Source organism: Janthinobacterium sp. GW821-FHT03C10 (assembly GCF_059420865.1).
Window position 1 is genome coordinate 57672 of sequence record NZ_JBWKUN010000001.1, and the last position, 230686, is coordinate 288357.

Here is a 230686-nt window from a genome sequence, read left to right on the forward strand (position 1 = left end):
GCCGGCGGCAACCTAACCACCACGCTCGATACCTTGAGCAACACGGGCAGTCTGTATGCGGCAGGCAATCAAGCCCTGAACGCCAGCGGCGCCATCGTCAATACAGGCGTGATCGCGGCGCAGGGCAACACAAGCATCACGGCCCGCAGCCTCGATAGCAATGCTGCGAGCCTGCTTGGTGCTGGCATGCGGGCCGATGGTAGCCTGGCTCCGGCTGGCAGCCTGACCATCAGCGCGGCGCAGACACTAGCCGCGCATGGCCAGATCATGGCCGCAGGCGATGCCAATTTGACGGGTGGCAGCGTCGATATCAGCGGCAGCCAGACCAGCGCAGCCAACATCAGCCTGACGGCAACGCAAGGCGATGTCACTACCAGCACAGCCGTGGTAGCGACAGCGGGCATACTCAACATCACTACAAACGCCACGTTGCACAACACGGAAGGAAGCTTGCAGGCGGGGCAGCTCGATCTGCACGTGGGCAACCTGGATAATGCAAAAGGCACGGTGTTACAGACCGGCGCGGGTGATACCGTCATCCAAACGGGTAATCTGGACAATACCGGCGGCCGCATTGCCGTCAATAGCACCAATCTGACCCTTGCCGCAAGCGCGCTCACAAATGCCGCCGGCAAGATCGAGCACGCTGGAGTGGGGACATTGGCGATCACGACGCCGGCCTTCCACGGTGCCGGTGGGACGATTACGGGCAATGGCCTGGTCGACATCGTTGCCGGCACATTCAACCACAGCATGGCGACCACCTCGGCCCAGCAATTGCGTATTGCAGCCGATGCGATGAGCAATCAAGGCGGAAAATTGCAGTCGACAACGGTGCTCACGGCGCAGGTGGCGCAGGCGCTGGATAATCGCGGCGGCACCATAGCAGCAAACGGTGTGCTGCAAGTGACGGCGGGCAGTCTGGACAATACAAAGGGCAATATTGCCGCGCAAGGCGATGTCACGGTATCGTCGCAGGGCGCGCTGAACAATAAGGAAGGCACGATCGTAGGCAAGGAGAATGTGCAGGTACACGCCTTGGCCCTGGACAATACGCAAGGAGTAGTGCAAGCCGTAAGTGGCGCCCTGGGTGTGAATGCGGCGAGTTTCGTCAACGCTGCTGGCGAACTCAGTGCCGCCACCGATCTGACTGTGGCAGTCACTGGCGACATGCTGAACAGCGGTCTGCTGTATGCCGGCGCCAAGCAGTCTCTGGACGTAGGCGGCAGCCTGGCAAATACCGGATCCATCGCCGCGCTGGGCAATACCAGCGTGACGGTGGGCAGCTTGTCCGGCAGTGGCTTGCTGGCGGCTGGATTGACGGCGAGTGGCACGCTTGCACAGACGGGCGACTTGACTGTGCGCAGCAATGGTGTTCTGCAGGCAGGCGGCAAGAATCTCGCGGCCGGCGCTGTCGCGCTCAGTGGGGCATCGCTGGACCTGGAAGGTAGTCAGACCAGCGGCAGCAATATTACCTTGAGCGCTGGCAGCGGCAATATCACGACCGCCAAGGCGGTGCTTGCTACGGCTGGTCTGCTGAGCATTACGGCCAGCGCGCAGAATAGCCAGGCGCTGCTCAATCAAGGTGGCCAGTTAAGCGCCGGGCAGCTCGATGTCAACGTGGCTAACCTGAACAACGCGGGCGGCAGCATCATCCAGACGGGGAATGGCGATAGCGCCATCAAGCTGGCTGGCGCGGGCCAGCTGGACAATACGACCGGGCGTATCGCGGTCAATAGCCGCAATCTCCAGTTGACGGCCGGAACCTTGACCAACGTGGACGGCAAGATCGAGCACGCGGGCAGCGGTACCCTGGGCATCAGCGTGACGAACCTGTATGGGCAGCGCGGCCAGATCACGGGTAACGGCGCGCTCGACGTGCGCGCCACCTATATCGATCATCGCAACGCCAGCGCCATGGCGCAGCAACTGAGCGTTACCACCGCCACACTGGACAATCGCCAAGGTGAACTATTACAGCTTGGCAAGGGCAATACATTGCTTGCGGCCAGCGCCAGTCTCGACAACGCTGGCGGCCGGATTGAAAGCAATGGCAGCCTGGTGCTGCAAACGGCAGACTTGCGCAACCAGAGCGGTCGCGTGCTGTCTGGCGGCGTGCTGGACGTAAACGCCAGTGCGAAACTTGATAACAGCGGCGGCACATTGGCTGGCGCTACCGGACTGATCCTGACCGCAGGCGATGTCACCAACACACGCGGTACCCTGCAGGCCGTTACCGGCGACGCCAGGCTGCAAGTGAAAGATCTGGACAACAACGGCGGCAGCGTCCTTGCCGGCGGGCAATTGGTTACGCAGGCAGACAATGTCAGCAATAGCGGCAGCATGTACGGCGCCTCGCAGGTGCTGAATGCCACCGGAGTGGTGCGCAACAGCGGCACGATTGCCGCACTGGCCAATACCACCATCGCGGCCGCCAGCCTCGACAGCGGGGCGGGAGGCCTGCTGGCGGCAGGCATGCAGGCGGACGGCAAGCTGGCCGGCACCGGGAGCCTGCTGGTCACGACGACGCAGCAATTGCGCGCGGCCGGGCAGAACTTGGCCGCAGGCAATATGAGCCTGACGGGTAGCGGCGTCGATCTTGCCGGCGGCGTGAACAGCGCGGCGAATATCGCGCTGACGGCGACGCAGGGCAATGTCAGCACGGCCGGCGCGAGCATCGGCACGGCCGGTACGCTGAACGTGAGCGCGCAGGCCGGCAATGGCCAGACATGGGATAACAGCCGTGGCGATATCGTGGCTGGCCAACTGGTGGTGCAGACGGCGAACCTCAACAATAACAAGGGCAGCATCGTGCAGAGCGGCAGCGGCGATGCGGCCATCGTCATGCGCGCGCCAAATGGCGTACTCGACAATACCGATGGCCGGATTGCCGTCAATAGCGCCAATCTCGCCTTGGGGGCCGCCATGCTCAGCAATGCCGGTGGGCGGATCGAGCACGCCGGCCTTGGGCAGCTGGCCATCAATGCCGGCGCCTTGAACGGCCAGGGCGGCCAGATCACCGCCAATGGCAGCTTGAAGATTACCGCTAGCAGTATCGATCTTCGCAAGGCCAGTACGCAGGCAGGGCAGTTGACCATCGACAGCGGCAGCCTGGATAACCGCCAGGGCGAGCTGGTGCAGCTGGGGCAAGGCGCCAGCAATATCCGCATCGCGCAAGTTCTGGACAATCAAGGTGGCCTTATCGCCAGCAATGGCAACACCACCGTCAGCGCACAGGTGCTGAACAACCAGGGCGGCACGGTGCAGGCGGCCGGCAGTGCCACGCTGGACCTGACTGCCGCTACTTCTTTGAACAATGGCAATGGCGGCAAGATCGCGGCGGGAGGCAACGCGACCGTCCACGCTGGTAGTGTGCTGAACCACGGTGGCAGCCTGACGACGGGCGGCGACCTTGCGCTGACCTTGACCCAGGCGCTGGATAATACGGACGGCCTGGTGGCCGCGAATGGCAATCTCGGCATCCAGGCTGCCAGTATCGATAATACGGGCGGCAAACTGGCCAGTGTCACGGGCAATCTGCATGCGGCCACGGGCCAGCTGCGCAACGACAGCGGGCAAATCCAGGCCGGCGCGGACGTCGTGCTGCAGAGCACAAGCCTTGGCAATACGCTGGCTTCCGGCTACGCCACCGCAGGCAGCATCGTGGGCCGCAACGTCAGCATCGATACGGCAGGACAAGCCTTGAACAATGGCCTGGGAACCATCGCCGCCACGCAAGTACTGAATCTGCAAACGGGGGAGCTGAACAATCACGGTGGCTTGTTGCAAGCAGGCAATGCTGTCGTCATCAACACCCATGGCCAGGCACTCGATAACAGCAACGCCGCGGCGTATGCGGCAAGCCATGCCGGCAGTAACGGCGGCATCAGCAGCGGCGGCACGCTGACGCTGGCGACTGGCGCCTGGAACAATGCGGCCGGCTTTCTCGGCGCGGCGGGGCAGGCAGGCGGCAGCAGCGGCTATATCAATAATCTGGGCGGAAAAATTGTCTCCAGCGGCGGCCTGGAACTGGCCATCGGCGGGCTGGCCAATCAGGGCGGTCAGGTGCAAGTGGTCGGCAACCTGGGCTTGCAGGCGGGCGCCGGCACGATCGACAACACGTCCGGGCTGATACGTGGCGGCGCCGCCGTCACCTTGGGGGCTGGCGCCATCGTCAACCAGGCAACGCAGGGGGCCGGTAGCGGAATCGAAGGCCGTGACGTCAGCCTGTCGGCCGGCACGATCCATAACAGCCAGGGCGGTTTGCGTGCAGACAATAACCTGAGCATCAGCAGCAACGGCAGCGTGAACAATACGTCCGGATTGATCAGCGCGAACCACACCGTCAGCGTCAAGGACGAGGGAGCCAGCCGCAGTCTGGTCATCAGCAATGGCGGCGGCACCATCATCGGCGGTGAACTGGCGGCGATCAAGGCGGCGGGCTTGAACGGTAGTGGCAACGTGATGTCCAGGGGCGACCTAAGCCTGGATCTGGGCGGCGATTACATTATCGAGGCAGGGGCGCAGGTGATCGCCAACCGTAATGCCAGTCTCAGCGTAGATGGCAGCCTTGTCAACGCAGGCAAGGTGCAGGCAGGCCAGATACTGGCGCTCAATGCCTACAGTCTCGACAACACCAGCAGCGGTGACATCAATGCCGGCACCACCAAGGTGAATGTCGGAGCGATCCTGACTAACCGCGGCGTGATCGATGGCGTGAATACGCAGATCGATGCGGGCACGCTCACCAATATCGGCAGCGGGCGCATTTACGGTACTACGCTCAGTATCGGCGCGGGCACCCTGAACAACGATGTCGAGGGCGGCGTGGCGGCGACGATAGCGTCGCGCGGCAGCCTCGATATCGGCGCCACCACCATCAACAACCGGGAACATGCGCTGATCTTCAGCTCAGGGGACATGGCAATCGGCGGCAACCTCGATGGCAACCGCTACGCTGCAGGGGCCGTGGCCAGCCTGACCAATGCCAGCGCCACCATCCAGGCCATGGGTAACCTGGCGCTGAGGGCCGGTGAAATTACCTTGTTGAACAATCACTTTGCCGTGGAGTTTTCTGGCCCGGGCCAGACAGAATATATCACTGAGTATGAAACACAAGATGGCACGCGTTATTCTGCCAATGCACCGGGCATTAAGACTATCCTGGAGAGCAACGGCAATCGGCGACTGGTGAGCCCCTATCCCTTAGCACGCAATTATCAATTCCGCAAATACACCATCACGCGTACCACCAGTACCAGTACGGTGACGGAAACGGATCCTGCTGTCATCAGCGCGGGTGGCAATCTGACGGTGGATGCCTACAAAATCCGCAATGAAAACAGCCGCTTTGTGGCGGGCCAGGTGCTGAAAGTCAAGGGCACGATTGAAGAAAATATCTCTACAGGTAATCAGACCTTGATTACCGAAACAGGTTTGATGACTGAGTACGAGTATCTTGACATGGCAAGGCCAGCGAATGCTGTGAATTGGGAAGTAGCTCACTATACGCGCTCTTATGGCAATACGACGAAAACGATCAACGGACCGGACACGCCCTCCTCGGGCGGCGCGCCCTCCAACGGTGTCGGGGCACGCGCGAATGTCGCCTCTGCCGGCGCAAGCAGCGGCGCTGGCGCCGCCAATGTCAGTGTCTGGCTCAACACGGTAGGCAACACCGCGGGTTCCGTTGCCGGCGTGGCCGCCAGTAGTGGCCAGGGCGCGGCCAGTGTAGGCGCAGCCAGTGGACCAGGCGATAGCCAGCTGGGCAATATCGGCGGCACGGGCGCGGTCGACGTAGTGGCGGGTCAGACGGTGTCTGCGGCCAACGGTAGCAGCGCCGATATCCATATGTCTTCCATCCTGCGCTCCAACGTCGGTACGGGCACCGATGTTGCCAGTGCTGGCGCGGCCAGCGGTAGTGGCGGCTTGCAAGGCAGCGACCGGGCCGGCCAGGCTGGCCAGGCCGGCAGCATTTCCGCCGTGGCAGCGGCAGGGGTGGGCGCGGCGGCGGGCAAGGGGGCGGCCAGCGGCATAGGCGATCCGAGCCAATTGGCATTCCAGTCGCAGGGCGGTCCGAACAGTGTGAACGGTACAGCAGGCTTGCATGACAGCGACCGCACCGGCAGCGCGGGTCAGGCAGCTACGATCAGCGCCGTTGCCGGCCAGAATGCGATGCTCAATGCCGGCAACGGCACCACTGCCGGTACCGGAAGTCTGGTCGTGTATGCCCAAGGCGGACCGGCGGGTGTCCAGGGGATTTCCGGACCTGGCGCTAGCGACCGCACCGGCAATACGGGCCAGGCAGGCACGATCGGTGCCGTTGCAGACCAGAATGCGATACTCAATGCCGGTACCGGCGCCGTTGCCGGCACTGGAAGTCTGCGCGTGGATGCCCAGGGGGGACCGGCGGGCGTCCAGGGAGCCAAAGGCCCCGGCGGCAGCGACCGCACAGGCAGCGCGGGCCAGGCTGGCAGCGTGGGAACGGTAGCTGGCAGCGGTGTGACAGTGACAGGGGCGCCAGGCCTGGCCAGTGTCGATGCTGCTGGCCTGGCTGTGGGCGCCGTCGCTGGCCCGGCCGGCGTTGCTGGCGCTAAAGCGCTCAATGGCAGCGATCGGACCGGCAATGCGGGTCTGGCGGCGCAGCCTGGCGCTGTGGCGGGGAGTGCCTTGTCCAAGGTCGATGGCGCGGCAGGCGCCACGCAGGCGGCTGTGGGAAAGGGCACGCAAGCTGCCATCGGCACGGCGGCTGGCGCTGCTGGCAAGGTCGCGGCAGGGCCTGGCGCAGGCCAGGCGCGCTCGCCGCTGATCCGGCAAGTGGCGCTGGCCAATCCGGGTGGAAAGGCGGAAGTCGTCAGGACCGGGGCCAAACCCCTGCAACTGCCGAATGCCAGCCTGTTCAAGATCAGTCCTTCGGCGTCGGCCCAGTACCTGGTTGAGACCGATCCTCGCTTTGCCGAGTACCGCACCTGGACGGGTTCGGACTATATGAGCAGCAAAATGCAACTGGATCCCGCCGTCACGCAGAAGCGGCTGGGCGATGGCTTCTATGAGCAGCAACTGGTACGCGAACAGGTCGCCGACCTGACGGGGCACCGGTTTACCGGTGACTATAGCAACGACGAAGCGCAATTCCGCGGCTTGATGGACGCTGGCGTCAGCTATGCCCAGCAGTATGGTCTGCGCCCTGGCGTGGCACTGACGCCGGAACAGATGGCGGCATTGACCAGCGACATCGTCTGGCTGGTCGAGCGCGAAGTTACGCTGGCCGACGGCAGTACGCAAATGGCGCTGGTGCCGCAAGTGTACGTACGGTTGCGCGCCGATGACATCGACGGCACGGGTGCCTTGTTGGCCGGTAAAAATGTCGATATCAATATCACCGGTGATCTGACCAATAGCGGCACCATTGCCGGGCGTGACGTGGTGTTGCTCAATGCTGAGAACGTGAATAACCTGGGTGGTCGCATCGATGGCGATGCGGTTGCCGTCGCCGCCCGCAATGACCTCAACAACATCAGCGGGACTATTTCCGCCAACAGCACGCTGCAGGCCAGCGCAGGACGGGACATCAATATTGCCACTGGCACGCTCGATGGCGGACACGTGATCGATCGCGTGGCGGGCCTCTATGTGAGTGGCGGCGCAAGCGGTAGCGGCAACATGCTGGTTTCAGCAGGACGTGATGTCAGCATCACGGGCGCAATCGTCAGCAATACCGCGCCTGGTGGAGCGACGAGCCTTTCGGCAGGGCGCGACTTGAGTGTTGGTTCAGTCGTCGCGAAAGCCACGAACGCTGTGGGGTCGGATTTTGCCAAGGAGCTGGTCAGCGACGTGCAAAGCGACAAAGTGGCATTGATGGCAGGAAACGATATCAATATCCGCGCGAGTGGCGTCGTTGCCGAAACACAGCTGCTGGCCAGCGCGGGCCGCGACATCAACCTCGTGACGACGACCGCCAGTGATTCCAGCGTACGTCTGCGGGACGGAAAAACCATCAGTGACAGCAGCACGGTTGTTGACAAGGTGGCCGGACTGTACGTCACCGGCACGGGCGAAGGCAATACCTTGATTGCGCAGGCAGGGAGGGATATGACACTCACCGCTGGCGTCATCGCCAATGCCGGCGCAAATGGCCAGACCAGCCTGATTGCTGGCAATAACCTTACCCTCAACACCGTCGCCGTCGCGTCGACGCACGATAACGTGCGCAATGCAGACAATTACAGCAAGCAGAGCAAAACCAGCGAGGTAGGCAGCCAGATCACGGGCGCCGGCAATGTCAATCTGCAGGCGGGCCATGACCTGCTGGCGCGCGCGGCGGACGTGCAGGCAGGTGGCACCTTGGGCCTGGTGGCGGGCAATGACATCAGCCTGGTCAATGGTTTCCAGAACGAAGTGAGCGATATCGCCAGCAAATCGACGAAGAAGGGCTTCTGGAACAAGACCACGACGACCAAGCATGATGTGGTCGATACCACCACGGCAATCGGCACCTCGCTTGGCGGCAGCAGCGTGGTGGTGCAGGCGGGGCACGATCTGCAAGTGACCGGTTCGAGCATCTTGAGCGACGATGCGACGAAATTACTTGCGGGTAACAACATCACTATCGATGCGGCCACCAATACCGTGTACGAGCTGCACCATTCCAGTACCAAGAAAAGCGGTTTCATGAGTAGCGGTGGCATCGGCTTCAGCTATGGTACCAAGACCACGACCGTAGACCAGGAACGAGATGCCACCTTGCAAAGCGGCGAGGCGCGCAGTTCGATCGGCGCCACAGGCGGCGCGCTGACGATGGTCGCCGGCAATAACGTGACGATAGGCGGCAGCGATATTCTTGCCGCGACCGATCTCGATATCATCGGCAAGAGCGTCACCATCAAGCCTGGTCAGGACAACGAGAAGGGGAAATTTGAAGTCAAGACGACGCAGGATGGTTTGACCCTGGCCTTGGGCGGCAGCGTGATCAGCGCCATCCAGACCTTGCAAACCATGAGTTCGGCGGCCAGCACGGCCAAGGATGGTCGCGTCACCGCCATGGCGGCGGCGACCACTGCCATGGCGGCGAACGCTGCGGCCAAGGACATGATGAAGGAAGGCGGACCAAGCATCAGCATCAGCCTGACGGCGGGCCATTCGGAAAGCATCCAGACGCAAAATACGGCCAGCACCACGCATAGCGGCAGTGTGTTGACAGGCAACAATGTCAACATCACGGCCCTGGGTGGCGGCAAGGATAGCAACATCAATATCCTCGGTAGCGACTTGAATGCGAAGAACGATATCCGCCTGCATGCCGATAACAACGTCAATCTGCTGGCCGCGCAGGATACGGAAAGCCAGCACAGCAAAAGCTCGAGCATGAGCGCCTCGGCTGGCGTGGCGGCCAGCGTGAGCAGCAAGGGCATGTCCTTCGGCTTCACTGCCAGCGTCAGCGGCAGCAAAGGCCATGAGGACGGCGACGGCACGACGCAGCTCAACACGCATGTGAATGCGGGCGACAAGCTCATCATCAGCAGCGGTGGCGACACCAACATCAAGGGAGCTGTGGCCAGCGCCAACCAGGTGATTGCCGACATCAAGGGTAATTTGAACCTGGAAAGTCTGCAGGATACGGCCAAGTTCGATAGCAAGAGCCAGAGCATGTCCGCCAGTGGCACCGTGGGTTTTGGCGCAAGCTTTAGCGGCAGCTATAGCCAGAGCAAGATGCACAACGACTACGCCAGCGTACAGGAGCAAAGCGGCATCAAGGCGGGCGACGGCGGCTTCCAGATCAAGGTGGGCGGCAATACGGACTTGAAGGGCGCCGTCATCAGTGCCACGGAGGCGGGCAAGCTTGACAGCAGCCTGATTACGTCGACTTTGACGCATAGCGATATCGCCAATCATGCGATATCGAAGGGGAGCAGTGTGGGGGTGTCGGGTGGCATGTCCTTTGCTGGCACGGGAACACGAAATGAGAACCTGACGGATGTCGCTGGCAAAAAAGATGCTACGACAGTGGGCCTGCCTGCCATTGTCGCACTTAGCGAGAACGCCAGCAGTACGACGCGTAGCGGCATCAGCGGCGGCACTCTGGTCATCACCGATGAAGCGGCTCAGCGCGCAGCGACGGGCAAGGGCGCGGATGAAGCTATCGCGGGTGTGAACCGCGATGTGACGAGCGGAGTGGATAGCAGCGGTAAGATTGGCAATAACTTCGACAAGGCTGCGCTGCAGGCGACGATGGAGGTGGCCAAGGAGTTCGTCAAGGCGGCGGCACCTTTGCTGGCAAGTAAGGTAGGGGATATTGGTAACGATAAACAAGTAGCGGCAGAGAAAGAATGGACTTATAACCAAAAGCTGGCCAGTGAAGCGAAGGAAAACGGTAACGTTGAGGATGCTAACCGTTATACAACTCTGGCTGAACAGGCTAAAGTCGAATTTGAGTCTTGGGGGGACAATGGTATAAATCGGATTGCGCTGCATGCGGCAACACAAGGCCTGATTGGCGGTTTGGCAGGAGGAGGGGCTGGGGCGCTATCTAGTGTTGTCGGGGTGGGCGGCGGCAATTTAGGACAGAGTATAGGTAAGAGTTTAGGTGAGGCAGAAGCGAAAAAACAGGGGCTGGACGGCGAGGCTGCTAGAACATTAATCAACACTTATCAGCAAGCGTTTGCCGGTCTGGGTGGTGTGCTGGGTGGTTTGGTGGCCTCAAGTGGAATGGGGCAGAGCGGTGCCGACGCTTTGGCTAGTGTGGCGCAAGGAATAGGTAGCGCCACGGCCGTGGACATTTATAATAGGCAATTTCACTTTAATGAATATGATAGAGTAAAAGACAATTGCCGAGGTAGCAGTTCACCTGAGTGCGGTCGGATTAATAAAATGAGTGGCGTTCGCTCAGGAATGCCAATGGATGATCCATCCATTCCGGGTGGGAAGGTAGTAGCGAATTATGGTAAGAATGATGAAGTTGTTAGTTATGTGATCATTGATAGAAATAGCAACAAACCAACCTTCATTATGGAGCCTCTTGAGTTCGCTGCATACCGTAAGTCGACACCGGGAATTCAAGCAATGATGCCGCTGTCACCCCAGTACGCTCTCGATATGGCATCGGCGACTTTGTATGGTAATTCTGGGGATTGGAATAGTGCAAAAGAGCATGTTATTTCAGGGCTAACTTCAAGGGATAATGTTATTGATCTCTCTATTGGGATGCTTGGTGGTGCTTTTGTCGCTGGCGGAAAGACAAAGCCTGGAATAGCAATTTCCGAGGGAAGTAAGATAACTATCCCCGAAAATTCTATTCCACCTAAAGGCGGCTTAGGAGGGGGATCATCGATGGTCGATGATTCATTTTTCCTTCTTGATGAAAGACAGCTCCTGCCCTCTAATGGGAAGCTCAGTGGAGTTCCTGAAGGCTGGCCGAATACCGCCAAAGCAGACCAAATTAGAGCAATTCAGCGTCAAAATGAAACAGGACAAATTTTGGCTGATCATGGTTTAGTTGTGGAATATCTCCCTATGGGGAAACAAAAAGGGGTGGCGAACCCTGATTTGCGGATAAATGGTGAAATTGCAGACGTATATTCTCCAAGTGGGAATAATGTTTTAACTATGAGAGATAAGGTAATTGAAAAGGCACGAGATCAGGCGCCCAATGTGGTTGTTAATCTTGCTGATTCAAAATCATCGATTTCGGAAGTGGCACAATTTTTCCAGAGGAATCCAGTGGAAAAGTTGAAATCATTAATTATCATAAAAGATGGTAAAGTTATTGTATTGAAAGTGGGGAAATAATGGCACTGGAATTTATTTTGGAAGCTGACTTTGCTTTGCAGAGGAATTTCTTGATTGATATGTTGAGCCATTGTGGAGCTTCAGATTTTTCAGAGGTTGAATATGGTTTTAATGGCGAATTCTTAGAGTCTGGGATGAATTTTTATGTCTATGAACGATCCAAGCCATTTTGGAATAGGGTTGGATTTATGGATTGCGTTGTCGCAGAAAACCCACCTCATCCTATCGAATGGAACGTTGGAATTAAGGTTGTTTTTAGATTTTTCAATTTGAATTATGATCTGTGTAATCGCGATATGAAGTGCTTGGTTAATAATTTGGCTAATAATAGTAGCGCGAGATTTGTTGTTTCATTTCAATATGAAAATATTTATGTGATTAGAGATGAAAAAGGTTTGAATTTTTTAGTTGATTTTTAAGGAGGGCGGTAAGGAGCCGGGGTCAGGTCCACCATTTGTACACGATCTCAGCTTTAGCCATCTCTTTTTCGGGCAAGTTGAGCTTTATTAAATGCCGATACGGCTCGACTGACTGTCTTGGTCGAGACGTGAAAAGCGGCGGCGATATGGGACATAGTAAAAGCGGTTGACAGATAAGCGCGTGCCATTGCCTCGTCTCTGTCGCTATAGCGGGCCTGATATTGCGCGAGTGACAGTGTGACTGCGCGCCGCTGCTGCCTTGGCGCATCTTTGAATGCATTGGACCGCTGCGATTGCTGATGTGCCGAAACGAAGGTGTCATCGCCCAGTAGCACTTGGTGGCAGGTGTGGGCGAGCGGACTAGTCTCGTCCATCCCGACCACGACAAACCGAGAATAGTTGGCGATCACCTCGTCGTGGGTCCCGGGGTCAGGTCCGCCATTTGTACACGATCTCAGCTTTGGCCGTCTCTTTTTTTGGCAAGTTGCGCTTTATTAAATGCCGATACGGCTCGACTGACTGTCTTGCTCGAGACGTGAAAAGCGGCGGCAGTGTGGAGCATGGTATAGGCCGTAGAAAGTTGTTGGGCCATATGTTTGTGAGATTGATTGTTCTCGCTAGTGAAGTACTGATCCCGTGTGGGTATTTCTGAGGGTATCGGCAACTGAATAACGTGGAAAACACTGAAAAATCAAGCGTTTAGCCAGCTCGTTGACAATCGAGTGGGAATAATCTCCCGTCCGGCACCGTAAGGTAACGCCGGGTCAATGCAACAGCTAATCCCCCTGATTTTTCAGGGGATTTTTTATGCGGGGCCGGAAAACTGTAGCGGCCGGCCAGCGAGTGATCGTACGGTGCGATCGTTTCCGTAGCGACGGCAGTTGCTGGTCGACGCGTATGCTTTACCGCACCATCCGCGCCAGCATGGTCTTACTCATCTTTTTCAAAGATGCGGATCTTCGCGCCGCCCTGGTAGTCCTGCAGTTCGGTTTCGCCATCGATGCGTATGTCGCCCTTCAAGATCACCTCTACGCTGATATCGACTTTGTCGATACGAAACGTTTCAATGTCGGTGGGGTGCACATCGATTTCCATGGAAACCGAGGCGCCTGGCGCAATCGTGGTGAATTGCGTTTTCAGCGCCGGATTGGCCAGGCCGCGGCGGGCGTAGGTGACGGCGCCCGTATCGGTATCGATGAATTTGACGATCGGGCCCGACTTGCGCAGGTAGTCGAGCGGAAAGCCGATATCGCGGCTGCCATCGTTACGGATGGTGACCAGTATGTCGATCGGCTTGCGCTGATAGACGCAGCCAGCGTTGCCCAGGCATTGCAGGGAAATGGAGAGGGGCGCGTGAGTGCTCGTCATGTTATTGGCTTTCAATGGTAGTGCCATCAGCATGGCATAGATAAGCAGTGTCAGACAATATCGCATCGTATCTTCCTGCCGATTTTTTTGCTCAGTAATTCCTGCGCTTCAATCGCGATATTCCAGCCGTGGCGTTTCAGGATCCGCGCGCCTTCCGCATACGACATGATCGATTGCGTCAGGTCTTCCGGCGAGGTGCCGTTGACGTGGCAAACGATGGGCTCGTCGAGCGTGCCGTCGGGCTTGAAATAGCGTACAGTTTCTTCGAACTCCGTGTACGAGTATTCGTCGGGCATGCCGACGCAATGCCCGAATTCATGCGCATACGTGGTCAGTGCCGTCGCCAGCGACACGTTCATGACGTCGCCGGTCACGTTTTCGCGGTCATAGCGCTTGTGGATCTGCAGCGTGTAGTGCTGATTTTCATCGACCCAGACGACGCGGAAAACCACGGGCAACACTTTTTGTCCGCATTGCGGATCATTGATTTCAAGCCGGAACTTGTTGTTCCAGTTGCCTTCGATGCCGGCCGTCGCGTTTTTCTGCGCCAGCGCCACCACGTTGGCGCGCTGCTTGACGCGCAGCGCCGCCGATTCCGTGCCCTTGTCGCTCTCTTCCAGCGCCTGGCCTGCGGCATCCAGTACCGTGATGGCCTTGAAACGCACTTCCACCACCACCGGACCGTCCGATTTTGCCGGTATGTACAGCTTGAACCAGATCTTGTCCCTGTATTTGTGTGGCGTGCCGTCGTGCTGGTAAGGCTGCGCATAGCGGCCATACGAGGGACCGGCGATTTCCTTTTCGTAGTCCTCGATCCAGCAGGCCGGCAGCTTGACGAGTACTTCCTTGCGGCGCTTGTTGTCCACCGGCGTGGTGCTGGAGTCGCCTGCCGGCTTGTATTTCGGTTCCGGCGGGGTGTTTGCCTTGGCCGCCGGCTGTCCTGGCGAACCTGGTACCGGCGCCGGCGCTGAAGAGGGGGCGGGTGCCGGTGCCGATGCCGAACCCTGGCCGCCCATCGTTTTCAGCAGCTCGATCACCAGCGCCTCGGCGGCGGCCGCTGCAATCACATGCGTCAAGCCCTTTTCGTCGGTCATGCCGCTCTCATAGCTGCCATCTTCGCGCTTGATGCGGTAGGGCTGGCGCGGCATCGGTTCGCCCGTGTCGCGGTCGCGCAGCACAAAGCCTTCATCGAACAGCTTGATGCGCGTATCGGGCAGTGCCGGCAGCACGCCGGCCGCGCTGGCGCCGCCGTTGAAGACGTGCTGGCCCCCCTTGACCGTGAAGTTGCCGGGGCAGGTGAACGTGATATTGCCGCCCTCTAAGGTGATCGACGATTGGCCGGCCTGCAGCGTGATCTTCTGGTTGGCCTTGATATCGATGCTGTCGTTGACCGAGATCACGGTAATGGCCTTGTCGGCCAGGATTTCGAGTTGCCCCGTATGCGCCTGCAGCGATACCGGGCCGTTGGCGGCGATCGCCTGGATGCCGCCGGAGTGGGTGAACAGCCCATGCGCACTGGCCGCCACGGAGGAAAAAGTGTGGCCGGCCGTCATGTGCAGGTCCGACTGCGAGGTCCATTGCAGCTGCTGCGCGGCAAACAGGACGGTCGAGCCGGGCGTGGCCCAGTTGATGCTGGCGGGCGCTTCCATCAGGACCAGGGGCTGGCCGAATTTTTCCACCGGCTGGTCGGTGGCCAGCTTGCGCTCGCCTGCGCTGGCCTTCAGCGCTTCCTGCCCGCCCACGCTGGCCTGGTATTTGCCGTCCTGCTGCGGGTCGATCTGCTTGATCAGGTCCAGCTGGGCCTGTTTCGCATCCTGGCTGAACAGGGCGGTTTGCTGTTGCGCGGCCTCGGCCAACGTCTTGTTCAGTTCGGCGGCGCCTTTCAGCTGTGCCAACGCTTCCGTGGTGTCGAGCTGGGTAGAGGCAATGCCCGCGCCCGTCTGGGAGCGGGCGGTAGTAGAGATGAGCACGCCTTCGCCGCCGCGCAGCACGGCCCAGGCGTCGGTGCGCAGTTCGAAGCCGCTGCCGCGGTAGCTGCCGCGCTGGGCCGTGCCCACGCCTTGCTGTACCAGGTAACCGAGGTTCAGCTGCGTGGACGCGCTGCTCGTCGCCAGGCGGGTGCGCAACTGGCCCGGCGTGTCGTCGATCACCCACTGGTTATAGCCGCCGCCATCGAAATTATGGCTGTGGATGCCAGAAATGACGCCGGCGTGGTTGACGTCCGAATCGACGCCGGCCGCGTACGGCGGCATGTCGTTGCCCGTATAGAGCTGGGCCACCACCAGCGGGCGGTCCATGTCGCCTTCGATGAAATCGACCAGGACTTCGGTGCCGATGCGCGGCGTAAACTGCGAGCCCCAGTTCGGGCCGGCCAGCGCTTCGGCCACGCGCACCCAGGTGCCTGAGGCTTCGTTGCCGGGCGCGTTGCCCTGTTGATCCGTGTTGTGCGTCATGCCGCCCGGATTGGCGGCGCTGCCCCGTTGCCAGGCGAACTGGATGCGTACCTGATGGTCGCGTCCGGTGGTGGCCACGCTGTCGGGCAGGCCGACCACCAGTGCCGTCTGCGGTCCCAGCGCGCTGCTGGCCTGGCGCGCGGCGGTGGCGCGCGGCACGATGGCCACGCTGGTGCGCACGCAGCCGAAGGTGTTGCGGTAGGTGCCGGCCTCGAGCTGTCCATCGAGCAGGCTGGCGACGTCGCCCAGGCTGGCTATTGTCGGCAGTTTCGACAGCACCGTCGTCAGCGCGCCGCTGGCCGGTCCCAGGTTGTTGCGTGCCCGGTGCTCGACCCACAGCACGGTGAACTGGTTGGCGCCACCGGGATAATGCTCGTGCTGCAGCAGGTCGAAGGCATGGCCGGCCGCCATGCGCCGCACCGCGCCAGCGCCCGTGAATTGCTTGTTCTCCAGCTCCAGCGCCTGCAGCATGCGCAGGCCGTGCGGATCGGCCGCCGTGCTGTCGGCGTGGCGCCGCTCGCCGGCGCCGTCGTACAGCGGCAGGGGCGGCAATTCGCCGGCCGCCAGGCTTGAGCTGTGTTCGGCGGCCGGCGCCGCCAGTTGCTGCGGGTCCCAGCTGCTGATGCCGACCGCGTTGGGCCGCACCTGGCGCCGCGCGCTGAAGCTGTCGATGGCGTCATCGGTATCGCTGGCGCGCATGCCGTGAAAGCGCAGGCCGGCCGCGCCCGGCGTCGCCGGCGCCACGGCCTTGCTGTCGAAAATCACCAGCTTGTGCTTGGCCTGCTGCGCGTCCTGCTGCGCCGCGCCATCCTGCTCGTGCTCGAAGCGCCAGCTCAGGCCTTCGAAGGCGAGCACGCGCGCCAGGAAGGCCAGGTCGCTTTCGCGGTATTGCGTCCAGACCGGACGCGGCGCCAGTTCCTGGCTGACATCGAATTCGAAGCGGACCTGCGGATAGTCGCCGAGCAGTTCCGTGATGAGGTCGCGCGCGTTCTTGTCCTGGAAGATATAGCTGTCGCGGCGCAGGTCCAGCAAGGCCAGGGCAGGTTCCAGGCGCAGCCGGTAGCGCGCCACGCCGCCGTCGGCGCCGGCAAAGGCGCAGTCGGTGCACAGTCCGTGCCAGGCGCGCCAGCCGCCGTCTGGCTGCAGCAGCTTGAGCGTGATTTCTTCGCCGAGAAAGCTGGCCAGGTCCAGGCTCGCCGCCGTGCTCAAGGCATCGACTTCGAAACGGAACAGCTCATTGACCGCCTCGCGGCCCGTCACCTGCTCGGCCATCAGCGATTCGGGCAGGTTCGATGCCTGCGCCGTGGTCAGCGTGATCAGCCGCGCATGCTGGGACAAGCCTGTGCCGAACGCGTCCAGGGCAGCTTCTGTCGTTGCCGGGCCGCTCATTACGGCAACGTGATGGTCAGGTTGGCCGTGCGCGGCGCCAGCTTGACGATATCGCTGTAGGCATTCATCTGGCGCTCCGTGTTCTTGGCAAGCATGGTGCGCAGGCCCAGATAGCCCAGTGCGCAGATTAGCGCGAATACCGAGCACAGCACCCATAGCGGCACGTCGTTGCGCAACTTGTGCGCGATCTGGTCGGGGCGTTCCGCATGCGGCGCGAAGCCGGCTTTCTTGCCCTTCATCTGGGCGATCTCGTCGCCCAGGCGGGCCGTCAGGTAGGCGAGTTTTTCCGAGCCTTCGAGGATGTACCGACCCTGGAAGCCGAGCAGCAGGCACATGTGGAACACTTCCAGCGCCTGCAGGTGGGCGCTGCCGCGCGCGCGCAGCGCCTCGAGACGGATGAAGAAGTTTTCGCCGGCCAGCTGGTCGCCGAACAGCACCAGCTGCAGCGGCCGGCGCGCCCAGTCGTCGCGGATGGCATACGGCGAGCGCAGGATGATTTCGTCGACAGCCGCGCAAAATGCGTACTTGGCGGCATCGATATCATCGGCCGAGGCGCCATGTTTTTTCGCCGCGTTGCCGAACTCGTCGAGAAACTGCGTCATTTTTCTGATGAAGTCGGCATTGTCTTGCGGGCCGCTGCCGTTCTTCAGCATGAACAGCGCGTAGAAACCGTCGTACATCAGGTCGCTCAGCGTATGTTCGGTGCCGGGGCCGGCCGGTACGCTCGATGCGTACGCGGCGGAGCCGCCGGACATCAGGGAGGGGGCGTTTGCATTCATCGTTTATCTTCAGGAAGTGATGGCGACAAGTTCAAGTTTCAGGTCCCGCATGCCGGACGGAACGTAGATCGAAATCGACTGGGCCTGCAACATGCGGTCGTACATCTGGCCCTTCGCTTCGATGGTGAAGTAATACGTATCGGGCCGTACCGGCACGGCCGCCGGCACCTGCGGCGTGTGCTGCAGGCGCACGCCGGGCAGGGCCGACAGCACGAATTTTTCCACGTCGTCCGGCGCGCCGATCTTGAAGCGCAGCGGTACCACGTCCACCAGTTCCACGCCCGGCATGTCGGCCGAGACGCCCAGGTAAAACGCGGTCTTGTCGTCGATCTTGCCCGAATCGAGCTTGCCGTGATGGTACGACGGCTTGACTTCGGTCAGCGCGATGGCGAAATACTTTGAGGAGATCACCGTGTCGAGCAGTTCGCGGATGATCGCGTGCAGGCGCGCGAACGATGGTCCCGGATCGGCGTGCTGGTAGGCCGGCAGGTCCGCCAGCGCATGGGTTTTCGAGAACGTCATCAGCGCGCCGGCCAGCGCCAGCAGCGCTTCGTACAGGCGCTCCGGATGCAGCGCCGGATGATGGAAATAATGGCTGAGCGAGGCGAACGCGGAACTGGCCGTGTGCAGCAGCCAGAACGAGGACATGTCGCCGGAACGAAATTCGATCACATTCTTGCTTGGCTCGCGGTGGTGGCCGTACAGGGCGTTCACCTTGGCCTGCAGCGCATCGATCAGGCGGCGCAGCTGCAGGAACAGCAGCGGCGAGCTGCGGATCGACAGGCTGGGCGGCACGAACGACGGGTCGGGCTCGAAGCCGCCGGTCGACAGGCGCCGCAGGCGCAGCAGGGGGAAATTCACATACGAATCGCGCGGCTCCGATTCGGCCACCAGGCGCAACGATTTTTGCAGGTAGGCCAGTTCGGCCTGCGCTGCATGGGTGTACAGGTCGGGCGTTTCCAGGTTGGCCTGGCCGTAGCGCGCCGCGCTGTTGGGCTGGCCAAGCGCGGCAAAGTTGCCGCCGAAATGCTTGAAGGCGGGCAGGGCGGCATAAAACGTGACGGTTTGCTGCGATTGCTGCAGCGTGCTCAAGTCCAGCGCGTCGGGCAACTCATCGGCGCCGGGCGCGTTGTAGATTTCGCCGTCCTGGAACACCAGCGACAGTTCCAGCAGCCGCAGGGTGTTATTGCTCAGCGCATCGCGGTCGATCTGCACGTGGTTGACACCCCAGGCGTAGGGGTGCAGCGCCTTGATGCTTTCGTGCAGGCGGTGCTCATGGTACCGGTCTTGCTGCTGGAAGTGCTGGGGACGCAGAAACAGGCCTTCACCCCATAACAATTTGCTTGTAATGCTCATCGATTGCCCTTTTGCCTGAGGAATAAAAGCGCGGAGAACGCTGCCGCTCCGGACTCTCCTGACGCGCGATCGCCGGCTTGCCGGCGCGGCCGATCATCCAATATTTACAACAAGAAACTATGTGCTTTTTTCGCAACTGCAACAACATTAACATTATCTGAAAGAAAGGTGCGTACGGTACGTTTTCCGCATGGATACTGCCTTTGCGGATGATTGGAATGTGAGATTTTGCGTATTTTCTATTGAACGGAGTCAATATTAAATCCGTGTTAGTCTCGCAAAAATAAGAATTTAGCAACTATAAATTGCAACCTTTTTTCATGACCGCGTCATTTTTTTTGAGGGAAATCAGACCATGTCTCGCCAATTCACCTGCCATTTTCTTGCTGCGCTTGCCTGCGCACTGACGCTCAGTGCCTGCAGCACCACTCCTGCCGTCAAGACGCCGCCGCCGCCTTCGCTCGACGAACTGATGGCAAAGGCGACCCAGGCTGCAGGTTCCGGCAACAACGAAGCGGCCATGGGTTTGTGGAAACAAGCGGCTGACGCATTTCCAGCCGACAAAAATCCGTGGGCCCGCATGGCGCAGACCCGCTATGAGGCAGGCCAGTACGGCGACGCCATCATCAATGCCCAGGAAGTGCTGGTGCGCGACCCGGCCGACAAGCTGGCCAACAGCGTCATTGCGATCAGCGGACTGCGCTTGTCGACGCGCGCCCTGGCCGACTTGAGCCGCCAGAACAACCTGTCCGGCCCGCTGCGCACCGAATCGCAGGATCTGGCCAAGCTGCTGCGCGAAAGCCTGGGCGAAACCGTGCTGGTGCCGGCGCCGGCCGCGCCGCCGGCGCGCGACAAGCCGGTGCGTCCGCCGCGCAAAGGGCAGGCCAAGGCGGCCGAAAGCAGCGCCAATCCCTTCGATGGATTGAAGTAAAACCGGGGCAGCAAAGCAGTTACCAGGGCATCGCCGATGCCGTCGATTATTCGTAAAGGAATGATGTCATGTCAAAAAAAGAAAGTGTTCAAAAACGCCTGCAAAAGGTCCGGCCGCCACGCGTGCAGATGACGTATGACGTGGAAATCGGCGATGCGATTGAAAACAAGGAGCTGCCCTTTGTGATGGGCGTCGTGGGCGACTTCGGCGGCAATTCCGAAGTCGAGCAAAAACGCCTGAAGGACCGCAAGTTCATCGGCATCGACCGCGACAATTTCGACGAGGTGCTCAAGGGGGTCGAGCCGCGCGCCGCGTTTGGCGTGTCGAACGAGCTCAGCGATGAAGGCGGCCAGCTGCGGGTGGACCTGCGCTTCAAGTCGCTCAACGACTTCCGTCCCGAGGCGGTGGTGGAACAGGTGGCGCCGCTGCGACGGCTGCTCGAAGCGCGCACCAAGCTGGCCGACCTGCGCAACAAATTGGCCGGCAACGACAAACTGGAAGACATCCTCAACGACGTGCTCAACAGCACCGAAAAGCTGGCCCAGCTGGAACAGCAATCCACCGCCAAGAAAGACTGATCCCATGTCCGCTCAACTGACCCCCACCTCCGGCGCCGCCGCGACTACCGATATCGGCTTGCTCGACCAGATCGTCGAACAAAGCAAGGTTGCCAAATCCAGCGTCGAGCATGCACGCGCCAAGGATCTGATTTCAGAACTGGTCAGCCAGGTGATGGAAGGCACCGTCGTGGTGTCGGATAACCTGGCGGCCACCATCGATGCGCGCGTTGCCGAACTGGACAGGCTCATTTCGCGGCAGCTCAGCGCCATCATGCATGCGCCCGAATTCCAGAAGCTGGAAAGCAGCTGGACCGGCCTGCATCACATGGTGGACAACACGCCCACCGGCACCAACCTGAAGATCAAGATGCTCAACGCCACCAAGCGCGAGCTGGTGCGCGATTTCCAGAGCGCGCTGGAATTCGACCAGTCGACCATGTTCAAGAAAGTGTATGAAGAAGAGTTCGGCACTTTCGGCGGCGCTCCGTTCGGCGCGCTGCTGGGCGACTTCGAATTCACGCGCCAGCCGGAAGACATGTATTTCCTCGAACAGATGTCGCATGTGGCCGCTGCAGCCCACGCGCCCTTCATTTCGGCCGCATCGCCCGAGCTGTTCGGTCTCGAAAGCTATGCCGACCTCGGCAAGCCACGCGACCTGGCCAAGGTCTTCGACACGGTCGAATACGCGAAGTGGAAGTCGTTCCGCGAATCGGAAGATGCGCGCTACGTCGGCCTCACGCTGCCGCGCTTCCTGGGACGTCTGCCGTTCAATCCGGCCGATGGCGCCACCGTCGACGGCTTCAATTTCGTCGAGGATGTCGACGGCACCGACCACCAGAAATACCTGTGGTGCAATGCCGCCTATGCCTTCGGCACGAAGCTGACGGCGGCCTTCGACGACTACGGCTGGTGCGCGGCGATCCGCGGCGTGGAAGGCGGCGGCCTGGTCGAAGACTTGCCGACCCATACCTTCAAGACGGACGAAGGCGAGGTGGCGCTGAAATGCCCGACCGAGATCGCCATTACCGACCGGCGCGAAAAGGAATTGAGCGACCTGGGTTTCATTTCGCTGGTGCATTGCAAGAACACGGATTACGCGGCGTTCTTCGGCGCGCAGTCGGCGCAGAAGGCGAAGAAATACAACACCGATTCGGCCAATGCCAATGCGGTGCTGTCGTCGCAGCTGCAATACATCTTTGCCGTCTCGCGCATCGCCCACTACATGAAGGCGATGATGCGCGACAAGATCGGCAGCTTTGCCGCCGCGTCCAACGTCGAAGAGTTCCTCAACCGCTGGCTGATGCAGTACGTGCTGCTCGACGATAACGCCAGCCAGGAGCAGAAGGCCCAGTTCCCCTTGCGCGAAGCATCGGTGCAGGTGTCGGAGGTGCCGGGGCGTCCGGGCGTCTACCGCGCCGTTTCCTTCTTGCGTCCCCATTTCCAGCTCGATGAGCTGTCCGTTTCACTCCGTTTGGTCGCGGAGCTGCCGCAATCGACCAAATCCTGATTTTTTCATCAACAACCGAAAGGAATGACATGGCAATCGACGTTTACTTGCAAATTGATGGTATCAAAGGCGAATCCACCGACACCTCCCATAAAGATTGGATCGAATGCAAGTCGGTTCAGTGGGAAGTGCTGCAGCCGAAGTCCGCCACCGCTTCGACGGGCGGCGGGCATACCGCCGAACGTACCGAGCACAAGGATATCGTGGTGGCCAAGCTGGCCGACCTCGCCACTCCGCTGCTGCTGCAAAATTGCTCATCCGGTAAAACGATCCCGAAAGCCAAGTTCGAATTCCTGCGCGCTGACGGCCAGGGCGAGCGCATCAAATACTTCGAGATCGAACTGGAAAACGTGCTGATCAGCAGCGTGGCGCCATCCGTCGCGCCTGGCGACATCCTCGGCGAGAACCTGTCGATCAAGTATTCCAAGGTCAAGTGGAAATACACGCAGCAAAAAGTCGGCGGTGGCTCCGGCGGCAATACCTCCGGCGGTTGGGACCTGTCGGCCAACAAGACGATTTGACCGACAACGGCCCTTGCCGGATGAGTCCGTTCCGGCCAGCCGCCGGCGGCGACTCCGGCTTGTGCCTGCGTGACTGACTCTGCCGAATCAAAGGGCCGCCGCAGGCCGCCCTTTTGTTCCTTCCTACTGCCAACCACAGGATACCGATGAAGGGTTTTACGCCGGGATTGTTCGACCGCCTGATGGACACGCCTGTTCTGGGCGCTTCCAGTAGTACCGTCTCACGCCTGTCGCTGGAAGATTTGAAAGACACCGTGGCGCGCGACCTGGAGGCGCTGCTCAACACGCGCACCGTGATACCGGAAGCGCTGCTGAAAAAATTTCCCGAATGCGGCCGTTCGATCGTCACCTATGGCCTCAATGATTTCGCCGGCCTGAGCTTGTCGAGTTCCGACGACCGCGCGTACATCTGCCAGTGCCTGGAAAAAGCCATCGCGCGCCATGAGCCGCGCCTGCGCAGTGTGCGCGCTTCGTTGGAAATCCAGGAAGGCTCGATCAACCGCCTCAATTTTGCGATTACCGCGCTGTTGGTGGTGCACTCGGCCCAGGAGCCCGTCAACTTCGACGCCATCCTGCAGCCGTCAAGCCTGCATTACACGATCAGCAAGGCGCGCCGTGCGGCGCAAGGAGCCTGAACTTGGAAGATTTGTTACCGTATTACGAACGCGAGCTGGGTTTCCTGCGCCGCTATTCGCGCGAGTTTTCCGAGCGCTATCCGAAGATCGCGGGACGGCTGCTGATCGGCGGCGAAGTCTGCGAAGACCCGCATATCGAGCGCATGATCCAGTCCTTCGCGCTGCTCAATTCGCGCATCTCGAAACGCCTCGATGACGATTATCCGGAATTTACCGAGGCGCTGTTCGAGGTGCTGTATCCGCATTACCTGCGGCCGTTTCCTTCGTGTTCGATCGCGCGCCTCGACTACAGCGGCGCGGCGGCGCAGCTGACGGCCGCGACCGAGATTGCGCGCGGCACCGAACTGGCGACGCGCCCCGTCAAGGGCGTCGCGTGCACCTTCCGCACCGCCTATCCCGTCACCGTGGCGCCGCTGGCGCTGACGCACGCGGCATTTTCCGCCATCATCGATGCGCCCGAGCAGATGCCACTGCCGCCAAACGCCACCTCCAGCGTCAGCATCGTCATCGAAGCGACCGCCGAACAGATCTCGCTGGCGCAGCTGGGCGTGGCGAAGCTGCGCGTGTTCATCGACGGCGAGCCGTCGTTTTGCGCGGCGCTGCGCGACGCGCTGTTCATGCGCACGGTCAAGGCCTATGTGGAAGCCGATGACAGCGGCCGCTGGAGCGCGCTGGCGCAGATCCCGGTCAGCACGGCCGGCTATGCCGAGGACGATGCGCTGATCCCGTTTTCCGCCCGTTCGCATCCGGCTTACCGGCTGTTGACGGAATACTTCTGCTTTCCCGAAAAATTCAATTTCTTCGACATCGACCTGGCCGCGCTGTGCGCGCCGCTGCCGTCCGGCTGCCGGCGCATCACGCTGCACCTGGCCCTGGCCGGCCTGCGCACCGATTCGAATACGGCGCGCATGCTGGGCACCATGTCGACGAACAACCTGCTGCTGGGCTGCACGCCGGTGGTCAACCTGTTCCGCCAGCGCGGCGAGCCGATCCGGCTGACGCACACGGCCGCCAGCTATCCGGTGCTGGCCGATGCGCGCCGCGCCTACGCCTTCGAGGTGCAGGCAATCGAGTCGGTGAAGCTGGTGCGCCAGACGCCGCAAGGGGAGTCGATCACCGAATTTCGCCCTTTCTATTCGCTGCGCCACGGCCAGACGCCCGCCAGGGACGGCCATTACTGGGTGATGCGGCGCGATGACACGATCAGCGAAAAAAGTCCCGGTTACGAGACCGAGATTTCCATCGTCGACATCGATTTCGACCCGGCCGCGATTGAAACGGACACCCTGAGCCTGGAGCTGAGCTGTACCAACCGCGACCTGCCGGCGCAACTCACCTACGGCCTGCGCGGCGGCGACCTGTTCCTGGAAGGCGGTTCCAGCGTGCGCAGCATCAGTTTCCTGCGCAAACCGACCGAGTCGCACCGCTTCGAGCGGGGCCGCGGCGCGCACTGGCGCCTGATCTCGCACCTGTCGCTGAACCATCTGTCGCTGTCGGGCAGCGGCCTGGAAGCGTTCCAGGAGATGCTGACCCTGTATGACTTGCCCCGTTCGGCGACCTCGCAACGGCAGATCAGCGGTATCGCGGCGATCGACCACAAGGCGGCCAATGCCTGGCTGCCCGGCAATCCCTTCGCCTGCCTGGTGCGCGGCATCGAAGTGCGGCTGACGCTCGACGAAGAAGCTTTTGTCGGCAGCGGCATCCATGCGTTTGCCCATATCGTCGAGTGTTTTCTCGGCCTGTACGTGCATGCCAACAGTTTCACGCAACTGGTGGTGCTGTCGAAAAAATCGGGAGAGGAGTTGTTGCGATGCAAACCACGCAGCGGCGATTTGAGCCTAGTGTAATCGAGCGCCTGTTCGCCGAGCCTTACCGCTTCCAGTACTTCCAGGCGGTGCGCTTGCTCGAACTCTGGCTGGCCCGCAACGGCATGGCGCGCGAAGGGGCGGTGGCCAATTTCCTGCGCTTTCAAAATTCGGTGTCGCTCAATTTCGCGCCCAGCCAGCTCGAAGCGGTGCAGGCCGAACCGCGCGAGCTGGGCGCGCTGGCGGGCGACATGCGCGCGCTGGGCGAGGCCGTGCGGCGCGCCGAACTGAAATACGTCCGCATCACGCCGGCCTTCATGGGTTTTCTCGGCGTGGCCGGCGCGCTGCCGGCCCATTACACGGAACGCATCGCCGCGCACCAGCTGTACGAAAAAGACGAGGGACCGCGCGCCTTTCTCGACACGTTTTCCAACCGCGCGCTGGCGCTGTTCTACGAAGCGTGGCGCAAGTACCGCCTGGAGCTCAAGTACCAGCTCGATGGCAAGGACAAGTTCCTGCCGCTGCTGCTGTCGCTGGCGGGACTGGGCCATGAGTCGCTGCGCCGGCGGCTGTACGACGATGGCGACGGCGTGCTCGACGAGTCCGTGGGATTTTTTGTCGCCGCCATGCGGCACCGGCCGCCATCGGCGGTGGCGATGGGGCAGGTATTGTCCGCGTATTTCGGCCAGCCGATCAAGGTGATCCAGTTCGTCGGCTGCTGGTACGACGTGCCGCGCGATCAGCAAAGCAGCCTGGGCGGCATGAACGCCATGCTGGGTTCGACCGCGCTGGTCGGCGCGCGCGTCTGGCAGCGCGATTTGCGCATGCGGCTGGTGGTCGGCCCGCTGGCACGCGTGCATTTCGACGCCTTCCTGCCGGGCGGCGCGGCGGCGCGCGCGCTGGAAAAAATGCTCACCCTGTTTACCGGCCTGTGCCTCGAATACGAAGTGCAGCTGGTGCTGCGCGCCGACGATGTGCATGGCGTCACGCTGGAGCAGCCGCGCAGCGGCGGGCGGCTGGGCTGGGACAGTTTCCTGATCACCGCCGGCGCCGCGCAGGACCGCGGCGACGTGCGCTACGAACTGCATGCGCTGGCATGAAGCATCTTTCTTTTTTCATTCGTTTCCACACAAGGACCTTCGCCCCATGAGCATCAACCTCAAGACGCTGATCAGCAAGCTCAATGACACCAGCCGCATCGCCGCCACCCGCGCCGCCGGCATTTGCGTGGGCCTCGGACAATACGAGGTTGACCTGGAGCATCTGTTCCTGGCCCTGCTGGAACAGCCGGCCAGCGACTTCGCGCTGATCGCCCGCCACAGCGGCGTCAGCGTCAGCATGCTCGAAGCGGATCTGCAGGCCGAAGTGGCGCGCCTGCAGACCGGCAATGCGCGCACCCCCGTGTTTTCGCCCAGGCTGCCGAAGCTGTTTGAAAACGCCTGGCTGATCGCCTCGCTCGATGTGCAGGCCGGCCGCCAGGCCAGCATCCGCAGCGCCCATCTGCTGCAGGCGCTGCTGACCGATCCGGAACTGGCGCAACTGGCTTACCGCGGTTCGAAGCTGTTCGATAAATTCAAGCTCGACGACCTGAAGCACAATCTCGACAAGGTCACGCAGGGCTCGCAGGAGGCGACCGGAGTGTCGGCTGCCGGTGGCGAAGCGGACGAGGGAGGACGAGACCCCGTCGGCGAACTCGAAGGGCGCGCGGCCGCATCGAAGACCCCGGCGCTGGACCAGTTCACCACCAACCTGACGGCGCGCGCGCGCGACGGCAAGGTCGACCCGGTGATCGGGCGCGATGCCGAGATCCGCCAGGCGATCGATATCCTGATGCGCCGCCGCCAGAACAACCCGATCCTGACGGGCGAGGCGGGCGTGGGCAAGACGGCCGTGGTCGAAGGCCTGGCGCTGCGCATCGCGCAGGACGACGTGCCCGCCGTGCTGAAGGGCGTCGAAATCCATACGCTGGACATGGGCCTGCTGCAGGCCGGCGCCAGCGTCAAGGGCGAGTTCGAGAACCGCCTGAAAAACGTCATCGACGAAGTCAAGAGAAGCCCGCACGCCATCATCCTGTTCATCGACGAAGCGCACACCATGATCGGCGCCGGCGGCACGGCCGGCCAGAACGACGCGGCCAATCTGCTGAAGCCGGCCTTGGCGCGCGGCGAGCTGCGCACGATCGCCGCCACCACCTGGGGCGAATACAAGAAATATTTTGAAAAGGATGCCGCGCTGGCGCGCCGCTTCCAGGTCGTCAAGATCGAGGAGCCGAGCGAAGAACTGGCCTGCGCCATGTTGCGCGGCATGGCGCCGCTGATGGAAAAGCATTTCAATGTGCGCATCTACGACGAAGCCATCACCGAAGCGGTACGCCTGTCGCACCGGTACATCTCAGGCCGCCAGTTGCCCGACAAGGCCATCAGCGTGCTCGATACGGCCTGCGCCAAGGTGGCGCTGGGCCAGAACGCGACGCCGGCCCTGCTGGAAAACCTGGTCAAGAAGCTCGACCGCATCGACGCCGAAGTGGCGACGCTCGAGCGCGAGGAAAAGAGCGGCGGGAACCACCCGGTGCGTCTGGAAGACTTGCGCGCGCAGCGCAGTAGCGCCGCTGGCGAGCATGCGGTGCTGGCCGCGCGCTGGGAAAGCGAAAAGACATTGACCGGGAAGGTCAGCGCGGCCCGCCAGGACCTGGAAAGTGCTGGCGAAAAACCGGACGCCAGCCAGGGCGGTGACCTGCAGGCTTTGCTCAAGGACTTGCGTGCACTGCAGGGCGAGACGCCGATGGTGCCGGTGCAGGTCGACGGCCACGTGGTGGCGGAAATCATCGCCGGCTGGACCGGCATCCCGCTGGGAAAAATGGTCAAGGATGAAATCCGCACGGTGCTGAAACTGAAGGATATGCTGGAAGAGCGCGTGCTGGGCCAGTCGCATGCGATCGAGGCGGTGGCGCAGCGCGTGCGCACTTCGCGCGCCAACCTGGACGACCCGAACAAGCCGAAGGGCGTGTTCCTGTTCGTCGGCCCGTCCGGCACGGGCAAGACGGAAACGGCGCTGGCGCTGGCCGATGTGCTGTATGGCGGCGAACGCAAGCTTATTACCATCAACATGAGCGAATACCAGGAAGCGCACAGCGTGTCGGGCCTGAAAGGCTCGCCGCCCGGCTATGTCGGCTACGGCGAGGGGGGCGTGCTGACCGAGGCGGTGCGGCGCAACCCGTACAGCGTGGTGCTGCTCGACGAAGTGGAAAAAGCCCACCCGGACGTGCTCGAACTGTTCTTTCAGGTGTTCGACAAGGGCGTGATGGAGGATGCCGAAGGACGCGAGATCGACTTTAAAAACACCATCATCATCCTGACCTCGAACGTCGGTTCGAGCACCCTGATGCAGGCCTGCCTGAACGTGGCGGCGGCCGACCTGCCGACGCCGGAACAGTTGGAGGAAAAGATCCGCCCGCAACTGGTGAAGACCTTCAAGCCGGCTTTCCTGGGACGATTGAAAGTGATTCCCTTCTATCCGATCTCGGACGATGTGCTGGTCAATATCATCGGCTTGAAACTGGGCAAGATCGCCCAGCGCATCGCGGCCAATCACAAGGCCGAATTCAGCCACGACGAAGCGCTGGTCGACGCCGTTCTGGCGCGCTGCACCGAAGTCGACTCGGGCGCACGCAATGTCGACAATATCCTCAACGGCACCGTGCTGCCCGAGATCGCCGAGTCGGTGCTGGCCAAAATGGCCGAAGGCGCCGCCATCACGAAGATCAAGGTCAGCGCCAACAAGCAGGGGCAGTTCAAGTACACGATCAGGTAAGCACTGCAGCCATGGTGCGTGGAAAGGAGGGGTGGCGGACGCAATGTGCCCGCGACGGCACGGAGCACTCTGCACACCCGGTTTCAATCGCGCTCCTGCGATATACATTCCTAGCTACAATAATTATCAAATATATAAATGTGGTAACAGACTAACGGGAATCGCATGTCATCCACCTCGACCGATAAGATTGCAGACGCACTGGCTGTTTTCACGAGCGTCACGCGGTTGTACGAGTTGAGCATCGGTGAAGGCGAGAACAACAGCCTGCTGGTCGAAGCCTTTGCCGCCGACGAAGGGCTGCAGGAAGTCGGCGCGCGCGACATCATCGCCTTGTCCACCAGCGCCCATGTCGCGCTGGCGTCCCTGCTGGGCCAGCCTGCCAGCCTGCATGTCAGCCTGGCCGACGGCACGCGCACGCCGTTTTCCGGCTACATCAGCGCCGCCGCCATGCTGGGCAGCAATGGCGGCCTGGCGCGCTACCGGCTGCGCATCACGCCGTGGCTGTGGCTGCTGACGCAGGCGCGTAACAGCCGCGTCTGGCAAGATCGGAGCGTGACGGCCATCGTCGACGCGGTATTGTCGGCGTATGCGCCGCACGCGCTGTGGCGCTGGAGCGACGAGGTCGCGTCGTTCATGCAGGACGCGGGCGAACGCAGCTATTGTTGCCAGTACCGCGAATCGGATTTCGATTTTATTCGCCGGCTGCTGACGGAAGAGGGGCTGGCCTGGCGGTTTGACGGTCAGACCTTGCTCGTCTTTGCCGACAGCAGCCAGGCTTGCGCCACGCCCGAGGACGCCAGCAGCGCGCAAGGCGGCGGGCTGCGCTTTCATGGTGCGCGTGTCGGCGAGCCGGGCGACACGGTGCAGGCCTTGCGCGCGCGGCGCAGCCTGCAGGTGGGGTTGAGTAGCGTGCTCAGCTACGATTACAAGGCGAAAAAGGCGGTTGCCGCCAGCGTGCCGACGAATATGATTCTTGGCGGCAAGAACGCGCCGGTGCTGGAAAGCTACGATACGCCGGGCCAGTACTGGTATGCGAATGGCGCCCAGGCGCAGCGCTACGCACAGTTGCAGATGCAGGCCCACGAAGCGCGCGCCCAGCTGTGGCAAGCCCGCTCGACCGTGCGCACCTTGCGCGCCGGCACGCGTTTTACCCTGACGCAGGGACCGTTGCAGCCAGCCGACGGTGCCGCGCCCGAATATGTCGTGCTGCGCGTGGCCAGCATCGGCGTCAACAACCTGCCGCTGCCGGCGCTGGAAGGACTGGCGGAACTGTTCGGCCCGCTGCCGGAATTGCTGGAAGAAACCGTGGCGCAGTGGGGCGCAGGGTTTCCCGATGTCGCCGCCGCGATTGCCCAGGCGCAAGCCAGCGGCTACGCCAACTGCATCGAGATGCTCACCGCCAGCACGCCATGGCGTCCGCTGCACGATGGCCAAGATGCGCGCCAGCATGCCACGCCGACCGCCCTGGGCAGCCAGAGCGCCATCGTCGTCGGCGCCGACGGCCATGACGTGGCCAGCGGCGCCGATGAGATTTACTGCGACAAGCTGGGCCGGGTGCGCATCCGCTTTCACTGGCAGCGGGAGACGGGCGCGACCTGCTGGGTGCGCGTGGCGCAGCGCGCGGCCGGCGGTGGCATGGGTAGCCAGTTTTTGCCGCGCATCGGCCAGGAAGTGCTGGTGCAATTCCTGGAAAACGATATCGACCGGCCCATCATCATTGGCGCGCTGTACAACGGCCAGGGCGAGGGCGGCAGCGTACCGACGCCGGGCGGCATGGCGCGCGATCAAAACGACGCCGGCGTGTTCGCGCCGGCGCACGATCATGGCGTATCGGCGCAGGGCAATGTGGCCGGCGGCAACAGTCCGCTGTGGCATGGCGCCGCGGGCAGCAGCGCGGCGCATCGGAATGCCAGCGCGCAATGGGGCATCCGCAGCAAGGAATTCGGCAAGGCGGGCGGCATGGCCGGCTACAACCAGCTGCTGTTCGACGACACCGACCAGCAGGGACGCATCCAGCTGAAAAGCAGCCACGCGGCCAGCGAACTGAACCTGGGTCATCTGCTCCACGGCGCCGACAACTACCGGGGCAGCCTGCGCGGTGCCGGCGCCGAGCTGCGCACCGATGCGTATGGCGCGCTGCGCGCCAAGGCGGGCTTGCTGGTGAGCAGCTATGTGCTCCGGCACGAGGCCGCGCAACGCGATCCGGCCGGCGACAATGCCGGCGGCGTCGCGCTGATGAAACAGGCGGTGCTGCTGGGCGAAACGTTCAGCCAGGCTGCCGCCACGCACCAGACGGTGGCCTACGCCAGCCATGTCGGCGCCAGCGCGCCGAATGCCAGCGAACTCGACGACCAGGCGGCGCCTCTGAAAGCGCTGCTGGCCAGCGTTTCCGGCATGCATGAACAGTTGCCGCACACAAAGGACGCCATCATCGCGATTGCCGCCAGGGCAGGACTGGGCGTTGTCGCGGGGCAGGGCATGCAACTGGCCAGCGGCGAAACCGTCACCATGATGAGCGGTCAGGATACCCAATTCACCGGTGGCGGCCAGTGGCGCGTGCACGCGGGCCAGGCCATTGGCGTGCTGGGCGGCGTGGTCAAGGCCGGCGAGAACGATATCGGCCTGCAGATGATTGCCGCTAGTCAATCTATCGACGTGCAGGCGCAGGCCGAGGTGCTCAACGTGCAGGCGCGCGACGAGATCAACGTCATCAGCGCCAATGCGCATGTGGACTGGGCGGCGGCGAAAAGCCTCCGCCTGTCGACGGCGGGCGGCGCCAACATCACCATCGAGGGCGGCAATATCACCATCCAGTGTCCTGGCAAGATCACCATATTTGCGGGCAAGAAGAGTTTTATCGGGCCCACGCGCGCACCGTATGTGATGCCGCCGCTGCCGTCGAGCACGTGTAAAAGCTGTATTTTGAGCGCCATGCAACAGGGCGCAGCGGGAGTGCTGCGTTGAAGCCCGACAGCGTCTCGGCATTGCACGACTGGGTCCGGGCCAGTCTTGAGCGGCAACGCCAGCCTTATTTGCTGCTCGACAGCGCGCAAGCCGAAAACAGCCACCTGACGCTGCAGCGCTGGCAAGTGCCGTATGCATCCTTGTTCGAGGACACCCACGAAGCGAGCCTGCCGGAGATCGCGCCCCTGCTGATACGGCTGTCCGGCCTTGCGCCGGCCATGCTGGAAAAAGTCTGCGACTGGGCCGAAAAGCTCGGTTATGGCGCCCCTTGCCTGAGCTGGTTGGAAAGTCCATGGCCCTTGCCCGAACTGGCGCGGCATTTGCGCCAGTTTCATGCCGTCGGCCTGAGCGACGAGCAGCAGATGATGCTGCGCTGGTATGACACGCGCATCCTGCCGTTCTGGCTGGCCTGCCTGGAGCCGCTGCAGCGCGAGCAGTTCGTGGCTGGAATGTTGAGCTTGCAGTACATCAACCGTTTTGGCGACGTTGCCGTCCTGCTCGACGTCGACACTGCCGGCGCTGTGCCGGACACTGCGCTCACGGACTCGCCGCTCATCCACCTGGACGATGTGCAATACGGCATGCTGGTCGATGCCGGCGACGCCGATACGCTGATCAGCCATTTACGGCGGGTGATCACGGACGAAACCAACGATACCCCGCCACGGCTGCTATATGAATTCGTCGCCCGCTACCAGCAGCGCGCGCTGGCCGCCGGCATCGACGATCTGGACCGCCAGACGCAGTACCTGCTGCTGGCGCTGTATACGTCCGGCGCCGGCATTGAACACCCCGATTTCATTGCCCTCATGCAAAACCCACCCACCTCTATCGAAAGTTTCTATGAAGCCATGCAAGCCTTGTCCGACGACGTATGGGAAGCCGGCCCACCTTTATGGGGTGTACAGGTTGAAGCTTGACCGGCTGCCGGCGCTGGCGCTATGCCTGGCCTTGGCGTTTGCAGGCGGCAACGTCGCGGCGCAGACAACGGTAAAAGCCGCGCCGCAGGCGTCAAGCGCGGTCAAGCACGCCAAGCTGAAACCGGCCGACACCGCCAATCTGGTCAGCCATCTGCGGCGCGTGATCACCGATGAAACCAATGACACGCCCCCGCGCGTGCTGAACGCCTTTGTCGCGAAATACCAGCAGCGCGCGCTCGATGCCGGGATCGATGACCTCGACAGGCAAACGCAGTACGTCTTGCTGGCGCTATATACCTCCGGCAAGGCCATGGAACAGCCCTTGTTTATTGCATTCATGAAAAACCCACCCGCAGCGCTTGATGCTTTTTACGACGCGCTGCAAGCCTTGCCGAAAACCATTTGGGAAGCGGGGCCGCCGCTGTGGGAGGCGTATGAGCCAAAGGGATAATAATTTCGAAATTGATTTCATGTAATTTCAATCTCAAGATTTATTTGGCCGTGCATTGCAGAAGATCATATGATAAAAATACTATTGCCAAAGAAAATACTCAATGTATTTTTATGTATTTTTATGGTATTTTCAAATACTGCTTGTAGCAAAGAAAAGAAAATGTTGCCGGTTAATGTAAGTGGATACAATCATACCGAACACGGGATTGGCGGTTATTTAGTGACCTTGTCGACAGGGGGCGAGTGGAAGTAGGCTATCTCGATGCGGGTGCTGGTGGCGGTGGCTACACTTGTTGTCTTTCAATTCCGGCAGTATGGAAACCGGAGATGACAGCGACAATTCGCATGAGCACTATCAAAAATCGAAAAGAAATTAGTGTGGAAAAACAGTTCCAGTGCCAAAGTATGTCTCAAGCGATGCCGGAATGTTTATAGTGCATTTTATGCATAATGGAAATTACAAAGTATTTTTGACTAAATATATATTGGGGCATCGAAAGTATCCCCTCTCTGGCAAGGAGGCGGAGCGTAAGCCGGGTGTGCCAGTGGAAATAATATGGGAGTGAATTATTTTTTAGGATATTCGAGTGGAAAAAACGGTGCCAATACTGCAGTATTCTCGTGCCGATGCCAGCAGATTTTTTGTTCATTTTCTTCACGGCGGTAGTTACAAGGTTTTTGTAATAAAGTACCTGCTCAAACATCGAAAATATCCGCTTTCTGAAAAAGAAACTGAGTTGCAACTAGGCGAGCCCCATTGAAATAATATGAGGGTAATTTCCTGATATAAATGTTCTTTGTGACAGTTTATTTTCAATTATTGAAAGGCTATGATGAATTTATTTGGAAAGAAATTGGGTTGTGTTTTTTTATGTATTTTTCTATCATTTTCCAATATTGCTTGTAGCAAGGAACCAATGAAGATTGACGTGAATCTGACAGCGTATAACCATACCGAACATGGTATTGGAAGCTATATCGTGACACTTGAGGATGGCTCGTCAGCAGAGGCTGGTTACCTCGACCCTGGACAAGGGGGCGGCGGAAAAACTTGTTGTCTTTCAATACCGTCTGTATGGAGGCCAGGAATGAAAGCAACGATAGTCATGGATACGGTAAAAAATGGAAAGGATATTCGGGTAGAAAAAACGGTGCCGGTACCGCAGTATGCTCGGGCTGATGCCAGCAAATTCGTCGTGCATTTCCTTCACGATGGAAGCTATAAAGTGTTTGTGACCAACTATCTTCTGGGGCATCGAAAATATCCGCTCTCTGGAAAAGAAGCTGAATTGCACCCAGGCGTCCCGATTAGAATAATATGGGAGTAAAATTTTTACATGAATAGTTTTGTGGTGAATTAGTTAAATTAAATGTAATTTTTATATTTAATTCCCAGGTGTTCTTTATGAAGCAATCGAAAAAATATTGGCCTTCTGGTTTTTGTGTAATTTTCTATTGATTTTAAATATGGTTTGTGGTCGGACGCCAATGAAAATCAGCGTGAGTCTGACTGCCTATAATCATACCGAACACCGGGTCGAAAGCTATACTGTGACACTTCAAGATGGCTCGTCAGCAGAGGCTGGCTACCTCGACCCCGGAGAAGGACGGGGCGGTAAAACTTGTTATCTTTCAATACCATCAGTATGGAAGCCGGGCATGAAGGTAACGATAGTCATGAATACGATAAAAAATGGGAAGGCTATCCGGGTAGAAAAAACGGTGCCAGTACCGCAGTATTCTCGTGCCGATGTCAGCATGCTTGTCGTTCATTTTCTTCACGATGGAAGCTACAAGGTTTTTGTAACCAAATACTCCTTTGGGCATCGAAAATATCCGCTTTCTGATAAGGAAGCAGAACTGGAGCCGGGTGTTCCACTGGAAATAATATGGGAATAAAATTTTTTATGTAAGTGTTATTTGCGGTATTTATTTAAATTCCTCAAAAGGCCATGATGAATTTATTTGGAAAGAAGTTGGGTTGTGTTTTTCTATGTATTTTTCTATCATTTTCAAATATTGCTTGTGGCAATGAATCAATGAAGATTGTCGTGAATCTGACTGCGTATAACCATACCGAAAATGGTGTTGGAAGCTATATCGTGACACTCGATGATGGCTCTTCAGCTGAGGCCGGTTATTTGGCACCAGGGCAAGGTGGTGGCGGGAAAACTTGCTGTCTCTCGATACCAGCGACCTGGAAACCCGGCATGAATGCGACTGTTGCCATGCATATATTGAAAAATGGTAAGCCGATCAGAGTGGAGAAAACAGTCTCTATACCTCGCTACAATTCCTCCGAAGCCGACAGGTTTGTCGTTCATTTTCTTTACGATGGAAGTTTAAAAGTTTTTGTAACAAAATACTTGTTGGGGCATCGGAAGTATCCACTTTCTGGCAAGGAGGCGGAACTGGAGCCGGGAGTGCCGCTGGAAATAATATGGGAGTAAAAATTTTTATGTAATTGTTCTTTGCGGTATTTATTTAAATTCCTGAAAGGCAATGATGAATTTATTTGGAAAGAAATTGGGTTGTGTTTTTTTATGTATTTTTCTATCATTTTCAAATATTGCTTTTGGCAAGGAACCAATGAAGATTGTCGTGAATATGACTGCGTATAACCACACCGAACATGGTGTCGGAAGCTATATCGTGACACTTGATGACGGATCTTCAGCCGAGGCTGGCTACTTGGACCCAGGTGAAGGTGGGGGCGGGAAAACTTGCTGTCTTTCGATACCTGCGACATGGAGGCCCGGAATGAAAGCGACTATTGTCATGGATACTGTAAAAAATGGCAAGAGGATCCGAGTGGAGAAGACGGTATTTATACCTCGTTACGATTCTTCCGATGCCGGCAGGTTTGTCGTCCATTTTCTTTACGATGGAAGTTATAAGGTATTTGTGACAAAATATTTGCTTGGGCATCGAAAATATCCGCTTTCTGGCAAGGAGGCGGAACTGGAGCCGGGTGTTCCACTGGAAATAATATGGGAGTAAATTTTTTACATGACTGTTCTTTATGATAATTTATTTTCAATTCAGGGAGGGCTGTAATGAATTTATTGGGAAAGCGATTTGCTTGCCTATTTTCATGTGTTTTTCTATTGTTTTCAAATGTGGCCTGTAGCAAGGAATCAATGAAAATCAGCGTGAGTCTGACTGCTTATAACCACACCGAACACGGGGTTGGAAGCTATGTTGTGACACTTGAAGATGGCTCTTCAGCAGAGGCTGGCTACCTCGACCCTGGACAAGGTGGTGGGGGGCAAACTTGCTGTCTCTCAATACCGGCAGTATGGAAACCAAGCATGAAGGCAACGATAGTCATGGATACAGTAAAAAATGGGAAGGCTATCCGCGTAGAAAAAACAGTGTTGGTGCCGCAGTATTCTCGTGCCGATGCCAGCATGTTTGTCGCTCATTTTCTTCACGATGGTAGTTACAAAGTGTTTGTTACCAGATACCTGCTCGGACATCGAAAGTATCCGCTTTCTGGTAAGGAAGCAGAACTGGAGCCGGGAGTGCCGCTGGAAATAATATGGGAGTAAAATTTTTTATGTAAGTGTTATTTGCGGTTTTATTTAAATTCCTGAAAGGCAATGATGAATTTATTTGGAAAGAAATTGGGTTGTGTTTTTTTATGTATTTTTCTATCATTTTCAAATATTGCTTGTAGCAAGGAACCAGTGAAGATTGTCGTGAATATGACAGCGTATAACCACACCGAACATGGTGTCGGAAGCTATATCGTGACACTTGATGATGGATCTTCAGCCGAAGCTGGCTACTTGGGTCCAGGGGAAGGTGGGGGCGGGAAAACTTGCTGTCTCTCGATACCAGCGACATGGAAGCTCGGAATGAAAGCGACTATTGTCATGGATACGGTAAAAAATGGTAAGGGGATTAGAGTGGAGAAGACGGTTTCTATACCTCGTTACAATTCTTCCGATGCCGGCAGGTTTGTCGTCCATTTTCTTCATGATGGAAGTTATAAGGTATTTGTAACAAAATACTTGCTTGGGCATCGAAAATATCCACTTGCTGGCAAGGAGGCAGAACTGGAACCGGGAATTCCACTAGAAATAATATGGGAATAGAGTTTGTAGTAATTGTGAAATAATTCAGGGATTTTCATAAAATGTCTATTATCTATACAGGAAGAAAAGCTCCTCTCGATGGGCGGCGCAGGCTCACTGCCAAAGAATCGTCACAGCGCGCAAAGGCGATGGCCTGTGTCAGGTCGCCCAAGAAGACAGAATGCCAGGGGCAGATTTATATTGGACTGTTTTATGATGGCAGTGGCAATAATCATGATTGGAAGCAGAAAGATCCGTTAGTCAACCCCAAGAACCTGACACAGCGGCAACGAAATAAGCATAGCAACGTTGCCAGGCTATGGGATGCTCATCTTGATGAGCCAAAGAATGGGTTCTTTCGTGCATATATGCCAGGCGTCGGTACGCCGTTCAAGGAGATTGGCGATACGGTAGAGACGTTGACCGATAATGCAGGTGGTGGCTTCGGTTACATGGGCGCCGATCGCATCAATTGGGGCATTACATCATTGATCAATTCGGTTCATGAATATTTGACAACTCTGCCATTGGTCGAGCTGGCTGAGCAAAGGCTGCTGGTGAATTTGATGAGTTCGCAAATGCTGCTCGGGTTGGAAGGCGTGCAGCGGTGGACAATGCTGACGTCGCTTGAAGAAAAACTGGCGCGTGTTGTCAAAAATCATCAGCGCAAGGTAAAGCAAATCAACGTGTCCATCTTTGGATTTTCCCGTGGCGCGGCCGAGGCGCGCGCCAGTGCGCACTGGCTGCATCAGGTGTTCGAACGGGAAACCGGCGCATTTGAGCTGGCAGGCGTACCCATACGCATAGGTTTCCTGGGAATTTTCGATACCGTCGCCGCCGTTGGTGTGGGGGATGTAACGCCGGTCACCTTCGGGCACATGGCCTGGGGAAAAGGAACCCAGAGCATCCATCCTGTAGTAGAAGAGTGCACGCATTTCATCGCTTTGCATGAACAGCGTGCCAGCTTTCCGTTGGAATCGGCGACAGGGCGTGGCAATGTTGGCTACCCCGGCATGCATTCCGATGTAGGTGGGGGTTATTACCCAGGTGAGCAGGGCAGATCCATGCCGGGCTGGGGACCGTCGCCGCATCTGTCGCAGATTCCCTTGATCGACATGCATTTCGCCGCCCTGAAAGCCGGTGTGCCCTTGCGCACCCTGAATGAGATGAAAGAGACAAAGCACAGCGCACTTCAAAAATCCTTTGCCACCGACCCAAGACTGATCGCCTCCTACAACAACTGGCTGACGCATAACGGCATCAAGGGCGCCGACGTGAAGACCTTTACCGAGGCGCATACAAAACAATATCTGCGCTGGCGCGGCATGTTGCACGCGCAGGGAAAAACGCAATTGAAGAACAAGCGCTTTTTCAAGGAGTCGGACCAGCCGGGGAAGAAAGATCTGCTGGAGGCCGATACCGATCTGGGGATATATCTGCGCTCCTGGCGCGAACGAAAGAAGGCCAACGCAACCGTGGCGGGGTGGCTCAATGAACGTGCCAAGAGTGTCTTGAATCGCGTCAGCCCGGCTGGCATGCTGTTTGTCGAAGACGGGAAAGACCCGTTAAGCGACTGGGAAGAGCGATTTTTGAAAATCATGACGGAAGGCGCGCAACCGCCGGTTGCCTGCGTCACGCTGTTTGAAGATTATGTGCACGATTCGCGCGCCGGCTTTCGCATCCTCGGCAAGCACGAACCGGTATGGCTGACCGGCGGCTATGGCCGCTTTCGCAACGTTTTCGTGCAAAGCGATGATTATTCGAATATGTCGAATATCGCCAATGAATCTTTGAAGGCCGTCAAGGCAGCAGGCGACGCGGCCGTGACCTACTTCCAGAAGTTGTATGGCTATACCGTCAGCACTTACCGGGCAGCGCGCAGAAAGGTTGCCGCGACCGCGAAGGCGGTGGCCGAGGCCGAAAAACGGCTGGAGCGGCAGGCGGTGGCAACGTACAGGGAAACGAGCCGGATGATCGTCGATGGCGCCACCCGCGCCGGTCACGGCGTGCATGATGCCGGGGTCGAGGCGGAAAAAAAATTGGACCGCGCAGTCAAGACCGCAAAAAACGCCATGCAGCAAGCCAGCCAGGAAGCCCGGCTTTATTATCAGGCCGAAAAAAAGGTCATCTTGAAATATGCCAATGCAGAGGCCGTGTGGAAGGCGCAGCTGGAAAAGCGCTGGCGCGAGGAAGAGCGGGAAAAAGCGAAATAGGATTGAGCCAGGCAAAAACTTGAACACCCTGGCGGCGGCAGTCGCGCCGCCAGGGTGTGAGCAGCGGTTTCAGCCATTCTCGGGCGGCTGCACGCCCAGCAACTCTTCGATATGCGCCAGCGAAGCGGCGTCCTTGACCACCGAGCGCAGCCAGCTGTGCAAATCCTGGTCGGCCGCATTGGCGGCCTTGTCGGCAAAATAGGAGACGGGGCTGTGCGGCTCGCTGCGGCGGAAGAATTGCGCCACGGCGCGCAGTTGCTCGATCGCTTGCACGCGGGTGGTGACGGCGCCGGGCGGGCCGGCCGGGACCGCAGGCATGGGCGGCGCCATCGCGCTTTCTGCAATGGCCACACCGCTCGCCGCCATGGCAGGCACGGCTGGCGCCACACCGGCACTGGGGGGCATCACGCGCAGCATCGCTTCGACGGCTTCGCGCGCCGTGGAGAAGGCCGGGCTGTCGTTGCCCAGCCGGGCGTCGACGACTCGTTCGAGCTTGCGTAGCGCTTCCAGGCAATCTTGCGCGTCGACGGCGAAGCTGGCGCAGAAGGCGGCCGAGTTGTTGCGCCGCGCCGCTTCCATATCGGACAACTTGACGCCTTCATGCTGTCTGGCGGAATCACCCGGGGCGGCCTGGCGCCGCGCCGTTTCGAAATCGATGGTGGAAAAGGCGCCGCCCGGGCCGCCCGTGACGGGCACCTCGCGCAGCAGCGCAGGGATACGCGAGAGTATCCAGCTCAGGTTGCCGATGCGCTGCTCCTGGTCGCCGTCTTCCGCATCCGGGAACAGGCCCCGGTCCCAGAATTTTTCGCACAGCCCGGCCAGCACCAGCAAGCCTTCGGCCATGCCGCGCAGGTGGTGGCGCTTGGCGCCCGCTTCGGTCAGCCAGACGGCCAGGCGCAGGTCCTTGCTGCTGCCGGCAAGCAGGCCGGCGCAGCTGCGCACGACGAAGTCCCAGTCGGCTTCCTTGAGATCGGCGATCCATTCGCCCTGGTCGAGCGAGGGGTCGTCGAACTTGCGCGCCAGAGTGATGGCGTCGAGTTCGGGCGAAAACGCCAGGTCCACGCCTGACGGTTGTTCATTGCTGATCGGAAGTAATAACTGTTCGGCTGAAAACATGTGGTCCTCTGATGGATGGTTATTGCGCCATGCGAAATTCAATGCGCCGGTTGCGGGCGCGCCCGTCCGCCGTGTCATTGCTGGCGATCGGCCGGTCGGAGCCCTGGCCCGATGCCGTCAGCAGTTCGCCGTGGATGCCCTTCGACGACAGGTAGAATTTGACGGCCTCGGCGCGCGCCTGGCTCAGGCTCTGGTTGCTGGCGCGCAAACCCTGGTTGTCGGTATGGCCGATGATTTCCACTTTGCGGCCGGCCAGCTTTTGCATGGCGGCCGCCATTTCATCGAGGATGGCGCGGCCAGACGGCGTCAACATGGTTTTTCCGCTTTCAAATTCGATGGTGCGGTTGGCCAGGGTGGTGTCGAGTACGCCTTGCTCGCTGGCCGACACGCGCAGGCCATTGTTGACGGTGTAGGTGGGATTGAGGCTGGTGGCGATATCGCTGGCGATCTTTTGCCGCTGCGCCTCGTTGGCCACTTCGCCGCGCACGCTGACGACGCTGCCGTCGATCTTCAGCTGACCGCGGCTGATCTGCTTGAGGTTGGGCGAGAGCAACTTTTGCACATAGGCGTTCCAGTTGGCGGGCAGCACCACCTGGCCGACGGCGATCTGGTCGACCACCTTGTCGGCGCCGTACAGTTCGCGCAGGCGCGCCAGCACGGCGGCCTTGCTCGCTTCGTCGGGCACGGTGCCTGCGGCCAGCACCTGGCCTGGCTGCGGCGTGGCGGCCGTGGGTATCGATAGGGGGGCTGGCGCGGGTACAGGCGCTGGCGCGGCCGTTGCCGGCACTTGCGCTATAGCGGGCAGGGCGGCCAGCGCCATGCCGAGGAGGAGAACGATCCGGGATACGCGCATGGTCAGGTTCCGATAAAGGCGGCGCGCAAGGAATCGTGCGCCGATTTGAGCGAGAGGTTGGCTTGCGCCAGATAGGTCGACACTTTCTTGATCGCATAGTCGCTGCCGACCTGTTCCTCGACCCAGTCCAGGTCGTCGAACGCGATATGGTGGTCGAGCGCAGCTTGCGGATTCATCAGCACATGCAGGGTCTGCGCCGAGGCGCCGGAAAATCCCAGCACCAGCGTCTGGCGGCCGCGCAGCCGGGTGATGAACAGCGCCAGCTCGAAGTCGGCGCGCGCCAGGAACGGCGTGATCAGGTGCATCCAGAACGCCGCCACCATGTTGCGGTACAGCGGGTCGGCCGGCAGCGGCAGTTCCAGGCTTTTTTCCAGCCGGCTGGAACTGCTGGCCATCACCGGCTGCAGCAGCAGGCCCAGTGCCAGCAGCACCTGCCGCACCGTGCCCGTGAACCCGGTGGGCGCCAGCAGCGCGTCGAGCTCCCCCATCGTCTGCATGTCGAGAAAATCGTTGAACGCGGCTTCATAGGCGGCGGCGCGCAGGTCGACGTCGATGCTGGCATGCGTGGCCGCCTGCAGCGCGTTGCCCGCATCGGGGCCGCGCATGTCGTTGCTGAGCGCCTCGAAGCGGTTCCACAGGCGCGACAGCACCAGCGGACAGTTGGCGACAAACGCGGCCGGCTGGTCCACTTCCATGGTGCTCATCATCAGGAAGGGAAAGCGGCGCGACGAGGCATCGCTGCTGGCGGCGATATGGCCGGCGATGGCGCGCCCGCGGCGCGGGCCGATAAAGGCGAAGTGCATGGGCGGCAGCGCATCGTAGGTCAGCTTCCAGCGCGCGTCGGCGCTGAGCAGGTCCATCGCCTGCGCCAGCCAGTCGTCGAGGATCTTCAGCAGGGCCGGGTTGTCGCTGGCCTTGACGAAGTCGCCGCGGCTGGGCAGCTTGCCGAAGTAGCCGATGGCGGTGGCGGTGGCGCGGCTCATGGCGCGACGGCGGCATTGGCCGCGATGGCGCCGGCAGGGGCGGCCGGTGCGGGAGTATTGACGGCCGGCACGCTCTGGGCCACGCTTTCCGGCAGCTTCAGGCCGCGGAAGCCCGCCGCGCCCGAGGCGGTGCTCGGCGCGGCGGCCGGCGCCGGCGTGGCGACGATCTTCAGGTTGGCCGCTACGGTCACGCCGCTGTTTTCCCAGCTCAGTTCGAACACGCCGCCATCCTTGCGCTTGCGCTTGGCCGAATCGATCATTTTCTTCAGGCCGAAATGGCCAGGTTCGTTGAGCAACACGATCGTGCGGCCTTCCGGCGTGATGGCGCTGATGCGCGCGCCGGGCGTGCCTTGCGGATTCGGCCAGACCATATGGATCCACGGCTGCGGCTGGCCGCGCCAGCGCAGGGCTTGCCCATCGATCTCGATCGTGTACTCGGTGGCGCCGCTGGCGGCCAGCGCCTGCAGGTCGAAACGGGTTTGCGCTTCGCCGGCGCCGGCCGCCGTGGCCACGCCGTTGGCGCTGAGCGGCGCGATCCAGCCGGGGAAGCTGGCCACCACGGACGGCGCCAGGCCGATGCCCATGTTGGCCCAGGTCTTGGCGCTGAGCGCGTCGCCACGGCGCACCACCAGCGGGCCGATGGTGGTATTGAAGAACTTGGCGATGCTGCCTTCCGGTCCGAACACCTGGCCGATGTCGGCATTGCTGGCTTCGCTACCGGAGGCGGGCGAGAACGGATATTTGGGCGCCAGGGTTTTCTGGAACGGTTCGAGCACCTGCGCCAGCCAGACCTTGTTGATTTCCGTCTCGGTCGGCTTGATGATGACGGCAAACGTCTGCATCAGCGGGCGCACCAGCAGCGGCCGGATCGCCTGCTTTTGCCCGTCGGTCATGCCGGTCAGCATCTGTTCATCCACGTATTTGAGCGCATCGGCCAGTTCCGAACCGGTGCCGTCGAGCGTCTGCTGCATGAATTGCTTGGCGCCGGGGCCGGTATCGCCCTGGTTCTTGATCTGGTTGAAGCGGGCGCGCAGCTTGGACAGCGCTTCCATGTAGCCGCGCATCAGCGAAGCATCCTTGTCCTTGGTAACCACCAGGCGGGCCACGCCGGAAAACTCGCGGCCCACCGGTCCCATCGGCAAGGCGCCGGCGGCGGGCGCGCCCGTGCTGACGTTGACGTTGATGCCGGAGGGTTTCTGGCGCAGGATGGTTTCCTTGAACCAGCCCATCACGCCGCGCTGGGCGCGCTGCAAGCCCTGGCCCAGCAGCGACGGGTTGTCCCACGAGGTTTCCTTGTACACCGTTTCGATCAGCTTGTTGATCGGCGAGGTTTGCGGATCGCCGAGCCGGTTCATGGCCGCCGCCGCATTGTCGAAGCCGTTCAACTCGCGGATGCTGACGCCCTGGATGAATTTCTGCCATTCCCTGGCGTAGTCCGTCTTGTACAGTTCGACCAGCGCTTTCTGGATCTGCTCCGGGCTGCCTTCCAGCGTCAGGTCGTCCTTCGACGCCGTTTTCAGCACCCAGTCGGCGCTTTGCAGTTCGCGGTTGGCCGCCTCCTGGAACGCTTGCTGGATGAATTGCTCCCATGCGTCGCGCGTGAAGGTGCCGGGAATGGCGTAGCTGCCCAGCACCAGTTCCTTGTCCTGCTCGCCGACGATGCGCGCCACCGTCATCGAGGCGAAGCGCGTGGCGGCGCGTGCCTTGACGTCGGCGTACACGCGTTCGCGCGCCGGCATGCCCCGCACCACGCGGCGCAGGCTGTCGCGCGACTGGTCGACCAGCGCCAGCTTGCTGTCGATCTGCGGCCAGGACGGGTCGTTGATCTGGGTCAGGTAAAACGAAATCATGCGTTCGGCACTGCGTATCATCTGTTCGCGCGGCATGCTGCTGCGGTTGCTGTCGAGCCAGACACGCCAGAAGCGGGTCAGCTGGTCGTTCAGGTGGCTTGCTTCGGCGCGCGACTTGTCGCTCAGCATCAGGTAGGTCTTCAGCGCGTTATATGCATCTTCCACATTCGCCGGCGAGGCATCCTTGAACTGCTGCGCGCCCAAATTGACGGCGGCGGCCGTGGCGGGCGGCGCGGCGGCAGGGGCGCTGGCCAGGGCCGGCGTCGGCGTGGCGGCCACGGGCGTGGCCAGGGTGCCGGCCGGCGCGGGCAGGGTGGCTGCCGCGCCGGCCGATACCGCGCCCGACTGCGGCGTGCTGGCCATCGGCTGCAAGCGGCTGGCGCCGGCGTTGACTTCGGCCAGGAAGGCTTCCAGCGATTGCGCGACCGGGCTGAGCATCACTTCACGCACGCCCGAGAAATACTCCTCGCGCAGTTTGCGCTCCAGCAGATCCCCCTGATACAGCCCCAGGCCCAGCGAGACGGGCCGGCTGTTGCGGTAGGAATCGAGCTGCTCGATCCGGTCCTGCAGGATTTCCAGCGCTTCGAAGCGCGATTGCAGGTCGAGCCGCTTGTCCTGCACCTTGATCGCCTGGTCCAGGTCGGCCTGTACATTGGCCACCAGCTGGCGGTTGGCCATGTAGGACCAGCTCCAGCCGGCCAGCGCCAGGCCCACCAGCGCGGTGGCGGCAAAGAAGGTGGCGTAGCGCAGGCGGGTCTTGGCTGGACTGGCGTACTGGGCGACCAGTTCCTTGTCGGCGAAGATCACCTTGCGGAACAGATTGAGCAGGAAATAGCCATGCTGGTCCTGCACCGCGTTGTGTTGCTGCGGCTGCAGTTTCAAGTCGAAGCGCTGCGCCACGCGTTCCGACGAGGCAGATACGGACACGCCTTCCTGCAGCGCGCTGGTGAAATAGAAGCCGCGCATGACGGGCTTGAACTGGAACGGGTTTTCCTCGAACAGGGTGGCGATGAAGGCGCGCAGCGCACCCTTGATCGCGCTGAATTCGAGCGGGAAGGTGAATACGCCCGGCGGCATGCGTTCGTTCTGCTGCAGCGCCATGCTGGCCAGGCTCAGCTCTTTCAAACCGTCATACAGCTCGTCGAAACGCTGGTCGAACTGCTCCAGCACGTCCTGTCTGGAACTGGTCTGGTTGTAGGGCAGGGTGGCGCCCCATACCCGGTCGCGTTCGCCGCGTTCCGTGTCCTGGAAAAATTCGTTGAAACCGGTAATCAGGTCGGCCTTGGTGAACACCACGTAGACGGGCGCGTGCACTTCCAGTTTTTCCGTCAGTTCCTGCACCCGCTGGCGCAGGTTCTTGGCCAGGTTGATGGCGAATTCGGGCCGGCTGCCGGTCAGTTCGGCAATGCTGACGGCGATGATGATGCCGTTGATCGGCGCGCGCTTGCGGTGTTTTTTCAGCAGCGACAGAAAGCCGAACCATTCGGCGCGGTCTTCGTCGTTGACCGAATAGCGGCCCGCCGTGTCGAGCAGGATGCCGTCGGTGGTGAAGAACCAGTCGCAATTGCGGGTGCCGCCGATGCCTTGCACGATCTTGCTGTCGGCAAAAGGAAATTGCAGGCCGGAATTGGCGATCGCCGTGCTCTTGCCGGCCGCCGGATTGCCGATGATCATATACCAGGGCAACTCGTACAGGGCCGCGTCGCCCGACAGCTGGCCCAGTTTGGACGTCTTGATGGTGCCGATCGCCTCGAGCATGCGCTTGCGGATGGCTTCGGTTTCCTCGCGCTGGGTGGGGCCCGCCTTGGGCACCGCGCCGGCCGTCTGCTGTTCCAGCATGCCGCCGAACTGGGCGGCATCGCGCTGGCGGCGCTTGCGCTGCAGCCACCAGACCACGCTGGCGACCAGCAGAACCAGCGCCAGCGGCGGCACGATCCATACCAGCGGCCATTCAAAGATGACGGCGCAACTGGCCAGCAGCGCGGCCAGCGCCACGAAACCGATGGCGAACAGGCTGAAACGGGTAGTAATGGAATGCCAGAATCGTTGCATCATAGTATGAGGGGCGAGAGGTTGATAGGCATGGTGGAGGGAGGGCTCATGTGGCGGCGAGGGATTCAGGGGCAAGGGCTTCCGGGCCCACCACCACGGCGGCCCGGTGGAAGGCGTCGAGGTTGCTCAGGCAGAGCACCTGGCTGGCATTGCCGGCCGCTTCGTGCCGCGCCAGCACCAGCGCCGCCAAGGTGGCCACCTGGCCGCTCTGGCCGCAGGCGGCCGCCACGCTCAGTACGTCGCTGCTGAGATCGATATCGGGCAGCAGCGTGCCGGCATTGTTCATCAGTTCGATCATGCGGCTCGAGCGCTGGTCGGCATCGGCGTACAGCCGCATGATCGCGGCCGGAGCGACACCCGCCGCCGACATCGCCTTGCCGCCCAGCTCGGACAGCAAGCTGGCATCGCCAGGGCCGCGGCTGTCCGCCGACCTGCCGCGCACGGCCATGCTGGCCTGATGCAGCAGGATCGGCGTGTCCACCTGCAGCGCCGCCGCCTGGGCCGCGTCGGCCAGCAACAGGCCGGCCGCGCCTTCGCCGGGAATCTGGCCGCCCGGCTGGCCGGTGTTGAACAGCAGCTCGCGCGCGGTCCAGTCATGCACGGTCAGTTCGCCGATATGGGAAGCGCAAGCGAGCACGATGGCCAGGCAAGGCAGCTCCTGCAAGGCGGCTTGCGCGGCCAGCTGTTCGATCAGCGCCAGCGGTCCGCTGTCGCCGGCCAAGTGTGTGCTGAGCTTGTCGGACGGCCAGCCTTGCCGTTCCGCTTGCGCGTGCAGCCAGGCGGCACCCGTGTCGCGCTGCGGCTTGTCCCAATCGGACGGCAACAGCAGATGCAGTTGCAGGGTCGGCAGCGCGGCGCGCGCGCCCGTTTCCGCCGACTTGTCGCCGTCGAGCGCCGCGTGCATCGCCGCTTCCTGCATCAGTTCGTTCAATACGCCAGCGCCCAGCGCCAGTGCGCGCAAGTGTTCGGCATCGAAATGCGGCGCCGCACCCTGCGCCGTATCGGCCGGACGCGTCCGCAGCCAGTCGTCCAGCAGTTCCTTCTGGCCCTGTTCATCGAGGCCGGCCACGCGGGCGCTCATCACGGGGTAGCCCTGCGCGTCGGTCAGTTCGGGATCGAGTTCGGGGCGCTGCTGCTTGTCCAGCAGCGCGGCCGCCAGTTCCGGCGCCGACTCGCCACCGGGCATGCGCAGGGCGGCGGCGGCCAGGTGCAGCGGCGCACGCGGTGCAGCTTCATTCGCGCCCGCGTGGGCGTCGCCATCGGCGGCATCGGCCGGCGCCGCTGCCGGTGCGGCCAGCCTGGCCAGCAGTTTCTTGCCCAGCCACCAGCTGGTGAGCAGCACCAGCGGCAACGCCAGCATGGTGCCGGCCAGGTCGCCCGTCGACGGCATGCGCGTGCTGCTGCGCCAGTACCAGATTGCGCCGCCCCAGCACAAGGCGAACACGGCCAGTATCAGCAGGCTGCGCCGCAGCCACGGGCGCATCAGCGCACCCCCTTGCAGTGGCGGCGGGACGTCATAGCTGATCCGTGGTGGCTTGCTGGCTGGCGATCAGCATCGCGCCGCAGCTGGTCTTGTCGCCGTGGCGGGCCACCGGCTTGCCGTCGACGATCCAGCTGGCGTCGCCGCTGACGATGGGGCAGGTGCCATGGCCTGGCAGCGGGCACGAGACCTTGTCGCCCACGCGCGCGATGCCGATGCCGCCGCTGTCCGTCATCGCCGAGGCCTCCAGGACGCTGCCGCCATGCGATGTTTTATCGCCCAATCTGATTACGGGACCAGCCATATGTGCTCCTTCCAGTCATCGTTGTTTTTTCATGACACCGGGCATGCGCAGTTCGGTGTGGCCGAAATCCATCATTTTCCAGCGGCCGCCCCAGGTCATGCCGACCGATTCGGCCACTTCGCCATACAGCTGATAGCCGCGCATGGCCCAGGGATCCTTTTCCGAGATCACCAGCTTGCCGTCGCGCAAAAAGGCACAATCGGCGGCCAGGCCATACTGATGCCAGCTCTGGAACGCGGCCGCATTGGTGACATTGCTGCCCATGCCTGCCAGCATGTTTTGCCGCTCCGGACTGCGGTAGCCTTCCAGGATGGCCATGTCGTAGCCATGTTTTTCCTTCATGATCTTGAACACCAGCAGCAGCCTTTGCGCGTATTCGGCATTGAGCAGCGTCCAGTTGCGGCTGGCCGATACCAGCATCGGGCGAATTTGCTGCACTTCTTCGGTGGCGAACACCAGCGGCGGCAGGTCTACCGGCGGCACCAGCTGTTCGCCTTGCAGCAGGGCTGACACCTGCGTATTCATTTCGCGCGTCGAGACCTCATAGCCGCCCAGCATGTTCTTGCTGCCTGCCAGCAAGGCGATCGCCGGCGGCAGGCAGACCACCGCCGCGCCGCCCAGGAACAGCAGGTAATGGCGGCGCACGAATGCCGCGCTGCCGAGCAGCGTGCTGGCGCCGCCACGGCGCAGCGTGTCGAGGCCGGCGTTCCTGCGCCGGGCCAGCCGATCGAGCCGCGCCGTCAAACCTTGTTCGGCCGTCGCCAGCGCCCGCAGCACCAGTTCGCGGCCGGATGGAAACAGCGCCAGCCAGCTGATCAGGCATGCGAGTAAAAAATAGAGTGCCACCGCCAGTAAAAACACGCCCGCTCCGTTCGAAAAAAGGCGCCATGCATGGGCAGTTGAATGCCGCGGTGCCAGCGTTTGCGCTAATATTGCCTCGGAGTATATCTTACTAACTTGCTAATTACGGGGGCTTTGTTTCAATTGTGCGCCGGGTCGGCACTGTTGATTTCCTAACATGCGTCACGCTTTTTTTTATTGTCGTAAGGTATTGTAAATATTGACAGGAGTTAAAATTTTGCGAAGCAATGACGACAGCCCAAGGCCATCGACACGGCCCAGCTTATTGACGCCCGCGCAGCAGGCCGAGGCCGACCGTAGCCGTATCCTGAACCACCTCGAAGGCGGCCGTCGGCCCGCGCCCGTGCCGCATGACGGCCGTCGCGCCGGCCGCTGGGCCGTCTGGGGCGGCATGGTGGCCGGCGCCTTGCTGCTGCTGGCCACGGGCGCCTGGCTGGGACAGCGCGAAACGGCGGCGCAGGCCGAACCGGCGCCGGCCGGCACGGCGCCAGCGCCGGAAGCACCGGCCGTGGCCGCCGCTCCAGCCCCCGCCCCCGCCGCGGCCAGCATACGCGAGGAGGAGCAGCAGGCGCTGCCGCAGCAGAGCTTGAGCGAAATGCTGGGCGCCGGCATGCCAGTCCCTGCGCCCGTGCCGCGCCCCAGGGATGTGCTGAGCAAGGCACTGGAAAGTCCGCAGAAGAGCGCGCCCAGGCCGGCGCGCGCACCGCAGCAGAAACCGCCCGCCAAAGCGCTCAAGCCGGCCGATCCGGCCAAACCCGCCACCACGCCGGAACAGGAAAGCGACGTGGCCCTGCTGGCCGCGCTGGTGTCGCATTCCCAGGCGGGCACGGCGCCCGTCAAGGCGCCGTCCAGCCTGCAAGCCCAGTTGCAGCAATGCAGCAAATTGAAACCGGCGGCGGCCGATAGCTGCCGCCAGAGAACCTGCGCCGGCCGCACCGGCAAACCGCAATGCAAGGCGGCCAGGGCTGCGGCGAAAGGCGCGCGATGAGCGCAGCGCTGCTGGACCGGGTGGGCGCCGCGTTGAGCGCGTTCTCCAGCATCACGCGCTTGTATGAGCTCAAGTTTGAAGACGACAGTGCGCACGAGACTGCGCCCCTGCTGGTGGAAGCGTTCGCCGGCGACGAGCAATTGCAGACGCCGGGCGCGCGCGATGTCATCGTATTGTCGACCAGCGCGCAGCTGGCGCTGGCGCCCATGCTGGGCAAGCGGGCCACGCTGCAGGTCAGTCTGTTTGATGGCAGCCGCGCCAGCTTCAGCGGCCATGTCAGCGAAGCGGCCATGCTGGGCAGCCTGGGCGGCCTGGCGCGCTACCGGCTGCGTCTGACGCCATGGCTGTGGCGGCTGGGCCAGGTGCGTAACAGCCGCGTCTGGCAAGACAAGACCGTGATCGAGGTCGTGGAGTCCGTGTTCCAGCCGTATGCGCCGGCGGCGCTGTGGCGCTGGAGCGATGAAACGCGTCCGTTCATGGAGGGCGCCGCGCCGCGCAGCTATTGCTGCCAGTACCGCGAATCGGACCTCGATTTCGTCAGCCGCCTGCTGACCGAAGAAGGACTGGCATGGCGCTTCGAGGAACAGGACGGCGGCCATTGCCTGGTGCTGTTTGCCGACAGCAGCGCCGACAGCGCCGTGCCGGAAGACGCTTCCAGCGCGGCCGGCGGCGGCATCCGCTTTCATGGCGCGCGCGCCGGCGAGCAGGGCGACACCATGCAGGCGTTCAGCACGGCGCGCTCGCTGAACACGGCGCTGGCCACCGTGCTCAGTTACGACTACAAGGCCAAGCGTGCGGTCGCGGCCAGCGTGCCGACCCGGACGGCGATGGGCGGCCGGCGTGCGCCGCTGCTGGAAAGCTACGATACGCCGGGCCAGTATTACTATGCCGACGCCGCCCAGGCCAGCCGCTACGCGCTGTTGCGGATGCAGGCGCTCGAAGCGCGCCGCGAACGCTGCATTGCCCGCTCGACGGTGCGTACCTTGCGCGCCGGCACGCGGTTCAGCCTGACGCAGGGCCCTCTGCAGGCGGCAGGCGACGCGCCGTCTTACACGCTGCTGCGCGTGTGCAGCGTGGGCGTCAACAACCTGCCGGCGCCGGCCAGGCAGGGACTGGCCGAACTGTTCGGCCCGATTCCGGAACTGCTGCAGGAAAGCCTGGGCACGCTGAATCTGGGGCCGCGCCACATCGAGCATGTCGAACAGGTGATCGCCCAGGCCATGGCCAGCGGCTATGCCAATCATCTGGAAGCGATTCCATCGGCCACGCCGTGGCGCCCGGTGCTGGGCGAAAACGGGCTGCGCCAGCATCCGAAACCGACCGCCTTCGGCAGCCAGAGCGCCATCGTCGTCGGCGCCGACGGCCATGACGTGGCCAGCGGCGCCGAGGAAATCCATTGCGACAAGCTGGGCCGGGTGCGCATCCGCTTTCACTGGCAGCGGGAGACGGGCGCGACCTGCTGGGTGCGCGTGGCGCAGCGCGCGGCCGGCGGTGGCATGGGTAGCCAGTTTTTGCCGCGCATCGGCCAGGAAGTGCTGGTGCAATTCCTGGAAAACGATATCGACCGGCCCGTCATCATTGGCGCGCTGTACAACGGCCAGGGCGAGGGCGGTACCGCACCGACCCCGGGCGGCGCGGCGCGCGACCCGGGCGACGCCGGCGTGTTCGCGCCGGCGCACGATCATGGCGTGTCGGCACAGGGGAATGTGGCGGGCGGCAACAGTCCGCTGTGGCATGGCGCATCGGGCGCCAGCGCCGGCCACCGCAATACGGCCGCGCAATGGGGCATCCGCAGCAAGGAATTCGGCAAGGCGGGCAGTGCGGCCGGTTATAACCAGCTGCTGTTCGACGACACCGACCAGCAGGGCCGTATCCAGCTGAAAAGCAGCCACGCGGCCAGCGAACTGAACCTGGGTCATCTGATCCACGGCGCTGACAATTACCGCGGCAGCCTGCGCGGCGCCGGCGCCGAATTGCGCACCGATGCGTATGGCGCCGTGCGGGCGGGTGCCGGCCTGCTGGTGTCGAGTTATGTCATCAATCACAATGCTGGCGCGCGCGACCCGGCCGGCGACAATGCGCCCGGCATGGCGCTGCTCAAGCAGGCGGCCAAGCTGGGCGAGACCTTCAGCCAGGCGGCCGTCACGCACCAGGGCGTCGCCTATGCGGCGCACCTGGGGGCGACGGCGCCGGGCAGCAGCGCGCTCGACGCCAAGGCCGCGCCGTTGCCGGCTTTTCTCGCCAGCGCCTCGGGCATGCTGAGCCGCGAGAGCGTGGCCGCCGCCCGAAGCGACGCGGCCGGCAAGCCCACTGCGCCGGCCGACGACAAGCTGCCGCACAGCAGCGACGCCATCCTCGCCGTGGCGGCCAAGGCGGGGCTGGGCGTGGTGGCCGGCCAGGATATCCAGCTGGCCAACGGCGAAACGGTGTCCCTGATGAGCGGGCTCGACACGCAGTTCACCAGCGGCGGCACATGGCGATTGCACACGGGTCAGGCGATCGGCCTGCTGGGCGGCGTGGTCAAGCCGGGCGAGGGCGAGCTGGGCATGCAGCTGGTGGCGGCCAGCCAGCCGATCGAGGTACAGGCCCAGTCCGACGAGATCAAGGTGCAGGCGCGCGAAGAGGTCAACGTCGTCAGTGCCAACGCGCACATCGATTGGGCGGCGGCGAAAAGCATCCGCCTGTCGACGGCGGGCGGGGCCAACATCACCATCGAGGGCGGCAATATCACGATCCAGTGCCCGGGCAAGATGACCGTGTTTGCGGGCAAGAAAAGTTTTCTGGGGCCGCAAGGGCTCGGCTATCCCTTGCCGCGCTTGCCGCGTTCCGAGCTGGCGTTGCGGCCCTTGAAATTCATGCTGCGCCTGGCCGACACGCCAGGGCTGAAAGGCCATGCGCTGGCGCACACGCCGTGGAAGATCACCCATGGCACGCAGCCCGACGGCATGGATTTCATCGACGGCGACAAGCTCGTCGCGCAGGGCAAGACCGATGCATCCGGCAACATCAAGCTCAGCGATGAAGAGGAAAAAAAGCTCGCCGCCGTCTATGCGAGCAATCCGGACCATACGTGGATCGTGTATCCGGGCCACAGCGTGCGGCTGAACGTGGAAACCGAATCGCCCGACTGGACCGACAAGGAAAAGCTGTTCCATGCGATGCAGGCGGCGGACTTCAGCGCCGGGCGCTACGGCACCATCTTCGAGGCGGCCGCGGCGCCGCAGGCGCGCTATGCGAAAGAAGCGCTGGCCTCGCTTACCCTGAAAAACATCTTGCCGAAGGTGAAAGTCTGATGGTGACGATTTCATTCCCGGCACGCCACCTTGGCGATCGACAGCGACATGCGTCATGACACATAAAAATATCTCCCAACTGACGGCCAAGGACGGTACGCCGAGCGCGCCGGCGACCTCGGCGCCCGGCTGTTTCGTGCACGATGGCGAGGAGCTGCCCAATTTTCCCAAGCAAAAGTGGGGCAGTATCTTTTCCGAACAGCAAAAGGGCAACCGCGTTGAGTTCTATGTGACTGGCGAAGAGTATTTCACGGCCGTGGCGAAGGCCATCGAAGGCGCCAAGAAATCGATTTTCATTACAGGCTGGCAAGTAAATTTCGATGTGGAACTGACGGCGAGCAAGACCCTGTTCGAATGCCTGGATACGGCCATCAGCAGCCCCGCCGCGCCGACAGTGTATGTCATGCCGTGGCTTTCGCCCAAGGTCGGGGTTGACACGGGCGACTTCGAAACCGTGCTGGCCATCTTCCAGCTCAATGCCGGCGTCGGCGGCCCCGCCAAGGCATTCGCCTTGCCGGCGATCGCCCAGAGCGACATGGAAGGGATGCTGGGCATCGGCTTTTCGCATCACCAGAAACTGGTGGTGATCGACGATGAACGCGCGTTTGTCGGCGGCATCGACCTTGCCTATGGCCGGCGCGACAATGGCAAGTTCGCCCTCAGCCACGGCACGCGCAAGGGCAATGAGGTCTACAACACCTGCATCCCGGCCATCGAGCCCATGAGCAATGAAGCGCAAACGGCGTACCTGACGCGCGCGGAACTGCTGGCCGGCTGCATCGGCGGAAAAGTCGGTGGCGCGGCCGCGTTTGCCACCTCGGCCACGGCCGCGCCGATCGCCGTCGCGCTCGACGTGGTACAGGGCGCCAAGGATGGCATCGCCCGGGTAACGAAGAATCTTTCCGCGAAATGGAAGGCGATCGACCTGATGCCCGATTTTATCGGCAAGCTGCAGGACATACCGATCGACGTCGCGCAGGATATGTCGCGCTGGGCTTACGGCCAGCTCGACAAGGGCTTGCGCGACAAGGTCGATGGCGTGCGCACCACGGGCAGCGCGCATGTGATCGACGGCGGCACGGCGCTGATGTCGTGGCTGAACGCGGGCTCGCTGAACAAGCTGCCGCCCGAATTGCGCAGCGGCACGGCCAGGCTGATCGAAACGTTCGTGATCGGCGTCCTCACTTATCTGTCGACCCTGGCCGACGCGCGCCCCACGCGCTATGAAAACCTGAAAAAACTGCGCAAGATCATGCCGACCGGGGCCAAGACCTTCGCCGCCACGCAGCCGCGCATGCCGTGGCACGATGTGCATGCGGCGATCGTCGGGCCCTCGGTCAGCGACTTGAGCCGCAATTTCATCGAGCGCTGGAATGGCATTGCCCAGCGCTATGAAAAATCGTACCAGGCCAGCGTGCCGCCGGCGCTGGTCAAGATGTTCCAGGCGCTGGGCATGTCCGGCACGCCCAGGCTGGTCTTGCAGCGCATCGCCGCCGCGCCGCCGCCGAATACGCATGCGCAGCCGGGCGACGCCTGGGTGCAAGTGCTGCGCAGCGCGCCGATGACCTTGCTCAAGGACGAAATGGCGGCGCATGCGCGCAAGGGGCAGCAGGCGGCCAGGCCGGCATGGCCGCAGAACAATTGTCTGAAGGCGATGTTGACGGCGATTAACGGCGCGCAGAAATTCATGTATATCGAGGGCCAGTTTTTCCAGTCTGAATATGGCAGCGATGAAAGCAAGACCAGGCCGCTGTCCGGTCCGATGGCGGCCCTGCTCGACATCAGCAAGTCGCCGGCCTATGAAAAGTATGCGAAGCAGCTCGGCGTCTATGGCGTGCCGCCGGCACAGATGATCGACAAGCTGGTCTGGTCGCAGATCGACGATGTCAAGGCCGACATTGCCGGCGGCGGCAGCGATTTCATGGCCGATCTGTTCAATGTGATGAGCAACTACGCCGATATCACCTCGACCCGCATGATGGGCAAGGAGGAGCCGGGCATTCTGAATCCGATCGGACTGGCATTGTCCCAGCGCATCGAACGCGCCATCAACGATGGCTTGCCCTTCCATGTGTACATGGTGCTGCCGGTACACCCGGAAGGCACGCTCGACACCCTCAACATCATGACACAGCTGCATCTGACGATGCAGTCGCTGGTGTTCGGCAAGGATAGCCTGGTCAACCGGATCAGGCGCGCCATCCTGGTGCGGGACCTGCGCAAGAGCAAGAAACTGGATGCGGACGAGGCCAAGAAAACCGTCGCGGGCTATGCGACGGACCGGCTTGCCGAATTGGCCGGCGACAAGTGGACCAGCTATTTGACCTTGCTCAATCTGCGCTCGTGGGAAACGCTGGGCAAGCGCCATGTGACGGAGCAGATCTATGTGCACTCCAAGCTGCTGATCGCCGACGACCGGGTGGCGATCCTGGGCAGCGCCAATATCAACGACCGCAGCCAGCTGGGCGGACGCGATTCGGAACTGGCGGTCGTCGTCAGGGATGACCATCAGACCGACGTCGCGCTCGACGGTGTCGATAGCGACAAGGTCAGCGTCAACGTGCATGACTTGCGGGTGCGCCTGTGGAAGAAACTCTTTGGCCTGACCGATGGCGCCACCCCGGCCAAGGACTTGATCAAGCACCTGCTGCATCCGGCGGCCCCGGACACCTGGGAAGCGATCCAAAAGGTGGCGCTGGCCAATGCGGAAGCGTATGCCAAGGCCTTCGCCTTCCTGGCGCGTCCAAGCGGCAAGCCCAGTTCGATCTGGCCCACGTGGAACGCCAGGACGCGCAGCCTGCAGCACTACATGCCGTTCCATGAGCGTTTCTGGCGCGATGCCGATATCTTGCGCGATGAATCGCATTCCTGGGAGGCGCAATCGCGCGCGCCCGAATCGGCTCCCGTGGGCGTGCAGGGTTTCATCGTGGCCTTGCCGGTCACCTGGACGGCGGGCGAAAACAATATTTCAGGCATGAATCTGACCCTGCTGGCCCATCAGGAGAAGAAACCGCTGCACGATGCCGACCATTCCTTGCCGCAAGAAACCTATGCCCAGGTTGAATCAGGCAGGCGCCTGCCAGCCGGGCAGCGCGAAAGCTCGGCTTGACGAACGCTGTATTTTTTGAGTGATACCCATGACGATAGTTGGTCTTCCGCATTTTTCCGCACGCCATCTCGCCGCTCTCCTGCTGTGTGCCGGCGCGCATGGCGAAGGCATGGCCGCCAAGCAGGCCGATCCGGCGGCGCCGTCGCGCAAGCCCACCGCGCAGGAGCTGGCGCAAGCGACGGCGCCCGGGTACGTGACGCCGGCCGGCATGGCGTGCGAATGCCTGGGGCGGCTGGTGTTCGACGTGCATGCGCCGGTACAGTGGCCGACCCGCTACAAGGACGCGTCCGACACGGGCATCTTTTACCGCTCGTTCAGCGAACAGGTATTTCACCAGGGTGATGAGATACAGGTCGGCAATGTCCGCATCGGCGTGCTGGGTCCGTTGAGCAAGGAAGACCTGGCCGCCTTGCGGGAAGCCTTGCCGCAACCCAGGATCGACAGCCTGCGGGCGCTGCTCAGGGACGATGAGGCAGAACTGGCCGAATTGAAAGGCCAGCCCGCCGATGCGAGGACTCGCCAGGCGAGCTACCTGGCGCAGAAGTCCGTCACAGGCCGGCAGGCGCAGCTCAAGGAACTGCAAAGCAACTACCAGACATTTGATTCCGGCCTGCCCGACAGCGAAGGCTACCGCACCAGCGAAGGTTCGGGAACGACCAATCCGACGCGCTATTCCATCTATCGCAGCCACCTGAAACGCGGCGACTATGTCTATGTGTTTGAATCCATGGAGGAAATACGCGGCCAGGACAGCGTGGCGCTCCACGGCCAGCGCTTTACCCGCTTCCTGAAAAGCTTTCGCCCGCGCGCCGCCGGCGAGGTGCCGAAAGAGCTGGGCGTGTGCATCCCGCATGGCTTCATCGCCGACGACGGCAAGACCATCAGCAGCATCAAGCAGTCGCTGCGCTGGCCGGATGCGCCGGGCGTGCTGTATACGATCAGCACCGGCAACGTCGACCCGCGCGCCTTGAAAGTGCCGCTGGCCCAGGCGGCCGCCACCGGCGGCATCGGCCAGTTCGGCAGCCGCGGCGAACAGGAAGCCCAGCCTTTCATCGTCGAACGCATCGCGCCCCGTAGCGCCCGTATCGGCGCGCTGACGGCGCAGCAGGGCGGCGTGGCGCTGAAGGTGAGCCGGCCGGGCAGCGCGCCGTTTGAAACCTATGCGGTATTTACCGGTTACGCGGGATGGCTGGGCACGGCGGTGCTGCCCTACATTCTGATCGAACTTGGCAGCCGCAGCATGGAGCAGGCGCCGGAACTGAAGCAGAATCCGCCGCCGTTCAAAACCAGCTACGCGCGCCTGGAAACCTTGTTGAAGAGTACGCATTTGCGGCCGACCGAACCGGCCATGCCGGAATTACGTGGTCTGCAGGGCGCGCAGTGATGGATGCGGTCCCGATTTCAATCGAATCACTCTTGCTATAACGAAATTTCTAGGGTGTAATGCCTTGATAAAAGTGCTTATTTACTAATTTTTTGCGGGAAGCCGCGTGATGGAGTTTCCGGATGTCGATGTCCTTGCCCGCCAGTTTCACGCAAGCCAGCAGATTGTTGCAGCTGACCACGCCCCTCGGCGCCGACCGCCTGCTGGCCGAATGCGTGCGCGGCGAGGAGGGCTTGAGTACGGACTTCGTGTTCCAGATCGCGGCCCTGTCGACCGACGCGGGCATTTCGCTGCGCACCCTGATCGGCCAGCCGGCCTTGCTGCAATTGCTGACCTCCACCAGCGCCGACGCGCTGCGCCCGTTCCACGGCCACATCACGGGTGTCGAGCTGGCCGGGGCGAACGGCGGCATGGCGCGCTATCACCTGACCATCGAACCATGGAGCGCTTTTCTTGACCACGGCCGCGACAGCCGCGTGTTCCAGGATATGACGGTATTCGACATCCTCGACGCGCTGTTTTCCGCCTACCAAGGGCAGGGCAAGCTGGCGCCGGCCTGGCGTTTCGATATTCTCGACCGCGCGGCATATCCGAAGCGCAGCCTGAGCACCCAGTATCAGGAAAGCGACTGGGCCTACGCCCAGCGGCTGATGTATGAGGAAGGCTTGTTTTATTACTATGAACACAGCGGCGATCCCGGCAGCCCCGGCCTGGGTAGCCACTGCCTGGTGATCGCTGACCATAACGGCGCATTCAAGCCCAATGCCCAGAGCGGCATCAATTTTACGCAGCCAGGCGCCGTCATGAAGGTCGACAGTATCGACCGCTGGCGCACCGAATTGCGCCAGCAGACCAATGCCATCGAAATGGGCAGCTGGGATTACCGCTCGCTCGACCAGCGCGTTGCCAGCGCGGCGGGAGCAGGGGGGGCGGCGCAGGGCGTGGAGCTGCTCAGCCGCGACGCGCCCGGCGCCTATGCCTACGCCTCGCGCGAACAGGGCCAGCGCATCGCGTGCAACCAGCTGCAGGCGCTGGAAGCGGGCAAGGAGATCCACGTGGCGGCCGGTACCGTGCGTACCTTGTCGCCGGGCACCACGTTTGTCCTGCAGGGACAGCCGGTGTTCGACCAGGCCGGCAGCGACGCCGAGCGCACTTTCCTGGTCGTGCGCACGGTCCACTTGATGCACAACAACCTGAGCGCGGATCTGCAGTCGTCGATCCTGCAAACGCTCAAGACGGGCCTGCTCGATGCGGCCATCCGCAAGGAGCACGCCGGCAGCCTGCATCGCATGTCCGCGCTGCAGGGCGCCATTGCCGAGCGGCCCCTGTACCGCAACCGCATCGACGCCATCCGCAGCAATATTCCCTATCGCGCCAGCGGCAAGGACCAGCATGGCTGCTTGCTGCATCCGCGCCCGACCGTACATGGCCAGCAGACGGCCGTCGTGGTGGGGCCGGCCGGCGCCGTGATTCACACCGACCGCGACCACCGCATCAAGGTGCAATTTCACTGGCAGCGCGGCGTCATGAGCCACAGCCGCCTCGAGCATCCGCAAGGCGGCGGGCATACGGGCGCGCCGGGCGACGACAGCGCCGGTACCTGGGTGCGCGTGGCCTCGACCATGGCGCCGGTGGCGGGCGCCAACTGGGGCGGCCATGCGCTGCCGCGCATCGGCCAGGAAGTATTGATCGATTTTCTTGAGGGCAATATCGACCGGCCTGTCGTCATCGGCGCCGTCTACAACGGCCAGGGCACGGCCGATGCCCAGAATAACCGCGTGGCGCATGGCGCCGGACCGGCCACCGGCAACGCGCCAGCCTGGTTTCCCGGCGAAGCGGGCGCGCATGCCCACCCGGCCGCGTTGTCCGGCATCAAGAGCCAGGCCATGCAGGCCAGCCAGCAGGGTGGTGCTGCGTACAGCCAGCTGGTGTTCGACGATAGCCCGGGCCAGCCGCGCGTGGCCCTGCAGCGCCATGCCGGCGCGCACCAGGGTACTGCCGAGCTGAACCTGGGACACCTGCGCCATCAGACGGACAACCAGCGGCTGGCCGCCGCCGGCTTCGGCGCCGAGCTGAAAACCGAGCACAGCGCCGCGCTGCGCGCGGGGCAGGGGTTGCTGCTGTCGACCGACGGGCGCACGAACGCCAGCGGCACGCAGATGGATAGCAAGGAGGCGGCGGCCCAGATCGAGCAGAGCCTGGCCCTGCTGACATCGCTTGCCGAGACGGCGCAAAAGCACAAGGCCGTGCTGGACGGCGGGCAAGGGCAGGCCGACGCGGCGCCCGGCACCTTGCCGGCGCTGAAACAATTGGCGCACAGCATAGAAATGCTCAAGGGCGCGGAAGGCGCAGGCGATGGCCAGGCCACGGCCTATGGCGCGCCGCAGCTGCAATTGTCCAGTCCGGCCGGCATCGCCGCCACCACCCCGCTCAACGCGCTCCTTGCCGCCGGCAATACCAGCAGCATCGCGGCCGGGCAGGACATCAACTTCGGCGCGCAAGGCAACCATTTTCATGCGGTCAGTTCCGGCATCAGCCTGTTTACCTACGGCAAGGCCAGCAAGGCCGACAAACCGAATCAGGAAACGGGCATCCGCCTGCACGCCGCCAGCGGCAAGGTCAGCACCCAGAGCCAGTCCGATGAAACAAAATTAACCGCAGACAAGGCCGTGACCGTGGCCAGCGTCAGCAAGAGCGTCAACGTGAACGGCAAGCAGCATGTGCTGCTGACGGTGCAGGGCGCCTACATCAAGCTCGAAGGCGGCAATATCGAGATTCACGGCCCCGGCAAGATGGAATTCAAGGCTGGCATGAAGGAGTTGACGGGGCCGGCGAGCGCCAGTCCTGTACCGCTGGCCTTGCCGATAGGACAATTAAAAGGCTGCGCACTGAAGCTTCTCGATGCCACGCAGGCGGGAGCGGCCAGTGTCAAACGATAAAGCGCCATCGCCGGCACTGTCTCCGGCGGCGGTATCGACGGCGCGCGCCGATGAAGTGCTCTACAACGTGGCCCGCGACTATGACAGGACCGTCGTCCTGATCGACCAGTTCATCGACAATCCCCTGCGCGAGGCGATCGAGGCTCTGTCGCCGCCCGCGGCCAGCGTGCTGCTCGATGACCCGATCTTCGAGGATGACCTGCAGCGCGCGCCGATGCTGCTCGCCTTGTCCAACCAGCTGCCCGAGCACTATGCGCTGGTCGAACATAGCTTGAAGCTGGCGCAAGAGCAGCATGCCGAACCGGGCGCGGTGCCCCGCATCTGCGCCTGGCTATTTAGCCATGCGCCCCTGGCGCGCCTGCGCAGCGCCATGCTGGCGCGCCTGAATGTGCGCTATCCGTCCGGCGAAGCCGTCTACCTGCGCTATTTCGACCCCCGCGTCATGCCGCATCTGGCAAGACTGTTGCCGCCGTCTATCGCGGCAGGCACGCCGGGGTACAGCAGTTTTGCCGATCTGCTCGGTCCTGTGGAGACCTGGTGCCAGCTCGATCGCGATGGGCAGCTGATCCGGCATGGCCATGCGCAGCTGGTGTCGGCAGTACAAGACGTTCCCCTGCGCATCGATGAGCCAACCACGCAGGCGATGGACCGCATCGAGCAGATCAACCTGGTAGTACGCATCCTGCGCGCAAGGCAAACGCCAATCGGCGCCGGCATCGATGCGCAGATCGACCGCTATCTTGTCGACAGCGCAAATGCGGGCCTGGCGCAGGCGGACGATCAGATCGCCTATGCCTGGCGCGCCGTCGAACACGGCCAGGCCTTCACCTCGCACCCCGCCCTTGGGGAACTGATGCGAATGGCAAGCATGCAAGGCTTGCCACTGGATATCGTATTGAACGCCCGTCTGCATTCCCTGGGCTGATGCCCAGCAGGATGACCGCGTGCCGCCCACCCAACAGGAAGAGCGATGAAAGACTGTAAATTTTGCGATAAGAACGGCTTGTTCATTTTGCCACTGCGTTATGCGGCAGTGGTCGGCGAGGGCGCGGCCAGTCAGGTCCCCGCCTTGCCCGGCAAGCTGGGCGACAAGGTCAAGCACATCACGCTGGAGAACGCCAGCTATGCGCCGCGCCTGCTGCGCTCCGGTTTCCTGTACGTGCTGATCAAGCGGTCGGGATTGTTGTATTGGGAAGGCTATTTTGCCGACGACGACGCCTTCCTGTCCAAATTTCCCGTCGATACGCCGCCATCGGCGGCCGTGAATTTTTCTTGCGACCGCAGCACCTGCGGCATCAACGCCAGCATGATCGCGATCGACAAGATCGAGTTTGTCGAAAAAATTTATCTGTTGTTTACGCCAACTGCCATGACGCAAGACAGGCTCGATGCGTATGCGGCCAATGCCGACGCCAGGGCTGAAAAGGGACAGATGCAGGTTTTTCTGCCGAAGGAATGGGCTGCAGGCAGTACCGCGCAGCCCCACAGCCTGAAACCTGAAGAGCTTGGCAAGTATGTTCCCGAAGCCGTACTCGCCAGGCAATATCACAATGCCTGGAAGAGCCCCTTGGGGAAGAATCTCATGCAGCAGCTCTACATGGGAAGTTCCGATGCATATGTAGGCATGGCAAATCTTCCACTGGCGACGCCGGGCGGGCGGATGGGGAAGCTGGAAGAGAAAATGGTGGCGACGAAGGCGGCAGCATTTGTTCTGTTTGACCCGATCGGCATCACGCAGGAATTGAATGATTTTCGTAATGCCGCCCTGCAGCCGCTTGAAAATTTTCTCGATCGTGAGGACAAGGAAAAAGTCAGCAACCGGCGAAAACTGGAGGTGATGATCGCGATCGAGGATGTCAAGGAATCCGCCATCAAATATGGCGTCGAAATCAGGAAGAAGAGCCTTGCTGAAATGGATGCGAGCAGGATGCCGACGATCGACAAAGATAATGCGGCGATACTCAGGAAGTTAAATCGTGTCAAGGAGGCAGAGATCATCGAGGACAGGATGAGAAAAAACGAGGCTGCGCGCGAGAAGCGGCGCGAGCAAATATTGGCGACCAGTGAGCAGAATGAACGTGAAAAATTCAGCAGCAAATATGAGTCATTGATAGCGCTCGATGAAATCGATCTGTTCAAGAAAACCCTGGAAAATCTGTCAAAAAAGGCGGATGTAGAAACAAAGAAAAGAAATGCGGACCATATCAAATGGGTGACATCCGCCGAACTCGTCGATGCCTTCGATACCTATGATGAGCAGAACCTGAGTAGCGGCTTTTGCTTTACCTTGGAGCATTCACTGTGTACGTTTGGTATGTTTGCCTACAAGGGAAATTTACCGCTACTTAGAAAGTGGATGGACGTAACGACGATCGAGCGGAAAAATTTGTATATGCGCACAAATTTTTACAATCTTAAGTCGCTGTATGAGGAAGCGAAGAAAACTTTTCAAGATGCGAAAGACCAGGTCGAGGCGTCTGGCGATATTTCAAAGGTCCAGAGCGCACCATGGCTGAAGGCATGCAAAGGCTTGGTCGATTCCTTCAAGAAGATCGACTCCGCCTGGGATGAATGGTTACGAGATAAGGACGTTATCAAGATTCATACCGGCCAGGAAGAGGCAAAGATCGGTTCAAAAATACACAGTTTGTCTAAATATCATCGCAGCGCGGAAGGCATGGCCTTTGCGCGAATATCAGAGTGGACCCAAGCCTTATCCAGCACCAGCAGCAGGCTTGATAAAGCGATTTCCAGCGTCGTCGGTGCATTGCTGTACTCCAAGCTGACCGACCTGGCGGAAAAGATCGGCTTTGAGGAGTTGATGAATCCCTTGAAAACTAAGCTTGTTGGAGAGTTGCAGGAAAAGGCAAAAAAATATGCTGACACCCTTAAAACAGAAAACGAGAAAAACAAGCTGGAACAGGGTATCGATAAAAAGGCTGCGCGCATGGCGCGGGCCGAAGCGACCAGAATTGCCCAAGCAGATGCAGCAAAAGTAGAGGGCAGCATAGAAAAGCTAATTCAGGATGAACAGCTGAAAGTCAAAAACAAGATCAAGCTGACGCTGGATGAACTTGATAAGGGGAAACGACCTGCGACCAACAATTTTCGCCACGCCAGGCTAGGCGTTGTTCTGATGTCGATCGAAGGCATTTCGCTGTCAACGAAATTGACGCATTTTACGGAATCGCCAAGGATCAAGGCGGAAATTACAGCATCTATCCTGTCGCTGAGTAGCATGTCCTTCGATCTGGTATATGCCGTGGCAAAATCAATCAGGGAAATTGAACCCTACAAAAATATTGCCGGAATTAATAATGCGGCAGACGTCATACGTGGCGGCCTAAAAATGACGGCCGGAACGTTAGGCGCCAGTGCTGGCGCGATTGCATCGTGCTTGGATATGCTTTCCGCTTACGATGAGTACAACAAAGAACGGGTGAATTGGATTCTCTTTGGAATATATGTGGGACGCGCCATTATCGGTTTGTTTAATACGGGATTGGGGATGATTGCAGCTTTTTCTTATGCGGCACCCTTGTTGTGGCGGATTGCCAGTTCTACGCTGATGAGTAATTCTGTCCTCGCCCTCAGAATGACGCATTTTTTTGCCGAATCAGCAACATTGGCGGGCAGATTGGGGGCAGGCCGCACTCTGTGGTTGATCAGACTGGCCAGATTTAATTTGATTGGCGTAGCGGTGACGGTGGTGGAAGTCGGATATCGCGTGTGGATCATGGATGATGACTTGGAGAATTGGTTTCAAGCATGTAGTTACAGGAAAAATAGGGGATGGTTCAGCGAAAAACCTTATGACACGGCTGAAAAGGAATTAATGGAACTGCAAAAGGCCTTCAAGGCAATTCAATCCTAAAACGCAGGGGTAGGCTGATGAGCAAAGAAAAAAATACAAGCAGATTTTCCGATGAAATTTTATTTACTGTCGAAGGAATATTGACGGAACTGCATATTTCAGCGACGACCATCAATTTGCTCAAAGATATAGAGAAAAATGTGGCGGAAAAAAACCTTGCTGGCGGAGTTGCGGCTGCCGTCAACGGCATGTATGGTGCATTGGCCAATTCAGCCATGTTGAGTTTGTATGATGGTGAAGATGCATACAACTTTGCCGGACTAGTTAACGGCAAAGTGGTGTGTGGTGTCTTTGATAATGCTAATAAGCTCAAGGATGGCGATGTTGTCAAGCTGGTTGTGACTGAACGGCGGGAGATACTGCATGTACACAGTCTGCTGCGCATCGGCGATAGTTTGTTATTAATGCCATTGAATACCTATTGCGGAGAGCGGGCATTTTTCAGGGCCTGTATGAAGGTCGCTTGGCGTTTTACCTTATTCATCTGGATCGTGATGTTTGGCGGGTTTTTTTACAGCGTCGATATTTCCATGGATGACCTGGTAAAGCCCTTGATAGCCTGCAGTATTATATTGCTGCTTCCTTTGCTGATCATTTTTCCATTTGAATACTGGACCTACAAGTCCATGCGTTATTATTCAGAATATGCATCAGCGATTTTCACTGCATATGGTTTTCCAAAGCCGGATGATTTGGATATACGCGGAGGTATTACCATGTATAAAGATCAAAGCCGTGGATATGGTGGCGTGAATTGTGATTTGGCCTTGAGGAAGCACAGGTTGAAATACAACATTCAATCTGCCTGATAAATTTCAATTAACTTTTAAATTTTAAATTGTTGAACTAAAAGTGGATTGTTTCACGCCAAATAGAGGTGCGTCCTCACCTTGTCTACGTAGTGAAATCGCAGAAAACATCAAAATAGATTCAGTCGTAATTGTCAGGGTGCGTATGATGGCCGCAGAGAGTAATAAACATGCTTCTTCCAAGGAAGTTTTTTTACTGTGGAAGGAAAAATCACAGAATTTCATGTGGCTGCAACAAGTGTCAATTTACTCAGTAAAATTCAAAACTGCCTCGCGGAAAAAAATCTGGCAGGTGGCGTCGCTGCCGCCATCAATGGCATGCCAGGGGCGTTGGTGAATGCAGCCATGCTGAGTTTTTACGATGGCGAAGATATGCATAATTTTTCCGGCCGGGTCAACGGGAGAGTAGTCTGTGGTGTTATTAGAGACGCTGACAAGATCAAGGATGGCGATGTCGTGTGGCGACTTGGAAACTTCCCAAGCCGGCTACGTGGTTTGCCCCAGGCTGACCAGCCGGGTCAAAGTCTCCTGCGCGTTCATGCTCTTGGCCAGTGAAACGGCAGTCATGCCGCGGCTGTCCACGGCATCGATGCGGGCGCCGTGCCGCAGCAGCAGGTCGAGGATGGCCAGGCGGTTGAACATGGCGGCCATCATCAACGGTGTCTTGCCGTCCGGGCTGGCGCCTTCCACGCTGGCGCCGTGCTGGAGCAGCAGCGCGGCGATGTCCAGATAGCCTTTATAGGCCACGCCGGCCAGCGGGGTCTGGCCCTGGTCGTTGGGCACGTTGGCGTCGGCGCCCGCTTCGAGCAGCAGGCGCGATGTTTCCAGGTGGCCATGGTAGCTGGCCAGCATGATCAGGCTGTCGCCTTTTTCGTTGCGGAAGTTGACCGGCACGCCCTGGGCAAGCATGGGGCCCAGTTGCTGCGTATCGCCTTCGCGCACCAGGGCGAACAGGCCCTGGATGAATTCCAGCGTTTCGGCATCCATCGTTGCCGGGCGTTTTCGTGCTTCGGTGTTCATCGTGTGCTTTCCGCGAATGTGGTCCAGGCTTGCAGTCTACTATGCGGCTGGCGCCAGCGCTTTTTGCCGCGTAGCCAGCGCCGCGCCGATGAAGAGGGCGATGGCCGAGGCGATCAAGCCCCGCTCCAGTCCGGCCGGGCCGTCGGCGATCCAGCCGACGACGATGGGGCCGGCGATCTGGCCCAGCGCGAACACGGTCGTATAGGCGCTGATGCCGGCCGTCCACGATTGGTGCGGCAGGTTATGCCGCACCAGGGCCGTGGTCGAGGCCACCACCGACAGGAACACGGCGCCGAAGACCAGCCCGGAAAGGAACACGACGGGCACAGCGCTCGTCAGCGCGGGCAGGATGGTGACCACGCCCAGCACGCCATTTAATATCGCCAGCGATTCGCCGCCCCGGTAGCGGTCGAGCATGCCCGCCCAGATGCGCGACGAGGCCACCACCGCCAGCCCCAATGCCGTGTAGAACACGGTGATCGAGGTGGCGCTCATGCCTTGCTGCTTGAGCAGGGCGATGACGAAGGTCATGTAGCCGATGTAGCCGACGCCAAACATGAAATAGCCGGCCAGGCTGGGAGCGAAATCGCGCCAGGCGAAGCGCCGTGGCGTGTCGAGGGCGCGCGGCGCTTCGCCGATCGCTTTGGCCGGCAGGGACATGATGGCGGTGGCGGCCAGGCAGGCGATGCCCAAGGCCAGCCATGGCCATTGCCAGGCATGTGCGGCGCCGTGGTCCTGTGCGGCGGCCAATGCGGCCGGCACCAGCAGGGCCGACAGGGCGATGCCGAAGCCCGTGCCGCCGTAATACAGGCCGATGTAGAAGCCCGCGTGCTGGCTGTGCATGGAACCGAGGCGCGCCGCCAGGACGCCGCCGGCGATGAAAATGAAGGCGCTGGCCACGCCCGCGCACACGCGCTGCAGGAACAGGGCGGCCGTGTCGCTGACCAGGCCCGACAGCAGCATGAAGACGCTGGCCAGCACGCTGCCGGCGATCAGCAGGCGCCACACGCCCAGGCGGCGCATCAGGGCCGGCGTGGCCAGGGCGCCGAGAAAATAGCCGAGCGCATTGAAGGTGTTCATGGCCCCGGCCAGCAGGTAGGACCAGCCCAGGTCGTCACGCATGGGCGGCAGCAGCAAACCGTAGGAAAAGCGCGACAGGCCCAGGGCGACGGCGGCGCCCAGCGACAGCGCCAGCGCCGTGGCCAGCGGATGGGACGGGGAACGATCGTGTGTCGGCATGGCCTGGATACCCGTCTATGAGGGAGCGTGGAGTGGGCGCCGGGTGGGGCAGGCCGGCGGGCAAGGTCTGTGCGGGACAGTGGCGCTGGCGACACGCTTTTTTACTGCTAAGTTAGCGAATCGGACCCGGGAAGTCAAGCTGCGCCGCGCCTGTCATTGCTGGCAACAATGCAATCTTTATCATCGTTACTTTTGGAGAGAATTGTGAGACATGCAATCTCATATAATTGCAATTAGGAAATTAACTTGCCAAAATTCAATTTTGCGGGTTGCTCCTGATCCTCCATATCTTAAGGGCACTATGAACAAGAATAAACCCGGCGCGTTGTTGATTGCAGCGCTGATTGGCGTGGCGTTGGCTGGCTGTGCTTCCGAATCGTCGCAAGCCCTGGCTGTTCCCACAGTCGCCAGCGCGGCCCGACCCTACGTCGGTCCACGCACCCTGATCGCTGTCGGCAAGTTCGACAACCGCTCGAACTTCATGCGCGGCATCTTTTCCGATGGCGTCGACCGCCTGGGCAGCCAGTCGAAGACGATTCTGATTGCGCACCTGCAAACGTCCAACCGCTTCAATGTCCTCGACCGCGATAACATGGCGGAACTCAAGCAGGAAGCCGAATTCAAGAAGCAGGGCCAGAACATCAAGGGCGCGGACTTCGTCGTCACGGGCGACGTGACCGAATTCGGCCGCAAGGAAGTTGGCGACAAGCAATTGTTCGGCATCATGGGCCGCGGCAAGACGCAAGTGGCGTATGCCAAGGTCACCTTGAACGTCGTCAATATCGCCACCTCGGAAGTCGTGTACTCGGCCGGCGGCGCTGGCGAATACAGCCTGTCGAACCGTGAAGTGCTGGGCTTTGGCGGCACCGCCAGCTATGACGCCACCCTCAACGGTAAAGTCCTGGACCTGGCCATGCGCGAAGCGGTCGAGCGCCTGGTGGCTGGCGTCGAAGCGGGCGCATTGCGCAAACAATAAGGTATCCCATGAAAACAATGATGAACAAGGGCGCAGCCCTGCTGGCCATGCTCGCCTGTGCCGCCCTGACCGGTTGCGCCACGCAATCGAAGTCCCTGTACCAATGGGAAGGCTACCAGCCGCAAGTGTACGAATACCTGAAGGGCGAAAGCCCGGAGCAGCAGGTCGCCGCCATGGAAAAAGACCTGCAAGTGATCGCTGCCAAGGGCAATCACGCGCCGCCGGGCTTCCATGCCCACCTGGGCATGCTGTACTCGATCGCCGGCAAGCCGGAGCAGGTCGCCGCGCAGTTCGAGGACGAGAAGAAGCTGTTCCCGGAATCGGCGCCGTACATGGACTTCCTGTTGGGTAAAATGAAAAAAGGCGAAAAATTATGATGTCGCGCATGTTGAAAATGGCCCTGTGCCTGGGTCCCGCCATCTTCATGGTCGGTTGCGCCACCAAGCAGGCGGCCTACGACTACACGGCTTTCAAGGCCGCCAAGCCCCGCTCCATCGTGGTCTTGCCGCCGTTGAACAACTCGCCGGAAGTCAATGCCGGCAACAGCGTCTACGCGCAAGTGACCTATCCGCTGGCCGAAGCGGGCTACTACGTGCTGCCGGTGGCCGTGGTGGGCGAGACCTTCAAGCAGAACGGCTTGACGAACGCGGCCGATATCCACGGTGTCGATGCGAAAAAGCTCAACGAGATCTTTGGCGCCGATGCTGGCCTGTACGTGACGATCTCCAAGTACGGCACCACCTACGCCGTGATCGACAGCGTGACGGTGGTGGCGGTCGATGCCAAACTGGTCGACCTGAAGACGGGCGCCTTGCTGTGGCAGGGCGCGGCCAGCGCGTCTAGCAATGAAGGCAATAACAGCGGTGGCGGCGGCCTGGTCGGCATGCTGGTGACGGCGGCGGTCAAGCAGATCATCAACACCAGCACCGACGCCAGCCATCCGCTGGCTGGCACGGCGAATGCGCGCATGCTGTCGGCCGGCGTGCCGAACGGCTTGCTGTACGGCCCCCGTTCGGAGCGCTACCTGGCGCAGTAAGCGTCCTGCCGCATCGGCAAGGCAAGTGCCGCTGTACTGAATGACCGGCGCCGGGGGGAGATCACGGACTCGTCCCCCTGGCGCTGTCTTTCCTGAGTCCGGGCAGATCCAGAGCAAAGGGCAGGCGATGACTACTCAATTCAAGGTCAACTACAACGTGTCGGCGGATGAGCTGCAGGGCAAGAGCGTGCTGGTCTTCCTGAAACCGCAGAATCCGCAGCGTAATTACCAGATCCACGCCTGGCAAGTGCTGGCCGGCGCCCCCGGCACTACCGAATCGTTCGACTACACGGCGCAGATCTCGACCGACGTGACCAGCCTGGGCGTCAACGACAGCAAAATCGTCTCCGCGCGCAAGCCGGTGCAGCCGGGGCAGCTGCTGCCGGCCGTCAGCCCGAACGGCATGACGCCGCCGTTGCTGCAGCCAGGCGCCGCATCCCTGGCGCAAACCGGACTGACGCCGCAGCAGTGCGGCGTGATCAACCAGACCAATCCCTACATCCAGTTCGACAGCAACTGGTACGTCAACGACAGGCCGGTCGTGACCATGCCGCAGGTCGATACGAACATGACGGTCAGCTTCGAGCACCTGCCCAACTTCTATTTCATGGTGGCTTCGCCGCCGATGGTGGGCCAAACCTATATCGCGCAGAATTTCTCGGACATGACGCAGTACGTGATGCCGGAGACGGTCAAGGAAGCGGACGTCACTCTGAACCGCAAGCAGGGCTTGTGGCGCTTCGACTTCAGCGGGAGCTGAGGCGCGCCGGGACGCGCCGGCGCCAGAACGGCGCCGACGGCCAGCGCGTTTCCTGGCCGTAGCAGTACGCCAGGTGGCGTTCGTACGCCGCGCCGATGGCCGCCAGCTCCCCATTGTAGTGTTGGCAGGCTTGCGGTTCTCCCCGCAGCGTGCGGTCGGCGGCCTCGGCCGCGGCCAGGCCCGTGTACAGGGCGTTGAAGATGCCTTGCGACGACAGCGGATCGAAGCTCAGGGCGGCGTCGCCGACGGCGAACCAGCCTGGGCCGGCACCGGCGTCCAGGCTGGCAGTATGGGCGGGCGTGGCCAGGGTGGGCGTATCGGCCGCATAGCCTTGCTGCTCCAGCAATTCCCGCGTCGCCGGCAGCCGGCGCGCCGCCGCTTCCAGCCAGCCGGCATCGCGCAATCCGGTTTTGGCCAGCAAGTCCGCATCCGTATGCAGGGCCAGCACGCGGCGCTGGCCGGGCAGGGGTGCGCTGTACCACCAGCCGTCTTCGCAAGCCTCGATGTGGGCAAAGCCCCGAGCGGACGGCGTGCCGTCATGCCCGTATTGCCATACTGAAACCAGCCGGTCGCCGCGCTGGCGCCGCGCCCCGATTCTGCGGGCCAGCCGGGCGCCCCGTCCCGTCGCGTCGATGACGATGCGCGCCGCCGCGTCGCAGGGGCCGTGCGGCGTCTGCAGCCGCACGCGCCAGCCGCCGTCCCCCGGCGCGATTCCTGTCACACTTGCCGAGGCCAGCAAGGCGGCGCCGCGCTGGCGCGCCTCGTCGCGCAGCCACAGGTCGAAGGTGCCGCGCGCCAGATGCCAGCCGTGGCCATCGGGATCGCTGAGGAAGTGGTGCTCCGTCCAGGCGCCGTTCCACCAGGCGCGGTTGCCGTGGTAGGGCGCGTGGCCCTGGCGCAGGAAGGCGTCAAGCAAGCCCATGTCCCGCAGCAGGCGCGCGGCGGCCGGCGGCAGCGATTCGCCGATGCGCGCCAGCGGCGCGGCCAGCCGGTCCACCAGCAAGACCCGGTGCCGCCCCGCCAGGTTCAGGGCGGCCGTGGCGCCGGCCGGACCGGCGCCGACGATCAGCACGTCGGCCTGCAGCAAGGTCACAAGCGGTGCCGCTGCAGATGGCGCGCTTTTTCCGTGCCTTCCAGGTCGACGTCGACGAACTCGTCCGGCATGGCCGCCGCCGCGCGCAGCAGGTGCTTGCCGGCCGTGGGCGGCGGCAGGTTCTCCACCTGCAGGAACGCGGGGAAGCCGTTCACGTCCGTGGGGCCGGGGCGCACCTCGACCACGCCCACTTGCGCCAGGTCGGCGATCATGTTGTTGATCTGCTCTTCATAGCTGATGTTGCCCAGCGGACGTATCCACGCGGCACGCCGGGCAAAAGCGGCCAGGCGGTCGTCGACGGGAACTTCGCGGTTCATCACCGTATCGTAGGCCAGCTTGCTCATCACCTGGTTCGGCACGCGCGCGGGCCAGAACGTGGGCACGTAGGGATCGTAGTCGGACTGGTAGCCGGAGCGGCAGCTGGCCGTGTCCGTTTGCCATGGCACGGCCATCCAGCGCGTCACGCCGCCCGCGATCTGTGCCGAGCAGGGGCTGCTGATATTGTCCGGCGTCAAGACGGCGCCATAGTCGGGCTCGACCCAGCCCGGCGGCCGGTGCGCCAGGCGGAACGGCGCGCTGTACATGCTGGCCTGGCGCATGGGCCAGGTCATTTCGCAGCCGGGGTGGAAGGCGTCTGCCAGGCAAAATTCCATGGCCGCGCGCAGCAGGGTGTCCGGTTGCAGGGCCACGTCCACCTCGGCCAGGCTTTGCGGCGGCGTCTTGCCGGGCGCGTAGTCGGCCGTGAACTCGCCGGCGGCCCATTGCTTGAGGAAACGCAATTGCAAGTTGCTCAGCGCGCAGTTCTGGCGCGGCGTGTCTGCCGGCGGGATGGCCATCGCATCGCCATACAGCCAAGGCCACGGCGATGGCGCCCAGGCGTCGCGCTCGAACTGGCGGAACTGGTTGTAGATGACGTTGCGCCACTCCCTGCGGCTTTCGGCCGGGCTGGCCAGGCGCGCCATCCATTCGTCGCGGCTGAACGGCGTACTGCCGTCCCAGCCGAAGGCGGCCGCGAAACCCGCATTCACCCATTGCAGGTTGGACAGGCGCTCGAAAATGGGGCGGATATCGTCCTGGAACGAGGGCACGGCTGGCGCTGCCAGTTTTCCTGTGGAAACAAACAGGTCGCGCATCAAGTCCCACATGGTGCGCACCGACTTTTGCTGCGGCGCGTAGTCGGGCGGCGCGACGACCACCCAGGCCATGTCGACGGGCAGGGCCTGCCCCTGGTAGCGCACCGTGGCGCAGACGGGGCCGTCGGCCGTGTCGTCATGCCAGCCTTCGTTGTTGGCGAAGGTGATGGCGCGCGCGCCATTCCACGACGCCGACTTGCCATGGCCGCCCAGCACGATCAGCCGCCCCATGGCGTCCGTGCGCAACTCGCCCAGGTAGACGGGCGTGCCCATGAAACGGCCGCCGTCGAAGGCCACGGCCGGCTGTTCGCTGCCGCTGATCTTGCGCTCGCCCGGCGTGATGGACAGTTGCGCGCGGTCGGTGACGGCCATGTTGCGCAGGAACGAGGGCTGGGTGACATTCGCCTCGGGAATATCGAGCGCGATCTGGAACTGGTACCACGCCGCCTTGGTGTTGGCCAGGGTGACGGCCCATTCGATGTCGGCATTGCCGGAGTTTAATTCGGCCACCGCCACGCCGGCGGCATTCAGGCCGTAGATGCGAAAACCGGCCGCCTGGCGCTTGATGGCGCCGGCCGCATCGCGGTAATACCCGGCCGGCCGCGCCGCCGGTTCCGGCACCTCCGGTCCCAGAAAGTATTCGCTGGGACTGTTGCCCACGCGGGCAATGCCGATGGGCGGATAAATCGCCGCCTTGACGATGACGGTATCTTGGGAGGAACTGGACATGGCATGCCTTTCCAGGTGGCGTGGAGGGAAGGAAAATATACCGCAGAAAAAATGCGCCAAATGCGCACATAGTCACCGCTTCGTGAATTCGTGCGATGGGCGCCCGACACAAGGCGTGCGGCGGCGCGCCAGGCGAGCTTCCCCCAGCCACGTTAAGATAGCGGTATTTTCAAGACTGCGAGAGGTCCAGGTGCGCGTGCTGCTGGTGGAAGACGATCCGATGATCGGGGAAAGCCTGGTCGAGGGCTTGCGCGGCGAGTGCTATGCCGTGGACTGGGTCCGCGATGGCCACGATGCGGAGCTGGCGCTGGCCGGCTTCGCCTACGATTTGATGCTGCTGGACCTGGGCTTGCCCGGCAAACAGGGCATGGACGTGCTGCGCGCCATGCGCGCGCGGGGCGCCGAGTTGCCCGTGCTGATCATCACGGCGCGCGACGGTACGCCGGCCCGCGTGGAAGGACTCGACAGCGGCGCCGACGATTACCTGGTCAAGCCGTTCGACCTCGACGAGCTGCTGGCGCGCATCCGCGCGCTGCTGCGGCGCCGGGTCAGCCGTTCGCGCTCGGTCATCGAGCATGGCGCGTTGATCCTCGACCTGGCCAGCCACGACGTCACGTTCGAGGGCGAACTGATCAAGCTGCCGCCGCGCGAGTTTTCCGTGCTGCGCGCCTTGCTCGACCATCCGGGCAAGGTGGTGTCGAAGCGCCAGCTGAGCGAAAAGCTGTACGGCTGGGATTGCGAAGTGGAAAGCAATACCGTCGACGTCTACGTCTACCAGCTGCGCAAGAAGCTGGGCGCGGACGCCATCCAGACCGTGCGCGGCGTGGGCTACAAGATGCGGGTGGCATCTTGCTGACCATCCGCCGCCAATTGCTGCTCGGTTTGCTGGCCGCCACCTTGCTGTGCGTGCTGGGCGCCGGCATTTCGCTGTTCCGCTCGCTGCTCGAGGAAACCAATGAGCTGGCCGACTTGCAGCTGCGCCAGCTGGCCGTGGCCTTGCCCGACGAGTTCGAGCCGCAGACGGGGCTGGCCGCCGCGCAGGAGCCGGAAGAAGCGTTCGTGCTGCAGGCGTGGGACGAGGACGGCCAGCCATTGCCCGTCCTGCAGGGCCAGCCGGCATTGCCGCGCTATGCGCTGGCCGGCTTTGCCGATGTCACGGTGCATGGCGAGGACTGGCGCCTGTACGGCGAGACGCGGCGCGGCCGCTACGTGCAGGTGGCGCAGGCGCAGGCCGTGCGCGACCAGCTGGCCTGGCAGATGACCATGCGCGCGGGCGCGCCCCTGCTGGTGTTCGCGCTGATCCTGGCGCTGCTGATCGTCGTCGTGGTGGGGCGCGCGCTGGCGCCGCTGCACCGGCTGGCCGAATCGGTGGCGGGCCGTTCGCCGGACGCCCTGACGCCGCTGGCGGCCGACGACATGCCGCCCGAACTGCGGCCCGTGGCGCTGGCGCTGAATAGCCTGATGGGGCAGTTCGAGGCGGCGCTGACGGCGCAGCGCACCTTTGTCGCTGATGCCGCGCATGAATTGCGTTCGCCGCTGACGGCGCTGAAACTGCAGCTGCAGGTGGCCGAACGGGCCGGCAGCGAGGAAGAGCGCTGCGTGGCGCTGGCGCGGCTGCATGAACGGCTGGACCGCAGCACGCACCTGGTGCGCCAGCTATTGAGCCTGGCGCGCCATGAAACGGCGCTGGCGGCCAGCCAGCTGCACACGGTGGACCTGGCACAGTTGCTGGAAGCGGCCGTGGCCGACCACAGCGCGCTGGCCGACAGCCGCGCGATCGACCTGGGCGTGCTGGAAACGCCGCCGGGCCCGGTGCTGGTGCAGGCCGATCCCGATGGCTTGCAAGTGTTGCTGAATAACCTGATTGACAACGCCTTGCGCTACACGCAGCAGGGCGGCAGGGTCGATCTGCAGGCGGCGCTGGAAGAGGGCAGGCCCCTGCTGCGCGTCTCCGACAACGGCCCCGGCGTGCCGCGCCAGCACCATGCAAGGCTGTTCGACCGCTTCTTCCGCCCCGACGGCAACGACGCCTGGGGCTGCGGCCTGGGCCTGTCCATCGTGCGCCACATCGCCGAGCATCACCAGGCGGACATTGCGCTGGCCGAAGGCGAGGCGGGGCGGGGCCTGCAGGTGACCGTGCGCTTTCCGCAAGCGGCCTGAACGAAAAAAAAGCGGATGCCGCTAAGGGCATCCGCTTTTCAGTCACGCTCGAGGCGTTTACGCCAGCTCGGTGATGAATTGCTCGCGTGCGGGGCGCACTTTTTTCAGGTCCACCAGCCAGTCGCCTGCGTCGGCGCGGTAGCCCAGCGGCAGCATGACGACGGAACGCAAGCCTTTTTCGCGCAGGTTCAAGATTTCGTCGACCTTGGCCGGGTCAAAACCTTCCATCGGCGTCGAATCGACCTTTTCCTGCGCCGCGGCGATCAAAGCCGTGCCCACGCCGATATACGCCTGGCGCGCCGCGTGCTGGTAGTTGGTTTCCGCGTCGCGCTGCGGATACGTGGCCAGGATCTGCTGGCGGTATGCTTCCCAGCCTTCATTCTTGAAGCCGCGCACGGTGTTGACCAGGTCAAAGCGGGCGTTGATGCGTTCTGCCGTGTAATTGTCCCAGGCGGCAAACACCAGCAGGTGCGAGGCGTCCGTTACTTGCGACTGGTTCCACGCATGCGGCTTGATCTGCTCGCGCAGGGCCGGATTCGTCACGACGAACACTTCGTAAGGATGCAGTCCGCTGGAGCTGGCCGTCAGGCGCACGGCTTCCAGGATGCGCTCGACCTTGTCTTGCGGCACCGTTTTCGACGGGTCCATCTTCTTGGTGGCGTAGCGCCATTGCAGTGTTTCGAGCAAATCGGACATGTAAATCCCTTTCATAATGAATAGTTCAGATTGAAAATGATAGCGGATTCAGGCATTTCAAGTGCAAAGGGGCAAAGAAACTGCTTATCGACCTCAAGCTAGCGCACTCAAGCACAGTTGTCTACAGGCCAACCATGGCAAGCTCAACCTCCGGGTAGCGCGCGCCTTGCACGCTGGCGGGCGCGATGGCGGCGCCGATGGCGGCCAGCTCGGCGCCGCTCAGAGTGAGTTGCGCGGCGGCGACGTTCTCTTCCAGGTGGGCCAGGCTGCGGGCGCCGGGAATCGGCACGATGTCGTCGCCTTGCGCCAGCAGCCAGGCCAGGGCCAGCTGCGCGGCCGTGGCGCCGCGCGCCGCCGCCAGGCGCTGCAGGTCGGCAACCATGTGCGCGTTGGCCGCCATCGCCGGCGGCTGGAAGCGGGGCAGGCTGTGGCGGTAGTCGTCGGGCGCCAGCGCGGCGGCGGACGCGAGCCGGCCCGTCAGGAAGCCCCGGCCCAGCGGGCTGTAGGGCACGAAACCGATGCCGAGCGCGCGGCAGGCGGGCAGCACGTCTGCTTCCACGTCGCGGCTCCACAGCGAGTATTCGGACTGCACGGCCGCAATCGGATGCACGGCGTGGGCGCGGCGCAGGGTGGCGGCCGACACTTCCGACAGCCCCAGGTGGCGCACCTTGCCCGCCCGTACCAGTTCGGCCATGGCGCCGACGACGTCTTCGATGGGCACGGCCGGGTCCACGCGGTGCTGGTACAGCAGGTCGATGCACTCGATGCCGAGCCTGGACAGCGACGCTTCCACGGCCTGGCGAATATGTTCGGGGCGGCTGTCCACGCCCGCCATGCGCTCGACGCCTTTTCCTTCAGGCAAAATTTTGAAGCCGAACTTGGTGGCCACGCTGACTTTGCCGCGTAATTGCTTCAGTGCGCGGCCCACCAGTTCCTCGTTGGCGTAGGGGCCGTACACTTCCGCCGTATCGATCAGGGTCACGCCCAGCTCCACGGCGCGGTGCAGCACACGCAGCGAGGCGGCCTCGTCGGCGCCGCCATAGGCAAAGCTCATGCCCATGCAGCCCAGGCCTATGGGGGCGACGCGCAAGCCGGAGTGGCCCAGTGTTCTGTGTTCCATTGTCATTTCCTTTCAAAAAAAGATGCAAGGAGTATGGATGAAGCAACAGCATGCGATAAGATGGCTAATCCTGCATGTATTGCTGAATTTTTTTCATGAATTTTTTCCTCAACAATGGCTGATCTCAACGAATTGACGGCCTTTGCCGCCGTCGCCCGCCTGCGCAGCTTCCGCAAGGCGGCATTGGAGCGGGGCGTGTCCGCCTCCGCCCTCAGCCATGCATTGCGCGCGCTGGAAGAGCGCCTGGGCGTGCGCCTGTTGAACCGCACCACGCGCAGCGTCACGCCGACCGAGGCGGGCCAGCAGCTGCTGGCGCGGCTGGCGCCGGCCATGCGCGAAATCGACGATGCCTTGCAAGACTTGAGCGCCATGCAGGATGTGCCCGCAGGCAAGCTGCGCCTGAACGTGCCCCGTCCGGCCGCCCGGCTGCTGCTGGGGCCCATGCTGGCCGGTTTTGTCGCCCGCTATCCGCGCGTGCAGGTCGAAGTGGTGACCGACGACGGCATGATCGATATCGTGCGCGACGGTTTTGATGCGGGCATCCGCTTCGGCGAACAGGTGGCGGCCGACATGATCGCCGTGCCCGTGGGCGCGCCGCAACCGTTCGTGGTGGTGGCGTCGCCCGGCTACCTGGCGGCGCATGGGGCACCGGGCACGCCGCGCGACTTGCTGGCGCATGCCTGCATAGGCCGGCGTTTTCCCAGCGGGCGCCAGTATGCGTGGGAGTTCGGGCGGGAGGGGGAAGCCGTCAGCATCGCCGTCGGCGGGCCGCTCGTTTTCGATGACGATGAACTGATGCTGCGCGCGGCCCGCGACGGGGCGGGGCTGGCGTATGTGTACGAAGCCGATGCGCGCGCCGATATCGCGGCGGGGCGCCTGGCGTGCGTGCTGGAGCGCTGCCTGCCGCCGCCGCCCCGCTACTTCCTGTACTACCCGGGACGGCGGCAGATGCCGCCCGTGCTGCGCGCCTTCGTCGACATGGTCCGCGCCGACGGTCTTGCTTAGGCGGCCGGCGGCGCGCCGTGCTCGACCGGCCACTTGACGGTAAACACGCTGCCGCCCGCCTTGCCGCGCGTGCAGACGGCGCTGCCGCCGTGCGCGCGCGCGATGGCTTCGACCACGGCCAGGCCCAGGCCGCTGCCCGCATGCGGGTCGCCGCCATCGCTGTCGCCGCGGCGAAACGCCTCGAACACGTGCGGCGCCAGTTCCTTTGCAATGCCGGGGCCCGCATCCTCGACGCTCAGGTAGTACTGGCCGGCCTGCACGCGGGTGCGCACGCGCAGCAGGCCCGGATGCGCATAGCGGCGCGCGTTGTCGAGCAGGGCCAGCACGATTTGCCGGATGCGCGCTGCGTCGCAGCAGACGGGATGGTCGGACAGGTGCAATTGCAGCGTAAACCCGGCCGCTTCCATTTCCTGCGCCAGCAGGCGGCCCACTTCCTCGATTTCCAGGGTCAGGTCCGTCCACGCCATGCGCAGCTGCATGTGGCCGCTGTCGGCCAGGCTCAGGGTGCGCAAGTCCTCGATCAGGCGGCCCAGGTCCTCGACTTGCGCCAGCAGGCTGGAAAACGGCACTTCCTCGGGCTTGAAGACGCCGTCGACGACGCCCTGCAAGGTGCCGCGCAGGATGGTCACGGGCGTGCGCAGTTCGTGCGCGATGGCCGCATTCCACGTTTCGCTTTCCTTGGCGCCCCGCTGCAGGCGCTCGGCCATGCTGTTGAAGTCATCGACCAGCATGGCCGTCTCGCCCAGGCTGCGGTCGCCCGCGAAGGCGCGCGCGGACAGGTCGCCGTGGGCCACGCGGCGCACGCTGTCCATCACGGAATTGATCGGTTTTAAGATGCGCGCGGCCAGCTTGATGGCGAAAAAGGCGGCCAGCCCCAGGCCGAAGACGGTGATGGCGAAGATCCACAGCCATTCGACGGTGCTGGGCGACCAGTCGTCGGGCTCGGACAGCATGCCGGGATCGATCTTGAAGGCGATGGCGAAGAAGGTCCAGGAACCGATCCAGATGATCAGGATGCTGCACACCATCAGCACGGACATCGACAGGATGATCTGCCGGTTCAGGCCAGTGAATCGCATCAGAGCTCGCTTTCCAGGCGGTAGCCCACGCCGCGCAGGCTGGCCGGCATGTTCATCACGCCCGCTTCCTCGAGCTTCTTGCGCAGCTTGCTGACGTGGCTGTCCACCGTGCGTTCCATCGAATTGCTTTCGGGCATGCACGACTCCAGCAGTTCCAGGCGGCTGCAGACGCGGCGCGGCGTGCGCGCCAGGTGCGCCAGCAGGCGAAATTCCGTCAACGTCAGGGTCAAAGGCACGGGCGCGCCGTCGCGCAGCACGCTGGCCACGTACGTTTCCTGGTCGATCTCGATGGGGCCGCAGCGCAGGCGCTGGCCGCCGACCGGGTGGTGGCGCACGCGCGAGCGGCGCAGCACGGCCGCCACGCGGGCCACCACTTCGGCCGGGTTGAAGGGCTTGATGATGTAGTCGTCGGCGCCCACGCGCAGGGCGGCCAGTTTGTCGGCATCCTGGTCGCGCGCCGTCAGCATGATGACGGGCGTTTCGCCGCGCCGTCGCACTTCGGCCAGCACGCCCCAGCCGTCGACACGGGGCATCTGCACGTCGAGCAGCAGCAGGTCCGGCGCCAGCGCCAGGTGCTGCTGCAGCGCTTCCTGGCCATCGAGGGCGAAGGCCGTGCGGTAGCCGTCGCGCTCCAGATAACCGGCGAGGATGCGGGCGATTTGCGGTTCATCTTCGGCGATCAGGACGAGGGCGGAAGGGGGCGTGGTGGCAAGAAAAGAGGGCTGGCTGGCGCTGTGATGATAGTTCATGCAAATAGTCTAGCATTCTTCTTTCTCTCCATCGAATCTCCACATTTCTTTGACGAAATGTCCACCTTGGCCTTTTATGCTGCGCTTATCTGTCGACCGGACCGCCGGTTGGGATCTGCCATAGAGAAAGACCATGCATCCGAGCCACTTCACCAAGAAAAACATGTTGATCGCCGCGGCACTGCTCAGCCTTGCCGCCTGTTCCAAACCCGCGCCGGACGAGGCGGCCGCGCCGCCCGCCGCCGTGACGGTCCTCAAGTTGCAAGCGGCATCCGTCGTCCTCAGCGACGAATTGCCGGGCCGGGTGGCCGCCTTCCGCACGGCCGACATCCGTCCGCAGGTGGGCGGCATCGTGCTGCGCCGCCAGTTCGAGCAGGGTGCCGACGTGCAGGCGGGGCAGAAGCTGTTCCAGCTCAACCCGGCGCCGTTCCAGGCGGACGTCGATTCGGCCGCCGCCGCCCTGCAGCACGCGGTGGCCACGGCCAACCGCGCCAGCAGCCAGGCCGAGCGCCTGAAACCACTGGTGGAAGCGGATGCCATCAGCCGCCAGGCGTATGACGATGCCGTGGCCCAGCGCGAGCAAGCCGTGGCCACCGTGGCGCAGGCGCGCGCGACCCTGGCGCGCCGCCGCCTGGACCTGGCCTTTGCCAGCATCGAGGCGCCGATTGCCGGGCGCATCGGCTCCGAACTGGTGACCGAAGGCGCGCTCGTAGGCGTGGCCGATGCTGCGCCGATGGCGCGCATCCAGCAGATCGACAAAGTGTATGTCGACGTGCGCCAGCCGGCCGCCGCGCTGGCCGCGCTGCAAGCCTCGGGTACGGGTGGCGCGGACAAGCTGCCCGTGACCATTCTGGGCGCCGATGGCCAGCCGCATCCCGTCACGGGCCGCATCCTGTTCTCGGGCATCAGCGTCGATGCGGGCACGGGCGACGCCGTCATCCGCGTGCTGGTCGACAATCCGCAGCGCCAGCTCTTGCCGGGCATGTTCGTGCGCGCCCGCATCGCCCGCGCCGTGCAGGCCAACGGCGTGCTGCTGCCGCAGCAAGCCGTGTTGCGCAGCAGCGGCGGCCAGGCGCAGGCCTGGGTGCTGGACGGCACGAACAAAGCCAGCTTGAAAACGATCGCCGTGGGCGACGTGGTCGAGCACCAGTACGTGGTCAGCGGCGGCTTGAAGGCGGGCGACACCGTCGTCATCGAAGGCCAGGAACGCCTGCAGCCGGGCGCCACCGCCACACCGCAACCGTGGAAGCCGGCCGTCGTGGCCACGGCGGCTGCCGCCAAGGCGCGTTGATGCACACTTTGAATACAATGAAAGCCTAACGACATGCCTCAATTTTTCATCAACCGCCCCGTCTTTGCGTGGGTGGTGGCGGTCTTCATCGTCCTCTTCGGACTGATCGCCATACCGCAATTGCCGATTGCGCGTTTTCCTTCCGTGGCGCCGCCCAGCGTCAGCATCAGCGCCAATTACCCCGGCGCCACGCCGCAAACCATGAATGATTCCGTGGTGGGCCTGATCGAACGCGAACTGTCGGGCGTCAAGCACCTGCTGTATTTCGAGTCGTCCACCGATACCTCGGGGTCGGCCTCGATCACCGTCACCTTCCAGCCGGGCACGGACCCGGAAATGGCCCAGGTGGACGTGCAAAACCGCCTGAAGGCCATCGAGCCGCGCCTGCCGCAAGCCGTGCGGCAGAACGGCTTGACGGTGGAATCGGCGTCGTCGGGCTTTTTGATGATCGTCAGCCTGATTTCCGAGAATGGCCAGCATGACGAAGTGGCGCTGGGCGACTACCTGGCGCGCAACGTGACGGAAGAACTGCGCCGCATTCCCGGCGTGGGCAAGGTGCAGCTGTTCGGCTCCGAGCGGGCCATGCGCATCTGGGTCGATCCCGCCAAGCTGGTGTCGTACAACATCGCCATGGGCGAACTGACGGCCGCCATCGCGCAGCAGAATGCGCAGATCGCGCCGGGCCGCCTCGGCGATTCGCCCGCCGTGCACGGCCAGCGCGTGACGATTCCGCTGACGGTCCAGGGGCAGTTGCAAACCCCGGCCGAATTTGCCGCCATCGTGCTGCGCGCGAACGCGGACGGCTCGAAAGTGACCATCGGCGACGTGGCGAAGGTGTCGCTGGGCGCGCAAAGCTTCAATTTCAGCATTCGCGAAAACGGCCAAGCCGCGTCGGGTGCCGCCATCATGCTGTCGCCCGGTGCCAACGCCGTGCAGACGGCAGCCGCCGTGCGCGCGCGCATGGCCGAACTGGCGCACACCATGCCGGCCGGGATCAAGTATTCGGTGCCGTTCGATACGGCGCCGTTCGTGAAGATCTCGATCGAGAAGGTCGTCGTCACCCTGCTGGAAGCGATGGTGCTGGTCTTCCTCGTCATGTATCTGTTCCTGCAAAAGATACGCTACACCCTGATTCCCGCCATCGTCGCGCCGATCGCCCTGATGGGAACGTTTACCGTGATGCTGCTGGCCGGCTATTCCGTCAACGTGCTGACCATGTTCGGCATGGTGCTGGCCATCGGCATCATCGTCGATGACGCCATCGTGGTGGTGGAAGCCGTCGAGCGCCTGATGGCGACCGAGGGCCTGTCGCCGAAGGAAGCGACTTCCAAGGCCATGCGCGAAATCACGGGGGCCGTGGTCGGCATCACTCTGGTGCTGACGGCCGTGTTCATTCCGATGGCGCTGGCCAGCGGTTCCGTGGGCGCCATCTACCGCCAGTTCACCTTGGCCATGGCCGTGTCGATTTTGTTCTCGGCGTTTCTGGCCTTGACCCTGACGCCGGCCCTGTGCGCCACGATGTTGAAACCGATCGGCCCGCACGACCACGATAAAAAGGGCTTTTTCCTGTGGTTCGACCGCTGTTTTGAGCGCATGACGGCGCGCTATGAAAAAGGCGTGGTGGCGATGCTCAAGCGCGCGGGCCGCTCGATGGTGCTGTACTGCGCCATCGTCGCGGCGCTGGGCGTGGCCTTCATGCAGTTGCCGTCTGCCTTCCTGCCCGAGGAAGACCAGGGCTATTTCATTACCTCGATCCAGCTGCCGTCGGACGCCACCATGGAGCGCACGCTCGATGTCGTCAAGTTGTACGAACAGCACGTGGCCACGCGGCCCGGCATCGAAGTGAACCAGTCGATCCTCGGCTTCAGCTTTTCCGGCGCGGGACCGAACGCGGGCCTGGCGTTCACCATGCTGAAGGACTGGAAACAGCGCAACGGCGCCACGGCGCAGGAAGAAGTGGCGCTGGCGCAGGAGGCCATGTCGCAGGCGAAGGAGGGCGTGATCATGAGCCTGATGCCGCCCGCCATCGATGAACTGGGCAACTCGTCCGGCTTTTCGATGCGCCTGCAAGACCGCGCCAGTCAAGGCGTCGCGGCCTTGCAGGCGGCGCAGAACCAGCTGCTGGGCCTGGCCGCGCAAAGCAGCAAGGTGGCGGGCGTGTATCCGGACGGCTTGCCGCCCGGCGCCAGCGTGCGCCTCGATATCGACCGCACCAAGGCCGAGGCGCTGGGCGTGCCGTTCACGGCGATTGCCGACATGCTGACGGCGGCCATGGGGTCGACCTATGTCAACGATTTTCCGAACGCCGGACGCATGCAGCAGGTGATCATCCAGGCCGATGCCCCATCGCGCATGCAACTGAACGACGTGCTGGCCTTGCGCATCCGCAATAACGCGGGCGGCATGGTGGCCCTGGGCGAGCTCGTGCGCCCCGTGTGGAGCGAGTCGCCGCTGCAGCTGGTGCGCTACCAGGGTTACCCGTCGGCGCGCATCTCGGGCAGCGCGGCGCCCGGCGTGTCCAGCGGCGACGCCATGCTGGAAATGGAGCGGCTCGTGAAGCAATTGCCGCCGGGCTTCGCGCTGGCGTGGACGGGCCAGTCGCTGCAGGAGAAGGAATCGGCGTCGCAGGCGCCCATGCTGATGGCGCTGTCGATGCTGGTGGTCTTCCTCGTGCTGGCGGCCCTGTATGAAAGCTGGTCGATTCCCGTCTCCGTGATGCTGGTGGTGCCTTTGGGCCTGCTGGGCGCCGTGCTGGCCGTGATGTTGCGCGGCATGCCGAACGACGTGTTCTTCAAGGTGGGCATGATCACGATTATTGGTCTTTCCGCCAAGAATGCCATTCTGATCGTCGAATATGCGCGCCAGCTGCAGGCGCAAGGGCGTGGGCTGGTCGAGGCGACGGTGGAAGCGGCGCGCCTGCGCCTGCGCCCGATTTTGATGACGTCATTGGCGTTCGCGCTGGGCGTGGTGCCGCTGATGCTGGCCACGGGCGCCAGCGCCGAGACGCAGCACGCGATCGGTACGGGCGTGTTCGGCGGCATGATTACCGCCACCGTGCTGGCCGTGTTTTTCGTGCCCGTGTTCTTTGTCGTGGTGCTGGGCGCCGTCGACAAGATGGGCACGTACTTCAACAAACGCAGTGATCGCATCGCCGTCAAGGCGGTGGAAGGAGAGTTGTAATGCGTTTATTTTTTCTCACGCCCCTGGCCGCGCTGGCCTTGTCGGCGTGTTCCCTGACGCCGCCGCTGGTCAAGCCGGCGGCACCGATACCGGCCCGCTATGCAGAATCTGCCGCGCCAGCCGCGGCCGGCACCGCAGCCGACCTGGGCTGGCGCCAGATGCTGCTCGATGCGCGCCTGCAGCGCCTGGTCGATATTGCGCTGGAAAACAACCGCGACTTGCGCGTGGCCTCGCTCAACGTGGAAGCCGTGCGGGCCCAGTACCAGATCCAGGATGCGGGCCGCTATCCGGCCGTCGGCGCGAATGCGGGCGGCGCGCGCCAGCGCGGCGCCGATGCCACGCTTCAAAACACGTTCACGGCCGGCATCGCCATGAGCGCGTTCGAGATCGACCTGTTCGGCCGCCTGCGCTCGCTGTCGGACGCGGCGTTTGCCCGCTACCTGGCCACGCAGCAGGGCCAGCGCGCCGCGCACATGGCCTTGATCGGCGCCGTGGCCGACGCCTACCTGGAGCAGCGCCTGGCCGAGGAACAGCTGGCGCTGGCCCGGCAAACCCTGCTTGACTGGCGCCAGGCGCTGGTGCTGACGCAGCGCCTGCACGGCGCGCAGCAGGGCAGCGGCCTGGACGTGGCGCAAGCCGAAGGGCAGGCCGCCACGGCGGAAGCGGACGTGCAGGCGCGGGAGCGAGCCAGTCTACTTTCGCGCAACAACCTGGAATTGCTGCTCGGTGCGCCATTGCCAACGGACTTGCCCGCCGGCCGGCCGCTCGACGGCCAGCCCGTGCTGACGCAGTTGCCGCCCGGCCTGCCGTCGGACTTGCTGGCGCGCCGTCCCGACATTTTGCAGGCTGAATACGCGCTGGCGGCGGCGAATGCGGAAATCGGGGCCGCCCGCGCCGCCTTCTTCCCCCGCCTGTCCTTGACGGCGTCGCTGGGCTTTGCCAGCCCGGAACTGGGCGACCTGTTCCGCGGCAGCGCGCGCAGCTGGTCGTTCGCGCCGCAAGTGACGCAGCCGCTGTTCCAGGGCGGCCAGCTGCGCGCGGAACTGCAGCTGTCGCGCCTGCGCAAGGACGTGGCCGTGCTGCAGTACGAACAGGCGATCCAGGCGGCGTTCCGCGAGGTGCGCGACGGCCTGGCCGGCAGCGCCACGTTTGCGCAGCAGATCGCCGCGCAGGAGCGCGTGGTGGCGGCGTCGCGGCAGCGCCAGCGCCTGTCGCAGCTGCGCTACGACGCGGGCCAGGACAGCCGCCTGGAATTGCTCGACGCGCAGCGCCAGTCGTATGCGGCCCAGCAAGCCCTGCTCGACGCGCGGCGCGACCAGTTCAAGTCGGCCGTGGCGCTGTACAAGGCGCTGGGGGGCGGCCTCGAGGAGTGAACCTCCGTCTACCAGGGCAGCGCCACGGGCACGCTGTCGCGGTGCTTCGCCTGGTAGTGGGAACGCAGGAATTGCGCCAGGAAGGTGAATTCGTTGTAGCAATGCATGAGCAGGGCGCGGGCGAATGCATCGGGGAAGAGGGCGGCGATCTCTTGCGGGCTGTGGCCGGCGTCCGGCAAGTCCTGGCCCATGTAGAAATGGCTGCGCAAGGTCATGCCCCAGGCCGTGTCGCGGCCCATGTGCAGCAGGCGCCCGCCGATGACGGCGCCGTCCGCCGTGCGGGGCGGCGCATAGCTCATGCCCACCCTGGCGCACACGGCGGCTGAAATGCGGCCCTCGGTCCGCGCCACCTCATATTGTCGTCCCTCGAAGAATTCACGGGGATCGCGGAACTGGATGGCCAGCTGTTCGGCCGGCATGCCGCTGAAAAATTCTTCCGCCAGATGGATGGAGCCGATGTGCGTCCCGGCGCTGCCTTCGGCCCAGCCGCTGGCCAGGTGGTCGACCGGGTGCCACATCAGGTAGCGCTCCGTGTCGGGCCGCGAGCGGAACCACCATTCAAACATCTCGCCAGTGCAATTTGCCAAGTCGGTGCGGCACGCCACGTGCAGCACGCCGCTGGGCAGCCGTTCGAAGCCCGTTTCCAGTGCCAGGGGAGCGGGGTGCAGCAGGGCGTGGACGTCGTTGAGATCCATGGTCTTACCTTTCAGTGCGGGTGGTGGAGACAGTCGCGGCGCGGCGGCGCAGCAGCAGGGCGGCCGCCACGGCCGCGCCCAGCAGGGCCAGTGCGGCCGTGGCGGCAAACATCGTGGCGTGGCTGCCGGGCAGATACGTCATGAAGGAAGAGAGAAATTGCCCGCCGAAGATGGCCATCGAGAGATAGGCGAGGTTGCGGTTGCGGCTGGGCAAGTGGCTGCGCTCGACCGTCATGTGCGTGCACAGGGGTACGGACAGGCCGAAGCCCATCCCCAGCGCCATGGCGCCGGCCAGCAGCGCGGGCAGCGCGGCGGCCCCCGCAAACAGCAGGTGCGCCAGCGCATAGCAGGCGAAGGCAGCGCCCAGGGTGCCGTGTTCATGCAGGCGCCGGACCGCCCGGGGCATCAGCCAGGCGGCCGCTACGGCCACCAGCGACACGAAGGAAAGCAGATACCCAGCCCGGTCCTCGCTCCAGCCCAGCTGCTGCAGGCGCAGCGGTAAAACGATGATGGCGGCAAAGAACACCGTCATGGAGAGCGCCGCCAGCGCATGGACGAGGAGCAGGGCGCGTGACGGGCCGGGCGCCGGCGGCGCGCCATCCATGCCGGCATCCCCGGCCGGCCCGGGTGCCGGCACGCAGCGCCAGGCGAAGGCCAGCAGCACCCACGAGGCCAGATACAGCAGGAAGGGATAGCGCCAGCCCGCCGTGGCCAGCAGGCCGCCCAGTGCGAGGAACAGCACGCCGCCCAGTTCGATCGTCATGCCTTGCCTGGCGATCATGCGCAGCCGCGCCTGGCCGCTGAACAGGGCCGAGATCAGTCCCGTGCCCGAGGCCATCACCAGCGCCGTCGGCACGCCCAGCAGGAAACGGTTGGCGAACACGGCCAGGTGGCCATGCAAGAACATGCCCGAGATGCCCAGCAAGCCGTACAGGAACAGTCCCGTCAGCAGGGTGCGGTGCAGTCCCAGGCGCTGCATGAGCATGGCGGCGAAGGGGCCGGACAGCACCACGCCCAGCGAGGGCAGCGTGACGAGCCAGCTGGCGGCGTCGGCCACCCCGAGGCGCGCGGCGATGGACGGCAATCCCGGAACCAGCACGCATCCCACCATGATGGTCAGGCTGGCAACGGAAAGGAGCGTGCACGTTGCTGTCTTCGATATACTGCGGCTGGACATGCGCCTCCCTGGTGTTTGGGTTGGGTAAACCGTTTAACGGAACAGTGTTCCGAATGATGGAACAATTATAGGGCCATGTACAATGCCGGTCAATGCCGGTCAATGCCGTCACGGCAGCTATCGTCATGCACAATTGGGTAAAGAGATGAGTGAAGAAAACGAAGGCAATAGCGGCAAGCAAGTCATCGCGCGCGCGGCGGCGGTGCTGCGCGCGCTGGAAAACCAAGCGGGCGGCCTGAGCCTGGCGCAGATCGCCAAGGGTGCGGACTTGCCGCGCACGACGGTGCACCGCATCGTCGCCGCGCTGGAAGCCCAGCAGCTGGTCAGTTCCGGCGCCGGCGGGGTGAAGCTGGGGCCGGCCATCGCGCGTCTGGCGGCGTCGGCGCATACGGACGTGGTGGCGGTCCTGCGGCCGCATGCGGAAGCGTTGGGCCGGCGCACGCGCGAAACGGTCGACGTGTGCGTGTACCGCGGCCTGCATGCGGTGTCGGTGGATCAGTATTGTTCCGACCATGAACTGCGCGTCGTCTCGGCCGTGGGAACGGCCTACCCGATCCACTGCACCGCGCATGGCAAGGCGCTGCTGGCGGGTCTGTCAGACGAGGCGCTGGGCCGGCTGTTCGGCGAACGCCTGGAAGCGCGCACGGGTCAGACCATCGCGGCGCTTGCGCAACTGTTGCCGCACCTGGCGCAGGTGCGCGCGCAGGGCTACGCCGTCGATATGGAAGAGCATGCGCCGGGCGTGTGCGGCATCGGCGTGGCCCTGGACACGGGCACGAGCGAGCGCTACGCGCTGTCGCTGGGCGTGCCGGCCCTGCGTTTCCACGCCCAGCGGGAGCTGCTGCTGTCGGCGCTATTGCAGTGCAAGGCGGAAGTCGAAGCCGTGCTCGGTGTCAAGCCGTAAACGCGCCGATCGGGCGGTTGCGCGCCAGGCTCCAGCCCGTCGTGTGCTGGGCTGCTGGCTGGCCGTGCGCCTGCTGCACGCTGTAGCTCCAGAGGATTTCCGTAAAGTTCAGCTTGAACTGTTCGGTCGGCATGTCGTTGGGATGGGATTGCAGCTGGATTTCGCTGATCAGGGCGTCGCGCAGGGCGATGGTGATGATGTTGACCGTCTTGTCGCCCGAGTTGCGGGCAATGTAGAGTTTGGTCGGCTGGGCCGCGCCGCTGCCCAGCGGCTGGGCGCTCAGGCACAGTTCGTACAGTTTCACCGAGATCGCATCGACATATTTGACACAGGTAAATTCCGTGATCACGGGCCGCCCCGACGTGCGCGCCGCATTGCTGACGTCGGTCGTCACCTGCTGCTTCATGCCCTGATGTAATGACACGAGTTCGATGCAGCGGCCCATGTCCTGCAGCGCGCCGCTATCGCGCCAGGCGCTGTCGATCAGGCTGCCGCCGCTGCTGTCGATGCAGCTGTCCGGCATCTTGCCGAACACGAGTTCCCCGTTGCCGGGTTCGAGCAAAATCAAATCCATGACGCATTCCTCCGCTTGAGTGTCAGCCGCCGCCGTGCGCGAGGCAGCCCTTGAGCCGATGTGGCCTGGTCCAGCCTGCTTCGCCGGCCTGGTCGACAAAACAGATGGTCAGCTGCGCAAAGCCTTGCGAGGTGAAGTACACGCTGGCCGTGGCATCCTGGCGCTCGCGCGTGATGAACCACTGCGCGTCGCCATGCGCGAGGCCCCAGCTGGCCGCGCGGTGCACGAGCAGGTCGGCATTGCCGCGCTGCACGATGGCTACCCGCACGTCGGCTTCGCCCATATTGTTGGTCTGATAGATGCGCGCCACTTTCCTGACCCCAGTTCTCATCGTGCCTGCGACTATACACCGGTTAAGTTGCCTAAAGATAAGTAAAAATGGCGGCGTGAACACTTTTTTTGCGCCGCTGCATCCAAATGCGCGCATGGCGGGTAGTACCGGGGTGCGCTCGCTGCCACAGCGGCTTGGGCAGCACGTCCCTTCACTCACTTACCGGAGTCACGCTCATGACCACGCTGCCATCCTTGCCATTTTCCAGGCTGTTGCTCGCTTCCGCCGTCGCCATCGCCTTGTCCGCCTGCGGGGGCGGCGGCCACCACGATGAGGCCGTCGTCACGCCAGCGCCGCCTCCCGTCGTCACGGGCGACGTGTTTGTGCTCACGGCGAGCAATCAACTGCTGTCGTTCGACCGCGCCGCGCCGGCCACCATCCGCAGCACGGTCGCCGTGACGGGCTTGCAGGCGGGGGAAAACCTGCTGGGCATCGATTTCCGGCCCGCCGATGGCCAGCTCTACGGCGTCGGCAGCACGGGCCGGCTCTACACCTTGAATGGCGTTACGGGCGTGGCCACCGTGAAAGCCAGCCTGGCGGCCGATGCGGCCGACACCACGGCACCCTATACGGCGCTGGCCGGGACGGCCTTTGGCGTCGATTTCAATCCCGTCGCCGACCGCCTGCGCATCGTCAGCAACACGGGGCAAAGCCTGCGCATCAATGCCGATACGGGCGCCACCACCACCGATGGCAACATCAATGGCGGCGCAGGCAATACGGCCGTCACGGCCGCCGCCTATACCAACAGTTTCGCGGGCACGGCCAGCACCACTTTGTTTGTGATCGATGGGGCCAATGCCACCCTGTACACGCAAAATCCGCCCAACAACGGCACCCTGGCCGGCGCCGTGCCGCTGGGCGTGGCGGCCACCAGTGTGGCCGGCTTCGACATCGATGCGCGCACGAATACGGGCTACGCCGTCATGACGGTGGCCGGCGTGCGCAATCTGTACACGCTGAACCTGGCGGCGGCCACGGCGCCGGCGACCCTGGTGGCGGCCATCGGCGTGACGGAAGAGCTGCGCGGCATCGCCTTGACGCCGCCGGCGGCGCCCGTCGCCTACGGCTTGACGGACGATGGCCGCATCGTCACCTTCAAGACGGCCACGCCGAACACGCTCGACGCCAACGTGGCCGTCACGGGCCTGGCGGCGGGCGAGCGCCTGCTGGGCTTTGACATCCGTCCCAAGGATGGCTTGTTGTACGGTATTTCCTCCGCGGCCCGCATCGTCACCATCGATCCGGCCACGGGCGCCGTCGCCGTCAAGGCGACGCTGGCGGCCGACGCGCTCGATACCAGCGCGCCGTACACGGCCATCGCCGGCACGGCCTTTGGCGTCGATTTCAACCCCGTGGCCGACCGCCTGCGCGTGATCGGCAACACGGGGCAAAGCCTGCGCATCAATGCCGACACGGGCGCCACCACCACCGATGGCGCCATCAACCGGGCGGGCGCGGCGCCGGCCGTGACGGCGGCCGCCTATACCAACAGCTTCGCGGGCGCGGCGGCGACCATGCTGTTCGATATCGACACGGCCAGCGCCAGTCTCGCCCTGCAGAATCCGCCGAATGACGGCACCCTGGCCACTGTGGGGGCGGGCGCGCTCGGCGTTGCCGTGGCGGGCGACGTGGGCTTCGATATCGCGGGCGGCGCCAACGGGCTGATTCTGGCGGCCCTGCGCACGGCGGCCGGCGGCCCCAGCGCACTGTACCGCATCGACCTGGCGACGGGCGCGGCGGTGCTGAGCGGCGGCGCGGCCACGCCGGCCGCCTCCGCCATCGGCAATGGGACGGTGGGCTTGACCGATATCGCCATCGCGCTGAAATAAGGCAGTCCCGCCGCGGCCTTTGCATTCATTCAATAATTCCAGTATTATGGAATTATTGTTGACGTTCACAGGCTGCGGCGCATGGTGCCCGCGACGCCGCACCGCACGGGACCCTCGCCGCATGCTGACCGCTTTCCTCATCTTTCTCGCCACACTCATCCTCGTCATCTGGCAGCCGCGCGGCCTGGGTATCGGCTGGAGCGCCGTCATCGGCGCTGGCGTCGCCTTGCTGGCCGGCGTGATCCACTGGGGCGACATCCCCGTCGTCTGGCATATCGTGTGGAACGCCACCGGCACCTTTGTTGCCGTCATCATCATCAGCCTGCTGCTCGACGCGGCCGGCTTCTTCGAGTGGGCCGCTTTGCACGTGGCGCGCTGGGGCGGCGGCAGCGGCAGAAAACTGTTCGTGCTGCTGGTCTTGCTGGGCGCGCTGGTGTCCGCCGTGTTTGCCAACGACGGCGCTGCGCTGATCCTCACGCCCATCGTCATCGCCATGCTGCGGGCATTGAAGTTTTCCGCAAAAGCCACCCTGGCCTACGTGATGGCGGCCGGTTTCATTGCCGACACGGCCAGCCTGCCGCTGGTGGTGTCGAACCTGGTGAATATCGTCTCGGCCGACTATTTCAAGATCGGCTTTGCCGAGTACGCGTCCGTGATGGTGCCCGTCAACGTCGTCGCCGTGGGCGCCACCCTGGCGGCCTTGCTGATCTTTTTCCGCCAGGATATTCCGCGCGACTATGACGTGGCGCAACTGAAACGCCCGGGCGCCGCCATCCGCGACTTGCCCACCTTCCGCGCCGGCTGGCTGGTGCTGGCGCTGCTGCTGGCGGGATTTTTCTCGCAAGAAGCCCTGGGCGTGCCCATCAGCCTGATCGCCGCCGTGGGCGCCGCGCTGCTGCTGGGCGTGGCGGGCAAGGGCCACGTGATTTCCACGCGCCACGTGCTGCGCCATGCGCCGTGGCAGATCGTCGTCTTTTCGCTGGGCATGTATCTGGTCGTGTACGGCTTGCGCAATGCGGGCCTGACGGCTTATCTGACGGGCATCCTCAATCACTGTGCCCAGTACGGCGTGTGGGGCGCGGCCATGGGCACGGGCGTGCTGACGGCTTTATTGGCGTCCGTGATGAACAACCTGCCGACGGTGCTGGTGGGCGCGCTGGCCATCGACCCGACGACGGCGCAGGGCGCCGTGCGCGAGGCGATGATCTACGCCAATGTGATCGGCAGCGACCTGGGGCCGAAGATCACACCCATCGGCAGCCTGGCCACCTTGCTGTGGCTGCACGTGCTCGACAGCAAGAATATCCACATCTCGTGGGGATACTATTTCCGCGTCGGCATCGTGCTGACCGTGCCCGTGCTGCTGGTGACCTTGGCGGCGCTGGCGCTGCGCCTGTCCTGAGTTCCGTGTATGGTGGTGGCTGACAGCAACTTGAACGGGAAAGCCATGAAACTACTGCTCGTCGGCGCCACCGGCCTCGTGGGCCGTGAAGTGCTGCGCCTGGCGCTGAGTGACGCGCGCGTCAGCCAGGTCGTCGCGCCCGTGCGCCAGCCCTTGCCGGCGCATCCCCAGCTCGAGGCGCCCGTCGTCGATTTCGACCGCTTGCCGCCCGATGCGCCGTGGTGGCAGGCAGACGCCGTCATCTGCACCCTGGGCACGACCATGAAGCTGGCGGGCACGCGGCAGGCGTTCCGGCGCGTGGACCACGACTATCCGCTGGCCGTGGCGCGCCTGGCGCTGGCGGCCGGCACGCCTGCGTATGCGCTCAATTCCGCCGCCGGCGCCAACGCCGCCTCGCGCATCTTCTATAACCGCGTCAAGGGCGAAGTGGAGCGCGAGCTGGAACAACTGGGTTTTATATCGCTCACCTATGTGCGCCCGGGCCTGATCGGCGGCGAGCGCGACGTGGCGCGCGCGGGCGAGGGTGCCGCCTTGCGCCTGCTGCGCGTGCTGGGGCCCGTGCTGCCGGCGCGCTGGCGCATCAATCCCGCGCCGCGCATCGCGCAAGCGCTGCTGGAAGCGGCGCTGGCCGCCGCGCCGGGCGTGCATGTCGTCAGCTCGGAGCAACTGGCCTGAACGCGCACCCCGTATAATCGGCGTTCATCTTCTTTTGAGTACGGAAAATGCAAACAGTACGTCCTTACCGGGCCGGCGACCGCGACGCCTGCCTGGCCCTCTTTGACGGCAACACGCCGCGCTTTTTCGACCCGTCCGAGCGCGCGGACTTTGCCGCCTGGCTCGATACCTCGACGCATCCGTATCTGGTCATTCTGCGCGACGGCCGCATCGTCGCCTGCGGCGGCCATGCCATCGAGGCGGGCGGCAGCGTCGCCAGCCTGTGCTGGGCATGGTGGCGCAGGATCTGCACGGCCAGGGACTGGGTCGCGCGCTGACGCAGGCGCGCCTGGACGCGATACGCGCCATGCCTGGCGTGGCCAAGGTGAGCATGAATACCAGCCAGCATACGCAGCAGTTTTATGCGCGCTTCGGCTTTGTGCCCGTGAAGGTGACGCCGGATGGCTTCGGGCCCGGCATCGACCAGTGGGACATGCTCCTGTCCCTGAAAAGCAGGGGGCCTGAACATCGCCATATCGCCCCCGTGCCGCTGGAAAAAGCCTACCGCCTGCTCAACCATGGCCCGTCCATCCTCGTCTCGGCCCGCCATGCTGGCGTGGACAACGTGATGGCCGCCGCCTGGGCCTGCGCCCTCGATTTCGCGCCGCCGAAACTCACCGTGGTGCTGGACAAGGCCACGCGCACGCGCGCGCTGGTCGAGGGCAGCGGCAGCTTCGTCATCCAGGTGCCGACGGCGGCGCAGCTGCGGCTGACGCATGCGGTGGGCACGCACAGTCTCGATGCGCAGCCCGACAAGCTGGCGCGCGCCGGCGTGCAGCTGTTCCAGATGGAAGGGCTTGACCTGTCGTTCGTGGCCGGATGCTCCGCCTGGCTGGCCTGTCGCCTGCTGCCCGAGCCGCACAACCAGGCTGCGTATGACCTGTTCATCGGCGAAGTGGTGGGGGCCTGGGCCGACACGCGCGTGTTCCGCGACGGGCACTGGCATTTCGAGGAGGCCGATGCATCGTGGCGCAGCCTGCACTACATCGCCGGCGGGCGTTTCTATGCGATCGGCGAGGCGCTCGACGCGCAGATGTAATCAGTCGAGCGCGATGACCCGGTCGTCCGGGCCGGGCACGCAGCCGTCGGCGACCGGTTCCCAGCCCCGGTGCACCACCACCTGTTTGCCGTCGTGGCAGATTTCTACGCGCTCGCTGGCGGGCAGGCGCTGGCGCGCGAACGCTTCCAGGCTGGCCGGCAGGCTGACTGCCAGCCGCATCGTGCCGATGGCTTCGGGCGGATGGTCGTCCATGTGCACCAGGGGCACGAAGATCGAGCCCAGCATCAGCCAGCGGGCGCCCACGTCCACAGGAGCGGGGTTGTAAGGCGCGGCGCGCAGCCAGTCCTGGGCGCGCGCGCGCAAGTCGCCGCCCGCGGCCAGTTCGCCCCAGGCGGCGGCCAGCATTTCCACCACCCACTGATTGCAGTTCTGGTATTTCAAATTGAAGGCGTAGGCGTTGGCGCTGTAGCGGCCCGCCAGCAGCTCCTGCACGCGCACGGGGTCGAGCAGGGCGCGGCGCAGGGGCGGCACGGTTTCCGCCGGCAGTTTCACGAGCGAGATGTAGCCGAGCGCAGGATTGGCCGTGCCCATGGCGAAACCGGCCGTGCCCTGGTCGAAGATGCGCGGGCGGCCTTCGTCGCAGGCGTAGTACAGCTGGCGCGCGGACCAGCCGCTGTCATTGTCGTGGCGCCAGGCCAGCGCTGCGTGCGAATAGCGGATGCCGAAGCGGGCCAGGTCCAGGCCGGAACGGCTGATCAGGGCTACGCTGCCTTCGCTGGCGGCCAGTTCCTCGCGCACGACGGCGGCAAAGCGCAGCAGGCGATCCTGTTCCGTTGCCGTGAGTTCCTGTGCGCGGTCGCAAAAGCGCGACGAGGCGAGCGAGGTGCCTGCCTGCGCGGCGCCAGCGCTGACGATGACGCAGACGCCCAGCAGCAGTGCCGGGCGGTGCAGGCGAAAACGGATCAAAGGCTGACGGGACGCGTGGCCATTTCGCCGTACCAGTCGTCGGCCAGCACGAGGAAGAAGGCGGCGCGCGTGTCGTTGCGCGAGAATTCGATGCCGTAGGCGCGGTTTTGCGCATGCACCACGTCGCCCTGCGCCAGCTGCTGCTTGTCGAGCGCCGCCTGCGGCAAGTCCAGCACCAGCGGCGTCGCCGTGGCGTCGGCCTGCATGGTCAAACGCGTCATGCCGTCGCGGCCCGGCACGGCGGCCACGTCGATGATGCGGTAGGGGCCATTGGCCACCTTGTTGTCGCGCGAGGAGCTGTTGCTCGAACCGTTGAGCGAATCGGAAATGCTGCCGCTCGACTGGGAGCCGGCGCTGGAGGCCGAGGAAACGAAGCTGTCGGCGTTGGCGTTGCACGCCATGGTCAGAGCTGCGGCCAGGCCGAGCATGCGTAAGGAGGTAGTCAAGGCAGTTTTCCAGTGGACATCAATGAAAGCGGACCGGGTCCATCCCGGCCTGCGCCATCATAGCAGATCGGCCATCAGCTGAGGAGCACCTCGATCAGGCCCTTCGCTTCGGCCGACGGCTGCGTGCGCAGCGCCTGCAGCATGGGATCGTGCTCCAGGTAAGCCTGCAGCGGTGCGCTGATGGTGACGTAGGCCTGCGGCAGCGGCGAAGGAACCGGCGCCAGCGCCTTGGCCAGCAGCAGGGTGTCGCGCAAGCCTTCGGGCGGCAGCATGATGGTCGAGCCGGGCAAGGCGTTGACGGCGTCGGCCACCTGCTGCGGCACGCCCAGCTGGCGCATCAGTCCCCGGCCGATCACTTCCAGCGTGGACGCCATCTGCGTTTCCAGCTGGGCGTACAGGCCCGGGGTCTTGTCGGCCTGGGCCAGCAAATAGAAGCCTGCCACTTCATGCACGATGCCGGCGAACAGCGCCGTGTCGGCATCCGTGTGCGTGACGGCGCCCGCCAGCGCATGCGCCAGCACCGCCACGTGCACGGTGTGCGCCCACAGCTGGATGGCATGGGCGCGCAAGGCTTCGTCGCGGATGCCCGCGTTCAGCTGGCGGATGACGGCCGCCGTCGCCAGCGCATACAGGTTGCGGTGGCCCAGCCTTTCGACGGCGGCGCGCACGCTGGTGATGGCGGGCGCCTGGCCGGGCGCGAACAGGGCCGAATTGGCCAGCGCCACGGCGCGCGCCGACAAGGTCGGTTCGCACAGCAGCAGTCGGCTGATGTCGGCCGAGTGGCAATCCGGATTGGCCAGTTCCTTTTGCAAGAGCAGGGCCGTATTGATGCTGGTGGGAAAGGCCAGGGTTTCCGTTTCGGCGCTGGCCAAAAGTTGCGCCAGGCTGCTGAGCGTGTTGACGTGCATGGATGGGGGCAGGGAAGTAGCGATGTCTCCATATTATCAGGCAATGCGGCTGGCATGGCGTTCGCATGCCTTTCTGCCATCGGCCGCGCATCGGTCCATTCATCAGCCCAGCTTATAGGCGCTAGTGGCTTTGCGCCGCTAATCAGCGCGGGCCAGTGCTGTTAAGCTGGACTTGCCAGGACAGGCGCAGCCGGCTGCCCGGCTGCCCGTGGGGTAAATCATACAGGTAAGAAAGGAAACCAGACATGCATCGATACGCCGCGGCACTCTTGCCGCTTTGCCTGCCCGCCGGGGCCATTTCTGCGCCAGCCGCCGTCACCGTCACGCGCGCCGCCGTCATGCCCACCATCACGGGCGACGCCCGCTACTTCACGGGCACGGTCGAGGTCGACGCCATGTTCCAGCGGCCGTCTCCGGCTCGCGTGGGCGGCGGCATCGTCACCTTCGCGCCCGGCGCCCGCACGGCCTGGCATACGCATCCCTTGGGCCAGACCTTGATCGTCACGCAAGGCCACGGCTGGGTACAGCACTGGCAGGGCCCGCTGCAGGCGCTGGCCGCGGGCGACGTGGCGTGGATACCGCCCGGCGTCAAGCACTGGCATGGTGCGACGGCCACGTCCGCCATGCAGCATGTCGCCATTGCCGAGGCGCAAGATGGGACGGCGGTGACGTGGCTGGAACAGGTGGCGGATGACAGCTACCCCAGATAGTCAGGGCTGCCCGCCGGGCAGCATTTCCCGATAGCCACTGCGTGCCGCCCAAGAGTAGCCGGGCGGCATTGCGCGTTTGGCGGTCAAGGGCTGGGTTGCCCGATGGCGAAGCTGCTAGCGCGGCTTTGGCGCGGGCTCGGCCGTGTCACTGCTTGTCGTGAGCGCCGTGCCGGCGAAGCGCGCCCCGCCGGAGACCAGCTTTTGGCCTATGTCGACGAAGCCGCGGATCTGCTCATCCGAATGGCCTTTCAGGTCGGAAAAGACAGCGCGCATCTGCTGCGGAGAGACGCCGGCTTTATCTGCCCGATTGAGCGTGCTGAAGCCTTCGAGCAAGCGTGCCGTTCCCAGGGGACTGCGCAGTGAATCGATCAGTGTATCTAACATATTTGCCTCCTTATGGCGTTGGCGTTGAGACGGTGGATTACCGAGCAAAGTGTAACGGCCCTGGCATCGGAAACTGGACCCGCATAATGCTAGAATTACGTACCTTGACATGGCGAGAAAAGACTGAAAGAAAATATGATTGCAAAAAAAGAATTATTTCCAGGGCGCATACAGGCGGATCAAATTCTTGTGCATCAGTGTGCGATACGCCGCTTTCAGTCGCGGCACGGGCAGCAATTCCAGGAGCTGAGGAACTTGCGGAACAGCGTCATGGCTGCGATCGACGTGCGACCAAGTATGTGGCGCCTATTGTCAAACCAACGTGACAGGCACTTTGCCTTGCTCGATATCATGCACGTGCTGAATACGAGGAGCGGACGAGCGGCCTTGCGGGCAGGGGCGTTGATGCCATTTGAGGATGCAATGCAGATGCCGCAGCTGGCGGCCTTCACGGCGCTGCATGAAGAATCAGCGAGAGAAGTATTGGACTTATTGCTGGCGAATCTGGATTTCATCGACGGTCTGGTTGAGACGTGTCGCATCTTCGAGATTTATAGTGTGCTTGCCGTGAGTGTGCGGGTGGATGCCCTGGAGCTCGTCAAGCGTTACTATCATACATACCACCGGGCAAGGAACTGTTCCTGCATCGAAAATTATTCTGATGTGGCGGAGGCGGACACCCGCTGGGCATTCATGCTGGAGACGGACGAGGCCACTGACGACCTGGCGCTGCTGCTGGGCACAGGCGTCATCACACCTTATTTCCGCGGTGCTGGCATCGATATTTTTGATGATGACGCCAATGACGTGGTGCTTAATAATACAAAACAGAATGATGGCATCTATTTGCGCATAAAAATCGGCGACGAGGCTCCGCATCAGATTGACGCGGCCCTTATTTATTTAAGGGAAGCGTTATTGGGTAAAGCGCGCGACAAGGGTTTTGCCAGAGCGAATTATGCAAGGCGCCGTTTCGACGAGTCCAATTTCGTGAACGGACTGCGCCATCCGCTATTCTTTGATGTCAAGCGGGGCAGCTATCTGGCGCCATTGATGGGGCTCGCATGTTGGGATGAAAAAGAGTCGGGCGCCACAGTGGATCAGGTCTGCATCAAGGTTGCTACAGATACCGAGGGGTATCGTCTCGACAATAAACTGCAGGGCACGGTGTATGAGGTTGATACCCTCAAAAAACATTATAAACACATCGCGGCTGCGATCAAGGCGCCGCTTGCAAAAAAAGCCGGGCGTCTTGATGTCTTTCTCGCGGGCGTTACGGATGGCCCCGCTTTTTAGACCCGGGGAAAGCAAAGGCTAACAGCCGGCTCGATGGTGCGCGTGGCAACAAACTAGGGCAGCAGCAGCGCATGCTGGCTGGCCGTGTGGAAATCGCGCCAGACGCGGTTGATGGCGCTGTCTTCGCGCGCCGCGTACAGGCCGCAGTACGGATACAGGCCGTCGACGGCCGCGCGGCACACGGCCACCAAATCCAGCGAACTGGCCTGCACGGCTTGCATGGCGTCTGTGTCGAGCGCCGCGCCGCCTGCCACCTGCGCCCAGCTGGCGTCGAGCACGGCATAGAAGCGGGCGCGGGCGGCGATCAAGGCGTCTTTCCTGCCTTGCAGCATAGAAATCACTTCCGGCACCTCCAGCAGCGGCACGCCGGCGCGCGCATGGCGGCGGTGGCGCATGCATTCTTCGGCCAATTCCATGAAATGCGCGGCCATGCCGGCCACGTTGGCGGCCAGGGTGACATACGCTAATGAATAGAAGGGGTAGCGGTACAGGGGACCGCCAGCCGTCGCGGTATCGGGACTGATGGTAAAACCGTGTTCCTTGCCGACCCATGCGCCGTCGATGCGGTAGCTGTGCGAGGCGCTGGCGCGCATGCCGATGCTGTTCCACGACGGCACCAGCTGCACCAGCGCGGCGGGCACGAGGAAGGCGCGGATGCGCGGCTGGCCTTGCTCGTTGAGCAGGGGCCGGCCAGCGCGCTGCAGCCGGGCGTTCAGGGTGAAGTGGGTCGCCATCGGCGCGCCGCTGGCGTAGTCCCAGCTGCCCGTGATGCGGTAGCCGTCGCCTTCTTCCTCCGCGTACCCGGTGGCCGCGCCGCTGCCGCCCAGGCAGACGCGCGGCGTGCCGATGATGGCGCGCGCCATGCTTGGTGCGAGGAAGCCCGCGAACCAGCCGGCGCCCGCGCACAGGGTCAGCACCCAGCCCATGCTGCCGTCGACGGCGGCCACGGCTTCTTCCAGGCGCACCACCTGCGGCAGGGGCAGCTCGGCGCCGCCCGCGCTGCGCGGCGCCAGCATCGTCAGCCAGCCGCGCCGGTGCAGCAAGGCTTGCTGGGCCGGGTGCAGGAAGCGGGCGGCGTCGGCTGCCTGGGCGTGGCGCCCGATGCGCCGGGCGTCGCGCCCGGAAAGGGTGGCAAGGGTAGCGTGCGGCATGAGTAAAATCCGGCAATGGCGAAGGCGGGCATTTTCGCACAGCGCGGGTCATTGCGGGCGCCTGGCGCGTTCGGCTAGGTACTGCGCCGCCGGTACTCGTCCGGCGTCTCGCCCGTCACCTTGCGGAACATGGTGATGAAGGCCGAGGAGCTGGCATATGCCAGGTCGAAGGCGATGCTTTCCACCGTCTGGCCCGTTTCCAGCATGGCCATGGCCTTGATCACGCGCAACCGCGCGCGCCATTGGGCAAAACTCATGCCGAGGTCGCGCTGGCAGCGGCGCATCAGCGTACGCTCCGTGGTGTTGACGGCCTGCGCCAGCGCGGCCAGCGGGCGGTCGTCGCCGGGGTTGCTGTCGAGCATGGCCAGTACCTTGCCCAGCATGGGGTCATCCGAGCTGGGCAGGTAACTGCCCACGGGCGTGGCGCGCGCCAGCTGGTCCAGCAAGACATGCAAGAGGCGCTCTTCATGAATCGTCTGCGGCAAGCCGGGCGGGTGGGCGCGCAAGTGCTCGTGCATGGCGCGCACGAAGGGCGTGACGACCAGCGCGCACGGCGCGGCGGGCAGCTCCCGGCACAGTGCTTCGCTCACATACAGCGAACTGTGGAAGGCGGGATGGCGGTTCTGCCCCGTATGCGCCACGCGGGGCGGCAGCCAGATGCCGTACTGGGGCGGCACCAGATAGTGTTTTCCGGCCACCAGCACTTCCACCACGCCGCTGAGCGCATACACGAACTCGCCCCAGGAGTGGCTGTGGCTGGGATAAATCCCTGCGGCCGGCATGGCGGCGCTGCGAAAGCAGATGGCGGCTGGCAGGGCGCCGCTGTAGGGCGCCAGCAGCAGATGTCTTGTGGTGGGCACGGGCATTGTGGTTGGCTGTATTGAAGGAGGGAGTGTCGGATTCTCACTATATCAAGAAAAGCCGCACCGTTGATAATGAGGACTCCGATATGCAACAAGGAATCCTGACGCCGCTGTCCGGCGTGCTGCTGGCCGGCATCGTGCTGGTCAGTGCAAGCGGCCCGCTGACGCTGTTGTTCGCAGGGCGTGAGAAGCAGGGTAGAGTGGTGCCATAAGTTCTTTTTTCTGTTCACTTGAGAAAGTATTTCACCATGACACGACTTCCCGACCCGCAATTCGCCGACCGAATCCGCGCCAGTTTCGATTTGCAGAACGCCATGACCCTGATCCGGGCCAGCATGCCCGTGGTGGCGCATGGCAGCACGGAAATCCACGTGCCGCACTGGAGCGGTATCGAGCAGCAGCATGGCTTCGTGCATGGCGGGGTGGTGGGCATGATCGCGGACTCGGCCGCCGGCTACGCGGCCATGACCATGGTGCCGGAAGGCGCGTCCGTGCTGACGGTGGAATACAAGATGAATTTGCTGGTGCCCGCCGATGGCGAGAAACTGATTGCGCGCGGCAAGGTGATGCGGCCCGGCCGCACCCTGATCGTTACGCAAGCCGAAGTGTATGCCGTCAAGGATGGCCAGGAAACCCTGTGTGCGCTGATGCAGCAAACCATCATGGTGATGCACGGCAAGTCCGAAAAAACTTAACTTAACGAAATGAAAACTATGCCAGCCCCAGACCAGAGTGAACACTTGCCGCATAGTAAGCCGTTGACGGTGCCAGCCTTGCAAGCCATGCGCGATGCGGGGAAAAAAATTGCCGCACTGACTAGTTATGACGCCAGTTTTGCCACCCTGATGAATGCTTGCGGCTTGGAGCTGCTGCTGGTCGGCGATTCGCTGGGGAATGTGGTGCAAGGGCAGGGCACGACCTTACCCGTCAGCGTGGCCGACATCGCCTATCACACGGCGAGCGTGGCGCGCGGCAACCGTACGGCCGTGCTGGCGGCCGACATGCCGTTCGGCAGCTATGCCACGCCGCAGGCGGCGTATGCCAACGCCGTCCAGTTGATGCAGGCGGGTGCACACATGGTCAAGCTGGAGGGCGGCGGCTGGCTGTGCGATACCGTGCGCTTTCTCACCGAGCGGGGCATCCCCGTGTTCGCCCACCTGGGCTTGACGCCGCAGTCCGTGCATCAGCTGGGCGGTTTCAAGGTGCAGGGCAAGACGACGGAAAGCGCGGCAGTCTTGAAAGCCGACGCGCTGGCCCTGCAGGCGGCTGGCGCCGCGCTATTGCTGCTTGAAGCCATACCGGCCGCGCTGGGCCGGGAAGTGTCAGCGCTGCTGGCCATTCCCACCATCGGCATCGGCGCCGGTCCCGATTGTTCAGGCCAGATACTCGTCATGCACGATATGCTCAACGTGTTTCCAGGCAAGAAGGCGCGCTTCGTGCGCGACTTCATGACGGGGCAGGCCAGCATTGGCGGCGCCTTCACGGCCTATGTCAGCGCCGTCAAGGAGCGGTCTTTCCCTGCTCAGCAACACTGCTTTTAAGCCGCCTTGGCTAATCCTTCCGCTTCCCAAGCAGCCTTGACGCTGTCGCGCTGGGCCACTCTTGCGAGGAAGGCTTGCAGATGCGCCAGCGCGGACAAATCCACGCCCACGTTCGGCGCCCAGCCCGTGACGACGAACAGATAGGCGTCGGCCACGGTGAAGGTGTCGCCCGTCAGATAGGGCCGGCCTTCCAGGCGGCTGTCCACCCACTTGAATTTTTTGCCAAGTTGCTCAATGAATAAGGTCTTGGTGGCGGCGTCGAAGCGGGGATCGAACAGGGGACTGAACGATTTGTGCAGTTCGGACGTGATGTAGTTCTGCCATTCCAGCACCTTGTAGCGGGCAAAGTTGCCCACGGGCGGCAATAAATCCTGCCTGCCGGCCCGCTCGGCCAGATACTGGGCGATGACGGGGCCTTCGCTCAAGGTCGTGCCATCGTCGAGCGCCAGCAGCGGGACCTGGCCTTTCGGGTTGAGGTCGTAGTAATTGCCGCCTTCCTGCGTGCGGTGCCGGCCCAGGTCGACCTTCACGAGGGTGAAGGCCGCCCCCGTTTCGCGCAGGATGATGTGCGGTGCCTGCGAGCAGGCGCCCGGCGAATAAAAGAGTTTCATGGCGATCCTTGAACAGGTGGGAAAGCAGCCACTATAGTCCTGCGCCGCCGCACGGTAAATGCGTGTTCGTTCACTTTGCCGTCCGCGTCCGCTCACGGCTTGCGCTGGCTCAAACGGTCGGAGATGGATAGCGCAAGGTGTCGAGCAGCAGGGTAAACGCGGGCGACGGGTGGCGCCGGCTCGGGTAATACAGCTTGTAGCCCGCATACGTGGGGCACCAGTCGTCCAGCACGCGGACCAGGCGGCCATCGGCCAGGCAGGGCAGGACGATATCTTCGGCCATGCAGGCCAGGCCCAGGCCATCGAGCGCCGAATGCAGCCGCATGGCCATGTTGTTGACAATCATCTGTCCTTCCACGCGTACTTTCAGCTCCTGCCCATCCTTGGCAAATTCCCAGGCAAACAGGCCGCCCAGGGTGGGCAGGCGCATGTTGATGCAGTTGTGCGCCATCAAGTCCTGCGGCGTGACGGGCGGCGCATGGCGGCTGAAATACGCGGGCGAGGCAACGATGGCCATGCGGAAATCCGGGCCGATCGGCATGGCGATCATGTCCCTGGCCACTTGCTCGCCCAGGCGCACGCCCGCGTCGCAGCGCGCGGCGACGATGTCGGTCATGCCATTGTCGACGACGACTTCGATATTGATGTCGGGATATTCGGGCAGCAAGCGGGCGATGGCCGGTTGCAGGATGGTCAGCGCCGCATGTTCTCCCGCGCTGATGCGGATGTTGCCGGCAGGCTTGTCGCGCCGTTCGCTGAGCAGGGCCAGCTCCGCCTCGATTTCGTCGAAGCGGGGCGCCACCGTGCGCAGCAGCTGTTCACCCGCATCCGTGGGCGAGACGCTGCGCGTGGTGCGCACCAGCAGGCGCAGACCGAGCCGTTCTTCCAGCGCGCGCACGGTCTGGCTCAGCGCCGACTGCGACACGCCCAGCTTGGCCGCCGCCCGGGTAAAGCTGCCGGCGCGGGCCACGGCCACGAAGGCGAGGATATCGTTGAAGTTGGTTTGTGCCATGTATGACTTTCCATTTATTAGTGAGACTAATAAGTTCATGCGGACTTTAGCATCTATTCATCGTAATGGGGAAGGCATACAGTGGCGGCATGAAAAATCTCCCCGCTATCCCCGCCGCGCCGCACAAGGCGGCCATCCTCGCCATCATCCTCGTCAGCTATGTGATGATCGTGCTCGACACGTCCATCGTGCTGACGGGCTTGCCGAAAATCCATCAGGAACTGGGCTTTACGGACACGGGCCTGGCCTGGGTGCAAAGCGCCTACACCCTGACGTTTGGCGGCTTGCTGCTGCTGGCCGCGCGCGCCGGCGACGTTTTCGGTCGGCGCAGGATGCTGCAGCTGGGCCTGGCGCTGTTCACCGTGGCGTCGCTGGCCATCGGCCTGGCGCGGTCGCCGGCCATGCTGATCGCCGCGCGCGCCATCCAGGGCGTGGGCGCGGCCATCCTGGCGCCGTCGACCCTGGCCTTGCTGCAAACCACGTTTGCGGAAGGGCGCGAACGCACGCGGGCCATCGCCCTGTACAGCGCCGTGGCCGGCATCGCCGCCAGCGTGGGCCTGGTGCTGGGCGGCGTGCTGGCCGAATGGCTGTCGTGGCGAGTCGGTTTCTTCCTCAACCTGCCCATCGGCGCGGCCATGCTGGCGGCTGCGCGCCGTTACATCGCGGAAAGCGCGCGCAGCCGGGGCTCGTTCGACGTGGCCGGCGCCGCCAGCTCGACCATCGGCATGACGGCGCTCGTGTATGGCCTGATCCGCTCGGCCGGCGCCGGCTGGGGCGACTTCCTGACGCAAGGTACGCTGGCGGCGGGCATGTTGCTGCTGGCCGCTTTCATATTCATCGAGCGGCGCGCCGCGCAACCGATCCTGCCGCTGCGTCTTTTTGCCGATAGGCAACGCAATGCCGCGTACGGCGCCAGGGTGCTGTTCCTGGGCGCCATGATCGGTTTCTTCTTTTTCACCACGCAATTCCTGCAAGTGGTGCTCGGCTATCCGCCATCGCTGACGGGCCTGGCCTTCCTGCCCATGACCCTGGTCAACTTCGGCGTGGCCCTGTGCGTGCCGCGCTTGACGCGGCGCTTCGGCAATGCGCGCCTGCTGGCCATGGGCCTGGGCTTGACCCTGCTGGGCATGGCATGGCTGAGCCGCGTCGACCTTGGCACGGCCTATTGGCTGGGCGTGGCCTTGCCGATGGTGCTGATCGGCGCGGGGCAGGGCATGGCCCTCAGTCCGCTGACGGCGGCCGGCGTGGCCGGCGTGCCGGCGCGGGATGCGGGCGCGGCATCCGGCATCGTCAACGTGGCGCACCAGCTGGGCAGTTCGCTGGGGCTGGCTGTCCTTGTGGCGATCTCGGCTGTTGGCGCGCACCAGCTGGCAGGCGTGCCGCTGCTGGCGCACCGCGTGACGCTTGCCCTGGGCAGCGCGAGTGCCATGCTGGCGCTGGCCTTGCTGCTGGTGCTGTCATGCCGCGGGCGCGGCTGACCACTCGCGCAGCAATTGGCCAAACGCTTCGGCCGCCGCCGTCTTGCTGGCTGCACGCCAGCCATGCTGGCCATCGATGACCACCATGCCCGCGTCCAGGTCGCCTTGCGGCAGGACCGTGATCGCCAAGTCCGCCAGCACGGCGGCGCGCAAGCCTTGCCGGCTGGTGTTTCGCGCCGGTCGCTCGGGTGCGCCAAGGGCGGGAAGGCTATAATCGGGGCACGTTGGCAAGTGTTGCTCAACGTTATTACGAGGCCGCCCATGCATAAACTGATTTCCGAACTCACCCGCCTGTACCTGTTCGAGGAACAGCAGCACTACGTCGATGCGCAGGGCGGCATGCAGCCTTTGATGCCGGCCGTGCTGGCGCGCCACCTGTCGGGCGAACAGACGGTGGCGGTGCGGCTGGTGAGCGGGCACGGTCTGGCGCGCGCGCTGGTGCTGGAGTTTGGCGGCAAGGGCGGCGGCGAGGCGCACTGGAGCGCGCTGTGCACGATCGCCAATGCCGTGCAGCACGAGCTGGACTTGCCGGCGCCTGCCGTCAGCATCTCGGGCACCGCGTTTCAGTTATGGCTGTCACTGGCCACGCCCGTGCCCGCCGCCCAGGCGCGCCAGTTCGCGCAGCTGCTGCGGTCCACCTTCTTGCCCGCCTCGACGGACATCCTCGCCGCCGCGCCGCCCGCCTACGTGGAACAGGCGGCGCTGCCGCCATGCCTGCAGCCGTCCGGCAAGTGGGCCGCCTTCATCCACCCCAGCATGGGCGCCGCCTTCGTCGACGAGCCTGGCCTGGACATGCCGCCGCCGCCCGCCGCCCAGTTGGGTTTCCTGGAAAGCTTGCGCAGCATCAATCCGGCCCAGTTCGCGCAGGCGCTGGCGAAGCTGCAGGGGCATGCGGGGCTGGCGGAGCCTGCTGCGCCCGCAACCGTTCCCGTGGCCGCATCGCCTGTTGCATTTTCCGCCACCGCGCCGGGCTTGCTGCTGCAGGACGCCACCCTGGAAGACATCGTGCGCTGGCTGCATGCGCGCAACATCGAGCCGACGTTCCGGCACAGGTTGCCGTAGCGGGGCGCACTGCTGGCGTACCTGCGTTGGCGACAGGCGTCATTGCAGGCTGCTTCCTTAACTCGCCGAACGCACGGCCATGAATATTGTAGATTTCGAGAGATATTGAACGCAACGCATTGGCGGCTTGAGGAGTTGAAACATCATTCGGCGGAGATCGTCTGGCTTGATGCCGATGGTGCGCGCCGTGCATATGACTTGGTCGGCCTTTATGACTCGAAGACGCATCCCGGCTTGAACGGCAGCACCGTGGGTTCGCTCGAACGCTTCGACTTCGGAGCGGATGCTGCCAGTGCGACCCGATGGTTACGCGCGCGCGTGCCGGGTGCGCAGCAGCTTGTCGTGGTGTTTGGAGAAGACGCGTGCTTCTCATGCAGCAGCGTGTTCTGTATAGAAAATTGGTCGGATATTTTTGTCCCTTCGCACGACACGCCCCTTATAATATTTTATTGCCATGACAATGCATTCGAGCTGGGCCAGCGACTTGTCTTTGATTCGGCCAATTCCAGCCACTGAAATACTTAATTGATGAAGACGCTGCATATTGTTCTTGCCACCATTGTCGCCCTTTTATTGCAGCCATTGCCTGGCTTGCTTGCGTTCTGTTTGATCTCTGCAGGCGAATTGCCGGCCTTTGAACTTTTTGTCTTTTACTCGGCAGCTGTTCTGCTTGTTTCTGGATTGGCAATACTCTTGTTCGGCATTCCCTGCTTTGATGCGCTACACAAGACGGAAAAACTCAATTTCTTCAGTTTAAGCGGCTGTGCTACCGTCCTCGCGATGCTTCCCTATCTGCTCATCGCGCGTCCCCGAACCGTGCACGGCGATACGACGAATACGCAATGGCACGAGCATCTTCCTATGTTGTCTGACCATAGTCATGTGATGGCGTCAGCGTGGATGGAGTACGCTGCAGCCGCCCTATGGTTCGGAGCGCATGGCTTTCTCTGTGGCCTGGTTTTCTATGTATTTTGGCGACGATATAAACTATGACACGCAGCTGGCGTGCGGCTTACGGTGTGGCTGTCATCTCCCGCGCCAGCATGGCCATCAGTTGCGCTGCCCCCATTTCCCGCGCCAGCGGCGCCCCTTGGCCAGCCCATTGCGCGGCGAAGTCGCTGTTGCCGTGCCGGCTGGCCAGCGCATTCAATTGCTTGGCGGCATCGTAGGCGACGGGATAATCAGCCGGCGGCGGGCTGCCCGGCGCTTCGCCATGGTCGATCAGCCGGTTCACCATGCCGCGCGCCAGGCGGCCCGAGAGGACGCTGGTCAGGCGCGTGTTTGCGGCCCGTGCGCCTTGCAGGTTGGCGCGGTAGCCCGCGTTGGCCGACGATTCCGGGCACAGCACGAACGCGGTGCCCAGCTGGGCTGCCGCGGCGCCCAGGTCCAGCGCGGCGCGAATGCCTGCTCCATCCATGATGCCGCCGGCGGCGATCAGGGGCAGGGCGGTGCGGCCCGCCAGCAGGCGCAGCAGCACGCTGGTGCTGTGGCGCTCGTCGGGCGCTTGCGGGTCGAAGACGCCCCGGTGGCCGCCCGCTTCCACGCCTTGCGCCACGATGGCGTCGATACCGGCCTGTTCGATCAGCGCCGCCTCGCGCAGATTGGTCGCTGTCGCCATCGTGTAGACGCCGGCCTGGCGCAGGGCGGCGATCTGCTGTTGCGCCGGCAAGCCGAAATGGAAGCTGACGACGGCGGGACGCTGTTCCAGCAACAGGGCGAACGCTGCCTCGTTGCCGAGAAATGTTTGGTAGATCTCGTCGAGTTCCGCTGGCACGGCCGCGCCCAGCTCCGCGAACAGGGGCGCCAGATGGGCCAGCCAGGCCGCTTCGCGCCGCGCATCGCGCACCGCCGGCGCATGGCAGAACACATTCACGTTGAAGGGGCGGTCCGTCAGCGCGCGGGTTTCCTCGATCATCTGGCGCGCCTGCGCCACGCTGCCGGCGCCGATGGCCAGCGAACCGAGGCCGCCCGCACCTGAGACGGCGGCCGCCATGCGCGGCGTGGAGACGCCCGCCATCGGCGCCTGGATGATGGGGTGCTGCAAGCCGAGACGGTCGAGGAAGCGCTGGATTGAAGTCATGATGTTTCCTTCATCAAGTTGAGGATGCCGCATTCAATTCTTATTTTGAGAATATAATAGCATGATAATTCTTAAAGTGAGAACATGATGGACATGGAATCCCTGACGATTTTCTGTGCCGTGGCCATTGAACTGAGCGTCACCCAGGCCGCGGCCCGGCTGGGCCGCGCGCCGTCCAGCGTCACCACGCGCATCCAGCAGCTGGAAGCCGATATCGGCGCGGAACTGTTCGTGCGTACCAATAAACGCATGGCCCTGACGGCGGCGGGCGAGCGCTTTCTCGAGTATGCGCAGCGTTTGCTGGCGCTGGCGGACGAAGCCCGCCACGTCGTCACGGGCGGGCGCGAGGGCGGCACCTTGCGCGTCGGCAGCATGGAAAGCACGGCGGCCAGCCGCTTGCCGGCCTTGCTGGCCGCGTATCACGCCCGCCATCCGGACACGCGCCTGGCGCTGAGCACGGGGCCGTCGCGCCCCCTGATCGAGCAGGTGCGCACGGGCTTGCTCGATTGCGCCTTTGTCGCCTTGCCGCCAGCGTTCGGCGGCGCCGCCGCCTTGGCGGAGCTGGGCCTGGCGTCGACGGCCGTGTGGCGCGAGGAACTGTGTCTGCTGTTGCCGGCCAGCGAAGGGCAGGCGCGGCGCCCCGCGGACGTGCGCACGCGCTCGCTGGCGGCGTTCCCGCAAGGCTGCACCTACCGCGGCATCGCCGAAGAAGTGCTGGGCGTGGCCGGCAGCACGCAGTGGCGGGTGCAGGAACTGAGTTCGTATCACACCATGATCGCCTGCGTGGCGGCCGGCGCCTGCGTGACCGTGCTGCCGGCCAGCGTGCTGGCGTTGGCGGATGCGCCGGCCACCCTGAAAACACTGTCAGTTGGGCAAGCCGACACGGTGCTCGTGTGGAGAGTCGGATTCGACGTGCCCGCCTTTCAGCACTTGCTGGCGCAGCTCGGCGAGGCGGCGCCGTGAGCGCGCCGGCCAGGCTGGGCGCGGCCATCGCCGCAGCGGCCATCCTCGCCATCGGCATGGGCTTCGGCCGCTTCGCCTTCACGGCCATCTACCCGCACATGGTCAAGGAAGGCGTCCTGAGCTTGCGCGACGGCAGCCTGGCCGCCTCGGCCAACTATGCCGGCTACTTGCTGGGCGCCATCCTGGCCATGCACGCGCGGGCGCCTGGCGCGCACCGGCTGTGCCTGTGGTCCGTGGCCGGCACGGCGCTGTGCCTGGGCGTGCTGGCCTTGCCGATGCCCGTCTGGCTCTTCGTGGCGGTGCGGGGCGCGGCGGGCGTCTTCAGCGCCCTGGCCATGGTGGCCGCCTCGCTGTGGCTGCTGGTGCAGCGCGGGCAGGCGCGCGGCGCGCCGCTGCTGTACGCGGGCGTGGGCGCCGGCATCGCCGTGTCGGCCGAATTGCTGGTGCTGGCCTCGCACCTGGGCTGGCACAGCGCCGGCATGTGGCTGCTGCTGGCCGGCGTCACCGTGCTGGCGGGGCTGGCGGCCGCGCCCGCGATTGCCGCCGGCGGCCAGGCGACCCCGGATGCGCCGCCAGCCGCCGCGCCGGCGCTGGCACCCGTGGCGCCGTGGCCGCTGGTGCTGATCTACGGATTGGCAGGGCTCGGCTACATCGTTACGGCCACGTATTTGCCCGTGCTGGTGGGCGCGGCCTTGCCCGGACTCAATTCCGCCCATGTGTGGGCCGTGTTCGGCCTCGGCGCGGCGCCTTCGTGCTTCCTGTGGCACCGGCTGCACGGGCGCCTGGGCACGCGCCAGGCGCTGCGGCTCAATTTGCTGTTTCAGGCGCTGGGCGTGGCCTTGCCCGTGCTGGCGCCCTCGGCCGCCGGCTACCTGCTCAGCGCCATCCTCGTCGGCGGCACGTTTGTCGGCACGGTGACCATCGCCATGCCGGCCGCGCAGCGGGCCGCCGTCAAGGCAGGGACCAACATGACGGCCATCATGACGCTGGTGTATGGCGTGGGCCAGATCATCGGCCCGGTGCTGGCGGGCAGCCTGTATGCGCAGTCGCACAGTTTCAACAGTTCGCTGCTGGCGGCCGCCGGCGCGCTGCTGCTGGCCATTGCCGCGAGCTTGCGCCTGTAAATCCTTTTCAATCCGCTCGCTGACGCATCTCAGCAGCGCCCCCCGGCCTGACATTCTCGAATCATTTTAGGACTGTTCTGATTTCGCTCAAGAAACTCCGTTGCTAGACTTCAATAAGTCACCGGACCCCGCCAGCCAATATGCGCGTGGCAAGCCCGGTCCCTGATCTCCCTTATTTGAAAGTAGCGGTAATGACAAAGCAAATACAACAGCATCCGCAGCAGCATTCGGCACGCATGACGGGCTTGCGCAATCGCCTCCCCCGGAGTGGGGCGAACAGCTTTCGCAGCGCCGACCTGCTCGACGTGCTCATCGATTTCCTGGGATTGAAGAATGATGCGGCCCTGGGGCGCGAGCTGCGGGTGTCGGCTCCCATCCTTTCCAAAATCCGGCATGGGGCATTGCCCGTCAGCGCCGCCATACTCATACGCATGCACGAAGTGAGCGGGCTGAGTATTCTTGAACTGCGGGCATGCATGGGCGATCATCGCGCCAATTTCGGCATGTTCGACGAGGGCGAAAGAAAATAGGAGGCTTGCCGCCCGCCATCCTACTGGCGCGCGGCGGCTCCTCTGGTAGCAGACCCAAGCCTTGTCTCTCCATATGATCTAACCCTAGGAAAAATGCCGTGAAAACCATCAGTTCCCTCATGCGTAGCGAATTTCATTCCCTGCGCGTGCTGACCTTGACGCCTGATTCGGAGGAGGGCGCACGCTGGCTGGGCTCGATGCTGAATGCCATCGATATTGCCAATGTAAAAAATGTCCGGGCCTTGAGCATGGTGCCCGCGCTCCTGCGCGAAGGGGATATCGACGTGATCGTCGCGGACGTCGCGCACGGTGGACTGATGCTCCCCAGTTTGCTGAAGACGCTCGATGCGGCGACTCCGATGCCGCGTTTCCCGCGTATTTTATGGGTGGGGCAGGCACCGCCCGTCAATCTGCTGCCTGCGCCATGGCCGGCCCTGGCGGAGCCCCCGGCAGTCCGCCGCGTCGGCGGCCTGCCGGTGACGGCCTTGCTGGCGCATGCACGCCTGGCGCACCGGGCCGGCATCAATGTCGGGATGGTGTATGGTGGCGGCAAGGCCGCATTCACCGAGGCCTTGCGAGATTTGCTGCTGGCGCCGTCGAACAACCGGCATGCATCGTGCTCCGCCCCCGCCGATGCTCCCACCGAGGTCGATGTGATCGAGGCGTTGACGACAGGAAAGAACCTGCGCATGATGCTGCAGCCGCAATTTGATTTGCGCACGCGGCGCATCATCGGTGCCGAGGCGCTGCTGCGCTGGCGCCTTCCCGGCGTAGGCGAAGTGCCGCCGTCCGTGCTGATTCCGATGGTCGACCGCCTTGGCCTGCATCTGCTGCTGTTCAGCTATATCGAAACGCGCGTTATCGATGTATTGCTTGTGCTCAAGAGCCGCCAGGTGGCGCTGCCCATCGCCTTGAATGCCTCGGCCGAAACCGTGTGCACGCCCGGTCTGGCGCAGCGGCTGGCCGAGAAAATGCAGCGGGCGGGCCTGTCGCCGCACTTGCTGAAAATTGAACTGACCGGCGATCTGCCGGTCGCCGATGAACTGCTCCTGTCTGCATCGCTCAATACACTGCGGGCAAAAGGCTTCCCCGTTTCGCTCGATGATTTTGGACAAGGCACATCGACCCTGAATCTCCTGGCAAAAATGTCTTTCGATGAGGTCAAGATCGATGGGGCGTTTGTGCGCGACATGAAAACCAGCGCTTCCGCCCAGGCCGTGATTGCCGCGACGGTGAGCCTGGCGCGGCTGATGAATCTGAAGGTTGTGGCGGAAGGGATCGAAGAGGCGTCATGTATCGAGGCACTGGCCTGCCTTGGCTGCCCTACGGGGCAAGGCTATGCATTGGCGCGACCCATGGAGCTGCGCGATTTTTTCGACAGCGTCAGCAACAAGTAACGAGAGGGTTGAAGGAGTAGCATAAAGATAATTTTCTCGGCCACGTATCTGTTGCATGGCGAATCGGAGCATTTTTGTTGCACAAGGGCACTTATGTTGATAAATAACATCTTGGATGGCGCTAATGACGCAAATAGGAGTAATCTCATCAAAGGAAATCCTTCCCATGCAGTGCCTGCTCCTAGCCCCTGCCTATGAAACACTTACGTATTGCCTTGCTCGATGATCACGCGGTGGTGCGGCATGGCCTCGTCGCCCGCCTTACGGCTGAACCCGATATTGACGTCGTGGGTGCTTACAGTACCAGCCGCCAACTGATGACCGGGCTGATCCGGGCCCCGGCAGACGTCCTGTTGCTCGACTATGCGCTGGGTCCGGACGAACTCGATGGCGTCTCGCTGATCCGCGCACTGCGCGCCAAATTCCCCGATTGCCCGATACTCGTATTGTCCACGCACCATGAGCCGGCCACGGTGGCGCTGGCCTTGCGCGTCGGCGCCCGCGGTTTCGTCGGCAAGGGCGAGGACATGGCGGAGCTGGTCAAGGCATTGCGCAAGGTGGTGTCCGGCGCCGTGTATCTGAGCGCCGAGATGTCCTACCGGGTGGCGGAAGCCAGCACCACCTTCGATGCGCGGGAAGGCGATGACGGCGCGGACGCGCTGCTGCTGGGCGCGGCATTGTCGGCGCGCGAGCGCGAGGTGATCCGCTGCTATCTGGCGGGCATGACGGTGACGGAAATCGCGGAAAAATTCAAGCGCAGCATCAAGACCATCAGCTCGCAAAAGACCACCGCCTTCCGCAAGCTGGGCGTGACGTCGAACAATGAACTGTTCAAGATCCGGCATAGCATAGGGGACGCATGAGGCGCTGGCGAGCTGGCGTCGCCGCGTTCCTGCTGGCCGCCTGCTGCATGGCGGCGCAGGGACAGGAGGGGACCTATCCGCTCAGCGCCGCGGAACAAGCCTGGGTGCGCGCGCATCCTGTGCTGAAGCTGGGCATGATGCAGAACCGTCCACCATTCGAAACCATCCAGCGCGGGGCGATCGGGGTTGGCATCGGCCCGGATTACATGAAAGTCATTGAGCGGCATAGCGGCCTGACCTTTGACATAGTGACCTTGGCCGACACGGACAGCGGCTTTGTCCTGTTGCGAGAAAGTAGGGTCGATTGTCTTCCCACGGTGCGCAGTATCGGCACACCGCCCAAGGTGCCCGGTGTCAGCTACAGCTTGCCTTACCTCTCGACCAAGGCTATCGCCGTCACGCGTGGACAGGTTGGCACCGTTGCCGATGGCATCGCATTCGATGGCAAGACAGTGGTGCTGCCGGCCGCAGAAGCTGGCCTGTTCGGTCCCTTTCTGCGCCAGCGCTACGACGGCACGCGCATCGTCGTCAGCCCCACCATGCGGCAGGCGCTGGCGCTGCTGTCGAAGGGCGGCGCCGATGTCGCCATCGGCAGCAAGGCGCAGCTGTTACCGGATTTGATGCGCGAGGAAGGCGCTGACCTGCATTTTACGGAACTGCCCGTGGCGATGACGTCCGACGTACGCATGGCGCTGCGCGACAGCGACCCCATGCTGGTGTCGATCGTAAACAAGTCGCTGGCCGCGATGACCCCGGCCCAAATCAGGCTGGTACGCCAGGATTGGCTGGGGGGGGAGGCCGGTAATCACTCGAACATGCTGTTCGCGGTGGACCACTTTGGCGAGCATGTGGGCCTGGCGGCCGCTTTGCTGCTGATCCTGGCGGGCCTGGCGTATCAGGCCTACAGCGCGCACCGGCGGGCCTTGCGCAACGAGCGCCGGGCGGCCATGTTCCTGGCCGTGATGAGCCATGAAATCCGCTCGCCCATGAATGCCGTGCTGGCGGCAGTGGAGTTGCTGCGCTCCACGCCCATGAATGCGGAGCAGCGTCACTTTGTCGACCTGGCCAGCAACGGCGGGAACATCCTGCTGCGTTTGCTTGACGACGTGCTCGACGTCTCCAAGCTGGAGGCGGGACAGCTCACGCTCAGCCTTGATCCGGTAGATGTCGCAGCTTTGGCCAGCGATGTGGCGGCCCTGCAGCAGCTGCGGGCGCGCGAGAAGGGCATTACGCTCGATGTGACGGCGCACCAGACCGTGCCGCGGCTGATGCTGGACGAGGCCAGGCTGCTGCAGGTGCTGCACAACCTTGTGTCGAACGCCATCAAATTTACGGCGACGGGCGGCGTCGAGATACAGATCGCCATGCTGGATGAGGGAACGGAGCAGGCGCGGCTGGAAATTGCCGTTGCCGATACGGGCATCGGCATCGGCACCGCCATGCAGGCAACACTGTTCCGGCCGTATGTGCAGGTGGAGGGCACCTACAAGCGCTCGGGCGGTACCGGCTTGGGCCTGGTCATTTGCCGCGAACTGGTGAATCTGATGCAGGGCACGATCACCATCGACAGCGAGATGGGCAGGGGCACGCGCATGGTGATTTCCTTGCCTGTGGCGTTGGCGACCGGGTCGCCTCCGGCGGTGGATGTAGCTGTTGCCCGGCCCGGTCCGGTGGGCGGCATGGCGGCGCAGCGCCTCTCCATTCTGGTGGTCGAGGATGTGCCGGCCAACCAGGCCGTGTTGCGGGCCCAGCTTGCCAGCCTCGGCTGCGATGCGGACATTGCCGAGGATGGCGCCAGCGCATTGGCTTGCTTCAGCCTGCACGAATATGACCTGGTACTGATGGATTGCGACTTGCCTGACATCGACGGCTACAGCCTGACGGTTGAGTGGCGCAGGCGTGAAGCGGACCTGGAACAGGCGCGCTGCCCGGTGATCGCAATTTCCGCCTCGACGGGAACGGATCATGCCGAACGCTGCTTCGAGGCTGGCATGGATGGCATATTGAGCAAGCCGATCCGATTGGCGAAACTGCAGGATATCGTCGAACTGTGGTGCGACGTGACGCTGGTGCTGCAAGCGCCGCCGATGGAGTCCCTGGCGGTATTTGATATGCCGCAAGTACGCGCCGCGTTCGCCAACGATATGGATGAGTTGCTGCAGGCCATGGCCATGCATGAACATGATACCGCCTTGCGCGCCGCGCACCGCCTGCATGGCGCGGCCCTGGCCATGCAATGGGCAGAGATGGCGCAGCCGGCGGGGAAGCTGGAAAGCCTGTTGCGCAGCGTGGCGGAGCCGACCGATGCGTGTTGCAGTCAGCCCCTGCAGGAAGTCGTGGCAGCCTGGCGTACCCGTGACCAGCATTGATTTCAATCGAAAGGAGCATCATGTTGCGTAGGATGAACAAGAATAAGAAAGAGGCAATGGGGATGCTGGCGTTGATGTTGCCGACCACCTTGCTGTTCCTGGTGCTGTCCGGCATGGATCCGACGACATTGCCGTCGGCATCCCGGCCCTTGCCATTCGGCTTGCCTGCGACGCTCGGCAATTTGCCGATAGCCGCCGCGATCCTTTACATCAGCATGGGGTTGACGGGGCTGGTGCTGGCACTTCTGCCGGCAACCCTGTCGCGCAAGAAAACCTTGCTGTCCGGATTCCTGCTGCTGGCGCTGGCGGCGTTCATGGGCCTGTTTTCCCGTTCGCCATTTGAGCTGTGCTGCTGGAGCTTGCTGGGCGGCATCGGATGTACGATGAATATCTGTGCCTGGATCAGTATCGGGGTCACATATTTTCCGCGCCATTGCGCGCTGGTGGTGGGGCTCATGAATTGCCTTGCCGTGGCCAGTAGCATCGTCGCCGCCAAACTCAGTGCCATTCAGCATGCCTTCAGTGAACAGGGGAAACTGCCCCTGTTACCGGCCATGGCCGGCATGCTCATCCTGATTCTTCTGTATATCCTGATCTGGCATTTTTTTCAGCAAATCAGCGCCGCCGGCGAGCGGCGGTTCATCCGTCCTGAAGCCAAAAGTCCGGTGGGGTCGGTCTGGTCACGCGGCCCGCTGCTGCTGTTTTTGACCGCCTTCTGCATGCCATTAAGTACTGCCAACTTTGACTACCTTTACAGCACCTACCTGCGCGAGATACTGGAATTGCCCATCAAGACGGCGCAGATGGCGATGGGCATTGCCGGGATTTCAACCTTGCTGTCGCCGCTGGCCGGGTGGCTGGGGGACCGTTATGGCGCCATGAAAACGCTGTTGCTGACGCTGCCCGTCACGGCGGCTGTCGGCGGCCTGATATTTTTGGGATGGCGTATGCCCTTGAGTGTCCTTATTTTCCAGGTGTTTCTGATGGGCCTGGGCCTGACTGCGGTGTTCTATGTCAATATGCTGGCGGCCCTGATTCAATCGGTGGCGCCCATGCAGAACATGCGGGCTGCGGGTTTATTCTACTGCGCGTTCAACCTGGGCATTCCTGTCACGGGTGTCCTTTTTGCCTACCTGAGAGAGATGCTTGGGTGGACGGCGTTGGTTTTGGTGCAACTTGTCTTCCCCCTGGTGCTGGCGACCGTTCTCGTCTGGCTGGCGCAGAGAATACTGACGCCGGCCGACAAGGCTGTGCTTCCGGGCTGATTGGCCAGCAACCATTCGTACCACCTGCAAGCGCCGCCCTGCAGGCGCTCTTGCACCCACCTGTACGCCCGGTAATGCCGGGCGTTCGCCTGTCTTGCAGCGCCATCCTCCTGGCTTTTATCCTCGCATTACCTCCCCATTCGGTCTAACCCTGCCGCAACTACAGCTTGCTTGCGTCTTGCGTGTGTGCTGTCGCAGATTCGTATAAAAGCACGTCACATCCGACGACGCGGATTTTTAAGACCATTCTCATATCGACAACTGTCGCGGCTCTGTAAAGTACGAATCTGCATCAACAGCCGCGTTCCTACATTAACTGGTGCGCATTTACCTTTATCTTTCAGGAGTAGTCTCAATGAAATCCCAAGCCCGTATCTTCGCCGTTCTGCTGGCCGCCGCTGCAACCCAATCCGCTTTCGCTTCCGATGGCACGATCAATTTCGAAGGTGAACTGCTCGATTCGACTTGTACCGTTACTGTCAACGGTGTGGTTGGCCCTGCGCCTGCGACCGTGACATTGCCAAAAGTATCGGCTGCCCAGCTGAAAAAGGCTACAGACGTTGCAGGCCAGACAGGTTTTAATATTACGCTGAGTGCGTGTACCGGTACCAGCACCAAGGCTGCCGCATTTTTCGAATCGGGTAGCGGTGTTAACCCACTGACCGCCAATGTGAAAAATAGCGACCTCAGCCCTAAGGGCGCCAAGTTTGTGGAACTGCAACTGGTCGATGCCACTAACGGTAATGTGATCAAGGCTGGTGATTTCTCGCAAACTGCGAATACCTCCAAGGTCACGAAGAACGCTGCCGGCAATACGATTTTGCCGTATGCCGTGCAATACATCTCCACCGGCGTTGCCAGCGCCGGTCTGGTTAAGGGTGCCGTTACCTATTCCATCACTTACGAGTAATTTGCTCGCCAGGGAAGCACGTTCTCGCCGCTTTGGCGAGGGCGCGCTTCCAGCAACCATCCTGAGGTCTTCCATGTCCCCCTATCATTCATTGCAAAGTTCGTTATTGCTCAGCCTGGCCTTGCTGTTTTGTTCTTCCTCAATGGCCAGCGTCGTGATCACGGGCACGCGGCAGATTTATCCGGCGAAGCAAAAAGAAATCACCATCAAGGTCAATAACGATGGCGCAGTGCCGGCGCTGGTCCAGACATGGATCGATGCTGGCGATGTCGCATCGACGCCCGCCACGTCCAAAGTACCTTTCGTGCTGACCCCGCCGCTGGCCCGCATCGATCCGGGAAAGGGGCAGAGTCTGCGCCTGATGTTTGTCGGTCCGGCTTTGCCTGCAACGAAAGAATCGGTGTTCTGGCTGAATATGCTGGAGATCCCACCCAAGTCGCAAGAGGCAGATGTGAACAGCCTGCAGATGGCGTTCCGCTCGCGCGTCAAGATTTTTTATCGCCCCGAAGGGCTCGCTGGCAATCCTGTCGACGCGATCGAACAAGTGCAATGGCGTGCCGTTCATGCCAGCAGTGGCAAGGGCTTTGCACTGGAAGCATATAACCCGTCCGCCTTTCACGTATCGATGGCGTCGCTGTCGCTGGTGGCCGGCGCCCAGCGCAGTGAGAGTGATGGCGGCATGGTGGCGCCAGGCGAGACCAAACAATTTGCACTGCCCTCCCTGCATGCCTTTCCGGCCGCCGGCGCGCAGGTGGAATTTAACGCCATCAATGATTACGGTGTACCAGTGCCGACACGGCGTAGCCTTTCTGCGCCGGCCGCCCGGCCCGCTCCTTAAGGTTTGAATCATGAGTACTCATCGCCATGTCCGCTATTATCCTCAAGCAAAGCCTAGTCTGGGCGTCAATGCGCTCGTTGGCAGCATGCTCAAGGCGGTGGCGTTCAGTTCATGTGCCATGGTCATGCCAGCTGCGCATGCGGACGAGGTCGATTTCAATAGCGCGTTCCTGCCGGAAGGCTCGCGCAGCCTGGATCTCGCCATTTATCAGAAAGGCAATCCTGTCTTGCCGGGCACGTACCGCGCCGATATCGCCCTCAACGGCCAGCTGAATACGCGTCAGGATATCCGCATCAATGCCAACGATGACGGCAGCAATCCCGTCGTGTGCGTATCGCGCAAGATGCTTGAATTGCTGGGCGTGAATATGTCAATGCTGTCGCCGGAATCCATGACCTTGCTGGAGGAGGGGCAGTGTGTAGAATTGGGTAAACTGATAGCGAATGCCACGGCCGTGTTTTTGCCGGAGATGCAGCAGGTCAATATCAGCATTCCTCAGGCGTCGCTGCGGCGCAATGCGCGCGGTTATGTCAGCCCGGAGCTATGGGATAGCGGTGTCACTTCGGGCATGTTGGGTTACAACTTTAACAGCTATCACAATAAGAGTGGCGGTTCTTCATTCGACTCCGCCTATCTGGGCCTCAATGGCGGCTTCAATATGGGAAGCTGGCGTTTTCGCCATAATGGCGCACTCAGCTGGCAGCAGCAGCAGGGAGGCAGTCGTTATCAGGTGCTCGATACCTATGCGCGGCGCGACATTACGGCGCTGAAAAGCCAGCTGACCCTGGGTGATGCGAATACCAGCGGGGAGATTTTCGATACCTTATCCTTCCGGGGTGTGCAATTGGCCAGCGATGACCGCATGTTACCCAATTCCTTGCGCGGCTATGCGCCCGTGGTGCGCGGCATTGCCCGCACCAACGCTCGCGTGAGCATACGTCAGGCGGGCAATCTCCTGCTTGAAACGACGGTGGCGCCAGGCGCCTTTGTCATCGATGACATGTATGCCACGGGTTACGGTGGCGACTTGAACGTGACGGTGTCCGAAGCGGACGGTAGCGAACAGCGCTTTGTCGTGCCGTATGCGGCCGTCAGCCAGTTGCTGCGTCCGGGTTCGCTGCGTTTCAGCACGGCGGCTGGCGTAACGCGCAATAATTTCTTGAGTAAGCAGGCGCGCGTCCTGCAGGGGACTTTGCAGTATGGTTTGAACAATAGCCTGACGGGTTACGGTGGCTTGCAGGCCAGTGAGGACTATTTGTCCTTGCTCGGCGGCGTGGCCTTTGCATTACCGATAGGTGCCGTATCCATCGATCTGAGTCACGCGCAGACGAAACTTGCCGCAGACACGGCCAAGGGCCAAAGTCTGCGTTTGTCATACAGCAAGAATGTCTTGAGCACTGGCAGTAATTTTTCGATGGCTGCTTACCGCTTTTCCACCAGCGGCTATCTGGATTTTGCCAATGCTACGCAAATAATCGACGCCGAACGCAGGGGTTACGATTCCAATATGCAGTATAGGCCCCGCAACCGCGTGTCCTTGACCGCCGACCAGCGCCTGGGTGCGTGGGGGCAGGTCAGCATCAGTGGTTATGCACAGAATTACTGGAACCGGCCTGGCCAGGACTTGCAATACCAGCTCAGTTACAACAAGCAGGTGGGGCGCGTGAGCTACGGCATCAATGCCAATCGCAGCAAATTATCTTATGGCGGCATGGAAAGCAGGATACAACTGACCTTGAGCATGCCGCTGGGTGGCAATGACAGCCTGTCTGCTCCGCAAATGTCGGCGCAGGTATCGCGCGACACGGATGGTCGCTACAGCCAGCTGGCAACGCTGAGCGGCAGCGCGGGAGAAGAACGGCAATTTGGCTATGGCGCATCAGTGAGCCGCAATGGCAGCAGCACCAGCAGCTCCCTCAACGGCCAGTATACCGGGGCGCAGGCGATGGTTGGCGCCGCCGTGGGGCGCGGCACCGGCTATAGCAGTGCCTCGGTCAGCATGAGCGGCAGCGTGGTGGCCCATCCTGGTGGTGTGACCCTGACGCCACTGCGTGGCGAAACCATGGCCGTCGTGCATGCACCTGGTGCCGCCGGCGCCAAGGTGGCCGGCTATCCTGGCCTCAGGCTCGACGCCAGTGGCAATGCGGTCCTGCCCTATTTGCGTCCGTATGAATTGAATGAAGTGGCGATTGATCCGCAGGGCACGTCGATGGATGTCGAGCTGAGCGAAACAAGCCAGCAGGTGGCACCGCGCGATGGCGCTGTCGTGTTTTTGAAGTATGGCAGCAGCACGGGCCGCGCGATCCTGTTTCAGGTGCGTCTGGCCGGCGGCGACGCTCTGCCGTTTGGCGCCACCGTCAAGGATGAGCAAGGGCAGGTCGTGGGCATGGTGGGGCAGGATGGCCAGTTGTATGCGCGCCTGCAGGAAAACAATCGGCAACTGTCGATTTCCTGGGGCGGCAAGGCGCATGAGCGTTGCAGCATGCCCATCGCTGCTTCGCTGCTGCATGGCGAGGGCGGCAAGCTGCAGCAGGCCGATGCCGTGTGCGTGCCTGAACTCATCAATGCCAAGGCGGCGCCCGCCGGTGAACGCAGCGCCGAAGTGCTAGGCGGCACGCATACGGTCGATATTTTCGTCAATGGCCAGCGCATGGAACAGCGCGATGTGGCCTTCATGCCGGTGGCTGGAGAAAGCCGTCCCTCGCCGTGCATGAGTACGGTGGATCTGCAGGCGTATGGCGTGCAGCTGTCCAAAGAGCAGTTGCTGCTGCCGTGCCAACAGGTGCTGGCGTCGATTCCCGGCGCCAGCTGGACTCATGAGGCTGCCGTCCAGCGCCTCGATCTTCAGGTGCCGGCGGCATCGCTGGTGGCGCGCGCGCCACGCCAGGGCTTGCAACTGGCCGCTGTCGGCATCCAGAAGGAAGACACTGGCGTGAAAATCACGCAAAGGAAAAAACCATGAAAATTCGTACGATGGCTGGCCTGATGGCCGGGCTGCTGCTGTGTGCAGCGCCGCAACTGGTCCAGGCTGCGCCCAACTGTTTCGCCATCAATGGAAACCTGGGTTTTACGGGCACGATGGCGCTGCAGCTGGGCAGCCTTACCGTGCCGCGTGACGTGCCGAATGGCACCATGCTGTACTTCCAGTATTTTAGCCAGGCAGCCAATGGCCTGCAACTGCAATGCGATGCGCCAAACGCTGCGGTTCAGCAATCATTCCGTATGCAGGGCGTTGGCGCGAATGCCAACTTTAGCGGAAACCAGGCGTACGCCGGCAAAGTCTATGCAACGAGGGTGCCTGGCATTGGCGTCGCCTGGTTCGCCAACGGGAAGTGGATGACTGACGGAAATGTAGATACTATCAATAGCAACCCATCGTCCTACATCTGTGGCGGCGATGGAGCCCCTCCGGGAACGTGCAACACTAAACTGCTCGACAGGGCACCCCCCTCTACCTCCTTCGCGCTCATCAAGACGGGGCCGGTGGGGGCGGGAATCATACGGGCACGTGACTTGGGCAGTGTGTCCTATTTTGCGACCGTGAATGGCGGCAGCACGGAGTTCATTATCACTTCAATTGGATTGACAGGCAGTATCAGCGTGGTCAGCAGCACTTGCCGTACGCCCGACGTCAAGGTGGCGCTGGGCAGCAGGAAAGTATCTGCCCTGACGGGGGCGGCAGGTACGCCCACGCCGACGGTCAGCTTTGTGCTCGGCCTGACCAACTGCCCGGGGTTTCCCGGCAATTTCCATCTCACCCAGGCGACGGCGCCGATGTCGTCTGAAAACGGGGTTGTCAGAGACCCCAGTTTTCTGCCTAACAGCGTCAGCGTGCGGATAGATCCTGCCGCACCGGCAATCGATGCGGCCAGGGGCGTGCTGAGCCTGACGACGGAAAGAGGGGTGGCCACTGGCGTGGGCGTGCAATTGCTCGACAGTGCAGGCGCGCCCTGGCCCCTGTCGAAGGATGTCAAGCTGAGTAACGTGCTCGCTGCCGGCACCCGGTCGCTCGATATTTCCCTGGGAGCGCGCTACCTGAAAACCACGCCGGGTAAAGTGACGGCTGGTCCGGCCAATGCGGTGGCGACTTATACATTGACTTATCAATAATTTTTGCAAGATCAAATGCAAAAAAACGGCGCGCCAGTGATGGCGCGCCGTTTTTGCGTGGGGAGCGGCCATGCCGCTCGTCAGCGATCAGTGCCGGGAGTTCGTGAGTGCCCTGAGCTCGCCGATGGGCAGGCCCGATGCCTCGTGCATGCGTATCAGCATGTCGGTATCGACTGCGGAGTTCCCTTTTCTCAGCTTGCTGATCGCGAAGGGCGGCACACCCAGCTCGCGCGCCAGGCAGGCGTCATTACGCAGCCCCATGTAGGCGAGCAGGCGTTCGACCAGCGCCGTGGCACCATGCCCCTGGGCCGGTGTTTCGGCTTCCATGGGGTTGGCGGCCTGGGAATGCGGTATCAGTTGCTGCATGATGGTCATGTCATTGCGCCTTTACCGCCATGCTTCCAGGCTTGGCCAGTTGACCCTGGAGGAATTGCTCGCGCTCCATCGGGCGTGCCAGCGCATAGCCCTGGCCGATGCGGCAGCCGATGCCCAGCAATGCGGCCAGCACGGATTCGTTTTCGATGCCTTCGGCCACCAGTTTCAGATTGAGCCTGTGTGCCAGGGCAACGAGGGTGGCGACGATGGCATGCGAATGGCTATTGGTTTCCATGTCGCGAATAAAGGCGCCGTCGATCTTGACTTCATCGAAAGGCATCTTGAACAGGACGTTGAAGGTGGCGGAACCGGCGCCGAAGTCGTCGAGCGACAGGGGAAATCCCTTCGCCCGCAGCGTGTTGAGGCAGCCCGACAGGCACAGTTCATCGAGGACAGGCAAGTCTTCGGTGACTTCGACTTTCAGCAGCCGCGTCGGCAGGCAGGCATCCCACATTCTTGTGGCAAGCATATCTGCCATGCCGGGCGCGCACACGGTATCGATCGAGGCGTTGACGGCAACCGGCACGTCGGCACCTTGACGGCGCAGGTGCCGCAGCACATCGATGACCTCCTTGACGACCCGGTCGAATAGCTGCATATGCAGACCGAGCCGGTTGACCATGGGAATCAGCACCGCCGGCGACACGTCGCCATACCGTGGGTGCCGCCAGCGCAGCAGTGCTTCCGCGCTGACGATGCGCCTGCTGTGCAGGTCATACTGTGGCTGGTAGAGCACGCGCAGGCCCTCGCCCGTGCATATCGCATGGACAACGTCGGCATCGCTGGGCCGTGCCGGGGCATATCGCTTGAGCGCTTGCGGATGCTGTTTGCGTTCCTGCGGCACGGCGCCGGGCACGGTGAGGCGCAAGGGCAGGCGCTGGCACACCGTGATGGAAGGAATGGCATACACGGTGGCGCTCATGGCATTTTTCCCGGCGGATTAAGATGGAATAAGTATAGGGACGGCGATTTCAGCGGAGAATCGGACTGTTCTGAAAAGCGCCGCCCCGCCCAGGCTGGACGTCATGACGGACCGGCCAGTTTGCCCGGCTAGCGTGCCGTTCCCGGGCCGATATAACGGTCGATGAAGCGGAATACGGTCTCGCCCCACAGAATCCGGTTGCTTTCCTTGGCCCAGCCATGGCCCTCGCCCGTCATCACCATCCACTCGACGGTATTACCTTGCTTGCGCAACTGGTCGCGCATTTTCTCGCCGTGAATCAGGGGCACGCGCATGTCCTCGCTGCCGTAGGCCATCAGCACGGGCGCTTTGATCCTGGCGGCATTGCCGATGGCCGAAACTTTTTGGAAATACGCGTCGTCGGTCTTCGGATCGCCGTGCATCTTGGCACCCATGTCATCCATGACCGGGCCGGACATATCGGACCAATTGACGGTAAACAGCATCTTGACGTCGGTGACGCCGATCCAGTTGATGCCGCATTGGTACAGGTCGGGGTTTTTCACCAGGCCGTACATGGTGGCGTAGCCGCCGTAACTGGCGCCGATGATGCACACGCGCTTGCGGTCGACGATGCCCTGCCTGACCAGCTCCTCGATGCCGTCCGTGATGTCGTCCTGCATGCTCAGGCCCCATTGCTTCCAGCCCGCCGTGTGGTGTTTCCAGCCAAAACCGGTCGACATGCGAAATTGCGGCTGCAGCACGGCATAGCCGCGCGAGGCCAGCATTTGGGTCAAGGGATCGTACTGAAAATGGTCGCGCGAGTGCGGTCCGCCATGGATGTAGGCGACCAGCGGCAGGGCCTTGGGCGCGCGGCCTTGCGGCAAGGTGAGATAGGCCGGTATATTCAGTCCGTCGCGTGCCTGGTAAGAGATTACTTTCTGTTCCGAAAGTTTCTTGCCATCCAGAATGGGCTTCACACTGTACAAAGGCTCCAAGGTTTTTTTGCGCGTGTTGAACAAATACAGCTTGCCCACATTATTCACACCTGTGGCACTGACAACCGCGTGGTCGCCACGCCATTGGAAATTGACCTCTTCGTTGGGCAAGCTGGCGTTCAGCGACGCCTGCAGGCGTGCATATTCCGGATCGAAGTAGTGCTTCGTCGGCTTCATGCCATCCACCTGCACGCCGATGATTTTCTTGCGCGCATAGTCGAACAGCAAGCCGTTATTGACATCGACTAGTGTATCCTCGGCAATTAAATCCCCGGCCTTATTGCCGGAGAAATCCCAGATGTGGACGCCCGCCTTGTCGCGGCCGTTGAAGCGGCCGGCGACAAACAAGGTCTTGTTGTCGAAATCGAAGCCCAGCGGATTCATGGTTTTGCCTTCAGTGGAATAGGCTTGGTAGATGGGTTTCCACGGCGCCTTGTCTTCTTCGCGGTAATACACGGTCTGCTTGATGCGCTTGCTGCCATCTTCCACGCTCATGGCCGAGGCCACCCGGATCACATTGTCATGATCGAGCAGCCAGTCGCTGACGGCGCCGGGATTATCAAATGTCAACAAGGTCTTGCGGCCAGTGGTCGTGTCCATGCGAAAAACGTCGCTGGCGCCCAGGTCGGCCCCGCTGCCGCGCTCGTTATTGGAGACAATCAAATCGTTGCTGCCGTCGCCAACCCGCTTCAATACCTGTACCGGTTTGTAGGGCTTGCCGGTGCTCATGGCGTCCTTGACGCTGGCTACCAGGATGCGGAAAGCGCTGCCGTCGCGGTTGACGGCAAACAAGCCGCCGCCCGTCTGTTTTTCCATCACTTCGCTGCTGCCCTTGCTGATGCTGAACACAAGGCGCTGGTTGTTCACCCACAGCGGACTGGTGACATCCCAGTCCGGATCGGAGGCCACGACGGTGGAAGCGCGCGTCTCGAGGTTGATAATGGCCAGCACGAAACGTCCGTTGCGGGGCGTGAGCACGGCAAGATTCAGCCCGTCGGGCGATAGCACGGGGCTGCCGCTAAATTCGCTTTTCTTGAAAAAATCCGCAATGGGAATCGTCTCGTCGGCGTGGGCCAGACCGGTATGCATGCCAGCGCCGGCAAGCAGCAAGGCGAGTAGGGTAAGAGTGGGGGTGTATTTCACTTATATCTCCATCATGAATGGGACAGCGCTCTGGCTAATCAGAGTACATATGGCAAGCAGGGCCGCGCCAGAGAAGCTGGCACGGCTTGATCCTTGGCTTACTTGAAGGCGTAATCGGCAGTCAATTGGAAGTAGCGTCCCATTGATCCATGCAGGCCAGAAATGAAGTTATTGCCATAATGCGGATAGAATGGCGGTTTCCGGTCAAAGGCATTGCGCACCGCAAAACTCAGCTTGGTGTTCTTGACGCCGGAGTAGCTGCCCCCCAGATTGAAGACGGTGAACGAGGCAATGCCCTTGCACAAGGCGGGATAGCCTTCTGTTGCCAGTTTGCATGGTTCGGTGCGGTCTTCAAAAGAAGACATCTTGCCGATAAATTCCACGTCGGCCGACAGGTTGTAGGCGGCTTTTCTCCAGCCCAGGCCCAGATTTCCCTGCACGGTAGGCGTTCCCGCGACACCGGCATACTGGATCAGTTCTTCATTTGCCGATGGCGCTGTCCTGAACGAGTAGGTATGGCTCAGGTTCAGTTGCGGATGCAGGGTGCCGTATTCGCCGAGGTTGAGCCTGCCCACCATCTTCAAGTCCAGGCCGCGTACTTGCGTCATTGCCACGTTGGTCAGAAGCATGGTGATGGATTTGACTTGGCCTGCGGTGGCCCCGGCCAGTTGGTCGTCAGCCGTAAGCGGTTCACGCACGATGGCCACGGCAGGATTGTTGGCGTAGCGTGCCGGGTCAGCGAGCACCTTCGACAGGGCCAGGGTGGAAATTTCATTATTGCGCTCAATCTGCCACACATCGAGCGTCGTCAGGAACGAGCTGCTGGGTTCCCAGGCGATGCCCAAGGTGAGGTTTTTCGCCGTCTCCGGTTTGAGATCCTTGTTGGCGCCGCTGCGATATGGAGAGTTGCTATCGCAGCCCAGGGTAAATCTGGCATTGCAGCGGGCCGTATCCTTGTACGACAAATAGGCATTGCGTACATCGGTCGAGTTTTCTACCAGCGTGGGCGCGCGGAAGCCTTTCGCATACGTGCCGCGTACCAGGAACGCTGGCGTGACCGACCATTTCAAGCCCACCTTTGGCGTCGTCGAGCTGCCATAGTCCGAGTAACGGTCATGCCTTGCCGCCAGGCCGGCTTCCAGATTTTTCAGCAGTGGAATGGTGGCCTCGCCATACACGGAAGAGACATGGCGGTTGTTCGAGATGCCAGGGGGCGATTGTGCCTGATGATAGAGCTCATTGGCAATGGCGCGGGCGTCGGGCGAGGTGGTCAGCGATTCGCGCCGGAATTCCGTCCCCAGTGCCACACCCACGGCGCCCGCGGGCAGCGTGAACAATTCGCCGGAGATCTTGGCATCGATTTGCGCCAGGGACGATTTGAATGTGCTGTCGGCGCTGGTCGTTATCGTACGGAACAGCGCTTCGTTGGCGCTGCCGCCGCCAAAGATAAAGCGTCCATCGTGGTAGGCACTGATGAAGGGCGTGGTGAGGATCGCGCTACTGTTGTGCGATTGGACTTTGCTGCCAGTGAAAAGGATGGCTGTTTCCCAATCCCAGCTCTTGTAGTCGCCTTTGGCGCCTGCCAGGTAACGGCTGAAATCGGTTGTATTCTTCATGCCCTGGGAAGGGAAGTCACGCAATGATGCACGCACGCGTACCGTGCCATTGCCACCGGCCAGGGTCTTGCCGTCAGGGCCGATCAGTTCTTTCGGGTATTGCGGATGGGTAATGGGCAGGTCGAGAGTGGGCTGGTTATTTTGCCCGGCAAGCCAGTGCGGTATGCCGGTCACGGTTGCCGTATTCCGGTTCAACATCAACTCGCCGAATACGGTGGTGCTGGCGTTTGCCTGCCAGGTAATCCTGCTGATCAGGCCGATGCGGTCCGTCTTGCCGCCAGCGTTGATGGTGCTATCCTTCAAATTGTCGAAGACGCAGGCCTGCCCCATTGCATTTTTTTCCAGAATCCCCGACGCCGGCACCAGACGGTCCGCCGGACATTGACTGTCCAAGGTGCGCATCACATACCGGCCAGTCGCCTTGTCGGTCCAGAAAAGGTTGCCAGGGTAGGTGTAGAGCGTGCGGTTATCCTTGTAGCCCCAGGCGCGCAAATCTTCCGTGCCCAGGTACGCGTCGCGCTTGTGCAGATACGCTTCCTTACGCGTGCGCACATCGAGTGTGGCATAGGCATTGAAGTGGTCCTTGACCAGGCTGCCTTTGCCGAAGGTGATGTTGGCGCGCTGCGTTTCGCCATCGCTGCGGCTGGACTGGCCCAGCGAAGCGCTCAGTTCCAGTCCTTCGTAACTGCTGCGCAGGATGATGTTGATCACACCGGCTATCGCTTCGGAACCGTAGATCGCCGAGGCGCCATCCTTCAGGATTTCAATGCGCTCGACGGCACCGACGGGGATGGAGTTGATGTCGACAAAGGTGGTCTGGAAGTCCGGTTGCGCGTACGCCGCCAGCCGGCGGCCGTTGATCAGCATCAAGGTCGCCTGGCTGCCGAGGCCGCGCAGGTTCATGCCGGCGGCACCGGCCGTGAAACCGTTGGTCTTGTTTTCATTGACGCCCCCCATATTTGCTGAAATCGTGCGCAGCACCTCGTTGAGGGACGTGGCGCCGCCGCGCGTCAGTTCTTCGCGCGTGATGATCTGCACGGGAGAGGCTGATTCCAGTTCGATGCGCCGCACGTTCGAGCCCGTGACATAGACCTTCTGCGTGGAGGCTTTGTCCGCCGCGTCCGTCGCGTCCGCCTGGATGGCGGGAACATCCGCACCTGCTTGCTGCGCCTGTACCTGCCCCGCGATGCTGAAACCGGCGGCTGTCGCCATTGCGAGCCGGACCAGTACGACGAGTTTTTTTTCGTTGAGTAACATTGCACCCTCTTTGGTTATAGGTAATTGTTGTGGTAGCCAATAACGCGACTTGCCGCCTAGCCATTCCGCTGCCTGGTATGGCACCGGTGTGGCTTGATGCATCAGCGGCTAGCGCTCATCGAAATATTGTATTTTTCCCAATGGGCGACTTCAAATATACCGAGCGGGAAAGGGAGGAAAAATAGGACTGGTCTTAAAGCACATCGCTAAATTCTTAATACAACAAGGACCTGCTGGAGCGCCGGATAGGGTAGTAAACCGCTGGATGGGGGGGTGTCAGGAAAGGGGGAGGGGCGTGCTGTCGCGCTGGCTCAGGCACGGCTGCGGATTTCGGCCGGCGATCCGGCCAGACGCCTGCGCGTGCGCCAGCCGCGGGTTCAGAGCCCGAAGGCGCAGCGCATGAAAGCGTGCCGCAGCGCGTTGATCCGGGCGGAATCGCGCGTGTAGTACAGCTTGTTCGTCAGCAGCACCGCATAGCGGCCGCGCCGGGGGCTGAGCCACATGGCGGTACCGGTGAACCCCTGATGGCACCAGACGTCATCGTGCGGCTCCGTGCCTGCCGCCGGGTGCCAGAACAGGCCGCGCGACGGGTTCAGGGAACCCGTTTGCACCGTCAGCGAATCACGCACCCAGCCGGCATCGAACACCTCGGCATGCCGCTCCTGCGCCAGCATTGCCTGCAGGAAGCGCTGCAGGTCGGGCACGTTGGAAAACAGCCCGGAAATGCCGCATACGCCGCCCAGCAGCCGCGTCGAAAAATCATGCGTCACGCCGGCAAGGTGGGCGCCCGCCTGTTCGCAATACTCGGTCGGCGCAACCAGCTGTCCGGAACGTGGCGCCAGCGGGCCGTAGCCCGTGGCGGCCATGCCCAGCGGCCGCAGCACATGCTGTTCCAGGGCCTGGTCCAGGGGCATGCCCAGCAGCCGTTCGATGACCAGGCCGAGGATCAGGGCCGCGCGGTCCGTGTAGTCGACCGCCTGGCCTGGTATGCCTTCCAGCGGCTCGCGCAGCACGCCGCGCACGATATCGTCGTACACCTCGCCATAGCTGGCGCGCAGGCGGGCGCGCAGCGGCAGGCCGGCCGTATGCGTGAGCAGCTGGAAAATCGTGACGGGCGCCAGCGCGTATCCTACCGTGCCGGGCAGCACCTCGGCCAGCCGGCTGTCCAGGGCCAGGCGTTCCTGCTTCAGCAGCCGGCCCGTCAGCGCCCAGACGCTGACGATCTTGGTCAGCGACGCGATGTCGAACAGGGTGTCGAGCTGCATCGCGGCGCTGGCTGGCTCGGGCGTGAGCCGCCCGGCCGCGCCCGCCACGCCGTGATCGACGGTGCCCACGGCCCAGGCCGCGCCCGGGAAAATCCGCTCCTGCACGCCGGCCTCTACCAGCGCTGCCAGCTGGTCAGTATGGTTGCTTATATGCATATTGATTGTGCTGTGTTTATCTTGTTATCGTCTGCCTCTGTCACCCCCAGCCAGCGCGCCACCGACCGCGCCACCCATTCGCCTTCGTCGAGCGGCAAGTCGTGCCCGGCCTCGCCGTGGATCAGGCAATCGGCTTGCCAGGCGCGCGCCAGGCGCTGCGAGCAGCGGTGGTCGACCAGCCGGTCTTGCGCGCCGGCCATCACCAGCACGGGCATGGGCGGGCGGATTGCCGGGGCGCGGTAGCGGGCGGCCGACAGCAACTGGCGCAGCGCATTGCGCCGGCTGACCGGGTATTCCTGCTGGTAACTGAGCCAGTCGGCCAGCAGCGCGGGGTTGCCGCCCGCATGCCGGCGGCTCGTCAGGCGCAAGATCAGACTTTCCTGGCTGCGCTGGTCGCCGGCCAGCAGCTGGCGCAGCAGGGTGCCGAAGTTTTGCCAGCGCAGGCGCCGGTAAAACGGACTGAACGGCCGCATGCTGGTGTTGATGAGCACGCAGCGGGCGATTTCCTGCGGATAGCGGTGACCCCATTCGACGGCCACCATGCCGCCCAGGGACAGGGCCAGCAAGTGGTATGGCGCGGGGATGCCGCGCGCCAGCAAGTGCTGGCGGAAGTCTTCCACCATGACGGCCACGCGGGTGGCGCTGTCTTCGTCGTGGCGCGTGCCGTTGCCGGGCAGGTCGGGCGTGACGATGCGGGCGCCGGGCAGGGCGCGCGCCAGGGTGGCGGGGAAGCTGCCCCAGTGGCGCTGTTCGCGCATCAGGCCGCGCAATAAAATCCAGGTGGGCGTCGTCATGATTCGTACCATTGCGCCAGGGCGCGCCGGCGCTGCGCCTTGCGCAGCAAGCCTTCCGGCATCCAGCGGCCGTGGCTGCTGGCGGCGCGCATGAGGAAATCGAACCACACCAGGTGCCGCCGCAGCACGCGCTGCAAGCGGTGCGCGGCCGTGGGGTTGAAGATGCTGACCCGGTTGAACAGCTGGCGCGGATTTTTCTTGACCCACAGCCACGAGCCCATTTCCAGGGTAAGGGGCAGGAACACGCGGCCCGTGTAGCTGGTGCCGTTCAGGTACAGATAGTCCCACAGGTCGCCATGCGTGCGGTATTGCCGGCTTTGCGGCTCGAACACATAGTTGTGGTTGGGGTAGCTCTGGCTGAACAGCTCTTCCAGCGCGCCGATCTCGGCCAGGTGTTCGATCGGCACCTTGGTGTGGGCGTGCGGAAACCAGATGCGGTCGCGCAAGCCGAAGCCGGAATGGCAATCGAGGGCGATGCTGAACTGGCGCGACAGCAATTCGCGCCCGACGAGATCGCACACGGCCTGGCTTTCCCGCTCCATCGGGCCGTCCGCCGCGCCCCGGTACCAGGGCAGGCGGGGGCTGTAGCGCTGACCGCCCAGCATGAAGGGCACTTTTTCGCGCGCGCTCAGCGGCGCGTTGCGCATCAGGTCCACTCCCTGCGGATTGCAGCGCGTGGCTTGCCACATGCCGCCCGGATTGACCAGCGGCATGAAGACGAGGCGCATGGTTTCCAGCTGCTGGTGCAGGGTGGCGTCCCAGCGCAGGCGCGCGACCAGGCTTTCCAGGAAAGAGAGCAGTACCTGCGTGCCGATGCGTTCGAGGCCGTGGATGCCGCCGAAAAAGCCCAGCACGGGTACGTCGGGGCTGGGATTGCCCATGGCGATCGAATACACGGGAAATTCGCGCCCATCCATGGCGATGCTGCAGGGCGCGGCCACTTCCAGGTGGCTGCCGCCTTCGTCGATGAGGCGCTTCAGCATGACCAGCTCGGGCAGATTCTTTTCGATCATCAGGCGTCTGAAAGGGAAAGTGACAGCCAGTGTAGCCGAAATCCAGCCTGTTCCCGGCGTCCCGCATGACGAAATTTATTGGTGACAAGCATGTCACGAAGCCGTCATGTTTGCTGTGTAGTCTGTTGCAGTTGACGCAAGGATGCTTCATTTGAAACACCGTCCTGCGTCCTGTTTCCCTCCTCACACGATAGCGACAAGAGAGCGATATGACAGGCAGCCCGGCATCCGTCCATGTGCTTGCGCTGGCCGGATGCCTGGTGCTGCTGGGCTTCCTGGCCACGGTGGGGCCCGCGCGGGCGCAGCCGGCCGACGGCGCCGTGCTGCAGTTCGATATCGCCGCGCAACACCTCGGCGATGCGCTCGACCTGTACAGCCGCCGCACGGGCATCGCCGTGCTGATGGACCAGCGCTACGCGCGGCGCCAGTCGGCCGCCGTGCGCGGCCCCTATGCGGCGGGCGCGGCCCTGCAAGTCTTGCTGGAAGGAACGGGGCTGCAATCGCGCCTGTCCGACGCGCAAGCCGTCATCGTGTATGCCCCGGCCGCGGCTTCAGCCGCCGCCGCGGACCTGCCGCCTGCCGCCGTCGTGGCCGCCGTCGACATCCCGGGCGCCACGCAGGACGGCGGCGACCATGCGGCCTATGTGGGCCGGCTGCAGCACGTGCTGCTGGGATTGCTGTGCCGCGCCGCGCAGACGCGCCCCGGCGGCTACCGCCTGGCGCTGCAGCTGTATCTGAACCGCGCCGGCGTGGTGGACCGCGTGCACCTGCTCGACAGCACGGGCTTGCGCGCGCGCGACACGGCGATCGCGCGCGTGGTGCTGGGCATGCGCGTGGGCGCGGCGCCGCTGCCGTCGATGCCGCAGCCCGTCTCCATCCTGCTGCTGCCGCAAGGGCCGGGCAGCGAAGCCGATTGCGCCGCCGGCGCGCAGGGAATCTCCGCGCCATGAGCATGCCCGACCTGCGCACCAAGCTCAAACGCCACCTCAGTTCGCGCTACGCCGTGCTGCGCTGGCGCCTCGAGCGCGTGGTCGGCTGCAAGCACCATGCGGCCGATGCGCTGCAGGAAACCTGGCTGCGCCTCGAAGCGATGGTGGCGCCCGGTCCCGCCGCCGCGCCCGTCCACAATCCCGACGCCTATTTGCTGCGCATGGCGGCCAATATCGCCACCGACGCCTACCGCCGCGACCGCATCATCGTCACCGAGCGCGAACGCGAAGAGCTGATGCACATGGCCGACGAGGCCGGCGACGACATCAGCGACCCGGCCCGCATCGTCTCGGCGCGGCTCGACGTGCAGGCGCTCGACGCGGCCCTGGCGGGCCTGTCGCCGCGCCGCCGCGCCATCCTGACGGCGGCGCGCATCGACGGCATGCTCAATGCGGAGATCGCCGAGCGCTTCGGCATTTCCGTGGCGATGGTGAAGAAAGAATTGCAGGCCGCCATGCAACACTGTAAAACGTGCATGGCCGACGCCGATGCGGCCCAGCGCAGCGATGTGTCGGGCCGCCGTAAATATTGATGAATCCCATGACCGCTCCCGACCGCGATCCACGCGACCTAGTTGAACATGACGACACTGCCATCGGCCGGGAAGCCGCCGCCTGGTGGGCACGCTTGCGTGCCGACGATTTCACGCAGGCCGACGCCGACGCCTTGCGCGCCTGGTGCGCGCGCAGCCCCGCGCATGCGCGCGCCTGGCGCGAACTCAGGCAGGTGTGGCAGGCGCTCGACCCCGCCTTGACCCGCGCCGCCGCCGCGCCGCCGCAGGCGAACGTGCTGGCGTTTCCCCTCCGTCCCGGGCGGCGCGCCTTCCTCGGCGGCGCGCTGGCGGCCGGCGTGGCCGTGCTGGCCCTGCGTCCGCCGCTGAGCGCCTGGCCATCCTTGCAGGAATTGAATGCCGACTACCGCACGGGCACGGGCGAACAGCGGCAACTGGCCCTGTCGCGGCAGATGACGGTGCAGATGAATACGCAGACGCGCATCGATGTGCGGGCGCCGGAAGCGATCGAACTGCTGGGCGGCGAAGCGGAAATCCTCGCCAGCGGCGCGCGCCAGCCCGTGTCGGTGCTGGCGGGCGCGGGGCGTTTATTGGCGCAGTCGGCCCGCTTCAATGTGCGCCACACGGACGACGCCGTCTGCGTCACCTGCCTGGCGGGCGCCGTGGAGGTGGTCTGGCAGCAGCGGCGCCTGACTCTCGATGCGGGGCAGCAGCTGGTCTACGACGAGCGGGACGTGCAGGCGGCCACGGCCGCGCCGGCCGAGGAGGCCAGCGCCTGGCGCACGGGCGCGCTGTCATTCGCCGGCAAGCCGCTGTCCCAGGTGGTCGATGAAATCAACCGCTACCGGCCCGGCCGCGTGCTGCTGCGCAATGCCGAACTGGGCCGCCGCCTCGTGCGCATGCGCTTTTCCATCCGCCAGATGGATGGCGCGCTGGCGATGATACGCGACTTGACGGGCGCGCAAATGACCAGCCTGCCAGGCGGCATCGTCTTGCTGAGCTGATTTCAGCGGTTGCCGGATGCCCCGGCGGCAGGCGAATCCAAATATTTTTTCAAAAACATTATCCCTTCCGCCGCCCAGCTACGTCATGGAGGCATGGACGCCTGCGCTACCGCCAGGCTCCGTTCCCTACTCTCTAGCCAGGAAACCATTGCCATGACCAAGCTTCACACTGCCCAGCGCCCAGTCCCGACCGTCGACACGGGCGCGCAGCGGTCCTCCACGCTGGGCAGCCGCTTGCGGCTCACGCCGCTCGCTTACGCACTGACCACCATGCTGATGGCGGGCGCATTTACCACGCCGGCGCGGGCGCAGCAGGCGTTCAGCGGCGGCTGGTTCGCGGCCAAGGGGGCGAACCAGAATACGGCGGCCAGCTCGGGCCGCCTGCCGAATGGCCAGCCGCTGCCGCTGGGCAGCCGCCCCGAGGGCCAGCAACAGCAGGCCAATCAGCAGTTGCAGCGTTCGCTCAACAACCTGAACCTGGCCGCGCGCGTCATCGCCGCGCAGCAAGCGGCCCAGGCGCAGGCGCGCCAGGCGGCCGCCGGCGTGTCTGGCGCACCCGATGGTCTCGTGAAAGGTGGCTTGCAGGTCGACACCAACAGCTTGACGGCCGGCTGGCTCAACGCCCAGGCGCCCGTGCAGACGGTGGCGGCGGGAAAGACGGCTGTGGTGGTGCAGCAGACGGCGGACAAGGCCATCCTGAACTGGGAAACGTTTAACGTCGGCAAGGATACGACATTGACGTTCCAGCAACAGAAGGATTGGGCCGTGCTGAACCGTGTCAACGATCCGCAAGCCCGTCCCAGCCAGATCCAGGGCCAGATCAAGGCCGACGGCACGCTGCTGCTGGTCAACCGTAACGGCATCGTGTTTAGCGGCACGAGCCAGGTCGACACGCGCAGCCTGGTGGCGGCCGCGGCCCGCATCAGCGACGCGCAATTCCAGAAAAACGGCATCTACAGCCCCGGCACGGCCGGCGCCACGACTTTTACGGACGCGGGCGGCAAGGTGCAGGTGCAGGCGGGCGCGCGCCTTGCCAGCAATGCGCCCAAGGGCAGCACGGAAGGCGGCGGTTACGTGATGCTGCTGGGCAAGGAGGTGCACCAGGCAGGCGAGATCGCCACGCCCAAGGGCCAGGCCCTGCTGGCCGCCGGCGACAGTTTTACCATTAAGAAAGGCGTGGGCACGGATGGCAATCCGCTGTCGACCACGCGCGGCAGCGAAGTCACGCCGCAGTTCGCGGCCGGCAGCACGGCGGGCAAGGTCGTCAACACGGGCCTGATCCAGGCGCGCGAAGGCGACGTCACGCTGGCCGGACGCGACGTGCGCCAGGAAGGCGTGGTGCTGGCCACGACGACGACAGCCACGCGTGGCACCATCCACCTGAACGCCCTGGGCAGCGACGCGGCCGTCACCGTGGGACGGGGCGCCACCACGGCCATCGTCATCGAGGACGACGGCAAGACGACGGCGCTCGACAGCCAGCGCGACGCCATGCGCGGCCCGGCCGTGACGGCGACGGAAAATATCGTTGCCGTCAACGACCGCCGCGACCAGTCGCGCATCGAGATCGGCAGCGCCGGCACGGTGGAATTCATGGGCGACTCACTGACCCTGGCCACGGGCGGCCAGATCGCCGTCAACGCCGCCAGCCGCAGCCTGCTGCGCGACGGCGCCCAGCTCGACGTCTCCGGCGCCGTGGGCGTCAAGGTGGCCATGGCGGCGAACAATGTCGAGATCAACGTGCAGGGCAACGAGCAGCGCGACGCGCCCGTCAACCGCGACGGCAAGGCTTTGCTCAACAGCAGTATCTGGGTCGACCGCCGCAAGCTGGTGTTCGTACCGAAGGGCACGAACGGCTACGACAGCGACCGCTGGTACACGGCCGGCGGCTTGCTGGAAGTGGCCGGCTACCTGGGCACGCAGGGCCATTCCGTCAGCGAGTGGATGGCGCAGGGCGGCACGGTGAGCTTCGGCGGCAAGGATGTCGTCACGCAGCTTGGCTCCAGCATCAACCTGTCGGGCGGCACCCTGGACGTGCAGACGGGCGCGCTGCGCCAGACGTGGCTCAAAGGCGTGGACGGCAAGCTGCATGAGGCGGGCAGCGCGCCGGCCGACTTGCCGTACGCGGGCGTGTACAAGGGCTACGAGGAAGAACATGCGCGCTGGGGCAAGGATGCCAGCGCGTTCTACGCCAATCCATTGATCGCCGCGCAACAGCGGCTGGAAAACGGCTACACGGTGGGCCGCGACGCGGGCAAGCTGGTGGTCGCCACCGGTTCGGCCGTGCTGGAAGGGGGCATCGCGGGCGACGTCTTCCAGGGCGAGCGCCAGAGCCAGGCGCCGCAGGCCCTGCTCGACGGCTACCAGCAGTCGCAGCTGGCCGCAGCGCAGCGGGGGCAGCTGATCGTCGGCCAGTACCAGCCCATGTTCGACAAGCGCACGGGCGTGCTGCAGCATGCGCTGTCGGCCGTCATGGACGAGGTGCGCCTGACGCGCGTGCAGGACGGCATCGCCGCCGGCCTCGACGTGACAGGCGTGCTGGCTTCAGAGCGCCAGGGCAAGCTGCTGCTCGACACGGGCTTGCTGAATCAGCAAGGGCTGGGCGCCATCCGCCTCGCCGCGAAAGGCGCGATCACCGTCGACAGCGCGCTGCAGGTGGGCGACGGCGGCAACATCACCCTGTTCGGCAAGGACGTGGCCATCAATGCCAGCCTGCGCAGCCATGGCGGCAGCATTGCGGCCGGTAATGTGCTGAACCAGGTCGGCGCGCTGGGCATGAACGATACGTTCGTCAACCCGGGCGGGGCCGTGGGCAAGCTGGTGCTGGCCGATGGCGTGAGCCTCGATACCAGCGGCTTGCTGGTCAATGTGCTGCGCGATCCGCTGGCCGCCGCCGGTCTGCCGTATATCAATGGCGGCAGTGTGTCGCTGCGGGCGAACGGCGACGTGCGCATCGGCAGCGGCAGCCTGATCGACGCCGGCTCGGGCGCGGCCATCCTGTCGCAGGCGAAACAGCAGGGCGGCAAGGGCGGCAACGTGACCCTGGCCAGTTATGGAACGACATCGGACCTGGTGCTGGGCGAGGGCGCGCAGCTGCGCGGCCATGGCGTGCAAGGCGGCGGCAAGCTGGAATTGCAGGCGAACAAGATCGTCATTGGCGACATTGAAAAACCCGGGGCCGGCGCCCTGCACTTGGGCGGCGACTTTTTTGAGCAGGGTTTTTCCAGCTACAGCCTGGTCGGCAAGCAAGGCTTGACGGTCGCAGACGGCACCCAGGTGGACGTGCGCATGCCCTTGCTGCGCGTAGTGGACAATGAAAGATTGGCCCTGTGGACGCCGGAACAGGTCACGGAAAACGCGCTCAAGGGTACCCTGACCCAGCGCAAGGGCGCCAGCCTGGCCCTGCAGGTGGGCGATATCCAGTCCGGCGCGGCTGACATGGCCAGCGCCGAGCTGCTGATAGGCAAGGGCGCCGTGGTGAGCGTCGATGCGGGCCAGTCCATCAAGCTGGCCGGCGTGGGCCAGCTGACGGTGGACGGGCGCCTGAACGCGTGGGGCGGCAAGATCAGCCTCGGCGGCGTGGGCGTCGACGTGAACGTCTCCGAAGCGGTGGAGGCGGCCGGCCATGGCCGTTCCATCTGGATAGGCGAAAACGCCGTGCTCGACGTCGCGTCGCGCGCCGTCACGGCCACGGACGCGCAGGGCCGGCGCTATGGCAAGGTGATCGATGGCGGCAGCATCGTCGTCGGCGGCGAGATCGACCATGCGCAGGGCAGCACGTCGGCCGCCAGCCTGTTCGTCGTCGTGCGCGATGGCGCCGTATTGGATGCTTCCGGTGCGCACGCCGTGCTGGACGTGAACGGCGCGGCCGTCGACGTGGCCAGCGCGGGCGGCAGCATCGCGCTGGCGTCGAACAACGGTTTGTACCTCGATGGCCAGCTGCTGGCCAAGGCGGGCGGCGCGGGCGCGGCGGGCGGCAGCCTGTCCGTGGCCACGGGCACGCCCGTCTACCTGAAAACGCTGGCGACGGACAAGGTGCTGCAGGGGCGCCAGTTGGCGTTGACGCAGCACAAAGTTGCCAGCGACCTGGCCGACGGCGTGCATGCGCGGGATGCGGCGCAGGACGGGCCGCAGGCGCTGCAGTACGGCCATGGCCGCTACTCGGTGGAGCAAGTGGAGGCGGGCGGCTTCGGCAACCTGGCCCTGCTGGGCGCCGCCTCCTTCGATGGCGACGTGTCGCTGACGCTGCAGCAAAGCTTCCAGCTGTATGGCGCGCCCGTGCTGGCGCCAGGCAGCAAGCCCGGCGCGAAGGTCGGCATCGCGGCGCCGTACGTGCGCCTGGCCAGCGTCAAGCCGACAGGACGCGACTACTATGTCACGCCGGGCACGGCGGGCCAGTCGCCGATGGCCGGCCAGGTCAGCATAGCTGGCGACCTGATCGACGTGCGCGGCCTGGTCGACATTCGGTCGGACGACGTGCGTTTGACGAGCCGCGGCGACCTGCGCTTCCTGCTGTCGCCGCTGGGCTGGGATGGCAATCAGGCGACGACGGTGCTGTCCACGCCGGGCGACATGACCCTCGCTGCGGCCCAGCTGTACCCGGAAACGGGCGCCGGCGCCGCCGTGCGCGCCGGCTATGGCATCGTCGACGGCAAGCTTGGCTATGACCCTACGCGCAGCCTGAACATTACTCGCAGCACGGCTGACGTGCCGGCCATGCCGTATTCCGCCTTCGGCTCGCTGGAACTGGCGGCCGCGCATATCGAGCAGGGCGGCGTCGTGCGCGCGCCGCTGGGGCGCTTGGCGGTTGGCGCGGCCGGCTATGACAACGACAGGAGCCTGACCGTTAACTTGTTGCCAAGTAGTATCACCTCCGTCAGCGGCGCCGGCCTCGTCATGCCGTATGGCGGTACCGTCGATGGCCAGACCTGGAACGTCAACGGCAAGCCGGCAGCCTTGATGGGCGTGGGCGGCATCAATGCGCAGGGCGGCCTGCGCAACGGCGTGGAATTGGCGGGCGCGGCCGTGGACGTGCGGCCGGGCGCGCTGCTCGACCTGTCCGGCGGCGGCGAACTGACGGGCGCCGGCTTCATCGCCGGGCGCGGCGGCTCGACCGACGCGCGCTACCATCCGCTGGCGCAGGTGGGAACGAACGGCGGCTTTGTCCTGCCGGGCCTGGCAACGAATCCCGTGTACGCCATCGTGCCGGGCGTGCAGGCGCGGCAGGCGCCCGCCGGCGGAGAAAAGGCGGCGTCCGATCCGGCCATCGGCCGGCAGGTGACGCTGGGCAGCGGCGTGCCTGGCCTGGCCGCCGGCACCTACACCCTGATGCCGTCGACCTATGCCTTGCTGCCGGGTGCTTTCCGCGTGGAGCTGAACGGCCTGGCGGGCCAGGGCGGTGCCGGCACGCTGGCGCAGCCGCTGCGCAACGGTTCCTGGACCGCGCCGGGCACCCTGTCGATCGCCGGCACGGACATCCGCGCGCCGCTGGCCAGCCAGCTGATACTCACGCCGGCCAAAGTCCTGCGCAGCTATTCCCAGTACAACGAGACCGGCTATGCCGCATTCGCGCTGGCCGATGCGCAAACGCGGGGCATCCCCCGCGCACTGCTGCCGTCCGATGCGAAAACGCTCAAGCTGACCCTGCTCCAGGACGGCGGCCTGGACACCTTCCAGTTCAAGGGCACCGGTAAATTTGGCGCCGCCGAGGGCGGCTATGGCGGCACCGTGATACTGATGTCGAGCAATACCGCCAACGGCGATATTGAAATTCTCGCCGACGGCGCGCCCGCCACCAGCGGCGCCGGGCTGGTCAGCGTGCGCGCCTCCAGCCTGAACAATATAGGCGCTGCCCGCATGATGCTGGGCAATGCACCATCGGTGGAATATGGCCAGGCTGGCAACTACGTGAACTTCGGCGCCAACTCGGCCCGCGCCATCTACCTGCGCGCGGGGGCCGTCCTGTCGGCGCCCGAGGTGTTCCTCGTCGCCCAGGACCCCAGTAGTTATCTGCTGGGCGATGGCTTGATCGATATCGCCGCCGGTGCCGGCATCAGCACCCTGGGCAAGGGCAAGGCCGCGTATGACGCCAACGACGGCTTCATCTACAAGAAGGGCCGCGCGGACGTGCACATGCTGGCGGCCTCGAACGGCTTGCTCAACGTGGCGCCGGCCAGCGGCACGGCGCGCGGCGGCATCCGCATCGGCGTGTGCGACGACGCCTGCACCGACCAAGGAACAGCGAGCCTGTACTCGGAAGGCACCTTGCTGCTGTCGACGAACGGCAGTTTCGCGCTGGACGACACGGCCCGCTACGGCACGCGCAACCTGAGCCTGGCCGTGGGCGCCATCAACATGGGCAGCGGCGAGGCGCTGGCGGCGGCCCAGGCCAACGGCACCCGTTCCAGCGGCCTGACCATGAACCAGGGCGTGCTGGAACGCCTGCTGCGCGGCGATACCGGCACGGGCGCGCCGGCCCTGCAGGCGCTGATGCTGAGCGCGGCCGACAGCGTCAATTTCTATGGCGACGTGGTGCTCGATACCTATGACAAGGGCACGGGGAAATCCACGCTGGAGCGCCTGGTGCTGACCACGCCGGCCATGTATGGCCAGGGCGGCGCCGATACCGTGGCGACCATCCGCACGGCCAACCTGATCTGGGGCGGCGCCCTGTCGCCGGCCGGCAATGTGATCGCGCATGGCGCCGGCACGGGCAGCGGCACCCTGAACCTGGAAGCGCAGCGCATCGATTTCGGCTTCGGCCCGTTCACGCAGCCGGCCGGCGTCGCCTCGTTCGACCGCCTGGCGCTGGGTTTTGGCAACGTCAACCTGAAGGCGTCGGGCCAGGTGACGGCCAACCACAAGGGCAGCCTGTCCGTCTACCAGGCGCAGGGCGCGTATGAAACGGGCAAGGGTTTCCAGTACAGCGGCGGCAACCTCAACATCAGCACGCCGCTGCTGACGGGCGACGCCGGTTCCGCCCACAGCTACACGGCGGGCGGCGCGCTGACGGTAGCGGCCCCGGCCGGTACGGCGCCAGCCGCGCCCGTCAAGAATACCGATGGACTGGGCGCCCAGCTGGCCTTGAACGGCGACAGCGTGAGCGTGGCGACGGCCGTGGTGTTGCCTAGCGGCAAGTTGACGATCAGCGCCCAGCGCGACATCACCGTGGCCGACGGCGCGCGCATCGACATGGCGGGCCGCAAGAGCACCTTTTTCGACGTGGACAAATACAGCTGGGGCGGCGACGTGACGCTGGACAGCCGCGCCGGCGATATCCGCGCAGCTAGCGGTGCCGTGATCGACGTGTCGGCCGTGAACAACCGCGCCGGCAGCTTGAAGGCCGTGGCCCTCGATGGCGCGGCCGGCATGGTCGATTTGCAAGGCAAGTTACTGGGCGGCGCCAGCGGCAGCTACGACGCGGGCGGCACCATGGTCCCGTACAAGAAGGGCAGCGTGGACGTGCGCGCGCAGACGCTGGGCGCGGGCGGCACGCCGGACAGCCAGTTTGCGTTGCTGAACGGGCGTTTGAATGAAGGCGGCGTGACGGGCGGACGCAGTTTCCAGCTGAAGCAGGGCGACTTGACCATCGGCAATGAACTCAAGGCGGGCGAGGTACAGGTGGCCCTCGACAACGGCAAGCTGTCCGTTGCCGGCACCGTCGATGCCAGCGGCGAGCGCGTGGGCAGCATCCGCCTGGCCGGCAAGCATGGATTGACTTTGGCCGGCAATGCCGTGCTCGATGCGCATGGCACGGTCTTGCGCGTCGACAGCTATGGCAAGATCATCGACAGCCCGAACCGGGCCACGGTGGAACTGAACGCGGGCGAAGGCGTACTCGACCTGGCTGGCGGTGCGCAGATCGACGTGCGCCACGGCACGACGGCCGTGGCCGGCAAGGGCAAGGGCGAACACGACGGCGCCGCGCGCGGCACCGTGGAATTGAGCGCGCCGCGCCTGGGCAGCGGCGGCGTTCGCACGGATATTGATGCGGCCACCTTCGGCGACATCGCCATTGCGGCCGGCGGCGGTTTGACGATACGCGGCGCGAAATCGATCGCCGTCAACGCCATGCAGCGCTATGACGATGCGGCCTACGCCACGGATCTGTCGGCCAGCGGCCGCCCCTACCAGGTGATCGACCAGGCATATCTCGACAGCAAGCATGCGGACAGCACGGCTTTCATCGACGCGGCGCTGGCCAACACGAACTTGCGCAACATCAAGCTGGCGGGCTTGAACACGGCCGCGTATGCCGATGCGCTGCACTTGCGTCCCGGCGTCGATATCGTCAGCAAGACGCCAGACGGCGACCTGGTGGTGCGGGGCGACCTGGATCTGTCGGGCATGCGCTACGCCAGCCTGAACCCGCGCTTTCACGCAACAAATGTGCGCGGTTCGGGCGAGGTGGGCAGCCTGCTGCTGCGCGCCGGCGGCGATTTGAGCATCTATGGCAGCATCAACGACGGCTTCGCGCCGCCGCCCGCCACCCAGGATGACAAGGGCTGGATCTTGCTGCCGGGGCGCGACATCAACGGCAGCGACGTCATCGTGCCGGGCAAGGGCGTGACCGTGGCCGATGGCACCTTGTTCCCGGGAGGCATCGCGCTTAACTACGACTTGCCCGTCAAGGGTTTCAATCTGCTCGCCGACACGCGCCTGCCCGTGGCCGCGACGCTGGACCAGGCCGTCACCGTGCCGGCCGGCACGGTGCTGGCGGCCGCCGTGCGCGACGGCGCCGGCAATATCGTCCACGCGGCCGGCACCGTGCTGGCCACGGCGCAGACCTTGACAGCCGGCATGCGCCTCGACGCGGGCAGCGTACTGAAGCAATCGGTGATGGTGCGCGCCATGACCTGGCCCAAGGGCGTGCCACTGCCTGGCGTGGCGGGCGAACGCTCGGTGTTTGCACTGAATGGCAACCTGGCGCTGGCCGTGGGGTCGCTGATCCCGTCCGGCACCGACGTCAAGCTGATGCCCAATGTGGATTCAATCCAGCTGCGTCCGGACGTGGCGGGCAGCCAGGGCAAGCTGTGGGCCGTCGCGCCCATGCTGGCCGAAGGCTCGCAAGCGTGGGGCATGCGCCTGGTGGCCGGCGCCGACCTGGACGGGGCCGACACGCGCGGCGTGCAGGCGCACCCAAGCCACGGCACCCTGCGCCTGGCCGACAGCCACTACGGCATGTACGGCATCCTGATCCCGCCGAAGGGCGTTCAGTACTGGACCAAGGAAGCGCAGGAGCTGGGCGAGCGGGAAGGCATCGTCGGCATCGTGGCGGGCGAACCCATCACCGAGGAATTCATCAGCCAGTTCGGTCAGACTGTGGCGGAATTTTGCGCCGGCGACCCGAGCATGTGCGTGTTGAAGGTGGCCTATGTGTGGACCAAGGCAGGCGCGGAAGAGTTCGCCGACCCGAGCGTCAAGGCGGGCGACCTGCTCGACCCTGTGGCGCTGCAGTGGCCGACCATTTGCGAGGAAAACCCCACCTGGTGCGGCACGTCGAACCCCACGTTTGACTACAAGGCGAGCAGCCTGCGCTACAGCGTGCTGCGCACGGGCACGGGCGACCTGGACCTGGTCAGCGGCGGCAGCCTGCGCATGGACAGCCTGTATGGCGTGTACACGGCCGGCATGTCGTCCGCGCCGACGGCGGCCGGCGACCCGTACAACCTGCCGCGTGCGCGCAATGCCGACGGCAAGGTGCTGGGCAACTCCGACGGCGCGCATGAACGCCTGGTCGACGGCGGCGCCGACAGCATCTACCGCGCCTGGTATCCGGAGCAGGGGGGCAATCTGCTGCTGAAGGTAGCGGGCGACCTGAGCGGCTCGCTGATCGACGCGGCCAGTTCCATCAACCTGCGTCCCGTTCCCGTGGATGGTATGGCCGATTCGGTGGCAGTGGGCAACTGGCTGTGGCGCCAGGGCAGCGGCGGCGTGGCCACGGGCGGCGCGCCCCAGCCGACAGCGTGGTGGATCAATTTCGGCAGCTATGTGGGCCGCGGTACGCTGGCCGATACCGTGCTGGGCTTTACAGGCTTCGGCACCTTGGGCGGCGGCAATGTGCGCGCCGAGGTGGCGGGCGACGCGGGCGCGCTGGCCCCGCTGACGGGCAGTTCGTATAACGGCAGCATCAACCCGCGTTCGCAGGGTTTGCTGCTGGCCGTGGGCGGCACGGGACGCGTGCTGGCCGATGGTAGCCTGCTGCAGACGGGCGGCGGCGACCTGGAGCTGCGCGTGGGCGGCGCCCTGAATCCCGCCGGCAAGGCCGGTGGCAACCACCTGAACGGCGCGCTGGTCGACTTGCGTGGCCATGCGGAAACGTCGGCCGCGCAGCTGGGCAGCGTGGAACTGGAATACGGCACGCGCTCCACCGATCACGTGCCGCTGGAAACGCGCGCCTACGATGCCTTCCGCGCCACGCGCGCCACGGCCCGGGGCGGCATGACCCTGGTGCCAGGTGACGCCACGTTCAGCGTGGCGACGCTGGGCGACCTGGTGCTGCAGGATGTGGCCGATCCCGGCCGCGTGACCGCGTTCAATGCCACGCCGTTCACCGGCGCGGCCGGTGAGCAGGGCTACGGCTACAGCTGGTTCAGCCTGTGGACGCCGCGCACGGCGCTCGACCTCTACTCCGCCGGCGGCAACATGACGCCGCTGTCGGCGTCCGTCGGCACGGATACCGATCTGGCCACCGTCTATCCGTCCATCGTGCGGGCCGCGGCCGCAAATGGCAGCTTGTACTACGGCAAGACCATCACGGATTGGGGTGCTGCATCCGCGTATGGCCCGCCGCTGCTGCTGGCGCCGTCTCCCAATGCCCAGCTGCAATGGCTGGCTGGCGATTCCATCTACGCGGGCGGTTTTGCCGTCAGCCAGTCCGGCGCCGCCGCCGACAGCATGGCGACGCCGTTCAAGCCAGGCTTCACGGGCTGGGATATCCGGCCGAATGAGACCAATCCCCTGGCCACGAATGTCTCGAGCACGGGGACGCCAGCGGCGAAATGGAACTTCCCGCTGTTTGCCTTCGGTCCCGATTCCTCGGCCGGCCCCGCCAACAGCGGCACGCAGACGGCCCGCATCTATGCCGTCACGGGCGACCTGGTGGGCGTAAACAGCGGGCGTATCCTCGCGTTTCATGACGCCAGGCATGCGGGCATCACTTGGTATGAGGGTGGCCAACCCGTGTGGATGAAGGCGGGCCGCGATATCGTCGGCAGCGGCACGGCGCAGCTGGAAGCCAGTAACGGCAGCGCCAGCAACAGCGACATGAGCTTCAGGAATATCAGCAACCTGTTCGTGCACAACAATGCGTTTGACGTCTCCGTGGTTTCGGCCGGGCGCGATATCCTGAACAGCTCCTTCAACGTGGCCGGCCCCGGCACGCTCGACATCAGCGCCGGACGCAACATATTGATGCAGGACAAGGGCAGCGTCGTCAGCCTCGGTCCCGTCGTCGCCGGAGACAAACGCCCGGGCGCCGGCATCGCCATGCAGGCGGGCGTGGGCGCGGCCGGTCTCGACTACCTGCGCTTCGTCAAGCCGTATCTGGACCCGGCCAACGTGGCCCAGACGGGCGTGCCGCTGGCTGGCCAGGCTGGCAAGGTGGTGAAATCGTACGAGGGCGAACTGGCCACCTGGCTGGCCGAGCGTTATGCTTTCAAGGGCACGGCCGCCGAGGCGCAGGCCTTTTATCTGGCCTTGCCCGAGCCGCAGCAGCGCGTCTTTGCCCGCGACGTGTATTTCGCGGAGCTGAAGGCGGGCGGGCGCGAGTTCAACGATGCGGACAGCGCCCGCTACGGCAGCTTCCTGCGCAGCCGCAATGCCATCGCGGCCCTGGCGCCGGCCAAGGACGCCAGCGGCAAGGCCATCGATTATGCGGGCGACATCGTCATGTATCGCGGCCTGTACGCGGTGCGCAATGATGGCGAGCAGCGCTGGGACTATTTCCCCCGCAGCGGTTACGTGCACACCAACTTCGGCGGCGGCATCCAGCTGCTGACGCCGGGCGGCAAGCAGGTGTTCGGCATCGAGGGCGAGGCGCCGCCGTCGACCTCGGGCGTCATCACCAAGGGCGGCGGCAATATCGAGCTGTTCTCGCACGGCAGCATCCTGCTGGGCCAGAGCCGCGTCATGACGACGTTCGGCGGCGATATCCTCGGCTGGTCGTCGCAGGGCGACATCAACGCGGGCCGCGGTTCGAAGTCGACCATCATCTACACGCCGCCCAAGCGCGTGTATGACAACTGGGGCAACGTGACCCTGTCGTCCGACGTGCCGAGCACGGGCGCCGGCATCGCCACGCTGGCGCCGATCGCGGAAGTGCCGGCCGGCGACGTCGACCTGCTGGCGCCGCTGGGCACCATCGACGCGGGCGAGGCGGGCATCCGCGTCTCGGGCAGCGTCAACCTGGCCGCGCTGACGGTGGTGAACGCGGCGAACATCCAGGTCAAGGGCGAAGCGAAGGGCATGCCGACGGTGGCGTCCGTCAACGTGGCCGCCATGACGAACGCCAGCGCGGCCGCCACGCAGGCCACGGCCGCCGCGCAGGACGTGGTGCGGCGCGAGCGCGCCGCCACGCGCGCCGCGCAGCCGTCCGTGTTTACGGTGCGCGTGCTGGGTTTTGGCAACGACGCCCCGCCGGACAGCGCGCAAGCGGCGCCGCAGGAGGGCGCGCGCACCGAGGCGGCCGACTACAACCCGCGCAGCGCCGTGCGCGTGCTGGGCCTGGGCCCGCTGCCGGAATCGGCCACGCGCCAGCTGACGGCGCAGGAACGCAGCAGGTTGTCGCCATGATGGCCGGCATGCTTGGCATGGCCAACGCCTTGCCCTTGCGCATGGCGGGGATGGCCCCTTACCGGCCCGCCATCCGGCCCCGCCTGCAGGCGGCCAACGACGTGGCGCCCGTGCCGACGCCGGTGCCGGGGCAGGGCGCCCGGCTGCAGGCGGTGCTGGAGGGCCATTACGCGGCCCTGCACCGGCGCCTGGCGCGCCACCTCGGTTGCGCCGAGCTGGCCAGCGACAGCCTGCACGACGCCTGGCTGCGCCTGGGCGCGCTGGCGGCCGGGGACGGCGCGGCGCTGGCGCACAGCCCCGTCGCCTATGTGTTTCGCGTGGCGTGCAATGCGGCCATGGACAACCTGCGGCGCAACCGTGCCTGGCTGTATGCGGACGAGGGCGGTGGCGACGGCGCCGCCGGCCTGGTCGATTTCCTCGCCGATACGGCGGCCGGGCCGGAGCGCCTGGCCGAGCTGCAGGACGACGTGCGCCGCCTGGCGCAAGCCGTCGAGCTGCTGCCGCGGCGCCACCGGCAAGTGCTCGAAGCGCTGCGCGTGGACGAGCTGACCCGCCAGGAAGTGGCCGAGCGGCACGACATGTCGTTGCGCAACGTCGATACGGCCTTGCGCCAGGCGCTCGACCACTGCGCCCGCCACACGGGCTACGCGGCGCAGGGCGGCGTCGGCACGACCCGGCGCAGCTTGAGGCTGAACGTTCGTTCGCGTACAGACGCTTAGGCATCCGGCCGCCAGACTGCTGCTTCGGGCCTGCATGCGCCCGCCCAGCCAGTCCACAGCCAGGAGGAAGCGCGAGATGACAGAGTGTAATCACATCAATGCCGGCAGGCGCGGCTTGCTGATCGCCGGCGCGCTGTCGGCCACGGCGGTGGCCGTGCCCGGCGTGACGGGGGCAGCCGAAGCGGCCCATGGCGCGGCCCAATCCGGACAGGCGCCGCCCGTCCTGATGAAAGTCAGCCTCGACGTCAACGGCCGGCGCCACAGTCTGGAACTCGACACGCGCACCACCTTGCTCGACGCCTTGCGCGAACATTTGCACCTGACGGGGACCAAGAAGGGCTGCGACCACGGCCAGTGCGGCGCCTGCACCGTCCTGCTCGACGGCCAGCGCATCAATGCCTGTTTGACGCTTGCCGTGATGCATGACGGCGCGAAAGTCACCACCATCGAGGGGCTGGGCACGCCCGAGAAACTGCATCCGATGCAGGCCGCCTTCATCGCGCATGACGGTTACCAATGCGGCTACTGCACGCCGGGGCAGATCTGTTCGGCCGTCGCCGCGCTGGCAGAAATCCGCCAGGGCATTCCCAGCCACGTCAGCGTCGACCTGGATGCGCGCCCCTCGGTGACGCCGGAAGAATTGCGCGAGCGCATGAGCGGCAACCTGTGCCGCTGCGGCGCCTATTCCAACATCATCGAAGCCATCGCCGAGGTGGCGGGGAGGCCGGCATGAGAGTCTTCAGCTACCAGAAAGCCGCCACGCCGGCCGAAGCGGCGGCTGCCGCCTTGACTACGCCCGGCGCCCGTTTCATCGCCGGCGGCACGAATCTGCTCGATCTGATGAAGCTGGAGATCGAAACGCCCGCGCATTTGATCGACGTCAATGGCCTCGCGCTGGACAAGGTGGAGACGACGAAGGACGGCGGCTTGCGCATCGGTGCCCTCGTGCGCAACACGGCGCTGGCCGCGCACGCGACGGTCCGGCGCGACTACGCCGTGCTGTCGCGCGCCTTGCTGGCCGGCGCCTCGGCGCAATTGCGCAACAAGGCGACGACGGCCGGCAACCTGCTGCAGCGCACGCGCTGCGCGTATTTCTATGACACGAACCAGGCCTGCAACAAGCGCGTGCCGGGCAGCGGCTGCTCGGCCATAGCTGGCTTCAGCCGGCCGCTGGCGATCCTGGGCGGCAGCGAGGCGTGCATCGCCACGCACCCGAGCGACATGGCCGTCGCCATGCGCGTGCTCGACGCCGGCATCGACACGGTGCGGGCCGACGGCGGCACGCGCAGCATCCCCATCGCCGACTTTTACCGCTTGCCGGGCAGTACGCCGCAGCTGGAAACGGTGCTGCAGCCGGGTGAATTGATCACCAGCGTGACCTTGCCCCGGCCTGTCGGCGGCACGCACGTCTACCGCAAGGTGCGCGACCGCGCCTCGTATGCGTTCGCGCTGGTGTCTGTCGCGGCGATCATCTTGCCCGATGGCACCGGCAGGCTGGCTCTGGGCGGCGTCGCGCCGCAGCCGTGGCGGCTTGCCGCCGCCGAGCAGGCCATGCCCGCTGGCGCGGCCGCCGTCAGCGAACGCCTGCTGGCCGGCGCCAGGCCGACGGCCGATAACGGCTTCAAGCTGATCCTGGCGCAGCGCACCGTGGCGTCCGTCCTGGCGCAAGCACCAGCGAAGAAAGGCTAGGGCCATGAAATTCACGACACCTGCGACCACCAATCCCATCGACCAGCTGAAAGTCGTGGGCCGCCCCACGGACCGCATCGACGGCCCCCTGAAAACCACGGGCACGGCGCCGTACGCGTATGAACAGAACAAGGCCGCGCCGCACGCCGCCTATGGCCATGTCGTCGGCGCGGCCATCGCCAGGGGGCGCATCGCTTCCATCGACGCCAGCGCCGCGCGCCGCGCGCCCGGCGTGCTGGCCGTGGTGACGGCGGAGTCGGCGGGCAAGCTGGGCAAAGGCAAGATGAACACGGCGAAGCTGCTGGGCGGGCCGGACATCGAGCATTACCACCAGGCCATCGCGCTGGTGGTGGCGGAAACCTTCGAGCAAGCCCGCTCGGCCGCGCAGTTGCTCGACGTCAAGTATGTCGGGCAGCCGGGCGCCTTCGACCTGGCCAAGGCCAAGGGCAGCGCCGCCAAGCCGAAGGATGGCAAGCCCGACAGCAAGACGGGCAACTTCGCCGGCGCCTATGCCCATGCTCCCGTGCGGCTGGACGCGACCTACACGACGCCTGACCAGTCGCATGCCATGATGGAGCCGCACGCCTCGATTGCCGCCTGGGAGGGAGATCAATTGACGCTGTGGACGGCAAACCAGATGGTGGACTGGAGCCGGGGCGACCTGGCCCGCACTTTAGACATACCGAAAGACAAGGTGCGCATCGTCTCGCCGTATATCGGCGGCGGCTTCGGCGGCAAGCTGTTCGTGCGCGCCGAAGCGCTGTTGGCGGCGCTGGGGGCCCGGGCGGCGCAGCGTCCCGTCAAGGTCGCCCTGACGCGGCCCCTGATGTTCAACAACACGACGCACCGGCCCGCCACCATCCAGCGCCTGCGCCTCGGCGCCACGCGCGACGGCAAGATCACGGCCATCGGCCATGAATCGTGGTCGGGCGACCTGAAGGGCGGTCAGCCGGAAACGGCCGTGATGCAGACGCGGCTGCTGTATGCGGGCGCCAACCGCATGACGGCCATGCGCCTGGCCGTGCTCGATTTGCCGGAAGGCAACGCCATGCGCGCGCCGGGCGAGGCGCCGGGGCTGATGGCGCTGGAAATCGCCATGGACGAGCTGGCGGAGAAGTTGAAAATGGACCCCATCGTCTTGCGCATCCTGAACGACACCAAGGTAGACCCGGAAAAGCCGGGGCGGCCGTTTTCCCAGCGCCGCCTGATCGATTGCCTGCGCACGGGCGCCGTGGAATTCGGCTGGAAGGAGAGAGCAGCGCAGCCGGGCATGCGGCGCGACGGCCGCTGGCTGGTGGGCATGGGCGTGGCGGCCGCCTTCCGCAACAACCTCGTCATGCAGTCCGCCGCCCGCGTGCGCCTGGACGGCAAGGGCATCGTGACCGTGGAAACGGACATGACGGATATCGGCACGGGCAGCTATACCATCATCGCCCAGACGGCGGCGGAAATGCTGGGCGTGACCTTGAACCGGGTCGTCGTGCGCCTGGGCGACTCGGATTTCCCCGTTTCAGCCGGTTCGGGCGGGCAGTGGGGCGGCAACAGTGCCACGGCCGGCGTGTACGCGGCCTGCGTGCGCCTGCGCCAGGCCATCGCCGGCAAGCTGGGCTTCGATGAAAAGGAGGCGCGCTTTTCCGACGGCCAGGTGAGCCAGGGCGAGCGCAGCGTGCCGCTCGCGGCCGCCGCCTTTCATGGCGACGTCGTCGCGGAAGACCGCATGGAATACGGCGACCTCGACAAGAAATTCCAGCAATCGACGTTCGGCGCGCATTTCGTGGAAGTGGGCGTGGACGGCGACACGGGCGAAGTGCGCGTGCGCCGCATGCTGGCCGTGTGCGCGGCCGGCCGCATCCTGAACCCGAAAGCGGCGCGCAGCCAGGTGATCGGCGCCATGACCATGGGCGTGGGCGCGGCCCTGATGGAAGAACTCGTCGTTGACCGGCGGCGCGGCTTCTTCGTCAACCACGACCTGGCCGGCTACGAAGTGCCCGTGCACGCCGACATCCCGCACCAGGACGTCATTTTTCTCGACGAAACGGACCCCATGTCCTCGCCCATGAAGGCCAAGGGCGTGGGCGAGCTGGGCATCTGCGGCGTGGCGGCCGCCATCGCCAACGCCGTCTACAACGCGACGGGGGTGCGGGTGCGCGAGTATCCGCTCACCCTGGACAAGCTGCTGCGGGGGCTGCCCGCCATGAGCTAGCTTCGGCCTGGCGCGGCCGCGCGCGTGACAAAGCGTGTATTTTTGGTAATTTTCAAGTGCTATGCTCGGAACGCATGTTGCGGAGAAAGTTTCCTCGCCGCAAGCCCATGCCGCCAGGAGAATGCATGAACAGCTCATCAATGCCGCCGCGGATACTGATCGTCGATGACGAGCAGGCGCACGTGCGTGCGCTGTGCGACACCTTGCGCGGCCAGACGTATGACACGACGGGACTTGCTTCGGGCGAAGCGGCGCTGGCCCTGCTGGCCGTCGAATCGTTCGACCTGCTGCTGGTCGACCTGATGATGCCGGGCATGAACGGCATCGCCGTGGTGGAAGCGGCGCGGCAGATCGATCCTGACCTGGCCTGCATCGTCATGACGGGCGAAGGCACGATCGCCTCGGCCGTGCAAGCCATGCAGGCGGGCGCGCTCGATTACGTCGTCAAGCCGTTCAAGGTCTCGGGCATCCTGCTGATACTGGCGCGGGCGCTGGAAACGCGCCAGCTGCGCATCGCCAATGCGCGCCTGGAACTGCTGCTGCGCCAGCACACGGCCGAACTCGACGCCATGAACCGGGATTTGCGGCTGGCCCGCGAGGTGGCGGAGCGGGCGAACCAGGAAAAGACCAATTTCCTGGCCAGCATGAGCCACGAACTGCGCACGCCGCTCAACGCCATCCTGGGTTTTTCGCAGATGCTGACGTCCGATTCCATCCCCTCGACGGCGCAGGAAAAGAAAACCTTTGCCTCGCACATCTTCGGCGCGGGCCGGCATTTGCTGACTTTGATCAACGATATCCTCGACATCGCCAAAATCGAGTCGGGCAATCTGTCGCTGTCGATGGAGTCCGTGGGCCTGGCCGGCATCTACCATGAATGCTGGCAAATGATGGAACCGCTGGCGCGCAAGCGCGGCATCACCTTGACGTTCGTCGAGGCGGGCAACATGCACGTACTGGCCGACCGCACGCGCCTCAAGCAGGTGCTGATCAATCTGCTGTCGAACGCCGTCAAGTACAACCGGGAACAGGGCGAGATCCACGTCGATTGCCAGCCCGTCGATGCACGGCAGCTGCGCCTGTCCGTGCGCGACACGGGCGGCGGGCTGAGCGCCGCGCAGCTGGAGGTGCTGTTCCAGCCCTTCAACCGCCTGGGACGCGATGCGCGCGACGAGGAGGGCACGGGCCTGGGGCTGGCGGTCAGCAAGCGCCTGGCCGAAGCCATGCAGGCGACCATAGGCGTGGCCAGCACGCCCGGGCGCGGCAGCACCTTCTGGCTCGACATCGCCAGTTGTCCGGCACGCCAGCCGCCGCAAGAGAGCCCGCGCCTGTCCGCCATTGCCCGGCCCGCTGAAACGATGCCCCTGCCGGAGCGCAAGACGCTGCTGTATGTGGAAGACAATCCCCTGAACGTGACGCTGGTGGCGGGCCTGATCCATTATCGCCCCGATCTCGACCTGCTGTCGGCCGGTGACGGGCAGACGGGCCTGGACATGGCGCGCCGCCACCTGCCGCAGCTGATACTGATGGATAGCGACCTGCCCGACATCAGCGGCACGCAAGTCATGCAGCTGCTGCGCGCCGATGCCCGCACCGCGCATATTCCCGTCATCGCCCTGACGGCCGTGGCGGGACCGGGCGACGTGCGCCAGGGACTGGCGGCGGGCTTCTACCGCTATCTGACCAAGCCGATCGACGTGGTGGCGTTTTCCGAGGCCATCAACAGCGCGCTGGAGCCGGCCACGGCGCCGTGCAGCGCATGAGCGGCGCGGCGCCGGCGCGGCGGGCGGTCTGGCTGGCGGCCGCGCTGCTGCTGGTGGCGCTGGCCGGCATCGCCGTGTGGCGGCTCGACGCCGGTCCCGCGCCGCCGCCCGGCCCGGTGGAAAAGCTGCGTCTGGCCGTGAATGGGGAATACGTGGGCAGCTGTCCCGTGCTGGCCGCGCACGCGCAGGGCCATTTTGCGCGCGAAGGCATCGATGCGCTGCTGCAGCCGTACTCGTCTGGCAAGGCGTCGCTGGAAGCCGTGCTGCAGGGCAAGGCCGACCTGGGCACGGTGTCCGACATCCCCGTGGTGCTGGCCAGCCTGCAGAAACAGTCCGTCGTCATCATCGCCAGCATCTTCGAGGCCGAGCGCGACCACGGCATCGTGGGGCGCCTGGACCGCGGCGTGTCCACGCCCGCCAGCCTGAAGGGCAAGCGCATCGGCGTGACCCTGGGCACGTCGGGCCAATTCGCGCTGGACGCCTTTTTGAACCGCCAGAAGCTGTTGCCCGGCGAAGTCACCGTGCGCAACTACGCGCCGCAGCAGCTGGCGGGTGCGCTGGCGCGGGGCGAGGTGGACGCGGCGGCCGGCTGGGAACCGTTCCTGACGGGCATGACGCATGGCCTCGAGGGCAAGGCGGCCATCTTCTACGGCGAGGATGTGTATGCGGGTCTGTTCAACGTGGCCGGCACGGGCGATTACGTGCGCAGCCACCCGGCGACGGTGCGCAAGGTGCTGCGCGCGCTGCTCGCCGGCGCGCGCTTTTGCCGGGACGAGCCCGATGCCGCGCGCGCCCTGTTTGCCAGGGCGTCGGCCAGCGAGGCGGCGCGCCTGCAGGCGGCCTGGCACGGTTACCGCTTCGGCGTCGTGCTCGACCAGGGCTTGCTGCTGGCGCTGGAAGACGAGGCGCGCTGGGCCATCAGGAACCGCCTGGCCGGGAACGGCGAGATGCCGAACTTCCTCGATGCCGTCTACCTGGAAGGCCTGGAAGCCGTGGCGCCATCGGCCGTAACGGTCATCCATTGAGACGGCCACCATGAAAATCGTCACGCGCTTCAAGCTGGCAGAGCTGTTTTGCGTGGCGCTCGTGGCCATCATCGTCGCCGTGCTGTTTTCCACCAGCATGGCGATGCAGCGCGAACTGGCGAAGAACAAGGCGGCGGCCGATATCCTGCAAGCCGTCACGTCGCTGCGCTACCTGTCGATCGAATATGCGCTGCACCATGGCGCGCGCACGCGGGCCCAGTGGCAGCTGCGCAGCGAGTCGCTGTCCACCGGCCTGCTGGCCACGCCCGCCTTCGGCACGGCCGAAGAGCGCGCGCTGCTGCGCGAATTGCGGGGCGACCTGGCCCGCGTGGGCGGCCTGTTCCAGCTGTTTGTCGCGAATCACCGCGAGTTGGGGCAGGACCCGCGGCGGCGCGAGGTGCTGAGTGAGCTGGAGTCGCGCCTGTCCGGCCAGATCATGGGCAAGGTGCAGGGCATGATCGCCGATGCGATGCGGCTGTCCGCATTGAGCCGGCAGGGCGTGCTGGATGCGCAGCGGCGGGCCAACGTGGCCGTGATGTTGTTTGGCGGCATGATCATCGCGCTGGTGGCCGGCTTGATCTATTTCACCATGACCAGCGTCACGGGACCGCTGGAAAAGCTGCGCCAGGGCACCCTCATCGTCGGCGCCGGCAAGCTCGATTTTGCGCTCGGCGTGCATACCAGGAATGAAATCGGCGACCTGGCGCGCGCCTTCGACGGCATGACGGACAAGCTGCGGCGCACCACCGTCTCGCGCGACGCGCTGGCGCACGCGAATGCCGCCCTGGAAACGCAGATCGCCGAGCGCCAGCTGGCCGAGCGCAAGGTGCAGGAACAGCTCGAACGTCTGAACCTGTTGCAGCAGATCACGCGCTCGATCGGCGAACGGCAGGATTTGCGCAGCATCTTCCAGGTGGTGGTGCGCAGCCTGGAAGAGCAGCTGCCCATCGATTTCAGCTGCATCTGCCTGTACCGGCCGTCCGAGCACGCGCTGCAGGTGACGTGCGTGGGCGTGCGCAGCGAGGCGCTGGCGCTGTCGTTCATGATGAGCGAACACGCGCACATCCCCATCGACGAGAATGGCCTGTCGAGCTGCGTGCGCGGCAAACTCGTATATGAAGCCGACATCGCCGGGGTGGCGTTTCCGTTTCCGCAGCGGCTGGCGCAAGGGGGGCTGCGGGCCCTCGTCATGGCGCCCCTGCTGGCCGAAAGCACGGTCTTCGGCATCCTCATCGTGGCGCGCCGCGCCGCGCACAGCTTTACCAGCGGCGAATGCGAATTCCTCAGCCAGCTGAGCGAACATGTGGCGCTGGCCGCCAACCAGGCGCAGCTCTACGGCGCGCTGCAGCGCGCGTACGACGATTTACGCCAGACGCAGCAGTCTGTGATGCAGCAGGAGCGCCTGCGCGCGCTGGGGCAGATGGCCAGCGGCATCGCGCACGATATCAATAACGCCATTTCTCCCGTGGCCCTGTACACGGAATCGCTGCTGGAGACGGAAACCAATCTCAGTGCGCAGGGCCGGCATTGCCTGGAAGTAATCGAGCGCGCCATCGACGACGTGGCCGCCACGGTGGCGCGCATGCGCGAATTCTACCGCCAGCGCGAACCGCAACTGGCCCTGGCACCCATCGACGCCAACCTGGTGGTGCGGCAGGTGCTGGACCTGACGCGCGCGCGCTGGAGCGACATGCCGCAGCAGCGCGGCATCGTTATCGCCCTGCGCACGGAGCTGGCGGACGGCTTGCCCATGCTGCCGGGCAGTGCGGGCGAAATCCGCGAAGCGCTGACGAACCTGGTCTTCAACGCCGTCGACGCCATGCCGGAAGGCGGCACCCTGAGCGTGCGCACCAGCGGCACCGGCGCGGCGGGCGAGGCGGCGCGGCAGGTGCGGATAGAAGTAGCCGACACGGGCATCGGCATGGACGAGAATACGCGCCGCCGCTGCCTGGAGCCGTTTTTCACCACCAAGGGCGAACGGGGCACGGGCCTGGGCCTGGCCATGGTGTACGGCATGATGGAGCGCCACGGGGCCAGCATCGACATCGTCACGGCGCCGGGGCAGGGCACGGCGGTACGCCTGGATTTTCCCGCCTGCGCGGCGCACGAGGAAAATGAAGCGCCCGACACGGCCTACCTTGTGCCGCCACGCCTGCGCATCCTCGTGGTGGACGACGACCCGATGGTGCTCAAGTCCCTGCGCGACATCCTGGAAATCGATGGCCACGAGGTGGTGTCGGCCGACGGCGGCCAGGCCGGCATCGACTGCTTCCAGGCCGCATACGAGCGGCGCGAACATTTCGCCGTGGTCATCACGGACCTGGGCATGCCCCACGTGGACGGGCGCAAGGTGGCCAGCGCGGTGCGCCAGCGTTCGCCGGCCACGCCCATCATCATGCTCACGGGCTGGGGCCAGCGCCTGGCGGCCGACAGCGATTATCCGGAAGACGTCAATTGCGTGCTGGGCAAGCCGCCCCGGTTGAAGGAATTGCGGCGCGCCCTGAACAAGGTCATTTCGACGGGGTAGCGCCGCCGAGTCGTTCAACCCCGATCATCCTTGTTTAATCCGTATCAAGCTTCACTGCGATGTCCGCACAGCCGCGTGACGACTCACTAGACTTGCATGGATGGACCCGTCATTCCAGCCTTTGCCAAAGGCGTGATGAGAATGTCTGTTGTCTGTCCAAGCGCGTCAAACGACTTGTCGTTAAATTAGGGCGATACTGTGATCATACCGAGACCCCCGCCAGGAGCAGCACCTGTCCCGACGTACAGCAGCGATTCGCTGAGCAAGAAAATAGCGATCCTCGATCTCGTGACGACCTTGACATATAAACTGGCCGTTGCGGCGGGCGCCATCGTCACGCTGACCTATCTGTTTGACATTCAGTTTTTCCCCAGTGGCCTGACGCCAGGCGAAGTGGTGTTCTTTATCTTTGTGGCACTGATGTTCGGTTTTCTGTACTGCATCTTTTTGTTGTTCGGGGCCATGTCTGCACTGTGGCTGCTCAAACTACTTTCTTTGCTGGAAGTGCGGGTTTCCAGGCGGCGCGCCGCCCATGCTCAGGCGACCCTGTTTGTCGTTCCTGCCGGGCTGCACGGCCTTGGCTATTTCCTGTTATCGCTTCTCTTTTTTTTGCTGTCCCTGTTTTATGCCTTTGCCCTTGTACAACCTTCACTGCTGTTATTGATCACGATCTTTTTTTGTGCCGGTTTTCTCGCCCTGATGCTAGTTACGGCTGGCACGCAAGGCGGCATCACGGTCACAGGCGCGCGGCCGAAGCCGCAGCGCAGATTGGCGCAGCTTGCCGCAGTGTTCGTGGCACCGCTGGTACTCGTGCTGTTCTTCGGGCCGTTCATGAATATGGTGCATATGGCTTTCCAGCTATTGGGTGTGCGTATTCCCGACGTGAGCATCGAAGTACCCGATAGCGAGCTCGGTGAAATCGAGCGCGTCACGGAAGTCGTCGGCCGCCCCATCCTTGACTGCCGCAGGGGCGCCGGGGGGCGATTGCTGGTACATCATGCCGATGTCTTGTGGACTGGCGTTGGCGGCGTGTCGCTTGTCACGTTCAGTGTACGCACGAAGCCGGAGGCCGGCATTTTCAGCCCCGAACCGACCATCCTCAGGGTTGCCACCCTGCGCCTGGACGCGGCCACGATGCGCATCATCAAGAGCCGGCCTGCGCTGAATCCCTGTTTCGACCTTTCCAACGACTTGCTGTTCAAGACTGGCAGCGATCAATTGTTGCCAACGGCACAGCCGCGTCTGCGGGCTCTTGCCTCAGCCATTCTGGCGTCGGGTACGCCGCGTGACATTCTGGTACGCGGTCACAGCGATGCCCGTCCTTTCGCCCGGAACCTGGCAGGAAAAGGCGTGGATAACCAGCGTCTTTCGGAGTTGCGCGCAGAGGCGATTGTCAATGTGCTCAGAACTACGCTGGAGGGAAAGAACCTGACATTTGCCTCGGAAGGGGCGGGTGCGCGGGAACCGCGCGTGAAATGCCCTGTCGAAGCAAGTACTACCTCCTATGAAACGGAACAGTGCAATGCCTTGAACCGCAGGGTGGAGGTGCGCGTGATGTACGAAAGAACGCAGTAAGGCGAGTTGCGGCAACGGCATTTTTCAGCCGTTGCCACCGCTCGCCTGGCGTTTTATATCGGTACAGCTTGTATCAGAACCGGTACGTCAAGGTTCCCCGCACGCTGCGCGGCGCGCCATACGTGCCTTGCGCATAGGTGTTGATGTTGATGTATTTCTTGTCGAGTACGTTTTCCACGTTCAGCTGTGCCGTCAGCTGGCGCGACAGCTGGTAGGTGGCCATCAGGCTCACCGTGCTGTAGGCTTGCTGCGTCACTCTTTCCTTGCCGTTCGGGCCCTCGTCGTCAAAGTAGAACTTGCTTTGCCAGTTGACGCCGCCGCCCACGGTGAGGTCGGGCCTTACCTTCCAGGTGGTGAACAATCGCGCCGTCGAGCGGGGCGACAGGGTGTTGATGTCTTGCCCGTCGCGGTCCTTGGCGCGGAAGTGGCTGGCGCTGGCCGTCACGTTCCAGCCCGGCGCCAGACGGCCCGACAATTCCCCCTCGATGCCGCGGCTGGTGGCGCCGCGCGCCGCGTAATACGCTTGCGTGGTGGTGCCGGGGACCCGGTGCGCGCCGTCGGGCTGGGCCAGCTTGTCCTGTTTGATCTCGAAGAGGCCGATGGAGCCGTTGGCCTGGCCGCCGGCCAGTTCCCCCTTCACGCCCACTTCCATGCTCTGGCCCGTCAGCGGGTCCAGCCAGGCGCCCGCGCGGTCCTGGTTTTCCTGCGGGCGGAAGATGTCCGTGTAGCTGGCATACGCCGAATACGTGTCGTTCAGGTTGACCACCAGGCCCGCGTAGGGCACGAATTTGCTCTTGGCAAAGGAAAAGCGGGCGCTGCCGTCAAAGCCGATGCGATCCTTGTCCCAGCGGCTCAGGCGCCCGCCGAGGATCAGTTTGGTGCTGTCGGCCAGGTTCAGGCGCGCCGCGCCGTAGGCACCATATTGTTTGGTCGTGTATTTTTCCGACAGCACGGGCTCGCCCCAGGCCGGTTGCGGGTAGTTGCCATCCCAGGCGAGGAAATTGCCGATCGGTTCGGGATCGAGCGCTTCCTTGACGCTGAACTCGGCGTGCTGCAGCGTGTAATTGGCGCCCACGATGACTTCATGTTCGCGTCCGCCCAGGGAGAACGGGCCCGACAGCTTCAGGTCGGCGCTGCTCTGCTCGCGCGCGCCGATGTAGCGGTTCGGGTAGCCGAGCATGCCCAGGCCCGTGATGCGGTCGGGCCGCTCGGCCAGGAACAGCAGCGGCGTGTCTTCCGTGTGCTTGCTGTACATGGCTTGCGCCTGCGCCTTCCAGCCCTGGCCCAGCGCGTGTTCCAAGGTGGCGTGCACGTTCGTCTGCTCCGTGGCCCAGGCGGCCCAGCGGGGCGCCGTGGTGACGGAACGGTCGAAATCGGTGCGCGTGCCGTCGCTGTACCACAGGGGAAAACCGCCCCAGTTGCTGCCTTTTGGGTCGTTCTTCTGGTAGCTGGCGCCCAGCGTGGCCACGGTGCCGGGCGCCAGGTCCGCCTCGGCGGTGGCGTAGACGAGCTGGCGCTGGTTGGAATAACCATTCGTAAACGACTTGCGGTCCTGCCAGGCGCCGGCGATCCTGCCGCGCACGGAGCCGTCCGCGTTCAGCGGCGCGGCCAGGTCGACGGTGCCACGGTAATCGCTCCAGGAACCTGCTGCCAGCGACCATTGCCCCTCGAACTGCCGGGCGCTGGCCCGCTTGCGCACCAGATTGATCGAGGCGGACGGGTAGCCGGCGCCCGTCAGCAAGCCCGTGGCGCCCCGGGTCACTTCCACGCGGTCGTAGATCAGCGAATCCATTTCCGATTCGCCGCCCGAATACTGCACCTTATACGTGGTGGGCACGCCGTCGTACTGGAAATTGTCGACGTCGAAACCGCGCGCGGAAAAGGTGCTGCGTTCCGTGTCGAACTGGTTGACGGCGATGCCGGGCGTGTTGCGCAGCACGTCGCGCACCGTCAGCAAGTCCTGGTCATCCATGCGCTGGCGCGTGATGACGCTGACCGATTGCGGCGTCTCGCGCAAGGACAGCACCAATCCGGTGGCGCTGGCCGTGGCCGGCGTCGTGTACGAATTCGTCCCTTCCGTGCTGGTGCTGCGCTCGGCCGTGGCGCGCACGGCGATGCCGGGCAGGGTGCTTGCATCGCTGGCGGACGGCAGCCTGCGCACGGCGTAGTTGCCGCCGCCCTGGTCGACGGCAATGAGGCCGCTGCCATCGAGCAGGCGGGCGAAGCCGTCGGCCACCTGGTAATTGCCGCTCAAGCCCCGGCTGTGCAAGCCCGCGTACAGGCTGGCGGCGCCGGAAATGCTGACGCCCGCCTCGGCCGCAAACGCGGACAGGGCGGTGCCCAGGGGACCGGGCGCCACCTGGTAGTGGCGCGCGGGCGCCTGCTGATGCTGCTGGGCGAATGCGGGCGGCGTCAAGGCCAGGCTGCCCAACAGGGCCAGGGTCATGCTGGTGTTGCGGTAATGCTTCATTGCTTGTTTCCCTTCGTTCATGTGTTGGTCCTGTGTGGATTGACGGGGCACATGCGCGAAAGGGACATTATTTTTTAAAATAGTTATGCGGGTTCGACGGAAATCCACCAGCGGCTGTGGCGCTGCACGCGAATGGGCAGTGATGCTTGCAATAGTGATAATAGTTGATCCGTATCATGTAATTGGTACACGCCCGACACGCGCAGCCGCGCCACGGCAGGGTCGCAGCGCACCACGCCGTGGCGGTAGCGGCTCAGCTGCTCCAGCACGTCGGCCAGCGGCGTATCGTCCGCGTACAGCAATCCTCTGGTCCACGCGGACGCATGCGGCGCCAGCGGCTGTGGCGCGCTGGCGGCCGCCTCGTCGAAGCTGGCTTGCCAGCCCGCCCGCACGATGAGGGGGCGGCCTTCGGCGGGCCGCACTTCGACGGCGCCCTGCGAGACGGCCACGTGGGTGCGCGCGCCGAACAGGCTGTCTTCCTGGCGCACCGTGAAGCGCGTGCCGAGGGCGCGGATGCTGCCGTTGCTGGTGCGTACGATGAACGCACGCCCGAGGGGATCGGGGCGGGTCGCCACGTGCAGTTCGCCGGCGCGCAGCTGGAGCAGGCGCAGCGCGTCGCTGAAAGCGATGTCGGCGGCACTGGCCGTGTTCAGGCTCAGCGCGCTGCCATCGGGCAAGGCGAGATGGCGGATTTCGCCCGTTGCCGTGCGCAGGTCGGCCGTCCATGCCTGCCACGGCGGCACTTTCAGCATGGACCAGCCCGCCGGCCCGGCGGCGATCAGCAGGGCCAGGGTTTTCAGGGCGGCGCGGCGCGGCGCGCCGGATGGACGGTCGAGCACCGGCATGGCCAGGGGCGGGGGCAGCATGCCGAAGGTGCGGCAGACTTGCTCGGCCCGCTGCCAGGCCGTTTCATGGTCGGGGTGGGCGGCGCGCCAGCGGGCCAGGCCCTGCTGCGCCGCAGCGTCGAGTTCACCGCCTTGCAGGCGCATCATCCAGTGCGCCGCCTCGCGCGCGGCGCGCGCATCGAGAGCCGTGCCCATGTCAGGCCAGCAACAAAATACATTGTTCGAACGCCTGCACCATGTAGCGCTTGACGGTGCGCTCGCTCACGTGCAGGCGCGCGGCGATGTCCGCATATGCCATGCCTTCGAGCTGCGACAGCAAAAAGGCCGTGCGCACCTTCGCGCCCAGGCCGTCGAGCATGGCATCGATCTGGTGCAGGGTTTCCAGGATCAGCAAGCGTTCTTCCGCCGATGGCGCGGCGGGCGCGGGCAGCTGCGCCAGGGTGGCCAGCCATGCCTGTTCCAGCGACTGGCGGCGGTAGTGGTCGATCAGCAGGCGGCGTGCCACGGTGGTCAGGTAGGCGCGCGGTTCGCGCAGGGTGGCGGCGCGTTCGCCGGGCGTGGCCAGCAGCTTGACGAAGGTATCCTGCGCCAGGTCGGCCGCATGATCGGTGCAGGACAATTTGCCGCGCAGCCAGCGCAGCAGCCAGGGATGGTGCTGGCCATATATCTGAGCTAAGGGATCGGCGGCAGGGGATACGGCATACGTCACGGCACACTCCAGTTGGCGCGGAAGTCCCGTGCCGCTGGCGCATGCAGGCTCTTCTTAAATGCGAATGGTTCTCATTTTACATTGACGTGCCTGAATGTCAATGCGCTGGCTCAGTTGGCATGGCTGTCAGGTCATTTCCGCTATACTGGCGGCCCGATATTGCCGCCATCAGCCGAAAATCACCATGGACCTCAGTACCCACGCCGCCGTCGTCAATTGCGAAGCATATCGCGACGGCAGGAAGATCGCCCATTTCGATATCGACAAGGTGGGCGACTTTCTCGGCGACGCCGATTGTTTCGTCTGGATCGGCCTGGCCAGCCCCGACGCCACGGCCATGCAGGCCCTGCAAGCGGCCTTCGGCCTGCACGAACTGGCCGTCGAGGATGCGCAGGGCGCGCACGAGCGGCCCAAGCTGGAAGAGTACGGCGACACCCTGTTCATGGTGGTGCACACGGCCACCCTGGACGGCGACGCCATCGCCTACGGCGAAACCCACGTCTTTCTCGGCCCCCGCTTCATCATCACGGTGCGTCACGGCCCCTCGGCCGGCTATGCGAAGTTGCGCGAGCGCAAGGAAAGCGTGCCCGAGAAACTGGCCAGCGGTCCCGGCTACGTGCTGTATTCCATCATCGACTTCATCGTCGACCAGTACCAGCCCTGCATCGACCATTTGCAGGCCCGCTTCCAGCACTATGAGCTGCAGCTGTTCAAGCCCAGCCTGAACGAAGACAAGCTGCAGGATTTCTACCAGCTCAAGACGGAGCTGCTGAAACTCGATGCGGCCGTCAACCCCCTGCACGACATCTGCACCCAGCTGATCCGTTTCCATGGCGACATCGTGCCGAAGGAAAACCGTATCTATTACCGCGACATTCTCGACCACGTCAAACGGGTCACGCACACGGCGGGGCAGATGCGCGAGCTGGTCAATTCGGCCATGCAGGTGGCGCTGGGGCAAATTTCGATCCGCCAGAACGAGGTCGTCAAGCGCCTGGCCGCCTGGGCCGCCATCCTGGCCGTGCCCACCATGGTCTTCAGCCTGTACGGCATGAACTTCGAATTCATGCCGGAGCTGAAGTGGCGCGGCAGCTATCCGGCCGTGATCGTCGTCATCATCGCCGGCTGCTGCTGGCTGCACCGGCGCCTGAAGCGCGAAGGCTGGCTGTAGCAGCGGCGGATGGCCGGCATGCAAATATTGGAGAGTTTTGCCGCGCCATCAGCTGCTACGATGAAACTGTCCCGGTGAATGCGCTTGACGGCAGGTGGCTGAACCTCCTTGGCGTGGACAGCGGTCCGGCCGGCGCTGCACCCCAGAGCCGCCGGTGCGGACCACCTTGCCTGTCCGACGCCACAAGGCTCCTGGTTTTCAGGAGCCTTTTTTTTGCCCGTGCCGCCTATGCCTGCGCCAGCGCGCTGGCCGCCTCCAGGATCAGCGCCGCCACCTCCACGGGACGCGAAGCCAGCGACGCATGGCTGGCGTTGAGCGTGATGACCTTCCGCGCTTGCAGGCGCGCCGCCATGCGCTCCTGATTGACGGGGGAAATCATGCGGTCGGCGCTGGAAATCTGGTACCAGCTGGGCTTATGCCTCCAGGCCGGGTCGCTGACGGTGTCGCCGAAGGTGCCGGCCAGCGGCGCCTTCTGCACCACGCCCAGCACGGCGCCTTCTTCCGCGTCGAGGTCCTGGCAAAAGCTGTCATGGTATTGCTCGGGCTTGACCCACAGATAGCCGTCGCTGTCGCCTTCCAGATTGGCCGCGCCCAGGGGCGGGTGTTCCTGCGTGATGCTGCCCGGGCTTTCGCCGGCGTCAGGAGCGAAGGCGGCGATGTACACGAGGCCCGCCACATTCGGCGCATTGCCGGCCACGCTGATGACGGCGCCGCCATAGGAGTGTCCCACCAGCAATACCGGGCCATTCACCTGCGCCACCATCTTGCGCGTGCGTTCGGCGTCGTCGGCCAGCGACGTCAACGGCAGTTCGACGGCGCGGATGGCCGTGTGGCCCTGGCGCCGCAATTCGAGGATGACGCGGCTCCAGTGGGCGGCGCCGCCCCAGAAACCGTGGACGAGGACGATGGTGGCTGGCTGGCTCATGCGGATACTCCTTGTGGCAAAGGGACATGGTGGGGGGATGCACATCCATTGTAGACCTTCTCCGCCCGCCTGCCTTGCCAGCGGTGCGTCATCTGTCCCAGCGCATGGCTTCGATGGCGCCTGCCACGGCCGTTTCGTATTCGATGAAGAAATCGCTGTGAAAGCCGTTGTGGATGAGCAGGTGGCTGCTGCCGGGTAGGGCGGCGGCCAGGTGGTCGCCGTCGGCCAGGCGCAGCGTGCGGAAATCGTCCAGCACCGCTTGCGCGCGGGCCTGGGTGGCGGGGTCGGCCTGCAACAGCCATGGGAACAGGTTGCGCAAGGTGCCGGGATCGACGGTGATGACGAGGGCCGGCGCGCCAGCGCCGGTGCTGTGCGGCCCGCCGCCGCCGCAGGCGGCCAGGGCGGCCAACGCGGCTGTGCCCAGCAGCAGCCGGCGGCGGGCGTGGCAATGCGTGCCGGCGTCGGGGGTGTTGCTCATGCTGTACTCCTGTGTGGTTGGGGGCATGAGCAGTATCGGCGCCGCGCATGAAGCGCGGATGAGGAGCCGCTGAAGGAAGGCTGAAGGCCCGCCCGGCGGCGCTAGTGCGACACCAGCACCGGCAAGGTCATGTCCTGCAGCACCGTGCGCGTGACGCCGCCCAGCAGCGCTTCGCGCAGGCGCATGTGGCCGTAGCAGCCCATCACGACCAGGTCGCACTGCCGCTGGGCCGCCATGGCCAGCAGGGCCGCGCCCACGTCCTGGCCCGGCGGCGTGTCGTGCTGCAGCACCTCGACGTTGACGCCATGGCGCGCCAGGTACAGGGCCAGGTCGGCGCCCGGCTGCTCGCCGTGCGCGGCCGGCTGGGCGTGCGAATTGACGACGGCCAGGGTCACCTGCCGCGCCCTTTGCAGCAGCGGCAGCGCATCGGTGATGGCGCGCAGCGCTTCGGCGCTGCCGTTCCAGGCCAGCAGCGGATGCTGCGCGATGGCCGCTGGCGCGGCGCAAGGCGCGTGCGGCACCATCAGCACGGGCCGGCCGCAATGGAGCATCAGGTATTCGGCCGTGCCGGCGATGATGCGCGACGGCGTGTCCTGCGCATCCGTCTGGCCCAGGATCAGCAAGTCGCAATAGCGCGCCTGCAGCAGCAGCGCGCCTTGCGCGTCGTCGTCGACGAAGCGCGTTTCGTAGGTGCCCAGGCCTTCTTCGCGGGCGATGCGCTCGAAGTCGTGCAAGGCTTCGCTGGCCTGGGTGCGCAGCGCCTGCATCTGCGCCGGCGCAAACTGCAGCGCGTTGACGCCGCCGCCATACGCATAGCGCGAAATGCCGCTCATGGCCGAACCGATCAGGTGCGCGCCCTCGGCGACGGCCAGCCGCACGGCCAGGCGGATGCGCTGGGCGCAGTGGCGGGAATTGTCGACGTGGACCAGCAGGGTAGTGTAGGGCATGGTGTTTTCCTCGGTTGTCGGTTGTCGGTTCTCAGGTCTGCAGCACGTAGCTGCCCGGCGCGTCGCCCAGGTCGGGTCCCATGGCCGGCGGCGCCGCTTGCGCACCGGGGTGTTCTGCCAGCCAGGCTTGCCAGGCGGGCCACCACGAACCGTCGTGGTGCGGCACGTCGCGCTGCCAGCTGTCCGCGTCGACGTAGGGCGCGTCGTGGCGGTGCGTGGCCAGCTGGTAGCTGCGGCGCGGCTGGCCCGGCGGCGAGACCACGCCCGCGTTGTGGCCGCCCGAGGTGAGCAGGAAGGTGACGTCCGTGTCGGTCAGCAGTTGCAGCTTGTACACGGAGCGCCACGGCGCCACGTGGTCCGTCAGGGTGCCGACGGCGAAGATGGGCGCCTTGATGTCAGGCAGGGCGATGTGGCGGCCAGCCGTGCGGTAGCGCCCTTCGGCCAGGTCGTTGTGCAGGAACAGACGGCGCAGGTATTCCGAGTGCATGCGGCAGGGCATGCGCGTGGCGTCCGCATTCCAGGCCATCAGGTCGCTGTCCTGCTCGTCGAGTCCCAGCAGGTAGTGGCGCAGGCGGCGCGACCAGATCAGGTCGTTCGAGCGCAGCAGCTGGAAAGCGCCCGCCATCTGCTTGGTATCGAGATAACCCTGCTTCCACATGGCCGCTTCCAGGAAACTCACCTGGCTCTCGTCGATGAACAGCGACAGTTCGCCCGGCTCCTTGAAGTCCACTTGCGACGCGAGCATGGTCAGGCTGGCCAGGCGCATATCGCCGTCGCGCGCCATGCTGGCGGCGGCGATTGCCAGCAGGGTGCCGCCCAGGCAGTAGCCGGCCGCGTGCACCTGCGGCGCGCCCGTGAGGCGGACAACGGCATCGAGCGCCTCCATCACGCCCAGCTGGCGGTAGTCTTCCAGCGACAGCTCGCGGTCCTCTTCCAGCGGGTTTTTCCAGGAAATCATGAACACCGTGTGGCCTTGCTCCACCAGGTAGCGCACCAGCGAATTGTGCTGCGACAGGTCGAGAATATAGAACTTCATGATCCAGGCGGGCACGAACAGCAGCGGCGTGGCATGCACCTTGGCGGTCGCGGGGGCGTACTGGATCAATTCGATCAAGTCGTTGCGGTAGACCACCTTGCCCGGCGTGACGGCCACGTTCACGCCCACCTGATAGGTGCGCTGGTCGGGCGCATGCGCGCCCATGGCGGCGCGCTGCCAGTCCTCGGCCGCGTGGGCCATGCCGCGCGCCAGGTTGGCGCCGCCGCTTTCCAGGGTGGCCTGCTGCACCACGGGATTGGTCAGCAGGAAGTTCGACGGCGCCAGCATGTCGAGCCACTGGCGCACGGTGAATGTGACGACATCCTCGTGGTGCGGCGCGACGCCGCGCACGCCCGTGGTGGCGCGGTGCCACCATTGCTGCTGCAACAGGAAGCCCTGATAGACCAGGTTGTAAGGCCAGCGCTGCCAGGCCGCGTCCTCGAAGCGCCGGTCCTGCGGCAGCGGCGCGATGCACGGCGGCCCGGAGGGCGCACCCGGCAGCGCAGCCTGCACGGCGTACTGCTGCCAGCGGCCGATCTTTTTCCACGCTTCCTGCAGCAAGGCTTGCTGCTTCGATGGCGCCAGCGCCAGATGGCTGAGCCAGTCGGCATAGGCGTTGCCCAGCGCAGCCGGTGAAATGCCGCCCGTGAACTTGCCTAGCCAGGCGTTCAGCAGCAGGTCCAGGGTGGCGCCTTCCGGCGCGCTTTCCGGATAGTCGTGCGCCGGCACGCCTTGCCAGGCGCTGCCCAGGCGCTCATGTTCCACTTTGTGCTGCGTCTCGCTCGGCTGCGTCTTGCTCATCCAGGGCTCCCGTTATTTTTTTACAGGATAGCAAGAGCTTGTTCAAAAAATTATGATCTATATCAAGTTTGCCCGGATGCGTGCAGCATGTGGCTTGCCGCCTGGATGGCCGCGCCCGTTTCCTGCACAAACAGCCGCAATTGCTCGTCCAGCGCATCGAGCCGCGCCAGCAACGCGTCCTGCGGCGCCTCGACCGCTTCGCGCTCGATGGCGGCGGCGATGGCGACGGCCGGTACGGCACGGAAGTTGGCCAGCAAGCCGGCCAGGGTATGCGCCTGGCGGCTCGCGGTGGGCCGGTCGCCCGACTGCATGGCCGCGCGCAGCGCCGTCAGCTGCGCCGGCAAGCCGGCCAGGAACGATGCGCCGATGATGCCGATCACGTCGGCGTCGGCCTGGGCCAGCGCTGCTGCGTAGTCGAAGCGGGAGCCGGGCAGGCTGTCCGCCGCCGGCGTCTGCTTGCCGATTCGTCGCACATGCCGCTCGATGAGGCTCTGGAAGGCGGCCGTGCGGAACGGCTTGGACAGGTAGTCGTCCATGCCGCCGGCGATGCAGCGTTCGCGGTCGCCCTCGAAGGCGCTGGCCGTCATGGCGATGATGACGCTTCTCGGCATGCCCTGCGCTTCGCGCGCGCGTATCTGCGCGGTGGCGTCGAAACCGCCCATTTCCGGCATCTGCAGGTCCATCAGGATCAGGTCGAAATGGCGGGCCGCCTGGCAATCGAGGGCGATGCGGCCGTTCGCCGCATGCGTGACCCGGTGGCCCGCATTCGACAGCAGCACGGTGGCCAGTTCGCGGTTCATGGCATTGTCCTCGACCAGCAGGATGTCCAGGCCGGGCATGCCTTCGCGCGCGGCGTGGCGCATGGCGGCGGGTGCCGCGCCGGGCATGCCGCGGCACGTGCCCAGAACGCTCGTGGTGGTGGCCAGCAGTTCCTCGGGACTGGCGGGCTTGAGCAGGTAGCCGCCGATGCCCAGTTCACGGCAGCGCGCCGCGTCGCCCAGGCTGCCGCAGGACGACAGCATGACGATGGGCACCTGGCTCCAGTGGGGCAGGGCGGCCAGCGCCGCTGCCGTGTCGAAGCCATTCATGCCGGGCATGGCGTAGTCCATGATGATGCAGTCGGCCGGCAAGGCGCCGCGGCAGTGCTCCAGCGCCGCCTCGCCGGACTCGCAGGCGGTGACCATGGCGCCGCTGTGCCCGAAGATCCGGCGCAGGATGGTCAGGCTGCTGGGGTTGTCGTCGACCAGCAGGATGGCGCGTCCCGCCAGCGTGGCGCCGGGCGGCGGCAAGGGCTGCTGCTCGCCGATGGGCAGGTCCAGGTCCACGCTGAAGCGGCTGCCCTTGCCCAGTGCGCTCGACAGGCCGATGCTGCCCTTCATCATCGTCACCAGGCGGCGCGTGATCGACAGGCCCAGTCCCGTGCCGCCGAAGCGCCGCGTGGTCGAACCGTCCTCCTGCTGGAAGGCGTCGAAGACGGCCTCCCGCATGTCGGCGGCGATGCCGATGCCGGTGTCGCGCACGCACAGGCGCAGGCTGGCCATGCCGGCGCCGCTGGCGCGCAGCCGGGCGCTGACGACCACCTCGCCTTGCGGCGTGAACTTGATGGCATTACCGGCCAGGTTGGTCAGCACCTGGCGCAGGCGGCCCGGGTCGCCGAGCAGCGTGTGCGGCAGCGCGGGATCGACGTCGAGCACCAGTTCCAGGCCGCTGGCCTGCGCCCGCATGGCGTGCGCGCGCAGGGTTTCCTGCAGCAGCTGGCGCAGGTCGAAGGGGACGCTTTCCAGGGTCAGCATGCCCGCCTCGATCTTCGAGAAATCGAGGATGTCGTTGATGATGCACAGCAGGGCATCGGCCGAGGCCTTGACGATTTCCAGGTACTTGCGCTGGTGGCCATCGAGGTCGGAATCGAGCACCAGGTCCGTCATGCCCAGGATGCCGTTCATCGGTGTGCGGATCTCGTGGCTCATGTTGGCCAGGAATTCGCTCTTCGAGCGGCTGGCCGATTCGGCCACTTCCTTGGCCAGCAGCAGGGCGCGCTCGGCCGCCTTTTGACTGGAAATGTCGACGATGGTGCCGACCAGGCCGTGCAGGCTGCCGTCGGACTTCAGCAGGGCCGCCTTGCTGAACAGGACATCGACCTGGCGCGTGCCGACGGTCAGCCGGTCTTCGTACGTCTGGTTGCCCCGGTCCTGCAGCAGCGCCAGGTCGTGCCGCAGCACTTGCTGCGCCTCCTGCCGCGGCAGGATGTCGGCCACCGTCAGGCCCGCGATGCGCGCCTGGTCGAGCTGGAAGAAGGCGCAAAAGGCGCGGTTGGCGCGCAGGTAGCGGCCCTGCACGTCCTTCAGGTACAGCGGGATGGGGATGGTCTCGATCAGCGCGTCGACGAAGTTGAGGTTGTGCCGCAGCTCGCGCGCCGCCTGGCGCCGCTCCGTGATGTCGGTCAGGCTGCCGGTGACGCCCGCCAGCCGCCCCTGGCCATCGCGTTCGGCGCGCGCGCACACGTCGATCCAGCGCACGTCGCCGTCGCTGGTGATATAGCGCGCTTCATGGCGCATGCTGTCCACCTGGCCGCCCAGCAGCTGGGACAGGCCGTCGGCGGCGCGCTCGCGGTCGCGCGCATCGACGAATTGCAGCACGCTCTTGCCCAGGCTGCCGGCGATGGAAAACCCCGTGATGGTGTGCCAGGCGGGATTGAGGAAGGTCCAGGCGCCCTGCAGATCCGTACGGAAGACCACCTCGTTGAGGCTGTTGACGACGTTGCGGTATTCGCGCTCGCTTTTCGCGATGGTCTCGGCCATGCGCTTGCTGTCGCTGATTTCCGTGCGGATGGCGATGTACTGATAGGGCTTGCCGGCCGCATCGAGGAAGGGCACGATGGTGGCGTCCACCCAGTATTGGCCGCCATCCTTGGCGTGGTTGCAGATTTCGCCGTGCCAGACCTGGCCGGCGGTAATGGTTTGCCACATCTGCGCAAAGAAGGCGTCCGCATGCGTGTGCGAAGTGATCAGGCGGTGCGTCTGGCCGATCAGCTCTTCGCGCGCGAAGCCGCTGATGGCGCAGAACTTGTCGTTGACGTAGATGATGACGCCGGCCGTGTCGGTGATGCTGACAATGGCGTGCTGGTCCATCGCGAAGCGCTGGTTCTGCAATTCGATGCGGCGCAGTTCCTGCTGCGACACCAGCTCGGCCAGCAGCACCGACAGGCCCTCGATATCGCTTTCCTGCGGCAGGCGCAGGCCGGAATCGTCGTTGTCGAGCAGGCGCACGGCCGCCACGCGCAGCGACTGGATCACGCGGTTGCGGCTGGCCAGTTCCGTGCGCAGCAAGTCATTCGTCAGGCTCAGCTCATTCGAACTCAGTTCCAGGCTGCGCGAGCGCAAGTCCAGGTCGCGTTCGGACTGTTCGTAGGCGCCGTCGATGCGCTGCAGCAGGGCCGGCAAGCCGGCCAGGAAACCGGCCAGTTCGGGCGGCGTGCCCGCTTGCCCGCTCAGTGCCTGGGCCTGTTCCAGCAAGGCGGCGCAGGCGCTTTCCGAGTCGATGCCGCAGACGCGGTTCAATTGGCGTGCCAGGGTGCGGTTCATGCTTCGCTCAGGACGGTGACGGTCATCGTCTGGTTGTGCAACTGGCACGCGCCGTGCGGCTGGCCGATGCCGATTTCGCCGTTCGAGTAAAAACCGGCGATGCAGGCCGCGCCGCCCAGCTGGTCGGCCACCGCTTCGACCTCTTCCTCGACCCGGTCGCCCATCACCAGCTTGCGTCCCACGCAGCTGACCAGCAGGGTCAGCTGGTCGCCCTGCGCATCGGCATGGGGCACGACGCCGCGCGCGGCCGTCTCGGCCCCGTCGATCAGCCGGTTGGTACTGGAATGCATCAGTTTCAGGTAGCCGTCGGCGAGGATGTCGCCGGCCAGGGTCAGCGAACCCTGTTCCTCGTCGACGGCGAGGATGGTGCGGAAGACATTGCTTTTTTCATGCGCGGCCGAGAGCATTTCAAACGGGAACAGCAGCCCCGAGCCGGGCAGGCCGCGCGCATGGTCGCCCAAGTACAGCTTGTAGATGTCCAGCGCCCGCGCGCCGTCCAGGCCATACAGCACGTTGTCGACGCAGCGCGTCACCTTGCGCGCGGGGCCGAACGCTTCCCAGCCCGCATGGCTGCCGTAGCCGAGGCGGATATGTTCGCCGTACAGGCCGACGGCGACGATGGTATTGTCGGCCGCGCCGCGCGGGCCCAGGGTCCAGGTCTGGCGGAAGGCGCCGCCGTCCGCCGCCAGCCCGCCCGACACCGTCACGCCGGGCGGCAGGTTCGCCTGCAGCCCGGCGATCAGGGCGCTGCCGTTGATGGCCACGCCCGTGCCCAGCATGAAGACGGCCGCCAGGCCGTCCTGCGGCAAGGCCTGCGCCAGGCGCTCGCCCGCATCGCGCGAGTCCGCCATGTCGCAGATGATGGCGTCGGCAATCGCCACCGTGGTGCGGGCAAAGCAAATGGCGGTGATGACGCAGCTGTCGTCGTAGACGCGCTTGCCGGCGATCTCGCCGGCCGTGGAGCAGCCGGCGACGACGGCGCCCGGCAACTGGCGCTGCAGCGCCGCCGTCAGGCCGGGCGTGGCAAAGTAGGGGCAGGCGCCGAAGACCAGCACCAGGTCGGGCGCCATGGCGGCCAGGGGCGCCAGGGCGGCATCGAAGTCCGCATGGCTGTTCAGGATCAGTTGTTGCACGCGCATGGCAGGCTCCTCGCTTATAGTGGGTGGGCGTCGTGATGGACAGGGTCGGGCAGGCTGTTGCGGATGGCGAGCACCTCGTCCCAGGCCCCCAGGAAGGCGTCGAGGCACAGCGGGCAGAAATGGCTGCCCCTGTTTTGCTCCAGGTACTGGCGCGCCTGGGCCAAAGGCCAGGCCGGCTTGTACGGGCGTTCGGAGCTGAGCGCGTCGAAGACGTCGGCCACGGCGACGATGCGCGCCGGCAGCGGTATCTGTTCGCCCGCCAGGCCATCCGGATAGCCGCTGCCGTCGTATTTTTCGTGGTGGCCGCAGGCGATCTCCTCGGCCAGGCGGATCAGCGGTGAGTCGCTGCCGGCAAGGATATAGCCGCCGATCTTCGCATGCTGGCGCATGATGGCCATTTCATCGGGGTCCAGCCGTCCCGGCTTGAGCAGGATATGGTCGGGCGTGGCCAGCTTGCCCACGTCGTGCATGGGCGCCGCCTTGAGCAGCAGGTCCTGCCATTGCGCGTCGAGGCCCAGCTCCCTGGCGATCAGCGCCGAGTAGCGCGCCATGCGCATGATGTGGGCGCCCGTTTCGGGGTCGCGGAATTCGGCCGCCCGCGCCAGGCGCGCGACCAGCTCCATCTCCCTGGCCGTGACGTTGGCGATGGCCTGGGCCACCTCGTGTTCCAGCAGCTTGGCGCGGTCGGCCAGCATGGTCTGCGCCGTGCGCAGGGCCAGCAGGTTGCGCACGCGCAGGCTGAACTCGATGGTGTCGACGGGCTTGGTGAGAAACTCCGTCACGCCCAGCGAAAAAGCCTGCTTGCGCACGGCGCGGTCGTTTTCGGTGGTGACCATGACGATGGGGATGTCGGCCATGCCCTCCATCTTGCGGAAAATGCTGAGGAATTCGTTGCCCGACAGGCTGGGCATCCGGTAATCGAGCAAGACCAGGTCCGGCACGTTCGATTCGCACCAGGTCAGCGCATCGATGGGATCGTTCATGCAGACGGACTCGATGGCGCTGGCCTTGCGCGCCAGGGTCGACAGCAGGCTCAGGTTGGTGTCGTTGTCATCGACGATCAGGATGCTCATGGTATCTCCGGCGGATGGCGGTCAGTGGCGGGCGGGGCGGCGATGGCCGGCTCAGGCGGCCAGCCTGCCCGTGGCGTGCATGCCCAGGCGGGCCAGCAGGCTGTCGATGTCCAGCACGATGAGCATGCGTTCGTCGAGGGCGCCGATGGCCGTCACATGGCCGGCCATGGCCGAGCCGTGCAGCTGCGGCGGCGGCTTGATCTGCGCCGGCGCCAGCGGCACCACGTCGGCCACGCGGTCGACCACGATGCCGGTGGCGCCATGCGCGAAGATCAGGATGATGACCACGGTCGAAGCGTCGTAGGCGGGTTCTGCCTGGCCCAGCGCGATGCGCAGGTCGACCAGCGGCACGATGCTGCCGCGCAGGTGGATGAAACCCTTCAGGAAGGCGGGCGCGTTGGCGATGCGGGTGACGGCGCCGTAGCCGCGGATTTCCTGCACCAGGCCGATGTCGATCGCATATTCCTCCTTGCCGAGTCCAAAGACCAGCAATTCCCGGGCGCCCGCTTGCGCCGGTTGCCCCGCTGCCGCGGCATGTGTGGTGATGGTTTCCATGTGCTTGCTCCTGTCAGGTGTTGCGTGATGCATGAAACTGCGGGGGATGCCGGGCGGCGCTCAAGCCTGCTCGACGCGGTTGCGGCCATTCTTCTTGGCCTGGTACAGGGCGGCGTCGGCTTGCATGAAGCCGGCTTTCCAGTCGCCGTCGTGGGGCAGCGGCGCCAGGCCGATGCTGATCGTCGCCGTGATGGGCGCGTGCTCGAAGTCGACGCATGTGTCGGCCACGGCGAGGCGGATGCGTTCGGCCACCTGGCGCGCCGTGGCCATGTCCGTATGGGGGAACAGCAAGCCGAATTCCTCGCCGCCCACGCGGGCGACGACGTCGGATGCCCGCGCCTGGGACTGGATCGTCGCTGCCACGGCTTGCAGCACGGCGTCGCCGGCCGCGTGGCCATGCTGGTCGTTGACCCGCTTGAAGAAATCGATGTCGGCGATGCCGATGGTCATCGGATGGCCCGAGCGCCTGGAGCGCGCGGCCGCGCGCACGGCGTCGGTCTCGAAGGCGCGGCGGTTCGGCAGCTGGGTCAGGGGATCGCTGAGGGCGATGCGCTGCAATTGCTGCCAGCGGGCCGCATTCTGCTGTTCCAGGGCGAGTTCGCGGCGCTGGTCGATGAAGAAGGCGCCCATGAAGTTTTCGTCGTCCAGGGTACCCAGGTCCATGGCCTTGAGCACGATGGGCAGCATCGTGCCATCGCGGTGGCGAATGGCGAAATGGCGCTTGTGGCCCAGCACCCTGGACTGCTTGTGGCCGGCCAGGTATGCGCCGATCCGTGCGCCATGCTGCTCGCGCACGGCGTCGGGCAGCAGCGCCTCGATCTGCTGGCCCGGCAGGCTGCCTGCGGCATAGCCGCTCAGCGCATACATGGCGTCGTTCGCATAGCGGATGCGCGAGCCCGTATCGATGATGACGGCGGCGTCGTCGGCGGCGTCGAGCAGGCGCAAGGCCAGGGTTTTGTTCATGTGCTTGTCCCCTACAAAGAAGGCGGAGATACCGGGCGGTCGCGGCAATCAGGCTTGCCGCATCGCCTTGCGTTCTCCTTTGAGCTCATCATACACCAAATAAAAATGATTTCAACGAATATTATGATTTTCATGATTTGTGTCGATTTTCTGCACGCGCAAGCACTACGCAGGAAAGGCGCTGAAGCCGAAGTTCGCCACGGTCTCCCTGCGGCGCGGCCGTTCTTCTTCTATCGCGCGGCTTGTCCTGGGACAGAAAAAATCATTTTTCCGTGCATTTATTTATTGTATTTGGTAAATTTATGTAGCAAAATGCAGTGAAGACGGACCAGTTAGGCTCGATACGGGAGATGGACATGCATACGACGATGTCGGCAAGGAGCAGCAAAGAGGCAGGCAAGGGCCACCCGCACGGGCCGGGCGCGGGTGTCCGCCGTTCATCCGTGCCGCGCCTGAAGGCGATCGGCTACCTGCTGCTGCTGTTTGCCGTGGTGCCGGCCGCGGCCTGCATCGGCGCGGGGCGCGCCGGCGTGCCGGCACTGTTCAGCACCGCGTGCGGCGTGGTGTCGTGCGCGGGCCTGCCTGGCAGGGTGCCCGGCTGATGGATGGCGCTTACAGCGCCTGGCTCACGGCGTAGATCAGCAAGCCGGCCAGGCCGCCCACGATGGTGCCGTTGATGCGGATGAATTGCAGGTCGCGCCCGATGGCCAGTTCGATGCGTTCGCTCATTTCTTCCTTGCTCCACAAATCCAGCCGGCCGGCGATGAAGGCGCCCACCTCGCCCCGGTAGCGGCGCACCAGCGAACCGCTGCCGGCGACGATGGCGCCGTTCAGCCATGCCCGCGCATGCTCGTCCCTGCCCAGTACCAGGCCCGTGTTGCGCGCCACGCCGGCGACCACTTGCGCCAGCACGGGCTGATCCGCATGCAGGTCGGCCAGCAGGCGCGCGCTGATATGCTTCCAGACGTCACCGAGCATCGCTTGCAGCGTGTCGCTGGCGATCAGCTGCAACTGGTAGCGGCGCACCGTGGCTTGCCACTGCGGGTCGGCCTTCAGGTGCAGCGCGCTGTCGGCGATCCAGCCGGCGATGCGCTGGCGCAACGGGTGACCGGGGTCGATGCGCACGGCGAGGGCGAATTTTTGCAGCGAGGCGATCATGCGCGGCTCATACGCCTTCACGGCCTTTTTCACCAGCGCGTTCTCGATCTGGAAGGCGCCCAGCACGAAGTCGCCGATGGCCGCGTGGTGGCGTTCGTCGTCCAGGTAGGCGGCGCTGCGGTCGAGCATGAAGTCCAGCAGCTGCTGCGGCTTGCCGTCGGCGATCAGCGCATCGATGCAGTCGGCCGCCACGTCCGACAGGTTCAATTGCGCCAGGTAGCCGCTGGCCTGCTGGCGCAGCAGGCGGCCCAGCGTGTCGTGGTCGGCCATCGCCAGCAGCTGTTTCGCCACGCCGGCGCCGGCCATGCCCAGCTGCCGCGCGTGGGCCTCGTCCATCAGCCAGGCCCCCAGGCGCGCGGCGGGATCGGCTTGCGCGATGCGCTCGGCGATGCCTTGCTCGGTGATGAAATGGTTTTCCACGAAGGCGCCCAGGCTGCGGCCGATGTCGGCCTTGCTGTTCGGGATGATGGCCGTATGCCACAGGGGGATGCCCAGCGGGTGGCGGAACAGGGCGACGACGGCGAACCAGTCGGCGATCGCGCCCACCATCGATGCTTCGGCGAATGCCTCCACATAGCCCCAGGCGGGGTGGCCGCCCCGCTGCGAGCGGGCCACGGCAAACACCAGCGCGGCGAGCAGCAGCAAGCCGGCGGCCAGCCACTGCATGCCGCGCAGGCGCGCGCGCTTGAGCTGGTCCGTGCTCTGGTCCAGCTGGGCGATGAGGTCGGGGGAAGGTTGCATGGATGGCGGCCTGCGGGGTTGCGAGACCGCCATCTTACTGCGATGGCGCAGTGACGCGATTACTGTTGCGGATGCAGCAGCGAACGGCGGCGCGCGTAGCCGAAATAGATGACCAGGCCGATCACCAGCCAGATGGAAAAGGCCACCCAGGTAACCCAGCTGAGGAAAGTCATCAGGCCCACGCACAGGATCACGGCCAGCGCCGGCACGAAGGGCACGCCGGGGCAGCGGAAGGCGCGATGCAGGTCCGGGCGCTTCTTGCGCAGCACCACCACGGCGACGGAGACCATGGTGAAAGCGGCCAGGGTGCCAATGTTGATCAGCTCGGCGAGGATGTTGAGCGGGATCACGGCGGCGATCAGGCCGAAGACGATGCCCACCAGCCAGGTGGCGAAGAACGGCGTGTGGAAGCGCGGGTGCACGGTCGACAAGCGCTTGGGCAGCAGGCCGTCGCGCGACATGGCGAAGATGATGCGCGTCTGGCCGAAGGCCATCACCAGGATCACGGTGGTCATGCCGAGGATGGCACCCAGGTCGACGAAGCCGGCGATCCAGTTTTCGCCCGCATACTGCAGGGCCAGCGAGACGGGATGGTCGACGCCGAGGAATTTTTGATACGGCACGATGCCCGTCATGATGGCCGACACCACCACGTACAACACGGCGCACACGGCCAGCGAGCCGATGATGCCGATAGGCAGGTCGCGCGACGGCTTCTTGACTTCCTCGGCGGCCGAGGTGACGGCGTCGAAGCCGATGAAGGCGAAGAAGACGAGGGCGGCGGCGCTCAGCATGCCGTGGTAGCCGAACGGCATGTAGGGCTGCCAGTTGGCCGGCTGCACGTGGCGCGCGCCGAAGATGATGAACAGCAGCACCACGCCCACCTTGATGGCCACCATGATGTTGTTCAGGCGCGCCGATTCGCGCACGCCCCAGCCCAGCATGGCCGTCAGCAGCAGCATGATGACGAGGGCGGGCAGGTTGATGAAGGTCGTCACGCCGGGCAGGGCGCCCGGCGCGGCCGTCAGGGCCACGGGCAGGGTGATGCCAAAGCCCGACAGCAGCGACTGGAAGTAGCCGGACCAGCCGACGGAGACGGCCGCCGCGGCCAGGCCGTATTCGAGCAGCAAGTCCCAGCCTATCATCCAGGCGGCCAGCTCGCCCAAAGTCGCATAGCTGTAGGTGTAGATGGAGCCGGCCACCGGCACGGTGGAGGCGAATTCCGCATAGCACAGGGCGGCGAAGCAGCAGGCGACGGCCGCCACGACAAACGACAGCGACAGGGCGGGGCCGGCCGTCAGCGCGCCCGTGCCGGTGAGCACGAAAATGCCCGTGCCGACGATGGCGCCGATGCCCATGAGCACAAGGTCGAAGGGGCCCAGCACCTTGGCCAGTCCTCCCGGCTTCTTGCTGTGGGCGATCATGTCATCCAAATTCTTGGTTCTAAATAAGCTCACTGTGTCTCCTGGTGGTTTTTGTCATGGCGCCATTGCCGCCTCGTGAGTAGCACGACGCAGCCAGATTCTAGCCCACGCGCCCGTGATTCCAGAAGGAAAACCGTACGGTGCAGTGCGCGCCGGTCTTGTCAACTTGCGAAACAGGCAAAAAAACAGCCCCGGATGGTGGGCCGGGGCTGGAAAGGAGACTGCTACAGTTGGTTACTTGGAAAAGTGCGCCTCGATCTCTTCCAGGGTCTTGCCTTTGGTCTCCGGCAGCAAGAACGCGGCCGCCAGGAAGTACAGCACGGTGCAGCCGGCGCCGAAGAAGAACAGGGTCGAATAACCGTGCAAGCCCACGGTGGGCAGGAAGATGGCGGCGATCACCGTCGAGACAAACTGGTTCACCAGCAGGGCGATGCTCATGCCGTTCGAACGGATGCGCGTCGGCATCAGCTCGGACAGGGCCAGCCACACGCACACGCCCGGTCCCACGGCAAAGCTGGAGACGAACACGCAGATGGCGACGGCCACCAGCCAGCCGTGCGTGGACGAGGGCACGGGGCCCAGGCTGGCCTTCTCGATGCGCAGCGGCGCCTCGCGCCCGGCCGCCGGGTCGGCGAACGGATTGAGGTGCAGCTTGCGGAAGAACACGCCGATCACGCTGTCGGCCTGCACGGCGTCTTCGCGGGCGATCGTCACCTGGCGCAGCACGGGATCGTCGCTGCGCAGGCTTTTCACATTGGTGAACGGGCCGTAGGCATAGGCGATGGTCAGCTGCTGCGGCGTGCCGTCGGCGGCCGCGCCCAAGGCCGTCAGGGTGGCCGCATCGAGGCGCACGGCCAGGCCGTCGTTCTGCACCTGGGCGGCGATGGCGGGGCGTACGTCGGCCAGGTGCGCTTCGGCGCCGCGGAACAGCAGGCCGGCCGCCAGCAGCGAGACGACGATGCCGCCCGTGCCCAGCATCAGCAGGAACTTGCGGCCCTTGCGGTCCACCAGCAGCACGGCCACCACCGTCATCACGGCGTTCAGCACCTTCAGCAACACGTCCGCCATGTTGGCCGAGGCGCCCGACAGGCCCGCCTGGTTCAGGATATTGACGACATAGGCGAGGATGGAATTGATGCCCGTCGCCTGCGTGCAGGCGAGGATCAGGCAAGCGAGCAGGAAGGGCAGCACGTAGCGGCGGCTCAAGAGCGGGTCTTTTGCCCTGGCGTTGCCGCTGGCCTTGGCCGCGTTCTCGGGCGTATCGAGCATGTCGCGCAGTTCCAGGTCGGCGGCGGCGGGCAGGCGCGTGCGCAGCAGCGACTGGCGCGCCTGTTCGACGCGGCCGCGGCGCGCCAGCCAGCGCGGCGATTCGGCCAGCAGCAGGGCGCCGACGGTAAACACGAGGCCCGGCGTCAGGCAGACCCAGAAGATGCTGCGCCAGGCGTGGTCCTTGGCCGTGAAGATGGCGGCGATGCGGCCCGCTTCCGGCAACGCTTGCGCCGCTTGCGTGGCCGTTTCCACCGTCTGCGCCTGCAGCAGGCCGATCAGGGCGGCCGCCACCAGGCCGATGGTCAGCAGCAGCTGGAACAGGGCGGCGCCGCGTCCACGCTGCTGCGCGGGCAGGCATTCGGCCAGGTACAGGGGCACGACGACGCCGATCAAGCCGCCGCTGATGCCTTGCAGCAGGCGGCCCAGCAGCAACGGCGTGTAGCCGTCGGCCAGGGCGATCAGCGGGATGCTGGCGCTGAATAGGGCGCCGGCCAGGAACATCACCCAGCGCCGGCCCAGGATATCGGCCAGGGCGCCGGCGAACAGCGACGAGAGGACCGAACCCAGGAGCACGGCGGCGACGATAAAGCTCAGCTGCTGGGCCGTCAGTTTCCAGGCCACGGAGGCCGTCGATTCCAGGTAGGGCAGGGCGCCGGCGATGATGCCGATGTCTATGCCGTACAGCAATCCCCCCATGCCGGCAATAAATAGCAGGTAGCGCATGGCCCACACGGGGGCCTTGTGTGACGTGTCGTGCATGGTAACTCCGGGGCTGGGGTTGAAGTGGGTGAAGTGGTCTAGCGGGTGGAAAGATCGATGGCCGCGCCTTCGACGAAGACGGACACTGGCTGTAGTGCTGAATCGAGGACGACGATGTCGGCCCAGGCGCCCGGCGCCAATCGGCCCCGGTCGGACACGCCCAGGTAGTCGGCCGGGTACAGCGACAGGCGGTTCGAGGCGTCGGCCAGGTCCAGGCCCAGGTCGACGAAATTGCGCAGGGCCTGGTCCATGGTCAGCACGCTGCCGGCCAGCGAGCCCGTGGCCAGACGCACGCAGCCCAGGCATTTGTAGACGCGCTGCGTGCCCAGGCCGTACTCGCCATCGGGCATGCCGGTGGCCGAGGTGGCGTCCGTCACGCCGTACAGGCGCGGGATGGCGCGCAGGGCCGCGCGCAGGGCGCCCTTGGCCACGTGCTGCAGGTCGGGGATGATTTCCGCATATTCGGCATGCGCCAGCGCCGCGCCCACCATGCCGGGGTCGTAATGCGTCATGCCCGTCATGCCGTTGTACAGGTGGGTGAAGCCGGAGACGCCGGCTTGCAGCGCGGCCACGCCTTCGTCATACGTACCGGCGCTGTGGCCGATCTGCACGCGGATGCCCATGGCCGCCAGTTGCGGGATCAGTTCCAGGTGGCCGGGGATTTCCGGCGCCATGGTCAAGACCTTGATGGGGGCGATGGCGTGAAAGCGCTGCACCAGCGCCAGGCTCGCCTGCACCACGTCGGGCGGCTGCGCGCCCAGGCGGTGCAGGTTCAAAAACGGTCCTTCCAGGTGCACGCCCAGCATGCGCGCGCCGTTGGCGGGGCGCTCGGCGATGACGCCGGCCAGGCCTTGCAGGGCGCGCACGATCGACGGCTCTTTCGCCGTCAGGGTGGTGCCCAGCAGGGCGGTGGTGCCGTGGCGCGCATGCACCTGCGCCACGGTGGCGCCCGCGTTTGCGCCTTCCATGATGTCGACGCCGGCCGCGCCGTGCACGTGCAGGTCGATAAAGCCGGGCAGGATGGTCAGCGCGCTGTCGGCGGCAGGGTCTTCCTGTATCTGGACGATACGCTGGTCAAAAGTGATGGTGCCCGTGATCCAGCCAGATGGGGTAAGGATTCTGCCGCTCAGCATGTGTTATTCCGCTATAAAAAGTTCGATGCCCAGCTTGTGCAGCCCTTCGCGGTATTCCTGGCTGATGCTGGCATCGGTGATGACGGTATCGACGCGGTCCAGCTGCACGATGCGGTGCAGGCTGACGCGGCCGAACTTGGAGGCGTCCGTGAGGACGATGATTTTCTTGGCCCGTTCCACCATCTTGTGGTTCAGGCTCGCTTCCGCTTCGTGGTGGGTGGTGACGCCGAACTGCAGGTCGAAGCCGTCCACGCCCAGGAACAGCTTGTCGAAGCTGTAGGCTTGCAGACAGGTCTCGGCCTGGCTGCCCTGGATCGACAGCGACTGCTTGCGCAGCAGGCCGCCCGTGAGGATCAGGTCCACGCCGGGCGCGTCGGCCAGTTCCCAGGCGATGTTCAGGCCATTCGTCGCCACCGTCACGCCCGTCGCATCGCGCAGATGGCGCGCCAGCGAGATGGTGGTGGTGCCCGAGTCGATGATGATGTTGTCGCCCGGTTCCACCAGCCGCGCCGCATACGCGCCGATGCGTTCCTTCTGCTCGTGGTTGATGGCGTCCTTCTGGCGTATCGTGTGCTCGGGCGGCGGCGTGCGCGTCAGCGTCGCGCCGCCGTGGCTGCGCGTGGCCATGCCTTGCGCTTCCAGCGCATTCAAGTCGCTGCGGATGGTGACCGCGGACACGCCGAGCTTTTCCACCAGATCGGTCACTTGCACCGAGCCCTGCTGGGCAAGCATTTGGAGGATGGATTCACGGCGTTGGCTGGTATTTCGCATGGTGGCGGGCTCAGTAAAAAATGAAAATACCGAGCTTAACAGATTGCCGCTTCGGCAATGACGGCCACTGCCGCATTGCGGTTGCAGGCGCGCGCATATTGCGCCAGCAAGCTGCCGATCTTGTGCTCGATCAGGGCCGGCGCCTGCGCTGGCAGGCTGCCCTGCACCACCGCCAGATACTGTTCCGGCAAATGCTGGCTCAGCAGCGGCAGCGGAATAGCCACGGTGTCCAGGTTGGCCAGCAGCTTGCCGACAGCGGCCGCCACTTCCGGCTCGCCCCAGTAATAGCGGCAACGGTCGCTCAAGCCGTAGCGGCGCATCAGCCGCTGTTCTTCCGGCGTGCCCAGGTAATGCTTGATCCAGTTCTTCGGCTTGGCCAGCATCACATCGTCGAGCACCTGCATCAGCTGCGAGGTGGCGTGCGCCGGCAACAGTTCTTCCTCGATCTGGCACAGCGCGAACAGCGCTTCGCGCAGGGCGAAGGTGGCGGCCGGGCCCACTTTCAGGATGGCGAAATGGTCGCGCACCATGGCGTGCAGGGCGGATTCGCGCTGGTAGTCGGTCGAGTGGGCTTCGAACACGAGGCCGGGCTGCTCGGCGACAAAGGCCGACAGCTCGGCGGCGGCATCCGCATCGTAGTGCTGGATGCTGCTCTGGTCGAAATCGACGCCCGGCTGCACCACCATGGCGATCACGCGGCGCCACGCGCCATGCAGCTCGTTCTCCATGAAGGCGCGGCGGTGCACGTCGAGGGTGCGGCGCGCCGCTTGCGGGCTGGTGACGGCGCCGGCCTGCGCCAAGGACGCTTCGCCGCCGGGAATCGGCACTTCCGTGCCGATCACGTAGACGGGCGGCGCGAAGCCGGCCGCGGCGGCCGCCGCTTCGGCGACGATGCACAGGCGCGCCGAACGGGCGGCCACGGTTTCATCGTCGAGCAGCAAGGGGTCGTCGGCACAGCGCATGCTGCAATCGAGGTGGATTTTATGGAAGCCGGCCGACGCATACGCGGCGATCAGCGTTTCGGCGTGGTCCATGGCGGTGGCCGCACCGAGGTGCTGCCAGGCGTTCGGACCCAGGTGGTCGCCGCCCAGCACCAGGCGGCTGGCGGGGAAGCCCTGTTCCCGGGCCATTGCCAGCATGGTGTCGCGGAAAACGTTTGGTGTCATGCCCGTGTAGCCGCCGAACTGGTCGACCTGGTTCGATGTCGCTTCGACCAGCAGCACGGTGTCGTACTCGCTGGCCACGCGCATGGCGGCGCGCAGCACGCTCTGGTGGCTGCAGCAGACGGCGTACAGGCCCACGCGCTCGCCGCGGCGGTGCGCCTTGATCACTTGCTGGATGGGCGACAGGGTAAAACTCGGGTTTTCCGCTTGCTTCATCATGTTGACGCCTTTATATGTTGTCGTATCAAAAGGGCCGCGCCGCGCGCGCCGCCGGCGTCGCCAAAGCGGGGCGGCAGGATGGGCGGCACGTGCACGCCGGGGAACAGGTGGCGCTTCACGGCGGCCGGCAGCTTGTCGTACAGGTGCGGCAATTTGGACAGGCCGCCGCCGAGCACGATGACGTGCGGGTCGTAGGCCAGCACCAGGCCGGCCAGGGCGTGGCCCAGCAAGTCGAGGTGCACGGCCACCGTGCGTTCGGCCACGGCGTCGCCCATGTTGGCGCGGGCCACGATGGCCAGCGGTTCGGCGCCGTCGCCGCCAAAGTGCGCATGGAGTTTGCTCATGGCGGGGCCGGAAACGTAGCGCTCCAGGCAGCCCGCCTTGCCGCACGGGCAGGAATAGTCGATCAGGCCATGCTGCGCCAGCAGGGTGGCCGGCAGGCTCCAGTGGCCCCATTCGCCGGCCACGCCGTTAAAGCCGCGCAGCAGCTGGCCACCCACGCAATAGCCGCCGCCGGCGCCCGTGCCGAGGATGGCGCCGAACATGCTGGCGGCATGGTCGGCCGCGCCGCCCTGCGCCTCGGACAGGGCGAAACACTGGCAATCGTTGCCGATGGCGACAGGGCGCTGCAAGGCTTGCTGCAGGGTTTGCGCCACCAGGCGGCCGTTCAGGGCCGGCACGTTGGAACTGAGCTGGCGCCCGCTGGCGCTGTCGATCACGCCGGGCAAGCCGATGCCGACAGGCGCCGTCGTGCCCAGGGCCGCGTCGCCGCGCGCCACCAGGCCGACGATCGCTTGCACGAAGGCGCTGAAATCGTCGCCCGGCGTGGCCACGCGCTCGCGGAATACCTCGGTCAGCGCGCCGTCGCGGTCGGCAAACGCGACCAGCTCCATCTTGCTGCCGCCGATGTCGATGCCGTGAAAGCCCTGGATGGAATTAGAATTGGTCATGGCCATAGATGGTGACGCCCTGCACGACACGGTTGACGATGCCGCCGGCGAATGGATTGTCGGGGCGCAGTTGCAGCAGCGCGGACTGGTGCAGCGCATATTGCTGCGCCATCAGCAGCCACAGCGGCGCCAGCCAGGCGTCGGGCCAGGCCGCTAAGTCGGCAGATAAGTCGGCCGCCAAGTTGGCAGATAAGTCGCCGCCGATGCCGACCGTCAGGCACGTCTGCGCCACGCTGTCGCGCTGCAGTTCTTTCAGTAGATCGTCTTCGTACTGGCGCGCCAGGGGCTTGCTGCTGCGCAGCAGGACCACCAAGGACTCCGTGGTGACGGCCGATTTCGGGCCGTGGCGGAAACCCAGCGGGGTATTCGCCATCGCCATCACGCGGCCGCCCGTCAACTCCAGGATTTTCAATGCCGCTTCCTTGGCCAGCGCTTCCAGCGGGCCGCTGCCCAGGTAGACCACGCGCTGCACCGGCTGCGAGCCCAGCTCCGCCACGGGGGCCGACCAGTCGCGCAGGGCGTCTTCGCCCAGCTGCGCCAGGGTCTCGAGGCGCGCCACGTCGACGTCCTTGCCCAGCACCGACAGGGCCGCCAGCAGCATGCTGCTGAAGCTGCTGGTCATGGCGAAGCCGCGGTCGCAGCTGCCTTCCGGCATCAGCAGGTTATAGGTATGGTCGTCGTTGGCGCCCTGGCGCGCCAGCTTGCCGTCCGCGTTGCAGGTGATGTTCAGGAAGCGCGCGCCGGGCACGACCTGGCGCAGCAGTTCCACGGCCGCCAGGCTTTCCGGGCTGTCGCCGCTGCGGGCAAACGACACGAGCAAGGTGGGTGCATCCGCTTCCAGGTACAGCTCATGATGCGTCAGCAGGGTGGTGGTGGCGATGGCGCGGATCTGCGCGGGCCAGGCGGCGTTCAGGGTGTCGACGACGATTTCGCCCACATAGGCCGAGCTGCCGGCGCCCGTCAGGATCACGCGCTGCAGAGGATTGGACAGCGCATCGCCCAGGAAGGCGGCCAGGCCGGCTTGCTCCTTGCGCAAAATGCCGGCCAGCGCGCGCCAGATGGCGGGCTGGTGGGCGATTTCCTCGGCCGTGTGCAGGCCGCCGATGTCGCGCCAGGTTTGAATGTCACGCTGAAGAAGGGTAGTCATGAGAGGTCAGTAAAGTGTTTGTTGGAGAAAGCATAAATACTAAATTTCGAAAAGTCAAATACGAAAGTAAAACGAAAGTAAATTGTTGTGCGGCTTGCGAAATAATGGCGTCGTATGGGTGTTTTCCTGGACCGCATTCGTGTTGCGGTGCCGCATGAAACCCAGTCCTGCCGCCGCCTGTCGCTGAAATGCGACGATAACGAAAGTATGTTTTGTGACATTTTGGTGAAACGTAAGAAAAACGCGCCAATTCTGGGCATTTTATTAATAAATTGCCGCTTTAACTTTCTTTTTGTTGACGATATTTATTTTTCTTCTTAAAGTAATTTCATTGAATCAATTCTGAAAGCCAGCAGATGAAACCTCTCCCGCTTCCCCGTCGCGCCCTTGCCGCCTGCGTCCTCGCCGCCCTCGCCACCCTGGGAGCGCCGGGCCTGCAGGCCGCGCCTATCGGCAATCTGACAAGCTTGAGTGCGGTGCGTGCTGCCGACGTGGCCAAGGGCGAGGCGCTGGGCTGGGATCTGCGCAGCGACACGGGCGTGCAGCTGCGTATCAGCCTGCCGCAGGCGGACGTGCTGCGCATCCAGGCGGGCGGCAAGGGGGGCTTGACGGGCCCCGGCGACAAGGCCGCGCCCATCGTCGTGGGCCAGCCTGCCGCGCAGGTGGCATACCAGATCGATGAACAGCCGGAGCATATCGTGATCCGCACCGAAAGCCTGAGCCTGCGCATCGACCGCAAACCCTTGCGTTTTACCTTGTACCGCAAGGGCGATGCGGTGCCGCTGTGGCGCGAGGTGCAGCCGCTGTCGCTCGACGACAAGCAGGGCGTGCAGGTGCTATCGAGCTTGCCGGGCGAGCGTTACTTCGGCGGCGGGCAGCAGAATGGCCGCTTCGAATTCAAGGGCAAGCAGGTGCCCGTGTCGTATTCGGGCGGCTGGGAAGAGGGCGACCGGCCGAATCCCGCGCCATTCCTCATGAGTTCACGGGGCTGGGGCGTGCTGCGCAATACCTGGTCCGACGGCAATTATGACTTGCGCGACAAGGAACAGATCTCGCTGCAGCACGCGGAAGGGCGCTTCGATGCGTATTTCTTCGTCGGCAAGGACTTGCGCGACGTCGTCGCCCGCTACACGGAGGTGACGGGCCGCGCCCGCATGCTGCCCCGCTGGGCGCTGGAATACGGCGACGCCGATTGCTACAACGATGGCGACAACGTGAAAAAGCCCGGTTCCGTGCCGAAAGGCTGGAGCGACGGCCCCACGGGCAAGACGCCGGACGTGGTGGAAAGCGTGGCGCGCCAGTACCGCGAGCACGACATGCCGGGCGGCTGGATCCTGCCCAACGACGGCTATGGCTGCGGCTACACGAACTTGCCGGACACGGTGAAGGGCCTGGCCGGCTATGGCTTCCGCACGGGCCTGTGGACGGAAAACGGCGTCGACAAGATCGCCTGGGAAGTGGGGCAGGCGGGCAGCCGCGTGCAAAAGCTGGACGTGGCGTGGACGGGCAAGGGATATCAATTTGCCATGGATGCGAACAAGTCCGCCTATGACGGCATCCTGAACAACTCCGACAGCCGCCCGTTTTTGTGGACGGTGATGGGCTGGGCCGGCATCCAGCGCTACGCCGTGGCGTGGACGGGCGACCAGAGCGCCAGCTGGGACTACATCCGCTGGCACATTCCGACCCTGATCGGCTCAGGTCTTTCCGGCCAGGCGTATGCCTCGGGCGACGTCGACGCCATCTTCGGCGGCAGCCCGGAAACCTATCTGCGCGATTTGCAGTGGAAAAGCTTTACGCCCGTCCTGATGGGCATGTCCGGCTGGGCCGCGGCCGAGCGCAAGCATCCGTGGTGGTTCGAGCAGCCGTACCGCGACATCAACCGCCGCTATCTGAAGCTCAAGATGCGTTTGACGCCGTACATGTACACGCTGGTGCGCGAAGCGGAGCAATCGGGCGCGCCGCTGGTGCGGGGCCTGATGTGGGATTATCCGCAAGACCCGGCCGCCTACACGGAAGCGTATAAGTATCAATTCCTGCTGGGCCGCGACGTGCTGGTGGCGCCCGTCTACCGCAGCCAGGCCGTCAGCGGCGGCTGGTGCAAGGGCATCCATCTGCCGCAGGGTACGTGGTATGACTACTGGGATGGCCGCCAGGCCACGGCGGACGCGAAAGGGCGCGACCTCGATCTCCAGGTCACCCTGGACAAGCTGCCCGTGTTCGTGCGCGCCGGCGCCATCCTGCCCATGTATCCGGAAATGCTGTACGACGGCCAGAAGCCGAAGGACCAGCTGACGCTCGATATCTACCCGCACGGCGATTCCCAGTACACCTTGTATGAAGACGATGGCAACACGCGCCAGTACCAGGGCGGCGCCTTCAGCCAGCAAATCATCCGCATGCGCCAGACGGGCGCCGACGTGCAGGTCGACATCGGTGCCGTTGAGGGCAAGTACCAGGGCCAGGAAGCGCGCCGCGGCTATGCGCTGCGCATGCTGGCGGGCCAGCGACCGGCAGCCGTCAGGGCGGGCGAACGCCTGCTCGCGGCGTCCGCCGATCGTGCCGCCTACGACAAGGCGGTCGAAGGCTGGTATTTCGACGCGGCAGACAGGCAAGGCACCTTGCACGTGAAAGTGGCGGCGCAGGATATCCGCCAGTCCCTGGCCTTGCAGGTGGCCGGTGCGCAGGCCGTGGCGAGAAGCGATGCCGATTTCCCCGCCGCTCCCGTGCCGGGCCGCGCCTTGCCGGCCGACGCCATGCAGGTGGTGGCGCGTCCGGCGGAAGAAAGCGGCTATCCGCTGGAAAACGCCTTCGACGGCAAGCCCGAGACGTGGTTCCGCACCGTGCGCAGCCCGTCCGTGAAAAGCGGTCCCCATGAATGGGTGATCGGCTTTACGGAACGGCGCCTGGTCGATGGTATCGAACTGGCGCCGCGCAACGACCAGCACTGGAAGCATGGCCAGGTGCGGGATTACGAAATCTACGTCGGCGACAACAACGGCGACTGGGGCGCGGCGCTGCAGCGGGGCACCCTCAAGCTGGAACAGGGCGTGCAGACGATCAATTTCCCCGCCACGGCAGGGCGTTTGCTGCGCTTCCGCGTCATGAGCACGCAAAATCCGGAAGGCGACGGCGCGGCGTCCACCGACCCGATGGTGACGGCGGCGCAGGCCGGGCCGGTGGCACGCGCGTTCGACGCGGCGCTGGCGACCGACGTGGCGCCCGTGACCTTGTCCGAATTCCGCGTGCTCGAACACCGCGTGGCCGAAGGAGAAGAGGTGCAGCGCTATCTGTCGGACCTGGCGCTGCCGAAGACTGTCGCGAAAGACCGGCCGGCCGGCAAGGCCGCCGAGATGCGCATGAACGGGCTGTGGTTCCGCAAGGGCCTCGGCGTGGGACCTGCCAGCCGCATCGACTTGCAGCTGACGGGCAACTGGAATCTGCTGCGCGCCGACCTGGGCGTGGACGATAGCTGCCGCAGCGCGGGCGGCTTGCAATTCCAGGTCTGGAGCGGTGAGCGGCTGCTGTACGACAGCGGCCTGGTCACGGCTCCCGGGGTGGTCAAGCCCGAAATCGACGTGCGCGGCCTGAGCCAGCTCAGTTTGCGCACCCTGGGCGCGCGCGGCGCCCACCCGGCCCAGGTCTGCGGCAACTGGGCCAACGCCGTACTGACCGGCACGCAAGGCGCGACGGTCAAGCCGCGCTAACTACTTCAATCATTTCACTAACAACGAGCCCCTCTTCGGACCGGGGAGGGGCTCTTGCAGCCTGACGAAAACAAATCACTTATAAAAGGGAGATGGGAATGCACTTGAAAAAACTGATGGCCGCCATGGTGGCGGTAGGATTGGGCTCAACTGCGCTGGCGTCGACGGCGCTGGCAGCGGAGGAGGAAAAACTGGCGCGCGTCGAAGTGACGGGTTCCAGCCTGAAGCGCATCAACGCGGAAACGGCGTCGCCCGTGCAGGTGATCAACGCCAAGCAGATCGAAAACATGGGCGCGCTCACCTTGCTGCAGGTGCTGGACAACCTGCCTGCCGCCCGTCCTGCGCAGCAGGATTTCCGTTCGATGTTCACCGGCTCCGACGGCGGCTCGCAGGCGAACTTGCGCGGCATGGGCGCGCAGGGCACGCTGGTGCTGCTCAATGGCCGCCGCCTGTCGTTCTACGGCGCCCCGGCCGGCTTCCAGACCATGTTCGTCAATATCGACGCCATTCCCGCCGCCGCCATCGAGCGCATGGAGATTTTGACGGATGGCGCGTCGGCCGTGTATGGCTCCGATGCCGTCGCCGGCGTCATCAACGTGATCACCAAGAAGTCGTATCAGGGCCTGGAAGCGCGCGCCAATGGCGAATTTTCGCCCAGCGTGAAAGCGTACGGCGAACGCCAGGCCAGCGTGCTGTATGGCGTGGGCGACCTGGCCAGCGACGGCTACAACGTCTACGGTTCCGTCAACGTCTACCAGCGCGACCGCATCGCGCTGGCCGACACCTGGCAGAAGCGTCCCTCGTATTTCTATGTGAACAATCCCAATTTCATCCCGAACATGCGCGTGGGCGTGGGCAGCGAACCGGGCGTGATGAATCCGGGGACCTTCTTTGTCTTCGACAAGGCCAACAACAATGCCCGCACGCAGCGCGCCGCGCCCGGCTGCAGCACCAGCATCACCGAAGCGTCGGGCACGCGCTGCGTGTGGAATGCGCTGCCCAACCAGCTTGACACGGGCCCCACCTCGGAGCGCGCCACGGCCTACCTGAGCGGCCGGCTGAAACTGGGCAACGACATGGAAGCGTTCGCGGAAGGAGCCTTCACCCACATCAAGATGCGCGGCGAGAATGGCCCGTCCAGCTTCAACAGCGGCAGCACGAACAACTGGTTCGCGCGCAACACGGGCAATACCCTGAACACCTTCGCCACGCCTTTCCTGAGTCCGAACAACGTCTACCTGAAGGGCAAGCTCGATGCCGATATGCTGGCCAAGATGGGCGGCGCCGCCGGCTTGAACTACCTGCTGCAGGATGCGCAGGGCCACTTCGGCCAGAAAAACGTCGATGAAAACTACCGCGCGCTCGTCGGCCTGCGCGGCGGCATCGGCGGCGGCTGGGATTTCGAAACGGCGCTCAGCGTGGCGGGCAGCCATTCCACCCTGTTCCAGACGGCCAACCTGAACATCAATGGCTTCAAGCAGGCGTTCGGCCCGTTCACGAAAGATCCCGTCAGCGGCCGCACGTATATCTCGGACAATCCCGCCTACAAGTTCGGCGAAATCAGCGAAGCCAACGCGGCGCTGCTGCGCGCCGCCTATCCGACCTTCGCCATCGAATCCTGGACCAAATTGATGACGTGGGACGCGAAGCTGGAAGGCACTTTATTCAAGCTGGGCGAGCGCGAAGTGCGCGCCGCCGTGGGCACCAACGTCATGCGCGAGAGTTTTCTTACGCCCGGCAACGCGGATGCGGCCAATGGCCTGATCACGCAGCAGGGCGGTTCCTGGTTCGATGGCAAGCGCACCATCGCGGCCGTGTTTGGCGAAGTGGTGGTGCCGCTCAGCGACACCCTGGAAGTCAACGCGGCCGCGCGCCTGGACAAATATCCGCATTTCTCCGCCAACCTGGCGCCCAAGCTGGGCGTGATCTGGCGCGCGCGGCCCGACCTGATGCTGCGCGGGACGTATTCGGAAGGCTTCCGCGCGCCCAATCTGGCTGAATCGGGCTCGGGCGGCGTCTTTGCCCAGGTGGGCGGCATCCGCGACACGGTGCGCTGCGATGAAACGAATGCCATGGCGCGCGCCCTGATGAAGTCCAGGGTGGCGACGGATGCGGACCTGGGCAAGAGCCTGCTCAATTCGAACTGCTCGACGACGGTGGGCGGCCTGACGCCGCCGAACCAGAACCTGCGTCCGGAAAAGGCCAAGATTTCCACCGTGGGCCTGGTGCTGCAACCGGCCAAGGACGTGAGCATCTCCATCGATTACTGGTTCATCAACCGCCGCGACGAAATCGTGCGCCAGGACTTCAACGAGCTGTTTACGGAACTGGTGGACAAATACGGCCCGACCCTGGCCGGCGCGCCTAACGCCATCCGCAACGACCTGACGGACACGGACCGGGGCAATATGGCGGCGGTGGCGGCCATGTGCGCCAATCCCGCCAACGCGGGCGTATGCGCGGGCGGCGTGCCGAAGTATTCCGTGGGCAACCTGGGCGGCTTGATCAACTCGTATTCGAACCGCGGCCGCACCCTGATGGATGGCGTGGACATCGATGCGCGCACGCGCTTTGGGCTCGGCGACTGGGGCAAGCTGAGCACGGGCATCGCCGCCACCATCCGCAAGCGCGACACCCACGACAGCGAGGACGGCAGCGACATCAAGGGCAATACCGTCGGCTACTACGATTCGCCGCGCTACCGCGCCACCGTCAACGCCGACTGGAGCTACCGCGACTTCGTCAGCAGCGTCTTCATCAACTATTCGGGCAAGACGCGCTGGGCGTATGGTCCATGGGACAAGGACAACACGCCGGAAAACTGCACCGCCGCCTCGGTGGCGCTGCCGGCCGGCCAGTGCAAGGGCGCGCCGTCGTACACGACGGTCAACCTGGCCTTCAGCTGGAAGCCGATCAAGCACCTGGACATCGGCCTGAACGTGAAGAACGCGTTCAACAAGCAGCCGTACTACGACCCGAACGGCTGGGAAGGCTACAACCATAGCCAGGACCTGTTCGGCCGCCAGTTTGCCCTGTCGGCCAGCTACAAGTTCTTTTAACAGCTGATGCCGCCCCGGTCTGCCAGCGGACCGGGGTATGGTCATAAAAAGAAAAAAACAATATTCCGAAATGCGTAATACGAAAGATAAACGTAAGCGAAAGATGATTGCCCTGTCTTCTTTCGCCTTGTTCTCCCGGATTATCGGACGGATTCTCCGCTGTCTGTCACCTGTCTGCATGCGCGTGTATCTGTCACACCACGATAACGAAAGTTATCTGCCGCGCGGCTGATTGAATCGAAAGAAAAAACGCCTTTATTTGCTTGGTTTAGCAATAAATTTGCGTTATAACTTTCTTTTTGTTGACGATACTTATTTTTCTTTTTAAAGTAATCCCAAGAAAACGAAAATCAGCCGAAACGGACTGGTTTCCCGGAAGGGACGGCTGCCTGGCTCTCCCTTCCGACGCTCACCATAAGAATTGCATCCCCCGGCTTCGCCCTGGAGCGGGGAGGGCGCGTATAACCCTCGATATAGACGGAGAGACACATGCATACCACCCGACTCAAATTGCGCGACATCAGCCGCGCCGCCGCGATCGTGATCGCCCTGGCGGCAGGCGTGCCAGGCCAGGCCTGGGCACAGTCGAACGCCACCAGCACCATCTTCGGCGAAGTGAGCGCGCCCGCCGGCGCCACCGTGGTGCTGGAAAACCTGGCGACGGGCGTGCAGCGCACGCTGACGCCGGATACGTCGGGCCGCTATGTGGCCAACTCCATGCCACCGGGCCGCTATGCGGTGCGCGTGCTGCGTGCCGGTTCGGTGGAAGCGTCGCAGGAAGTCGAAGCCCTGATCGGCGCGGGCGCCGAAGCGAACTTCGGCCCGGCCAGCGCGGCCGGCCCCGTGGGCCAGGAGCAGACCGTCGTCGTGAAGGCGTCGCGCAATCCGATCGACGTGTCGAACACGAACAATGGCGTGATCTTCACCGCCAAGGAACTCAAAGCGCTGCCAGTCGGCAATGACGTGGCCTCCATCGTGCAGCTGACGCCGGGCGTGTCGCGCGGCACCAACAGCGTGTACGGCAATGCGCCGTCGATCGGCGGCTCGGGCCAGTCGGAAAACGCGTTCTACGTCAACGGTTTCCCCATCACCAACATCCTGACCCAGGTGGGCGCGTCGGAACTGCCGTTTGGCGCGATCTCGAACCTGCAGGTGCTGTCGGGCGGCTACGGTTCCGAGTTTGGCCGCTCCACGGGCGGCGTGATCAACATCACCACCAAGAGCGGCGGCAACAAGGTCGAATTCGGCGGCAAGGTCTCCATCATTCCCCGTTCGCTGAAAGGCGAGCCGGAAAACACGTATTACCCGAACACGGGCGCCAATCCCAAGACGGACGGCAATCTGCTGTACTGGAACCGCGACAACGGCAGCACCAGCAAGGTGGTGGGCCTGTACGGCAGCGGTCCGCTGATCAAGAACAAGCTGTTCGCCTTCGTGGCGCTGGAACAGACGCGCACCGACAGCCAGGCCGTCGCCGCCACCGCCGACTCGGGCACGGCCCTGGCGCGCGGCTGGAGCACGAGCCAGAGCAAGGTGGACCGCATGACGGCCAAGCTCGATTTCAACCTGACGGACGACCATCACTTCGAATATACCAAGCTGTATGACCGCACGAAGACGGACAGCCAGGCGTATGGCTACAGCTACGCCACGCATGCGAGCAACGGCGTACAGGCAGGCAAGGGCGAGACGACGGTCAACTGCTGCGGCTCGTCGGCCGCTCCGGGCGCCAACATCGACATCTTCAAGTACACGGGCTACCTGACGGACAACCTGACCGTGACGGCCATGATGGGCGAATCGCGCACCTCGCACACGCGCACGCCGAATGGCTACAATCCGCTGCTGGCGCAAACGTCGTCGAACGCATCGACCCAGGTGCCGGGCCTGAGCTATGCCAATCCGCAGACGGTGACGGGCACCCTGGTCGACCCGTCGTCGGAAGACCGCCAGAAAGCCAAGCGACTCGATCTCGAATACAAGCTGGGCAAGCATTCGCTGCGCGGCGGCATCGACCGCATCGACGTGGAATCGAAGGTGGGCCTGAGCCTGGCCGGCGGCTACCGCTGGAGCTACCAGCGCGCGACCGATCCGAACCGCCCGATCAACGGCGCGTTTGAGACGCCGGCCCAGGGCGGCGGCTACGGCGCGCAGGGCTACTACGTCAGCAAGGACTTGAACGCCAACCTGGCCCGTCCCACCAGCGTGCAATCGGCGCAATACATCCAGGATCACTACCAGGTCACGGAACGCGTGTTGCTGGACCTGGGCCTGCGCCGCGAACAGTTCACCAACTACAGCACCGACGGCGTGGCCTTCATCTCGCAGCGCAACATGATCGCCCCGCGCGTGGGCGCCACCTGGGATTACCTGGGCGACGGCACCCTGAAATTCTTCGCCAACGGCGGCCGCTACCACCTGCCGGTGCCATCGAATTTGTCGAGCAACATGGCCAGCCCCTTCCTGGCCACCAGCGAGATGTACACCTACACTGGCGTCGATCCCGTCACGGGCGCGCCGACGGGCCTGCACGCCATCAGCAAGCCGTATTCGGCCAACAATGCGTATGGCCAGAGCCGCGATGCGCGCGAAGTGACGGCCATCGGCTTGAAGCCGCTGTCGCAGGATGAATTCTCGCTCGGTTTCGAACGCGCCCTGAGCAAGAGGCTGGTGGTGGGCGCCAGCGTCCTGTACCGCAAGCTGAACGACACCAACGATGACGTCTGCGACGCGCGCCCGCTGCAAGCCTGGGCCACGCGCAACAGCGTCGACACGAGCAACTGGGGCGGCTTCCAGTGCGCCATCATCAACCCGGGCCGCGACAACAGCCTGATGGTGGACTTCGACGACGGCAAGGGCTTGCGCCGCGTGGACATTTCGGCGGCCGAGTGGGGCAATCCGCTGCCGTCGCGCACCTACCGCGCCCTGAACCTGTTCGTCGAGCACCCGTACACGAACGGCTGGTACGGCAAGCTGACCTACACCCTTTCTGCGCTGAAGGGCAATATGGAAGGCCAGACGGACAGCATCGGCGGCGGCGACGTGGGTCTGACGGTCAGCGACGACCACAAGGAACTGATGTACAACGCCTATGGCTACCTGCCGGGCGACCACCGCCATGCGTTCAAGGCCTACGGCTTCATGCAGGTGATCCCGGACGTGACGGTCGGCGCCAACCTGTCGCTGACCTCGGGCGCGCCGCGCAACTGCATCGGCGCGCTGCCCGACAACCTGAAGTTCGAGAACGACTACGGCGATTCCTACTTCTATTGCAATGGCAAGCCGGCGCCGCGCGGCAGCCAGGGCCGCCTGCCGTGGCAAGCCCAGCTGGACATGAATCTGGCCTATACTCCCAGCGCCGTCAAGGGCCTGAGCCTGAAAGTGGACGTGTTCAATGTGTTCAACAGCCAGACCGTGACCCGCTATAACGAAACGCGCGAAGACCATGGCGCCATCGCCCGCAGCTATCTGCAGGTGGCCGGCCGCACGGCGCCGCGTTCCGTGCGCTTCACGGCGGAATACACCTATTAAATTGCAACCGGCCCGCCGTGCGGCGGGCCAGCGACGATCATTACCAATGGAAGCGAGAAGAGACCAATGACGACACAATTCAATCGACGCAATTTCCTGTCCGCCAGCGCCGCGCTGGCCGGTGGCGCCATGGCCGGCAGCGCCTTGCTGCCTGGCGAGGCCAACGCCGCACCTGCCGCCGGCCGCGACAAGGTCCGCCTGGGCCTGATCGGCACGGGCATGCGCGGCCAGGTGCTGCTGGCCGAACTGGTGCGCCGCGACGACGTGGAGGTGGTGGCCCTGTGCGATATCGAACCGATCATGCTGAAGCACGCGCTGGGCCAGGTGGCCAAAGCCGGCAAGCCGCGGCCGCGCACCTATGGCGAAGACCGCGACCAGAAAGCCTACAAGCGCATGCTGGACGCGGGCGGCCTCGATGGCGTGATCATCGCCACGCCATGGGAATTCCATGCGCCCATGGCGATCGCCGCCATGCAGGCGAAGATCGCCGTCGGCTGCGAAGTGGTGGCCGGCATCACCCTGCAAGACCACTGGGACGTCTTGAATACCCAGCTGAAAACGGGCACGCCGTACATGTTGCTGGAAAACGTGTGCTACCGCCGCGACGTGATGGCGGCGCTGCAGATGGTGCGCGCGGGCCTGTTCGGCGAACTGCTGCATCTGCAGGGCGGCTACCAGCATGATTTGCGCGCCGTCAAATTCAACAGCGGCAATCCGGCCAAGCCGTATGGCGGCGGCGTGGAATTCGGAGAGAAGGGCTGGTCGGAAGCCCATTGGCGCACGCAGCACTCGGTTGAGCGCAACGGCGAACTGTATCCGAGCCATGGCATCGGCCCCTGCGCCATGTACACCAACATCAACCGCGGCAACCGTTTTACGCGCATCAACGCCTTCGCCACCAAGGCGCGCGGCTTGCACGACTATATCGTCAAGCAGCCGGGCGGCGCGCAGCATGCGAACGCCAAGGTGAAATTCAAGCTGGGCGACGTGGTCACCACCACCCTGGCGTGCGAGAACGGCGAAACCATCATCCTGCAGCACGATACCAGCCTGCCGCGCCCGTATTCGCTGGGCTTCCGCGTGCAAGGCACGGACGGCCTGTGGATGGACCTGAACAGTGCCATCCATATCGAGGGCGTCAGCAAGCCGCACCAGTGGGACGAATTCAAGGCTTACCAGGACAAGTATGAACACCCCGTCTGGCGCAAGTACGCGGCGCAAGCCGAGGGCGCGGGCCACGGCGGCATGGACTTCTTCGTCATCCACGCCTTTGTCGAAGCATTGAAGGCCAACGCACCGATGCCGATCGATATCTACGATGCCGTCACCTGGAGCGCCATCACGCCGCTGTCCGAGCAGTCGATCGCCGCCAACTTCCAGACCCTGGACTTCCCGGACTTCACGGGCGGGCAGTGGAAGTCGCGCAAGCCGATCTTCGCCCTCGACGGCAAGTACTAAGCACCATCCGCCCGCTACCGCGCCTGCCGCCGTAGCGGGTTTTTTCTTTCCCCATCCGTTTTTCAACCGCGGCGCAGGCGCGCAGGCCCTTGCTCGTCCGCCGCAAGCCGTACCACACCAGGAGACGTTGATGAAACACAGAAGTTCATTGCTCTTTGCATTCCTTCCCGCCATGCCGATGCTGCTGGCGGCCTGCGGCGGCGCCACTGCCACCGGCACGGGCGGCACCGCCTTGCTGGCCGCCAGCGTGGCCGCGCCCGCCACGTCCGCCACCGTGGAACTGGCCGGCAACGCCTTCATCACCAGCGGCGACAAAGGCGCCGTCATCAACGAGCGTGGCCTGTCCGGCTGGAGCAATCCCAATGCCGTCGCCAGCACCTACTTCCGCGTGGCCGGGGCGGGACCCGTGCAGGTGGCGCTCGACGCCAGCCTGGCCGATGGCGGCAACAGCACCATCCGCGTGAAGGTCAACGGCACGCCGTTCGACGTCAAGCTGGCCGGCAAGGAACGCAAGACCTATGCCGTGGGCACGGTGAACGTGGCGGCGGCCGGCTATGTGAAGGTGGACTTGCAGGGACTGTCGCGCGTGAAGGACACGTTTGGCGACGTTGCGGCGTTGAAGGTGACGTCGAACGCCGCGCTCAATTACGCGAACGACCCCGCCAATTACTACTGGTCGCGGCGCGGCCCGTCCGTGCACATGGGCTACACGGTGCCCGCCAATACCGAGTATTTCTATAACGAGATGACCATTCCCCAGGGCCAGGACGCCATCGGCTCCTACTTCATGGCCAACGGCTTTGGCCAGGGCTACATGGGCATCCAGGTGAAATCGCCGAGCGAGCGCTGGATCCTGTTCTCCGTGTGGGATGCCGACAATGGCGCGAAAACCACCCTGGTCAGCAAGGGTGCCGGCGTGGTCGACAACGCGTTCGGCGGCGAGGGCACGGGCGGCCAGACCTATCTGTCGTATAACTGGGCGGCCGGCACGACCTACCGTTTCATCACGCGCGCGCGGCCCGACGGCAATGGCGGCAGCGATTACTCGGCCTGGTTCTTTGCGCCCGAGACGGGCAAGTGGCGCTACATCGCCACCTGGAAGCGGCCGGCGATTTCCACGTATTTGACGGGCGTGCATTCCTTCCTCGAGAATTTCATCGATACCCTGGGCTACACGGAACGCCGCGTCCAGTTCGGCAATCAGTGGGCGAGGAACGTTGCCGGCACCTGGTCGGAAGTGACGGCGGGGAGGTTCACCGGCGACGCCACGGCCACCAATGCGCAGCGCATGGATTACGCGGGCGGGCTGGAAAACGGCAAATTCTACCTGCATAACGGCGGCTTTTTTGCCGATGTCGTGAAAACCAGCCAGAACTTCACGCGTCCGGCGACAGGCCAGGCGCCCGCCGTCGACGTAAGCACCTTGCCGATGCAATAGGCCTTGCTGCTTAGCCCGGCCGCTTGCCCGCCATCGCTTCGATGCCGCGATAGTAGGCGGCCGGCCGGCCTATCGTCACGCCCATCAACGCCGCCGCCTGGATGATGTCGTCTGTATCGCGCCGGTACACCACCATCGCATCCATTTCGTCGCTGCCGCTGCCGTCGATCTGGATCAGCTCATAGCCGCCTTCTTCCACGGCGCGCTGCGCCAATTCCGTATCGAGCCACTCGAAATAGGGCAGCGCGCTGCCGCGCCCTGCCTGGAGCAGTGCGCAAGGGAAGTCGGGGAATTCGTCGAACATGTCCTGTATCTGTTCGTGCAGCTCATCGAGCTTGTCGCTCGACGCCATATAGCCGCCCAGGTGCGAGAGGATCGCGACCGCGTAGGCTTGCGCATCGCTGTCGATCCATTCGTCGCGTGGCGCGGAGGGCGCAGCGGTGATGGCGGCGACGGCCTCGTCGAGCTCCTCGCCTTCGAGGTCACCGCAGCTCAGCTTGGTCAGCAGTTCGGATAGCAGCATGTTCGCCTTTCAATGGGGGATGCATGGCCAGGGTGGCCGGCTTGTTGATGATGTTGCCGATACTATCATTGCCGCCTAGCCGGGCGCGTTCTGCAGAATTTGCAATGCGGGCTACGCCACCGGATACGATCGACAAGGAAATTTGGAAAGAAGCGCGACAAACAAGCGTAGGCAGGGCGCTTGCGCCGCGGTACGGCATGGGGATAGAATGCGAATCATTATTATTTACGAATCAGGGAGGTTGCGACGTGTCGGTTGCCCAACCCGGCGCTCACCAGGAGGTGGGCAGCCTGTATCACGAACACCACCGGTGGCTGCAAGGCTGGCTGCGGCACAAGCTGGGCAACGCCTTTGACGCGGCCGACGTGGCGCACGACACCTTCATGCGCCTGCTCAATCGCGACGAGGCCATCGCCGCGCGCGAGCCTCGCGCCTTTTTGACGACGGTTGCCAAGGGCGTGCTGGGCAATCTGTACCGCCGCCGCGACCTGGAGGCGGCCTACCTGGAAACGCTGGCCAGCCTGCCGGCGCAGCACGCGCCCGATCCCGAGGCGCAGGCGATCCTGCTCGAAGCCCTGTTCGACATCGACCGCCGCCTGGACGGCCTGGCGCCTGCCGTGCGCCGCGCGTTCCTGCTGTCGCAGCTCGATGGCATGCCGCAGGCGGCCATTGCGCTGGAACTGAATGTCTCGCTGGCCACCGTGCAGCGCTACCTGGTCAAGGCCATGCACCAGTGTTTCTTTGCCCATCCGGCATCGTGATGGGCGCCTTGACGCCGGAAGCGGCCAGCCTGCAAGCGGTGGAATGGCTGGTGCGCCTGCAGGCCGGCGACGCCACGCCGGAAGTGGAGCAGGCCTGGCGCGCCTGGCGCGAAAGCGACCCGGAACACGAGCAAGCCTGGCAGCATGTGGAAGGCTGCATGGCGCGCATGCGTGCCTTGCCCGCGCCGCTGGCGCACGGCACGCTGGCGCGCAAGCCGGTCCATGCGCAGGCGAATGCGGCGCGGCGCCAGTCCTTGAAATTCCTCGCGCTGCTGGCCGTGGGCGGCGGCGCCTGGCTGGCGGGCGGAGATGAACAGGCGCGCTTCTGGCTCGCCGACTACCGCACGGGCACGGGAGAATTACGCCACGTCGTGCTGGACGACGGCACGCGCATCACGCTCAATACGGCATCCAGCATCGACGTGCGCTATGACGCGGGCCAGCGCCTGGTGACGGTAGTCAAAGGCGAGATCATGGTCAGCACGGCGCGCGATCCGGCCGGCCGGCCATTTTTCGTGCAAACGGCGCAAGGCCGCTTGCAATCGGTGGGCACGCGCTTTGCCGTGCGCGTGGAAGGAGACCGCACGCAGCTGGGGGTGTTCGCCGGTGCCGTCGACATTCAACTGGAACAGGCGTCCGATGCGGCGCGCAGGCTGCAGGCGGGCCAGCAAACCAGCTTTACGGCGGCGCAGATCGGCGCCGTTCGGACCTTGGCTGCGGGTGCGGATGCGTGGACGGCCGGCATGCTGGTGGCGCACGACATGCCGCTGGCGGAATTTATCGGCGAACTGGCCCGCTACCGCCATGGGCGCCTGGCTTGCGATCCGGCCATCGCCCACTTGCGCGTGTCCGGCATCTACCCGCTGGCCGACACGGGGCAGGTGCTCGACATGCTGACGCGCACCTTGCCCGTCGACGTGCGCCAGACCACGCGCTTCTGGGTGAGCGTGGTACCGCATCGGCAGCCTGCATGAATATTTTCTGAAAAGTGAGGGGTTTGCGATTTTCGCGTGACATAGCAAGTGAACCCTTCATTCACTTTCAGGAAAACAGTCCGCATGCCCAGCACAACACTTATTCACGTTTCTTCCGCCTCCCGTACCTGCCGCCGCAGCGTGGCGGCGCTGGCCGTCAGTCAGGCCCTGTGGCTGCTCGCCGGCAGCGGCGCCACCATCTTCGCTCCTGCGGCCCAGGCCGCGAATGCGGCGCGCATCGCGCTGGCGATACCGGCCGGCTCCCTGGAACAGGTGCTGGTGCGTTTCGGTCAGGAGACGGGTACCATGATTTCCTACCAGGCCACCGCCTTGGCGGGCAAGCGCAGCGCCGGCCTGACCGGTAGCTACAGCGTGCCTGAAGCGCTGGGCGCCATCGTCGCCGGCTCGGGCTTGCGCGCCGTGCCGCAGGCCAATGGCGGTTATGTGCTCGACGTGGCAGCGGCCGATGGTGGCCAGACCATGCCCGAGATGAGGGTCAGTGCCAGCTTTGATGCGAACGGCGCGACGGAAGGCAGCGGCGCCTATACGACGCAGAGCATGCGCTCGGCCACGCGCATGGGCCTGTCCGTGCGCGAGACGCCGCAAGCCGTCAGCGTGGTCACGCGCCAGCAGATGGATGACCAGAACCTGCAAACGGTGGAAGAGGTGCTGCAAAACGCGGCCGGCATCGCCATCAACCGCTACGACAGCGACCGTACCTCGTTCTTCGCGCGCGGTTTTTCCATCGCCAGCTACCAGTACGACGGCATTCCCACCACGGTCGACAATGCGTTCAATGTGGGCGACAGCACGCTGGACATGACGGCCTACGACCGGGTCGAGATCGTGCGCGGCGCCACGGGCCTGCTGACGGGCGCGGGCGAACCGTCGGCCACCATCAACCTGGTGCGCAAGCGCGCCTCGTCGGCGCAGCTGGCCGGCGCGGCGGCCCTGAGCCTGGGTTCCTGGCGGAATGCGCGCGCCAGCGCGGACTTTTCCACACCCCTGAGTGCCGATGGCAAGGTGCGCGGCCGCGTCGTGGCCAGCTACCAGGACAGCGAATCGTATGTGAATCTGTATCATGGCAAGAAGGCCATGGCCTACGCCACCGTGGAGGCGGATCTGGCGCCCGGCAGCGTGCTGATCGCCGGCTATGAATACCAGGACAACCGCCCGCGCGGCGGCATGTATGGCGGCCTGCCGCTGTGGTACGCGGATGGCGAACGGGCCACCTTGTCCCGCTCCGCCACCACGGCGACCACCTGGAGCCGCTGGTTCAGCACCAGCCAGACGGCTTTCCTGCGCCTGGAGCAGGAGCTGGGGCACGGCTGGAACCTGACTACCATGCTGAATCACGGCTGGGGCAATTACTCGGCGGCCGAGCTCTTCGCCAATACCTGGCCGGACAAGGCCACGGGCCAGGGCGTGACGGGCTACGCCGGCTTTTACTCGGGCACGCGTCGCCAGGACAGCGTCGACGCCTATGTGCAGGGGCCGCTGCAGCTGCTGGGCCGCAAGCACGACCTGGCGTTCGGCGTCTCGGGCAGCAACCAGTTCGCCAGCAACCCCGGCATTGCCGGCGGCAGCGTCGACTACGGCAATTTCCATCAGTGGCAGGGCCTGACGCCGGAGCCGGACTGGAACGACCCGAATTTCTCGCGCTGGAAGCTGCTCGACACGGTGCAGCAGCGCGGCATCTACGGCACGGCGCGCTTTTCGCTGGCCGATCCCTTGAAGCTGATCGTCGGCGCACGCTACAGCCGCTACAAGGCGGACCACGTCGACGACTGGGGCGGCGGCTATGCGTATGCCAAGCATGCCGTCACGCCGTATGCTGGCCTGGTATGGGATATCGATGCGCAGCATGCGCTGTACACCAGCTACAGCAAGATCTTCAAGCCGCAGGGCTACCAGGACCGGTTTGGCCGCTACCTCGACCCCGTGCAGGGCAAGAATGTGGAAGCGGGCGTGAAGGGCGAGTATTTCGGCGGCAAGCTCAATGCGGCGCTGGCCGTGTTCCGTATCGCGCAAGATGGGCTGGCGCAGGAAGACACGGGCCATTTTGTCGGCAACTCCCTGACGCAGGCGTACTACGCGGCAGCGGGCACCACCAGCAAGGGCGTGGAACTGGACGTGTCGGGCGAACTGGCGCAGGGCTGGAACGTCTCGGCCAGCGTGTCGCACGCGGCGGCCGAGGACAACACGGGCGCGCGCCTGAACAGCTATGTGCCGCAGACCCTGGCGCGCGTGTTTTCCACGTACCAGCTGTCAGGCGGCTGGCGCGCCTTGTCCGTGGGCGGCGGCGTGAACTGGCAGAGCGGCGCCTACCGCGACGCCACGGGACCGAACGGTGTCGAGCGCGTGGAGCAGGGCGGCTATGCCGTGGCCAGCCTGATGGCGAAATACGCGCTGTCGCGCCAGCTGTCCTTGCAGGCGAACGTCAACAACCTGTTCGACAAGCATTACTACAGCCAGCTTGGCATGTATAACCAGGGCTACTGGGGCGCGCCGCGCAACGCCAGCGTCACCCTGCGCTACCTCTTCTGATGCGCTTGCCTGGTGCTACAGCGGCCAGGCCTGCTTGGTGACGGCCACGGCGACGATGTAGGCGAAGACCAGCACGGCGAGCGCGAAGGCGGCGCCGCGCACGGCCGGCGTCTTGCCCCGCTTCAGGGCGATGGTGCCCAGCACGATGTAGGCCACCAGCGCGCACAGCTTGGCGGCCAGCCACGGCTGGCTGCCCGGCGACTGTCCGCTCCACACGGCGAGGGCGATGGCGCTGGCCAGCAGGGCCGTGTCGATCAGGTGCGGCAGGATTTTCACCCAGCGCTGCTGCAAGGCGGGCGAGGCGCGCAGCATCCAGGCGCCGCGCAAGAGGAACAGCGCGCCGCTGGCGGCGGCGCAGCCCATGTGGAAATGCTTGAGGCTCAGATAATCCATGCGTGATGTTGTACGGTGATTGACGGTGGCGCCAGCATAGCCGCCTTTGGCATGCTGCGCCATACGCCGTCGGGATGAGACGGGCCTAAGGCAGGAATTTGACGTAGACGAGTTCCGGATCGCCCTCGTCGAGATGGTCGATCCGGCCGCTGCGCACGAAACCCGCGCCGGCGAACAGCCCTTGCGCGACGGCGTTGGACTGGTTCGTCGAGGTGAACAGTTTGGCCGTCGTGCACGCGTCTGCGGCGGCGGCCAGCAGGCGCCGTCCCACGCCGCAGCGCTGGTGCGCGGGCGAGACCACCACCAGCGAGACAAAACCGTGGCCGAAGAAGTCGCCGTGCGTGAGGACATAGCCGGCCACCTGGCCGGCCCGGATGGCCACCTGACAGTGGCCCATGCCGACGGCGGCGCGCACGGCCTCGCCGCGCTCCGGGTGCGTCTGGGCATAGGCGTCGCAAGCCAGCATGGCTGCCACATCGCCAGCTTGGGCCACGCGCGTGATGATGTCGTCTGTTTCGTGCCTGTTCTGCATGCCGCTCCTTTTCTCCAGGCGCCGAGTGTGCCAAAAATGCGCCGGTTTGTAAAACACCCGCCATCCAGGCTAGGCGCGCACCCCGCCATCTAGTCACTTTTGCCGATGCGGCTATCCAGATTGCCTTCCCGGAATCACCCTGTGGCCGATAGTGCCTTTCGCCGCTGCCACGTAAGCTGGTCGGGACGGCTGGCCAGACGGCCAGTGCATTCATGGAGAAACATCGTGGCTACCCTAGATGGCACTAAGAACAACAGTAGTAACAAGGCAGTCGAACCGGGCATGCGGCGCAAGCAGGCGTCCGTATTGATCAGCAGTACCTTTGCATTTACCATCTGCTTTGCAGTCTGGATGATGTTTGCCGTACTGGGCATCCCCATCAAGACCAGCCTGGGTTTGACTGAAACGCAATTCGGCCTGCTGGCCGCCATGCCCGTGCTGACGGGCTCCCTCGTGCGGGTGCCATTGGGCATCTGGACGGACAAATACGGCGGACGCCGCGTCTTCTTCTGGCTGATGCTGGCCAGCGTGGTGCCGATCTACCTGATCTCCTACGCCACCGCCTACTGGCATTTCCTCGTGCTGGGCATGTTCGTGGGCCTGGCGGGCGGCTCGTTTTCCGTCGGCACGCCGTACGTGGCGCGCTGGTACGAGAAGGAGCGCCGCGGCCTGGCGATGGGCATCTTCGGCGCCGGTAACTCCGGTTCCGCGCTGACCAAGTTCGTCGCGCCCGGCATCGTCGCCGCCTTCGGCTGGCAGATGCTGCCCAAGGTGTATGCGGTGGCCATGCTGGCCACGGCCATCATCTTCTGGCTGTTTTCGTACACGGACAAATCGCACCTGGCGCCATCGGGCGAAAGTTTTTCGGCGCAGATGAAGGTGCTGAAGGATCCGCGCGTGTGGCGCTACTGCCAGTACTACTCGGTGGTGTTCGGCGGCTATGTGGCGCTGGCCCTGTGGATGACGAAGTACTACGTGGCCGAATATGGCTTTGACTTGAAGCACGCGGCGCTGCTGGCCGCCTGCTTCTCGCTGCCGGGCGGCGTGCTGCGCGCGGTGGGCGGCTGGATATCCGACAAATACGGTGCGGCGAAAGTCACCTGGGCCGTGATGTGGGTGTGCTGGGTGTGCTTCTTCCTGCTGTCGTATCCGCAAACGCAGATGGTGATCGAGACCGTCACGGGGCCGCTGGCCTTCCATATCGGTCTGTCGCCGCTGTGGTTCACCGTGCTGCTGTTCATCGTCGGCATCGCCATGGCTGTCGGCAAGGCGTCCGTCTTCAAGTTCATCGGCGATGATTTTTCCGACAACATTGGCGCCGTCTCGGGCGTGGTGGGTCTGGCCGGCGGCCTGGGCGGCTTCATCCTGCCCGTGATGTTCGGCGCCCTGGTGGACTTCACGGGCGTGCGTTCGAGCTCCTTCATGCTCCTGTACGGCACCGTCTGCGTTTCCCTCGTCTGGATGCATTTCTCGTTCAAGCCGCTGCGTGCGGCACCAACTACTCAACCTGCAGGAGTACAAGCATGAGCCGCTATATGATCAATACCTGGGAGCCGGAAACACCGAGCTTCTGGCAAAGCACGGGCAAGGCCACGGCCGCGCGCAATCTGTGGATCTCGATTCCCGCGCTGCTGCTGGCGTTCGCCGTGTGGATGGTGTGGAGCGTGGTGGTGGTCAACCTGCCCAACATCGGTTTTACCTACAGTAACAACCAGCTGTTCTGGCTGACGGCCTTGCCGGGCCTGTCCGGCGCCACCTTGCGCATCTTTTACTCGTTCATGGTACCGATCTTCGGCGGCCGCCGCTGGACGGCCATTTCCACGGGTTCGCTGCTGATTCCCGCCATCGGCATCGGCCTGGCCGTGCAGGACGTGAACACCGGTTATCCGACCATGCTGATCCTGGCGCTGCTGTGCGGCTTCGGCGGCGGCAATTTCGCCTCGTCGATGGCCAACATCAGCTTTTTCTATCCGAAGGCCAGCAAAGGCTTCGCGCTGGGCATGAATGCGGGCCTGGGCAACCTGGGCGTATCGGTGGTGCAGTTCGTCGTGCCGCTGGTGATCACCTTCGCCGTCTTCGGCGCCTGGGGCGGCGATTCGCTCACCTGGGTCAAGAATGGCGTGAGCAAGGAGATGTGGCTGCAAAACGCGGGCTTCATCTGGGTGCCGTTCATCGCGCTGTCCACTTTGCTGGCCTGGTTCGGCATGAATGACCTGGCATCGGCCAAGGCCTCGTTTTCCGAGCAGGCCGTGATCTTCAAGCGCAAGCACAACTGGCTCATGTGCTGGCTGTACACGGGCACCTTCGGCTCCTTCATCGGCTATTCGGCCGCGTTTCCGCTGCTGATCAAGATCCAGTTCCCCGACGTCAACCCGCTCGATTACGCCTTTCTGGGCCCGTTGGTCGGCGCCCTGGCGCGTGTCGCCGGCGGCGTGATTTCCGATAAACTGGGCGGTGCCCGCGTCACCCTGTGGTCGTTCCTCTTGATGATAGGCGCCGTGCTGGGCGTGCTGTACTTCATGCCGCAAGCGGGCGGAAGTGTGCACACTGCGGGCAGCTTCAACGGCTTCTTCTGGATGTTCATGCTGCTGTTCGCCGGCACGGGCATCGGCAATGCGTCGACCTTCCGCATGATTCCCGTGATCTTCCTGACGGAGCACCAGCGCGCGGCCGCCGGCAAGGGCAAGGCGGCGCAGGAGCAGGCGATCGTCGACGCCAACAAGGAAGGCGCGGCCGTGCTGGGCTTCACCTCGGCCGTGGCGGCCTACGGCGCCTTCTTCATCCCGAAAAGCTATGGCACCTCGATTGCGCTGACGGGCAGCCCCGACGCGGCCCTGTGGTGCTTCATCGGCTTTTATGTCAGCTGCATCGCCATCACCTGGTGGTGCTATGCGCGCAAGAATGCGCCGATGCCTTGCTAAAGTTGGAATGTCTGGCAAGTCGTTCTTGCCAGACGTTGAGGAAATGAGAGTATGTCATGGAAGAACTGGAAAAATTCGTCAACGGCTTCAGCCTGTTTCAGCAGCAGTATTTCAGCGAGCCGCAAACCTTGTACGACAGCCTGCGCGACGGGCAGCGGCCCTCGACCTTGCTGATCGGCTGCTGCGATTCTCGCGTCGATCCCATGCTGCTGACGGGCAGCGACCCGGGCGACATGTTCGTCGTGCGCAATATCGCCAACCTGGTGCCGCCGTGCACGCCCGACGCGCCGCCCGGCGTCAGTTCGGCCATCGAGTTCGCCGTCTGCAAGCTGGAAGTGGCCAGGGTCATCGTGCTGGGACATGCGCGCTGCGGCGGCATCCGCGCGCTGCTGGAACCGCAGCCGCGCGCGGAAGGGCAGGAAACGGACTTCGTGGGACAGTGGATGCGCATTGCCGAACCGGTGGCGCAGCGCGTGCGGCGCGAGCTGGCGCACCGCTCGTCGGACGAACAGCACCATGCGTGCGAACTGGCCAGCATCCTGCAGTCGCTGGACAACCTGCTCACCTACCCGTGGCTCAAGCGCCGGGTGGAGCAGGGGGTATTGAAACTGCATGGCTGGTATTTCGATATCGACAGCGGGGCGCTGATGGCCTATTCGGCGCGCCAGCAGCAGTTTTTGCCGCTCGTCTGTCCGATAGAGCGGGCGCGCCATCTGCATGAGCGCCCCTGGCCGGATGCGGCCAGGTAATCCGAAACGTGGCGCCAACAATGTGTCGGATTACGCTACGCTAATCCGACCTGCGTCGCGGCATTCTTCCGCCAATTACGCAAGGTAGGTCGGATTAGCCCGCAGGGCGTAATCCGACAAGTTCCCTCAGCTAAAACGCAATAAATCCCCGCTGCGGTCAAACGCCAGCAGGCTGTCGATGCGGCCTTGCTCGATGGCCGTCACCATGGCGCGCAGGGGCGCTTCGCATTCCTGCGCCGCTGGCGGCTGGCCCTCGCGACCCGCCAGTCCCGCCACGAAGACCACGTCCCAGTGCGTCTGCATCTGTTTCGACTCCTCCTTCAATGTCTCGAAGCTGTCCAGTTCCTCGGGCAGCTTGTCGGCGCACATCACGGGCGTGAGGGACTTGCCCTGGCCGCCAGGCTGGGCCTGCGCCTGGGTAAAGGTGAACAGCAGGCGTTGCGGCTGCTCCTGGTTGCGGGCGCTGTGCAGCAGGCTGGCGTAATCGGTAATCGACATGATGCTCTTTCTCTGTGTTGAACGATGACGACAGGTATACCGCAGCACGGTCGCGGCGCCCATAGGCAATAGTGACTATCCGGGTGACTACGCGCCTATGCATTCCTGGTGCCGGAAACCGACTTCTTGCCAATACCGCCGGGCACGGCGCGTCGATAGACTGTTTGTATCGACGCGTGGGCCATCCGGCTTGCAGCGTTTTTATGACCTGGCGCCGCTCCTGCGGCGCAATGTGGAGGTAGCATGAGTCACTTTCTGGACCGTCTTAAATTTTTTAGCAAGCCCGCCGAGCCGTTCTCGAACGGCCATGGCACCGTGGTCGATGAAGACCGCACCTGGGAAAACGCCTACCGCCAGCGCTGGCAGCACGACAAGATCGTGCGTTCCACGCATGGCGTGAACTGTACCGGCTCGTGCAGCTGGAAGGTGTACGTCAAGAATGGCCTGATCACCTGGGAAACCCAGCAAACCGATTATCCGCGCACGCGCCCCGACCTGCCCAACCACGAACCGCGCGGCTGCCCGCGCGGCGCCAGCTATTCCTGGTACGTGTATTCGGCCCAGCGCGTGAAATACCCGATGGTGCGGGGCCGGCTGATGGAAATGTGGCGCGAAGCGCGCAAGACCATGGACCCCGTCACGGCCTGGGACTGGATCAGCCAGGACCCCGTGCGCTCGCAGCAATACAAATCCATCCGCGGCCTGGGCGGCTTCGTGCGCGCCACGTGGGAAGAATCGAATGAAATCATCGCCGCCGCGAACGCGCTGACGATCAAGAAATACGGCCCGGACCGCATCGTCGGCTTCTCGCCGATTCCCGCCATGTCCATGGTCAGCTACGCCTCCGGCACGCGCTACCTGTCGCTGATCGGCGGCGTGGCCCTGAGCTTCTACGACTGGTACTGCGACTTGCCGCCGGCCAGCCCGCAAGTGTGGGGCGAGCAGACGGACGTGCCGGAATCGGCCGACTGGTACAACTCGACCTATCTGATGGTGTGGGGCTCGAACGTGCCGATGACGCGCACGCCGGACGCCCACTTCTACACGGAAGTGCGCTACAAGGGCACGAAAACCGTGGCCATCTCGCCCGATTACGGCGAAATGGTGAAGTTCGGCGACATCTGGCTGGCGCCGAAACAGGGCACGGACGCCGCGCTGGCGCTGGCCATGGGCCACGTCATCCTCAAGGAATTCCACTCGGAAGGGCAGAGCGCCTACTTCCGCGACTATGCGCGCCAGTACACGGACTTCCCCATGCTGGTACTGCTCAAGGAGCATAACGGCACCCTGGTGCCCGATTACTTCCTGCGCGCTTCGCACCTGGACAACAACCTCGACGAAACCAACAATCCGGAATGGAAAACCCTCGTCATCGACGAAACCACGGGTGCGATCACGGCGCCGGCCGGCTCCATCGGCTTCCGCTGGGGCGAGTCGGGCAAGTGGAACCTGGAACAGAAGGCGGGCGGCAGCGGCGCGCCCATCGTGCCGATGCTCTCCATGATCAACGACAGCGACGCCGTCACGGAAGTGGGTTTTGCCTACTTCGGCGGCAAGGACGCGTCCGACATGCTGCTGCGCAAGGTGCCGGTGAAAACCATCCGCCTGGCCGACGGCACGACGGGCCTCGTCACCACGGTGTTCGACCTGACCCTGGCCAACTACGGCATCGACCGTGGCCTGGGCGGCGAAAACGTGGCGGAAAGCTATGACGACGACGTGCCGTACACCCCCGCGTGGCAGGAAAAGCACACGGGCGTGAAACGCGCCGACGTCATCACCGTGGCGCGCCAGTTCGCGGAAAACGCGGACCAGACGCGCGGCAAGAGCATGGTCATCGTGGGCGCCGGCCTGAATCACTGGTACCACATGGACATGACGTATCGGGGCATCATCAACATGCTGATGATGTGCGGCTGTATCGGCCAGTCCGGCGGCGGCTGGGCCCATTACGTGGGCCAGGAAAAGCTGCGTCCGCAAACGGGCTGGACGCCTTTGGCCTTCGCCCAGGACTGGGTGCGCCCGATGCGCCAGATGAACGGCACCTCGTTCTTCTATGCCCACACGAGCCAGTGGCGCCACGAGAAGCTGGAGACGGGCGACATCGCCTCGCCATCGGCGGCAGGCGGCACGGGCGACCTGACCCTGCTCGACTACAACGCCAAGGCCGAGCGCATGGGCTGGCTGCCATCGGCGCCGCAGCTGCAGACCAATCCGCTGGAAGTGGCCAAGGCCGCCAAGGCGGCAGGGCAGGCGCCGGCCGCGTATGCGCTCGACCAGATCAAGGCGGGCCAGCTGCAGTTTTCGTGCGACGATCCGGACAACCCAGCCAACTTCCCGCGCAATATGTTTGTCTGGCGCTCGAACATCCTGGGCAGCTCGGGCAAGGGCCACGAATACTTCCTGAAATACCTGCTGGGCACGCAGAACGGCTTGCTCAGCGATGAAGACGACTGCATCACGCCGAAGCAGGTGAAAGTGCGCCCGGCCGCCGAAGGCAAGCTCGATCTGCTGGTGGTGCTGGACTTCCGCATGTCGACCACCTGCCTGTACGGCGACGTGGTGCTGCCGACGGCCACCTGGTACGAAAAGGACGATCTGAATACGTCGGACATGCATCCGTTCATCCATCCGCTGTCCGAAGCCGTGCAGCCCCTGTGGCAATCGAAGTCGGACTGGGAAATCTACAAGGGGCTGGCCGAGAAATTCTCGGAAATCGGCGGCGAACTGCTGGGCACCCAGCAAGACATCATCCTCACGCCGCTGATGCACGACACGCCGGGCGAACTGGGCCAGCCCTTCGATCCCAAGGACTGGCGCGCCGGCGAATGCGATGCGATTCCCGGCAAGACCATGCCGAACATGACGGTGGTCGAGCGCAATTACCGCGACGTCTACAAGAAGTTCACCTCGGTCGGACCGCTGCTGGAAACCATCGGCAACGGCGGCAAGGGCATTTCCTGGAAGACGGGCCATGAAGTCGAGGTCCTGCGCGGCATCAACCGCACGGTGCTCGATGAAGGCGTGTCGAAGGGCCAGCCGCGCCTCGATACGGCCATCGATGCGGCCGAGATGATCCTGTCGCTGGCGCCGGAAACGAATGGCCACGTGGCCGTGAAAGCCTGGGCCGCGCTGTCCGCCATCACGGGACGCGAGCACACGCATCTGGCGCTGCCGCGCGAGCATGACAGCATCCGCTTCCGCGACGTGCAGGCGCAGCCGCGCAAGATCATTTCCTCGCCCACCTGGTCGGGCCTGGAAAGCGAGGAAGTCAGCTACACGGCCGGCTATACCAACGTGCATGAACTGATTCCATGGCGCACCCTGACGGGCCGCCAGCAGTTCTACCAGGATCACCTGTGGATGCGCGACTTCGGCGAGGGACTGTGCGTGTACAAGCCGGCCATCAACACGAAGACGACGGAAGCGCTGCTGGGCACCAAGCCGAACGGCAACAAGGAACTGGCGCTGAACTTTTTGACGCCGCACCAGAAATGGGGCATCCACTCCACGTATTCGGACAACCTGCGTATGCTGACCCTGTCGCGCGGCGGACCGCACGTGTGGCTGTCGGAGGCCGACGCGCAAGCTGCCGGCATCGTCGACAACGACTGGATCGAGGTCTTCAACGTGAACGGCACCCTGACGGCGCGCGCCATCGTCAGCCAGCGCATCCCGGCCGGCATGACGATGATGTACCACGCCCAGGAAAAGATCATCAACGTGCCCGGCGCGGAGATGACGGGCAAGCGGGGCGGCATCCATAACTCGGTGACGCGCGCCGTGCCCAAGCCGACGCACATGATCGGCGGCTACGCCCAGCTGGCCTACGGCTTCAATTACTACGGCACGGTGGGCTCCAACCGCGATGAATTCGTATTGGTGCGCAAGATGAACAAGGTTGACTGGCTCGAAGGGCCATTGGAAACAGAAGACGGGAGCATGGTATGAAAATCAGAGCGCAAATCGGCATGGTGCTGAACCTGGACAAGTGCATCGGCTGCCACACCTGTTCCGTCACCTGCAAAAACGTGTGGACCAGCCGCGACGGCGTCGAGTACGCATGGTTCAACAACGTGGAAACCAAGCCCGGCATCGGCTATCCGAAGCAGTGGGAAAACCAGGACAAGTGGAATGGCGGCTGGCGCCGCACGGACGCTGGCAAGATCGAGCCGCGCCAGGGCAGCCGCTTGAAGATCCTGGCCAATATCTTCGCCAACCCGAACCTGCCCGCCATCGACGAGTACTACGAGCCGTTCACCTACGACTACGAGCACCTGCAAAGCGCGCCGCTGTCGCAGACGCCGCCGACTGCCCGTCCGATCTCCGTGCTGACGGGGAAAAAGATGGAAAAAATCGAGTGGGGTCCGAACTGGGAAGATGACCTGGGCGGCGAGTTTGCCCAGCGCAGCAAAGATAAACTGTTCGACAACATGCAGAAGGAGATGTACGGCACCTTCGAAAACACCTTCATGATGTATCTGCCGCGTCTGTGCGAGCATTGCCTCAACCCGACGTGCGTGGCGTCTTGCCCGTCCGGCTCCGTGTACAAGCGCGAAGACGACGGCATCGTGCTGATCGACCAGGACAAGTGCCGCGGCTGGCGCATGTGCATCTCCGGTTGCCCGTACAAGAAGATTTACTACAATTGGTCGTCCGGCAAGGCGGAGAAGTGCACGTTCTGCTTCCCCCGCATCGAGGCGGGCCAGCCTACCGTGTGCTCGGAAACGTGCGTGGGCCGCATCCGCTACCTGGGCGTGCTGCTGTACGACGCCGACAAGATCGAGGCTGCCGCCTCCGTGCCGCAGGAGCAGGACCTGTACCAGGCGCAATTGGACCTGTTCCTCGATCCGCACGACCCGGCCATCATCGCCGAGGCGCGCCGCCAGGGCATCCCGGACCTTTGGCTCGATGCGGCCGTCAAGTCGCCCGTCTACAAGATGGCCGTCGAGTGGAAGGTGGCGTTCCCGCTGCATCCCGAATACCGCACCTTGCCGATGGTGTGGTACGTGCCGCCCCTGTCGCCGATCCAGGCGGCCGCCGAATCGGGCAAGCTGGGCGTGAACGGCATGCTGCCGGACACCCAAAGCCTGCGCATTCCCGTGCAGTACCTGGCCAATTTGCTGACGGCCGGCGACCAGCCGCCCATCGTCACGGCGCTGGACCGCATGCTGGCCATGCGTGCCTACATGCGCAGCAAGACGGTCGAGAAGGTGGAGAACCTCACGGTGCTGAAACAGGTGGGATTGACCCAGGCGCAGGTGGAGGACATGTACCACATCATGGCCATCGCCAATTACGAAGACCGCTTCGTCATCCCCAGCAGCCACAAGGAAATGGCCGAGGACAGCTTCAACGAGAAGGGTTCGTGCGGCTTCAGCTTCGGCAACGGCTGCTCGGACGGCAGCAGTGAGCCGACCTTGTTCGGCAAGAAAAAACACGGTTCGGCCATCTTCATGCAGATGCCGAAGTCGCGCAAAACGGCGCCTGGCGCCTAAGGAGACGATATGACACACGCTATGCATCACTATCAAGTCCTGTCGCGCCTGCTGCTGTACCCGGAGCCCGAGCTGATCGCGCACCTGCCGCAACTGGAGGCCGCGCTGGCGGCCGTGCCGGAGCAGCACGCGCTGTTGCGGCCTTTGCTGGCGCACCTGGAAAGCAGCAGCCTGATCGACCTGCAGCAGCAGTACGTGGCCACCTTCGACCGCAATCCGTCGCACTCGCTGCACCTGTTCGAGCATATCCACGGCGAATCGCGCGACCGGGGTCAGGCCATGGTCGACCTGATGGAGGAATACAAGCGCCACGGCCTGCAGATGGTGGGCGACGACTTGCCCGACTTCGTGCCCCTGTTCCTGGAGTTCTTGGCGCAGCTCGACGAGGAAGTCTCGGCGCCGCTGCTGGGCGACGCCGTCCACGTGCTGGCGCACATCGGCCGCAAGCTGACGGCCAACGGCAGCCCGTATGCGCCCGTCTTCACCTTGCTCGAACGCCTGAGCCCCGTGGCGGCCGAAATGCTGGCCGAACCGCCGGTGCGCGACATGGATGAAGCGCTGGAAACCTTCGGTCCCGGTGCGGACGGCGTCGAGCCGCTGCTGCGCCAAGGTCCTGGCCAGGTCGCGGGCGGCGTCCATCCCGTGCATTTTCACCCGCAGCCGCGGCGCGCCGCCTAACTGGCCCACTGCGCCCGCATGAGGAGAGTACATCATGAGTAATTACTTGCATCAATTTGTGTATGGCATCTATCCATACATCGCGCTGGCCATCTTTTTTCTCGGTAGCCTGATCCGTTTCGACCGCGAGCAATACACGTGGAAGTCCGATTCCAGCCAGCTGCTGCACCGCGGCAGCCTGCGCCTGGGCAATATCCTGTTCCACATCGGCATCATCGGCCTGCTGTTCGGCCATGCGGCCGGCTTGCTCACCCCGGTCTGGGTGTGGGATACGCTGGGCGTGTCGCATAGCCTGAAGCAGGGCGTGGCCATGGCGGCCGGCGGCGTGATGGGCGGCCTGTGCCTGGCCGGCATCCTGATCCTGCTGGCGCGCCGCTTCGGCAATGCACGGCTGCGCGCCGTCACCACGGCCGGCGACAAGCTGGTGATGCTGTGGATCTTGCTGACCTTGCTGCTGGGCCTGTCGTCGATTTTTGTGTCGGCTTCGCACATGGATGGCCACATGATGGTCTTGCTGATGAACTGGGCGCAGCACATCGTGACTTTCCGCGGCGACGCGGCCAGCTTCATCGTTGATGCGCCGCTGGTGTTCAAGCTGCACCTGTTCATGGGCATGTCGCTGTTCGTCATCTTCCCGTTCACCCGCCTGGTGCATGTGTGGAGCGGCTTTGGCGCTGTTGCTTACCTTGGCCGCGCCTATCAACTGGTGCGCCGCCGTTAAGAAAGGAGTCACATCATGGGAATCTCCGTCAATGGCATCGACATCGACGATGCCGACATCGCGCAGGAATTGCCGCATCACGACGGTGCCGGCAATCCGCTGAAACAGGCCGTGCATGAACTGGTGCTGCGCCGGCTGCTGCTGGACGAGGCCGGACGCCTCGGCGTGCAGGGCGGCAGCGATGACGACCGCATCGAGGCGCTGTTCGCGCAGGAAGTGCGCGTGCCGCCCGCCGACGATGCGGCTTGCCGCACCTTTTATGCACAGCGCCCGCAGTTGTTTCGCAGCGGCGCGCTGGTCGAGGCGCGCCACATCCTGTTTCAGGTGACGCCGGAAGCGCCCCTGGAGCTGCTGCGCACGACGGCGCAAGCCGTGCTCGACGCCCTGAAACTGGCGCCCGAGCGCTTCGCCGAACTGGCGGCGCAGTACTCGAACTGCCCGTCCGGCGCCCTGGGCGGGAGCCTGGGCCAGCTGTCGCCGGGCCAGAGCGTGCCGGAATTCGACGCCCTCGTGTTCCGCCTGGAAGAGGGCGCGCTGGCCGGCCACTTGCTGGAAACGCGCTTCGGCTACCACATCGTGCAGGTGCAGCGCCGGGTCGAAGGCCAGGCCATCGCCTACGAAGCCGTGCAGGCGCAGATCGCCGACCGGCTGGCGCGGGCGGCGTGGCAGCGCGCCGTGCACCAGTACCTGCACTTGCTCGTGGGGCGCGCGGACATCGCCGGTATCGAGCTCGAAGGCACAGCCAGCCCGCTGGTTCAGTAAGTAGAAATGCGTAGCTAAAAAGGCGTAGGCCGCTAGGCCTTCTGGGGCACTGCCAGATCGTGCCCCAGCCTTTACAATCACGGAAGAATCAGGAGTAGCGTCATGGGTAGCGTCAAGTTGCAGGACCGTTTTGGCCGTTCGATCGATTATGTGCGGCTGTCCGTCACCGACCGCTGCGATTTGCGCTGCGGTTATTGCATGCCCAAGGGATTTCGCGGCTTCGAGGAGCCGAAGGACTGGCTGACGTTCGACGAGATCGAGCGCCTGCTGGGAATTTTTGTGCGTCTCGGCACGCGCCGCGTGCGCCTGACGGGCGGCGAGCCCCTGTTGCGGCGCAATCTGCCGCAGCTGGCGCAAAGGCTGTCCGCGCTGCCCGGTCTGGACGATCTGTCGCTGTCGACCAACGCCACCCAGCTGGGCAAGCATGCCGCGGCCTTGCGCGCGGCGGGCGTGGACCGCATCAACGTCAGCCTCGATTCGCTCGACCGCGCCTGCATGCAGCAGATCACGGGGCGCGACAGCCTGCAGCCGATTCTCGATGGCCTGATGGCGGGCAAGGCGGCCGGTTTCGATCCGATCAAGATCAATATGGTAGCCATGCGTGGCGTCAATGACGGCCAGATCGAGGCCATGGCGGCGTTTTGCATTGAGCAGCAGTTCATCCTGCGCCTGATCGAAGCCATGCCGATGGGCAGCACGGGCCGCGATGCCAGCTACATGCCGCTGGGCCCCGTGCGCGAACGCCTGGCGGCCCGCTTCGGCCTGGTGCCGCAGGCGATGGAACTGGGTGGCGGGCCGGCGCGCTACATGGCGACCCCCGACGGACGCTCGAGCATCGGCTTCATCACGCCCATGTCGCAGCATTTTTGCGCCACCTGCAACCGCGTGCGCCTGTCCGTCGATGGTACCCTGTACCTGTGCCTGGGACAGGAAGAGAAATTCGCGTTTGGCCCCATGCTGCGCGGCGGGGCCACGGATGCGCAGATCGAAGCGGCGATCCGCGCCGCCATCGAACTCAAGCCGCAGCAGCATGATTTCAATACGCAGCCGGACAAGATTATCCGGTTCATGGCGCAGACGGGCGGCTGAGTGGATGTGTCACTGCTGGGGTCAGACCCGCCGGGGAAATACGTCCCAGTGGGCCGTATTTCGATCCGCAGGGACTGACCCCGGATCTTTGCCTGTGGGTGGAGTGATGTCGCTGACTTGACTGCATAGGGGCCACAAACAGGTATTTATTAGGGGTAGTATGAAATTCAAGGCGATGTTTTCCTCCTGGCAGAAGCTGTCGACCAAGATCGTCGGCGCGCTGCTGCTCATGCTGGTGCTGGCCCTGAGCGCCATCGGCTGCACCCTGTTCCTGTCGTGGCAGCTCGAAGGCAGTTCGGCCGCCATCAACGAGACGGGCCGGCTGCGCATGCAGACTTACCGCCTGACCCTGCTGCTTGCCAGCGACGCCCGCGAACAGGCGCGCCAGCAGGTGCTGCTGATCGACGAGACCCTGGCCAAGATCGGCCACGGCGACCCGCAGCGCCCCTTGTTCCTGCCCCCCAGCACGGCCATCAAATCCGAATTCGAGCGCATCGGCACCGCCTGGCGCGGCGCCTTGCGCCCGGCCGCGCTGGCCGCCGATTCCGCCGCGCGCGCGCGCCAGTTCGAGCATGACGCCGATACCTTCGTCGGCCAGGTCGATCAATTGGTGCGCCTGATCGAGCACGATAGCGAGCAGCGCACCTTCTGGCTGCGCGCCTCGCAGCTGATCCTCGTCGGCATGGCCGTCATCGGTACGGTCAGCATGATTTACCTGATGTTCATGCTGATCATCGAGCCGGTGACGCGGCTGCGCCTGGGCATGCAGCGCATGAAGGAGCGCGATTTCAGCGTGCGCCTGGCCGTCGAAAGCAATGACGAATTCGGCCAGCTGGCCAGCGGCTTCAACCAGATGGCCGACCGTCTGCAGGCGCTGTACGGCAACCTGGAAGAGGGCGTGCGCAGCAAGACGGCCACGCTCGAATACCGCAACCGCGAGCTGGCGCTGCTGTACGAAAGCGCGGCCTTTTTGCAGCGCCCGCAACCGCTGGAAGACATCTGCGGCGGCTTCATGCAGCGCATCGTCGATTATTTCGAGGCCGACGGCTCCACCGTGCGCGTGCTCGACGCCGAGCGGGGCAACCTGCACATGGTGGTGCATACGGGCCTGTCCGAAGAACTGGTGGCGTCCGAGCATTGCCTGAAGGTGGGCGACTGCCTGTGCGGCACGGCCGTCGAGATGAAGGTGGCGAAGGTGCACGACATGCGCCGCATCGACAAGGCGCACGAGCTGCGCTGCCACCGCGAGGGTTTTGCCACCGTTTCCGTCTTCCACATCCATGCGCACGAACAGCACCTGGGCTTTTTCAACCTGCATTTCCGCCATGCGCGCGTGTTTTCCGCGCGCGAGCTGGCCTTGCTGGAAACCCTGGGCCAGCTGCTGGGCATCGCGCTGGAAAACCTGCGCCTGGCCGCGCGCGAGCGCGAAATGGCTATTTCCGAAGAGCGCAACCTGGTGGCGCAGGGCCTGCACGACAGCATCGCGCAAAGCCTCAACTTCCTCAACCTGCAGGTGCAGATGCTCGACGACTCCGTGCGCAACGCGCGCTTCGACGAGGTGGCGGGCATCGTGCCGGCCCTGCACGCGGGCGTGAAGGAAAGTTACGAGGACGTGCGCGAACTGCTGGCCAATTTCCGCAGCCGCCTGATGGAAGATGACCTGATCGGCTCCCTGCGCGCGGCGCTCGACAAATTTCGCCGCCAGACGGGCATCGACGCCGAGCTGCTGGCCGACGTCGACGGCGCGCCATTCCCCCGCGAGCAGCAATTGCAGTTATTATTCATCGTGCAGGAAGCGCTGTCGAACATCCGCAAGCACGCGCAGGCCAGCCACGTCGAGGTGCGCCTCGCCGATCACCAGGATTTTACGCTGACGATCAGCGACAACGGCGTCGGCTTCGACGCTGCCGCCGTGCTGGAAAAGGGCGACAGCCATGTCGGCATCCATATCATGCGCGAGCGCGCGCAGCGCATCGAGGCCACGTTCGACGTGCATGCCTGCCCCGGCGGCGGCACGACCGTCGAACTGCATTTGTCGCGCGAGCAGCGCCGCGCCGCCTAAGCCACTATCTGAAAGTACAAAAAAATGGAGACTCCCGATAAACCGATCACCGTCATGCTGGTGGACGACCACGCGCTGTTCCGCAGCGGCATACGCTCGCTGCTGCAGCGCCACACGGAATTTTCCGTCGTGGGCGAGGCCGCCGACGGCGTGGAAGGCATCAAGCGCGCCATCCAGCTGCAGCCCGACGTGGTGCTGCTGGACCTGAACATGGCCGGCATGTCCGGCGTGGAAGCGCTGCAGCTGATGCAGCACGACTGCCCCGACACGGCCATCGTCATGCTGACAGTGTCGGAAGACGCCGAAGACCTGGCCACGGCCCTGCGCGCGGGCGCCTGCGGCTATCTGATCAAGAATATCGACGCCGACTACCTGGTGCGCGCCATCCGCCGCGCGGCGGCCGGCGAAGTCGTCATCGCCGAAGCCATGACGGGCAAGCTGGTGGCGCAGCTGCAGGCGGGCACGCGGCGCGAGGAGCCCGTGTCGGAGCTGGACAAGCTCACCCCGCGTGAAAAGGAAATTATCGACTGCCTGTCGCGCGGCGAGAGCAACAAGGGCATCGCGCGCACCCTGGACCTGGCCGAAAGCACGGTCAAGATCCACGTGCAGAACGTGCTGAAAAAACTCAACCTCACGAGCCGCGTGCAGGCGGCCGTGTACGCGGTCGAGCACCGCCAGGGGAAGTAGCCCGAGTTGGGGTCTGACCCGCCGGGCCGGACCCCATGGCTATTATCTCTAGTCCTTTATGCCGATGGCGGCATCTGCGCTTTTAAAGTAGTATATTGAATATATCTTTAAAGGCGACTCCATCATGGCCATCACTCCGATCAGCGAACCTTCTTCCTCTCCCGCCGCCTCCGGCGCGGCGCCCTGGCAAGCCGGCCACGCCGTCTGGCAACTGGGTTTCCGCCCGTTCTACCTGCTGGCGGCCGTGTTTGCGGCCGTCACCATACCCCTGTGGCTGGCCAGCTATGCGGGCTGGCTGACGGGCGGTCTGCACGTGGGACTGGGCTGGCACATGCACGAGATGGTGTTCGGCTTCGCCGTGGCCGTCGTCGTGGGTTTCCTGTACACGGCGGGGCGCAACTGGACGGGCTTGCCGACGCCGCACGGCGCGCCGCTGATGGCGCTGGTGGCGTTGTGGCTGGCGGGGCGCGTGGCCATGCTGTGCGGCCCCGGGCTGCTGGCGGCGCTGGTCGAGTGGCTGTTCCTGCCGCTGGCCGCCTTGCCCCTGTACCGCGTGCTGCGCCGCTCGGGCAATACGCGCAACCTGTTCCTCGTCGGTCTGCTGGCCTTGCTGGCGCTGGCCAACGGCCTGTTTCACGCGGCCGTGCTGGGCGCTCTGCCGCTGTCGCTGTTTGTGCCGGTGCAGGCGGCCATCTTCATCATCGTGCTGATCGAATCGGTGATCGGCGCGCGCGTCATTCCCATGTTTACCCGCAATGGCGCGCCGGGCAGCACGCCGGTGGCCAGTCCGCAGCGCGCGCTGGTCGCCGTGGCCTGCATGGCGGCCGCCGCGATCGCGTGGCTGGCCGGCGCGCCGGCCTGGCTGACGGCGCCGCTGGCGTTGTGTGCTGCCGGCGTGTCGCTGGCCAATCTGCTGGCGTGGCAGCCGCAGCGCACGGTGCGCGTGCCGCTGCTGTGGATATTGCACCTGTCGTATGCGTGGATAGGCATCGGCTTCGCGCTGCTGGCGGCCGCCAGCCTGGGCCTGCTGCCGGCCAGCGCCGCCTTGCACGCGCTGACGGTGGGCTCGATGGCGGGCCTGATCATCGGCATGATGACGCGCACCACGCTGGGCCACACGGGCCGTGCGCTCAAGGGCGGCAGGGCGGAAGCGGCGATGTATTGGCTGATCCAGCTGGGCGCGCTGGCGCGCCTGCTGGCCGCCGTCGGTCCCGCCGCGCTGGCCATGCCGCTGCTGCTGGCCGCCGGCGCGTGCTGGTCGCTGGCCTTTGGCCTGTATGCGTGCGTGTATGCGCCGTATCTGTGGCGCGCCAGGGTGGATGGCCGCGAAGGCTAGGCGGGTATCAGAACGGGCGCCAAGCCAGCAGTTTTCTGATTTCCGGCGTCCAGTAGGACAGCGATTCGCCCACGACGAATAGCAGCAGGCCCAGCATCAAGGCTCTCAGCAGCAAATCCCTGCACCAGATCATGGCGTCTCCTGAATTTTCATACTGGCAAGTCTATCATTCGCATGCGCTGCCATGTTGCGTTTCTGGCACGGCTGCCTGGCCGGGCGCCGGCGCCTGTGCCGTGTATGCGGCGGCGGCATCGATGGCGTGCGCCAGCGCCTGTTCCAGTGCATCGAGCGCGGCTGACGCATCGTCGCCCCCGTGCAGCAGTTGTTCGGCTTGCTGTGCGGCTTGCAGCGTGGCGGGCAGGGCCAGGCTGCCCGCCACGCCGGCCAGCTTGTGCGCCAGCGCGGCGGCGTCGCCGCGTGCATCGGCCGCCAGCAGCGCGCGCATGGCGCTCACCGTGTTGCGGTAGGTGTTGCCGAAGTGCGACAGGTGCTGGCGGTAGGGCGCCTCGCCGAGCCACTGCGCCATCCCTTGCTTCAGGTCGATAACGGAGGCCGCTCCGCCCGCCCGCAGGGGCGGAGCGGCTGCGGCCATGACCGTCGGCAAGGCCGGCAGCCCTTGCGCATGGCGCCGGTGCGCGCGCGCGATCAGGGCGATGGTCTGCGGCACGTCGAACGGTTTGCTGATGAAATGGTTCACGCCCGCTTCCAGTGCCGCCGCGCGCTGGGTCTGGAACGCACCGGCCGTCAGGGCCACCACGGGCAAGTCCTGGAACTGCGGCAGCTGGCGCAGCGCGCGCGTGGCCTGCAAGCCATCCATCACAGGCATCTGCACATCCATCAGCACGATGTCGACGTCGGCCGGGTGGGCCAGCAGCCAGTCCAGCGCCTGCTGGCCATCGCAGGCGAACGAGGGCAGGGCGCCCTGGTCGCACAGGATATGCTTGACCACGTCGCGATTGATCTCGCTGTCGTCGACCACCAGCACGCGCACGCCGGCCAGCACGCGTTCGCCCAGCGCCGCGTGGCCCGCGTCCAGGCCGGCCGCTTCGGCGCGCCGCTGGCGCGCTTCCATCGTCGCGTTGTACAGGCTGGAGGCCGTCACCGGTTCGTTGAGGATGGCATCGGCCGGATTGGCCGGGTCCGTATGGCGGCGCGCTGGCGCCGTCGCCGGCGCGCCGCTGGCCGCCAGGATGACGATGGGGCAGTCCTGCGGCGGCAGGTGTTCGCGCAGCGCGCGCGCCGTGGCTTGCCCGTCCAGGTCCGGCATGCGCGCGGCCAGCACGATGACGCCGGGCCGCGCGTCCCCGGCGCAGGCCAGTGCATGTTCGAGTGCCGCCTGGCCGCCGGACACGGCATGCACGCTCCAGCCCAGGCCCCGCGCCACGGCGGCCACGGCGGCGCGCGTGTCGGCCTTGCCATCGGCCAGCAGGACGCGCAAGCCCTGCATGTCGGGCGAGGACGGGGCGCTGGCGGGCAGCAGTTGCAGCGGCACCGTGAAGCTGAATGCGCTGCCCTGGCCCAGACCGCTTGTCAGGCGCAGCGCGCCGCCCATCAGGCGCACCAGCTGGCGGCAGATGGTCAGGCCCAGGCCCGTGCCGCCGAAGCGGCGCGTGGTGGAGGTGTCGGCTTGGGCGAAGGCGGAAAAGATCGCTTCCTGCACCTCGGGCGCGATGCCGATGCCCGTGTCGCGCACGCAAAAGCACAGCACCGCGGCGTCGCCGTCGCGGCTTTCCAGCGCGCTCGTCAGCTCGACCGTGCCCTGCGCGGTGAACTTGATGGCATTGCTGGTCAGGTTGACCAGCACCTGTTCCAGCCGCAGCGCATCGCCCATCACGTGGTCGACGCCATCGGGCAGCGGCCCGATGCGCACTTCGATCGGCTTGTCATGCGCGGCCACGCCCATGCTGGCGGCGATTTTTTCGATCACCTCGGCCAGGTGGAACGGCGCCCGTTCGATGGTCATGTGACCCGCCTCGATTTTCGACACGTCGAGCACGTCGTTGATAATGCCCAGCAGGGACTGGCCGGCGGCGCGGATCTTGCGCGCCATGAGCAGCGCTTCGCCATCGAGGCCGTCCCGTTCCAGCAGCCAGGCCATGCCGAGGATGGCGTTGAGGGGCGAGCGGATTTCATGGCTCATGTTGGCGAGGAATTCCGCCTTGCTGCGGTTGGCCGCTTCGGATGCGTCGCGCGCCAGCAGCATGGCTTCTTCGGCCTGCTTTTGCGCGGAAATATCCTGGGCAAAGATCAGGGTCGCCGGTCCATCCTTGAGCACCACGCGCGTGGTGGTCTTGAACATGGGCACGGGCAGGCCCTGCTTGCCCAGGCCGACGGCCTCGAACACCTGTTCGGCGGGCGAGTCCGCCTCGATCAGTGCTTCATTGGCGGCCAGCGCCGCCTGCGATTGCGCGGAGATCATGGCCGACCAGGGCAGGCCGTTCAGATTGTCATCCGCCGTGTAGCCGTGCAGCCTGCGGTAGCGGGGATTCGAGTAGATGAAGCGGCCGTGGCGCAGGATGGCGATGGCCACGGGGGCGTCTTCGATCAGGGTGCGAAAGCGCGTTTCGCTGTCGGACACGGCTTGCATGGCCTGGCGCTCCCTTTCCTGTTCCGTATGCCAGGCAGCCTGCTGGCGGCGCCGCCGCTGGCTCCAGAACAGCAGGCTGGCCGCGGCCAGCGCCAGTATGGCAAAGGCGAGAACGTAGCCCAGCGCCTGGCGCCGCAGCGGGGCGGCGATGGCCGCCTCTTCGCGGCTCAGGCCGATGAAGAGGGCGCGGTCCATGTGCAGGGCCGGCGGGGCGATGGTCGCCATGGCCATGATGCGGGGGGCGGCGCCGCCGGCAATTTCGACGCCGCTCAGGACACCCGCCTGATAGCCGCTGTCGCGAAAGCGCCGCAGGAAGCCGCCGGGGACGTCCATATCGGCGCCGTTGGCATTCCTGGCGGGATAGTTCAGGAATTGCCGGCCGTCGCCATGCAGCACCACGGCCCAGACGTCGGGGGCGTACATGGCGGTGCGGAACTTGGCCGTGAAGTATTCGGGGGCGAAGGTGGCCACCACCACGCCGGCAAAGCGGCCTTGTTTGTCCTGCACCATGCGCGACGCCGTGATGACCAGGTCGCCCTTGAAGGAATGGAAGGGCGCCGAGACGTACAGCATGCGCGCATCGGGGGCGTCGCGCGCCGTCTGGAAGTAGCCGCGGCGCGAAAAATCCTGGTCCGCCAGTTCCGGGATGTTGGTGGCGACCGGCTTGCCGTCTGTGTCGATGACCAGCATGGTGCGCACGCCCGGCATGGCGTCGACCAGCGCGGCCAGGCGCCGCGGCAGCGCCTGGCCCGCGTCGGGTGCGGCGCCGGCGGCGAGATAGTCGCGGATCACGCCGCCGAGCACCAGGTTGGTCGCTTCCAGGTCGACTTCGATGTTTTTTGCCAGCAGCGCCGTCAGCACGCTCAGGCGCTCGCGTTCGGCCGCGTCATGCCGCGCGGCTTCGGCCAGATGCGCGTAGGCGAGGGCGGCAGCCACGATGAGCAGCCCGAGGAGCAAGAACAGCCATTCGATCCATTGTCTGCGCACCGCCGCCGCATCTGTGTGATAGGTCATGTGGCGATGCTATACCCGATATGGATGGAGAACAACTTTTGTGCACAACTATGCATGTGATAGTGTGGTCAATTTGCCCCCAAGGGACAGGGGAAGGTGCAGGCGGAAGACGGCGCCCTGGCCCGGCACGGATGCCACGCCGATGCTGCCGCCCATCAAGGTGATGAGCTGGCGCGCGATGGCCAGGCCCATGCCGGCGCCGTCATGGGCGCGGCTTGGCGAATCGTCCGCCTGCGAGAATTTGTCGAAGATGAGGCCCTGCTGCGCCGGCGCGATGCCGATGCCCGTATCGCGCACCTCGATCCGCAGCTCCGCGCCGCTGTGCATGACGTGTACGTCGACCCGGCCCGCGGCCGTGTAGCGGATGGCATTGTCGAGCAGGATATCGAGCACGCGCACCAGGCGGACGCGGTCGCAATCGATGCTGGGCGGCGTGGCGGGCGCCACTTGCGCGGCCAGCTGCAGGCCCTTGTGCGCCGCGCGCGGCCGGTGCGGCGCCAGCGCCAGTTCCAGCAGCTGGTCGAGTGGCGCGGCGCTGGACTCCAGCCGTACCTGGTCATGCTCGAGCGCGCTCAATTCCATCGCCGCCTCAACCATGGCCAGCAACTGGCGGCCGCTGTCGTGTATCGTTTGCGCGTAGGCGGTCTGTTCCGGCTCGCGCAGCTGTTCCTGCAGCAGCTCGGAAAAACCGAGGATGCCGTTGAGGGGCGTGCGCAATTCATGCGACATGTTCGACAGGAAGCGCGACTTGGCCTCGCTGGCGGCGATGGCCCTGGCGCGGCTGTCGACCAGGCGGCCGATCAGCAGCACCAGCGCGGCCCACGACAGCACGATCAGCGCGCTCGTGATGGCCGCCATCAGCAGCGCCTGGTCGCGGCGCGAGACGTAGTCGGCCAATACCGTGTCGCGGTCCAGCCCGACGAGCATGTAGAGCGGGTAGCCGGCCAGTTTTTCGAACGCATAAAAGCGCAGGGCGCCGTCGACGGGACTGCGTTCGATGAAGCTGCCCCGCGTTTTACCTTGCATTAAAGAAAATACCTTGCTGCCGCCGATATCCTGGCCGATGGTGTTGACGGTGCCGACCCGGCGCGCGCGCACCACGCCGTCGCTGCCGACGAGCTCGGTGGAGCTGTTGTCGCCCAGGTCGACTTCGTCGTACAGGCGGGTAAAGTAATACGGGTCCATCGAGACCACCACCACGCCCTTGTAGCGGCCATCGGCATGGTTGATGCGGCGCGTCATCTGGATCGACCATTTTTTCGATACGCGGCCCAGTACCGGCTTGCTGATATACAGTTCGCCGCTGTCGCGCCGCATGTGCACGCGTACGTGCTCGCGGTCGGCCAGGTTGGTCGGCTGGAAGGGCCGGCTCGACAGGACCGTGTCGCCCTGTTCGTCGACGATGGTAAACAGGTTGTACAGGGGGCCGGGATTGAGGCCTTGCTGCAGATCCGCCACGATATCGAGGCGGCTGCCCAGCGCCTGGTAGCGGCTGCGCAAGTACGTGGCCGCCTGGTCTGCCGCTTCGATCGTGCGGATCGCATGCTCGTCGAAGACGCGCGCCATGCTGCGCGCATCGCGCCCGGCGCTGGCGATGGCGGCGTCGCGGGCGTGCCGCAATTGCAGCACGGTGATGCCCCACAGCCCCGCCAGCAGGATGGCCATGAAGAGCGACAGCAGGGTGCGCGTATCCCAACGCTCCCAGCGTTCCCAGGCCATGGCCTTCCAGTGTCTGTGCTGCCGCATGCCGCCTCCGCAAGGTCCGTCGGTTCTTCCAGTTGTGCCGTTGTGCGAGGATGCCCGGCGTCACTGGCGCGTCGATTTATCAATTATATCGAATATAATTGATTTTATCAAATAAAATGATTTTTGCGGGAAAAGTGTTGTATTGTGCGCGGGCCGGGCGGCTCGCTAGCGTATCGCCGCCTGGCGCGTCAGCCAGCGGTCGACCATTGCGCGCAGCTGGGCGGCCGTGAAGGGCTTGGGCAGATAATCGTCCATGCCGGCCGCCATGCAGCGCTGCCGGTCGTCCTCGGTGACGCCGGCCGTGAGGGCGATGACGGGCAGGCGCGGCGCGCCGCTGGCCGCTTCGCGGGCGCGCAGGGCCTGGCACGCCTGGTAGCCGTCCATGACGGGCATCATGCAATCCATCAGGACCAGGTCGTAGCGCTGTGCGGCCAGCGCTTGCAGGCCCAGCGCGCCGTTCTCCGCCGTGTCGATGCTGTAGCCGCGCGCGCTCAGCTGCAGGCACACCAGCTGGCGGTTCAGCGCCGTGTCCTCGACCAGCAGGATGCGCGCGCCCCCTTCCGGGGCCGTTGCGGGCGGGGCGGCCGGTTCCGATGGCGGTTCCGGTTCCGGCTGCGGTGCCGGCGCCTGGGCTGCCAGGCAGGGCAGGCGCACGGTGAAGCGGGAACCGGCGCCGGACGTGCTGCTGCAGAAAATCTCGCCGCCCAGCAGCGCCACCAGGTGCTTGCAGATGGTCAGGCCCAGCCCCGTGCCGCCATAGGCGCCGCTGATGCTGTCGTCGGCCTGGCAAAACGGTTCGAAGATGCGGCCCAGCTGCTGCGCCGTCATGCCGATGCCCTGGTCGCTGACCATGGCGACGAGGCAGGCGCTGGCGCCGTCCGGCGTGGCCGGTTCCAGGTGCAGGCGCACGCTCACCGTGCCGGTGGGCGTAAACTTGATGGCATTGCTGAGCAGGTTGCCGAGGATTTGCGCGAGGCGCGTGCGGTCCGAGCAAATCAGCGGCGGCACGCTGTTGCCGATTTCGCTGACCAGGCACAGCTGCTTCCCGTCCGCCTGCGGGCGGTGCAGCGCCAGTACGTCATCGAGCAGCTGGCGCGGATCGAAGTCGCGCAGCTCGATGCCCATCTGGCCCGCCTCGACCTTGGACAGGTCGAGGATATCGTTCAGGATGCGCATCAGGTGCTGCACGCCATCGCCGATGCGCTGCGCATGCTGCCGCTGCGGCGCATCGGGCGCGGTGTCCCGCAGCAGTTCGGCCATGCCGGCGATGCCGGCCATCGGCGTGCGGATTTCGTGGCTCATGACGGCCAGGAAGCGCGACTTGGCGGCATTCGCCGCTTCCGCGCGCGTTTGCAGCGCCAGCGCCATGGCCGCGTCGCGCTCCTGGCGCCGCAGCAGGGCCATGATCAGCGCGATGGCCGCGGCCAGCACGAGCAGGCTGACCACGGCCGCGCCGCCCATGGTGCGCAGCATGCGCCGCCAGCCCGCCAGGTAGACTTCGTCCGTCACGGTCACGTTGATGGCCAGCGGATAGTCGCGCACCAGCCGTACGCCGGCCAGGCGGTCGACCGTGCGTCCCCGGTCGGCCGCGCGCGGCGTGTCCACCTGCAGCACGCCATCGGTCTTGCCCTGTTCCAGCAGGCGGTAGGTGCTGCCCGTCAGGTTGCGCTTGCCCATCATCTC

At 64.3% G+C, this 230686-nt stretch carries 170 protein-coding genes and 1 pseudogene (2 of these 171 only partly in view); 102 read left to right on the plus strand and 69 right to left on the minus strand.

Annotated features, from left to right (window positions below; all coding sequences use genetic code 11):
- Together AC07VH_RS00185 and AC07VH_RS00190 are read left to right on the plus strand one after the other, a co-directional pair.
- On the plus strand, positions 1–11784 hold the 3' end of the coding sequence (locus AC07VH_RS00185; protein ID WP_494789458.1) for a two-partner secretion domain-containing protein. The gene continues 12633 nt to the left of window position 1, outside the view; only the last 11784 of its 24417 coding nucleotides appear in the window; its start codon lies beyond the left edge, outside the window; it ends in the stop codon at positions 11782–11784.
- Positions 11784–12203, plus strand: coding sequence for a hypothetical protein (locus tag AC07VH_RS00190; RefSeq protein ID WP_494789459.1), 420 nt, complete (start codon positions 11784–11786; stop codon positions 12201–12203). The genes AC07VH_RS00185 and AC07VH_RS00190 overlap by 1 nt, the downstream gene beginning before the upstream one ends.
- 930 nt (positions 12204–13133) lie before the next feature.
- On the opposite strand, the gene AC07VH_RS00195 is transcribed toward AC07VH_RS00190, so the two are convergent.
- Genes AC07VH_RS00195 through tssK form a run of 4 tightly spaced genes read right to left on the minus strand, consistent with a single transcriptional unit; the run spans position 13134 to position 19548 of the window.
- Entirely contained in the window at positions 13134–13571 is a 438-nt protein-coding gene (locus AC07VH_RS00195) for a hypothetical protein (protein ID WP_475417290.1), read from the minus strand.
- 50 nt (positions 13572–13621) lie between these two features.
- Positions 13622–17413, minus strand: a complete 3792-nt coding sequence (locus AC07VH_RS00200; protein WP_494789460.1) for a type VI secretion system Vgr family protein — start codon at positions 17411–17413, stop codon at positions 13622–13624.
- On the minus strand, positions 17413–18192 hold the full coding sequence (gene icmH, locus AC07VH_RS00205; RefSeq protein WP_475417288.1) for a type IVB secretion system protein IcmH/DotU: 780 nt from the start codon (positions 18190–18192) through the stop codon (positions 17413–17415). Before icmH ends, AC07VH_RS00200 begins: the two co-directional genes overlap by 1 nt.
- Positions 18193–18201: 9 nt before the next feature.
- The gene (gene tssK, locus AC07VH_RS00210; protein ID WP_494789461.1) at positions 18202–19548 is read right to left on the minus strand and encodes a type VI secretion system baseplate subunit TssK; all 1347 of its coding nucleotides are present in this window, start codon (positions 19546–19548) and stop codon (positions 18202–18204) included.
- A 355-nt stretch (positions 19549–19903) separates the two neighbouring features.
- On the opposite strand from tssK, the gene AC07VH_RS00215 reads away from it, so the two are divergent.
- The 20 genes from AC07VH_RS00215 to AC07VH_RS00310 all read left to right on the plus strand — a co-directional run bounded on the left by AC07VH_RS00215 (position 19904) and on the right by AC07VH_RS00310 (position 39949).
- Positions 19904–20479: a tetratricopeptide repeat protein gene (locus AC07VH_RS00215; protein WP_475417286.1), complete on the plus strand. Its 576-nt coding sequence runs from the start codon at positions 19904–19906 to the stop codon at positions 20477–20479.
- Between the two features lie 68 nt (positions 20480–20547).
- Positions 20548–21057, plus strand: coding sequence for a type VI secretion system contractile sheath small subunit (tssB, locus tag AC07VH_RS00220; protein ID WP_070257339.1), 510 nt, complete (start codon positions 20548–20550; stop codon positions 21055–21057).
- A 4-nt stretch (positions 21058–21061) separates the two neighbouring features.
- Positions 21062–22546 (plus strand): type VI secretion system contractile sheath large subunit, encoded by a 1485-nt coding sequence (gene tssC / locus AC07VH_RS00225; RefSeq protein ID WP_475417285.1) that lies wholly within the window; start codon positions 21062–21064, stop codon positions 22544–22546.
- Positions 22547–22575: 29 nt separating this feature from the next.
- A complete protein-coding gene (locus AC07VH_RS00230; protein ID WP_230506832.1) occupies positions 22576–23067 on the plus strand; it encodes an Hcp family type VI secretion system effector in 492 nt (163 codons plus the stop codon).
- Between the two features lie 146 nt (positions 23068–23213).
- The gene (gene tssE / locus AC07VH_RS00235; protein WP_489627691.1) at positions 23214–23702 is read left to right on the plus strand and encodes a type VI secretion system baseplate subunit TssE; all 489 of its coding nucleotides are present in this window, start codon (positions 23214–23216) and stop codon (positions 23700–23702) included.
- 2 nt (positions 23703–23704) lie between these two features.
- Entirely contained in the window at positions 23705–25549 is a 1845-nt protein-coding gene (gene tssF, locus AC07VH_RS00240) for a type VI secretion system baseplate subunit TssF (protein WP_475417283.1), read from the plus strand.
- Positions 25513–26607 (plus strand): type VI secretion system baseplate subunit TssG, encoded by a 1095-nt coding sequence (gene tssG / locus AC07VH_RS00245; RefSeq protein WP_475417282.1) that lies wholly within the window; start codon positions 25513–25515, stop codon positions 26605–26607. The genes tssF and tssG overlap by 37 nt, the downstream gene beginning before the upstream one ends.
- A gap of 46 nt (positions 26608–26653) precedes the next feature.
- Positions 26654–29317, plus strand: a complete 2664-nt coding sequence (gene tssH, locus AC07VH_RS00250) for a type VI secretion system ATPase TssH (protein ID WP_494789462.1) — start codon at positions 26654–26656, stop codon at positions 29315–29317.
- Positions 29318–29482: 165 nt separating this feature from the next.
- Positions 29483–32284 carry a type VI secretion system Vgr family protein gene (locus tag AC07VH_RS00255; protein ID WP_494803958.1) on the plus strand — a complete coding sequence of 934 codons (2802 nt, stop codon included), beginning with the start codon at positions 29483–29485 and terminating at the stop codon, positions 32282–32284.
- On the plus strand, positions 32281–33204 hold the full coding sequence (locus AC07VH_RS00260) for a DUF4123 domain-containing protein (protein ID WP_494786347.1): 924 nt from the start codon (positions 32281–32283) through the stop codon (positions 33202–33204). Before AC07VH_RS00255 ends, AC07VH_RS00260 begins: the two co-directional genes overlap by 4 nt.
- A 31-nt stretch (positions 33205–33235) precedes the next feature.
- Positions 33236–33655, plus strand: a complete 420-nt coding sequence (locus AC07VH_RS00265) for a hypothetical protein (protein WP_494786348.1) — start codon at positions 33236–33238, stop codon at positions 33653–33655.
- Between the two features lie 245 nt (positions 33656–33900).
- The gene (locus tag AC07VH_RS00270; RefSeq protein WP_494786349.1) at positions 33901–34092 is read left to right on the plus strand and encodes a DUF3304 domain-containing protein; all 192 of its coding nucleotides are present in this window, start codon (positions 33901–33903) and stop codon (positions 34090–34092) included.
- A 152-nt stretch (positions 34093–34244) separates the two neighbouring features.
- Positions 34245–34418: a hypothetical protein gene (locus AC07VH_RS00275; RefSeq protein WP_494786350.1), complete on the plus strand. Its 174-nt coding sequence runs from the start codon at positions 34245–34247 to the stop codon at positions 34416–34418.
- Positions 34419–34487: 69 nt separating this feature from the next.
- A complete protein-coding gene (locus AC07VH_RS00280) occupies positions 34488–34985 on the plus strand; it encodes a DUF3304 domain-containing protein (protein ID WP_494786351.1) in 498 nt (165 codons plus the stop codon).
- Positions 34986–35145: 160 nt separating this feature from the next.
- A complete protein-coding gene (locus tag AC07VH_RS00285; RefSeq protein WP_494786352.1) occupies positions 35146–35556 on the plus strand; it encodes a DUF3304 domain-containing protein in 411 nt (136 codons plus the stop codon).
- 53 nt (positions 35557–35609) lie between these two features.
- The gene (locus AC07VH_RS00290) at positions 35610–36107 is read left to right on the plus strand and encodes a DUF3304 domain-containing protein (protein ID WP_494786353.1); all 498 of its coding nucleotides are present in this window, start codon (positions 35610–35612) and stop codon (positions 36105–36107) included.
- A 52-nt stretch (positions 36108–36159) separates the two neighbouring features.
- Positions 36160–36657 carry a DUF3304 domain-containing protein gene (locus tag AC07VH_RS00295; protein ID WP_494786354.1) on the plus strand — a complete coding sequence of 166 codons (498 nt, stop codon included), beginning with the start codon at positions 36160–36162 and terminating at the stop codon, positions 36655–36657.
- A gap of 56 nt (positions 36658–36713) precedes the next feature.
- Complete coding sequence (locus tag AC07VH_RS00300; RefSeq protein WP_494786355.1) at positions 36714–37208, plus strand: DUF3304 domain-containing protein; 495 nt, start codon at positions 36714–36716, stop codon at positions 37206–37208.
- 51 nt (positions 37209–37259) lie between these two features.
- A complete protein-coding gene (locus AC07VH_RS00305; protein WP_494786356.1) occupies positions 37260–37757 on the plus strand; it encodes a DUF3304 domain-containing protein in 498 nt (165 codons plus the stop codon).
- Between the two features lie 41 nt (positions 37758–37798).
- Positions 37799–39949 (plus strand): T6SS phospholipase effector Tle1-like catalytic domain-containing protein, encoded by a 2151-nt coding sequence (locus AC07VH_RS00310; protein ID WP_494786357.1) that lies wholly within the window; start codon positions 37799–37801, stop codon positions 39947–39949.
- A gap of 69 nt (positions 39950–40018) precedes the next feature.
- Here AC07VH_RS00310 and tssA read toward each other — a convergent pair whose 3' ends face one another.
- The 7 genes from tssA to AC07VH_RS00345 are packed head-to-tail and all read right to left on the minus strand — an operon-like array spanning position 40019 to position 49448.
- Entirely contained in the window at positions 40019–41065 is a 1047-nt protein-coding gene (gene tssA, locus AC07VH_RS00315; protein ID WP_494786358.1) for a type VI secretion system protein TssA, read from the minus strand.
- Between the two features lie 19 nt (positions 41066–41084).
- Positions 41085–41918, minus strand: coding sequence for an OmpA family protein (locus AC07VH_RS00320; RefSeq protein ID WP_494786359.1), 834 nt, complete (start codon positions 41916–41918; stop codon positions 41085–41087).
- A gap of 2 nt (positions 41919–41920) precedes the next feature.
- Entirely contained in the window at positions 41921–42901 is a 981-nt protein-coding gene (gene tagF / locus AC07VH_RS00325; protein WP_494786360.1) for a type VI secretion system-associated protein TagF, read from the minus strand.
- Positions 42898–46803 carry a type VI secretion system membrane subunit TssM gene (gene tssM / locus AC07VH_RS00330; protein WP_494787092.1) on the minus strand — a complete coding sequence of 1302 codons (3906 nt, stop codon included), beginning with the start codon at positions 46801–46803 and terminating at the stop codon, positions 42898–42900. The genes tagF and tssM overlap by 4 nt, the downstream gene beginning before the upstream one ends.
- Positions 46804–46849: 46 nt before the next feature.
- Positions 46850–48286, minus strand: coding sequence for a hypothetical protein (locus AC07VH_RS00335; RefSeq protein WP_494786361.1), 1437 nt, complete (start codon positions 48284–48286; stop codon positions 46850–46852).
- A 31-nt stretch (positions 48287–48317) separates the two neighbouring features.
- On the minus strand, positions 48318–48587 hold the full coding sequence (locus AC07VH_RS00340; protein WP_086148295.1) for a PAAR domain-containing protein: 270 nt from the start codon (positions 48585–48587) through the stop codon (positions 48318–48320).
- A 15-nt stretch (positions 48588–48602) separates the two neighbouring features.
- Positions 48603–49448, minus strand: a complete 846-nt coding sequence (locus tag AC07VH_RS00345; RefSeq protein WP_494786362.1) for a M15 family metallopeptidase — start codon at positions 49446–49448, stop codon at positions 48603–48605.
- Positions 49449–49665: 217 nt separating this feature from the next.
- Between AC07VH_RS00345 and AC07VH_RS00350 the strand changes: the two genes are divergently transcribed.
- The 8 genes from AC07VH_RS00350 to AC07VH_RS00385 all read left to right on the plus strand — a co-directional run bounded on the left by AC07VH_RS00350 (position 49666) and on the right by AC07VH_RS00385 (position 65844).
- Positions 49666–50436 carry a hypothetical protein gene (locus AC07VH_RS00350; RefSeq protein WP_494786363.1) on the plus strand — a complete coding sequence of 257 codons (771 nt, stop codon included), beginning with the start codon at positions 49666–49668 and terminating at the stop codon, positions 50434–50436.
- Positions 50433–53729 carry a type VI secretion system Vgr family protein gene (locus tag AC07VH_RS00355; RefSeq protein ID WP_494803959.1) on the plus strand — a complete coding sequence of 1099 codons (3297 nt, stop codon included), beginning with the start codon at positions 50433–50435 and terminating at the stop codon, positions 53727–53729. Before AC07VH_RS00350 ends, AC07VH_RS00355 begins: the two co-directional genes overlap by 4 nt.
- 55 nt (positions 53730–53784) lie before the next feature.
- Positions 53785–56838, plus strand: coding sequence for a phospholipase D-like domain-containing protein (locus AC07VH_RS00360; RefSeq protein WP_494786365.1), 3054 nt, complete (start codon positions 53785–53787; stop codon positions 56836–56838).
- Between the two features lie 109 nt (positions 56839–56947).
- Positions 56948–58222 carry a T6SS immunity protein Tli4 family protein gene (locus tag AC07VH_RS00365; protein WP_494786366.1) on the plus strand — a complete coding sequence of 425 codons (1275 nt, stop codon included), beginning with the start codon at positions 56948–56950 and terminating at the stop codon, positions 58220–58222.
- Positions 58223–58344: 122 nt separating this feature from the next.
- Positions 58345–61161 carry a type VI secretion system Vgr family protein gene (locus AC07VH_RS00370; RefSeq protein WP_494786367.1) on the plus strand — a complete coding sequence of 939 codons (2817 nt, stop codon included), beginning with the start codon at positions 58345–58347 and terminating at the stop codon, positions 61159–61161.
- The gene (locus AC07VH_RS00375) at positions 61148–62086 is read left to right on the plus strand and encodes a DUF4123 domain-containing protein (protein WP_494786368.1); all 939 of its coding nucleotides are present in this window, start codon (positions 61148–61150) and stop codon (positions 62084–62086) included. Before AC07VH_RS00370 ends, AC07VH_RS00375 begins: the two co-directional genes overlap by 14 nt.
- A 45-nt stretch (positions 62087–62131) precedes the next feature.
- Entirely contained in the window at positions 62132–65035 is a 2904-nt protein-coding gene (locus tag AC07VH_RS00380; RefSeq protein ID WP_494786369.1) for a T6SS effector BTH_I2691 family protein, read from the plus strand.
- 17 nt (positions 65036–65052) lie between these two features.
- The gene (locus AC07VH_RS00385; RefSeq protein WP_494786370.1) at positions 65053–65844 is read left to right on the plus strand and encodes a putative type VI secretion system effector; all 792 of its coding nucleotides are present in this window, start codon (positions 65053–65055) and stop codon (positions 65842–65844) included.
- Positions 65845–66090: 246 nt separating this feature from the next.
- Here AC07VH_RS00385 and AC07VH_RS00390 read toward each other — a convergent pair whose 3' ends face one another.
- The 3 genes from AC07VH_RS00390 to AC07VH_RS00400 form a co-directional block, all read right to left on the minus strand.
- The gene (locus AC07VH_RS00390) at positions 66091–66222 is read right to left on the minus strand and encodes a hypothetical protein (protein ID WP_494786371.1); all 132 of its coding nucleotides are present in this window, start codon (positions 66220–66222) and stop codon (positions 66091–66093) included.
- A gap of 108 nt (positions 66223–66330) precedes the next feature.
- Positions 66331–66864 (minus strand): ankyrin repeat domain-containing protein, encoded by a 534-nt coding sequence (locus tag AC07VH_RS00395; protein ID WP_494786372.1) that lies wholly within the window; start codon positions 66862–66864, stop codon positions 66331–66333.
- A gap of 39 nt (positions 66865–66903) precedes the next feature.
- Positions 66904–68103 carry a YbfB/YjiJ family MFS transporter gene (locus AC07VH_RS00400; protein WP_494786373.1) on the minus strand — a complete coding sequence of 400 codons (1200 nt, stop codon included), beginning with the start codon at positions 68101–68103 and terminating at the stop codon, positions 66904–66906.
- Positions 68104–68404: 301 nt separating this feature from the next.
- Between AC07VH_RS00400 and AC07VH_RS00405 the strand changes: the two genes are divergently transcribed.
- From AC07VH_RS00405 to AC07VH_RS00420, 4 genes are all read left to right on the plus strand, one after another.
- Positions 68405–69079, plus strand: a complete 675-nt coding sequence (locus AC07VH_RS00405; protein WP_494786374.1) for a CsgG/HfaB family protein — start codon at positions 68405–68407, stop codon at positions 69077–69079.
- Between the two features lie 17 nt (positions 69080–69096).
- Positions 69097–69456, plus strand: coding sequence for a DUF4810 domain-containing protein (locus tag AC07VH_RS00410; protein WP_494787093.1), 360 nt, complete (start codon positions 69097–69099; stop codon positions 69454–69456).
- Positions 69453–70115: a DUF799 domain-containing protein gene (locus tag AC07VH_RS00415; RefSeq protein ID WP_489627669.1), complete on the plus strand. Its 663-nt coding sequence runs from the start codon at positions 69453–69455 to the stop codon at positions 70113–70115. The genes AC07VH_RS00410 and AC07VH_RS00415 overlap by 4 nt, the downstream gene beginning before the upstream one ends.
- A gap of 127 nt (positions 70116–70242) precedes the next feature.
- Positions 70243–70875: a hypothetical protein gene (locus AC07VH_RS00420; protein ID WP_489627668.1), complete on the plus strand. Its 633-nt coding sequence runs from the start codon at positions 70243–70245 to the stop codon at positions 70873–70875.
- Here the strand turns inward: AC07VH_RS00420 and AC07VH_RS00425 are convergent.
- Complete coding sequence (locus AC07VH_RS00425; protein ID WP_475415947.1) at positions 70862–71968, minus strand: tryptophan 7-halogenase; 1107 nt, start codon at positions 71966–71968, stop codon at positions 70862–70864. The two genes, AC07VH_RS00420 and AC07VH_RS00425, sit on opposite strands and share 14 nt — an antisense overlap.
- The gene (locus AC07VH_RS00430; protein ID WP_489627666.1) at positions 71965–73830 is read right to left on the minus strand and encodes a LodA/GoxA family CTQ-dependent oxidase; all 1866 of its coding nucleotides are present in this window, start codon (positions 73828–73830) and stop codon (positions 71965–71967) included. Before AC07VH_RS00430 ends, AC07VH_RS00425 begins: the two co-directional genes overlap by 4 nt.
- Before the next feature lie 190 nt (positions 73831–74020).
- On the opposite strand from AC07VH_RS00430, the gene AC07VH_RS00435 reads away from it, so the two are divergent.
- Together AC07VH_RS00435 and AC07VH_RS00440 are read left to right on the plus strand one after the other, a co-directional pair.
- The gene (locus tag AC07VH_RS00435; RefSeq protein ID WP_070288051.1) at positions 74021–74686 is read left to right on the plus strand and encodes a response regulator transcription factor; all 666 of its coding nucleotides are present in this window, start codon (positions 74021–74023) and stop codon (positions 74684–74686) included.
- A complete protein-coding gene (locus AC07VH_RS00440) occupies positions 74680–75990 on the plus strand; it encodes an ATP-binding protein (RefSeq protein WP_489627665.1) in 1311 nt (436 codons plus the stop codon). The genes AC07VH_RS00435 and AC07VH_RS00440 overlap by 7 nt, the downstream gene beginning before the upstream one ends.
- Positions 75991–76047: 57 nt before the next feature.
- Here the strand turns inward: AC07VH_RS00440 and AC07VH_RS00445 are convergent, their stop codons facing one another.
- Both AC07VH_RS00445 and AC07VH_RS00450 read right to left on the minus strand, forming a co-directional pair.
- On the minus strand, positions 76048–76686 hold the full coding sequence (locus AC07VH_RS00445) for an NAD(P)H-dependent oxidoreductase (protein ID WP_494786375.1): 639 nt from the start codon (positions 76684–76686) through the stop codon (positions 76048–76050).
- A gap of 121 nt (positions 76687–76807) precedes the next feature.
- Entirely contained in the window at positions 76808–77806 is a 999-nt protein-coding gene (locus AC07VH_RS00450; RefSeq protein WP_494786376.1) for an aldo/keto reductase, read from the minus strand.
- A 114-nt stretch (positions 77807–77920) separates the two neighbouring features.
- On the opposite strand from AC07VH_RS00450, the gene AC07VH_RS00455 reads away from it, so the two are divergent.
- Positions 77921–78811 carry a LysR family transcriptional regulator gene (locus AC07VH_RS00455; protein ID WP_494786377.1) on the plus strand — a complete coding sequence of 297 codons (891 nt, stop codon included), beginning with the start codon at positions 77921–77923 and terminating at the stop codon, positions 78809–78811.
- Here AC07VH_RS00455 and AC07VH_RS00460 read toward each other — a convergent pair.
- Complete coding sequence (locus AC07VH_RS00460; RefSeq protein WP_494786378.1) at positions 78808–79890, minus strand: ATP-binding protein; 1083 nt, start codon at positions 79888–79890, stop codon at positions 78808–78810. The two genes, AC07VH_RS00455 and AC07VH_RS00460, sit on opposite strands and share 4 nt — an antisense overlap.
- Positions 79890–80639 carry a response regulator gene (locus AC07VH_RS00465; RefSeq protein ID WP_494786379.1) on the minus strand — a complete coding sequence of 250 codons (750 nt, stop codon included), beginning with the start codon at positions 80637–80639 and terminating at the stop codon, positions 79890–79892. The genes AC07VH_RS00460 and AC07VH_RS00465 overlap by 1 nt, the downstream gene beginning before the upstream one ends.
- A gap of 133 nt (positions 80640–80772) precedes the next feature.
- On the opposite strand from AC07VH_RS00465, the gene AC07VH_RS00470 reads away from it, so the two are divergent.
- From AC07VH_RS00470 to AC07VH_RS00480, 3 genes are read left to right on the plus strand one after another with little or no spacing between them, the layout of a single operon-like run.
- On the plus strand, positions 80773–81930 hold the full coding sequence (locus AC07VH_RS00470) for an efflux RND transporter periplasmic adaptor subunit (RefSeq protein ID WP_494786380.1): 1158 nt from the start codon (positions 80773–80775) through the stop codon (positions 81928–81930).
- Positions 81931–81963: 33 nt separating this feature from the next.
- On the plus strand, positions 81964–85110 hold the full coding sequence (locus AC07VH_RS00475; RefSeq protein WP_494786381.1) for a multidrug efflux RND transporter permease subunit: 3147 nt from the start codon (positions 81964–81966) through the stop codon (positions 85108–85110).
- Complete coding sequence (locus AC07VH_RS00480) at positions 85110–86483, plus strand: efflux transporter outer membrane subunit (RefSeq protein ID WP_494786382.1); 1374 nt, start codon at positions 85110–85112, stop codon at positions 86481–86483. The genes AC07VH_RS00475 and AC07VH_RS00480 overlap by 1 nt, the downstream gene beginning before the upstream one ends.
- A gap of 8 nt (positions 86484–86491) precedes the next feature.
- On the opposite strand, the gene AC07VH_RS00485 is transcribed toward AC07VH_RS00480, so the two are convergent.
- Positions 86492–87178: a DAPG hydrolase family protein gene (locus tag AC07VH_RS00485; protein ID WP_489627658.1), complete on the minus strand. Its 687-nt coding sequence runs from the start codon at positions 87176–87178 to the stop codon at positions 86492–86494.
- A 4-nt stretch (positions 87179–87182) separates the two neighbouring features.
- A complete protein-coding gene (locus tag AC07VH_RS00490; RefSeq protein ID WP_494786383.1) occupies positions 87183–88355 on the minus strand; it encodes an MFS transporter in 1173 nt (390 codons plus the stop codon).
- Between the two features lie 145 nt (positions 88356–88500).
- On the opposite strand from AC07VH_RS00490, the gene AC07VH_RS00495 reads away from it, so the two are divergent.
- Entirely contained in the window at positions 88501–89259 is a 759-nt protein-coding gene (locus AC07VH_RS00495; RefSeq protein ID WP_489627656.1) for an IclR family transcriptional regulator, read from the plus strand.
- Here the strand turns inward: AC07VH_RS00495 and AC07VH_RS00500 are convergent.
- Entirely contained in the window at positions 89249–89833 is a 585-nt protein-coding gene (locus tag AC07VH_RS00500) for an Hcp family type VI secretion system effector (protein WP_494786384.1), read from the minus strand. The two genes, AC07VH_RS00495 and AC07VH_RS00500, sit on opposite strands and share 11 nt — an antisense overlap.
- Before the next feature lie 22 nt (positions 89834–89855).
- Positions 89856–90164, minus strand: a complete 309-nt coding sequence (locus AC07VH_RS00505) for a 7(1) septoil knot domain-containing protein (RefSeq protein ID WP_475417596.1) — start codon at positions 90162–90164, stop codon at positions 89856–89858.
- 176 nt (positions 90165–90340) lie between these two features.
- On the opposite strand from AC07VH_RS00505, the gene AC07VH_RS00510 reads away from it, so the two are divergent.
- The 6 genes and pseudogenes from AC07VH_RS00510 (at position 90341) to AC07VH_RS00535 (ending at position 95151) form a co-directional block, all read left to right on the plus strand.
- Positions 90341–91996 carry a DUF4394 domain-containing protein gene (locus tag AC07VH_RS00510; RefSeq protein ID WP_494786385.1) on the plus strand — a complete coding sequence of 552 codons (1656 nt, stop codon included), beginning with the start codon at positions 90341–90343 and terminating at the stop codon, positions 91994–91996.
- A gap of 121 nt (positions 91997–92117) precedes the next feature.
- On the plus strand, positions 92118–93398 hold the full coding sequence (locus AC07VH_RS00515) for an arsenic transporter (RefSeq protein WP_494786386.1): 1281 nt from the start codon (positions 92118–92120) through the stop codon (positions 93396–93398).
- Between the two features lie 45 nt (positions 93399–93443).
- The gene (locus tag AC07VH_RS00520) at positions 93444–94073 is read left to right on the plus strand and encodes a Rossmann-fold NAD(P)-binding domain-containing protein (protein ID WP_494786387.1); all 630 of its coding nucleotides are present in this window, start codon (positions 93444–93446) and stop codon (positions 94071–94073) included.
- Positions 94074–94120: 47 nt separating this feature from the next.
- A complete protein-coding gene (locus AC07VH_RS00525; protein WP_494786388.1) occupies positions 94121–94390 on the plus strand; it encodes a hypothetical protein in 270 nt (89 codons plus the stop codon).
- Positions 94345–94494, plus strand: a pseudogene (locus tag AC07VH_RS00530) (GNAT family N-acetyltransferase); the annotation flags it as partial. The gene AC07VH_RS00525 and the pseudogene AC07VH_RS00530, both read left to right, overlap by 46 nt.
- Before the next feature lie 51 nt (positions 94495–94545).
- Positions 94546–95151: a flavin reductase family protein gene (locus tag AC07VH_RS00535; protein WP_494787094.1), complete on the plus strand. Its 606-nt coding sequence runs from the start codon at positions 94546–94548 to the stop codon at positions 95149–95151.
- Here AC07VH_RS00535 and AC07VH_RS00540 read toward each other — a convergent pair whose 3' ends face one another.
- The 3 genes from AC07VH_RS00540 to AC07VH_RS00550 form a co-directional block, all read right to left on the minus strand.
- Positions 95152–96075: a DUF2145 domain-containing protein gene (locus AC07VH_RS00540; protein ID WP_494787095.1), complete on the minus strand. Its 924-nt coding sequence runs from the start codon at positions 96073–96075 to the stop codon at positions 95152–95154.
- Complete coding sequence (locus AC07VH_RS00545) at positions 96075–96506, minus strand: hypothetical protein (protein WP_034788152.1); 432 nt, start codon at positions 96504–96506, stop codon at positions 96075–96077. The genes AC07VH_RS00540 and AC07VH_RS00545 overlap by 1 nt, the downstream gene beginning before the upstream one ends.
- Before the next feature lie 92 nt (positions 96507–96598).
- Positions 96599–97432, minus strand: coding sequence for an HDOD domain-containing protein (locus tag AC07VH_RS00550; protein WP_494786389.1), 834 nt, complete (start codon positions 97430–97432; stop codon positions 96599–96601).
- 245 nt (positions 97433–97677) lie between these two features.
- Here AC07VH_RS00550 and AC07VH_RS00555 point away from each other — a divergent pair, with 245 nt between their 5' ends.
- Positions 97678–98142: a (R)-mandelonitrile lyase gene (locus AC07VH_RS00555; protein ID WP_494786390.1), complete on the plus strand. Its 465-nt coding sequence runs from the start codon at positions 97678–97680 to the stop codon at positions 98140–98142.
- Positions 98143–98256: 114 nt separating this feature from the next.
- Here AC07VH_RS00555 and AC07VH_RS00560 read toward each other — a convergent pair whose 3' ends face one another.
- On the minus strand, positions 98257–98526 hold the full coding sequence (locus AC07VH_RS00560) for a hypothetical protein (protein WP_494786391.1): 270 nt from the start codon (positions 98524–98526) through the stop codon (positions 98257–98259).
- A gap of 270 nt (positions 98527–98796) precedes the next feature.
- On the opposite strand from AC07VH_RS00560, the gene AC07VH_RS00565 reads away from it, so the two are divergent.
- Entirely contained in the window at positions 98797–99822 is a 1026-nt protein-coding gene (locus tag AC07VH_RS00565) for a hypothetical protein (protein ID WP_494786392.1), read from the plus strand.
- 53 nt (positions 99823–99875) lie between these two features.
- Here the strand turns inward: AC07VH_RS00565 and AC07VH_RS00570 are convergent, their stop codons facing one another.
- The gene (locus tag AC07VH_RS00570; RefSeq protein ID WP_494786393.1) at positions 99876–100973 is read right to left on the minus strand and encodes an acyl-CoA dehydrogenase family protein; all 1098 of its coding nucleotides are present in this window, start codon (positions 100971–100973) and stop codon (positions 99876–99878) included.
- 74 nt (positions 100974–101047) lie between these two features.
- Positions 101048–101833, minus strand: coding sequence for an AraC family transcriptional regulator (locus AC07VH_RS00575; RefSeq protein ID WP_494786394.1), 786 nt, complete (start codon positions 101831–101833; stop codon positions 101048–101050).
- A gap of 89 nt (positions 101834–101922) precedes the next feature.
- Here AC07VH_RS00575 and AC07VH_RS00580 point away from each other — a divergent pair, with 89 nt between their 5' ends.
- From AC07VH_RS00580 to panB, 3 genes are read left to right on the plus strand one after another with little or no spacing between them, the layout of a single operon-like run.
- Positions 101923–102048 (plus strand): hypothetical protein, encoded by a 126-nt coding sequence (locus AC07VH_RS00580; protein WP_494803960.1) that lies wholly within the window; start codon positions 101923–101925, stop codon positions 102046–102048.
- Between the two features lie 36 nt (positions 102049–102084).
- The gene (locus tag AC07VH_RS00585) at positions 102085–102531 is read left to right on the plus strand and encodes a PaaI family thioesterase (RefSeq protein ID WP_494786396.1); all 447 of its coding nucleotides are present in this window, start codon (positions 102085–102087) and stop codon (positions 102529–102531) included.
- Positions 102532–102540: 9 nt separating this feature from the next.
- Entirely contained in the window at positions 102541–103377 is an 837-nt protein-coding gene (gene panB / locus AC07VH_RS00590; RefSeq protein WP_494786397.1) for a 3-methyl-2-oxobutanoate hydroxymethyltransferase, read from the plus strand.
- Here panB and gstA read toward each other — a convergent pair.
- Complete coding sequence (gene gstA / locus AC07VH_RS00595; RefSeq protein ID WP_489627643.1) at positions 103374–103988, minus strand: glutathione transferase GstA; 615 nt, start codon at positions 103986–103988, stop codon at positions 103374–103376. The two genes, panB and gstA, sit on opposite strands and share 4 nt — an antisense overlap.
- Positions 103989–104097: 109 nt before the next feature.
- Complete coding sequence (locus AC07VH_RS00600) at positions 104098–105000, minus strand: LysR family transcriptional regulator (RefSeq protein ID WP_489627642.1); 903 nt, start codon at positions 104998–105000, stop codon at positions 104098–104100.
- Between the two features lie 89 nt (positions 105001–105089).
- Here AC07VH_RS00600 and AC07VH_RS00605 point away from each other — a divergent pair, with 89 nt between their 5' ends.
- Positions 105090–106478: an MFS transporter gene (locus AC07VH_RS00605; RefSeq protein WP_494786398.1), complete on the plus strand. Its 1389-nt coding sequence runs from the start codon at positions 105090–105092 to the stop codon at positions 106476–106478.
- Here the strand turns inward: AC07VH_RS00605 and AC07VH_RS00610 are convergent.
- The gene (locus tag AC07VH_RS00610) at positions 106458–106631 is read right to left on the minus strand and encodes a hypothetical protein (protein WP_494786399.1); all 174 of its coding nucleotides are present in this window, start codon (positions 106629–106631) and stop codon (positions 106458–106460) included. The two genes, AC07VH_RS00605 and AC07VH_RS00610, sit on opposite strands and share 21 nt — an antisense overlap.
- Before the next feature lie 108 nt (positions 106632–106739).
- Here AC07VH_RS00610 and AC07VH_RS00615 point away from each other — a divergent pair, with 108 nt between their 5' ends.
- The 3 genes from AC07VH_RS00615 to AC07VH_RS00625 all read left to right on the plus strand — a co-directional run bounded on the left by AC07VH_RS00615 (position 106740) and on the right by AC07VH_RS00625 (position 108533).
- On the plus strand, positions 106740–107540 hold the full coding sequence (locus tag AC07VH_RS00615) for a TOTE conflict system archaeo-eukaryotic primase domain-containing protein (RefSeq protein WP_494786400.1): 801 nt from the start codon (positions 106740–106742) through the stop codon (positions 107538–107540).
- A gap of 105 nt (positions 107541–107645) precedes the next feature.
- Positions 107646–108056 (plus strand): hypothetical protein, encoded by a 411-nt coding sequence (locus AC07VH_RS00620; RefSeq protein WP_494786401.1) that lies wholly within the window; start codon positions 107646–107648, stop codon positions 108054–108056.
- 9 nt (positions 108057–108065) lie between these two features.
- Positions 108066–108533, plus strand: coding sequence for a hypothetical protein (locus AC07VH_RS00625; protein ID WP_494786402.1), 468 nt, complete (start codon positions 108066–108068; stop codon positions 108531–108533).
- Positions 108534–108552: 19 nt separating this feature from the next.
- Here the strand turns inward: AC07VH_RS00625 and AC07VH_RS00630 are convergent, their stop codons facing one another.
- Complete coding sequence (locus tag AC07VH_RS00630) at positions 108553–109620, minus strand: NAD(P)H-dependent flavin oxidoreductase (RefSeq protein WP_494786403.1); 1068 nt, start codon at positions 109618–109620, stop codon at positions 108553–108555.
- Positions 109621–109707: 87 nt separating this feature from the next.
- Here AC07VH_RS00630 and AC07VH_RS00635 point away from each other — a divergent pair, with 87 nt between their 5' ends.
- The 11 genes from AC07VH_RS00635 (at position 109708) to AC07VH_RS00685 (ending at position 123989) form a co-directional block, all read left to right on the plus strand.
- Positions 109708–110583: a LysR substrate-binding domain-containing protein gene (locus tag AC07VH_RS00635; RefSeq protein WP_494787096.1), complete on the plus strand. Its 876-nt coding sequence runs from the start codon at positions 109708–109710 to the stop codon at positions 110581–110583.
- Positions 110580–111707: a YbfB/YjiJ family MFS transporter gene (locus AC07VH_RS00640; protein ID WP_494786404.1), complete on the plus strand. Its 1128-nt coding sequence runs from the start codon at positions 110580–110582 to the stop codon at positions 111705–111707. The genes AC07VH_RS00635 and AC07VH_RS00640 overlap by 4 nt, the downstream gene beginning before the upstream one ends.
- A 236-nt stretch (positions 111708–111943) precedes the next feature.
- Positions 111944–112237 carry a hypothetical protein gene (locus tag AC07VH_RS00645; protein WP_475417645.1) on the plus strand — a complete coding sequence of 98 codons (294 nt, stop codon included), beginning with the start codon at positions 111944–111946 and terminating at the stop codon, positions 112235–112237.
- A 98-nt stretch (positions 112238–112335) separates the two neighbouring features.
- Positions 112336–113634: an EAL domain-containing protein gene (locus tag AC07VH_RS00650; protein WP_494786405.1), complete on the plus strand. Its 1299-nt coding sequence runs from the start codon at positions 112336–112338 to the stop codon at positions 113632–113634.
- A 194-nt stretch (positions 113635–113828) separates the two neighbouring features.
- Complete coding sequence (locus AC07VH_RS00655) at positions 113829–114497, plus strand: response regulator (RefSeq protein ID WP_494786406.1); 669 nt, start codon at positions 113829–113831, stop codon at positions 114495–114497.
- Positions 114494–116866, plus strand: a complete 2373-nt coding sequence (locus tag AC07VH_RS00660) for an ATP-binding protein (protein ID WP_494786407.1) — start codon at positions 114494–114496, stop codon at positions 116864–116866. The genes AC07VH_RS00655 and AC07VH_RS00660 overlap by 4 nt, the downstream gene beginning before the upstream one ends.
- A 32-nt stretch (positions 116867–116898) precedes the next feature.
- Positions 116899–118131 (plus strand): MFS transporter, encoded by a 1233-nt coding sequence (locus AC07VH_RS00665; protein ID WP_494803962.1) that lies wholly within the window; start codon positions 116899–116901, stop codon positions 118129–118131.
- Between the two features lie 355 nt (positions 118132–118486).
- Positions 118487–119041 carry a fimbrial protein gene (locus tag AC07VH_RS00670; protein ID WP_494786409.1) on the plus strand — a complete coding sequence of 185 codons (555 nt, stop codon included), beginning with the start codon at positions 118487–118489 and terminating at the stop codon, positions 119039–119041.
- 73 nt (positions 119042–119114) lie between these two features.
- Complete coding sequence (locus AC07VH_RS00675) at positions 119115–119879, plus strand: fimbrial biogenesis chaperone (RefSeq protein WP_230521853.1); 765 nt, start codon at positions 119115–119117, stop codon at positions 119877–119879.
- Positions 119880–120003: 124 nt separating this feature from the next.
- Positions 120004–122841: a fimbria/pilus outer membrane usher protein gene (locus AC07VH_RS00680; protein WP_494786410.1), complete on the plus strand. Its 2838-nt coding sequence runs from the start codon at positions 120004–120006 to the stop codon at positions 122839–122841.
- Positions 122838–123989 carry a fimbrial protein gene (locus AC07VH_RS00685; protein ID WP_494786411.1) on the plus strand — a complete coding sequence of 384 codons (1152 nt, stop codon included), beginning with the start codon at positions 122838–122840 and terminating at the stop codon, positions 123987–123989. The genes AC07VH_RS00680 and AC07VH_RS00685 overlap by 4 nt, the downstream gene beginning before the upstream one ends.
- A gap of 87 nt (positions 123990–124076) precedes the next feature.
- Here AC07VH_RS00685 and AC07VH_RS00690 read toward each other — a convergent pair whose 3' ends face one another.
- The 7 genes from AC07VH_RS00690 to AC07VH_RS00720 all read right to left on the minus strand — a co-directional run bounded on the left by AC07VH_RS00690 (position 124077) and on the right by AC07VH_RS00720 (position 133507).
- Positions 124077–124364, minus strand: a complete 288-nt coding sequence (locus tag AC07VH_RS00690) for a helix-turn-helix domain-containing protein (RefSeq protein WP_475417913.1) — start codon at positions 124362–124364, stop codon at positions 124077–124079.
- 1 nt (position 124365) lies between these two features.
- Positions 124366–125286, minus strand: coding sequence for an EAL domain-containing protein (locus AC07VH_RS00695; RefSeq protein WP_494786412.1), 921 nt, complete (start codon positions 125284–125286; stop codon positions 124366–124368).
- Between the two features lie 128 nt (positions 125287–125414).
- Positions 125415–127352, minus strand: a complete 1938-nt coding sequence (locus tag AC07VH_RS00700) for a S9 family peptidase (RefSeq protein WP_494786413.1) — start codon at positions 127350–127352, stop codon at positions 125415–125417.
- Between the two features lie 152 nt (positions 127353–127504).
- On the minus strand, positions 127505–130279 hold the full coding sequence (locus AC07VH_RS00705) for a TonB-dependent receptor (RefSeq protein WP_494786414.1): 2775 nt from the start codon (positions 130277–130279) through the stop codon (positions 127505–127507).
- A gap of 377 nt (positions 130280–130656) precedes the next feature.
- Complete coding sequence (locus tag AC07VH_RS00710; RefSeq protein WP_494786415.1) at positions 130657–131700, minus strand: serine hydrolase domain-containing protein; 1044 nt, start codon at positions 131698–131700, stop codon at positions 130657–130659.
- Positions 131691–132494: an alpha/beta fold hydrolase gene (locus tag AC07VH_RS00715; protein ID WP_494786416.1), complete on the minus strand. Its 804-nt coding sequence runs from the start codon at positions 132492–132494 to the stop codon at positions 131691–131693. The genes AC07VH_RS00710 and AC07VH_RS00715 overlap by 10 nt, the downstream gene beginning before the upstream one ends.
- On the minus strand, positions 132491–133507 hold the full coding sequence (locus tag AC07VH_RS00720; protein WP_494786417.1) for a M14 family zinc carboxypeptidase: 1017 nt from the start codon (positions 133505–133507) through the stop codon (positions 132491–132493). Before AC07VH_RS00720 ends, AC07VH_RS00715 begins: the two co-directional genes overlap by 4 nt.
- Before the next feature lie 209 nt (positions 133508–133716).
- On the opposite strand from AC07VH_RS00720, the gene AC07VH_RS00725 reads away from it, so the two are divergent.
- From AC07VH_RS00725 to AC07VH_RS00780, 12 genes are all read left to right on the plus strand, one after another.
- On the plus strand, positions 133717–134457 hold the full coding sequence (locus AC07VH_RS00725) for a hypothetical protein (protein WP_494786418.1): 741 nt from the start codon (positions 133717–133719) through the stop codon (positions 134455–134457).
- Positions 134454–135029, plus strand: coding sequence for an RNA polymerase sigma factor (locus AC07VH_RS00730; RefSeq protein ID WP_230521842.1), 576 nt, complete (start codon positions 134454–134456; stop codon positions 135027–135029). Before AC07VH_RS00725 ends, AC07VH_RS00730 begins: the two co-directional genes overlap by 4 nt.
- An 8-nt stretch (positions 135030–135037) precedes the next feature.
- Complete coding sequence (locus AC07VH_RS00735) at positions 135038–136012, plus strand: FecR family protein (protein WP_494786419.1); 975 nt, start codon at positions 135038–135040, stop codon at positions 136010–136012.
- Positions 136013–136165: 153 nt separating this feature from the next.
- Complete coding sequence (locus tag AC07VH_RS00740; RefSeq protein ID WP_494786420.1) at positions 136166–148804, plus strand: filamentous hemagglutinin family protein; 12639 nt, start codon at positions 136166–136168, stop codon at positions 148802–148804.
- Positions 148801–149523: an RNA polymerase sigma factor gene (locus AC07VH_RS00745; protein WP_494786421.1), complete on the plus strand. Its 723-nt coding sequence runs from the start codon at positions 148801–148803 to the stop codon at positions 149521–149523. Before AC07VH_RS00740 ends, AC07VH_RS00745 begins: the two co-directional genes overlap by 4 nt.
- A 76-nt stretch (positions 149524–149599) precedes the next feature.
- A complete protein-coding gene (paoA, locus tag AC07VH_RS00750; protein WP_494786422.1) occupies positions 149600–150256 on the plus strand; it encodes an aldehyde dehydrogenase iron-sulfur subunit PaoA in 657 nt (218 codons plus the stop codon).
- On the plus strand, positions 150253–151212 hold the full coding sequence (locus AC07VH_RS00755) for an FAD binding domain-containing protein (RefSeq protein WP_494786423.1): 960 nt from the start codon (positions 150253–150255) through the stop codon (positions 151210–151212). The genes paoA and AC07VH_RS00755 overlap by 4 nt, the downstream gene beginning before the upstream one ends.
- A gap of 4 nt (positions 151213–151216) precedes the next feature.
- Positions 151217–153415, plus strand: a complete 2199-nt coding sequence (paoC, locus tag AC07VH_RS00760) for an aldehyde oxidoreductase molybdenum-binding subunit PaoC (protein WP_494786424.1) — start codon at positions 151217–151219, stop codon at positions 153413–153415.
- Between the two features lie 125 nt (positions 153416–153540).
- Entirely contained in the window at positions 153541–155178 is a 1638-nt protein-coding gene (locus AC07VH_RS00765; RefSeq protein ID WP_494786425.1) for a response regulator, read from the plus strand.
- Positions 155175–156203 carry an ABC transporter substrate-binding protein gene (locus tag AC07VH_RS00770; RefSeq protein WP_494787097.1) on the plus strand — a complete coding sequence of 343 codons (1029 nt, stop codon included), beginning with the start codon at positions 155175–155177 and terminating at the stop codon, positions 156201–156203. The genes AC07VH_RS00765 and AC07VH_RS00770 overlap by 4 nt, the downstream gene beginning before the upstream one ends.
- 10 nt (positions 156204–156213) lie before the next feature.
- Positions 156214–158730 carry an ATP-binding protein gene (locus AC07VH_RS00775; protein ID WP_494786426.1) on the plus strand — a complete coding sequence of 839 codons (2517 nt, stop codon included), beginning with the start codon at positions 156214–156216 and terminating at the stop codon, positions 158728–158730.
- Positions 158731–159027: 297 nt separating this feature from the next.
- Positions 159028–160305: an OmpA family protein gene (locus tag AC07VH_RS00780; RefSeq protein WP_494786427.1), complete on the plus strand. Its 1278-nt coding sequence runs from the start codon at positions 159028–159030 to the stop codon at positions 160303–160305.
- A 73-nt stretch (positions 160306–160378) separates the two neighbouring features.
- Here the strand turns inward: AC07VH_RS00780 and AC07VH_RS00785 are convergent, their stop codons facing one another.
- The 3 genes from AC07VH_RS00785 to AC07VH_RS00795 form a co-directional block, all read right to left on the minus strand.
- Positions 160379–162796, minus strand: coding sequence for a TonB-dependent siderophore receptor (locus AC07VH_RS00785; protein WP_494786428.1), 2418 nt, complete (start codon positions 162794–162796; stop codon positions 160379–160381).
- Between the two features lie 62 nt (positions 162797–162858).
- Positions 162859–163815 carry a FecR domain-containing protein gene (locus tag AC07VH_RS00790; protein ID WP_494786429.1) on the minus strand — a complete coding sequence of 319 codons (957 nt, stop codon included), beginning with the start codon at positions 163813–163815 and terminating at the stop codon, positions 162859–162861.
- A 1-nt stretch (position 163816) separates the two neighbouring features.
- Positions 163817–164329: a sigma-70 family RNA polymerase sigma factor gene (locus AC07VH_RS00795; protein ID WP_475414823.1), complete on the minus strand. Its 513-nt coding sequence runs from the start codon at positions 164327–164329 to the stop codon at positions 163817–163819.
- Between the two features lie 184 nt (positions 164330–164513).
- On the opposite strand from AC07VH_RS00795, the gene corA reads away from it, so the two are divergent.
- Positions 164514–165500, plus strand: a complete 987-nt coding sequence (gene corA / locus AC07VH_RS00800; RefSeq protein ID WP_494786430.1) for a magnesium/cobalt transporter CorA — start codon at positions 164514–164516, stop codon at positions 165498–165500.
- Positions 165501–165726: 226 nt separating this feature from the next.
- Here the strand turns inward: corA and AC07VH_RS00805 are convergent, their stop codons facing one another.
- The 9 genes from AC07VH_RS00805 to AC07VH_RS00845 all read right to left on the minus strand — a co-directional run bounded on the left by AC07VH_RS00805 (position 165727) and on the right by AC07VH_RS00845 (position 176998).
- Complete coding sequence (locus AC07VH_RS00805) at positions 165727–166425, minus strand: alpha/beta hydrolase (RefSeq protein ID WP_494786431.1); 699 nt, start codon at positions 166423–166425, stop codon at positions 165727–165729.
- 88 nt (positions 166426–166513) lie between these two features.
- Positions 166514–166903: a hypothetical protein gene (locus tag AC07VH_RS00810; RefSeq protein ID WP_494786432.1), complete on the minus strand. Its 390-nt coding sequence runs from the start codon at positions 166901–166903 to the stop codon at positions 166514–166516.
- A 101-nt stretch (positions 166904–167004) separates the two neighbouring features.
- Positions 167005–167850 carry a universal stress protein gene (locus AC07VH_RS00815; RefSeq protein WP_494786433.1) on the minus strand — a complete coding sequence of 282 codons (846 nt, stop codon included), beginning with the start codon at positions 167848–167850 and terminating at the stop codon, positions 167005–167007.
- Positions 167851–167881: 31 nt separating this feature from the next.
- Positions 167882–169687, minus strand: a complete 1806-nt coding sequence (locus AC07VH_RS00820; protein ID WP_494786434.1) for a PHA/PHB synthase family protein — start codon at positions 169685–169687, stop codon at positions 167882–167884.
- Between the two features lie 62 nt (positions 169688–169749).
- The gene (locus AC07VH_RS00825; RefSeq protein WP_494786435.1) at positions 169750–173268 is read right to left on the minus strand and encodes a PAS domain S-box protein; all 3519 of its coding nucleotides are present in this window, start codon (positions 173266–173268) and stop codon (positions 169750–169752) included.
- Positions 173265–174407, minus strand: coding sequence for an FIST signal transduction protein (locus tag AC07VH_RS00830; RefSeq protein ID WP_494786436.1), 1143 nt, complete (start codon positions 174405–174407; stop codon positions 173265–173267). The genes AC07VH_RS00825 and AC07VH_RS00830 overlap by 4 nt, the downstream gene beginning before the upstream one ends.
- A gap of 14 nt (positions 174408–174421) precedes the next feature.
- A complete protein-coding gene (locus AC07VH_RS00835) occupies positions 174422–175480 on the minus strand; it encodes an HD domain-containing phosphohydrolase (protein ID WP_475414831.1) in 1059 nt (352 codons plus the stop codon).
- Between the two features lie 51 nt (positions 175481–175531).
- On the minus strand, positions 175532–176035 hold the full coding sequence (locus AC07VH_RS00840; protein WP_494786437.1) for a chemotaxis protein CheW: 504 nt from the start codon (positions 176033–176035) through the stop codon (positions 175532–175534).
- A gap of 60 nt (positions 176036–176095) precedes the next feature.
- Entirely contained in the window at positions 176096–176998 is a 903-nt protein-coding gene (locus AC07VH_RS00845; protein WP_494786438.1) for a GGDEF domain-containing protein, read from the minus strand.
- Positions 176999–177354: 356 nt separating this feature from the next.
- On the opposite strand from AC07VH_RS00845, the gene AC07VH_RS00850 reads away from it, so the two are divergent.
- The gene (locus AC07VH_RS00850; protein ID WP_475414834.1) at positions 177355–177600 is read left to right on the plus strand and encodes a hypothetical protein; all 246 of its coding nucleotides are present in this window, start codon (positions 177355–177357) and stop codon (positions 177598–177600) included.
- A gap of 10 nt (positions 177601–177610) precedes the next feature.
- Here AC07VH_RS00850 and AC07VH_RS00855 read toward each other — a convergent pair whose 3' ends face one another.
- From AC07VH_RS00855 to AC07VH_RS00890, 8 genes are all read right to left on the minus strand, one after another.
- Entirely contained in the window at positions 177611–178897 is a 1287-nt protein-coding gene (locus AC07VH_RS00855; protein WP_494786439.1) for a DUF445 domain-containing protein, read from the minus strand.
- A gap of 59 nt (positions 178898–178956) precedes the next feature.
- The gene (gene bcaP / locus AC07VH_RS00860; RefSeq protein ID WP_475414836.1) at positions 178957–180354 is read right to left on the minus strand and encodes a branched-chain amino acid transporter BcaP; all 1398 of its coding nucleotides are present in this window, start codon (positions 180352–180354) and stop codon (positions 178957–178959) included.
- Positions 180355–180555: 201 nt separating this feature from the next.
- Positions 180556–182349: an MFS transporter gene (locus AC07VH_RS00865; protein WP_489627595.1), complete on the minus strand. Its 1794-nt coding sequence runs from the start codon at positions 182347–182349 to the stop codon at positions 180556–180558.
- A gap of 38 nt (positions 182350–182387) precedes the next feature.
- Positions 182388–183482 carry an N-acetylglucosamine-6-phosphate deacetylase gene (nagA, locus tag AC07VH_RS00870; protein ID WP_494786440.1) on the minus strand — a complete coding sequence of 365 codons (1095 nt, stop codon included), beginning with the start codon at positions 183480–183482 and terminating at the stop codon, positions 182388–182390.
- Between the two features lie 3 nt (positions 183483–183485).
- A complete protein-coding gene (locus AC07VH_RS00875; protein ID WP_070223655.1) occupies positions 183486–184253 on the minus strand; it encodes a DeoR family transcriptional regulator in 768 nt (255 codons plus the stop codon).
- Positions 184254–184288: 35 nt separating this feature from the next.
- Entirely contained in the window at positions 184289–185632 is a 1344-nt protein-coding gene (locus tag AC07VH_RS00880) for a D-tagatose-bisphosphate aldolase, class II, non-catalytic subunit (protein ID WP_494787098.1), read from the minus strand.
- Entirely contained in the window at positions 185632–186585 is a 954-nt protein-coding gene (locus tag AC07VH_RS00885) for an ROK family protein (protein WP_494786441.1), read from the minus strand. The genes AC07VH_RS00880 and AC07VH_RS00885 overlap by 1 nt, the downstream gene beginning before the upstream one ends.
- Positions 186572–187732, minus strand: a complete 1161-nt coding sequence (locus AC07VH_RS00890) for an AgaS family sugar isomerase (protein ID WP_494786442.1) — start codon at positions 187730–187732, stop codon at positions 186572–186574. The genes AC07VH_RS00885 and AC07VH_RS00890 overlap by 14 nt, the downstream gene beginning before the upstream one ends.
- 114 nt (positions 187733–187846) lie before the next feature.
- Here AC07VH_RS00890 and AC07VH_RS00895 point away from each other — a divergent pair, with 114 nt between their 5' ends.
- The 6 genes from AC07VH_RS00895 to AC07VH_RS00920 all read left to right on the plus strand — a co-directional run bounded on the left by AC07VH_RS00895 (position 187847) and on the right by AC07VH_RS00920 (position 200925).
- Complete coding sequence (locus tag AC07VH_RS00895; RefSeq protein ID WP_475414841.1) at positions 187847–188053, plus strand: hypothetical protein; 207 nt, start codon at positions 187847–187849, stop codon at positions 188051–188053.
- Between the two features lie 35 nt (positions 188054–188088).
- A complete protein-coding gene (locus tag AC07VH_RS00900; RefSeq protein ID WP_494786443.1) occupies positions 188089–191439 on the plus strand; it encodes a TIM-barrel domain-containing protein in 3351 nt (1116 codons plus the stop codon).
- A gap of 98 nt (positions 191440–191537) precedes the next feature.
- Positions 191538–194498, plus strand: a complete 2961-nt coding sequence (locus tag AC07VH_RS00905) for a TonB-dependent receptor plug domain-containing protein (protein ID WP_489627589.1) — start codon at positions 191538–191540, stop codon at positions 194496–194498.
- A 489-nt stretch (positions 194499–194987) separates the two neighbouring features.
- Positions 194988–198029 (plus strand): TonB-dependent receptor, encoded by a 3042-nt coding sequence (locus AC07VH_RS00910; RefSeq protein WP_494786444.1) that lies wholly within the window; start codon positions 194988–194990, stop codon positions 198027–198029.
- A 66-nt stretch (positions 198030–198095) separates the two neighbouring features.
- Positions 198096–199487 (plus strand): Gfo/Idh/MocA family protein, encoded by a 1392-nt coding sequence (locus AC07VH_RS00915; RefSeq protein WP_494786445.1) that lies wholly within the window; start codon positions 198096–198098, stop codon positions 199485–199487.
- Positions 199488–199617: 130 nt separating this feature from the next.
- Entirely contained in the window at positions 199618–200925 is a 1308-nt protein-coding gene (locus AC07VH_RS00920; RefSeq protein ID WP_494786446.1) for a DUF3472 domain-containing protein, read from the plus strand.
- 10 nt (positions 200926–200935) lie between these two features.
- Here the strand turns inward: AC07VH_RS00920 and AC07VH_RS00925 are convergent, their stop codons facing one another.
- Positions 200936–201448, minus strand: a complete 513-nt coding sequence (locus AC07VH_RS00925) for a hypothetical protein (RefSeq protein ID WP_494786447.1) — start codon at positions 201446–201448, stop codon at positions 200936–200938.
- 248 nt (positions 201449–201696) lie between these two features.
- Between AC07VH_RS00925 and AC07VH_RS00930 the strand changes: the two genes are divergently transcribed.
- The 3 genes from AC07VH_RS00930 to AC07VH_RS00940 all read left to right on the plus strand — a co-directional run bounded on the left by AC07VH_RS00930 (position 201697) and on the right by AC07VH_RS00940 (position 205730).
- The gene (locus AC07VH_RS00930; protein ID WP_489627584.1) at positions 201697–202209 is read left to right on the plus strand and encodes a sigma-70 family RNA polymerase sigma factor; all 513 of its coding nucleotides are present in this window, start codon (positions 201697–201699) and stop codon (positions 202207–202209) included.
- Entirely contained in the window at positions 202209–203183 is a 975-nt protein-coding gene (locus tag AC07VH_RS00935) for a FecR domain-containing protein (RefSeq protein ID WP_494786448.1), read from the plus strand. Before AC07VH_RS00930 ends, AC07VH_RS00935 begins: the two co-directional genes overlap by 1 nt.
- Positions 203184–203267: 84 nt before the next feature.
- Positions 203268–205730 (plus strand): TonB-dependent siderophore receptor, encoded by a 2463-nt coding sequence (locus tag AC07VH_RS00940; RefSeq protein ID WP_494786449.1) that lies wholly within the window; start codon positions 203268–203270, stop codon positions 205728–205730.
- 15 nt (positions 205731–205745) lie between these two features.
- On the opposite strand, the gene AC07VH_RS00945 is transcribed toward AC07VH_RS00940, so the two are convergent.
- Positions 205746–206123 carry a SirB2 family protein gene (locus tag AC07VH_RS00945; protein ID WP_475414850.1) on the minus strand — a complete coding sequence of 126 codons (378 nt, stop codon included), beginning with the start codon at positions 206121–206123 and terminating at the stop codon, positions 205746–205748.
- An 85-nt stretch (positions 206124–206208) separates the two neighbouring features.
- A complete protein-coding gene (locus tag AC07VH_RS00950; protein ID WP_494786450.1) occupies positions 206209–206655 on the minus strand; it encodes a GNAT family N-acetyltransferase in 447 nt (148 codons plus the stop codon).
- Positions 206656–206937: 282 nt separating this feature from the next.
- Between AC07VH_RS00950 and AC07VH_RS00955 the strand changes: the two genes are divergently transcribed.
- The 3 genes from AC07VH_RS00955 to AC07VH_RS00965 are packed head-to-tail and all read left to right on the plus strand — an operon-like array spanning position 206938 to position 210325.
- Positions 206938–208182, plus strand: coding sequence for an MFS transporter (locus AC07VH_RS00955; protein WP_475414871.1), 1245 nt, complete (start codon positions 206938–206940; stop codon positions 208180–208182).
- Positions 208179–209576 (plus strand): NarK family nitrate/nitrite MFS transporter, encoded by a 1398-nt coding sequence (locus AC07VH_RS00960; RefSeq protein ID WP_070223628.1) that lies wholly within the window; start codon positions 208179–208181, stop codon positions 209574–209576. Before AC07VH_RS00955 ends, AC07VH_RS00960 begins: the two co-directional genes overlap by 4 nt.
- A gap of 56 nt (positions 209577–209632) precedes the next feature.
- Positions 209633–210325 (plus strand): carbonic anhydrase, encoded by a 693-nt coding sequence (locus AC07VH_RS00965; RefSeq protein WP_494786451.1) that lies wholly within the window; start codon positions 209633–209635, stop codon positions 210323–210325.
- A 126-nt stretch (positions 210326–210451) separates the two neighbouring features.
- Here AC07VH_RS00965 and AC07VH_RS00970 read toward each other — a convergent pair whose 3' ends face one another.
- Positions 210452–210823 (minus strand): ribonucleotide reductase subunit alpha, encoded by a 372-nt coding sequence (locus tag AC07VH_RS00970; RefSeq protein ID WP_489627579.1) that lies wholly within the window; start codon positions 210821–210823, stop codon positions 210452–210454.
- A 243-nt stretch (positions 210824–211066) separates the two neighbouring features.
- Between AC07VH_RS00970 and AC07VH_RS00975 the strand changes: the two genes are divergently transcribed.
- The 9 genes from AC07VH_RS00975 to AC07VH_RS01015 all read left to right on the plus strand — a co-directional run bounded on the left by AC07VH_RS00975 (position 211067) and on the right by AC07VH_RS01015 (position 223656).
- Positions 211067–214774: a nitrate reductase subunit alpha gene (locus tag AC07VH_RS00975; RefSeq protein ID WP_494786452.1), complete on the plus strand. Its 3708-nt coding sequence runs from the start codon at positions 211067–211069 to the stop codon at positions 214772–214774.
- Positions 214771–216321 carry a nitrate reductase subunit beta gene (gene narH / locus AC07VH_RS00980; protein ID WP_141169054.1) on the plus strand — a complete coding sequence of 517 codons (1551 nt, stop codon included), beginning with the start codon at positions 214771–214773 and terminating at the stop codon, positions 216319–216321. The genes AC07VH_RS00975 and narH overlap by 4 nt, the downstream gene beginning before the upstream one ends.
- A 9-nt stretch (positions 216322–216330) precedes the next feature.
- Complete coding sequence (gene narJ, locus AC07VH_RS00985; protein ID WP_494786453.1) at positions 216331–216999, plus strand: nitrate reductase molybdenum cofactor assembly chaperone; 669 nt, start codon at positions 216331–216333, stop codon at positions 216997–216999.
- Positions 217000–217033: 34 nt separating this feature from the next.
- A complete protein-coding gene (narI, locus tag AC07VH_RS00990) occupies positions 217034–217720 on the plus strand; it encodes a respiratory nitrate reductase subunit gamma (protein ID WP_494786454.1) in 687 nt (228 codons plus the stop codon).
- Positions 217721–217735: 15 nt separating this feature from the next.
- The gene (locus tag AC07VH_RS00995; protein ID WP_494786455.1) at positions 217736–218482 is read left to right on the plus strand and encodes a peptidylprolyl isomerase; all 747 of its coding nucleotides are present in this window, start codon (positions 217736–217738) and stop codon (positions 218480–218482) included.
- A 102-nt stretch (positions 218483–218584) separates the two neighbouring features.
- A complete protein-coding gene (moaA, locus tag AC07VH_RS01000; protein ID WP_494786456.1) occupies positions 218585–219571 on the plus strand; it encodes a GTP 3',8-cyclase MoaA in 987 nt (328 codons plus the stop codon).
- Between the two features lie 160 nt (positions 219572–219731).
- Positions 219732–221633: a type IV pili methyl-accepting chemotaxis transducer N-terminal domain-containing protein gene (locus AC07VH_RS01005; RefSeq protein ID WP_494786457.1), complete on the plus strand. Its 1902-nt coding sequence runs from the start codon at positions 219732–219734 to the stop codon at positions 221631–221633.
- 24 nt (positions 221634–221657) lie between these two features.
- On the plus strand, positions 221658–222320 hold the full coding sequence (locus AC07VH_RS01010; protein WP_086147379.1) for a response regulator: 663 nt from the start codon (positions 221658–221660) through the stop codon (positions 222318–222320).
- A gap of 124 nt (positions 222321–222444) precedes the next feature.
- Positions 222445–223656: an NnrS family protein gene (locus AC07VH_RS01015; RefSeq protein WP_494786458.1), complete on the plus strand. Its 1212-nt coding sequence runs from the start codon at positions 222445–222447 to the stop codon at positions 223654–223656.
- A gap of 7 nt (positions 223657–223663) precedes the next feature.
- On the opposite strand, the gene AC07VH_RS01020 is transcribed toward AC07VH_RS01015, so the two are convergent.
- From AC07VH_RS01020 to AC07VH_RS01035, 4 genes are all read right to left on the minus strand, one after another.
- A complete protein-coding gene (locus AC07VH_RS01020) occupies positions 223664–223789 on the minus strand; it encodes a hypothetical protein (RefSeq protein WP_257218626.1) in 126 nt (41 codons plus the stop codon).
- A 33-nt stretch (positions 223790–223822) separates the two neighbouring features.
- On the minus strand, positions 223823–227257 hold the full coding sequence (locus tag AC07VH_RS01025; protein WP_494786459.1) for a response regulator: 3435 nt from the start codon (positions 227255–227257) through the stop codon (positions 223823–223825).
- A 48-nt stretch (positions 227258–227305) separates the two neighbouring features.
- The gene (locus tag AC07VH_RS01030; RefSeq protein ID WP_494786460.1) at positions 227306–229003 is read right to left on the minus strand and encodes a sensor histidine kinase; all 1698 of its coding nucleotides are present in this window, start codon (positions 229001–229003) and stop codon (positions 227306–227308) included.
- Positions 229004–229168: 165 nt separating this feature from the next.
- Positions 229169–230686: the 3' portion of a hybrid sensor histidine kinase/response regulator gene (locus AC07VH_RS01035; protein WP_494786461.1), read on the minus strand. Its footprint extends 696 nt past the window's final position; 1518 of the gene's 2214 nt are visible here — the last part of the coding sequence; its start codon lies off the right edge, out of view; the stop codon is at positions 229169–229171.

Excerpts from the sequence above, each read along its gene's own strand:
- AC07VH_RS00190 (WP_494789459.1), top strand. The coding sequence starts at position 11,784 with ATGGCACTGGAATTTATTTTGGAAGCTGACTTTGCTTTGCAGAGGAAT.
- AC07VH_RS00195 (WP_475417290.1), bottom strand. The coding sequence starts at position 13,571 with ATGACGAGCACTCACGCGCCCCTCTCCATTTCCCTGCAATGCCTGGGC.
- AC07VH_RS00200 (WP_494789460.1), bottom strand. The coding sequence starts at position 17,413 with ATGAGCGGCCCGGCAACGACAGAAGCTGCCCTGGACGCGTTCGGCACA.
- icmH (WP_475417288.1), bottom strand. The coding sequence starts at position 18,192 with ATGAATGCAAACGCCCCCTCCCTGATGTCCGGCGGCTCCGCCGCGTAC.
- tssK (WP_494789461.1), bottom strand. The coding sequence starts at position 19,548 with ATGAGCATTACAAGCAAATTGTTATGGGGTGAAGGCCTGTTTCTGCGT.
- AC07VH_RS00215 (WP_475417286.1), top strand. The coding sequence starts at position 19,904 with ATGTCTCGCCAATTCACCTGCCATTTTCTTGCTGCGCTTGCCTGCGCA.
- tssB (WP_070257339.1), top strand. The coding sequence starts at position 20,548 with ATGTCAAAAAAAGAAAGTGTTCAAAAACGCCTGCAAAAGGTCCGGCCG.
- tssC (WP_475417285.1), top strand. The coding sequence starts at position 21,062 with ATGTCCGCTCAACTGACCCCCACCTCCGGCGCCGCCGCGACTACCGAT.
- AC07VH_RS00230 (WP_230506832.1), top strand. The coding sequence starts at position 22,576 with ATGGCAATCGACGTTTACTTGCAAATTGATGGTATCAAAGGCGAATCC.
- tssE (WP_489627691.1), top strand. The coding sequence starts at position 23,214 with ATGAAGGGTTTTACGCCGGGATTGTTCGACCGCCTGATGGACACGCCT.
- tssG (WP_475417282.1), top strand. The coding sequence starts at position 25,513 with ATGCAAACCACGCAGCGGCGATTTGAGCCTAGTGTAATCGAGCGCCTG.
- tssH (WP_494789462.1), top strand. The coding sequence starts at position 26,654 with ATGAGCATCAACCTCAAGACGCTGATCAGCAAGCTCAATGACACCAGC.
- AC07VH_RS00255 (WP_494803958.1), top strand. The coding sequence starts at position 29,483 with ATGTCATCCACCTCGACCGATAAGATTGCAGACGCACTGGCTGTTTTC.
- AC07VH_RS00280 (WP_494786351.1), top strand. The coding sequence starts at position 34,488 with ATGATGAATTTATTTGGAAAGAAATTGGGTTGTGTTTTTTTATGTATT.
- AC07VH_RS00285 (WP_494786352.1), top strand. The coding sequence starts at position 35,146 with ATGAAAATCAGCGTGAGTCTGACTGCCTATAATCATACCGAACACCGG.
- AC07VH_RS00290 (WP_494786353.1), top strand. The coding sequence starts at position 35,610 with ATGATGAATTTATTTGGAAAGAAGTTGGGTTGTGTTTTTCTATGTATT.
- AC07VH_RS00295 (WP_494786354.1), top strand. The coding sequence starts at position 36,160 with ATGATGAATTTATTTGGAAAGAAATTGGGTTGTGTTTTTTTATGTATT.
- AC07VH_RS00300 (WP_494786355.1), top strand. The coding sequence starts at position 36,714 with ATGAATTTATTGGGAAAGCGATTTGCTTGCCTATTTTCATGTGTTTTT.
- AC07VH_RS00305 (WP_494786356.1), top strand. The coding sequence starts at position 37,260 with ATGATGAATTTATTTGGAAAGAAATTGGGTTGTGTTTTTTTATGTATT.
- AC07VH_RS00310 (WP_494786357.1), top strand. The coding sequence starts at position 37,799 with ATGTCTATTATCTATACAGGAAGAAAAGCTCCTCTCGATGGGCGGCGC.
- tssA (WP_494786358.1), bottom strand. The coding sequence starts at position 41,065 with ATGTTTTCAGCCGAACAGTTATTACTTCCGATCAGCAATGAACAACCG.
- AC07VH_RS00320 (WP_494786359.1), bottom strand. The coding sequence starts at position 41,918 with ATGCGCGTATCCCGGATCGTTCTCCTCCTCGGCATGGCGCTGGCCGCC.
- tagF (WP_494786360.1), bottom strand. The coding sequence starts at position 42,901 with ATGAGCCGCGCCACCGCCACCGCCATCGGCTACTTCGGCAAGCTGCCC.
- tssM (WP_494787092.1), bottom strand. The coding sequence starts at position 46,803 with ATGCAACGATTCTGGCATTCCATTACTACCCGTTTCAGCCTGTTCGCC.
- AC07VH_RS00335 (WP_494786361.1), bottom strand. The coding sequence starts at position 48,286 with ATGCGCCCGTGGCTGCGGCGCAGCCTGCTGATACTGGCCGTGTTCGCC.
- AC07VH_RS00340 (WP_086148295.1), bottom strand. The coding sequence starts at position 48,587 with ATGGCTGGTCCCGTAATCAGATTGGGCGATAAAACATCGCATGGCGGC.
- AC07VH_RS00355 (WP_494803959.1), top strand. The coding sequence starts at position 50,433 with ATGAGCGCAGCGCTGCTGGACCGGGTGGGCGCCGCGTTGAGCGCGTTC.
- AC07VH_RS00360 (WP_494786365.1), top strand. The coding sequence starts at position 53,785 with ATGACACATAAAAATATCTCCCAACTGACGGCCAAGGACGGTACGCCG.
- AC07VH_RS00365 (WP_494786366.1), top strand. The coding sequence starts at position 56,948 with ATGGCCGCCAAGCAGGCCGATCCGGCGGCGCCGTCGCGCAAGCCCACC.
- AC07VH_RS00370 (WP_494786367.1), top strand. The coding sequence starts at position 58,345 with ATGTCGATGTCCTTGCCCGCCAGTTTCACGCAAGCCAGCAGATTGTTG.
- AC07VH_RS00380 (WP_494786369.1), top strand. The coding sequence starts at position 62,132 with ATGAAAGACTGTAAATTTTGCGATAAGAACGGCTTGTTCATTTTGCCA.
- AC07VH_RS00385 (WP_494786370.1), top strand. The coding sequence starts at position 65,053 with ATGAGCAAAGAAAAAAATACAAGCAGATTTTCCGATGAAATTTTATTT.
- AC07VH_RS00390 (WP_494786371.1), bottom strand. The coding sequence starts at position 66,222 with ATGCATATCTTCGCCATCGTAAAAACTCAGCATGGCTGCATTCACCAA.
- AC07VH_RS00395 (WP_494786372.1), bottom strand. The coding sequence starts at position 66,864 with ATGAACACCGAAGCACGAAAACGCCCGGCAACGATGGATGCCGAAACG.
- AC07VH_RS00400 (WP_494786373.1), bottom strand. The coding sequence starts at position 68,103 with ATGCCGACACACGATCGTTCCCCGTCCCATCCGCTGGCCACGGCGCTG.
- AC07VH_RS00405 (WP_494786374.1), top strand. The coding sequence starts at position 68,405 with ATGAACAAGAATAAACCCGGCGCGTTGTTGATTGCAGCGCTGATTGGC.
- AC07VH_RS00410 (WP_494787093.1), top strand. The coding sequence starts at position 69,097 with ATGATGAACAAGGGCGCAGCCCTGCTGGCCATGCTCGCCTGTGCCGCC.
- AC07VH_RS00415 (WP_489627669.1), top strand. The coding sequence starts at position 69,453 with ATGATGTCGCGCATGTTGAAAATGGCCCTGTGCCTGGGTCCCGCCATC.
- AC07VH_RS00420 (WP_489627668.1), top strand. The coding sequence starts at position 70,243 with ATGACTACTCAATTCAAGGTCAACTACAACGTGTCGGCGGATGAGCTG.
- AC07VH_RS00430 (WP_489627666.1), bottom strand. The coding sequence starts at position 73,830 with ATGTCCAGTTCCTCCCAAGATACCGTCATCGTCAAGGCGGCGATTTAT.
- AC07VH_RS00445 (WP_494786375.1), bottom strand. The coding sequence starts at position 76,686 with ATGTCCGATTTGCTCGAAACACTGCAATGGCGCTACGCCACCAAGAAG.
- AC07VH_RS00450 (WP_494786376.1), bottom strand. The coding sequence starts at position 77,806 with ATGGAACACAGAACACTGGGCCACTCCGGCTTGCGCGTCGCCCCCATA.
- AC07VH_RS00455 (WP_494786377.1), top strand. The coding sequence starts at position 77,921 with ATGGCTGATCTCAACGAATTGACGGCCTTTGCCGCCGTCGCCCGCCTG.
- AC07VH_RS00460 (WP_494786378.1), bottom strand. The coding sequence starts at position 79,890 with ATGCGATTCACTGGCCTGAACCGGCAGATCATCCTGTCGATGTCCGTG.
- AC07VH_RS00465 (WP_494786379.1), bottom strand. The coding sequence starts at position 80,639 with ATGAACTATCATCACAGCGCCAGCCAGCCCTCTTTTCTTGCCACCACG.
- AC07VH_RS00470 (WP_494786380.1), top strand. The coding sequence starts at position 80,773 with ATGCATCCGAGCCACTTCACCAAGAAAAACATGTTGATCGCCGCGGCA.
- AC07VH_RS00475 (WP_494786381.1), top strand. The coding sequence starts at position 81,964 with ATGCCTCAATTTTTCATCAACCGCCCCGTCTTTGCGTGGGTGGTGGCG.
- AC07VH_RS00480 (WP_494786382.1), top strand. The coding sequence starts at position 85,110 with ATGCGTTTATTTTTTCTCACGCCCCTGGCCGCGCTGGCCTTGTCGGCG.
- AC07VH_RS00485 (WP_489627658.1), bottom strand. The coding sequence starts at position 87,178 with ATGGATCTCAACGACGTCCACGCCCTGCTGCACCCCGCTCCCCTGGCA.
- AC07VH_RS00490 (WP_494786383.1), bottom strand. The coding sequence starts at position 88,355 with ATGTCCAGCCGCAGTATATCGAAGACAGCAACGTGCACGCTCCTTTCC.
- AC07VH_RS00495 (WP_489627656.1), top strand. The coding sequence starts at position 88,501 with ATGAGTGAAGAAAACGAAGGCAATAGCGGCAAGCAAGTCATCGCGCGC.
- AC07VH_RS00500 (WP_494786384.1), bottom strand. The coding sequence starts at position 89,833 with ATGGATTTGATTTTGCTCGAACCCGGCAACGGGGAACTCGTGTTCGGC.
- AC07VH_RS00505 (WP_475417596.1), bottom strand. The coding sequence starts at position 90,164 with ATGAGAACTGGGGTCAGGAAAGTGGCGCGCATCTATCAGACCAACAAT.
- AC07VH_RS00510 (WP_494786385.1), top strand. The coding sequence starts at position 90,341 with ATGACCACGCTGCCATCCTTGCCATTTTCCAGGCTGTTGCTCGCTTCC.
- AC07VH_RS00515 (WP_494786386.1), top strand. The coding sequence starts at position 92,118 with ATGCTGACCGCTTTCCTCATCTTTCTCGCCACACTCATCCTCGTCATC.
- AC07VH_RS00520 (WP_494786387.1), top strand. The coding sequence starts at position 93,444 with ATGAAACTACTGCTCGTCGGCGCCACCGGCCTCGTGGGCCGTGAAGTG.
- AC07VH_RS00525 (WP_494786388.1), top strand. The coding sequence starts at position 94,121 with ATGCAAACAGTACGTCCTTACCGGGCCGGCGACCGCGACGCCTGCCTG.
- AC07VH_RS00535 (WP_494787094.1), top strand. The coding sequence starts at position 94,546 with ATGCTCCTGTCCCTGAAAAGCAGGGGGCCTGAACATCGCCATATCGCC.
- AC07VH_RS00545 (WP_034788152.1), bottom strand. The coding sequence starts at position 96,506 with ATGCTCGGCCTGGCCGCAGCTCTGACCATGGCGTGCAACGCCAACGCC.
- AC07VH_RS00550 (WP_494786389.1), bottom strand. The coding sequence starts at position 97,432 with ATGCACGTCAACACGCTCAGCAGCCTGGCGCAACTTTTGGCCAGCGCC.
- AC07VH_RS00555 (WP_494786390.1), top strand. The coding sequence starts at position 97,678 with ATGCATCGATACGCCGCGGCACTCTTGCCGCTTTGCCTGCCCGCCGGG.
- AC07VH_RS00560 (WP_494786391.1), bottom strand. The coding sequence starts at position 98,526 with ATGTTAGATACACTGATCGATTCACTGCGCAGTCCCCTGGGAACGGCA.
- AC07VH_RS00565 (WP_494786392.1), top strand. The coding sequence starts at position 98,797 with ATGGCTGCGATCGACGTGCGACCAAGTATGTGGCGCCTATTGTCAAAC.
- AC07VH_RS00570 (WP_494786393.1), bottom strand. The coding sequence starts at position 100,973 with ATGCCGCACGCTACCCTTGCCACCCTTTCCGGGCGCGACGCCCGGCGC.
- AC07VH_RS00580 (WP_494803960.1), top strand. The coding sequence starts at position 101,923 with ATGCAACAAGGAATCCTGACGCCGCTGTCCGGCGTGCTGCTGGCCGGC.
- AC07VH_RS00585 (WP_494786396.1), top strand. The coding sequence starts at position 102,085 with ATGACACGACTTCCCGACCCGCAATTCGCCGACCGAATCCGCGCCAGT.
- panB (WP_494786397.1), top strand. The coding sequence starts at position 102,541 with ATGAAAACTATGCCAGCCCCAGACCAGAGTGAACACTTGCCGCATAGT.
- gstA (WP_489627643.1), bottom strand. The coding sequence starts at position 103,988 with ATGAAACTCTTTTATTCGCCGGGCGCCTGCTCGCAGGCACCGCACATC.
- AC07VH_RS00600 (WP_489627642.1), bottom strand. The coding sequence starts at position 105,000 with ATGGCACAAACCAACTTCAACGATATCCTCGCCTTCGTGGCCGTGGCC.
- AC07VH_RS00605 (WP_494786398.1), top strand. The coding sequence starts at position 105,090 with ATGAAAAATCTCCCCGCTATCCCCGCCGCGCCGCACAAGGCGGCCATC.
- AC07VH_RS00615 (WP_494786400.1), top strand. The coding sequence starts at position 106,740 with ATGCATAAACTGATTTCCGAACTCACCCGCCTGTACCTGTTCGAGGAA.
- AC07VH_RS00630 (WP_494786403.1), bottom strand. The coding sequence starts at position 109,620 with ATGACTTCAATCCAGCGCTTCCTCGACCGTCTCGGCTTGCAGCACCCC.
- AC07VH_RS00635 (WP_494787096.1), top strand. The coding sequence starts at position 109,708 with ATGGACATGGAATCCCTGACGATTTTCTGTGCCGTGGCCATTGAACTG.
- AC07VH_RS00645 (WP_475417645.1), top strand. The coding sequence starts at position 111,944 with ATGACGGGCTTGCGCAATCGCCTCCCCCGGAGTGGGGCGAACAGCTTT.
- AC07VH_RS00655 (WP_494786406.1), top strand. The coding sequence starts at position 113,829 with ATGAAACACTTACGTATTGCCTTGCTCGATGATCACGCGGTGGTGCGG.
- AC07VH_RS00660 (WP_494786407.1), top strand. The coding sequence starts at position 114,494 with ATGAGGCGCTGGCGAGCTGGCGTCGCCGCGTTCCTGCTGGCCGCCTGC.
- AC07VH_RS00665 (WP_494803962.1), top strand. The coding sequence starts at position 116,899 with ATGAACAAGAATAAGAAAGAGGCAATGGGGATGCTGGCGTTGATGTTG.
- AC07VH_RS00670 (WP_494786409.1), top strand. The coding sequence starts at position 118,487 with ATGAAATCCCAAGCCCGTATCTTCGCCGTTCTGCTGGCCGCCGCTGCA.
- AC07VH_RS00675 (WP_230521853.1), top strand. The coding sequence starts at position 119,115 with ATGTCCCCCTATCATTCATTGCAAAGTTCGTTATTGCTCAGCCTGGCC.
- AC07VH_RS00680 (WP_494786410.1), top strand. The coding sequence starts at position 120,004 with ATGCCAGCTGCGCATGCGGACGAGGTCGATTTCAATAGCGCGTTCCTG.
- AC07VH_RS00685 (WP_494786411.1), top strand. The coding sequence starts at position 122,838 with ATGAAAATTCGTACGATGGCTGGCCTGATGGCCGGGCTGCTGCTGTGT.
- AC07VH_RS00690 (WP_475417913.1), bottom strand. The coding sequence starts at position 124,364 with ATGACCATCATGCAGCAACTGATACCGCATTCCCAGGCCGCCAACCCC.
- AC07VH_RS00695 (WP_494786412.1), bottom strand. The coding sequence starts at position 125,286 with ATGAGCGCCACCGTGTATGCCATTCCTTCCATCACGGTGTGCCAGCGC.
- AC07VH_RS00700 (WP_494786413.1), bottom strand. The coding sequence starts at position 127,352 with ATGCATACCGGTCTGGCCCACGCCGACGAGACGATTCCCATTGCGGAT.
- AC07VH_RS00705 (WP_494786414.1), bottom strand. The coding sequence starts at position 130,279 with ATGTTACTCAACGAAAAAAAACTCGTCGTACTGGTCCGGCTCGCAATG.
- AC07VH_RS00710 (WP_494786415.1), bottom strand. The coding sequence starts at position 131,700 with ATGCATATAAGCAACCATACTGACCAGCTGGCAGCGCTGGTAGAGGCC.
- AC07VH_RS00715 (WP_494786416.1), bottom strand. The coding sequence starts at position 132,494 with ATGACGACGCCCACCTGGATTTTATTGCGCGGCCTGATGCGCGAACAG.
- AC07VH_RS00720 (WP_494786417.1), bottom strand. The coding sequence starts at position 133,507 with ATGATCGAAAAGAATCTGCCCGAGCTGGTCATGCTGAAGCGCCTCATC.
- AC07VH_RS00725 (WP_494786418.1), top strand. The coding sequence starts at position 133,717 with ATGACAGGCAGCCCGGCATCCGTCCATGTGCTTGCGCTGGCCGGATGC.
- AC07VH_RS00730 (WP_230521842.1), top strand. The coding sequence starts at position 134,454 with ATGAGCATGCCCGACCTGCGCACCAAGCTCAAACGCCACCTCAGTTCG.
- AC07VH_RS00735 (WP_494786419.1), top strand. The coding sequence starts at position 135,038 with ATGACCGCTCCCGACCGCGATCCACGCGACCTAGTTGAACATGACGAC.
- AC07VH_RS00740 (WP_494786420.1), top strand. The coding sequence starts at position 136,166 with ATGACCAAGCTTCACACTGCCCAGCGCCCAGTCCCGACCGTCGACACG.
- AC07VH_RS00745 (WP_494786421.1), top strand. The coding sequence starts at position 148,801 with ATGATGGCCGGCATGCTTGGCATGGCCAACGCCTTGCCCTTGCGCATG.
- paoA (WP_494786422.1), top strand. The coding sequence starts at position 149,600 with ATGACAGAGTGTAATCACATCAATGCCGGCAGGCGCGGCTTGCTGATC.
- AC07VH_RS00755 (WP_494786423.1), top strand. The coding sequence starts at position 150,253 with ATGAGAGTCTTCAGCTACCAGAAAGCCGCCACGCCGGCCGAAGCGGCG.
- paoC (WP_494786424.1), top strand. The coding sequence starts at position 151,217 with ATGAAATTCACGACACCTGCGACCACCAATCCCATCGACCAGCTGAAA.
- AC07VH_RS00765 (WP_494786425.1), top strand. The coding sequence starts at position 153,541 with ATGAACAGCTCATCAATGCCGCCGCGGATACTGATCGTCGATGACGAG.
- AC07VH_RS00770 (WP_494787097.1), top strand. The coding sequence starts at position 155,175 with ATGAGCGGCGCGGCGCCGGCGCGGCGGGCGGTCTGGCTGGCGGCCGCG.
- AC07VH_RS00775 (WP_494786426.1), top strand. The coding sequence starts at position 156,214 with ATGAAAATCGTCACGCGCTTCAAGCTGGCAGAGCTGTTTTGCGTGGCG.
- AC07VH_RS00785 (WP_494786428.1), bottom strand. The coding sequence starts at position 162,796 with ATGAACGAAGGGAAACAAGCAATGAAGCATTACCGCAACACCAGCATG.
- AC07VH_RS00790 (WP_494786429.1), bottom strand. The coding sequence starts at position 163,815 with ATGGGCACGGCTCTCGATGCGCGCGCCGCGCGCGAGGCGGCGCACTGG.
- corA (WP_494786430.1), top strand. The coding sequence starts at position 164,514 with ATGGACCTCAGTACCCACGCCGCCGTCGTCAATTGCGAAGCATATCGC.
- AC07VH_RS00805 (WP_494786431.1), bottom strand. The coding sequence starts at position 166,425 with ATGAGCCAGCCAGCCACCATCGTCCTCGTCCACGGTTTCTGGGGCGGC.
- AC07VH_RS00810 (WP_494786432.1), bottom strand. The coding sequence starts at position 166,903 with ATGAGCAACACCCCCGACGCCGGCACGCATTGCCACGCCCGCCGCCGG.
- AC07VH_RS00815 (WP_494786433.1), bottom strand. The coding sequence starts at position 167,850 with ATGCCCTACACTACCCTGCTGGTCCACGTCGACAATTCCCGCCACTGC.
- AC07VH_RS00820 (WP_494786434.1), bottom strand. The coding sequence starts at position 169,687 with ATGAGCAAGACGCAGCCGAGCGAGACGCAGCACAAAGTGGAACATGAG.
- AC07VH_RS00825 (WP_494786435.1), bottom strand. The coding sequence starts at position 173,268 with ATGAACCGCACCCTGGCACGCCAATTGAACCGCGTCTGCGGCATCGAC.
- AC07VH_RS00830 (WP_494786436.1), bottom strand. The coding sequence starts at position 174,407 with ATGCGCGTGCAACAACTGATCCTGAACAGCCATGCGGACTTCGATGCC.
- AC07VH_RS00835 (WP_475414831.1), bottom strand. The coding sequence starts at position 175,480 with ATGAGCATCCTGATCGTCGATGACAACGACACCAACCTGAGCCTGCTG.
- AC07VH_RS00840 (WP_494786437.1), bottom strand. The coding sequence starts at position 176,035 with ATGGAAACCATCACCACACATGCCGCGGCAGCGGGGCAACCGGCGCAA.
- AC07VH_RS00845 (WP_494786438.1), bottom strand. The coding sequence starts at position 176,998 with ATGAACAAAACCCTGGCCTTGCGCCTGCTCGACGCCGCCGACGACGCC.
- AC07VH_RS00850 (WP_475414834.1), top strand. The coding sequence starts at position 177,355 with ATGCATACGACGATGTCGGCAAGGAGCAGCAAAGAGGCAGGCAAGGGC.
- AC07VH_RS00855 (WP_494786439.1), bottom strand. The coding sequence starts at position 178,897 with ATGCAACCTTCCCCCGACCTCATCGCCCAGCTGGACCAGAGCACGGAC.
- AC07VH_RS00865 (WP_489627595.1), bottom strand. The coding sequence starts at position 182,349 with ATGCACGACACGTCACACAAGGCCCCCGTGTGGGCCATGCGCTACCTG.
- nagA (WP_494786440.1), bottom strand. The coding sequence starts at position 183,482 with ATGCTGAGCGGCAGAATCCTTACCCCATCTGGCTGGATCACGGGCACC.
- AC07VH_RS00875 (WP_070223655.1), bottom strand. The coding sequence starts at position 184,253 with ATGCGAAATACCAGCCAACGCCGTGAATCCATCCTCCAAATGCTTGCC.
- AC07VH_RS00880 (WP_494787098.1), bottom strand. The coding sequence starts at position 185,632 with ATGAAGCAAGCGGAAAACCCGAGTTTTACCCTGTCGCCCATCCAGCAA.
- AC07VH_RS00885 (WP_494786441.1), bottom strand. The coding sequence starts at position 186,585 with ATGACCAATTCTAATTCCATCCAGGGCTTTCACGGCATCGACATCGGC.
- AC07VH_RS00890 (WP_494786442.1), bottom strand. The coding sequence starts at position 187,732 with ATGACTACCCTTCTTCAGCGTGACATTCAAACCTGGCGCGACATCGGC.
- AC07VH_RS00895 (WP_475414841.1), top strand. The coding sequence starts at position 187,847 with ATGGGTGTTTTCCTGGACCGCATTCGTGTTGCGGTGCCGCATGAAACC.
- AC07VH_RS00900 (WP_494786443.1), top strand. The coding sequence starts at position 188,089 with ATGAAACCTCTCCCGCTTCCCCGTCGCGCCCTTGCCGCCTGCGTCCTC.
- AC07VH_RS00905 (WP_489627589.1), top strand. The coding sequence starts at position 191,538 with ATGCACTTGAAAAAACTGATGGCCGCCATGGTGGCGGTAGGATTGGGC.
- AC07VH_RS00910 (WP_494786444.1), top strand. The coding sequence starts at position 194,988 with ATGCATACCACCCGACTCAAATTGCGCGACATCAGCCGCGCCGCCGCG.
- AC07VH_RS00915 (WP_494786445.1), top strand. The coding sequence starts at position 198,096 with ATGACGACACAATTCAATCGACGCAATTTCCTGTCCGCCAGCGCCGCG.
- AC07VH_RS00920 (WP_494786446.1), top strand. The coding sequence starts at position 199,618 with ATGAAACACAGAAGTTCATTGCTCTTTGCATTCCTTCCCGCCATGCCG.
- AC07VH_RS00925 (WP_494786447.1), bottom strand. The coding sequence starts at position 201,448 with ATGCTGCTATCCGAACTGCTGACCAAGCTGAGCTGCGGTGACCTCGAA.
- AC07VH_RS00935 (WP_494786448.1), top strand. The coding sequence starts at position 202,209 with ATGGGCGCCTTGACGCCGGAAGCGGCCAGCCTGCAAGCGGTGGAATGG.
- AC07VH_RS00940 (WP_494786449.1), top strand. The coding sequence starts at position 203,268 with ATGCCCAGCACAACACTTATTCACGTTTCTTCCGCCTCCCGTACCTGC.
- AC07VH_RS00945 (WP_475414850.1), bottom strand. The coding sequence starts at position 206,123 with ATGGATTATCTGAGCCTCAAGCATTTCCACATGGGCTGCGCCGCCGCC.
- AC07VH_RS00950 (WP_494786450.1), bottom strand. The coding sequence starts at position 206,655 with ATGCAGAACAGGCACGAAACAGACGACATCATCACGCGCGTGGCCCAA.
- AC07VH_RS00955 (WP_475414871.1), top strand. The coding sequence starts at position 206,938 with ATGCGGCGCAAGCAGGCGTCCGTATTGATCAGCAGTACCTTTGCATTT.
- AC07VH_RS00960 (WP_070223628.1), top strand. The coding sequence starts at position 208,179 with ATGAGCCGCTATATGATCAATACCTGGGAGCCGGAAACACCGAGCTTC.
- AC07VH_RS00965 (WP_494786451.1), top strand. The coding sequence starts at position 209,633 with ATGGAAGAACTGGAAAAATTCGTCAACGGCTTCAGCCTGTTTCAGCAG.
- AC07VH_RS00970 (WP_489627579.1), bottom strand. The coding sequence starts at position 210,823 with ATGTCGATTACCGATTACGCCAGCCTGCTGCACAGCGCCCGCAACCAG.
- AC07VH_RS00975 (WP_494786452.1), top strand. The coding sequence starts at position 211,067 with ATGAGTCACTTTCTGGACCGTCTTAAATTTTTTAGCAAGCCCGCCGAG.
- narH (WP_141169054.1), top strand. The coding sequence starts at position 214,771 with ATGAAAATCAGAGCGCAAATCGGCATGGTGCTGAACCTGGACAAGTGC.
- narJ (WP_494786453.1), top strand. The coding sequence starts at position 216,331 with ATGACACACGCTATGCATCACTATCAAGTCCTGTCGCGCCTGCTGCTG.
- narI (WP_494786454.1), top strand. The coding sequence starts at position 217,034 with ATGAGTAATTACTTGCATCAATTTGTGTATGGCATCTATCCATACATC.
- AC07VH_RS00995 (WP_494786455.1), top strand. The coding sequence starts at position 217,736 with ATGGGAATCTCCGTCAATGGCATCGACATCGACGATGCCGACATCGCG.
- moaA (WP_494786456.1), top strand. The coding sequence starts at position 218,585 with ATGGGTAGCGTCAAGTTGCAGGACCGTTTTGGCCGTTCGATCGATTAT.
- AC07VH_RS01005 (WP_494786457.1), top strand. The coding sequence starts at position 219,732 with ATGAAATTCAAGGCGATGTTTTCCTCCTGGCAGAAGCTGTCGACCAAG.
- AC07VH_RS01010 (WP_086147379.1), top strand. The coding sequence starts at position 221,658 with ATGGAGACTCCCGATAAACCGATCACCGTCATGCTGGTGGACGACCAC.
- AC07VH_RS01015 (WP_494786458.1), top strand. The coding sequence starts at position 222,445 with ATGGCCATCACTCCGATCAGCGAACCTTCTTCCTCTCCCGCCGCCTCC.
- AC07VH_RS01020 (WP_257218626.1), bottom strand. The coding sequence starts at position 223,789 with ATGATCTGGTGCAGGGATTTGCTGCTGAGAGCCTTGATGCTGGGCCTG.
- AC07VH_RS01025 (WP_494786459.1), bottom strand. The coding sequence starts at position 227,257 with ATGACCTATCACACAGATGCGGCGGCGGTGCGCAGACAATGGATCGAA.
- AC07VH_RS01030 (WP_494786460.1), bottom strand. The coding sequence starts at position 229,003 with ATGCGGCAGCACAGACACTGGAAGGCCATGGCCTGGGAACGCTGGGAG.